Source organism: Catenulispora sp. EB89, from assembly GCF_041261445.1.
Classification (GTDB): Bacteria; Actinomycetota; Actinomycetes; order Streptomycetales; family Catenulisporaceae; genus Catenulispora.
Window position 1 is genome coordinate 115,343 of record NZ_JBGCCU010000012.1, and the last position, 201,571, is coordinate 316,913.

Annotated in this window: 138 protein-coding genes, 2 pseudogenes and 1 riboswitch (1 of these 141 only partly in view); of the genes and pseudogenes, 80 read left to right on the top strand and 60 right to left on the bottom strand. The window is 71.5% G+C overall.

The annotated features are described in order from the left end of the window. The 4 genes from ABH920_RS25155 to ABH920_RS25170 all read left to right on the top strand — a co-directional run. Window positions 1–111, top strand: the final stretch of a protein-coding gene (locus ABH920_RS25155; RefSeq protein WP_370351577.1) for a hypothetical protein. The gene continues 189 nt to the left of window position 1, outside the view; only the last 111 of its 300 coding nucleotides appear in the window; the start codon falls outside the window, past its left edge; it ends in the stop codon at window positions 109–111. Continuing rightward, window positions 108–1,625: an MFS transporter gene (locus tag ABH920_RS25160; protein WP_370351578.1), complete on the top strand. Its 1,518-nt coding sequence runs from the start codon at window positions 108–110 to the stop codon at window positions 1,623–1,625. The genes ABH920_RS25155 and ABH920_RS25160 overlap by 4 nt, the downstream gene beginning before the upstream one ends. 71 nt (window positions 1,626–1,696) lie before the next feature. Next, window positions 1,697–2,512 carry a leucine-rich repeat domain-containing protein gene (locus ABH920_RS25165; RefSeq protein WP_370351579.1) on the top strand — a complete coding sequence of 272 codons (816 nt, stop codon included), beginning with the start codon at window positions 1,697–1,699 and terminating at the stop codon, window positions 2,510–2,512. Between the two features lie 121 nt (window positions 2,513–2,633). Continuing rightward, on the top strand, window positions 2,634–2,945 hold the full coding sequence (locus ABH920_RS25170; protein ID WP_370351580.1) for a hypothetical protein: 312 nt from the start codon (window positions 2,634–2,636) through the stop codon (window positions 2,943–2,945). Window positions 2,946–3,316: 371 nt separating this feature from the next. Here the strand turns inward: ABH920_RS25170 and ABH920_RS25175 are convergent, their stop codons facing one another. Then, window positions 3,317–3,649, bottom strand: a complete 333-nt coding sequence (locus ABH920_RS25175) for a hypothetical protein (RefSeq protein WP_370351581.1) — start codon at window positions 3,647–3,649, stop codon at window positions 3,317–3,319. Window positions 3,650–4,026: 377 nt separating this feature from the next. Continuing rightward, window positions 4,027–6,231 carry an acyl-CoA dehydrogenase family protein gene (locus ABH920_RS25180; protein WP_370351582.1) on the bottom strand — a complete coding sequence of 735 codons (2,205 nt, stop codon included), beginning with the start codon at window positions 6,229–6,231 and terminating at the stop codon, window positions 4,027–4,029. 200 nt (window positions 6,232–6,431) lie between these two features. Between ABH920_RS25180 and ABH920_RS25185 the strand changes: the two genes are divergently transcribed. From ABH920_RS25185 to ABH920_RS25245, 13 genes are all read left to right on the top strand, one after another. Further along, entirely contained in the window at window positions 6,432–7,211 is a 780-nt protein-coding gene (locus tag ABH920_RS25185) for a thioesterase II family protein (protein WP_370351583.1), read from the top strand. 38 nt (window positions 7,212–7,249) lie between these two features. Further along, the gene (locus ABH920_RS25190; RefSeq protein ID WP_370351584.1) at window positions 7,250–8,551 is read left to right on the top strand and encodes an NAD(P)/FAD-dependent oxidoreductase; all 1,302 of its coding nucleotides are present in this window, start codon (window positions 7,250–7,252) and stop codon (window positions 8,549–8,551) included. A 44-nt stretch (window positions 8,552–8,595) separates the two neighbouring features. Next, window positions 8,596–8,877: an acyl carrier protein gene (locus tag ABH920_RS25195; RefSeq protein WP_370351585.1), complete on the top strand. Its 282-nt coding sequence runs from the start codon at window positions 8,596–8,598 to the stop codon at window positions 8,875–8,877. A 31-nt stretch (window positions 8,878–8,908) separates the two neighbouring features. After that, entirely contained in the window at window positions 8,909–14,983 is a 6,075-nt protein-coding gene (locus tag ABH920_RS25200; protein WP_370351586.1) for an SDR family NAD(P)-dependent oxidoreductase, read from the top strand. 109 nt (window positions 14,984–15,092) lie between these two features. Continuing rightward, complete coding sequence (locus ABH920_RS25205) at window positions 15,093–22,130, top strand: beta-ketoacyl synthase N-terminal-like domain-containing protein (RefSeq protein WP_370351587.1); 7,038 nt, start codon at window positions 15,093–15,095, stop codon at window positions 22,128–22,130. Further along, window positions 22,127–23,722, top strand: a complete 1,596-nt coding sequence (locus ABH920_RS25210; protein ID WP_370351588.1) for a PfaD family polyunsaturated fatty acid/polyketide biosynthesis protein — start codon at window positions 22,127–22,129, stop codon at window positions 23,720–23,722. The genes ABH920_RS25205 and ABH920_RS25210 overlap by 4 nt, the downstream gene beginning before the upstream one ends. Beyond that, on the top strand, window positions 23,719–25,536 hold the full coding sequence (locus ABH920_RS25215; RefSeq protein WP_370351589.1) for an acyl-CoA dehydrogenase family protein: 1,818 nt from the start codon (window positions 23,719–23,721) through the stop codon (window positions 25,534–25,536). Before ABH920_RS25210 ends, ABH920_RS25215 begins: the two co-directional genes overlap by 4 nt. Then, window positions 25,533–27,329: an acyl-CoA dehydrogenase family protein gene (locus tag ABH920_RS25220; RefSeq protein ID WP_370351590.1), complete on the top strand. Its 1,797-nt coding sequence runs from the start codon at window positions 25,533–25,535 to the stop codon at window positions 27,327–27,329. Before ABH920_RS25215 ends, ABH920_RS25220 begins: the two co-directional genes overlap by 4 nt. Before the next feature lie 15 nt (window positions 27,330–27,344). Continuing rightward, window positions 27,345–27,746, top strand: a complete 402-nt coding sequence (locus tag ABH920_RS25225) for a type II toxin-antitoxin system RatA family toxin (protein ID WP_370351591.1) — start codon at window positions 27,345–27,347, stop codon at window positions 27,744–27,746. A 16-nt stretch (window positions 27,747–27,762) separates the two neighbouring features. Then, a complete protein-coding gene (locus ABH920_RS25230; protein WP_370351592.1) occupies window positions 27,763–29,013 on the top strand; it encodes an aspartate aminotransferase family protein in 1,251 nt (416 codons plus the stop codon). Between the two features lie 35 nt (window positions 29,014–29,048). Continuing rightward, the gene (locus ABH920_RS25235; RefSeq protein ID WP_370351593.1) at window positions 29,049–30,266 is read left to right on the top strand and encodes a thioester reductase domain-containing protein; all 1,218 of its coding nucleotides are present in this window, start codon (window positions 29,049–29,051) and stop codon (window positions 30,264–30,266) included. A 79-nt stretch (window positions 30,267–30,345) separates the two neighbouring features. After that, window positions 30,346–32,544 carry an MMPL family transporter gene (locus ABH920_RS25240; protein ID WP_370351594.1) on the top strand — a complete coding sequence of 733 codons (2,199 nt, stop codon included), beginning with the start codon at window positions 30,346–30,348 and terminating at the stop codon, window positions 32,542–32,544. Window positions 32,545–32,590: 46 nt separating this feature from the next. Then, window positions 32,591–32,983: a DUF3291 domain-containing protein gene (locus ABH920_RS25245; protein ID WP_370351595.1), complete on the top strand. Its 393-nt coding sequence runs from the start codon at window positions 32,591–32,593 to the stop codon at window positions 32,981–32,983. A gap of 310 nt (window positions 32,984–33,293) precedes the next feature. Here the strand turns inward: ABH920_RS25245 and ABH920_RS25250 are convergent, their stop codons facing one another. Beyond that, window positions 33,294–36,689, bottom strand: a complete 3,396-nt coding sequence (locus ABH920_RS25250; protein ID WP_370351596.1) for an amino acid adenylation domain-containing protein — start codon at window positions 36,687–36,689, stop codon at window positions 33,294–33,296. A 21-nt stretch (window positions 36,690–36,710) separates the two neighbouring features. Continuing rightward, the gene (locus tag ABH920_RS25255; RefSeq protein WP_370351597.1) at window positions 36,711–40,040 is read right to left on the bottom strand and encodes a type I polyketide synthase; all 3,330 of its coding nucleotides are present in this window, start codon (window positions 40,038–40,040) and stop codon (window positions 36,711–36,713) included. Between the two features lie 413 nt (window positions 40,041–40,453). Between ABH920_RS25255 and ABH920_RS25260 the strand changes: the two genes are divergently transcribed. From ABH920_RS25260 to ABH920_RS25275, 4 genes are read left to right on the top strand one after another with little or no spacing between them, the layout of a single operon-like run. Then, window positions 40,454–41,590, top strand: a complete 1,137-nt coding sequence (locus ABH920_RS25260) for an acyl-CoA dehydrogenase family protein (protein WP_370351598.1) — start codon at window positions 40,454–40,456, stop codon at window positions 41,588–41,590. Next, a complete protein-coding gene (locus ABH920_RS25265; RefSeq protein WP_370351599.1) occupies window positions 41,587–43,077 on the top strand; it encodes an amino acid adenylation domain-containing protein in 1,491 nt (496 codons plus the stop codon). The genes ABH920_RS25260 and ABH920_RS25265 overlap by 4 nt, the downstream gene beginning before the upstream one ends. A 26-nt stretch (window positions 43,078–43,103) precedes the next feature. Next, on the top strand, window positions 43,104–43,346 hold the full coding sequence (locus ABH920_RS25270; protein ID WP_370351600.1) for an acyl carrier protein: 243 nt from the start codon (window positions 43,104–43,106) through the stop codon (window positions 43,344–43,346). Window positions 43,347–43,351: 5 nt separating this feature from the next. Beyond that, entirely contained in the window at window positions 43,352–44,692 is a 1,341-nt protein-coding gene (locus ABH920_RS25275) for an NAD(P)/FAD-dependent oxidoreductase (RefSeq protein ID WP_370351601.1), read from the top strand. Window positions 44,693–44,709: 17 nt separating this feature from the next. Here the strand turns inward: ABH920_RS25275 and ABH920_RS25280 are convergent, their stop codons facing one another. Next, the gene (locus tag ABH920_RS25280; RefSeq protein WP_370351602.1) at window positions 44,710–45,423 is read right to left on the bottom strand and encodes a 4'-phosphopantetheinyl transferase superfamily protein; all 714 of its coding nucleotides are present in this window, start codon (window positions 45,421–45,423) and stop codon (window positions 44,710–44,712) included. 66 nt (window positions 45,424–45,489) lie between these two features. Between ABH920_RS25280 and ABH920_RS25285 the strand changes: the two genes are divergently transcribed. Together ABH920_RS25285 and ABH920_RS25290 are read left to right on the top strand one after the other, a co-directional pair. Beyond that, window positions 45,490–60,351, top strand: coding sequence for an SDR family NAD(P)-dependent oxidoreductase (locus ABH920_RS25285; protein WP_370351603.1), 14,862 nt, complete (start codon window positions 45,490–45,492; stop codon window positions 60,349–60,351). Between the two features lie 8 nt (window positions 60,352–60,359). Then, window positions 60,360–66,896 (top strand): SDR family NAD(P)-dependent oxidoreductase, encoded by a 6,537-nt coding sequence (locus tag ABH920_RS25290; RefSeq protein ID WP_370351604.1) that lies wholly within the window; start codon window positions 60,360–60,362, stop codon window positions 66,894–66,896. Between the two features lie 355 nt (window positions 66,897–67,251). On the opposite strand, the gene ABH920_RS25295 is transcribed toward ABH920_RS25290, so the two are convergent. Beyond that, window positions 67,252–67,878 carry a TetR/AcrR family transcriptional regulator gene (locus ABH920_RS25295; RefSeq protein ID WP_370351605.1) on the bottom strand — a complete coding sequence of 209 codons (627 nt, stop codon included), beginning with the start codon at window positions 67,876–67,878 and terminating at the stop codon, window positions 67,252–67,254. A gap of 98 nt (window positions 67,879–67,976) precedes the next feature. Here ABH920_RS25295 and ABH920_RS25300 point away from each other — a divergent pair. The 7 genes and pseudogenes from ABH920_RS25300 to ABH920_RS25330 all read left to right on the top strand — a co-directional run. After that, window positions 67,977–69,014 (top strand): annotated as a pseudogene (locus ABH920_RS25300) (ATP-binding cassette domain-containing protein); the annotation flags it as partial. A 311-nt stretch (window positions 69,015–69,325) separates the two neighbouring features. Continuing rightward, complete coding sequence (locus ABH920_RS25305) at window positions 69,326–70,201, top strand: ABC transporter permease (RefSeq protein ID WP_370351606.1); 876 nt, start codon at window positions 69,326–69,328, stop codon at window positions 70,199–70,201. A 56-nt stretch (window positions 70,202–70,257) separates the two neighbouring features. After that, window positions 70,258–72,441: an MMPL family transporter gene (locus ABH920_RS25310; protein WP_370351607.1), complete on the top strand. Its 2,184-nt coding sequence runs from the start codon at window positions 70,258–70,260 to the stop codon at window positions 72,439–72,441. A gap of 440 nt (window positions 72,442–72,881) precedes the next feature. Then, window positions 72,882–73,484, top strand: a complete 603-nt coding sequence (locus tag ABH920_RS25315) for a TetR-like C-terminal domain-containing protein (protein WP_370351608.1) — start codon at window positions 72,882–72,884, stop codon at window positions 73,482–73,484. A 65-nt stretch (window positions 73,485–73,549) separates the two neighbouring features. Then, a complete protein-coding gene (locus tag ABH920_RS25320; RefSeq protein ID WP_370351609.1) occupies window positions 73,550–74,785 on the top strand; it encodes an MAB_1171c family putative transporter in 1,236 nt (411 codons plus the stop codon). A gap of 3 nt (window positions 74,786–74,788) precedes the next feature. After that, a complete protein-coding gene (locus ABH920_RS25325; protein ID WP_370351610.1) occupies window positions 74,789–75,736 on the top strand; it encodes an NAD-dependent epimerase/dehydratase family protein in 948 nt (315 codons plus the stop codon). A gap of 122 nt (window positions 75,737–75,858) precedes the next feature. Then, a complete protein-coding gene (locus ABH920_RS25330) occupies window positions 75,859–79,293 on the top strand; it encodes an aminotransferase class I/II-fold pyridoxal phosphate-dependent enzyme (protein ID WP_370351611.1) in 3,435 nt (1,144 codons plus the stop codon). Window positions 79,294–79,359: 66 nt separating this feature from the next. On the opposite strand, the gene ABH920_RS25335 is transcribed toward ABH920_RS25330, so the two are convergent. Further along, complete coding sequence (locus ABH920_RS25335; RefSeq protein WP_370351612.1) at window positions 79,360–79,911, bottom strand: toxin; 552 nt, start codon at window positions 79,909–79,911, stop codon at window positions 79,360–79,362. Next, window positions 79,908–80,384 (bottom strand): helix-turn-helix domain-containing protein, encoded by a 477-nt coding sequence (locus tag ABH920_RS25340; RefSeq protein WP_370351613.1) that lies wholly within the window; start codon window positions 80,382–80,384, stop codon window positions 79,908–79,910. The genes ABH920_RS25335 and ABH920_RS25340 overlap by 4 nt, the downstream gene beginning before the upstream one ends. A 490-nt stretch (window positions 80,385–80,874) precedes the next feature. On the opposite strand from ABH920_RS25340, the gene ABH920_RS25345 reads away from it, so the two are divergent. From ABH920_RS25345 to ABH920_RS25365, 5 genes are all read left to right on the top strand, one after another. Further along, a complete protein-coding gene (locus ABH920_RS25345) occupies window positions 80,875–82,146 on the top strand; it encodes a cation:proton antiporter (RefSeq protein WP_370351614.1) in 1,272 nt (423 codons plus the stop codon). A gap of 74 nt (window positions 82,147–82,220) precedes the next feature. Next, the gene (locus tag ABH920_RS25350; protein WP_370351615.1) at window positions 82,221–85,130 is read left to right on the top strand and encodes an AAA family ATPase; all 2,910 of its coding nucleotides are present in this window, start codon (window positions 82,221–82,223) and stop codon (window positions 85,128–85,130) included. Window positions 85,131–85,154: 24 nt separating this feature from the next. Next, a complete protein-coding gene (locus ABH920_RS25355; protein ID WP_370351616.1) occupies window positions 85,155–90,695 on the top strand; it encodes a carboxyl transferase domain-containing protein in 5,541 nt (1,846 codons plus the stop codon). Window positions 90,696–92,331: 1,636 nt separating this feature from the next. Continuing rightward, a complete protein-coding gene (locus ABH920_RS25360) occupies window positions 92,332–93,489 on the top strand; it encodes a glutamate-cysteine ligase family protein (RefSeq protein WP_370351617.1) in 1,158 nt (385 codons plus the stop codon). A gap of 59 nt (window positions 93,490–93,548) precedes the next feature. Beyond that, window positions 93,549–94,469, top strand: a complete 921-nt coding sequence (locus ABH920_RS25365; RefSeq protein WP_370351618.1) for an NAD-dependent epimerase/dehydratase family protein — start codon at window positions 93,549–93,551, stop codon at window positions 94,467–94,469. Between the two features lie 73 nt (window positions 94,470–94,542). Here the strand turns inward: ABH920_RS25365 and ABH920_RS25370 are convergent, their stop codons facing one another. From ABH920_RS25370 to ABH920_RS25380, 3 genes are all read right to left on the bottom strand, one after another. Continuing rightward, window positions 94,543–95,262, bottom strand: coding sequence for a Clp protease N-terminal domain-containing protein (locus tag ABH920_RS25370; RefSeq protein WP_370351619.1), 720 nt, complete (start codon window positions 95,260–95,262; stop codon window positions 94,543–94,545). A gap of 62 nt (window positions 95,263–95,324) precedes the next feature. After that, entirely contained in the window at window positions 95,325–96,539 is a 1,215-nt protein-coding gene (locus tag ABH920_RS25375; RefSeq protein WP_370351620.1) for an alpha/beta hydrolase, read from the bottom strand. 183 nt (window positions 96,540–96,722) lie between these two features. Continuing rightward, window positions 96,723–98,342 (bottom strand): M4 family metallopeptidase, encoded by a 1,620-nt coding sequence (locus ABH920_RS25380; protein WP_370351621.1) that lies wholly within the window; start codon window positions 98,340–98,342, stop codon window positions 96,723–96,725. A 278-nt stretch (window positions 98,343–98,620) separates the two neighbouring features. On the opposite strand from ABH920_RS25380, the gene ABH920_RS25385 reads away from it, so the two are divergent. Further along, window positions 98,621–98,995 carry a hypothetical protein gene (locus ABH920_RS25385; RefSeq protein WP_370351622.1) on the top strand — a complete coding sequence of 125 codons (375 nt, stop codon included), beginning with the start codon at window positions 98,621–98,623 and terminating at the stop codon, window positions 98,993–98,995. 30 nt (window positions 98,996–99,025) lie between these two features. Here ABH920_RS25385 and ABH920_RS25390 read toward each other — a convergent pair whose 3' ends face one another. Next, entirely contained in the window at window positions 99,026–101,185 is a 2,160-nt protein-coding gene (locus ABH920_RS25390) for a CHAT domain-containing protein (RefSeq protein ID WP_370351711.1), read from the bottom strand. A gap of 275 nt (window positions 101,186–101,460) precedes the next feature. Further along, complete coding sequence (locus tag ABH920_RS25395; RefSeq protein ID WP_370351623.1) at window positions 101,461–102,684, bottom strand: tetratricopeptide repeat protein; 1,224 nt, start codon at window positions 102,682–102,684, stop codon at window positions 101,461–101,463. A gap of 189 nt (window positions 102,685–102,873) precedes the next feature. Between ABH920_RS25395 and ABH920_RS25400 the strand changes: the two genes are divergently transcribed. Beyond that, window positions 102,874–103,611, top strand: coding sequence for a DUF4232 domain-containing protein (locus tag ABH920_RS25400; RefSeq protein ID WP_370351624.1), 738 nt, complete (start codon window positions 102,874–102,876; stop codon window positions 103,609–103,611). Window positions 103,612–103,680: 69 nt separating this feature from the next. Here the strand turns inward: ABH920_RS25400 and ABH920_RS25405 are convergent, their stop codons facing one another. Next, window positions 103,681–104,400, bottom strand: a complete 720-nt coding sequence (locus tag ABH920_RS25405; RefSeq protein ID WP_370351625.1) for a TetR/AcrR family transcriptional regulator C-terminal domain-containing protein — start codon at window positions 104,398–104,400, stop codon at window positions 103,681–103,683. A gap of 112 nt (window positions 104,401–104,512) precedes the next feature. Here ABH920_RS25405 and ABH920_RS25410 point away from each other — a divergent pair, with 112 nt between their 5' ends. The 3 genes from ABH920_RS25410 (at window position 104,513) to ABH920_RS25420 (ending at window position 107,090) form a co-directional block, all read left to right on the top strand. Beyond that, a complete protein-coding gene (locus tag ABH920_RS25410) occupies window positions 104,513–105,490 on the top strand; it encodes an ATP-binding cassette domain-containing protein (protein ID WP_370351626.1) in 978 nt (325 codons plus the stop codon). Beyond that, window positions 105,487–106,308 (top strand): ABC transporter permease, encoded by an 822-nt coding sequence (locus tag ABH920_RS25415; RefSeq protein WP_370351627.1) that lies wholly within the window; start codon window positions 105,487–105,489, stop codon window positions 106,306–106,308. The genes ABH920_RS25410 and ABH920_RS25415 overlap by 4 nt, the downstream gene beginning before the upstream one ends. A 113-nt stretch (window positions 106,309–106,421) precedes the next feature. After that, on the top strand, window positions 106,422–107,090 hold the full coding sequence (locus ABH920_RS25420; RefSeq protein WP_370351628.1) for a hypothetical protein: 669 nt from the start codon (window positions 106,422–106,424) through the stop codon (window positions 107,088–107,090). Here ABH920_RS25420 and ABH920_RS25425 read toward each other — a convergent pair. Both ABH920_RS25425 and ABH920_RS25430 read right to left on the bottom strand, forming a co-directional pair. Beyond that, on the bottom strand, window positions 107,085–107,621 hold the full coding sequence (locus ABH920_RS25425; RefSeq protein ID WP_370351629.1) for a DinB family protein: 537 nt from the start codon (window positions 107,619–107,621) through the stop codon (window positions 107,085–107,087). The two genes, ABH920_RS25420 and ABH920_RS25425, sit on opposite strands and share 6 nt — an antisense overlap. Before the next feature lie 47 nt (window positions 107,622–107,668). Next, window positions 107,669–108,919: an MFS transporter gene (locus tag ABH920_RS25430; protein ID WP_370351712.1), complete on the bottom strand. Its 1,251-nt coding sequence runs from the start codon at window positions 108,917–108,919 to the stop codon at window positions 107,669–107,671. 105 nt (window positions 108,920–109,024) lie between these two features. Between ABH920_RS25430 and ABH920_RS25435 the strand changes: the two genes are divergently transcribed. The 4 genes from ABH920_RS25435 to ABH920_RS25450 all read left to right on the top strand — a co-directional run bounded on the left by ABH920_RS25435 (window position 109,025) and on the right by ABH920_RS25450 (window position 112,704). Continuing rightward, window positions 109,025–110,038 carry a LacI family DNA-binding transcriptional regulator gene (locus tag ABH920_RS25435; protein ID WP_370351630.1) on the top strand — a complete coding sequence of 338 codons (1,014 nt, stop codon included), beginning with the start codon at window positions 109,025–109,027 and terminating at the stop codon, window positions 110,036–110,038. A gap of 109 nt (window positions 110,039–110,147) precedes the next feature. Then, window positions 110,148–110,654: a peptide-methionine (S)-S-oxide reductase MsrA gene (gene msrA, locus ABH920_RS25440; protein ID WP_370351631.1), complete on the top strand. Its 507-nt coding sequence runs from the start codon at window positions 110,148–110,150 to the stop codon at window positions 110,652–110,654. 253 nt (window positions 110,655–110,907) lie between these two features. Beyond that, window positions 110,908–111,102 (top strand): hypothetical protein, encoded by a 195-nt coding sequence (locus ABH920_RS25445; RefSeq protein ID WP_370351632.1) that lies wholly within the window; start codon window positions 110,908–110,910, stop codon window positions 111,100–111,102. 3 nt (window positions 111,103–111,105) lie between these two features. Further along, window positions 111,106–112,704 (top strand): molybdopterin-dependent oxidoreductase, encoded by a 1,599-nt coding sequence (locus ABH920_RS25450; protein WP_370351633.1) that lies wholly within the window; start codon window positions 111,106–111,108, stop codon window positions 112,702–112,704. Here ABH920_RS25450 and ABH920_RS25455 read toward each other — a convergent pair. From ABH920_RS25455 to ABH920_RS25485, 7 genes are all read right to left on the bottom strand, one after another. Next, a complete protein-coding gene (locus tag ABH920_RS25455; protein WP_370351634.1) occupies window positions 112,686–113,285 on the bottom strand; it encodes a superoxide dismutase in 600 nt (199 codons plus the stop codon). The two genes, ABH920_RS25450 and ABH920_RS25455, sit on opposite strands and share 19 nt — an antisense overlap. A gap of 143 nt (window positions 113,286–113,428) precedes the next feature. Further along, window positions 113,429–114,190 (bottom strand): ABC transporter ATP-binding protein, encoded by a 762-nt coding sequence (locus tag ABH920_RS25460; RefSeq protein ID WP_370351635.1) that lies wholly within the window; start codon window positions 114,188–114,190, stop codon window positions 113,429–113,431. Beyond that, entirely contained in the window at window positions 114,191–115,186 is a 996-nt protein-coding gene (locus ABH920_RS25465) for a FecCD family ABC transporter permease (protein ID WP_370351713.1), read from the bottom strand. 193 nt (window positions 115,187–115,379) lie between these two features. Continuing rightward, window positions 115,380–116,489, bottom strand: a complete 1,110-nt coding sequence (locus ABH920_RS25470) for an ABC transporter substrate-binding protein (protein WP_370351636.1) — start codon at window positions 116,487–116,489, stop codon at window positions 115,380–115,382. Between the two features lie 40 nt (window positions 116,490–116,529). Beyond that, window positions 116,530–117,090 (bottom strand): sigma-70 family RNA polymerase sigma factor, encoded by a 561-nt coding sequence (locus ABH920_RS25475; RefSeq protein WP_370351637.1) that lies wholly within the window; start codon window positions 117,088–117,090, stop codon window positions 116,530–116,532. Between the two features lie 67 nt (window positions 117,091–117,157). Next, on the bottom strand, window positions 117,158–117,751 hold the full coding sequence (locus ABH920_RS25480; protein ID WP_370351638.1) for a hypothetical protein: 594 nt from the start codon (window positions 117,749–117,751) through the stop codon (window positions 117,158–117,160). Window positions 117,752–117,791: 40 nt separating this feature from the next. After that, window positions 117,792–118,910, bottom strand: a complete 1,119-nt coding sequence (locus ABH920_RS25485; protein WP_370351639.1) for a HoxN/HupN/NixA family nickel/cobalt transporter — start codon at window positions 118,908–118,910, stop codon at window positions 117,792–117,794. Window positions 118,911–118,938: 28 nt separating this feature from the next. Continuing rightward, window positions 118,939–119,142, bottom strand: a riboswitch (cobalamin riboswitch). Window positions 119,143–119,314: 172 nt separating this feature from the next. Between ABH920_RS25485 and ABH920_RS25490 the strand changes: the two genes are divergently transcribed. From ABH920_RS25490 to ABH920_RS25505, 4 genes are all read left to right on the top strand, one after another. Further along, window positions 119,315–120,151 carry a DsbA family protein gene (locus ABH920_RS25490; protein ID WP_370351640.1) on the top strand — a complete coding sequence of 279 codons (837 nt, stop codon included), beginning with the start codon at window positions 119,315–119,317 and terminating at the stop codon, window positions 120,149–120,151. A 141-nt stretch (window positions 120,152–120,292) separates the two neighbouring features. Then, window positions 120,293–120,496, top strand: coding sequence for a hypothetical protein (locus ABH920_RS25495; protein WP_370351641.1), 204 nt, complete (start codon window positions 120,293–120,295; stop codon window positions 120,494–120,496). Window positions 120,497–120,531: 35 nt separating this feature from the next. Beyond that, entirely contained in the window at window positions 120,532–122,754 is a 2,223-nt protein-coding gene (locus tag ABH920_RS25500; RefSeq protein WP_370351714.1) for a heavy metal translocating P-type ATPase, read from the top strand. Further along, a complete protein-coding gene (locus tag ABH920_RS25505) occupies window positions 122,751–123,257 on the top strand; it encodes a copper chaperone PCu(A)C (RefSeq protein WP_370351642.1) in 507 nt (168 codons plus the stop codon). The genes ABH920_RS25500 and ABH920_RS25505 overlap by 4 nt, the downstream gene beginning before the upstream one ends. Window positions 123,258–123,306: 49 nt before the next feature. Here ABH920_RS25505 and ABH920_RS25510 read toward each other — a convergent pair whose 3' ends face one another. The 3 genes from ABH920_RS25510 to ABH920_RS25520 all read right to left on the bottom strand — a co-directional run bounded on the left by ABH920_RS25510 (window position 123,307) and on the right by ABH920_RS25520 (window position 127,912). After that, window positions 123,307–124,815, bottom strand: a complete 1,509-nt coding sequence (locus ABH920_RS25510) for an ATP-binding protein (RefSeq protein WP_370351643.1) — start codon at window positions 124,813–124,815, stop codon at window positions 123,307–123,309. Further along, entirely contained in the window at window positions 124,812–126,509 is a 1,698-nt protein-coding gene (locus ABH920_RS25515; RefSeq protein WP_370351644.1) for an FAD-dependent oxidoreductase, read from the bottom strand. Before ABH920_RS25515 ends, ABH920_RS25510 begins: the two co-directional genes overlap by 4 nt. A gap of 167 nt (window positions 126,510–126,676) precedes the next feature. Beyond that, window positions 126,677–127,912, bottom strand: coding sequence for a saccharopine dehydrogenase family protein (locus tag ABH920_RS25520; protein WP_370351645.1), 1,236 nt, complete (start codon window positions 127,910–127,912; stop codon window positions 126,677–126,679). Between the two features lie 68 nt (window positions 127,913–127,980). On the opposite strand from ABH920_RS25520, the gene ABH920_RS25525 reads away from it, so the two are divergent. Continuing rightward, the gene (locus ABH920_RS25525) at window positions 127,981–128,682 is read left to right on the top strand and encodes a TetR/AcrR family transcriptional regulator (protein WP_370351646.1); all 702 of its coding nucleotides are present in this window, start codon (window positions 127,981–127,983) and stop codon (window positions 128,680–128,682) included. Between the two features lie 43 nt (window positions 128,683–128,725). On the opposite strand, the gene ABH920_RS25530 is transcribed toward ABH920_RS25525, so the two are convergent. After that, window positions 128,726–129,724, bottom strand: a complete 999-nt coding sequence (locus ABH920_RS25530) for an SDR family oxidoreductase (protein WP_370351647.1) — start codon at window positions 129,722–129,724, stop codon at window positions 128,726–128,728. 97 nt (window positions 129,725–129,821) lie between these two features. Beyond that, window positions 129,822–130,058 carry a hypothetical protein gene (locus ABH920_RS25535; protein ID WP_370351648.1) on the bottom strand — a complete coding sequence of 79 codons (237 nt, stop codon included), beginning with the start codon at window positions 130,056–130,058 and terminating at the stop codon, window positions 129,822–129,824. Window positions 130,059–130,175: 117 nt separating this feature from the next. On the opposite strand from ABH920_RS25535, the gene ABH920_RS25540 reads away from it, so the two are divergent. From ABH920_RS25540 to ABH920_RS25555, 4 genes are all read left to right on the top strand, one after another. Next, the gene (locus ABH920_RS25540) at window positions 130,176–132,194 is read left to right on the top strand and encodes an FAD/NAD(P)-binding protein (RefSeq protein ID WP_370351649.1); all 2,019 of its coding nucleotides are present in this window, start codon (window positions 130,176–130,178) and stop codon (window positions 132,192–132,194) included. Window positions 132,195–132,249: 55 nt separating this feature from the next. Continuing rightward, window positions 132,250–133,410 carry a putative PEP-binding protein gene (locus tag ABH920_RS25545; RefSeq protein WP_370351650.1) on the top strand — a complete coding sequence of 387 codons (1,161 nt, stop codon included), beginning with the start codon at window positions 132,250–132,252 and terminating at the stop codon, window positions 133,408–133,410. Between the two features lie 85 nt (window positions 133,411–133,495). Beyond that, window positions 133,496–134,461 (top strand): helix-turn-helix domain-containing protein, encoded by a 966-nt coding sequence (locus ABH920_RS25550; protein ID WP_370351651.1) that lies wholly within the window; start codon window positions 133,496–133,498, stop codon window positions 134,459–134,461. A gap of 4 nt (window positions 134,462–134,465) precedes the next feature. Then, window positions 134,466–134,924, top strand: coding sequence for an SgcJ/EcaC family oxidoreductase (locus tag ABH920_RS25555; protein WP_370351652.1), 459 nt, complete (start codon window positions 134,466–134,468; stop codon window positions 134,922–134,924). Between the two features lie 9 nt (window positions 134,925–134,933). Here ABH920_RS25555 and ABH920_RS25560 read toward each other — a convergent pair whose 3' ends face one another. The 9 genes from ABH920_RS25560 to ABH920_RS25600 form a co-directional block, all read right to left on the bottom strand. Further along, window positions 134,934–135,182, bottom strand: coding sequence for a hypothetical protein (locus ABH920_RS25560; RefSeq protein ID WP_370351653.1), 249 nt, complete (start codon window positions 135,180–135,182; stop codon window positions 134,934–134,936). A gap of 138 nt (window positions 135,183–135,320) precedes the next feature. Next, the gene (locus ABH920_RS25565) at window positions 135,321–136,421 is read right to left on the bottom strand and encodes an NAD(+)/NADH kinase (protein WP_370351654.1); all 1,101 of its coding nucleotides are present in this window, start codon (window positions 136,419–136,421) and stop codon (window positions 135,321–135,323) included. A 1-nt stretch (window position 136,422) separates the two neighbouring features. Continuing rightward, window positions 136,423–137,274: an SAM-dependent methyltransferase gene (locus ABH920_RS25570; protein WP_370351655.1), complete on the bottom strand. Its 852-nt coding sequence runs from the start codon at window positions 137,272–137,274 to the stop codon at window positions 136,423–136,425. 49 nt (window positions 137,275–137,323) lie between these two features. Beyond that, window positions 137,324–137,545 carry a ferredoxin gene (locus ABH920_RS25575; RefSeq protein ID WP_370351656.1) on the bottom strand — a complete coding sequence of 74 codons (222 nt, stop codon included), beginning with the start codon at window positions 137,543–137,545 and terminating at the stop codon, window positions 137,324–137,326. 4 nt (window positions 137,546–137,549) lie between these two features. Continuing rightward, complete coding sequence (locus ABH920_RS25580; RefSeq protein WP_370351657.1) at window positions 137,550–138,968, bottom strand: NADH-ubiquinone oxidoreductase-F iron-sulfur binding region domain-containing protein; 1,419 nt, start codon at window positions 138,966–138,968, stop codon at window positions 137,550–137,552. Further along, window positions 138,965–139,540 (bottom strand): ferric reductase-like transmembrane domain-containing protein, encoded by a 576-nt coding sequence (locus ABH920_RS25585; RefSeq protein WP_370351658.1) that lies wholly within the window; start codon window positions 139,538–139,540, stop codon window positions 138,965–138,967. The genes ABH920_RS25580 and ABH920_RS25585 overlap by 4 nt, the downstream gene beginning before the upstream one ends. Continuing rightward, a complete protein-coding gene (locus tag ABH920_RS25590; protein WP_370351659.1) occupies window positions 139,525–140,517 on the bottom strand; it encodes an FAD:protein FMN transferase in 993 nt (330 codons plus the stop codon). The genes ABH920_RS25585 and ABH920_RS25590 overlap by 16 nt, the downstream gene beginning before the upstream one ends. Window positions 140,518–140,933: 416 nt before the next feature. Beyond that, on the bottom strand, window positions 140,934–141,206 hold the full coding sequence (locus ABH920_RS25595; RefSeq protein ID WP_370351660.1) for a hypothetical protein: 273 nt from the start codon (window positions 141,204–141,206) through the stop codon (window positions 140,934–140,936). Window positions 141,207–141,229: 23 nt separating this feature from the next. After that, on the bottom strand, window positions 141,230–142,384 hold the full coding sequence (locus tag ABH920_RS25600; protein ID WP_370351661.1) for an anion permease: 1,155 nt from the start codon (window positions 142,382–142,384) through the stop codon (window positions 141,230–141,232). A 196-nt stretch (window positions 142,385–142,580) separates the two neighbouring features. Between ABH920_RS25600 and ABH920_RS25605 the strand changes: the two genes are divergently transcribed. Continuing rightward, window positions 142,581–146,126, top strand: coding sequence for a BTAD domain-containing putative transcriptional regulator (locus ABH920_RS25605; protein WP_370351662.1), 3,546 nt, complete (start codon window positions 142,581–142,583; stop codon window positions 146,124–146,126). Window positions 146,127–146,162: 36 nt separating this feature from the next. On the opposite strand, the gene ABH920_RS25610 is transcribed toward ABH920_RS25605, so the two are convergent. Next, window positions 146,163–147,026 carry an alpha/beta fold hydrolase gene (locus tag ABH920_RS25610; protein WP_370351663.1) on the bottom strand — a complete coding sequence of 288 codons (864 nt, stop codon included), beginning with the start codon at window positions 147,024–147,026 and terminating at the stop codon, window positions 146,163–146,165. Between the two features lie 400 nt (window positions 147,027–147,426). Then, a pseudogene (locus tag ABH920_RS25615) lies at window positions 147,427–147,546 on the bottom strand (hypothetical protein); the annotation flags it as partial. A gap of 222 nt (window positions 147,547–147,768) precedes the next feature. Between ABH920_RS25615 and ABH920_RS25620 the strand changes: the two are divergent. Continuing rightward, window positions 147,769–147,930 (top strand): hypothetical protein, encoded by a 162-nt coding sequence (locus tag ABH920_RS25620; RefSeq protein ID WP_370351664.1) that lies wholly within the window; start codon window positions 147,769–147,771, stop codon window positions 147,928–147,930. Here ABH920_RS25620 and ABH920_RS25625 read toward each other — a convergent pair. Next, complete coding sequence (locus ABH920_RS25625) at window positions 147,927–148,835, bottom strand: hypothetical protein (protein ID WP_370351665.1); 909 nt, start codon at window positions 148,833–148,835, stop codon at window positions 147,927–147,929. The genes ABH920_RS25620 and ABH920_RS25625 overlap by 4 nt on opposite strands. Window positions 148,836–149,138: 303 nt before the next feature. On the opposite strand from ABH920_RS25625, the gene ABH920_RS25630 reads away from it, so the two are divergent. Then, entirely contained in the window at window positions 149,139–150,308 is a 1,170-nt protein-coding gene (locus tag ABH920_RS25630; RefSeq protein WP_370351666.1) for a hypothetical protein, read from the top strand. Window positions 150,309–150,329: 21 nt separating this feature from the next. Here ABH920_RS25630 and ABH920_RS25635 read toward each other — a convergent pair whose 3' ends face one another. Further along, window positions 150,330–150,932, bottom strand: a complete 603-nt coding sequence (locus ABH920_RS25635; protein WP_370351667.1) for a hypothetical protein — start codon at window positions 150,930–150,932, stop codon at window positions 150,330–150,332. Between the two features lie 95 nt (window positions 150,933–151,027). Then, window positions 151,028–153,025 (bottom strand): M3 family metallopeptidase, encoded by a 1,998-nt coding sequence (locus ABH920_RS25640; protein ID WP_370351668.1) that lies wholly within the window; start codon window positions 153,023–153,025, stop codon window positions 151,028–151,030. 380 nt (window positions 153,026–153,405) lie between these two features. On the opposite strand from ABH920_RS25640, the gene ABH920_RS25645 reads away from it, so the two are divergent. Beyond that, on the top strand, window positions 153,406–155,247 hold the full coding sequence (locus tag ABH920_RS25645) for an MOSC domain-containing protein (protein ID WP_370351669.1): 1,842 nt from the start codon (window positions 153,406–153,408) through the stop codon (window positions 155,245–155,247). Window positions 155,248–155,317: 70 nt separating this feature from the next. Here the strand turns inward: ABH920_RS25645 and ABH920_RS25650 are convergent, their stop codons facing one another. Further along, entirely contained in the window at window positions 155,318–155,725 is a 408-nt protein-coding gene (locus ABH920_RS25650; RefSeq protein WP_370351670.1) for a hypothetical protein, read from the bottom strand. A gap of 187 nt (window positions 155,726–155,912) precedes the next feature. Then, window positions 155,913–158,738 (bottom strand): LuxR C-terminal-related transcriptional regulator, encoded by a 2,826-nt coding sequence (locus ABH920_RS25655; protein ID WP_370351671.1) that lies wholly within the window; start codon window positions 158,736–158,738, stop codon window positions 155,913–155,915. Between the two features lie 456 nt (window positions 158,739–159,194). Between ABH920_RS25655 and ABH920_RS25660 the strand changes: the two genes are divergently transcribed. Then, entirely contained in the window at window positions 159,195–160,094 is a 900-nt protein-coding gene (locus ABH920_RS25660; RefSeq protein ID WP_370351672.1) for a C1 family peptidase, read from the top strand. 114 nt (window positions 160,095–160,208) lie between these two features. Here ABH920_RS25660 and ABH920_RS25665 read toward each other — a convergent pair whose 3' ends face one another. After that, entirely contained in the window at window positions 160,209–160,769 is a 561-nt protein-coding gene (locus ABH920_RS25665; protein ID WP_370351673.1) for a CGNR zinc finger domain-containing protein, read from the bottom strand. Window positions 160,770–160,930: 161 nt separating this feature from the next. Between ABH920_RS25665 and ABH920_RS25670 the strand changes: the two genes are divergently transcribed. From ABH920_RS25670 to ABH920_RS25700, 7 genes are all read left to right on the top strand, one after another. Then, the gene (locus ABH920_RS25670; RefSeq protein ID WP_370351674.1) at window positions 160,931–161,587 is read left to right on the top strand and encodes an allophanate hydrolase subunit 1; all 657 of its coding nucleotides are present in this window, start codon (window positions 160,931–160,933) and stop codon (window positions 161,585–161,587) included. After that, window positions 161,584–162,468 (top strand): biotin-dependent carboxyltransferase family protein, encoded by an 885-nt coding sequence (locus ABH920_RS25675; protein ID WP_370351675.1) that lies wholly within the window; start codon window positions 161,584–161,586, stop codon window positions 162,466–162,468. Before ABH920_RS25670 ends, ABH920_RS25675 begins: the two co-directional genes overlap by 4 nt. Window positions 162,469–162,584: 116 nt before the next feature. Further along, complete coding sequence (locus tag ABH920_RS25680) at window positions 162,585–163,292, top strand: GntR family transcriptional regulator (protein WP_370351676.1); 708 nt, start codon at window positions 162,585–162,587, stop codon at window positions 163,290–163,292. 64 nt (window positions 163,293–163,356) lie between these two features. Further along, a complete protein-coding gene (locus ABH920_RS25685) occupies window positions 163,357–164,172 on the top strand; it encodes a putative hydro-lyase (RefSeq protein WP_370351677.1) in 816 nt (271 codons plus the stop codon). Window positions 164,173–164,308: 136 nt separating this feature from the next. Next, window positions 164,309–165,637, top strand: a complete 1,329-nt coding sequence (locus ABH920_RS25690) for an MFS transporter (protein ID WP_370351678.1) — start codon at window positions 164,309–164,311, stop codon at window positions 165,635–165,637. Beyond that, window positions 165,637–166,914 carry a hypothetical protein gene (locus ABH920_RS25695; RefSeq protein ID WP_370351679.1) on the top strand — a complete coding sequence of 426 codons (1,278 nt, stop codon included), beginning with the start codon at window positions 165,637–165,639 and terminating at the stop codon, window positions 166,912–166,914. The genes ABH920_RS25690 and ABH920_RS25695 overlap by 1 nt, the downstream gene beginning before the upstream one ends. 5 nt (window positions 166,915–166,919) lie before the next feature. Further along, window positions 166,920–167,957, top strand: a complete 1,038-nt coding sequence (locus ABH920_RS25700) for a glutamate ABC transporter substrate-binding protein (RefSeq protein ID WP_370351680.1) — start codon at window positions 166,920–166,922, stop codon at window positions 167,955–167,957. Here ABH920_RS25700 and ABH920_RS25705 read toward each other — a convergent pair. From ABH920_RS25705 to ABH920_RS25715, 3 genes are all read right to left on the bottom strand, one after another. Then, entirely contained in the window at window positions 167,951–168,199 is a 249-nt protein-coding gene (locus ABH920_RS25705) for a hypothetical protein (RefSeq protein ID WP_370351681.1), read from the bottom strand. The genes ABH920_RS25700 and ABH920_RS25705 overlap by 7 nt on opposite strands. 25 nt (window positions 168,200–168,224) lie before the next feature. Beyond that, entirely contained in the window at window positions 168,225–169,844 is a 1,620-nt protein-coding gene (locus ABH920_RS25710; RefSeq protein WP_370351682.1) for a LamG-like jellyroll fold domain-containing protein, read from the bottom strand. Between the two features lie 128 nt (window positions 169,845–169,972). Further along, a complete protein-coding gene (locus ABH920_RS25715) occupies window positions 169,973–170,356 on the bottom strand; it encodes a winged helix-turn-helix transcriptional regulator (RefSeq protein WP_370351683.1) in 384 nt (127 codons plus the stop codon). A gap of 98 nt (window positions 170,357–170,454) precedes the next feature. Between ABH920_RS25715 and ABH920_RS25720 the strand changes: the two genes are divergently transcribed. The 7 genes from ABH920_RS25720 (at window position 170,455) to ABH920_RS25750 (ending at window position 176,689) form a co-directional block, all read left to right on the top strand. Continuing rightward, window positions 170,455–171,102, top strand: coding sequence for an NAD(P)-dependent oxidoreductase (locus ABH920_RS25720; RefSeq protein ID WP_370351684.1), 648 nt, complete (start codon window positions 170,455–170,457; stop codon window positions 171,100–171,102). Window positions 171,103–171,134: 32 nt separating this feature from the next. Beyond that, a complete protein-coding gene (locus tag ABH920_RS25725) occupies window positions 171,135–172,352 on the top strand; it encodes a DUF3500 domain-containing protein (protein WP_370351685.1) in 1,218 nt (405 codons plus the stop codon). A 218-nt stretch (window positions 172,353–172,570) separates the two neighbouring features. Further along, window positions 172,571–172,810, top strand: coding sequence for a hypothetical protein (locus ABH920_RS25730; protein WP_370351686.1), 240 nt, complete (start codon window positions 172,571–172,573; stop codon window positions 172,808–172,810). Between the two features lie 10 nt (window positions 172,811–172,820). Beyond that, the gene (locus ABH920_RS25735) at window positions 172,821–173,027 is read left to right on the top strand and encodes a hypothetical protein (RefSeq protein ID WP_370351687.1); all 207 of its coding nucleotides are present in this window, start codon (window positions 172,821–172,823) and stop codon (window positions 173,025–173,027) included. A gap of 68 nt (window positions 173,028–173,095) precedes the next feature. Continuing rightward, window positions 173,096–174,952 carry a BTAD domain-containing putative transcriptional regulator gene (locus tag ABH920_RS25740; protein WP_370351688.1) on the top strand — a complete coding sequence of 619 codons (1,857 nt, stop codon included), beginning with the start codon at window positions 173,096–173,098 and terminating at the stop codon, window positions 174,950–174,952. A 20-nt stretch (window positions 174,953–174,972) separates the two neighbouring features. Continuing rightward, window positions 174,973–175,368: a hypothetical protein gene (locus ABH920_RS25745; protein ID WP_370351689.1), complete on the top strand. Its 396-nt coding sequence runs from the start codon at window positions 174,973–174,975 to the stop codon at window positions 175,366–175,368. 220 nt (window positions 175,369–175,588) lie between these two features. Next, window positions 175,589–176,689, top strand: coding sequence for a LuxR C-terminal-related transcriptional regulator (locus ABH920_RS25750; RefSeq protein ID WP_370351690.1), 1,101 nt, complete (start codon window positions 175,589–175,591; stop codon window positions 176,687–176,689). 1 nt (window position 176,690) lies between these two features. On the opposite strand, the gene ABH920_RS25755 is transcribed toward ABH920_RS25750, so the two are convergent. Genes ABH920_RS25755 through ABH920_RS25785 form a run of 7 tightly spaced genes read right to left on the bottom strand, consistent with a single transcriptional unit; the run spans window position 176,691 to window position 184,721 of the window. Further along, the gene (locus tag ABH920_RS25755; RefSeq protein ID WP_370351691.1) at window positions 176,691–177,914 is read right to left on the bottom strand and encodes a cytochrome P450; all 1,224 of its coding nucleotides are present in this window, start codon (window positions 177,912–177,914) and stop codon (window positions 176,691–176,693) included. A 12-nt stretch (window positions 177,915–177,926) separates the two neighbouring features. Further along, window positions 177,927–178,577 (bottom strand): GAF domain-containing protein, encoded by a 651-nt coding sequence (locus tag ABH920_RS25760; protein WP_370351692.1) that lies wholly within the window; start codon window positions 178,575–178,577, stop codon window positions 177,927–177,929. Then, window positions 178,574–179,434: a S8 family serine peptidase gene (locus ABH920_RS25765; RefSeq protein ID WP_370351693.1), complete on the bottom strand. Its 861-nt coding sequence runs from the start codon at window positions 179,432–179,434 to the stop codon at window positions 178,574–178,576. Before ABH920_RS25765 ends, ABH920_RS25760 begins: the two co-directional genes overlap by 4 nt. Continuing rightward, window positions 179,431–182,655, bottom strand: coding sequence for an adenylate/guanylate cyclase domain-containing protein (locus ABH920_RS25770; RefSeq protein ID WP_370351694.1), 3,225 nt, complete (start codon window positions 182,653–182,655; stop codon window positions 179,431–179,433). Before ABH920_RS25770 ends, ABH920_RS25765 begins: the two co-directional genes overlap by 4 nt. Window positions 182,656–182,686: 31 nt before the next feature. Next, window positions 182,687–182,899, bottom strand: a complete 213-nt coding sequence (locus ABH920_RS25775) for an aroma-sacti cluster domain-containing protein (protein ID WP_370351695.1) — start codon at window positions 182,897–182,899, stop codon at window positions 182,687–182,689. Further along, window positions 182,896–183,618 (bottom strand): hypothetical protein, encoded by a 723-nt coding sequence (locus ABH920_RS25780; protein ID WP_370351696.1) that lies wholly within the window; start codon window positions 183,616–183,618, stop codon window positions 182,896–182,898. Before ABH920_RS25780 ends, ABH920_RS25775 begins: the two co-directional genes overlap by 4 nt. After that, window positions 183,615–184,721, bottom strand: a complete 1,107-nt coding sequence (locus ABH920_RS25785) for a radical SAM protein (protein ID WP_370351697.1) — start codon at window positions 184,719–184,721, stop codon at window positions 183,615–183,617. The genes ABH920_RS25780 and ABH920_RS25785 overlap by 4 nt, the downstream gene beginning before the upstream one ends. A gap of 342 nt (window positions 184,722–185,063) precedes the next feature. Here ABH920_RS25785 and ABH920_RS25790 point away from each other — a divergent pair, with 342 nt between their 5' ends. The 4 genes from ABH920_RS25790 (at window position 185,064) to ABH920_RS25805 (ending at window position 190,215) form a co-directional block, all read left to right on the top strand. After that, window positions 185,064–185,405 carry a hypothetical protein gene (locus ABH920_RS25790; protein WP_370351698.1) on the top strand — a complete coding sequence of 114 codons (342 nt, stop codon included), beginning with the start codon at window positions 185,064–185,066 and terminating at the stop codon, window positions 185,403–185,405. A gap of 139 nt (window positions 185,406–185,544) precedes the next feature. Continuing rightward, complete coding sequence (locus tag ABH920_RS25795) at window positions 185,545–186,735, top strand: radical SAM protein (RefSeq protein WP_370351699.1); 1,191 nt, start codon at window positions 185,545–185,547, stop codon at window positions 186,733–186,735. A 31-nt stretch (window positions 186,736–186,766) separates the two neighbouring features. Then, a complete protein-coding gene (locus ABH920_RS25800; protein ID WP_370351700.1) occupies window positions 186,767–188,095 on the top strand; it encodes an MFS transporter in 1,329 nt (442 codons plus the stop codon). Continuing rightward, complete coding sequence (locus tag ABH920_RS25805; protein WP_370351701.1) at window positions 188,092–190,215, top strand: prolyl oligopeptidase family protein; 2,124 nt, start codon at window positions 188,092–188,094, stop codon at window positions 190,213–190,215. Before ABH920_RS25800 ends, ABH920_RS25805 begins: the two co-directional genes overlap by 4 nt. Here the strand turns inward: ABH920_RS25805 and ABH920_RS25810 are convergent. Then, entirely contained in the window at window positions 190,208–190,831 is a 624-nt protein-coding gene (locus ABH920_RS25810) for a hypothetical protein (protein ID WP_370351702.1), read from the bottom strand. The genes ABH920_RS25805 and ABH920_RS25810 overlap by 8 nt on opposite strands. Window positions 190,832–191,077: 246 nt before the next feature. Between ABH920_RS25810 and ABH920_RS25815 the strand changes: the two genes are divergently transcribed. After that, window positions 191,078–191,536: a cupin domain-containing protein gene (locus ABH920_RS25815; protein WP_370351703.1), complete on the top strand. Its 459-nt coding sequence runs from the start codon at window positions 191,078–191,080 to the stop codon at window positions 191,534–191,536. A gap of 7 nt (window positions 191,537–191,543) precedes the next feature. Here the strand turns inward: ABH920_RS25815 and ABH920_RS25820 are convergent, their stop codons facing one another. The 3 genes from ABH920_RS25820 to ABH920_RS25830 form a co-directional block, all read right to left on the bottom strand. Beyond that, entirely contained in the window at window positions 191,544–193,286 is a 1,743-nt protein-coding gene (locus ABH920_RS25820; protein WP_370351704.1) for a serine/threonine-protein kinase, read from the bottom strand. A gap of 73 nt (window positions 193,287–193,359) precedes the next feature. Further along, entirely contained in the window at window positions 193,360–194,583 is a 1,224-nt protein-coding gene (locus tag ABH920_RS25825) for an MAB_1171c family putative transporter (RefSeq protein ID WP_370351705.1), read from the bottom strand. Between the two features lie 3 nt (window positions 194,584–194,586). After that, the gene (locus ABH920_RS25830; protein ID WP_370351706.1) at window positions 194,587–195,138 is read right to left on the bottom strand and encodes a hypothetical protein; all 552 of its coding nucleotides are present in this window, start codon (window positions 195,136–195,138) and stop codon (window positions 194,587–194,589) included. Between the two features lie 284 nt (window positions 195,139–195,422). On the opposite strand from ABH920_RS25830, the gene ABH920_RS25835 reads away from it, so the two are divergent. The 3 genes from ABH920_RS25835 to ABH920_RS25845 all read left to right on the top strand — a co-directional run bounded on the left by ABH920_RS25835 (window position 195,423) and on the right by ABH920_RS25845 (window position 199,690). After that, window positions 195,423–197,636: an alpha-galactosidase gene (locus tag ABH920_RS25835; protein ID WP_370351707.1), complete on the top strand. Its 2,214-nt coding sequence runs from the start codon at window positions 195,423–195,425 to the stop codon at window positions 197,634–197,636. Window positions 197,637–197,747: 111 nt separating this feature from the next. Beyond that, window positions 197,748–198,938 (top strand): histidine kinase, encoded by a 1,191-nt coding sequence (locus tag ABH920_RS25840; protein WP_370351708.1) that lies wholly within the window; start codon window positions 197,748–197,750, stop codon window positions 198,936–198,938. Window positions 198,939–199,045: 107 nt separating this feature from the next. Then, on the top strand, window positions 199,046–199,690 hold the full coding sequence (locus ABH920_RS25845) for a response regulator (protein WP_370351715.1): 645 nt from the start codon (window positions 199,046–199,048) through the stop codon (window positions 199,688–199,690). 57 nt (window positions 199,691–199,747) lie between these two features. Here ABH920_RS25845 and ABH920_RS25850 read toward each other — a convergent pair whose 3' ends face one another. Beyond that, window positions 199,748–200,662: a hypothetical protein gene (locus ABH920_RS25850; RefSeq protein WP_370351709.1), complete on the bottom strand. Its 915-nt coding sequence runs from the start codon at window positions 200,660–200,662 to the stop codon at window positions 199,748–199,750. Window positions 200,663–201,571: the final 909 nt, after the last annotated feature.

Sequence of the window (201,571 nt, forward strand, 5' to 3'; positions counted from 1 at the left end):
GTGTCGGCCGAGGACCTGGCCTCGGCGCTGGCGCTGGCCAAGAGCTCCCCGGTGCTGCGGGTCGGCGGCGGGGTCGAGGTCGGCCCCGTGATGGAAGTGCCCGGGTCGTGAGCGGCGCTGTGAATACGTCGACGGCGCCGCCGCCGGGGTCGTTCCTGGCGACCAGGCGCGGGAAGGTCACGCTGGCACTGCTGTGCGCGGTGACGTTCCTGGACGTCATGGACGGCGCGATCGTGAACGTCGCGCTGCCGACCATCCGGACGCACCTGGGGTTCTCGGTGCAGAACCTGCAGTGGGTGGTCAGCGGGTATCTGATCACCTACGGCGGGTTCCTGCTGCTCGGCGGTCGGGCCGCGGACCTGTTGGGGCGGCGTCGGCTGCTGGTCGCCGGGACGGTGCTGTTCGCAGCGTCCTCGCTGGCCTGCGGGTTGGCCGACGATCAGGGGCTGCTGGTCGGGGCGCGGCTCGCGCAGGGGTTCGGGGCGGCGATGATGTCCCCGGCCGCGCTGTCGATCCTGACCACCACGTTCCAGGGCGCCGACCGGCACAAGGCGCTGGGGCTGTGGGCCGGGATCAGCGGGATGGCCTCGGCGGTCGGGTTGCTCGTCGGCGGGGTGCTCACGCAGGAGTTCGGCTGGAGGTGGGTGTTCTTCGTGAGCGTCCCGATCTGCGCGCTCGTGCTGTTCGGGGCGTTCCGGATCCTGGAGGACGACCACAGCCGGTCGGTGGCCAGCAGCGCGCCGGGCCGCGCGCCGAGCGGTTTCGACGCGGTCGGCGCGCTGCTGGCCACCGCCGGGATGCTGCTGCTGATCTTCACGGTGGTGAAGGCCCCGGACGCGGGCTGGAGCGCGGGCCGCACGATCGGCGGGCTGGCCGCGTCGGCGATGCTGATGGCCGCGTTCGTGGTGAACGAGCAGCGGCGCGCGCATCCGCTGGTGCCGCTGTCGATCTTCCGGATCAGGGGGCTGGCGGCGGCCGACGCCACGCAGGTGATCGCGTGGGCCGGGTTCTACTCGATGTTCTTCTTCGTCACCCTGTATATGCAGAACGTCCTGGGCTACTCCCAACTTCGGTCCGGGCTGGCATACGTGCCGGTGAGCGTCGGCATCGGCTTCGGCTCGACGCTGGCGACGAAGATGTTCATCCGCACCGGCACCCGCCCGATCATCGTCTCCGGCGCCCTGCTCGCCGCCGGCGGCATCCTGTGGCTGTCGCGCATCCCGGTGGACGGCACCTACCTCGGCAACCTGCTCACGCCGCTGGTGGTGATGGGACTCGGGCTCGGGCTGCTGTACGCCGGCGTGCAGACGGCCGCCAACGCCGGCGTCCCGGCGGACCAGGCCGGCCTGGCCGCGGCGCTGATCACGGCCTCGTTCCAGCTCGGGTCGGCACTCGGACTGGCGGTGTTCAGCGGCATCGCGACCAGCCGGACGAGCCACCTGCTGGCGGCGCACGCCTCGGCGCCGGCGGCGCTGACCGGCGGATTCCAGCGGGCGCTGCTGGTCAGCGCGCTGTGTCTGGTGGCGGCTGGGGTCATCGCGCTGCGGGCTTCCAATACGCGCGGCGAGTTCGCCGCTCCGACAGAAAGCAGACAGAACCTGGAACCGTCATACGACGCCGCGTGATGCGGCATGCGGCACAGCTGATCCCGAGATGGTGTTCGACGCCATCTCGGGATCCCTTTTAGAGTGAGCAGATGACCGAGGAGAAGCCGCCGAGGGTGTTCGGGAATCGCTGGGCCGACGCGGTCGGTCCCGCCGGGGACGGCCCGGCTCGGGACTACTGCCGTTGCTTCGGGCAGACGGAGACCGGTCAGCAGAAGCCGACCGCGTTCCATGCCGAGCATCAGGACACTGACGCACCGGGGTGGATCCGGCTCCTGGAACTGATCGAGGAGGCGGCGGCGGACGGACGCGAGGAGTTCAAGCCGCTCGTCGAGCTCACCGCGGAGCAGCGGCGTCAGATCGTCACGCTGCCGCCGACGATCGCCGAGCTGACCGCGGTGAAGCACCTGGTGCTCTACGGCAGCAACCTGGTGCGCATCCCGCCGGAGATCGGCGCCATGGAGAGCTTGGAGGAGTTCAGCCCGTACACCTCGCAGCGGCTGCACTGGTTTCCGTACGAGATCACGCGCTGCCGCAACCTGCGGCGAAGCACGGTCAGCACCCGGTGGATCTACGGGAACTACAAGTACCGCCGGCACTTTCCGCAGCTGGCCGATCCGGTCGCGGCGCGCGATGTGGACTTCGGGGATCTCGACCCCGGGGTCTGGGGCGCCACGACGATCCGCACGTGCAGTGTGTGCGACCAGGCGGTCGACGGCGCGAACCTGCGCCAGGTCTGGATCTCGTTGTGGACTTCGGGTGCGGACATTCTGCCGCTGCTGGTCAACGCGTGTTCGCAGAAGTGTGTTGATGCTCTGCCGCAGCCGGCCAAGGGCTTCAACCAGACGGCGCACCGGGGCGGACCCGGGCTTGTGCAGCCGCCTGCGGGGCACCATCCGGGGCGCTGATGGTTGGCTGGTAGCCGCCTGGTAGCCGGGATGGTTTTCTCGTCGTGTTCAGCGGTATCGCGGCGGAGTTAGGATGCGCCGATCCGGTTCGGGCTGTCGGCGAGCGGCGGGGGTTGGCGACGTGGACGCGGTGCTGTTGCTGGGGGCTTTGGCGTGGTGCGTGGCGTTGATGATCGGCGTGGCGGCCGCCGGCGATGGGCCGATGGGGCCGGTGGTGATGCTGGGCGGCCTCGCGGTGCTGGCCGCGGTGGTGGTCGGCGTGGGGATCGTGCCGTACCGGCGGCGCTGGCGTGGGGAGGTTCGGCCGCGCAGTACGGTGCGGCCGCGCTTCGAGCCGAACTGGCAGCTGAAGCCGGCGCAGATCGCGGTCGAGGAGCGTTGGGGTGTCACGGAGGCGATTGCGGACCGGGCGTGGATGCGGGAGGTCGGGTAGCTGCGTTGCCGCGCGGCCACGGTTTTGCTTGGTCGTCGGCCCGCTGCTTTTGTCGCGCCGGGTATACGTCTTCGACGACACCTGCCGCATCGGAACGCAAGTGCCGATCGACGACCCGATCACCGCTGCTGCTGTCGCTGCCGTCCCCGAGGAGATGGCACGCGTTCTTCGCGTGTATCAATGCACTGTCCAAGACGGATCGCCGAGTGGCTGCGGCGTGCTTGCTCCTCTACCTGGTGCCGGGCGTCGGCGTATTCGTCGTGAGTGTGCATCTGGGTCAGTTCGGTGCCAGCGCGGGCATGCTCTGGGTACCGGCCTCGGCCGCTGCGGAAGGACGAGTCGCCATCGGCCGAGGAGCCAGGCGAGGAGCGCTAAGTCGGCGCGTGGCCCGTCGCGGGGATGTCGATCGTGATGATCAGGCCGCCGAAGTTGGGGCTTGCGGCGAGGGTGCCGTTGAGGGCTGCGATGCGGTTGGCGACGACGTGCCAGCGGGCTGTGGTCGCTATGTGGGAGATGTCGGAGGCTTCGGGGTCGAACAGGACGACGCCGAGGCGGCCGTCCTGTGCCGAGAGGGCGATCAGGAGGCGGGCTTCGCCGGGTGGCCAGTCGCGGAGGAGGGCTGCGAGACAGAAGTTGACGCAGGTTTCGATGTGCGGTGGGAATCGTGGGAGGTCGGCGGCTTTCAGGGTGGTGGGGCGGGCCACGGTTTGCAGTAGGGTGCCGAGTGCTGCGGCGAGGCCGGTCGGGTCCAGGGGAGCTGCCGCTGGCCCCGATACCGCCGCTGCCGGTGCTGTATGTCGCCCACCGCGATGACGTCGCCGATCGTTCGCGTCGGCTGGCGTAGCCGCAGCACGTATGGCCTTGATTCGCATACCGGCACCCCCTGGAACGCGGGCCTCCGGTCTCCCGCTCGTGCCCGGTCCGAAGGCTCCTTCAAGCATCGGGAAGTCGGGGCGGCGGTGCGATCGTGCAGGCATGCCGAAGCCGAGGGGGTGCGTGCATCCCCTCGGGCGGCGACTGTTGTGGCGTAGGTACGGCGACCCCTACTAGGGGTGCGGACCCCTAATCGGGCAGGGGCCGGTCAGATCAGGCCGAGTCCGCGCGCTATCAGCCCGCGCTGCACGTCGTTCGTGCCGCCGCCGAGGAATGCCAGCACCGACAGGCGTAGGCCCTGCTCGAAGATGCCGGCGCCGGGGGCGTCGGGGGTGTTGATGGCGGCCGTGGGGCCGAGGATGCGGAGGGCTTCCTCGGCGAGTTGTCCGCCGGTTTCCGCAGCCAGGACGCCGGCCATTGCTGCGGTGAGGCGGGCGGCGTGCGGGTTGGTGGTGGACTCGGCTTTGCGGGCGGCCTCGGCGAGCAGGACGCATACCGCCTGGACCTGGACGGCCACGGTGCTGAGTGCGGCTCGCTTCGCGGATCCGGGAAGGCCGATGCCGGCGGGATCGGTGATACCGGCAATCCCGGCAACCCCGGCGGGATGGGCAATGCCAACGGCATCGGTGGCGCTCCCGTCAGCTGAGGCGCGCGCCGCAGTCAGCAACTCGTCGAGCTGCCGGCGCGAGATCCCGGCGAGTTCCGCCGCGAGCAGCAGGCGCTCGCCGGTCAACGTCTCCGTGATGACCTGCCAGCCGCTGTCGACCGCGCCGACGCGTGCGGTGTCGTCCACGCGGACATCCCTGAGAGTCACCGTCCCGCACGTCTGCCCCGACAGCGCCTGGAGCGGCTCCGTCCTGATCCCCGCCGTCGCCATGGGCACGATGAACATGCTGATACCCGCCATCGGGGGGTTCGCGTCCGGGTTCGTGCGGGCGGCGAGCCACATGTACTCGGCGGTGCCGGCGTTGGTGATCCAGGCCTTCGTCCCGTTGATCACCCAGCCGTCGCCGTCCCGGACGGCGGTGGTGCGCAGTGAGGCGAGGTCGGAGCCGGCCTCGGGTTCGCTGTAGCCGAGGCAGAAGGTCAGCTTCCCCTCCTGGATCCGGGGCAGATACCGCGCCTTCTGCTCGGCGGTCCCGTATCTGACCAGCGGCGCACCGACCACCGACACGGCCGCGACCGCGTTGGCGACCGGCAGCTGCCGATACGCGATCTCGTCGTGGACCGCGAGCTGCTCCGTCAGCGTCGCCTCGCTCCCGCCGTCGGCGGTGGGCCACGTCATCCCGAACCACTTCCGAGCGGCCATCGCCGCCACCACACCCGCGTCGTCGCCCTTGTGGAACTGCCGGTCGCCGGTGTGGTGCGCGGCGCAGAAGGCGCGCGCCTCCTCCCGAATCGCCGTCGCGCCCACCGTGGAATCCACAGCGGGCAGGCCGTCGGCGGATGCGATCAGGATGTCGGCCACCGATCCCTGCGGCGGCGGGCAGGCATCCAGCAGCGTGATGTCAGCGTGCACCCGGCGGAACAGCCAGGGCCCGTCGTGTCCCTCGAAGTACGCTCCCGCGCCGAGCGTGTGATGTGCGCTGAGCTGCACGCGCGGCGCGACAACCGCCGCATGCGATACCGCGAGCTCCGTGGCCAGAATCCGGTCCGGCGCCTCGATGCGGTGTCTCCGAACGGCGTCCGCTATCAGCAGCTCACCGGCAGCCAGCTCGATCTCACGACTGGCCGTGCGCTGCTGAACCGCGCCGAAACCACCGATCGTCTGGCCGAACTGCTTGCGCACCTTCGCATGCGCGATGGACGCGTCATGCGTCCGCCGCGCCGCCGCCATCGCCCGCGCCGCCAGGCCGAGCCTGAGCAGCGACAACGCCCGCGCCGCGGGCTCCGGGTCGACGTCGAACACGGCTTCCGGCACGCCCAGATGCAGCCGGGCCCACGCCGGCGCGGCCAGCCCCGGTACCGGGACGGCGAACTCCACCGGCCGCACCCACGCGCATCCGCCGCCGGGCGGCAGAAGCAGCACGTGAGAGGCCGCTATCCCGCCTTCCGCGAAGGGCACCGTCTCGACCGTCGGGTCGGCCGCCACCACCAGGATCCTGACATCTCCCGTCGAGACGGCGGCGGACAGCTCCCGCGTGGCCGAGTTCCCCGGGGGATTCGTCAGCAGCTCCACCGCGACGAAGCCGTCCATGACCGGCAGGGGACAGGCCGCCGCGCCGGTGGCCCGCACCAGCGCCATGACGCCGTCGAGGTCGTCGAGCCCGCCGAGGTCCCCGGCGTCCCCGCCGTCCCCGGCCCCGAACCACCCCCGCGCCGCGGCCACCCCCCACAGCTGCGTCAGCGCCGCCGCATCCGCTCCGTCGGGGAAGTGCCATTGCCGGGCCAGCAGTTCGTCGACTTCATCCATGCTGAGCATTCGCCTGTCCCGTCCGCGGTGTCCGGCGCCTGGCCATTGGATTTCGAGCGTAGTAACACTGTCGATCCCCGAGCAATGCGGGGCCGGGAAGTAGGGGTCTGATAGGGGGTCCGGAGAATTGGTTCGCCGGATACGGTCGATCCTGACCGAGAAATCGGCTTTCTGTATCGGGAACAGGAGAGGTGATAGCGGTGACGAATATCGACGGTGACAGTTGGTTCCGCGTTTACCGCCAGTCCGCAGAAGGCATGCCCCTGTTCTGCTTCCCGCACGCGGGCGGCGTCGCCAGCTACTACTTCCCGTGGTCCCGGGCGCTGCCCGCCGACATCGACGTGGTGGCCGTGCAGTATCCGGGCCGCCAGGACCGCCGCGCGGAATCCTGCGTTCTGAGCATCCCCGAGCTGGCCGACCGCATCTACGCGGCGATCCGGCCGCGGCTGTACGAGCCGTACGCGTTCTTCGGCCACAGCATGGGGGCCACGCTCGCCTTCGAGGTGGCGTGCCGGATCGAACGGGACGGGGCCGCGGGGCCGGCGCATCTGTTCCTCTCCGGCCGGCGGGCCGCGTCCCGGCACCGGCACGAGCAGCTGCACCGGGCCGGCACCGCCGCGCTCATCGAGGAGATGCGCGCGCTGGGCGGCACCGACCCGCGGGTCCTGGCGGACCCGGAGCTGCTGAACCTCGTGCTGCCGACGATCCGCGCCGACTACACGGCCATCGAGACCTACCGCTTCGACTCCGCTCCGCCGCTGTCCTGCGACATCACCGCGATGGTCGGCGAGGACGACCCGAAGGCCGGCGTCGAGGACGCCGCGGCCTGGGCGGGGCACACGCTCGGCCGGTTCGATCTGCGGATCTTCCCCGGCGGTCACTTCTACCTCGACGACTGCCGCGCCGGCGTCCTGGACACGGTCTCCTCCGTGCTCGGGGACCGCCGGGGGACGCCGGTCGGCCTGGGGTCCCGCGACTGAGATCCGTTGGATCGCGAACAAAGCAGAAAGGGATGGGCATGGCGAAGGTTGCTGTGGTCGGTGCCGGGATATCAGGTCTCTCGGCCGCCTACCACCTGCGCGGACGGGCCGACGTCACGGTCTTCGAGAAGGAGTCGAACGCCGGCGGGCACGCCAACTCGGTGGAGGTGACCGACGCGGGCCGGACCATCGGCCTGGACACCGCGTTCATCGTCTACAACGAGGCGCACTACCAGAGGATCACCCAGTTCTTCGCCGACCTCGGGGTCGCCTGCCAGGACCACCCGGGCCGCTTCAGCTTCCACAACGCCGACACCGGCATCTGCTACGTCTCCGACGACTTCGAGCTGGACGAGGCCGCGATCCGCGCCAAGTACCCCGAGGACTTCGTGCAGCTGTGGGCCGAGGCGGAGCGCTTCTACACCGAGTCGCCCCGGCACTTCATCCGCAAGCAGGCCGAGATGTCGCTCGGCGAGTACCTGACCAGCAACGGCTACAGCGACGCCTTCCGCTACGGCTTCGTCGTGCTGGTGGCCACCGCGGCCTGGTCGGTGCCGGCGGACCGGATCTGGGACATGCCGGCGGCGACCGTCATCGCGTTCTTCCTCGGCCACGGCCGGGAGGGCCTGGGCGGTCGGACGGCGCCGTGGCGCACGGTCAGCGGCGGCAGCATCAACTACGTCCGCGCCGCGCTGGCGAAGCTCTCCGAAGCCGGCCAGGACGTGCGGCTGGGCGCCGGGGTCGAGCGCGTCACCCCCGGCCCGGACGGCGTCACGGTGTCGACCGCCGCCGGAAACGAGCGCTTCGACGAGGTCATCATCGCCGCGCACGCCGACGACGCGCTGGCCCTGCTGGCCGAGGTCACCCCCGAGCAGCGGATGCTGGAGGCGGTCAAGTACAACACCACGCGCGCCGCCCTGCACACCGACGTCGCGTGCATGCCCGCCGACCGGGAGAAGTGGCGCAGCTGGAACTACGCGCGCTCCGGCAGCGACCAGGACATGAGCACCTGGGTCGTGTACTACCTCAACTCGCTGCACGACTTCACCAGCGAGAAGGACTACTTCCTGACCCTGGACTATCCCTTCGACGTCAAGCCGGACCAGATCATCCGCGAATTCGACTACCGGCACCCGGTATTCACCGTGGAGGCCCGGAATCTGCAGTCGACGATTCACGAAATTAACGCAGGGGATTCGCGGGTGAAATTCGCGGGCTCCTATTTCCACTCCCGGAAGATGGGCATCGACATCGTGGGCAGCCACGAGTCGGGCTTCGATTCCGGCGCGGCCGCGGCGGACGCGGTCGTACGCAGCCTGTCCGACCGCGACGCCGGCTGACCGGCCCCACACCTAACCGGCCCCACACCTTTTGGAGTTTGACCGTGACCGACAAAGTCGACCTCGCCACCCTGACCGTCGAGCAGGTGCAGAGCTGGCTGATCGAGAAGATCGCCTGGAAGCTCCAGGTCGAGACCACCGAGATTTCGATCAGCGACTTCTTCGACTCCTTCGGCCTGGACTCCACCGAAGCCCTGGTGCTGGCCAACGAGCTGGAGTCCTGGCTGGGCTTCGAGCTGGAGACCACGGCGCTCTGGTACCACCCGACCATCGACGAGCTCGCTCGATACATCGTCTCCGCCAAGGACCGCCTCGCGGCGATCTGACACGACCGCCGGCGACCAAGGGATAAGCACTATGGACACTCAGACGAAGCTCAGCGACACGCCGATCGCCATCGTCGGTCTGGGCGCGCTGTTCCCGCGTTCGGCCGACCTCTCCGAGTTCTGGACGAACGTGGTGGAGGCCGCCGACTGCATCGAGGACGTGCCGGAGTCGCACTGGAAGATCGAGGACTACTACGACCCCGATCCCACCGTCCCGGACAAGACCTATGTCAAGCGGGGTGGCTTCATCCCGACGGTCGACTTCAACCCGCTGGAGTTCGGCCTGCCGCCGAACCAGCTCGAGGTCACCGACGTCCTCCAGCTGCTGAGCCTGGTGGTCGCCAAGCAGACGCTGGCCGACGCCGGCGCGCTGGACTCCAAGTGGTACGACTCCAGCCGCACCGGCGTCATCCTGGGCATCACCGGTGCCAACTCGCTGACCCAGCCGCTGGCCACCCGGCTCCAGACCCCGGTCCTGAAGGAGGTCGTGCGCAGCTGCGGCCTGTCCGACCGGGACGCCGACGAGATCGCGGCGAAGTTCGTGAAGGCCTTCGCGCCCTGGGAGGAGAACTCCTTCCCCGGCATGCTCGGCAACGTCGTCGCCGGCCGGATCGCGAACCGCTTCGACCTCGGCGGCACCAACTGCACTGTCGACGCCGCGTGCGCGAGCTCCCTGGCGGCCGTGCACATGGCGGTCGCCGAACTGGTCTCCGGCCGGGCCGACCTGATGATCAGCGGCGGCTGTGACGCCGAGAACACGATCCTGATGTACCTGTGCTTCAGCAAGACCCCGGCGTTGTCGAAGTCCGGTGTGATCCGGCCCTTCGACGAGAAGTCCGACGGCACCATGATCGGCGAGGGCATGGGGATGCTCGCGCTGAAGCGCCTGGAGGACGCCGAGCGCGACGGCGACCGCATCTACTCGGTCCTGCGCGGCATCGGCAGCTCCAGCGACGGCCGGTTCAAGAGCATCTACGCCCCGCGTAAGGAAGGCCAGGTCGTCGCCCTCCAGCGCGCCTACAACGACGCCGGGTTCGGCCCGGAGCAGGTCGGCCTGGTCGAGTGCCACGGCACCGGCACCGCGGTCGGCGACGTCACCGAGCTGTCCGCGCTGCGCGAGGTGTTCGCCGCGGCCAGCGAGGAGAAGCAGTTCGTCGCGGTCGGCAGTGTGAAGTCGCAGATCGGCCACACGAAGGCGGCGGCCGGCGCGGCCGGGCTGATCAAGCTCTCGCTGGCGCTGCACCAGAAGGTGCTGCCGCCGACCATCAACGTCGACAAGCCCAAGGAAGCGGCCGACTTCCCGAACTCGCCGTTCTGGGTGAACACCTCGACCCGGCCGTGGGTCCTGGAGCCCCGCCGCGAGAAGCGGCGCGCGGCCAGCAGCTCGTTCGGGTTCGGCGGCACCAACTTCCACTGTGTGCTGGAGGAGTATGACCCCGCTGGAGCCGAACTCAGGGTGCTGCACCGCGGATACCAGGTGCACCTGTGGCAGGGTGCGGATGTCGAGGGACTTCTGGCCGCCGTCGCGGCGAGCCCGAAGGGCGAGAGCGTGGATGCGCCGGTTGCGGCGGACCGGGCTCGGCTGGCGGTAGTCGCCCGCGACGAGGCCGAGCTGGCCACGCTGCGCGACAAGGCCGTCGACAAGCTGCGTGCGGACCGTACCGTCGCAGCGTTCGAACTCCCCGGCGGGGTCTGGTACCGCCGCGAGGCGGGTGTGCCGGGCAAGGTCGCCGCGCTGTTCGCCGGCCAGGGCAGCCAGTACGTCGCGATGGGTGTGCAGGCCGCGCCAGCCGTGCCGCCGGTGCGGGCGGCGCTGGACGACGCCAGCCGCATCTCCGACCCGGACGAGCCGCTGAACCGCGTGCTCTACCCGCCGCAGGCGTTCGACGCCGAGACCGCGGCGCGCCAGGAAGAGGCGTTGCGGCGCACCGACTACGCGCAGCCCGCGATCGGCGCGCTGTCCGCGGGCCAGTACCGCTACCTGACCGAGCTCGGCTTCCTCGCCGAGGGCACGCTGGGCCACAGCTTCGGCGAGCTGACCGCGCTGTGGGCGGCCGGGGCGCTGGACGACGAGGGCTTCCACACGCTGGCCCGGGCTCGTGGCAAGGCCATGGCCCAGCTCCCCGAGGGCGCCTCCGACCGGGGCACCATGGCCTCGCTGAAGTGCGCCCCGGAGAAACTGGCCGAGCTGCTGGAGAAGCACTCGGACGTCGTGGTCTGCAACCTGAACGCCCCCGAGCAGACGGTGGTCGGCGGCGGCACCGAGGCGGTGCGCAAGTTCGCCGAGGAGGCCAACGGGCTCGGCCTGGGCGCGACCCTGCTGCCGGTGTCCGCGGCGTTCCACACCTCGTACGTCGAGCACGGCGTCCCGGCGTTCCGGGCGGCCGTGGCCGAGGTGCCGGTCGGCACCCCGCAGATCCCGGTGTACGCGAACACCGCCGGCGCCGGGTACGGCGACGACCTGGAGGCCAACGGAGCGGTCCTGGTCGGCCAGCTCACCAAGCCGGTGGCCTTCGCCGCGCGCGTGCAGGAGATGTACGAGGCCGGATACCGGGTGTTCGTCGAGTTCGGCCCCAAGACGGTGCTCTCCGGCCTGGTGCGCAAGATCCTGGACCACCACGACGACGTCGTCGTCGTGTCCTCCGACGCCGGTCCGAAGGGTGACGGCGACCGGTCCCTCAAGCAACTCGCAGCGCGGCTCGCGGTCCTCGGACTGCCGCTGTCCGGCTTCAACCGCTACAGCGTTCCGACCCCGGAAGCAGTCGAAGGCAAGAAAGGAATGAGGATTCCCTTGAACGGCGTCAACTACGTCTCCGAGGAGCGCCGCAGCGCTTATCGGGACGACCTCGAGAACGGGTACCGCGTGCCCGCGCCGCCCGCGGCGGCTCCGGCCGCCGGCAACAGCCACACCAACGGGAACGGCAACGGCAACGGGTACGCCGCCCCGGCGGCGGCCGGCGCGGCCGTGTCCGGCGGGTACGACAACAGCCTGGCCGGCGACCACCTGGCGCTGCACCGCGAGTACATGAGCAGCCAGCTGCGCCTGGCCGAGCGCCTCAGCGGCATCCTGGAGCACGACGCTCTGCAGGGGACTCTGAACGACCGCACGGTCGCGGGTCTGGCCTCGGTCAGCGACCACAGCGTCTCCATCGGCCAGGCGCACAGCCAGGCCAGCGAGGTGCTGCTGGGCTTCGCGTACCTGGAGGCCGGCCTCGGCGGCGCGGCTCCCGCGCCGGTCCGCCACACGGTCGAGCAGCTGCCGCGGCCGCGGACGGAGATGAACTACTCCGCTCCCCGCCAGGCCATCGCCGCTCCGGTCGCGCAGATCGCCGCAGCCCCGGCCGCCCCGGCTGCTCCGGTCGCCGCGGTCGCCACCGTCGTGGCTCCCGCCGCTCCGGCCCCGGTCGCTGCTCCGGTCGCCCCGGCCGCTCCGGCCCCGGCTCCGGTGGCCGTCGCCCCGGCCGCCCCCGCCCCGGCTCCGGCCGCCGCCGCCCCCGCCGCTCCCGCGGCCCCGGCCGGCGACGTCACCGAGACCGTCAAGCAGGTTCTGCTGGACGTCGTGTCCGAGAAGACCGGCTACCCGACCGACATGCTCGACCTGGACATGGACGTCGAGGCCGACCTCGGCATCGACTCGATCAAGCGCGTCGAGATCATGGGCGCGCTCCAGGAGCGCTTCCCGGACAGCCCGCAGGCGGGTCCGGAGCAGATGGGCGAGATGCGCAGCCTCGGCGGCATCGTGACCTTCATCGCCGGTGCGATATCCGGGACGAACGGCGCGGAGGCGAACCACCCAAAAGCTGACGGCGCGTCCCGCATCGGACGGATGCAGGCGCGCCTTCTTCAGATCCCCTCTGTTCTCCCCCTGGTCGGGGCGTACGCCGAGCAGCCGGTGGCTCTGCTCGCCGGCGCCGGCAGCGCCCTGACCGAACCCCTCACCGCGGCACTCGCCGCGGCGGGCTGGACCGTGCGGCTCGGTGACGAGCCGCCGGCCGGCCGGCTGGACCTGGTGGTCTTCACGGCCCCGGACGCCCCGGCCGACTGGTCGCAGTCCGCTGACACCCTCCAGTCGGCGCTGCTCGTCGCCGCCTCCGCGCAGCGTGCGCTGGAGTCGGCGGCCGAGCAGGGCCGGGCCGCCTTCGTCACGGTCAGCCGGATCGACGGCCTGGTCGGGTACTCCGGCGGCACCGACGCCGCCGGACTGCTCGGCGGGCTGGCGGGCCTGGTGAAGACCTTCGCGATCGAGGCGCCCACGCTGTTCTGCCGCGCCCTCGACCTGAGCCCCGAGCTCGGTGTCGAGGCCGCGGTGGCCCAGCTGATCGCCGAGATCAGCGACGCCGACACCGCGGTGACCGAGGTCGGCGTGGCGGCGGACCCGGATCGCACCACCCCGGTCCGCCGCACCCCGGCCGTGTCGCTGGAAGACGGCACCGATCCGCTGCTCCCGCAGGGCGAGTCGGTGGCCGAGCCCACGCCGGAGGACCTGTTCGTGGTCACCGGCGGCGGGCGCGGCGTGACCGCGTCCTGCACGATCGGCCTGGCCCGGCGCTACCGCAGCGGCATGCTGCTGCTCGGCCGCAGCCCGCTGGTCGAGGAGCCGGCGTACGCCGCGGGGGTCCCCGACGACGCCCTCAAGGGCGCCATCGTGGCCGACCTGCGGGCCGGCGGCGCGAAGCCGATGCCGAAGGACGTCGAGCGGGTCTACCGCGGCCTGGTCGCCTCCCGGGAGATCCGGGAGACGCTGGCCGCCATCGAGGCGGCGGGCGCCACGGCCGAGTACCTGGCCGTGGACGTGACCGACGCCGCGGCCACCGCGAAGGCGCTGGCCCCGTACCGGGACCGCATCAGCGGTCTGATCCACGGCGCGGGCGTCCTGGCCGACAAGGCGGTCGTCGACCAGCGCGCGGCCGACGTCGGCCCGGTGCTGGCCACCAAGCTGGCCGGACTGCGCTCGGCGCTGGACGCCGTCGACGAGGACCGGCTCAGGCACGTGGTGCTGTTCTCCTCGGTCGCGGGGTTCTTCGGCAACCGCGGGCAGTCCAGCTACGCCAGCGCCAACGAAGCGCTCAACCGCGTCGCCACGACGCTGCGCCGGCGGCTTCCGGCCACCCGGGTCACCTCGGTGAACTGGGGCGCCTGGGCCGGCGGCATGGTGACGCCGGCGCTGGAGCGGATGTTCGCCGAGCGGGGCGTGACGCTGATCCCGCTGCAGACCGGTGTGGAGTTCTTCACCGGGCAGTTCAGCGCCGCGCGCTCGCACGACGTGGTGTGCGTGGTGGGTCCGAACCAGCCGCTGTCGGCGCGTCCCGAGCGTGAGCTCGGCGAGGCGAAGACGGTCCTGCGGCTGGCGACGACCGAACTGGCGCACAGCGAACTCCTGGCCGACCACGCGATCGGCGGCATCCCGGTGCTGCCGGCCACCGCGGCGGTGGGTGCCATCCTCGGCACGATGCAGCGCCTGCGCGGCGGTGAAGTGACGAGGCTGAAGGACTTCTCGGTCCTGAAGGGCGTGGTCTTCGACGAGAACGCGCCGGAGCACCTGGACCTGATGGTGACCGGGAAGCAGGTGCTGGTCACGGATTCCTCGGGCCGCCCGCGCTTCCGGGCGCAGGTGCCGACGGAACCCGCCGGCGTCGCGCCGACCGTGAGCCTGCCGTCCATGACCGAGGTCGAGCCGGTCACGGCGTACGACACCGGTGTGCTGTTCCATGGTCCGGCGCTGGCCCGGATCACCGGCACGGTCGCAGCTCCGGACGGACGGCTGGTGGCGGTGTGCCGTCCGGTCGAGGTCCGGCTCGGCGGGGGCGAGTTCGCCGCCGGGCACTACTCCCCGGAATCGGCGGACCTGCTGCTGCAGGCGGCCCTGGTGCAGGTGCACCGGATCACCGGCCTGAACAGTCTGCCGACGGCGATCGGCGCGGTCGAGGTGTACGAGGGCCTGCCGGCGACCGGCGAGTTCCTGGTGGTCGTCGACGCCCTCACCGTGAACGGCTCGGTGGCTCAGGGCACTGTCACCGCCTGCCGCCCCGACGGCCGGGTGCTGCTGCGCTTCGGCGCGGTGCAGCTGGTCGCCGACGCGGCACTGGGCCCGAAGTTCGCCTCCTGACACCACGACAGGGATCTCGACGACAGACACAGTTCCCATCGGTAGATCCGGGATCTAGCGGTAGATCCCGGATTCTAACGATAGATACAGATCGGACAGCGTGACCCCCATGTCGGACACGTACAGCGGCACGCCGATCGCCATCGTCGGCATCGGCTGCCTGCTGCCGGGCGCGAACACGCCCGAGCAGTTCTGGGACAACCTGCTCGCCGGTGCCGACCTGCGCCGCCCCGGTGACATCTCCACCTTCGGCGCCAACCCGGCCAACCCGGGCGGCTGGGGAGACGACACCCACAAGATCACCTCGGTGCGGGGCGGTTTCGTGACCGAGCCGGACATGGACCACGACGACCTGCGGGTCGACGCGCGGACCGTGGACGGTCTCGGCGCGGTGGTCCGGTGGCCGCTGTACGCGATCCGGCAGGCGCTGGCCGACGCCGGGATCGCCGAGGACGACCCGGCGCTGGCCCGCACCGGCCTGGTCCTGGGCAACTACTCCTTCCCCACGGAACAGTCGGGCAAGCTGTGCCTGCCGTTCTACCGGCACGGGGTCACCAACGGCCTGCGCCAGGCCGGACTCCCGCTGCCGGAGGCCGGCGAGTCCGGCTCCTGGCAGCCGAACGTCCCGGTCCGCTCGCTGTGGCCGTCCGGCCTGCCGGCCACCGTCGTGGCCGACGCCTTCGGCCTCGGCGGGCCGCGGCTCGCGCTCGACGCGGCGTGCTCCTCGGCGCTGTACAGCGTGAGCCTGGGCCGGGACTACCTCGCCACCGGCGCCGCTGACGTGGTGCTGGCCGGCGCGGTCTGCGCCCCCGACCCGCTGCTGATCCACCTGTCCTTCAGCGATCTGCACGCCTACCCCGCCAATGGGGTCAGCGTGCCCTTCGACGCGGCCTCCTCCGGCATCGTCACCGGCCAGGGCGCCGGCGTGCTGGTCCTCAAGCGCCTGGCCGATGCCGTCCGCGACGGCGACCGCATCCACGCCGTGGTCGAGTCCATCGGCCTGGGCAACGACGGGGCCGGCGCGCACCCCCTGGTCCCCAACATCTCCGGCCAACTGGCCACCTACGCGCAGGCCTACGGCTCCGGTGTGGACCCGCAGAGCGTGGACTACATCGAGTGCCACGCGACCGGGACCCCCGTGGGCGACCCGATCGAACTGCGCGGCCTCACCGAATTCTTCGGCGCCGACCAGGTGCCGCTGCTGGGCTCGGTCAAGGGCAACGTCGGCCACCTGCTCACCGTCGCCGGATTCACCAGCGTCCTGAAGGTGATCCTGGCCATGCGGCACGGGGTCATCCCGGCCACGCCCACGCAGACCGGGCCGATCCGGCCGGCCGGCGCCGAGAACGCCGCCGACCGCCTGGTGATCGAGAACCGGCCGTGGCCGGAGAACGGCGAGCGGCCCCGCCGGGCCGGCGTGTCAGCCTTCGGATTCGGCGGCACGAACGCACACCTGGTGCTCACCGACGCCGTCGAATCGGTGGCGCGAACGGCATCGGAGACGAAGCCCGCCGCGCCGCAGCCGGTCCGGATGGCCATCACCGGCATGGGAGTCCGGGTCGGCGAGGTCGCGAGTGTCAGTGCCCTGCGCAGCACCCGCCGGTCCGGCCGCCCGGCGCTCGCCGCGCGGCCGGAAACCCGTTGGTACGGCGCGGAATCCCTCGGCATCACGGAACTGGAGTCCGAGGCGGACGCCGGCTACGTGGACAGCGTCGAGGTGGACGTCCGCGGCTACCGGATGCCGCCCGCCGAGCTCGCCCAGGCCAACCCCCAGCACCTGCTGCTGTTCGAGGCCGCGAACGAGGCCCTGGCCGAAGCCCGGCTGACCGCGGCCGGCGCCAAGGGCCGCGGCGAGCGCCGCGTCGGCGTGGTCATCGCCATGGAGATGGAGCCCCGCTCGCTGGCCCACCGCGCGCGGTTCGACATCGGCGCGCACGTGCGCGCCGAAGTCGCGCGTACCGGACTGGACCTCACCGCCGACGAGCTCGACCGGCTGGAGGCCGCGGTCCGGGCCGGCGTGCACGACCCCATCGGCGCCAACGAGGTGCTGAGCTACATCGGCAACGTCATGGCCGCGCGGATCGCCTCCGCGCACAACTTCACGGGACCCGCGTTCACCGTGACCGGCGATGCCACCGGCGGCGCGCGAGCGCTGGAGGTGGCGGGCCTGCTGCTGCTGGACCCGACCGTCGAGGCGGTCCTGGTCGGCGGCGTCGAACTGGCCGCCGGCTACGAGAACACCTTGGTCAGAACGGCGCTCGCGAACGGCATCCGGCCGGTGCTGGCCGACGGCGCCGCGGCACTGGTGCTCACCCGCGCGACCGCGGGCTCGGCGTTGACGGTGGACGCGGTGGTCACCGGTACCGCCGGCTCGCCATCGCTCGCCGCGCACGTGGAAGACGCGCTGGCGGGTACTGGACTGACCAGTGAGGATGTCGGCTATGTGGAACTGGCCGGCGGGATCGACGCCGAGCAGCTCAGTGCTCTGAGCCGGATCTACGAGGGTCGCGGCGACGACACCCCCGGCTGCGTGCTGGCCGCTCATCCGCCGCTGATCGGCGACACCCAGCAGGCGAGCGTCCTGGTCGGCGTCGTCAGCGCGGCGCTGAGCCTGCGGCACCGCGAACTGCCTCCGGCCGCGCCGGAACTGTTCGCGACGGCCGCGACGGCCGCCGGTTTCGGCGCCTCCGCGCTGCGGCTGCTGGAAGCCGGTGTGCCGTGGCTGCCGCGCCGCGTCGACGACCGTCTGGCGGCGGCGGTGCACGCGGTGGACGGTGCTTCGGCGGCGCACGTCATCCTCTCCGCGCCGCCGGCGCGCCCGGACATCGAGGCCATCGACTGGACCGGGGCCGGTGCCCCGGTGCTGATCCCGCTGTCCGGCGACTCCGGCGAGGAACTGGCCGCGGCGGCGCAGGAGTGCCTGACCGCCCTCGACAGCGGCCGCGCGCCGATCGACCTGGCTCGGGCGCACGCGGTGACGCCCCGCAGCGGCCGCTACGTCGCCGCCATCGTGGCCCCCGACGAAGCCGGTCTGCGCCGCGAGCTCGCCTCCGCGATGAAGTACCTGCCGCAGACGGTCGCCGAGGGCCGGGACTGGACGACGCCGGCGGGCAGCTACTGCACGGCGAACCCGGCCGGTGCCGACGGCCGCGTCGCCTTCGTCTACCCGGGCGCCTTCACCGCCTACCCCGGCGCGGGCCGCGACGTGTTCACCCTGTTCCCCGGCCTGTTGTCGGAGTTCGAGCGCGACGCCCGCGCGCCGTGGTCGGAACTGAAGCACGCGGCGCTGTTCCCGAGCGCCCCGCTCGGCGTCGACCGCGAAGCGCTGATGCGCCACGAGGGCGAACTCATCGAGTCGATCCCGACCATGCTCGCCATCGGCACCAACTCCGCCGTGCTGGCGACGCGGATGCTCCGCGACACGCTGGGCATCCGGCCGGACGGCGGCTTCGGTTACAGCCTGGGGGAGAGCAGCATGCTCTTCGCCATGGACGTGTGGGACGCGTCCGTGCGCGACGACGCCGCGCTGATCGCCTCCCCGCTGTTCGTGGACCAGCTGTGCGGGCCCAAGCGGTTCGTGCGGTCCGCGTGGGGCCTGCCGGACTCCACCCGGGACCGCGACGTGTGGACCACGCAGGTGTTCCTGGCCGGCGCCGAGGAGGTGCGGGCCGCGATGCCAGGCCTGGACCGGGTGTACCTGACGCACGTCAACACCCCGAACGAGGTCGTCGTCGCGGGCTTCCCGGAACAGGTCGACGAGCTCAAGAACCGTTTGGGCTGCAAGGCGGCGAAGGCCCCGGCCAACCACGTCATGCACAACGCCGTGGTGCAGTCCGCGCACCCGCAGTTCGCGGCCCTCAACGACCACCCGCTCGGCGCGCCCGGATCAGGGCTCGAACTGCTGTCGAGCTTCGACTACGGGCTCGTCGATCCCTCGGACCGGGAAGTGATCTCCCGCCGCATCGCCGACACCCTGTGCACCACCGTCGACTTCGCCCGGCTCACCGAGAACGCCTACGAGCGCGGCTTCCGGGTGTTCATCGAAGTCGGACCCGGTGCGACCTGCACCCGGTGGATCGGCGAGACCCTGGCCGGCCGCTCGCACGTCGCGGTCGCGGTGGACCGCCGCGGCATGTCGGTCGGCCAGTCGGTCTGCGCCATGGTCGCCCGCCTGGTCAGCCATGGCGTCGACGTGCGCCTCGACCGCCTGTTCCCGGCTCCGGCCCAGGCGTCCGTGCCCGCCTTCCGCGCCACTGTCGTCTGCGGCGGTGAGTCGCTGGTCGAGCGGGTCCGGGAGCGGGCCGAGCCGGTCCTGGCCGACGCGCTCGAGCTGCGCGCCCTGGACGCCGAGGTCGGACCGCTGCTGATCACCGCCGACCCCGATGTCATCGTCATCGAGGCGGAGCCCTTCGTGTACCTGCCCGCTCGCCGTCCCGTGGAGGTGGCTGCCGTGGCGCAGCCTGTGATCCCCGCCCAGCAGACCGTTCCGGTCGCCGACTACGTCCCCCAGGCCGCTCCGGTCGCCCAGGCCGCACCATTCGTCCAGGCTGCCCCGGTCTCCGACTACGCGGTCGCGGCCCGTAGCCGGGTGCTGGGTCCCATGCGCCATACCGTCTTCCAGGCCCATGGCTCGTTCCTGCGAGTACAGGGCACGTTGGCGCACGCCAGTCTGGATGCCCTTGAGGCCGAACGGGGTGTGTTCTTGCCGTTCGCCCCCGAGCAGTGGGCGACTCCCGAGCAGCCCGCGATCCCCGCGATCTGGAACGAGGCGCAGCTGCTCGAGTTCGCCTCGGGCAACGTCGCCAACGTCTTCGGCCCCGAGTTCGCCGAATACGACACCTTCCCGGTGCGGGTGCGGCTGCCCGAGCCGCCGTACCACTTCGTCACCCGGGTCACCGACCTCAAGGGCACGCCGGGTGTCTACGAGCCCTCGTCGATCACCACCGAGTACGACGTGCCAGTCGGCGCCTGGTACAGCGTCGACGGCCTGGTGCCGTGCGCGGTCACCATCGAGGCCGGGCAGTGCGACCTGCTGCTGATCAGCTACCTCGGCATCGACTTCCGCAACCGCGGCCAGCGCGTGTACCGGCTGCTGGACAGCGAGCTGGTGTTCCACGGCGGCCTGCCGCGCGAGGGCCAGACCCTGCGCTACGACATCAACATCTCGCGCTTCGTCTGGAACGGCGACAGCCTGCTGTTCTTCTTCAACTACAAGTGTTACGCCGACGGCGAGCTCATCCTGGAGCTGCTGAACGCCTGCGCCGGGTTCTTCTCGGCCGCCGAGCTGGAGAACTCCCTCGGCGTGGTGACCAGCGCCGCCGACCGCCGCCGGCGCGAGGCCCTGACCCGCACCTGGTTCAAGCCGCTGGCCCGGACCGACCGCACCTCGCTCGGTGCGGCGGACCTCGAACTGCTCGCGCACGGCCGGCCCGCTGAGGTGTTCGGCCCGGCCTGGGACCAGAGCGCTGACGGCAGCAACCGCTCGCTGCGGCTGCCGGACACGATGCTGCGGATGATCGACGAGATCACCACGATCGACCGGCTCGGCGGTCCGTGCGGGATCGGCGAGATGAGCGCGGTCAAGCACCTGGACCCCGAGGGCTGGTACTTCAAGTGCCACTTCCCGGGCGACCCGGTCCTGGCCGGCTCGCTGGTCGCCGAGGGCGGCGTGCAGCTGCTCCAGGTCTACGCGATGTACCTGGGTATGCACCTGGTGCTGCCGGACGCCGAGTTCCAGTCGGTGCCGGGCCTGAAGACCCAGGTGAAGGTGCGCGGCCAGATCACGCCGAACCAGAAGAGCCTGCGCTACCACGTGGAGATCACCAAGCTCACCATGCTGCCGCGGCCGACCGTGATCGCCGACATCGTCGTCTACGACGGCGACAAGGCGATGATCAGCATGCAGAACTTCGGCGTGCAGGTGCGGGAGAAGCCCGGCACCCACTACCGGCCCGAGACCGGGGGCATCCCGGCCTTCCTGGGCCGCCGCAACGCCCAGGGCGAGCCGGCCTTCATCAACGAGCTGCACCTGTCGCACGCCGCCAAGGGCGACCTGGCGACCGCGATGGGCCCCGAGTTCGAGATCTACGCCGACCGCAAGGCCCCTTACATCCCCAACGGGGACTTCCGCTTCGTCGACCGGATCATGAAGTTCGGCGGGGTGCGCGGCACGCTGAAGTCCGGCGCGACCATGGAGACCGAGTACGACTGCCCGCCCGAGGCCTGGTACTTCCACGAGAACTCCTTCCCGGGCATGCCGAACTGCGTCTACATGGAGTCCTCGCTCCAGGCCGCGATCCTGCTCGGCTACTACCTCGGCGCGACCCTGGCCACGCCGGAGCAGGAACTCAACATCCGCAACCTGGACGGCACCGCCAGCGTGGTCAAGCAGATCGACCTGCGCGGCAAGACGATCCGCCAGCAGACCCGGATGACCTTCAACCAGATCATGCCCGGGACCTCGCTGCAGAAGTTCAGCTACGAGCTGTTCGCCGACGGCGAGCTGTTCTACAAGGGCGAGTCCATGTTCGGCTACCACACGGCCGAGGCCCTGGCCAACCAGGTCGGCCTGGACGCCGGCAAGTACGTGGCGCCCTGGCTGGACCAGCAGGAGAGCCTGCCGGCCGCGGCGAAGCGGACGCTGGCGATCCGCCACGTCGACGACTGGTTCACCCGGCCCGGCCTGCGCCTGGCCGACGGGCACCTGCGCATGGTCGACACCGTGGACATCGTCGCCGGCGGCGGCAAGTACGAGCAGGGCTACCTGTACGGCAACCGCGAGATCGACCACGACGACTGGTACTTCGAGTGCCACTTCTACCGCGACCCGGTCATGCCCGGCTCGCTCGGTGTCGAGGCGCTGATCCAGGCGCTCCAGGTGTACGCCATCGACCTGGGGCTGGGGGAGGACTTCGCGGACCCGGTGTTCGCCATGCCGCTGGGCGTCGCCACGACCTGGAAGTACCGCGGCCAGATCCTGCGGACCGAGGGCCCGATGACCTTCGACCTGCACGTCAAGGAGATCCGGCGGGAGGCGGACCGGGTCCTGGTGATCGCCGACGCCAACGTCTGGAAGCCCGGAATGCGCATCTACGAGATCACCGACATCGCTGTTGAGGTGCACGACCGTCGAGAGGACGAACGATGAGCATCACCCTGGGAACCGAGGACTTCGTCGAACCGGTGGTCCACACGTCCGTCGAAGGCTGTTACAGCACCCTGACCGACCTGGAGTCGCCGGTCTACGTGGTGCGCAGCCCCGAGGGCATCGGGGTCACCACCCGCCGGCCGGACGACGACGAGACCGTGGTCGCGGCGATCGGGCCGCTGACCCCGGACCGGCTGGGCTCGCAGGCCTTCCGCGCGCACCACGGCGTCAAGTACGCCTACATGGGCGGCGCCATGGCCGGCGGCATCGCCTCCGAGGACTACGTGATCGCGCTGGCCAAGGCCGGCTACCTCGGCTCGTTCGGCGCGGCCGGGCTGCTGCCGGCCCGCGTGGAGTCCGCCCTCCAGCGCTTCCAGGCCGAGATCCCCGGGCTGCCCTACGCCGCCAACCTGATCCACAGCCCCAGCGAGGCCGAGCTGGAGCGCGCGGCGGTCGAGCTGTTCCTGCGCTACGGCGTGCGCTGTGTCGAGGCCTCGGCCTTCATGGACATCACGCCGAACATCGTGCGCTACCGCGTGGCCGGGCTCGGCCGCACCGCCGACGGCTGGATCACCGTCGCGAACCGGGTGATCGCCAAGGTCTCCCGGGCCGAGGTGGCCGAGAAGTTCATGCGCCCGGCGCCCGAGGCCATGGTCGCCGAGCTGGTCGCGGCCGGCCTGGTCACCGCCGAGCAGGCCGAGCTGGCCCGGCAGGTCCCGCTGGCCGACGACGTCACCGCCGAGGCCGACTCCGGCGGCCACACCGACCGGCGTCCGCTCACCACGGCGTTCGCCTCGGTGCTGCGCCGCCGTGACCAGCTGCGGCACGAGCTGCGGCTGCCGCTGGAAGTGCGGGTCGGCGCGGCCGGCGGCATCGGGACCCCGCTGGCCGCCGCGGCGGCCTTCGCGATGGGCGCCGACTACATCGTCACCGGTTCGGTGAACCAGTCCTGCCTGGAGGCCGGCACCTCCAGCGAGGTGCGGCACCTGCTGGTCCAGGCCGGCGTCGCCGACGTGGACATGGCGCCGGCGGCCGACATGTTCGAGATGGGCGTGCAGCTCCAGGTGCTCAAGAAGGGCACCATGTTCGCGATGCGCGCGAAGCGCCTCTACGAGCTGTACTCCGCCTACCCGGGCCTGGAGGCGCTGCCGGCCGAGGAGCTGGCCCGCCTGGAGACGCAGATCCTGCGCCGCACCGTCGACGAGGTCTGGCAGGACGTCACCGAGTACTTCACCCGCCGCGACCCCGACCAGCTGACCCGGGCCGCCGGCGACCCGAAGCGCAAGATGGCGCTGATCTTCCGCTGGTACCTGGGCATGGCCTCGCGCTGGGCGGTCGTCGGCGAGGGCGACCGCGGGCTGGACTACCAGATCTGGTGCGGTCCGGCGATGGGCAGCTTCAACGAGTGGGTGCGCGGCACCTACCTGGCCGTGGCCGAGAACCGCCGGGTCGCCGACGTCGCCCGCAACCTGATGCAGGGTGCCGCGTTCACCTCCCGGGTGCAGCAGCTGGCCCTGGCCGGGGTGCGGATGCCGCGCGGCTGCGGCGACTTCCGCCCGGTGCCCTCCGAGCTGGCCGGGGACGAGCTGTGACTGCCGTCGGCCTGATCGACGCCGCCGTCGAGCTGCACTCGGCGGCGGCCGACCTGGACGCCGCGCTCGGGGACCCGGCCGACCCGGGCAACCCGTGCGGCTTCCAGGCCATGGTCGACCGCGCGGAGTCCGGATCCTTCCCGGAGGCGCTGACGAAGGCGGCCGGGCCCGCGCTGCGGCTGTCCTATGTGCCGTTCGCGCAGGGCGGGGACCTGGTCCGCTACGACGACCTGTTCGCCCTGGTGCGGGTCGCGGCCCGGCGTGACCTGACGGTCATGCCGGCCACCATGATCGACATCACCGCGACCAGCTGCGTGCTGCTGTCCGGGTCGCGGGAGCAGCAGGAGCGGGTGGTGGAGCTGCTGCGCGGCGGCGGCTCCATCGGCTTCTCCTTCTCCGAGCCCGACCACGGCAGCGACCTGCTCGCCAACACCTGCACGCTGACCCCGGCCGAGGACGGCTGGCGCCTGGACGGCGTGAAGTGGCTGACCGGTTTCGGCGGCCCGGCCGAGGCCGCGCTGGTGATCGCCAGCACCGGGGGCCGCGGGCCGGCCGCGTTCAGCGCGGTGCTGCTCGACAAGCCGCTGGAGCCCTGGCAGAGCCCGGATTCGGCCACCACGGTCCGGTTCCAGCAGGTGGCCGGCATGCGCGGCGCGCACTACGCCGAGATCCGGTACGCCGGCGTGCCGATCGCCGCCGACGCGCTGGTCGGCCAGGTCGGGCACGGCATGGAGACCGCGATGAAGGCGATGCAGATCGTCCGCGCCACCAGCACCGCCGCCAACCTCGCCGCCGCCGACAGCGCGCTGCGGCTGACCCTGGACTTCGCGCACGGGCACGTGGTGGCCGGCAAGCCGGTGGATCAGCACCCTGCCAACCGCCGGGAGCTGGGGACCGCCGCCGCGGCGCTGATCGCCGCCGACGCGGCGGCACTGGGCTGCGTCCGGGCCATGCACACCTTCCCTGAGAAGCAGAGCCTGTGGTCGGGCACGTTGAAGACGGTGCTCACCGGGCTGTCCGAGGAGGTGTTCGCGCGGTGCGCCGACGTGCTCGGCAGCCGCAGCGTGCTGCGCGAGGGCGCGGCCGGCGCGTTCGACGTGCTGCGCGCCGACAACGCGGCGGTCCGGTTCTTCGACACCAGCCCGACAGCGAACCAGCGGCTGGTGGTGATGCAGCTGAACGCCTTCTCCGAGAGCAAGGATCCTGGCACGGATCCGGCGCTGCTGGCCGCCACCTTCGATCTGGGGCGTCAGCTGCCGCCGCTGGAGTTCGACCGCCTCGCGCTCGCCTCGCGCGGACGCGACGTCGTCACCGGCGAGCTGTCGCATGTTCTGATCGGTGTCCGAGCGGCGATAGCGTCCGTGGTCCTGGACCCCGACGTGCTCGAAGCCGACGCGGTCCTGCTGCTGGAACTGCTCGCGCGGCTGGAGGCCGAGCTGGCTTCGGCCGCCTCCGACATCCGCGCCGCCGCCTCGCTGCCTCCCGCCCTGCGCGGCACCACACAGCTGGACCTGGCCGCGCGCGTCGCGTTCCTGCACGCGGCCGCCTCGTGCGTGCACCTGTGGTGGTTCAACCGGCAGCGCTCGCTCTACGGCTGCGTGCCCGGCGCGCTCGGCTGGCTGACGGCGTCGTTGGCACTGCTGCTGGACCGCGCCGCCGAGCGCACCGCCCGGCTCTCCACGCCGCTGGCCGACCAGGCGTACCGAATCGCCGCCGGCCTGTGGCGAGACGTGCGGATGTTCTCCGCCGTCCCGCTCCAGCTGGCCGGGCGGCGACCACATCAGGACGATGCGAAAGGACCGGTGCTGCCATGACGGTTCAGCACAATGTCGCCGTCGCCGAGGACCTCGAACGGAACCTCGGCGATCCCCACGACCCCGCGACGCTGCTGTCGTTCCAGCGGATCCTGCGGTACGACGAGCTGGAGGAGTTCCCGCACGAGCTGGTCGGCGAGCTCCAGCGGCGGGCGGTGCACGAGTACTGCCTGCCGGCCGAGTGGGGCGGGCGGGCCGGCGACGTCGAGACCGGGTTCCTGCTGCTGCGCCTGGTGGCCCGGCGCGACCCGACGACCGCCAGCGCCCTGATGCTCACCGACCTGGCGTTCATGCCGACCTGGATCGGCGGCAGCCAGGAGCAGCGGACCCGCTTCGTCTCGATGATCAACAACGGCGCGAAGATGGCCTGGGGCCTGTCCGAGCGGCACCACGGCAGCGACGTGCTGTCCAACGACATGCGCGCCGAGAAGGTGGACGGCGGCTACCTGCTCACCGGCGAGAAGTGGCTGATCGGCATCGCGACGCTGGCCGACGTGGTGACCGTGCACGCCCGCACCGGTGAGCGCGGCGGGCCGGGGGACTGGTCGATCTTCGCCGTCGAGAAGCGCCTGTGCTCGGCCGGATCCGTGCGCGAAGTGCCGAACGAGCGCCTGCACGGCCTGCGCGCCCTGGACCTCAGCGGCATCGAGCTGGACCAGGTGTTCGTCCCCGACAGCCACCTCATCGGCGGCGAGGGCCAGGGCCTGGAACTGGTCCTGAAGAGCGCGCAGGTCGCCCGGACCACCATCAGCGGCATCGCGCTGGGCGCGGCCGACACCGCGCTGCGGGTGACCGCCGACTTCATCGTGACCCGGGAGATCTTCGGCAAGACGGTCGCCGAGATCCCCTACACCCGGCGCCAGATGGCCGAGAGCTTCGCCGACCTGCTGCTGGCCGAGGCGGTCGCGACCGGCGGCGTGCGCGCTCTGCAGGCGTGCCCGGACCAGGTCGGCATCACCTCGGCGATCGTGAAGTACTTCGTCCCGACCTCGCTGGAGCGCACGCTCTCGCAGCTGTCGCTGGTGCTCGGGGCGCGCCTGTACCTGCGCGAGCACCCGCACTACGGCATCTTCCAGAAGATGCTGCGCGACATCCTGGTCTCGGTGTTCGCCGACGGCAACACGGTCGTCAACCTCAAGAGCGTCGGCGCGCAGCTGCAGACGATCCTCACCAGGTCCGCCACCGCGACCGCCGACCAGCGCGCCGCCGCGGTCGCGAAGACCGCGCTCATGTACGACATCGACGCCAAGCTCGCCGAGTGGGTGCCGGCCCAGCAGCAGCTGTTCAGCCGCGACGGCGACGTCGTGCTGGTGGCGCTGCCGGAGGCCATTGCCAAGCTGCGCGAGCTGGCCCGGACCCGCGAGGGCGAGCAGCGCACCTGGTTCGAGCAGTCCGCCCTGCTCGCCGACCGGCTGCTCGTCGAGGTGGACCGGCTGGCCGAGGACCAGCGCGCCGCGCAGGAGCTGCTCGGGCGCGCCTACGGCGCCTCCGCCGAGCTCTACCGGCTCGCCGAGCGGTACTGCGCCCTGCACGCGGGCGCGGCGGTCATCCACCTGATCGTGAACTCCCAGGCCGTGCTGGCGGACCCCTTCCCGGACGGCGCGGTCCTGCTGCTGTGCCTGGAGCGGGTCTGGCGCACGTTCCACCCGACCGACGCCGTCACCGACGTGGCCGCCATCGACCGCGTCACCGACGTCCTGCTGCGCCTGCACGGCGAGCGGAAGCTGTTCTCGCACTGGCAGATCCAGGTCCAGGCCTCGGGCGAGGCCCGAACCCCCGAAGAGACGGAATAAGGACCCATGTACTCGATGAATTCCCGACTCCCCATGTCGTGCGAGCCCCAGCAGGTCTGGGACGTGCTGCTGGACTACAAGTCCTACCCCGAATACATGACCGGCGTGAACGAGATCGAGATCCTGGACCAGGACGGCGACCGCCGCACCAGCAGCTGGATCGTCGAGCTCAAGGGCTCGGAGATGGAGTGGGAGCAGGAGGACCACATCTCCGCCGACGACCGCCGCATCGAGTTCCACCAGACCGACGGCGACCTGAACAGCTACCAGGGCTTCTGGCAGGTGCACGCGAACGAGCTGGAGGTCAGCGTCGAGTTCGACATCGGCCTGCCGCTGGTGGCCGAGATGATCCATCCCGCCGTGGCCAAGGCCATCGAGGGTTACGCGGGCGCCATCGTGGCCCGCGCCGAGCAGTAGGAGACGGGGACAGGTTATGAGCGACATCAAATCCGGGGACGCCAAGGCGACGTTCAAGCAGGTGAAGAAGCACTTCTCGCCGTCGCTGGCGATGGCCGGGAAGTTCATGGGCCAGGGCGCGGTCGAGACCTCCGCCGAGGGCTGCCGGGTGACGCTGTCCGACGGCCGCCAGGCGCTGGACTTCGGCTCCTACGCGGTGGCGCTGCTCGGACACCGGAACGTCGCGGTGGTCCGGGCGGTCCGCGAGCAGCTGGACCGGATGCCCACCTCGACGCGCTCGGTGCTCAACCCGGTGCCGGCGCTGGCCGCCGAGACCGTCGTGGACTACCTGGGCGGCGCGCTGCCGAAGGTGTACTTCGGCGGCGGCGGCGCGGACGCGGTCGAGGTGGCGGTCAAGCTGGCCCGCGTGGCGACCGGCCGCAGCACCGTGATCGCCGTCGAGGGCGCCTTCCACGGCAAGACCCTCGGCGCCCTGGCGCTGACCCACCACGACCGGTTCCGCGGCGGGCTGGACTCGGTGCTGCCCGGCGCCGTGCACATCGACCCGACGCAGCCCGACGCGGTCGCCCGGGTGCTGGCCGAGACCGACGACGTCGCGGCCCTGATATTCGAGCCCGTCCAGGGCGAGAACGGCGTGACCACGCTGGACCCGGCGATCCTGGCGCGCTGGTGCGCCGACGCCAAGGCGGCCGGCGCGTTCGTCATCGCCGACGAGATCCAGGTCGGCCTCCGGCGCTGCGGCGAGCGGTCCGTGGCGCTGGCGGCCGGCCTGCCGGTGGACGCGGTGCTGCTGGGCAAGGCGCTCGGCGGCGGCGTGGTGCCGGTTTCGGCCATGGTGTGCACCGAGGAGCTGTACGCGCCGCTGGCGGCCGACTTCGTCCTGCACACCGCGACCTTCTCCGGACACCCGCTGGCCACCGCCGCGATCGTGCCCGCGCTGGCCACCATCGAGGAGCACGTCGCGGACGGCCTGCGGGTCAGCGCCGAGATGGCCGCCGGGCTGGCGGCGATCGCCGCCGACCACCCGGAGTCCGTCACCGCGGTGCGCGGCCGGGGCCTGCTGTGGGGCGTGGACTTCGTCTCGCCGGAGTTCGTCGGCGAGGTGCAGGTCGGCCTGGCCCAGCGCGGGCTGGTCGTCTCGACCTGCCTGAGCCGGCCGGAGGTGTTGCGGCTGATCCCGCCGATCGTCGCCACCTCCGAGGACATCGAGCAGGCCCTGTTCCTGCTGCGCGGATCGATCGAGCAAGCCCGCGCCGCAGTGGCGTAGCCCGAGACGGCGAGAACAGTAAGGAAGGCAAGGACATGACATCTGCCGACATCGAAGGCGACACCACCCAGATCGAAGGCGACGCCGCCCAGCTCGCCGAGGACAGCGTGCTGGCGGCGGACATCGAAGGCTTCACCCCGCGTATCCCCGTGGCGCAGGCGACGTCGGTGCTCCTGACCGGGGCGACCGGCTTCGTCGGCTCGTTCCTGCTGCGCGAGCTGCTGGCCACCGAGCTGACGGTGCACTGCCTGGTCCGCGGGGACTCCGCGGAGGCGGCTCGTGAGCGGCTGCTGGCGAACCTGGAAGCGCTCGACGTGGACGTCACGGACGTGGCCGACCGGATCGTGGTCGTCCCCGGCGACATCACGCTCGAACGGTTCGGCCTGTCCGAGACCGACTACCAGGCGCTCGCCGGCCGGGTCGAGGCGATCTACCACACCGCGGCCAAGGTCAACTTCCTGACTCCGTACAAGTGGCTGCGCAAGGCGACGGTCAGCGGGACCCACGAGGTGCTGCGCTTCGCGTGCGCGGCCTCGGCCCCGTTGCACCACGTCTCGACCGCCGGCATCTTCAACGGCCGGACCGGGGACAACACCACCCCGCGCGACGAGCAGTACCCGACCGGCCCGGCGGACGACATGCCGCTGGGCTACTCCAAGGCCAAGTGGGTCGCCGAGGAGCTGATCTCCACGGCGCGCGAGCGCGGCGTGCCGGTCACGGTGCACCGGCCCACGCAGGTGTGGGGCGACTCGCGCTCGGGGGCCTGCCAGCGCAACGACTTTGTGTGGCGCTTCGTCATCGGGTCGGTGCAGGCCGGGGCGTACCCGCGGAACTTCCGGCTGAAGATGAACCTGGTGCCGGTCGACTACGTGTGCGCGGCGATCGTGGCGATCTCGCGGCAGGAGGCCGCGATCGGCGGGAACTACCACGAGATCGGGCCGGAGGCCATCGAGTCGGCGACGATTCAGGGCTTCATCGGCGCCGCGGGATACGACCTCAAGGAGGTCAGCATCATCAAGTGGCTCAAGGCGATCTCGGCGCAGGGCGTCAGCAACGCGATGTTCCCGCTGATCCGCACCGCGATGCTGATGGAGCAGGAGGAGCAGCCGCCGTTCGGCGACGAGGTGACGCGCGGGTTCTTGCGCGGGGCCGGGGCGCAGGGGGCTGACATCACGTGTCCGGCGATCGACGAGGTGTTGTTCGCCAAGTACGCCGACTACTTCGTGCGGCGCGGGTTCCTGCCCGCGGCGTGACGGGGTGCGGTGACTTCCTGCTGCTGACGTGTGCTCCGCTGCTGACCTTGACTCTCGACTGCTGAAAAGGGCTGAGACAGTGTTCGAAAGACTCGGGCGTTTCATCCATCGCCGGCGTTCGGTGGTTCTGGCGGCGTCCGTCGTTCTGGCGGTGCTGTCGGGGATCTACGGGGTCGGCGTGTTCGGGGACATGGTGCCCAACGGCTTCGAGGCGAAGGGCGCGGACAGCCACACGGCGGCCGTGCTGGCCGACAAGTCGTTCGCGCAGCGGAGTCCCGACGCGGTCGTCATCTATCGCAGCGCCGACCGCACGGTCGACGATCCGGCGTTCCGCCAGGCCGTGGAGGGCGTGCTCGACGCCCTTCCGGCCACGGCGGTCACCGGGTCGGTCGACTACTGGCGGTCCGGGATGCAGGCGCTGGTCAGCAACGACCGGCACGCGACGTACACGTTGTTGAACTTCGTCGGCGAGGACGACAACAGCAAGCAGAACAGCTATTTGAAGGTCAAGGACAAACTGTCGGCGGCGGGCTTGCAGACCATCCAGGGCGGCAACACGCCGGCCGGGTACGAGGCGGGGCAGCAGGTGGGGAACGACCTGGGGATGGCCGAGGGGCTGTCATTCCCGGTGTTGTTCATCTTCCTGGTGGTCGTCTTCGGGGGACTGGTCGCTGCGAGCCTGCCGCTGGCTGTGGGCGGGCTGTCGATTCTCGGGTCGATGGCGGTGCTGAGGTTGTTTGCTCAGTTCACTGATATCTCGGTGTTCGCCATGAGCCTGGTGACGATCCTGGGGTTGGCGGTGGCCATCGACTACGGGTTGTTCATCGTCAGCCGGTACCGGGAGGAGATGGAGCAGGGGCGTTCCGGTGCTGATGCGCTGTCGCGGACGTTGGCGACGGCGGGGCGGACGGTCGCGGTTTCCGGCGTCACGGTCGCTGTCGCGCTGGCTTCGATGGCGTTCTTCCCGTTCGCGTTCCTGAAGTCGATGGCTTACGGCGGCGTTGCGGCGGTGCTGTTGTCGATGTTCTTCTCGCTGGTGGCGTTGCCTGCTGTTTTGGCGCTGCTGGGTTCGCGTATCAATGCTCTGTCGCTGTGGAAGCAGCGTTCGGTGATTCCGAGTGCGACAGGGTTCTGGTACCGGTTGTCGCAGGCGGTCATGCGCCGGCCGGTGCTGGTCGCCTCGGCTGCTGTGGTGCTGTTGCTGGCGTTGGCGTCGCCGGTGTTGCGGATCCAGTTCGGGGTGAACGACGCGCGTCAGCTGCCGAACTCCGCTCAAGGGCGGCAGGTGTTCACCATGCTGCAGACGGACTTCCCCGACGGTGGCGCCAAGACCATCGACGCGGTGTTGGTGCTGCCTGCTGCCGCTGGTTCTGCTGGTTCCGCTGAGCAGGCAGCGCTTGATTCTTACGCCAAGCGCCTGGCCGCGGTTCCGGGTGCGCGTAGTGCGCAGATCACCGGCACTGGCGGCGATGTCGCGCGGGTGTCCGTGGACTACGACGGGGTGGCGGTGTCGACGCCGAGCCGGGACCTGCTGCACCGGCTGCGTACCGTGGCGCTGCCGGCCGGCGCGAAGGCGTACTTCGGCGGGGAGACCGCGCAGTACGACGATACTTTGAGGCTGCTCGGCGCGACGCTGCCCGGGATGCTGGCGTACATCGCGGTTACCACGTACATACTGCTGTTCCTGGCGTTCGGTTCGGTGCTGTTGCCGCTGAAGGCGATGGCGATGAACCTGCTGTCGCTGGCGGCGACGTTCGGGGTGCTCGTCTGGGTTTTCCAGGACGGCCACTTCGAAGGCCTGCTGGGTTTCCAGTCGACGGGCAACATCGAACCCAACAACCCGATCATGCTGTTCGCCCTGATCTTCGGACTGTCGATGGACTACGAGGTCTTCCTGATGTCGCGGGTGCGCGAGCAGTACGTGGCGCTCGGCGACCCGACGGCCGCGGTGGCGACCGGTGTGCAGCGCACCGGGCGGCTGATCACCAGCGCGGCGCTGCTGATGTGCGTGCCGCTGGCCGCGATGTCGTCCAGCAAGATCCTGACGATGATCCTGTTCGGGGTGGGGATGGTGGTCGCGATCGTGCTGGACGCGACGGTCGTCCGCATCCTCCTGGTCCCGGCGATCATGCGACTTCTGGGACACGCCGGCTGGTGGGCCCCCGCACCGCTGCGGCGGGTCTACGATCGCTTCGGTATCCGCGAATCAGACGGCGAACTCGCACCGTCTCTGCCCACTCACCCGCCGGCCGACACGGTCGAAAGCCCCACGCACTGATCCAGCACACTGACCCCGCACGTCTCTCACCACGAAGGAACCCGCCATGCCCGCTCTGCCCTGGACCAAGGGACCCTTCAAGCCCGCCGAGGACGCCGAGCTGCACGTGCTCACCTCCCGCCTGCCGCTCCGCAAGTACACGGACGTCCCGCGGTTCCTGATGTGGACGCTGCGCATCCGCAAGCAGCTGCGCAACGCTCCGGGCTGCGCGGGCTACGCCCTGGACGCGAAGCTGCTGAAGAAGACCTTCTGGACCCTGTCGGCCTGGTCGGACAAGGCGGCGATGGACCAGTTCGTCCGCGAGGGCTCGCACGCCGCGATGCTGGTCGCGATGCAGGGGCGGGTCGGGAACCCGAAGTTCATCGAGACGCCGGCCGGCGCCGGGGATCTGCCGCTGGCGTGGAGCGCGGCTCGGGAGCGGATCGCGAGTCTGGGGTGAGGGTTGCAGGCTTTTCTGACGGCTTCGCCTAAGGTCTGGTGACCCCGTAGGGGGACGCAGTTCGGGTGAGCACCGGCGGTCGCATTGGCGGCCGCCGGTTTTCGTGTGCCCGACCACGCACCGGTCTGAGCCACTGCGCGCACGTTTGGTCTGGCGGCTGTCTGCCGGGTTTGGTGGGCGCCAGGGGGCGGATCTCAGTGGTCGTGCCTGTAAAAACACCTGTAAGCGCATCCCGACCGCCCGCAGCCACAAAAAGGCCCGGCGCGACCTCCCGTGGAGATCGCGCCGAGCCGTCAACTCGGGACCAGCGTTACCCGACCTCCCCCTCAGCCCGCAGCACCGCCGCGAGCCGGGCGACGGTCGGGTTGTCGAACAGCCGCCGGAGTCCGTCGTCCTGGCTTCCGCCGGCGCCGAATTCCTTCGCGATCCGCTCCTGGATTCCGATCGCGCGGAGGGAGTCGCCGCCGAGTTCGAAGAAGTTTTCCTCGATGCCGAAGTCGTCGCGTTCCAGGACCTCGCGCCAGAAGCGGAGCAGGGTCCGCTCCAGTTCGTCGCGCGGTTCCGACGGTGTCGCGGAAGCCTGCTGCTCGCGGGGTGCCGGGAGCGCCGAGACGTCGACCTTGCCGTTCGGGCTCAGGGGGACCTTCGGGATCAGCAGGTAGTGCCGCGGCACCATGTACTCCGGCAGCAGTTCCTCCAGCTCGGCGCGGAGTGCCTCGGCGGCGGGGTGGGGGCGGCCGGCGGGGGCTTCGCCTTCGGTGGGGACCAGGTACGCCACCAGCTGGCGGCGGCCTGTGCGGGGGTGGGTGTCCACCGCGACGATCGCCTCGCGGATGCCCGGGTGGCGGCGGAGGGGGGCCGCTATCTCGCCGAGTTCGATGCGGTAGCCGTTGACCTTCACCTGCGAGTCCTCGCGGCCCAGGAACTCGATGTCGCCGCCGGGGAGGTAGCGGCCGAGGTCGCCGGTGCGGTACAGGCGTGCCTTGGTGCGGGGGTGCACGATGAAGCGTTCCGCCGTGCGCTCCGGGTCGCCCCAGTAGCCGCGGGCCACGCCGCTGCCGCCGATGTAGATCTCGCCGGTCGCCCAGACCGGGCTCGGTTCGAGCCACTGGTCGTAGACGTGCATGGTCTGGTTGGCCAGGGGCTTGCCGTAGGGGATCGACGTCCACTCCGGCGGTACTGCGCCGATCGGGTGGTGGATCGACCAGATCGACGCCTCGGTGGCGCCGCCGAGGCTCATGATGCGGGTCGCCGGGTACGTCGCGCTGATGCGGTCCGGCAGGGTCACCGGGATCCAGTCGCCGCTCATCATCACCAGTCGCAGGGCGGTGCCGGGCGGGGCCGCGTCCGCGTCGTGCGCGTCGATCCACGCCTGCATCAGCGCCGGGACGGTGTTCCACAGCGTCACCTGGTGCCGGTTCACCAGCTCGCTCCAGTGCCGCGGTTCGGCCGAGCGGCCCGGTTCCGGCATGACGACCGCGCCGCCGGCTGCCAGGAGGCCGAACACGTCGTACACCGACAGGTCGAAGCTGAGTGCGGACAGCGCCAGCACTCGGTCCTGCGGGGTGACCTGGAAGCGGCCGTTGAGGTCCTGGATGGTGTTGGCCGCGGCGCGGTGGTCGATCATGACGCCCTTCGGCGTGCCGGTCGATCCGGACGTGAAGATCACGTACGCCAGGTCCTCCGGGGCCGGTCCGGTCGGCGGCGGGGTAGGCGGCGCCGAGCGCACTTCGGCGTCCGTCAGGGTCAGCAGGCTGATGTCGTCGGGCCAGCTCAGCTCGTCGCGCAGGCGGGGCGTCGTGACCACCGTCCGGACCCGGCCCTGCCGCAGGATCTGCTCGCGCCGGGCGGCCGGCCAGTGCGGCTCGATCGGCAGGTATGCCGCGCCCGACCTGGTGACGCCGAGGGCGGCGGCCACCTGCGCGTAGCCCTTCTCGGCGATGATGCCGACCAGCGTGTCGCGCTCCGCGCCGGCCGAGTGCAGCACGTGCGCCAGCCGGTACGCGTCCCCGACCAGCTCGCGGTAGCTGTGCTCGCCGCCGTCGGCCGTGATCACGGCCACCGCGTCCGGGGCCCGCTCGGCCTGCTCCTCGACCAGGTCGCAGAGCGTCCGCGCCGGGATCGGCGCCTCGGTGTCGTTGGCCCGGCAGCGCTCCACGGCCTGCGCCTCCGGCAGGACGACGAGCTCCGCCTCGTCCCAGGCGCCCTCGCTCCCGCCGAGCTGCTCCAGGCACGCGCGGTGCGCGGCGAACATCTCCGCCACCATGTCGTCGGGGAACAGGCCGTCCACGTAGTCCCAGTTGACCAGCAGCTCGCCCCGCTCCTCCAGCACCTGGTAGTCCAGCCAGACCTGCGGCGTCTGGCTCGCGCCGAACACGACGTCGCCGAACATCTGCGCCGACTCGGTGATGTTCGACGCGGAGTCGAACCCGATCATCGACGTGAACACCACCGGCATCGCGGCCCCTGGCCGCCCGCCGAGGCGCCTCGCGCGCTCCCGCAGGACCCGGACTCCGGAGAACGAAGAGTGTCCGAGGTCTTCCATCAGCTGGTGGTGCAGCCGCTTGGCGCGCCCGGCGAAGGAGTCCTCGGACTCGGGCCGCGATTCCAGCAGCACCACCGAGGTGAAGTCGCCGATCACCTCGCCGAGCCGCGGATGCGACGGCGGCCGGTTGAACAGCGTCAGGTTCAAGGTCAGCTCCGGCCGCTTCGACCAGCGGCGCAACACGTCGGCATAGGCCGCCAGCAGCACCGCCGACGGAGTCAGGCCCCTGCTGCGCGCCGTCTCCTTGATGGCCGACCAGTGCTCCGCGGACAGCCGGGTGTGCTGCCGGGCGAACGCCGGGCGCGAGAGCTGCCCGGGCTGGACCGCCAGCGGCAGCTCGGGAGCCGGCGGCAGCTGGTCGAGCCGGTCCAGCCAGTACTGCTTGTCCGCCTCGAACCCGCGCCCGTCCTGCTGCTGCTTCTTCTCGGCGAGCACGTAGTCGCGGAAGCTGACGTCCAGGGGTTCGGGCTCGGTCTCGGGGTGGCTGTAGAAGGTGAACCAGTCGCGCTGGAAGATCCCGATGCTGAACCCGTCCATGATGAGCATGTCGAAGCTCATGTGCAGCCGCCAGCGCCGGTCCTCCAGCTTGGTGGCCCGGATCTCGAACAGCGGCCAGCGGTCGGCGGGGATGATCTGGTCGGACAGCTCCGCCCGGATCGCCTCGATCCCGGCCTCCCGCCCGGCGTCATCCAGCCCGGACAGGTCGGCGACCGCGATGTCGTACTCCGGCACCTCGGGCCGGACCTGCTGGTACCCGCCGGGCTGGATGACGGCGCGGAGCATGCCGTGCCGCCGGATGAGCTTGTTCAGCGCCCGGCCGAGCCGGGGGACGTCCAGATCCACGGCGTCGAACTCGAGATAGCCGTGCGCCGCGTTCCCGCCCAGCTCCACCGCCGGCGTCCGGCCCACCCAGTAGGCCTGCTGGATGTCGGTCAGCGGGAACGGCTCGTGCCACTGGGCCGGCTGCGCCCGCAGGCCCGCCGGCTCGTCCGCGCGCTCGGCCCGCGAGATGATCTCGATGAGCTCGTCCTTGCGCAGGCTCATCTCCTCGCGCAGCGCGGGCGTCAGGGCGCCGGGCGGCGCCGTCACGTGCAGCTTGCCGTCGGCGAGCCTCAGCCGCACCCCGCGGCGGTACAGCTCGGCGAACAGGTCCGTGGTCATCGTGGCTGCCTTCCTGGCGGGTTACAGGATGAGTTCTTCGATCTCGCCGGCGGCCGCCGGCTCTTCGTCGCCGGTGACGACCAGGCTTCGGGCAGCCAGGGACCGGCAGACCAGGTCCACGACGTCCGCCACGGTGGCCTCGCCCAGCAGGCGCTGCGGCGGGACGTCCACGGACAGCACGGCGCGCAGCTGCTCCCGGAGCCGCATCGCGCGCAGCGAGTCCAGGCCGAGATCGCCCAGCCGCAGTTCGGGGAACCGCTCGCGCAGGTTCTCGCGGTCGTCGTCGAGTCCTTCGACCATGGTGGTGACCCGGGTGAACAGGATGTCGGTGAAGGTCTGTCGCGCGGCCTGCGGTTCTTCGATGGCCAGGCGCGACAGTTCTCCGACATCCCAGGACGCGGTGTCGTCCGGCTTCAGATCGGCGAGATCAGCCGGGTCGGCGGCAGTGTGTCTGAGCCCTGTGATGCTCGCCAGCGGTTCGCCGGAGTCGGAGTACAGCTCCAGGTCGATCGGGCCTTCGGAGGTGCGGCGTGCGTGGCACCACAGTCGGTGTGGGAGGTCGCGGTGGCGGGTGAGCTGGGACAGGCTCGACGGCAGCCACGTCCGGTCGGAGTCGCCGCCTTCGACCAGCGGCAGCGCCGTGCGGAAGCAGGCTTCGAGAACAACAGGATTCAGAAGGTACTGATCGGTGTCGGCCTCGATGAGTGCCAGGGCCTCGTCCTCGCCCAACCGGGCGCGCAGCCCGTTCAGATACGTGGCGGACGGGACTGGCTGGTCGGCCTGCGTGGCCGAGGCCGTGAACACCGGCGTCCAACCGCGGTCGGCGTCCGCGCTGAAACCGCGGATCGCGCCGTGGGAGTGGACCGTCGTCTGGAGGACGAGGGGGAGCGCGGCGGGCTCACCGAGGGCGAGATCCTCGATCGTCAGGGTATTGCCACCGTGGCTTGCGGCGGCCAGTGCCCACTCGGCGACGACGGCCAGCGGCAGGGTAGGTGCGTACCAGGGCTCTTGTGCGGTCAGCACCTGGGAGAAGCGGCGCTCGGTCGAGCCGGCGAGGTCGATCGGGCCGCCGAGCAGCGGATGCACGGATTCCTTGACGATGTCGGGCCCGGCTCCCGCGCGGCTCCGGCCGGTCGGCGCGTCGAGCCAGAAGCGTCGGCGCTGGAACGGATACCCGGGCAGCCGGATCCGTCCGGCGCCGGTCCCGGCGAAGACCGCCGGCCAGGACACGGATGTCCCAGCGGTGAAGGCCGTGGCCAGACGCGGCACCAGCTGATCAGCCGTGATGTCGGGATCCAGCTCCAGGACGCTCGCCGCTCCCCGCGCCCGGACTTCGGACCGGACGTCCTCGGCGTCGGAGCGCAGGAAATCGGCCGAGGCCCAGTAGCTCGGGTCGGCCGGGTCGCCGCCGGTGGAGACGAGGGTGAGACGCGGCTTGGCGTAGTCGATCCGCTGTGCGGTGGCGCACAGGGTGTCGGGCGCGCAGGCGCTCGCCGCGAGTGACAGGGCGTCGGCGTACGACAGGATCCCGGCGACGTGTGCGGCGGCGATCTCGCCGATTCCCGAGCCCGCGACGAGCTCCGGTGCCACTCCGCACGCACTCAGCCGCTCGTAGGCCTGCACCATGGCCGGGAAGCATTCGGCGGCCGAGGCGGGTTCGCAGCCCACGAACACCATCGCGGTCTTCGCCGAGGCGGAAGCGCCGGTGTGCAAGCCGGGTGCGTCGTCGCCACGAGCCAGGGCCGCCAGCGCGGCGAGGTGTTCGTCGACGGACGCGGCCAGAATCACCGCGCGGTGCTTGAACGAGGACCGGTGGGCCAGCGAGACTGCGACCTCTGCGATACCGGCCGGTGAAGTGGCGAGAAAGGAACCGAGCTCCGCGGCCATGGCTCGCAGCGCCGGTTCGGTCTTCGCCGAAAGCACCCACGGTGTGGCCGAACCAGCGGCCGAACCAGCGACCGGACCCTCGGCATCACCCGGAGCGCTGTCGGCTTCTGCCGCAGCCGCCTCCTCAAGAATCACATGCGCGTTGGTCCCGCTGATCCCGAACGACGACACCCCGGCCCGCCGGGGCCGCCCCTCGGCCGGCCACGGCACCGACTCCGTCGTCGGCACGACGGTCCCGTCGGACCAGTCGACGTACCCGGACGGCCGGTCGATGTGCAGCGTGCGCGCGTGGATCCCGGCGCGCATGGACATCACCGTCTTGATCACGCCGGCCACGCCGGACGCGGTCTGCGTGTGCCCGATGTTCGACTTGACCGAGCCCAGCCGCAGCGGCCGGGCCGGATCCCGCTTCTCGCCGTAGACGGCGATCAGCGCCTCGGCCTCGATCGAGTCGCCGAGCGCCGTGCCGGTCCCGTGCCCCTCCACCGCGTCCACCTGGTCGGGGGTGAGCCCGGCGGCCTCCAGTGCCTGCCGGATGACCGCTTCTTGCGCCGAACGGCTCGGCGAGGTCATGCCGTTCGTCGCGCCGTCCTGGTTGATCGCCGTGCCGCGGATCACCGCGAGCACGGAGTGGCCGTTGCGCTGTGCCACGGACAGCCGTTCCAGCGTCAGCAGCCCCGCGCCCTCGCCGAACCCCATGCCGTCCGCGGCGCTCGCGTAGGGCTTGCAGCGGCCGTCGGCGGCCAGGGCGCCGCGGCGGCTGAACTCGTCGAGGACGCTGGAGGTGGCCATCACGGTGACGCCGCCGGCCAGTGCCAGGTCGCAGTCGCCGCGCCGCAGGGCCTGGCACGCGAGGTGGATGGCCACCAGCGCGGAGGAGCAGGCCGTGTCGATGCTGATCGCCGGCCCGCGCAGGCCCAGGGTGTGGGAGACGCGGCCCGAGGCCGTGCTCGGCGAGCTGCCGATGATCAGCTGGTCCGCGACGCTCGCCGGGAGCGCGTCCCGGGGCCCCGCGCCGTAGTCGGAGTAGGACACGCCGGCGTAGACGCCGGTCTGGGATCCGCGCAGGCCGACCGGGTCCACGCCGGCGTCTTCGAGTGCTGACCACGCGGTCTCCAGCAGCAGCCGCTGCTGCGGATCCATCGCCAGCGCCTCGTGGTCCCCGATCCCGAAGAACTCGGCGTCGAACAGGTCGGCTCCGGTGATGAAACCGCCGCGGCCCGCGCCGGAACCGGAGCTCCAGCCGCGGTCGTCGGGAAACGGCGAGATCCCGTCGCCCTCGCCGGCCACGAACCGCCACAGCTCGGCCGCGGAGCGCAGGCCGGGGGGAAAGACGCAGCCCATGCCGACGACGGCGATCGGCTCGGAATCCCTGAGCTCGGCCTCGCGCAGCCTCCGGGCGGTCTGCTGAAGTTCGCCGGTGGCCTTCTTCAGATACTGGCGCAGCTTTTCTTCATCGGCCATGACTGATGCGGCCCCCTGCTATTGGTAAAGTGATTCGCGGACCCGGGATGGATTTCTTGTCGCATTCCCGATTCCCGCCTCGACCCTACGGGGGCGGCCCTGATCGCCGACACCCCACTTCCACCCCTACCGGACCCCGGCTTCGATCGGGCGGTGGGGTCCGGCCCGTCTCGCGCAGGATACGGCGACGGTGTCCCGGCCGACACCCTTATCCGCCCCCTAGTCGCGGCTCCTTTTCGCATAAGGGTGCGATAAGGGTTGGAGCCGGCCCCCGGGGAATCTAACGTTGCCGAGGTGTCGGGCCGAGAATAATCGAATGTCAGGGCGCTGTCACTTCCGAGTACGACCTTCACCTACCATCACCGAGGCGGGATTGAAATGGAAACGGTCGACTACATATCGGAAAACCTCTGATGGACTTCGAGCCGTCACCGATTCAGCGTGAACGCTGCGCCGAGATCAGCGCCGCCGTCGTCGAGCGCTTCTCCGAGCACGAGACGTCCACCGACCCGGAGCAGGTGCGCCTGGCATGGAAGGACGCGGCGGCCGCCGGCCTCACGGCGCTGTGCGTGTCGCAGGAATACGGCGGGACCGGCCTGGGGGCCCTGGACACCGCGCTGGCCCTGGAGGCGTTCGGCCGTTCCTGCACTGACATGGGCCTGGTGTTCGGGGTGGCGGCACACCTGCTGTCCTGCGCCGTGCCGGTCCAGGACTTCGGCACGGCCGCGACCAGGGACCTGCTGGCCGGTATGGCCTCCGGCGACGTGGTCGCCGGCAACGCCATGACCGAGGACGAGGCCGGCTCGGACATCGGCCGGATCCGCGCCACCGCCACGCGCACCGACGAGGGCTACGTGCTGCACGGCGAGAAGTCCTTCGTCAGCAACGGCCCGATCGCCGACGTCTACGTGACCTACGCGGTCACCGATCCCACCGCCGGCTTCCTCGGCGTCTCGGCGTTCGCCGTCCCGCGCGAGCTCGACGGCGTCGTCGTCGGTGAGCCGCTGCGCAAGATGGGCCTGGAGGGCTGCCTGGCCTCGCGGGTCCGGTTCGACGGCTGCGTCGTGCCGGCCCAGTACCTGCTCGGCTCCGAGGGCAGCGGCGGCGCGATCTTCCAGCACTCCATGGCCTGGGAGCGCGGCGCGCTGTTCGCCGGCTACCTCGGGCAGATGGGGCGGCAGCTCGCCGAGTGCGTCGACCATGTGAACAACCGGCGCCAGTTCGGCCAGAAGATCGCCGGGTTCCAGGCCGTCTCGCACAAGATCGCCCGGATGCGGCAGCGGCTGGAGAGCGCGCGCCTGATGCTCTACCGCGCCTGCTGGCTGCTCGACGAGGGCCGCACCGACGTCGTCGCGATCGCCATGGCGAAGACCGCGGTGTCCGAGGCCGCGATCGCCAACAGCCTGGACGCCATGCAGCTGTTCGGCTCGATGGGCTACCTGGTCGAGACCGGGATCGAGGCGCAGCTGCGGGACAGCCTGCCCACCACCATCTTCTCCGGGACCACGGAGATCCAGATGGAGCTCATCGCGAGGGGGACGGGCCTGTGAGCCTGCACCAGCTCGTCATCGACGCCGCCGCCCGGCGGCCCGACGCGCCGGCGGTGAGCACGCCGTCCGGATCACTCAGCTACGCCGAGCTGGACGCCGCCGCCGACGCGATCGCGGCCCGGCTCGTCCGGCACGGCGTGGGCCGCGGCGACCGGGTCGTGCTGTGGGCGGGCAAGAGCCCGGCGACGGTCGCGGCGATGCAGGCCGTGCTGCGGCTCGGCGCCGCCTACGTGCCGGTGGACGGCAGCAGCCCGCCGGCCCGCGTGGCGACCATCGTCCGGGACTGCGCGGCAGCCGTCGTTCTGACCAACGGCGAGAAGATCTCGCGGCTCTCCGCCGAACTGGGCGAGCAGGTCCGCTATGAGGACCTTGACGGTCCCTACGATCCCGCGCCGGCCGTCAACGCCGACACCGCTCCCGAAGACCTCGCGTACATCCTCTACACGTCGGGATCGACCGGCGTGCCCAAGGGCGTGTGCCTGACCCACGAGAACGCGCGCGCCTTCGTCGACTGGGCCTACGACGTGCTGGCCCCGGAGCCGGACGACCGCTTCGCGAACCACGCGCCGTTCACCTTCGACCTGTCGGTCCTCGACCTGTACGCGGCGTTCCGCGCCGGTGCCTCGGTGCACCTGATTCCGGCGGAGCTGTCGTTCGCCCCGAAGCAGCTCGTGGAGTTCGTCCACGAGCAGCAGATCACCATCTGGTATTCGGTGCCCTCCGCGCTGGCCGTGATGATGCGGCACGGCGGCCTGCTCGAGCGCCCGGCGCCCGACTCGCTGCACACGGTGCTGTTCGCCGGCGAGCCGTTCGCCATCGGGCAGCTGCGCGACCTGGCGGCCTGGACGAACGCCCGGATGATGAACCTCTACGGCCCGACCGAGACCAACGTGTGCACCTACCACGTGGTTCGCAAAGAGGACCTGGGCCGGGACCGGCCGGTGCCGATCGGCGTCGCGGCCTCCGGGGACCGGGTCTGGGTGGTGCGCGACGACGGGATCATCGCGACCGCCGGCGAAGAGGGCGAACTGCTCGTGGACGGCCCCACGGTGATGCCCGGCTACTGGGGCCACCCGCCGCAGCGCGGCCCCTACAGCACCGGCGACATCGTCAAGGTCCTGCTCGACGGCACCCTGGACTACGTCGGGCGCCGCGACCACATGGTCAAGGTCCGCGGCCACCGGGTCGAGCTCGGCGAGATCGAGGCGGTGCTGGAGAACCACCCCGGCGTCGCCGAGGCCGCGGCCGTGACGGTCGGGGAGGGCGTCGACACCCGCCTGGTGGCGTTCGTCGCCGCCCGGCCCGGCGCCGACCTGGGCGTCCTGGCCCTGCGCCAGCACCTGGCCGAGCATCTGCCGCGCTACATGGTCGCCGACGAGGTGCGCTTCCTGTCCCCGCTGCCCAGGAACGGCAACGGCAAGATCGACCGGACCGCGCTGGCGGCGCGCGCCGTCCCCAACCTCCCAACCGAAAGGCCGGTGCGATGACCCTCGACGAGGTCACACCAAGGATCATGAAATTCATCAGCGAGAGCTTCCTGGAGGGCGACCCCAAGGGCGAGCTGACGGAGACCACCCCGCTGCTGGAGTGGGACGTCCTGAACTCGATGAACAGCGCGCTCCTGCTGAACTACCTGCGCGAGGAGCTGCACGTCGACGTCCCGCTGGCCTCGATCAACGCCGCGAACTTCCGGACCGTCGCCGCCATCAGCCTGCTCGTCTCCGGCCTGACGGCCGACTCCGCGGAAGGTGTCTGAGAACCATGAGTGTCGACTACGACGTCGTGATCGTCGGCGGCGGTCCGGCCGGCTCCACCGCCGCGGCCTACCTGGCCAAGGCCGGCCTGTCGGTGGCCGTGTTCGAGGGTGACAACTTCCCGCGGCCGCACGTCGGCGAGTCGCTGGTGCCGGCCACCACCCGGTGCCTGCTGGAGACCGGCGCGATGGAGAAGGTGGAGGCGGCCGGCTTCCCGAAGAAGTACGGCGCCGCCTGGACCGCCGCCACCTCGCCGAACATCAACGCCGACCTGGCCGCCACGCTCACCCACGAGCTCGGCACCGCCGACATCCTGTTCAAGGAGCGCGACCAGCCCGGCACCGACCGGGACTACACGTTCCACGTCGACCGCAGCAAGTTCGACCTGATCCTGCTCAAGCACGCCGAGAGCCTGGGCGCCAAGGTGTTCCAGGGCATCCGGGTGCTGCGCGCGGACTTCGACGACCCGGAGCAGGTCACCGTGACCGCCCGGATGGGCCGCCACGAGGTCGGCGTCACCGCGAAGCTGGTGATCGACGCCTCCGGCCGGCAGACCTTCCTGGGCCGGCAGCTGGGGACCAAGGAGTCGGACCCGGTCTTCGACCAGTACGCGATCCACACCTGGTTCGAGGGCCTGGACCGCAGCGAGGTCGCCAACAGCCCGGAGAAGGTCGACTACATCTACATCCACTTCCTGCCGATCACCGACACCTGGGTGTGGCAGATCCCGATCACCGACACCGTCACCAGCATCGGCGTCGTGACACAGAAGAAGCAGTTCGCCGAGGCGAACCTGGACCGCGAGGCCTTCTTCTGGAAGTTCGTGGAGAGCCGGCCGGACCTGGCCGCGGCGCTGAAGAAGACCAAGCGGGTCACCGACTTCAAGGTCGAGGCCGACTACAGCTACGCGATGAAGGAGATCTGCGGCGACCGGTACGTGCTGATCGGCGACGCCGCACGCTTCGTCGACCCGATCTTCTCCTCCGGGGTGAGCGTCGCGCTGAACAGCGCGCGGCTGGTCACCGACGACATCCTCAAGGCCTTCGCGAACGACGACTTCTCCAAGGCGTCCTTCGCCACCTACGAGAAGACGATCCGCAACGGCGTGCGCAACTGGTACGAGTTCATCTCGGTCTACTACCGGCTGAACATCCTGTTCACCACGTTCGTGGCGGACCCGCGCTACCGGCTGGACGTCATCAAGATGCTGCAGGGCGAGATGTACGACGGCGGCAAGCCCGAGGCGCTGCGCGTCATGCAGGAGACGGTGGCCGCGGTCGAGGCCGACCCGACCCACCTGTGGCACCCGCACCTGGGCAACCTGCGGGTCGCCCCGGTGGACGCGTAGTCCTCCCCAGCGCAGTCCTAGAAACCGTGACCGGCAGCGCCGTCCGAGAAGGGCCCGCCGTGCTCCGCCGGCAGTCCGAGCGTCCGGGTCAGCACCCTGATCCCCGGCGCCCGGACCGCGACGCAGGCGATCACCGCGGGGTCCCGGACGGCGACATCGGACAGCGACCACGCACCGACCTCGCCGAACCCGGCGGGAAGCGAGACCAGGCCACCTCCGGCAGTGGTGACCACCTCGCGCAAATGCGTGGCCAGTCCGGTGCCCAGGGCCTTGGCCACCGCCTCCTTCCGGGTCCAGAAGCGGAGCAGCTGGGCGTCCCTGAGCTCGTCCGGCAGGGCGTCCAGGGCCTGCTGCTCGCTCGCGGACAACGCCGTGCGGGCCAGCGCGTCGCGATCGGGCAGCGGCCGCAGCCGTTCGACGTCGACCCCGACCGGGGCGTCCCGGGACACCGCGGCGGCCACCACGGCCTCGGCGTGGCTCAGGCTCACGTGCAGACCGCCGGGATCCAGGACGAGCGGACGCCCCCGCTCGTCGCGGTCCCAGTGCTGTTGCTCGGGCGGGCATGAGGTGTACGCCCGTACGAGCTCCCGGCCGAACCGGCGCGCGGCGTCCCGGATCTCACGGTGCCGCCGGGCGCGCTCCTCCAGGCCCGGCGACCGGTCCCCGGGCGCCGGGCCGGCCGCCACCCAGACGGCCACCTGGCCAGACCCCGAGGGGTGCGGCTCACCCATCGGTCACCCTCCCGGTATCCCGACGCCGACGTGCGGACGTTCACTGCAGAGCGAGGAACAGCTCCGATGGTAGAACCACTGACGATGAACCCGGCCGACGACGCGATCGCCGTCGTCGGCCTCGGCTGCCGGTTCCCCGGCGGCGTCCGCTCCCTGGACGACTTCGGCGCGGCGCTCACCGCCGGGACCGGCGTCTTCCGCGGCGTCCCCGCGACCCGCTGGGACAGCGGGCCGGACGGCAGTCTCGGCGGCTTCCTCGACGAGATCGACCGCTTCGACGCCTCCTACTTCGGCATCGCGCCGCGCGAGGCGGGCGCGATGGACCCGCAGCAGCGGCTGATGCTGGAGGTCGCCTGGGAGGCGATGAGCGACTCCGGACGCCCCGCCGACGCCTGGCGCGGCACCCGCACCGCGGCGTTCTTCGGCGTCTTCTCCCACGACTACCTGACCCTGCACACCAAGACGCTCGGTCTCGGCGGTGTCGGGCCGCACTACGGCAGCGGCAACGAGTTCAGCTTCGTCGCCGGCCGCCTGGCCTACACCTTCGACCTGCGCGGCCCGATGGCCTCGCTGACCACGGCGTGCTCGTCCTCGCTGCTGGCCGTGCACCTGGCGAGCCAGAGCCTGCGCAGCGGCGAGAGCGACGTCGCGCTGGCCGGCGGCGTCAGCCTGATGCTGACCCCCGAGCTGACCGCCTTCATGAACCAGATCGGCGCGATCTCGCCGACCGGCCGCTGCCGCCCCTTCGCCGCCGACGCCGACGGCATCCTGCGCGGCGACGGCTGCGGCGTGCTGGTGCTCAAGCGGCTCTCGGACGCGCTGGCCGACCAGGACCGGGTCTACGCCGTGCTGCGCGCCTCGGCGGCCAACCACGACGGCCGCAGCCTCGGCATCACCGCGCCCAACGGCGCCGCGCAGGCCGAGCTGCTGCGCACCACCCTCGGTGCCGCCGGGCTCGGCGCGTCGGACCTGGACTACGTCGAGGCGCACGGCACCGGGACCCCGCTCGGCGACCAGGTCGAGCTGATGGCGCTGGACGAGGTCTACGGCCGGCCGCGCGACGCGGACCGGCCGGCGCTGTATGTCGGCTCCAACAAGGCAGTGTTCGGACACACCGACGCCGCGGCGGGCATCGCCGGGCTTCTCAAGGGCCTGTACGTCATCAACGCGCGCCAGGTGCCCGCGCAGCCCGATCCCGGCCGGCTCACCTCGGCGGTGGCCTGGAACCGGGGCCGGATGGCGGTGCCGATCGCGCCGGTGAGCCTCGACGGTCTGGACCGGCCGGTCCGCATAGCGGTGAGTTCTTCGGGGCTCAGTGGGACGAACGTGCACATTATCGCCGAAGGGTTCGCGGCCGCGGAGGTCGAGCCTGGCGGTGCCCGGTCGGCCGGCCCCTACGTACTGCTGGCGTCGGCGTTCCACGAGGCGGGGCTGACCGAGCAGGTCGCCGGGATGGGGACCAGGGCGGCGGCGGACGAGGACGGGCTCGACGATCTCCTCGCCTCGGCCGCCACCCGGCGCACCCACGAGCGGCACCGATTCGCTGCCGTGGTCACCGAACCGCAGGAACTCAGCGCGGTGCTCGGCGAGATCGAGGAGGCGCCGGACGGCGTCTACGTCGGCGAGGTCGATCCCGACGACGCGCCGGAGACGGTGTTCGTCTACTCCGGCCAGGGCTCGCAGTGGGCCGGCATGGCCGCGGACCTGTATGAGACCTCGCCGGTGGTGCGAGACGTCCTCGACGAGTGCGACGCCCTGATCCGCCGGGACGTGTCGTGGTCGCTGCTGGACGTGCTGCGCACCTCGGACGGCAGGCTCGAACTCACCGACATCGTCCAGCCCGCGCTGCTCGCGGTGCAGACCGCGGTGACCGGCTGGCTGGCCGAGTCCGGGGTCCGGCCGGTCGCCGTGGTCGGACACAGCGTCGGGGAGATCGCCGCCGCGCACGCCGCCGGCGCGCTGTCCCGCGCCGACGCCGTCCGGCTCGCGGTTCGACGTGGTCTGATTCTTCAGGAGACGGCGGGCCGTGGCGCCATGCTCGCGGTCCGCGCCGACCGCGCCATGGCCGAGGCACTGATCGCCGAGGCCGGTCTGCCGGTGGTGGTCGCCGCCGTGAACGGGCCCGGTGCGGTGGTGCTCAGCGGCCCCGTGAAGGACGTCGAAGCGGCTGCGGCGGTGTTCGAACACCGGGGTCTGCGCTGCAAGGCGCTGGCCGGCGGCTACGGGTTCCACAGCCCGGTGGTCGCCGAATGCGGTCCGCGGCTGCGCCAGGCTCTGGCCGAGCTGACCGCGCTCACGCCTACGGTGCCGATGGTCTCCAGCGTGCTGCCCGACGAGTCGGACGTCCGCTTCGACGCCGCGTACTGGGAGCGGAACCTCACCGACCCCGTGCTGCTGTGGCCGGCCGTGGACCGGCTGCTCGCCGGGGGAGACCGGGCGTTCCTCGAGATCGGCCCGCACCCGACCCTGATCCGTCAGCTCGCTGACGCCGGCCGGCTGCGCGAGCGGCGCGGGCCGGCGGTGGCGACGCTGCGCCGCGGCGAGCCCGGAGAGCTCTCGCTGCGCAAGACCCTCGCGCAGCTGCACGTCGCCGGCGTCGGGGTGGACTGGACGGCGATCACCGGCCGGCCGGGCCGGTACCGGACCCTGCCGGTGCCCTCCTGGGGCGGCGACTCGTACTGGCTGCCGGGGGTCGACCTCGGCGACCAGGGACGCGACCCGGCGACCGGCCAGACCGGAGCGATCGGGACGGCCGCAGCGGCCTCCGCGCCGGTCCGGCTGAGCCTGGTCGACAGCGACGGCCACGTCGTCGGCGAGGTGCTGGCGCACCCCGCGGCCGGCGTGGCGCCCGACGACGGCGGTGCGCGGGCAACCCCCACGCTTACGCCCGCGCCCGCCGTCGTCCCGGCTTCGGCCGCCGCCCCGAAGGCCGGCGCGAAGTCCGACCGCGGTGTGACGCAGCGCGTCGAGGCGCATGTCGTGGCGGTCCTCGGGCTGCCGGCCGGGCAGCACCTGCCCCGCCGCCGAGGCCTGTTCGACCAGGGCCTCGACTCGCTGACCGCGGTCGAGCTGCGGGACCGGCTGGCCGCCGAGTTCGGCATGGAACTGCCCTCGACGATCGTCTTCGAGAAGCCGACCATCGAGGCGCTGAGCGCGTACTTCGCTGAGGCGGGCGCGCGCGATCAGACTGGTGTCTCGTCGGTGGCGTCCGGCGAGGCACCCGAGGAGTCCGACGACGCTGTCGCGATCATCGGCATGGCGTGCCGGCTGCCCGGGGCGGACTCGCCCGAGCAGTTCTGGTCGCTGCTGGCCGAGGGCCGCAACGCGGTCCGCGACCTGCCCACGAGCCGCCGGGCCGACCCGATCTGGGCCGAGGCCGGCGCCGGCGTCCCGACCCGCGGCGGCTACCTCGACGAGATCGAGGGCTTCGACGCCGACTTCTTCCGGGTCTCGCCGCGCGAGGCCAAGGCGCTCGACCCGCAGCACCGCCTGCTGCTCGAAGTCGCCTGGGAAGCGCTGCAGGACGGCGGCCAGAGCGCGGCGCGTCTGGAAGGCCAGGCCGCGGGCGTCTACTTCGGCCTCAACACCGCCGACTACCAACAGCTCCTGACCCGGGATATGGCCGAGGTCAACCACTTCTTCGGGACCGGCACGACCTTCGCCGCGGCCGTCGGGCACCTGTCGTACTTCCTGGGACTGACCGGCCCCTCCATCGCCGTCGACACCGCGTGCTCCTCCTCGCTGACCGCCGTCCACCTGGCCTGCCAGGGACTGCGGCAGGGGGACTGCGGCATCGCGATCGTCGGCGGGGCCAACGTCATCGTCGCGCCGACGGTGTCGGTCTCGATGTCCGCGGCCGGTGCGCTGGCCCCCGACGGTCGGTGCAAGACCTTTGACGCCGCGGCCGACGGCTACGGCCGCGGCGAGGGCGCGGCGGCGCTGATCCTGAAGCCGCTGAGCGCGGCGAAGCGGGACGGCGACCGCGTCTACGCGGTGATCCGCGGGACCGCCGTCAACCAGGACGGCGCCAGCGGCGGCATGACCGTCCCCAACGCCTCCGCGCAGGTCGACGTCATCAAGCAGGCGGTCGCGACCGCGGGCTGGGCCCCGCGCGACGTCGACTACGTCGAGGCGCACGGCACCGGCACGCCGCTCGGCGACCCGATCGAGGTCCGCGCCCTCGCCGAGGCCCTGGGTCCGGGCCGCGCCGCGGACGAGGCCGTGCTGATCGGCGCCGCCAAGGCCAACATCGGCCACCTGGAGGCCGCGGCCGGCGTCACCGGCCTGCTCAAGGTGGTCCTCGCCCTGCACCACGGCGAGCTGCCGCCGCACCTGATGAGCAGCCCGTCGAAGGAGATCGACTGGGACCGTCTCCCGGTCTCGGTGGTGACCGAGCTGCGGCCCTGGCCCCGGCGCGACCACCCGCGCCGGGCCGGGGTGAGCTCGTTCGGGTTCAGCGGCAGCAACGCGCACGTGGTGGTCGAGCAGGCGCCGGAGGTCGAGCCGGAGCACGAGACGAGCGGCGCGCCGCGTCGGGCCCCATATGTTCTGATGGTGACGGCGGGCTCTGAGCCCGCGCTGCGGCAGGCGGCCGGACGGTTGGCCGCGCGGCTGCGTGCGACGCCGGACGAGCTGGACGACATCGTCTACACCAGCGCCTACCGCCGCACGTGGCTGGGGCATCGCCTCGCGGTCACCGGCACCGATGCCGCCGGCATCGTGGCCACGCTGGAGGCCGCGGCGCGTGGGCAGGCCACGCCGGCTGGCTGGATGGCGACGGTCGCCGAGGGCGTCGAGAACACCGTCGGGTTCCGATTCGGCAACGAGCCGCCGTCCGCTGAGGCGCGAGCGCGCCTCGCGGAGCTGCCGGAGTATGCCAGTGCACTGAATGCTGTTGTGGCTCGCGCTACTGAGCTGACCGCCGAGCCGCCGACCGGTGCGGTGGATCTGCTCTGCCACCAGGTCGCGGCCACCAAGGTGTGGGCCGCGGTCGGGCTCGTCCCGGACACCGCGGTCGGCGAGGGCTCCGGTCGGATCGCCGCCGCCTGGGCCGCCGGAGTGCTGGAGCTGGATGAGGCTCTGCGGCTGGCTGCCGAAGGCGGTGCTGTCGACAGCTGGGACAGCGAGGCTGATGTCTTCGTGGACGTCCTGCCTCAGGATGCTGATGAGGTTGCCGCCGTCGCAGCGGAGCTCTTCGCCTCCGGTGCCGTCCCCGCCCCGGCCCCCGGCTCGCGCCGGCCCGTCAGCCTGCCCGCCTACCCGTGGCAGCGCCGCCGGTTCTGGTACCGCGAGTTCGCCGACACCTCCGGCCTGCCGGACGTCCCCTGGGTCCTGTCCGCCGCCAGCGCCACCGGCCTGCGCGCACGAGCTGCGGCCCTGCGGGACCACGCGGCCCGCGAGACGGACCTCAACCCGCAGAAGGTGGGATCCGCCCTCGCCGTGCTGCCGGGCTGGGCTGAACACCGGGCCGTCGTACTGGCCAAGGAGTCGGCGGGCTTCGGCGACGGGCTGACTGCGCTCACGGACGGCAAGAGCACCGCGAACCTGATTCAGGGCACTGTCACCGACGCCGCGGAGATCGTTCTGGTCTTCCCGGGCCAAGGTGCCCAGTGGCCCGGGATGGCCACCGAACTCATGGCCGCCGAGCCCGCCTTCGCCGAGCAGATGCGCGCGTGCGACCAGGCCCTGGCGGAGTTCACCGACTGGTCGCTCGCCGACGTGATCGCCGGCGCGCCGGGAGCGGCGTCGCTGGACCGGGTCGACGTCGTACAGCCCACGCTGTTCGCGATGATGGTCTCGCTGGCAGAGCTCTGGCGCTCGCGCGGGGTCGTCCCCTCGGCCGTGGTCGGCCACTCGCAGGGCGAGATCGCCGCCGCCTACATCGCCGGCGCGCTGTCGCTGCGGGACGCGGCGCGTGTCGTGGCCCTGCGCAGCGCCGAGCTGACCCGGCTGTCTGGGCAGGGCGGCATGGCCTCCATCGCCCTGGACGCCGAAGCGGTCACCCGCCTGCTGGAACCCTTCACCGGCCGGGTGTCGGTCGCCGCGATCAACGGTCCGAGCAGTGTCGTGGTGGCCGGCGATGTCGCGGCCCTGGACGAGCTGGCAGCGATCTGCGACGCGGACGGAGTCCGCTTCCGGCGCGTCGAGGTGGACTACGCCTCGCACTCGCCGCATGTCGAACAGATCCGGGAACGGCTCGCACACGTCCTGGCCGGGATCACGCCGCGCCGCTCGACGACGCCGTTCTACTCCTCGGCGACCGGCGGCCTGCTGGACACCGCCGAACTCGGTCCGGAGTACTGGTACCGCAGCCTCCGCGAGCGCGTGCGCTTCCAGGACGCGGTGAGCGCGCTGCTGGCCGACGGCCACGACCTGTTCATCGAGGCGAGCCCGCACCCGGTGCTCACCCCGGCCGTCGAGGAGACGATCGAGCAACTCGGCAGCGACGCCAGAGCGCTGGGCACGCTGCGCCGCAACGACGGCGGCCCCGGACGGCTCCTGACCTCCCTGGCCGAGGCCTACACCCGGGGCGCCGACGTGGACTGGCAGCCGGCGTTCGCGCCGGACACCGCCGAGGCCACCGCGATCCCGGACATCGCAGGCCACGAACTCGACGCCTGGCGGTACCGCATCGCCTGGCGGCCCGCCGACGGATTCACAGACGGGTTCGCAGACGGTCACGCCGCCGCCGAGCCGGCCGGAACCTGGCTGATCGTGGCCCCCGACAACGGCCCCGGGGCCGAGGCCGCGCAGCATGTGTGCGCCGCTCTGGCCGCCCGGACCGCGACCGCGAAGCTGATCACGCTCGACCCGACGCGCGAGGACCGCGACGGCATCGCCGCCTTGCTGCGGAACGAGGCGGCCACCGAGGCCGCCGGAGTGCTCTCGCTGCTGGCGATGGACGAGCGTCCGCATCACGAGTTCCCGGACGCCCCGGCCGGCACGTCCGGCACCCTGGCCCTGATCCAGGCCCTCGGCTACCTCGAAGCCGACATCCCGCTGTGGCTGGCTACCACCGGCGCCGTGGCCGTGCACGACGGCGACCTGGCCTCGCCGACGCAGGCCCAGGTCTGGGGCCTGGGCCGAGTGGTCGGCCTGGAAACCCCGCAGCGCTGGGGCGGCCTGATCGACCTGCCGGCCGAGCTCGGCCCCGACGCGCTCGACCGGCTGTGCACGGTGCTCGGCGGCGCGCTCGGCGACGAGGACCAGGCGGCGATCCGGGACGGCGACGTGCACGTGCGCCGACTGGTCCGCGACCCGGTGGCCGACGTCCCGGCCGCGCGCACCTGGCAGCCCGGCGGCAGCGTCCTGATCACCGGTGGCACCGGACGCCTGGGCCGCCGGCTGGCCCGCTGGCTGGCCGCGAGCGGTGCGGAACACGTCATCCTCACCGGCCGCCGCGGTGCCGACGCGCCGGGCGCGGCCGAGCTGGAGGCCGAATTCATCGAGTCCGGGGCGTCGGTGACGTTCGTAGCCTGCGACGTGGCCGACCGCGCCGCGATGGCAGACGTCCTGTGGGCGGCGCGCGCCGCCGGCCGGCCGGTGCGCACCGTCGTCCACACGGCCGTGGTCTCCGAGCGCGGCCCGCTGACGACGGCCACGACCGCCGAGCTCGCCAACGCGCTGCACGCCAAGGTGCACGGCGCTCAGGTCCTCGACGACCTGCTCGGCCCGGACGCCGAAGACACCGTGGACGCCTTCGTCCTGTACTCGTCCGTCGCAGGCGTCTGGGGTGCTTCCGACCACGGCGTCTTCGCCGCCGCCGACGCGCACCTGGAGGCGCTGGCCCTCCAGCGCCGTGGCCGCGGCCTGGCCGCGACCTCCGTCGCCTGGGGCGTCTGGAACCCGTTCGGGGAAGCCGACGACGACCCGGAGCTGCTGGCGATGCTCGCCGGCCAGGCGCAGCGCCAGGGCCTGCCGCTGCTCGCCCCCGAGCAGGCGCTGCGCGCTCTGCGGCAGGTGCTGGACCGCGACGAGACCTCCGTCGTGATCTCCGACGTGGAGTGGGACCGGTTCGCCTCGCTGTTCACCTCGACCCGGCCGCGGCCGCTGCTCGACGAGATCCCGGAAGCCCGGGGCGGAGCCGGGGCGGGCGACGGCGTCGACGGCGCGACCGCCCTGGGCCGGCTGCTGTCCGGAGTGACCGAATCAGAACGCGAATGGGCGGTCCTGGACGTCGTCCGGACCGAAGCCGCAGCCGTCCTGGGCTACGACCGCGCCTCCGACGTGGACCCCGACCGGCCGTTCACCGACATGGGCTCGGACTCCGTGACCGCGGTCGAGTTCCGCACCCGGCTGAACGCGGCCACCGGCATGCACCTGCCGGCGTCCATCGCCTTCGACTACCCCACCGCCACCGCCGTCGCCGAGCACCTGCTGGAGCTGGTCCTCGGCGAGCTGGCCGGGCCGGCTGCCGATGCCGGCGACGGCGGCGTCGGATTCGTCGCCGATGACGGCGAGCCGATCGCGATCGTCGGCATGGCCTGCCGCTACCCCGGCGGCGTGGAGTCGCCGGACGAGCTGTGGCGGCTGCTCGTCGAGGGCCGCGACGCCATCGGCGGCCTGCCGGAGAACCGGGACTGGGACCTGGCCGAGCTGTTCGACGCCGATCCCGACCGCTCGGGGACCGCCTACGTCCGCGAGGGCGGATTCCTGGGGGACATAGCCGATTTCGACGCACAGTTCTTCGCCATCTCCCCGCGTGAGGCGCTGGCCATGGACCCCCGGCAGCGGCTGCTGCTGGAGACCTGCTGGGAGCTGTTCGAGCACGCCGGAATCTCCGCGCCGAGCCTGAAGGGCAGCCGCACCGGCGTCTACATCGGCGGCAACCCCACGGACTACGCCTCGGCCGCGATCCAGGTCCCGGACTGGGCCGAGGGCTACGCCGCGACCGGCACCACCGGCAGCGTGATGTCCGGACGGCTGTCCTACGTGTTCGGGCTGGAAGGCCCGGCCCTGACCCTCGACGCCGCCTGTTCCTCCTCCCTGGTCGCGCTGCACCTGGCCGCCCAGGCGCTGCGCTCCGGCGAGTGCACGATGGCCGTGGCCGGCGGCGCGGCGGTGATGGCCAGCCCCAAGGAGCTGACCGAGTTCAGCCGCCTCGGCGCGCTGGCGCCGGACGGACGCTGCAAGGCGTTCGCCGACGCCGCCGACGGTATGGCGCTCGCCGAGGGCGTCGGGCTGTTCCTCGTCGAGCGGCTGTCCGACGCGCGCCGTAATGGCCACCAGGTGCACGCGGTGATCCGCGGCTCCGCGGTCAACCAGGACGGCGCCTCGAACGGACTGACCGCGCCGAACGGCCCGTCGCAGCGCCGCGTCATCCAGGCCGCGCTGGCGCGCGCCGGCGTCACCGCGTCCGAGGTGGACGTGGTGGAGGCGCACGGCACCGGCACCTCGCTCGGCGACCCGATCGAGGCGCAGGCGCTGCTGGAGACCTACGGCCAGGGCCGGGAGGCGAACCGGCCGGTGCTGCTGGGGTCGATCAAGTCGAACATCGGCCACACCCAGGCCGCCGCGGGCGCGGCGGGCGTGATGAAGCTCGTGCTCTCGATGCGGCACGGCCTGGTGCCCGCGACCCTGCACGTGGACGCGCCGAGCGCCCACGTCGACTGGTCCTCGGGCGCGGTGCGGCTGGCGGTCGAGCAGCAGCAGTGGCCTGAGACCGGCCGTCCGCGCCGGGCCGCCGTGTCCGCGTTCGGGATGAGCGGCACCAACACCCACGTCATCCTCGAACAGGCGCCGGCGCTGGAGGAGGAGCCGGTGCGAGCCCCCGAAGCTCCGACCGCGCCGATTCCTTGGCCGATCTCGGCGGCCACCTCCGAATCGCTCCGCCGGCAGGCCGTGAAGCTGCGGCGGCTGATCGCCGACGAGACTGCGGACTCGGCACCGTCGCCGCGCGACATCGGCTGGAGCCTGGCCTCCAGCCGGGCCGCGCTCCAGCACCGCGCGGTCGTCCTCGGGGCCGACCGGGACGACTACGAAGGCCTGCTGACCGCGCTGGCCGACGGCGAGCCGGACGCGGCACTGGTCAGCGGCACCGCGCGGAACAAGCCGCGCATCGCCTTCGTCTTCCCCGGGCAGGGCAGTCAGTGGTCTGGCATGGCCGCCGAACTGCTCGACGCCAGCCCGGAGTTCGCCGAGTCGATCCGCGAATGCGAGCAGGCCCTCGCGCCGTACACCGACTGGTCGCTGACCGACGTGCTCCGCCGGGTCGACGGTGCGCCCGGCTTCGAGCGGGTCGACGTGGTGCAGCCGGCGCTGTTCGCGGTGATGGTCTCGCTGGCCCGGCTGTGGCAGCACTACGGGGTGAGCCCGGCGGCGGTCGTCGGCCACTCGCAGGGCGAGATCGCGGCCGCTCACGTGGCCGGCGCGCTGTCCCTGGAGGACGCCGCCAGGATCGTGGCCCTGCGGGCGCAGGCGATCACCCGACTGACCGGTTCGGCCGGCATGGCGTCGCTGCACGCTGACGAACAGCAGACGACCGCGCTCCTGACCCCGTGGCGCGAGCGCGTCACGATCGCGACCGTCAACAGCCCGACGCAGGTCGTCGTCGCCGGCGACACCGCCGCGCTGGACGAGCTGACCGACGAGTGCGAGCGGCGCGGCGTCCGGATCCGGCGCATCGAGGTCAGCTACGCCTCGCACTCGCCGCAGGTCGAGCCGATGCACGAGGACCTGCTCAAGCAGCTGGCCGGCATCACGCCGCAGCGCTCGCGGATCCCCTTCTACTCCGCGGTGACCGGGGAGCCGATCGACACCACGGCGCTCGACGCCGAGTACTGGTTCCGCAACCTGCGCGAGCCCGTGCTGTTCACGCACGCCACCCGCAAGCTGCTCGACAACGGCTTCACCACGTTCATCGAGGCGAGCCCGCACTCCGTGCTGACCTCCGCGGTGACCGAGACCGCCATGGCGGTCGAGGGCCTGGCCGAGCCGCTGACGGTGGGCTCGCTGCGCCGCGACGACGGCGGCCTGGCCCGGTTCGTCGCCTCGCTCGCTCAGGCCTGGGTGAACGGCGTGGATCTGGACTGGGCCAAGTTGATCCCCAATGGTGAGCGGGTCCCGCTGCCCACGTACGCCTTCGACCGGCAGCGATTCTGGCGGGGCCAGGCGCCCACCGCCGCCGATCCGGCGGCGCTCGGCGTGCAGGCCTCGACCCATCCGCTGCTCGGTGCGGCGGTGGAGCTCGCCGACAGCGACAGCCTGGTGCTCACCGGACGGCTGTCCGCGGGCACCCGGCCCTGGCTGGCCGACCACGGCGTCACCGGGGCGCGGCTGCTGCCCGCGACCGGTTTCGCCGAGCTGGCCCTGCGGGCCGGCAGCCAGGCGCAGCACCCTCGCGTCGAGGAGCTGACATTGGAGGCGCCGCTTTTCCTGAGCGACGCCGAGGCGGTGAGCATCCAGCTGATCGTCGGGCCGCCGAGCGATCCGGGACGCCGTCCGCTGGCCGTCTACACCCGGCCCGAAGCCGGGGACGGCGAGCTCAGCGCGCCCGGCAGCTGGACCCGGCACGCCTCGGCGGTCCTGACCGCCGACAGCCTGCCCGCCCCGGCCCGCACGACCGAATGGCCCCCGGCCGGCGCCGAGCCGGTGTTGCAGGACCCTGACGCCTTCTACACCAAGGCCGAGACCGAGGGCGGCTACGTCTACGGGCCCTCGTTCCGCGGACTGCGCCAGGCCTGGCAGCACGGCGACGACGTCTACGCCGAGGTGTCGCTGCCCGCCGGGGTGCGCGACGAGGCGGACCGGTACGGCGTGCACCCGGCGCTGCTCGACGCGGCGTTCCAGGCGATGATGCTCGCCCCGGCCATGGGACAGGCCGAGGGCGCTAGCAAGATGATCCGGCTGCCGTTCAGCCTGACCGGGGTGTCGCTGTTCGCCCCCGGCGCGCGGGATCTGCGGGCGCGGATCTCGCCGGTTGGCCCGGACACCGTGACCATCACCGCGACGGACGAGAACGGCGACCCGGTCCTGGTGATCGAGCGGCTGGTGAGCCGGCAGGTGCCGGCTGAGAAGCTGGCGCCGGCCGCCGCCCCGGCGGACCGGTCGCTGTTCGAACTGGACTGGATCGCGCCGCCGGCGCGGCCCACGGGCCAGGTCGCCACGGATTGGGCGCTGCTCGGCGCCGGCAGGTATCGCGCCGACCTGGCCGGCGCGGATCCGGCTGACCCGGACTTGCTCGGTGCGGACCTGGCTGGTGCGGGCGTGCATGGTGCTGACTTGCTCGGTGCTGATCCGTTCGGTCTGGTCGCCGGATTGGCGGAGGCCGGGATCTCCCCGCAGAGCTATCCCGATCTCAGTGCTCTGTTGGCCGCAGGCCGGCCGTGCCCGAGCATCGTCGTGCTGCCCGTCAGCTCGGCCGCCGACGCGGTCCTGCCCGACTCGGCCTTCGCCACGACCGCCGGTGTCCTGCGTGACGTCCAGGCCTGGCTCGCCGACGACCGCACCGCGGACTCCCGCCTGGTCGTCGTCACCGGCGACGCGGTCGCGGCCGCACCCGGCGACGGCGCCCCGGACCTGACCACCGCTCCGGTCTGGGGCCTGCTCCGCTCGGCGCAGACCGAGAACCCGGGCCGGATCGTCCTGGCCGACCTCGACGGCCCCGACGCCGTCGCCCCGCTGGTGCAGGCGCTGGCCGGCGACGAGCCGCAGCTCGCGATCCGGCGCGGCGTCGCCCTGATCCCGCGGCTGGCGCCGCTGGCCGCCTCGCGGCACGCGCTGACCGCGCCGCCCGGAGGCCGCTGGCGGCTGGAGCCGGACCCGTCCGGGGTGCTCGACGCCATGGCGCTCAAGCCGTTCCCGGCCGACCCCGAGCCGCTGGCTTCCGGCCAGGTCAGGGTGCGGATGCGCGCGGTCGGCATCGGCTTCCGCGACGTCATGGTGGCGCTCGGGATGGCCCCGGGCGGCGGCGACTTCATCGGCGGCGAGGGCGCGGGCGTCGTCCAGGCGGTCGGTCCCGACGTCGTCGGGATGAAGCCCGGCGACCCGGTCCTGGGCATGATCCCGGCGGCGTTCGCCACCGAGGCGGTGACCGACTACCGCTGGCTCGCCCCGATGCCCGGGAGCTGGTCCTTCGAGCAGGCCGCCGCGATCCCCTCGGCGTTCCTTACCGCCTACTACGCCCTCGTCGAGACCGCCGCGCTGAGCGCCGGACAACGGGTCCTGATCCATGCCGGGACCGGCGGCGTCGGCATGGCGGCTGTCCAGATCGCCCGCCACCTCGGTGCCGAAGTCTTCGCCACGGCCGGCCCGGCCAAGCAGTACGTGCTCCGGGAGCTGGGCCTGGACGACGACCACATCGCGTCCTCGCGCGACGCGGCGTTCGCCGACCAGATGCTCGAAGCCACCGACGGCGCGGGCGTGGACGTGGTCCTCAACTCGCTGGTCGGCGAGCTCGTCGACGCCTCGCTGCGGCTGCTGCCCAAGGGCGGGCGGTTCATCGAGCTGGGCAAGACCGATGTGCGCAGCCCGGAGGACGTCGCCCAGGACTATCCCGGCGTGCTGTACGAGCAGATCGACCTGGTGCGTGACACCACCCCGGCGGTGATGCGCTCGCTGCTCGACGACGTCGTCCCGCTGCTGGAGCAGGGCACGCTGTCCGAACTGCCGGTCCGCGACTGGGACGTCCGCGAAGCCCCCGAGGCCTTCCGCTACATGGCCCAGGCCCGGCACGTGGGCAAGCTGGTCCTGACGATCCCGCCGACCCCCGACCCCGAGGGCACGGTGCTGATCACCGGAGGCACCGGAACCCTCGGCGGCCTGGTCGCCAAGCACCTGGCCGGTCCGTGGGGGATGCGCAACATCGTCCTGGCGAGCCGCCGGGGTGCCGCGGCCGAGGGTGTCGCGGAGCTGACCGCGGAGCTCACCGAGCTCGGTGCGGACGTGCACGTCGCAGAGTGCGACGTCGCCGACCGCGCGGCCGTGGCCGGCCTGCTGGCCGACATCCCGGCCGAGCATCCGCTCACCGCGGTGGTCCACCTCGCGGGTGTCCTGGACGACGTGGTCTTCACCGCGCTCACCGAGGACCGGCTGGCCCGGGTGCTGCGTCCCAAGGTCGACGCCGCCGCGCATCTCCACGAGCTGACCGGCGACCTGCCGCTGGGCATGTTCGTCACCTTCTCCTCGGCGGCCGGCGTGATTGGCAACCCGGGGCAGGCCAACTACTCGGCCGCCAACGTCTTCCTCGACTCGCTCGCCGCTGCACGGCGCGACCGAGGGCAGGCCGGCACGTCGGTCGCCTGGGGTCTGTGGGCGCCGGACAGCGGGATGACCGGCAAGCTGGACGAGCAGGACCGGGAGCGGCTGGCCCGGGCCGGGGCGCAGGCCATGTCCGTGCCCGAGGCGCTGGCCATGCTCGACGAGGCGATCGAGTCCGGGCTGCCGATGGTGGTCGGCGCGCACATCGACCGGGGCGCGCTGCGCGCCCAGGCCGAGGCCGGCACGCTCCCGGCGGTGCTGAGCCGGCTGGTGCCGCGCGGCGGGCGTCAGAGCACTGAGACGAGTTCGGACCAGGCCGCCGGCGGGCTCACCGAACTGCTCGCCGGGCTGGCCCCGGCCGAGCGCCGCCAGGCGCTGGTGAACCTGGTCCGCAAGCACGCCGCGGCGGTGCTCGGGCACGGCTCGGTGGCCGCCGTCGACGCCGAACGCGGCTTCCTGGACGTCGGCTTCGACTCCCTGACCGCCGTCGAGCTGCGCAACCGGCTCGCCGCCGCGACCGGCCTGCGGCTGCCCGCGACGCTCATCTTCGACTGCCCGACCCCGACCGCGCTGGCCCAGCGCCTGGGCGAGCTGTCCGGCCCGGCCGACGAGGCGCTGGACGCCGCCGACGACGCCGGCGAGGACCAGCAGAGCCATGAAGACGAGATCGACGCCGTGGACGACATGGATCTCGGCGAACTCATCCGCGCCGTTCACAGCACCGAGGAGTAAAGGCTTCCATGAGCGCATCGATCGAAGAAATCACCGGCGCCCTGCGGGAATCGGTGAAGGAGACCCGGCGGCTGCGCCGGCGCAACGACGAACTCGAGGCCAAACTCGGCGAGCCGGTCGCGATCGTCGGCATGGCGTGCCGCTATCCCGGCGGTGTGGCGTCCCCGGAGGAGCTGTGGCAGCTGGTGGCCGAGGGCCGCGACGCCATCGACAGCTTTCCGCAGGACCGGGGATGGGACCTGACGGAGCTGTTCGACCCGGACCCCGACCACTCGGGCACCTCCTACGTCTCCGAGGGCGGATTCCTGCAGGGAGCCACGGAGTTCGACGCGGGGTTCTTCGGGATCTCTGCGCGTGAGGCGCTGTCCATGGAACCGCGGCAGAGACTGCTGTTGGAGACGTGCTGGGAGCTGTTCGAGGACGCCGGTGTCGACGCGGCGACCCTGAAGGGCAGCAAGACAGGGGTCTTCGTCGGCGCCGGTCCCTCGGACTACCCGACCGGCGTGGAAGGGTACGTCGTCACCGGCACCACGCCGAGCGTCGTCTCCGGGCGGCTGGCGTACGTGTTCGGGCTGGAGGGCGCGGCCGTCACCGTCGACACGGCGTGCTCGTCGTCGCTGGTGGCGCTGCACCAGGCCTGCCACGCGGTGCGGACCGGCGAGTGCACCATGGCGGTGGCCGGCGGCGCGGCGATGATGTCGAGCCCGAAGGTGTTCATCGAGTTCAGCCGGATGCGGGCGCTGGCCCCGGACGGCCGGTCCAAGGCGTTCGGCGCCGGCGCGGACGGGTTCGGGTTCGCCGAGGGCGTCGGCCTGGTGCTGGTCGAGACGCTGTCGCAGGCGCGGCGGCGCGGGCACGAAGTGCTGGCCGTCATCCGCGGGTCGGCGACGAACCAGGACGGCGCGTCCAGCGGGCTGACCGCGCCGAACGGCCCGTCGCAGCGCCGCGTGATCCAGGCGGCGCTGGCGAACGCCGGGGTCGCGGCCTCCGAGGTGGACGTGGTGGAGGCGCACGGGACCGGGACCGGGCTCGGCGACCCGCTCGAGGCGCAGGCGCTGCTGGAGACGTACGGCCAGGCGCACGCCGGGGTGGCGCCGATGCTGCTGGGCTCGGTGAAGTCGAACATCGGGCACACCCAGGCGGCGGCCGGCGTGGCCAGCGTGATCAAGCTGGTGCTGGCGATGCGGCACGGCGTGGTGCCGGCGACGCTGCACGCGGACGAGCCGAGTCCGCACGTGGACTGGACGTCGGGCGCGATGCGGCTGGCGGTGCGGGCGCAGCAGTGGCCTGAGACGGGGCGGCCGCGCCGGGCCGGGGTGTCGTCGTTCGGCATCAGCGGGACGAACGCTCACCTGATCCTCGAACAGGCGCCTGAGCCGGAAGCACAAGAAGAGACTGCGCCGGAGTCGCAGCAGGTTGATACGGCGCCTGTCGATGGGCCGGTGCCGTGGGTGCTGTCCGGGCGGGGAGAGGCCGCGCTGCGTGCGCAGGCCGCGCAGTTGGCCGGATTCCTTCAGGACCGTCCGGAGCTGGAGCCGCGCGACGTCGCGAGCGCGCTGATCCGGCGCTCGGCGCTGACCCACCGGGCTGTGGTTCTGGGTGCCGACCGCGCCGAACTGCTTGCCGGGCTTCATGATCTGGCCGAGGAGCGGCCCGGCGCCGGACTGGTGCAGGGCCTGGCCCGCAACCGTCCCGGCGAGGCGGTGCTGGTGTTCCCCGGGCAGGGGACGCAGTGGCGGGGGATGGCGCTCGGGCTGCTCGACGCGTCGCCGGTCTTCCGCGACCGGATCGCCGAATGCGACGAGGCGGTGGCGGCGGTCACCGGCTGGTCGGTGCGCGACGTGCTGCGTGAGGCGCCCGGGGCTCCGGACCTGGAGCGGGTGGACGTGGTCCAGCCGGTGCTGTTCGCGGTCATGGTGTCGCTGGCCGAGCTGTGGCGGGAGGCGGGCATCGTGCCCGCCGCCGTGGTCGGGCATTCGCAGGGGGAGATCGCCGCCGCGTGCGTGGCCGGGGCTCTCTCGCTGCGGGACGCGGCGCGCGTGGTCTGCTTGCGCAGCCGGGCGTTGGGGTCGCTGTCCGGGCGGGGTGCGATGGCGTCGTTGGGCGTGGCGCCCGAGGCGGCCGAGGCGTTGCTCGCGCGGTGGACCGGCAAGGTGTCGATCGCGGTGGTGAACGGGCCAGGATCGGTCGTCGTGTCCGGCGATGTCGACGCGATCGAGGAGCTGGTCGCCGAGTATCAGGACTCCGATATCAGGGTTCGGCGTCTTCCGGTCGACTACGCCTCGCATTCCTCGCACGTCGAGCGGATCCGCGAGGAACTGCTGGCGCAGCTGAAGGGCATCGACGCCGTCGCTTCGCAGATCCCCTTCTACTCGGCGGTCACCGGTACGCAGCTGGACACCGCCGGGCTCGACGCGGACTACTGGTACCGCAACCTGCGTGAGCCGGTGCGGTTCGACGAGGTGACTCGGACTCTGCTCGACCGGGGCTATGGGCTGTTCGTGGAGGCGAGCCCGCATCCGGTGCTGACGGTGGCGTTGCAGGAGTCGATCGAGCAGGCGCAGGCTGCCGCGATCGCCGTCGGCACACTGCACCGCGATCGTGGCGGCCGGGACGACTTCCTCGGCTCGGTCGCGCAGGCTTGGGCCGGCGGCGTGCCGGTCGCGTGGCGGAAGCTGCTCGGCCCGGAGCCGGAGCGCTTCGTCAGCCTGCCGACGTACGCCTTCCAGCGGAAGCGTTACTGGCAGGAGCCCAAGGCGCCGTCGGGCGATGCGCTCGGCAGGGCGGGGCTGCGTGCCGGAGCGCATCCGCTGCTCGGCGCGGCGGTCGACGTCGCGGGCAGCGAGGCCGTGGTGCTGACCGGCCGCCTCGCGCTGCACGGGCAGCGCTGGCTGGCCGACCACCAGGTCGCGGGCCAGGCGCTGCTGCCCGGGACGGCGTTCGTCGAGCTGGCGTTGCGGGCCGCTTCGGAGGCCGGGTGTCAGGGGATTGAAGAGCTGACGCTGCAGGCGCCGCTCGTCCTGCCGTCGGCGGGGGCGGTCCAGCTTCAGGTCGTCGCCGGAACGCCGGACCAGCTCGGCAGGCGCCCGGTGACGGTGTATTCGAGGCCTGAGGAAGCCTCGCTCGACGGCGAGTGGACGGCACACGCTGTCGGCGACCTCGCCGGCACGACCGGTGCTTCCGAGGAGGATTTCGGCGACTTCGTGATCTGGCCGCCGGCCGGCGCCGAACCGCTGCCCACGGACCAGATCTACGCGGGATTCGCAGAGCACGGATACGGCTTCGGCCCGAGCTTCCAGCTGATCGGCAAGGCCTGGCGCCTCGGCGACGACGTCTACGCCGAGGTCGCCCTGCCCTCCGACCTGCGCGGCGACGCCGAGCGGTTCGGCGTCCACCCGGCGCTGCTGGACGCGGCCGCGCAGGTGGCCGGGCTGGCCGTGCCGGGGGAGGGGATGGTGCTGCCGTTCGTGTTCGGCGACGTGGCGCTCGCCGCGCCCGGCGCGACCGACCTGCGGGTCCGGATCCGGCGCATTGGCCCGGACCGCGTGGCGCTGGCCGCCGCGGACCTCGGCGGACGGCCGGTGGTGTCGGTGGCGGCGATCGTGGTGCGGCCGGCTTCGTCCTGGCAGCAGCGGGCCGCGACCTCGACCGCGTTGCGGGACGCGTTGTTCCGGCTCACGTGGGTGCCTGTTGCTCCGGCACAGGCAGCCCCGCAGAGCTTGGCGGTGCTCGGCACAGATGGGACCGAGACCATCGATCAGCTCAGCGGCTCCGGCGCCGCGGTGACCGCCTACCGCGACCTGACCGAGCTGCGAGCGGCGATTGAGGCCGGAGCACCGGCGCCGGACCTGGTGCTGTGGTCGGTGCCTGCTCGGCAAGGCGGGACCGGTGCTGACGATCTGGCGGCAGGCGCTCGCTTTTCTACCGCGGCCGCGCTGGAGGTCGCTCAGCAGTGGCTGGCCGGGGATGTTTTCGGCACCGGGCGGCTGGTCATCCGAACGCAGGGTGCTGTCGAGGCCGGAGCTGAAGCGCCGAACCTGGCCGCTGCCGCCGTCTGGGGCCTGATCCGCACCGCGCAGACCGAGCACCCGGGCCGATTCGTCCTGGCCGACGACGACGGCTCGGCCGATTGGCCGGCCCTCGCGGCGTCCGACGAACCCCAGGTGGCCATCCGCTCCGGGCAACTGCTCGCCCCGCGCCTGGCCGACGCCGAGAGCGGCGAACGTCTGCTGCCCCCGGCGCGCGCCGCGTCCTGGCGCCTGGAAGCCACCGATGCCCGGACGCTGGAGGGCCTGGCACTGGCCGAGTGCCCGGCGCTCGACGCTCCGCTGGCCTCGGGCGAGGTGCGGGTCGCCGTGCGCGCCGCCGCGCTGAACTTCCGGGACGTGGTCACCGCGCTGGGCATGATCCCCGGCGAGACGGAGCTCGGCAGCGAGGGCGCGGGGGTGGTCACCGCGGTCGGTGCGGACGTGACCGACCTGGCGCCCGGAGACCGGGTCCTGGGCTTCTGGACCAACGCGTTCAGCCCGGTGGCCGTGACCGACCACCGGCTGCTCGCCAAGATCCCCGAGGGCTGGTCCTTCGAGCAGGCCGCGTCGATGCCGGTGGCGTTCCTCACCGCGTACTACGGGCTCTTCGACCTCGGCGGTCTGACGGCCGGGCAGTCGGCGCTGATCCACGCCGGGGCCGGTGGCGTCGGTTCGGCGGCGGTCCAGCTCGCGCGGCACCGCGGCGCGCAGGTGTTCGCGACCGCGAGCGAGCGCAAGTGGCCGGTGCTGCGCGACGCGGGGCTCGACGACGCGCACATCGCGTCCAGCCGGACGCTCGACTTCGAGCGGCGGTTCGGCGAGGCGACGGCCGGAGGCGGCGTCGACGTGGTGCTGAACTCGCTGGCCGGGGACTTCGTCGACGCCTCGCTGCGGCTGGTGAAGGCGGGCGGGCACTTCATCGAGATGGGGAAGACGGACATCCGTTCCGCCGCCGACGTCGCGGCGGCCCGTCCCGGCGTCGACTATCAGGCGTTCGACCTGCGGCAGGCCGGACCGGACCGGGTCCGCGAGATGCTGGTCGAGGTTCTGGAGCTGTTCCGCGCCGGCGCGCTGACGTTGCCGACGGTGACCACCTGGGACGTGCGCGACGCGGTCGCGGCGTTCCGGTACATGAGCCAGGCGCGGCACGTCGGCAAGATCGTGCTGACCATTCCGGCGGCGCCGGACCCGGAGGGGACGGTGCTCGTCACCGGCGGCACCGGCACGCTCGGCGGCGTCGTCGCACGGCATCTCGCCGAGCGGGGCGCGCGGCATCTGATGCTGCTGAGCCGGCGCGGGCTCGAGGCGTCCGGCGCGCAGGAGCTGCGGGCCGAGCTGGCCGAGTTGGGGGCCGAGGCGCAGATCGTGGCCTGCGACGTCGCGGACCGCGCGGACCTGGCGCGGGCGCTGGCGGCGGTCCCGGCTGCTCATCCGCTGACCGCGGTGGTGCACGCCGCCGGTGTCCTGGACGACGGGATCCTGTCTTCTCTCACACCGGAGAAGATCGACGCGGTCATGCGGCCGAAGGTCGACGCGGCGCTGCACCTGCACGAGCTCACCGCGCAGGCCGACCTCGCCGAGTTCGTGCTCTTCTCCTCCGGCGCCGGGCTGACCGGCGCTCCCGGGCAGGGCAACTACGCGGCGGCGAACGTCTTCCTCGACGCGCTCGCCGGGCGCCGGCGGGCCATGGGGCTGCCGGGGACGTCGATCGCGTGGGGGCTGTGGGCGCAGACCAGCGAGCTGACCGCGGACATGACGGGCTCGCACCGCGCGCGCGTCGGCGGATACTTCGGCGCACTGTCCACCGAACAGGCGCTGGCACTGTTCGACGCCGCACGCGGCAGCGCCGAACCGGTCCTGCTGGCGGCCCCCGTCCGCGCGGCCCGGCTCCGCTCGCTGGCGCGCGAGGGCTCGCTCCCGGCGCTGTGGAGCGGGCTGGTCACCGTGCCGACCGCCCGAACACACTCAGCGTCCGCCGACCCCGCCGCGGACCTGGCGCGCCGCCTGTCCTCGCTGAGCGAGCCCGACCAGCAGGAGTTCCTGCTGAACCTGGTCCGCTCGCACGCCGCCGCCGCACTCGGAGGCGGCGAGGCAGCGGCGATGGACGCCGACAGCCCGTTCCGCGACTTCGGCTTCGACTCCCTGACCGCGGTCGACCTCCGCAACAGGCTGTCAGGCGCGACCGGCTGCCGCCTCCCGGCGACGGTGGTCTTCGACCACCCCACGCCGTCGGAGCTCGCGGCCCACGTACGCACCAAGATCGTCCCCGAGGCGGCGGCCCCCACATCAGCACCGGTACTCGACGACATCGAGAACCTCGAGAAGACCCTCCTGCGCCTCCGCGACGAGCCGGAACTCCGCGACGGAGTCACCCGCCGCCTGCAGACCCTCCTCAGCCGCTGGAACGAAGCCCAACCGGCGAGCGCGGACCTGCCCGGCGCGGAGATAGCCGTCGACTCCGCGACGGACGACGAGCTCTTCGCCCTGATCGACGGAGGCGTCACCGGCACCGAGTGACCCGACGCCCCGGCCACACAGACGACACACCGGGTCGGCGCGCAGCTGGGATGCGCGCCGGCCCGGTGTGTCGCGTGTTTCGGGTAGGTCGGGTGACGGCTGGCGTCGCGCGGACAGTGCCAGACTCGCGGCCCTGGCTGATGCCCCGGCTCGGGCGCAGGCGATCGGCGGCGGCGGATGGGGATGTGGCCCCGGCCCGGTGCGCTTGTGCGGCCTGAACGGTGGTGCTGTGCAGGTGGCGCGCGAGGCTTGCTGGCTTGGCTGATGCGGCGGCGGCCGATGATGTTCTGGCGCCGGTCCGGTTGTTCGTGCGGCCGGGCAGGTTAGCGCCGATCGAGCATTTCCGAGCCCTGCGTCAGCTCGCCCTCGCAGCCGCCGCACCGCAAACCCGCAGCGTGCTCTCCAAACACAGCGACTGAGCCTCCTGCGCGCTCAGCTGCCCGCCCGCGACCTGCGCCGCCGCCGTGTGGTGCAGTCCCAGGACGGCGGCGGCGAGCCAGGTCGCGGGGAGCGCGGCGTCGAACTCGCCGCCTTCCTGTCCGCGCTGGATGATCCGCTCCAGCCTCGGGGGCACGACGTCGTGCGGGTCGTCGCTGGTCGGGCGGGGGACCGAGGATGCGGCGCCGGTGAGCAGCAGCGGGTACCGGTGCATGAATTCCCAGCCTGCGGCGAGGAAGCGGGCCAGTGCCTCGGCCGGTGGGGCCGTGTCCAGGTCCGCGTCGTCGAGGAGAGCCGCGTATTCGGCGGCTGCGGTTTGTACGACGGTCGCCAGCAGGGCGTCGCGCGAGGGGAAGTGTGCGTAGACGGTCTGGCGGGTGACGCCTGCCGTGGCGGCGATCTCCTCCATGCCGGCGTCGGGCTGGCGGCCGAGGACGACGCGGGCCGCGGTGAGGATGGCGTCGATGTTCTGCCGGGCGTCGGCTCGGCGGCGCCGGGTCGGCGTGCCGGTGGCGGTGCTGGTGGTGTCGCGCAGATCGGCCATCTTCAGAAGGGTATCCCGCGGCCATAACTTTGACAACTTGTCAGAGATAGGCGTGAGATAACCTTGACAGCGCGTAAGAGATAGAGAACGCTGGCAGCATGCCAACGAAGAACGCTGACGAGGGTCGTCCGGCGATCGAGATGCGTGGCCTGGTCAAGGCCTACGGCGAGAAGCGCGCGCTGGACGGCATCGATCTCGCGATCCCCGCGGGCCAGGTGTTCGGCTTCCTCGGTCCCAACGGGGCCGGCAAGACCACCACGATCCGCATCCTCGCCACCCTGACCCGCCCGACCGGCGGCAGCGCCCGGGTTCTGGGCCACGACGTGGCCACCGAGGCCGACGCCATCCGGGCCCGCATCTCGGTCACCGGCCAGTTCGCCTCGCTGGACGAGGACCTGACCGGGTCCGAGAACCTGCTGATCCTCGGCCGGCTCCAGGGCCTGTCCCGGGCCGCCGGCCGAGCGCGGGCCGACGACCTGCTGGACGCGTTCGACCTGACCGCGGCGGCCGGCCGCCCGGTGCGCGGCTACTCCGGCGGGATGCGCCGCCGGCTCGACATCGCCGCGAGCCTGATCGTCACGCCCGACCTGCTGTTCCTCGACGAGCCCACCACCGGGCTGGACCCGCGCAGCCGCAACCAGGTCTGGGAGCTGGTCCGCCGGATCGCCGCCGCCGGGACCACGGTCCTGCTGACGACTCAGTACCTTGAGGAAGCCGACCAGCTCGCCGAGCAGATCGCGATCATCGACCAGGGCCGGATCGTGGCCCAGGGCACGGCGACGCAGCTCAAGGCGCGCGTCGGCTCCGGCGCGCTGCACCTGCGGCTCCTGGACGGCGGCCAGCGCGCGCTGGCGCAGAAGATCCTGACCCGGGCGCTGGGCGCGGCGGTCCACCTCGAAGCCGACCCGCTGGCCCTGTCCACCCTGCTGGGCACGCCGGCCGACCCCACCGACGCCAACCGGCTGGTCGGGCAGGCGCTGGTCCGGCTCGCCGAGGCCGGGGTCGCGGTCGCGGACTTCGCGCTCGGCCAGCCGAGCCTCGACGAAGTCTTCCTCACGCTGACCGGCCACACCACCGGCCACCCCGACGGCCCGGGCACCGACTCGGCCGCTGATTCGGCCACCGGCTCGACCGCTGATTCGGCTACCGGCCCGGTTACCGGCTCGGCTACCGGCCCGGCCACTGATTTGGCGACTGATTCGGCCACTGATTCGGCCACCGACTCGACCGCTGACTCGGCCACCGACTCGGCCACTGCTCCGGGCGCCGGCTCGGCCACCGACTCGGCTACCGGCTCGGATGCCGGCGCGGCCACCAACTCGGCCACTGCTCCGGGCGCCAGCCCGGCCACCGACCTGACTACCGCCCCCACCCCCGCGGCCGGCCCGGTTCCCCCGGCCGGGCCGGCCGCACCCGCGACCCCCGCCAACCGTGAGGACGTGAACGCGTGAGCACCACCACCGTCCCCGGCCCCGGAGCCGGCCCGGCCCCCACCCCCGCCGAGGTCAAGACCGACCGCATTGACGCCCTCCTCGCCTCCGGCAAGCGCGGCCGCCGAGCCGGCCCGGTGACCGCCTCGGCGACCTTCGGCAGCCGGGCCCTGCTCAAGATCAAGCACGACCCCAAGCAGCTGGTCGACTCCGCCGCCATCCCGATCCTGTTCACCGTGCTGTTCACCTACCTGTTCGGCGGCGCGATCAGCGGTTCGACCGGCGACTACCTCAAGACCCTGCTGCCCGGCGTCCTGACCATGAGCATCGCCATCGTCACCATGTACGGCGGCGCGCGCCTGGCCCAGGACATGCACAACGGCGCCTTCGACCGCTTCCGCGGCCTGCCGATCTGGCGTGGTGCCTTCGTGCTCGGCGGCCTGCTCAGCGACGCGTTCCGCTACCTGTTCGCCTCGGCCATCGTGATCGTCCTCGGCCTGGCCATGGGCTACCGCCCGCACGGCGGCGCGCCGGGCGTGCTGGCCGCGGTGGCCGTGGTCGTCGCCTTCGGGATCGCGCTGTCCGTGCTGTGGGCGGTGGTCGCCCTGCTCGTGCGGGACGCGGCGGTCGTCATCAGCATCGCCAACGCCGTGCTGATCCCGTTGTCGTTCGCCAGCAACATCTTCGTCTCGCCCGGCACCATGCCGCACTGGCTCCGGGACTTCGTCAACGTCAACCCGCTGAGCCACATCGCCACCGCGGCCCGGGACCTGATGAACGGCGCCGGCGGGGCCAGCAGCACCGGCGCCGTCGCGTGGTCGCTGATCGCCACCGCTGTCGTCTTCTTCGCCTGCACTCCGATCGCCCTGCACCTCTACGGCAAGCAGAACTAAGGATTGGTTGACCAATGTCTGCCCTCGCACGCTGGTGTTATCAACACCGTTTCGTCGTGATCACCGTCTGGGTGGCGCTGCTCGTCGGCCTGGGGGTGATGTCGGGGGTGGTGAAGAACAAGACCGACAACTCCCTCGTGCTGCCGGGCACGGGCTCGAACACGGCCCAGGAGCTGCTGCAGCGCTCGGGTGCGGCGCAGGCCGGCGACGCCGACCAGATCGTCTGGCAGGTGGGTCCCGGCCACAGCGTCACCGAGCCGGCGATCCAGCAGCGGATCTCGGCGATGCTCACCCAGGTGTCGCACCTGCCTGAAGTGGCCTCGGTCGCCGGCCCCTACAGCCCCGGCGGCGAAGTCCAGCTCAGCTCGGACAAGCGCACCGCGTACGCCACGGTGAACTTCACCCAGCAGGCCGACACGCTGAACCACGACGACGTCAAGCAGGTGATCTCCACGGCCACCGCGGCCCGCGAGCCGGGCCTGGCGGTCGAGCTCGGCGGCGCCGCGATCGAGAGCGTCCAGACGCCGCCGTCGTCCACCTCCTCGGCGATCGGGATCGCCGCGGCCGCCGTCATCCTGTTCGTGGTCTTCGGATCGCTGCTGGCCACGGCGCTGCCGATCGTCACCGCGGTGGCCGGCGTCGGCAGCGGCATGCTGCTGGTCAGCCCGCTGAGCCACGTCATGGCCGTGAACGGCGTCGCGCCGGTCCTCGGCGCGCTGATCGGCCTCGGCGTCGGCATCGACTACGCGCTGTTCATCCTGACCCGGCACCGCCGCGGTCTGGAGTCCGGGCTGGACCCGGAGCGCTCGACGGTGGAGGCGCTGAACTCCACCGGCCGCGCGGTCCTGTTCGCCGGCGGCACGGTGTGCATCGCCCTGCTCGGCCTGCTCACCATCGGCGTGGGGTTCATCAACGGGCTCGCCGTCCCGGCGGCGATGACCGTGGTGTGCACCGTGATCGCGTCCCTGACGCTGCTGCCGGCCCTGTTCGGGGTGTTCGGTCTGCGGGTGCTGGGTCGCCGCCGGCGCCGTGCGCTCCTGGCCGGCGAGCAGGGCCGCGCGGAGAGCGGACAGGGCGCCTGGGCACGCTGGGCGCAGGCCGTGCCGCGCTTCGCCCCGGTGCTCGCTACCGTCGGGCTCGCGGCCATGCTGCTGATCGCCTCTCCGGTGCTGCACCTGAAGCTGGGCTTCGTGGACGCGTCTAACGACGCCACGTCCAGCACCTCCTATAAGTCCTACGAGATGCTCGCGGACGGCTTCGGGCCGGGCTTCAACGGCCCGCTGTTCCTGGTCTCCGAGGTCCACTCCCCGGCCGACCAGGCCGCGCTGGACCGGCTCGACACCGCGCTGGCCACCGTGCCGGGGGTCGCCGCCGTGCAGGCGCCTCCCGCCCCGCCCGCGCCGGCCGCCGGAGGCTCGGCGATCGAGGTGGCTCAGGTCCTGCCCAAGACCGCGCCGCAGGCCCAGGGGACCTCTGATCTGATCAACCATCTGCGGGACTCAGTGGTGCCGGAGTACGCGGACGGCACCGCGCTGAAGGTCTACGTGGGAGGCGTGACGGCCTCGAACGACGACTTCGCGGCGATGACGAACGCCAAGCTGCCGCTGCTGCTGGTCACCGTGGTGGGCCTGAGCTTCCTGCTGCTGCTGGTGGCCTTCCGCAGCCTGCTGATCCCGACCCTGACGGCGCTGCTGAACCTGCTGGCCGCGGCGGCCTCGTTCGGCGTCCTCACCGCGTACTTCCAGTGGGGCTGGGGCACCCGGCTGTTCGGCCAGGGCGCGGCCAGCCCGATCATGGGATACATGCCGGAGATCGTGCTGGCGGTGCTGTTCGGCCTGTCGATGGACTACCAGGTGTTCCTGGTCAGCAGGATGGCCGAGGAGTGGTCGCACTCCCGGGACAACACCCGGGCGGTGATCGCCGGTCTGACCCACACCGCGCGGGTGATCACCGCGGCGGCGCTGATCATGATCGCGGTGTTCGCCGCGTTCTCCCTGACCAGCCAGCGCGACGTCGCCGAGTTCGGCGTGGGCCTGGCCGCCGCGGTGGCCCTGGACGCCTTCATCGTGCGGACGGTGCTTGTGCCGTCGGTGATGTATCTGTGCGGCGCGGCCAACTGGTGGCTGCCGAAGTGGCTGGACCGCCGGATGCCGCATCTGGCGATCGAACCGCCGGCCGGCGGGGCCGTCACGGCTCCCGGCGGTGTCCGGGACTTGACAGACAGTTCTGTGAATTCTTGACAACTTCTTCCGCATAGTGGACTGCCGAGGCCGGGACGCGAATCCGACATTTGCGGGCATCCCGGCCTCGGTTCCAGGTCGCGGGGAAATTGTCGGGCGGGCATTGCCGATCCAAGGGTCCGCATATGTGACTCCCCGACCTGGAGGAAGTCCGTTCCATCGCGTATATGGCGACCTAGTAGATTCCCGTAGGGGCCTTGGTCCGTTCGCTCTGGTGACACATCATCAGGTATGAACCAGAACGCCGATGACAACGCAAAGTCACGAGATTTTCGCTTGGAGTCCTTGCCGCGGTGCCGTCGGTGCTGGAAGACTCACTCATCGTGAACGCGTCCGAAATGAACATCAGTCAGTCACAAGCAGTTCCTGAGGAAATCGTTAAGGAAGCGGCCCGGCGGCTGCTCGCCAAACTCGGTGCGAACGGTCTGTCAATTGTCGCCGTGGCCGAAGAACTCGACGTGGCGCCGGATCGGATCACTTTCGCACATCCTCATGATCTGCTCACCGCACTGATCATCGATGCCTACGACGCGTCCGCCACCGCGATGGAAGAAGCCGATCTCGCCGCCCGCGAACGCCAGGCGGGTCCCGGAGGGCGGCTGCTGGCCGCGGCGCGGGGGCTGCGTCAGTGGTCGATCACGAATCCGGTCGAGTTCGCGTTGATCTACGGCTCTCCGGTCGACGGCTACGACGCGCCGCCGGAGACGGTGCCGCCGGCCGCGCGCACTCCGGCCGTGCTGGCCGGCATCGTGCGCGCCGCCCTGGAGGAAGGCGCGCTGGAGCCGCCGCGCCGCCCGGTCCCGGGGCCGCCGCTGATCCGGCAGGAGGCGGTCGAGGTGTTCGGCGGCCTGCCGCCGGAGCCCTACTCCGACCTGCTGGAGCGCGGCATCGTCCTGTGGAGCAACCTCATCGGCCTGCTGGTCTTCGAGGTCTTCAGCCGGACTCACGACAGCGTCCGGGACCAGGGCGCGTTCTTCGACTACGCGATCGCGGTGACCGCCGAGCACATCGGGCTGACTGTGCCGGCGGGCGACACCGACTGACAACCGAATAACTGAACATCTCGATCGGGCGAAAGTCACTAGGGGGCGCTGTGTTCAGTTCCAGGATGGCTCTGTTCTTGATCACGGCGGTGTGTTCGTACGCCGCCTTCCTGTACAAAGCAAGTCACGCACGCCGGGGATGGCGCGACGCCGTCTACCGGACCCTGATGGCCACGCTCTTCCTCCAGTGCCTCACCTTCACCATGGGGGCCGTGGCCACGGACTCGCCGACCCTGCTCGGCGTGGGCAACTCGGCGATTCTCGTCATGCACCTGGCCGCCGTCGCCTACTGTGTGGCGGCCGAGATCCTGCTGCTCCAGTGGGCCGAACCATTGCCCGCGATCCGGAGCGGAATCCGGAACTGGGTGTTCTTCGGCTTCGGGACCGAAGTGCTCCTGGTTCTGCTGTTCTTCGTCTCAGGTGCCCCGCACAAGCCGGCGGCGGCATTGACCACCGGCAGTAAAGATCTTCTCCTGCTCGCATACCTGATCGTGTTCATCGTCTCGCAGACGATCCCCTGTGTGACGATCTTCCGGGCCTGCCTGTCCTACGCGAAGTTGACAGACAAGATCTGGTTGCGCAGGGCTTTGCGGTTCCTCACCGTGGGCTCGGTTCTGTTGTTCATGTATTGCGCGACGCGAACCGTGAACATGGTCGGTGCGGCGGCGGGCGCCAACGTCAATGGGTTGAAGATCGTGCCCGCGGCGTTCAGCGGTCTGGGCATCATCGTGGTGTCGATCGGCCTGACTATGCCGTCCTGGGGACCCCGCGTGTCGGACCTCGGGCAGTGGATCGAGAACATCCTGTCCTACCGGGCGCTGTATCCCCTGTGGAACGCGGTGTGCCAGGAGTCGCCGGAAATCGTTCTGGAACCCCGCAACTCCGGGGTCTCCAACCTGCACTACCGGCTGCACCGGCGGGTGGTGGAGATCAGAGACGGATGGCGGGCCCTGCGTCCGTACATGGACGTCGCCGAGCAGCCCGACATCGACAGCGACAGCGACGTCGATGCCGGGGCCGCAGCCGCGAACGGCGCCGCACCGCGCCCGAACAACGACCAGGCGCTCGCCGAGGCGGTCCGGATCAGGGACGCGATACGCGCCAAGCGCGACGGACACGTCCCGGACTCCGAGCGCCGCCGGCCCGGATTCGAGGAGCGGGACGCCGTGACCCTGGCCGACGAAGTGTCCTGGCTGGCGAAGGTCTCCTCGGCCTACGCGAAACTGCCCAGCTTCGACGCGGCACGGGGGTCCTGGAAAGGTCTGCCTCAGGGCCGCGCGCTGGAGAACAGTGAGAGTTGAGCTATGAGTTTCCACCTCGTGGTCGGCACCGGGCCGGCCGGGGCGGCCACGGCTGAGCACCTGGCCGCCCAGGGCCACCGGGTCCGGGCGGTCAGCCGCTCGGACCAGCCGCCCCGGCCCGGGATCGAGCACGTCAGGCTGGACGCGACCGACACCGCCGCGCTCACCGCGGCGGCCGCCGGGGCCACGGCCGTCATCAACTGCGCGTGCCCTCCGTACCACCGCTGGCCGCAGGAATGGCCGGCGCTGGCCTCGTCGGTGCTCGCCGCGGCCGAGGCCTCGGGCGCGGTGCTGGTGATCCTCAGCAATCTCTACGCCTACGGACCGGTCGACGGGGCTTTGACCGAAGACCTTCCGCTCGCGGCGACCGGCCCGAAGAGCCGGACCCGCGCGGCGGTGTGGAGCCAGGCCTGGGAGGCCCACCAGCGAGGGCGGGTCCGGATGACCGAGGCCCGGCCCTCGGACTTCTTCGGTCCGGGGGTGACCGACGGCGGTCACCTCGCGGGCCGGGTCATGCCGCAGCTGTTGCAGGGCAAGACCATCCGGGTCATGGGAAACCCGGATGCCGCGCACAGCTGGACCTACCTGCCGGACGTCGCCCGGACCCTGGCACGCCTGGCGCGGGAGGAGCAGGCGTGGGGGCGCGCCTGGCACGTCCCGACCGCACCGGCGCTGTCCGCCCGATCGATGATCGGGAAGCTCGCCGCGCAAGCCGGGGTGACCGCGCCGCCGGTGCGGTCGGTGCCGGCCGCAGTTCTGCGCGCCGGCTCCATCACGTCACCTCTGCTGCGGGAGCTGCGGGAGGTGCGCTATCAGTTCGACCGGCCGTTCGTCGTGGATTCGAGCGCGTACAGCGCGAGGTTCGGGGAGGGACCGACTCCACTCGACGACCAGATCCAGACCACTGCCGCCTGGTGGCGGCAGCGCGTCGGCCTTCCGACGGCCGGCTGACCGGCGGCCGGGGCGACACCCCCGGTCCTCGGATCCGCCACGTCTGTCGTGAGTGAACAATCGCCGCTGCTCCGGGCAGACGCCACTGCCCTTCGAGCAGGTTTCGCAGGGAGGGGAACATCATGCTATCGCTGGACCATGCGCCGAACCGGGACGACATCGCCATCGTGGGGATGAGCTGTCGTTTTCCGGGAGCTGACAACGTCAACGAATACTGGAACCTGCTCAAGGACCCCGAGCCCCAGTTCGCCCCGATCCCGCGGGCGAGGTGGGTCCACGACTCGTTCCTCAGCGACGATCGACGGGACACGCACACCGCGTACGTCGACCGGCTGGCGTCGGTGGCCGACGTCGGCATGTTCGACGCCAAGCACTACAAGATCCCGCCGCGCCGCGCGCGGGCCCTGGACCCGCAGCACCGCCTGCTGGTCGACCTGGCCCGGGAGGCGATCCAGGACGCGGGCTGGGAGAGCTCGGGATTCGACCGCGAGAACACCTCGGTGATCGTGGGGCTCGGTGAGAGCGGCTACCGCGAGCTCAGCACGATCAACCTCCGGCTGCGGCAGATCGCCCGCGGCGAGTTCGGGTCGGCGTCGTCGGACCCGGGCTGGACGGCCGCCGGCGCGGCGGTCGAGGGACTCCACGGCACGGCTCTGTCCGGGCTGCTGATGAACATGGGGCCGACGTCGATCAGCTCGACCCTCGGTCTGCACGGCGAGAGCTACGCCATCGAGTCGGCGTGCTCCGGCGGGCTCGCGGCGATCGCCAACGCGGTCTTCGCGCTGCGCAACGGCCGATGCAAGATCGCACTGGCCGGGGCCGCGCAGCTCATCCTGGTCCCCGACCTGCTCATTGGGCTGTGCCGGATCGGCGCGCTGTCCCCGTCGGGGACCTGCCGTCCCTTCGACACCCGGGCCGACGGATTCGTGCTCGGCGAAGGGGCCGGCATCCTGGTGCTCCGGCCGCTGGCCGACGCCCAGGCGGCCGGCGACCGGATCTACGCGGTCATCCGCGGCGTCGGACTGTCCAACGACGGCCTGGTCGAGGGCGGTATGACTCCGCAGGCCGAGGGCCAGATGCTGGCTTTGCGGCGCGCTTATCAGGACGCCGCGGTCTCGATGGAGTCCGTCGGGTACCTGGAGGCCCACGGAACCGGGACCTCCGTCGGAGACCGGGTCGAGATCAGTGCCCTGCGAGAGCTTCGGCAGGACACCTCGCGCGTGGCCCACTTCGGCGCCGTGAAGGCGGTGGTGGGGCACGCCCTCGGCGCGGCGGGCATCGCCGGGCTGATCAAGTCGGTGCTGAGCGTGCACAAGAAGCAGATCGTGCCCCAGCCCGACGTCCAGCCGGACGAGAACCTGGGCCTGGAAGCCGCCGGACTGACGGTTCCGGAGAAGCTCACCGAGTGGGTCGAGCCGGAGGGGCCGCTGCGGGCCGGGGTGAGCGCGTTCGGGTTCGGCGGGACGAACGTCCACGTCGTCATCGAGCAGGACACGTCGGCGGCGGCGGTGGCTCCGCAGCCGGCTCCGCGGCCGGAGATGCTGGTGTTCAGTGCCCGGGACAGCGCGGGTCTGGCCAGGTACATGGCGGAAGTCGCCAAGGCTGTCGCAGAGGACTGTCTGCCGTTGTCGGCAGTGGCCCAGACCCTGGCCCGGCGGTCGCCGCTGGGGGAGCAGATGGCGGTCGTCGCCGACGACCCGCAGGACGCGAGCAGGAAGCTGGCCCTGGCCGCGACGCTTGTCGGCACGGAAGCGACGAGCAGGCCGGAGGAGGGAGTGTTCTTCGGTCCTGTGCCGGCCGATCTCGACGGTCCGCGTGGCGACGCCGACGCGGCCGGGTCGCTGTGCACTCTTCCGCCGAGCCCTCTGGCCCCGAAGCACTACTGGATCGTCGACGAGAGCAAGCAGAGCATCGACGAGATCGCGTCGGTCTCAGCGGCGGCTTCTTCGCGCTTTCCCGACGCGGTGTCCGCACCGGCGCCCGACGCAGTGGCTGATGCCGCGTCCGACGCGACGCCGGCGACGGCGCTGGCCGGCCCGGACATCCTCGGGCTCGTTCTCGACGAGGTCGCGCGGATCAGCGCGTTCTCCGTCTCCGACCTCCAGGACCACATGGGGCTGGTGGAAGACCTCGGATTCGACTCCCTGATGATCCGCGAACTGGACGTCAGCATCAAGAAGCGCGTCCCCGGGCTGCGCAAGATGCTGGACGAACTGGTCGGGAAGGTCACCATCGCGGAGATCGCCGCCCTGATCGAGGCCGATCCGGCGGTGATCGGGATGACCGGGATGAGCAGCACCCTGATTCGCCCGGTCGTCGAGGAACCCCTGCCGCGGATCACCTGGGAGCCGGACAGCGCCGGCATCGAGGGCTTCGCCGAGCTGAACCAGTTCGAGGCGCGAGTCCGCGAGATCCGGAGCCTGGGCCTTCCCAACCCCTACTTCCGCATCCACGAAGGCAACATCCGCAACACCACGACCATCGAGCACAAGCAGTACATCTCGTTCAGCAGCTACAACTACCTGGGGCTGTCCGGCCATCCGGTGGTGACCGAAGCGGTCCGCGCCGCCGTGGAGCGGTACGGGTCGTCGGTCTCGGCGAGCCGGGTGCTGGCCGGCGAACGGCCGCTGACCCGGCAGCTGGAGCAGGAGCTGTCCCGCCTGCTGGGCACCGAGGACTGCGTCACGCTGGTGAGCGGGCACGCCACCAACGTCACCGCCATCGGGCACGTCGTCGGACCGCAGGACCTGATCGTGCACGACGCGCTGGCGCACGACAGCATCCTGCAGGGCTGCCGCCTGTCCGGCGCGACGCGCCGTCCGTTCGCGCACAACGACGTCGAGCAGCTGGACGACATCCTGCGGCGGACCAGATCCCACTTCCGCAGGGTCCTGATAGCGGTCGAGGGCGCGTACAGCATGGACGGCGACATCGCCGACCTCCCCGGCCTGATCGCGCTCAAGAAGCGCTACGGCGCCCTGCTGTTCGTCGACGAAGCGCACAGCGTCGGGGTCCTGGGACGGCGCGGAGGCGGGGTCGGGGACCACTTCGACGTCGACCGGTCCGACGTCGACCTGTGGATGGGCACCCTGTCCAAGTCGCTCGCCAGCTGCGGCGGGTACCTGGCCGGATCGGCGAGAACGGTCAACTGGCTGAAGTACACGCTGCCGGGCTTCGTCTACAGCGCCGGCCTCACCCCGGCCAACGCCGCCGCGGCGCTCGCCGCCGTCCAGCTCATCCGGAGCGAACCGGAGCGTCTGGCGGCCCTGCATGAAAACGCTGATCTGTTCCGGCGACTGGCCGAGGACGCGAACGTGAACATCGGGTCCAGCCGGGCCACTCCGGTCGTGCCGTGCATCATCGGAGATTCCGCAAAAACGTTGAGGCTTGCGAGCCGGCTGTTCGAGCGCGGCATCGTCGTCGACCCGATTCTGCACCCGGCGGTGGAGGAGAAGTTGTCCCGTTTGCGGTTCTTCATGACCAGCGAGCACCACAGCGAGGAAGTCCGGTACGCGGTGGACGTCCTGGCCGAGGAGCTGTCCGGCCTCGGCGGCTGACGCGGGGGGCCGCGCGGGCCCGCTGGGGAGGTGGTCAGAACGTGCTGTAGGGCTTCGAGAGAGGCCCTACAGCAGGGTTCGCTCGATGCGTCCGATGACGCTCTCCTCGGTCCCGGACTCCGGGTCGGCGGGCCGCAGCGAGGTGTCGACGTGCTCGGCGAGCAGGTGCGCGACGACCTCGGCCTCCTGCTCCTGGACGTCGTCGTAGGTGGTGCGCATCAGCATGTCGCGCACGATCGCCGGGTCGAGGTTGGGGAAGAGCAGCCGGGAGCTGGTGTCGTCCGGCAGGCCCAGTCCGTGGTGGCCGCAGATGATGTGGCCGAGCTCGTGCAGGATGATGTGGTCCTGGTGGGCGCTGGTCGTGTTGGTGTCGTAGAAGATCAGGTCTTCCACCACGCCGGCGACCCACAACCCGCACGGGTACGCCGCCGGTATCGCCAGCGGGACCAGCGCTATCGGGCGGTTCCGCTTGTCCTCGAGCGTGTGGCACAAGGTGGCCACGTCGCAGGGAGTGGGCAGGTCGAGGTCGCGGATCCGGCGCTCGCAGCGCCCCCGCAGCCGGCGCAGTTGTTTGCGGCGATCGCCTTCGGCCGTGTCCGGCCCCGCCGGCGGCTTCATTTCTTTTCGCCGTCGCCGATGGGCGGCAGGCCCTGCATCTGGCGGTACTGGTCCATGATCGCGGTGATGGCTTGCAGGGTGTCCTCCCTCATCCCGGCGGCGCGCATCGCCACGCTGCGGACTCCCGCGTGCTTCATGGCCTCCACCGCGGCGAGTTCGGCCTGCACCGAGTCCGCCAGCTTCTCGTCGAAGAAGTAGGCGACGGACACGCCGAAGAACCCCGCGAGCGCCGACAGTAGCTCGTGCGAGGGGTTGCTCCGCTTGCCGGTGCGCAACTGCGAGAGGTACACCGCGCCAACTTTCAGGTTCGGCACCCGCTCCTTGAGCTCCTCGGCGACCTCCGCGTTGGTCCACTGCCGGCCCTGCGGGCGGACCGTCCGGAACAGCTTGTCCAGACGGACGGCAAACGTTGATCGTTCTTCTGCGGAGGACGGCCCGTCCCCGGCGTCGGTGCGGTCCTCTGTCTCGGACACGGGGTCCTCTGTACTGGGCATACGTTCACCTCCAGCTATCCCGGATTCGCGGTCAGCTAATTTTCACAGGATAGGACGGCCACGGACAGTTGACAAACCTCCTCAAGTTCCGGAACTGTAGGCCCCGATACGAGATAGCTGGTAGCTAATCTCTTCAACATTGACTAGCGGGTAGCTTTCCTCAAGTCGGCGGCACGACCGCCGCCGGGCATCGGGGGGTGTCTCGCCTGAGCTGTAAGTGCGCTTCCCAGAGCAGGTCGGAGCCGATCCGAAGCAGTCGGGCTGCGATGTGCCGGGGGTCTTCCGAGCCGACCGCGAGGTCGGGCACGGGTGGCGGGTCAGCCACGCCCGCCACCGTTCGGACCTCCGCGCCGCCGGCCGCGACGTCTGCGGCGGAACGGACACCCGGCCCGCTCTCCGCCTTCGGACGCGTACCGGCGCCGATCGTCCCGCGCGCCGACCTGTCAACCAGTTGGGGTGGCATATGAACATGGATGTAGTCACAGCAGACGTCATCGGCGACATCGCACTTGTCCTCGGAGCCTCCTACGTCTTCGGTGCGCTGGCGCGCCGGGTCGGGCAGCCGACCGTGGTCGGGCAGATCGTCGCCGGCATCGCCCTCGGGCCGAGCCTGCTCGGCCGGTTCCCGGGCCACCTGTCGCATCGCTTCTTCACGACCGACGCAGTGCCCTTCCTGTCCGTCGTCGCCCAGATCGCCGTCGTGGTCTTCATGTTCGGGGTCGGTTACGAGATCGAGCCGCGGTCCATCCGGAACAACCGCCGGCCGGTGCTGCTGATCGCGATCGGCGCGATGGTCGTTCCGCTGGCGCTCGGCTCGGCGGTGGCGCTGGGCGTCGAGCACGTCGGCGCCTTCGACGGCCACCACACCGTCGGCCGCTCCTTCCTGCTCTACATGGGGGTCGCGACGTCGATCACCGCGCTGCCGGTCCTCGCCGCGATCGTCCGGGAGCGCGGACTGGCCGGCAGCGTCGTCGGCGACGTCGCCACCGCCGCCGCCGGGCTGATGGACGTCCTGGCCTGGCTGGTCCTGGCCGTCGCGCTCATCGGCACCAAGGGCGCCGGGAGCCGGTCCTGGTCCCAGACCGCGCTGCTGCTCGTGGTGTTCGTCGCGGTCATGTTCCTGGTGGTCCGCCCCGCGCTCCAGTGGTGGAACCGCCGCCCCGGTTCGGTGATGGCCAGCCAGGTCCCGATCGCCCTGCTGCTCGCCACGGCCGGCGCCTGGGCCACCGCGGATCTGGGTCTGCACCCGATCTTCGGCGCCTTCGTCGCCGGGCTCGCCATGCCCAAGCCGGACGGCGCGCCGGACGCCGAGGTGCTGCGCTCCACGGAGCAGACCGGCGGACTGCTGCTGCCGTTGTTCTTCGTCGTCACCGGCCTGACCACCAACATCGGGGCGCTCAAGGGCGAGGACCTGGCCCTGCTCGCGGTGATCCTGGTGTGCTCGATCGGCGGGAAGTTCGCCGCCGGCTACGCCACCGCCCGGCTCGCGGGCATGGACAACCGGCGCTCCACCATGATCGGCGCCCTGGTGAACACCAGGGGGCTGACCGAGCTCATCGCCCTCAACGTGGGGCTGCGCGCCGGCATCATCGACGGCCGGCTGTTCACCATCCTGGTCCTCATGGCCCTGATCACCACCGCCATGACCGGGCCGCTCATCACCGCGATCCACAAGCGCGACGCCACGGCGCTGGGGATCCCCGACCGGGCGGCCGCCACCGGCGCGCTGGACCCGTCCTGACATCCCCATGATCGCGGGCATTCGTCGGGTGCTGAGCCAACCCTTGTCCCTGTGCTGCGAACTGGTGAGACGTGATGGATAAGCTGGTCGAACGAGACGTCGTAGAGAAAACCCTGGCCCGGATCCACAACGAGTGCCTGGCAGGACGCAGCCGGCTGGTCGCCCTGGCCGGACCGCTGGCCAGTGGGAAGACCGCGCTGCTGGAGTCCTTCGCGCGCGAGGCCGCCGGCGCCGGCGCGACCGTCCTGGCCGCCACCGCCTCGAGCCTGGAGCGTTATCAGCCGCTGGGCATCGTCGACCAGCTCCTGAGGGCGTGTCAGATCCATTGCGACGGCCCGGAACTCGAAGTCCGCGCGCTGGTGGAGAGCGTCGGCGGGGCCGGCGCGCGCCGCGAGGCCGCCCCGCCGGCGCTCGGCCTGCTGCACGGCGCGCTCCAGCGTCTCTCCGACAGCCCGCCGGTGATCATCCTGATCGACGACGCGCACTTCATGGACACCGAGTCGCTGCAGTGCCTGCTCACGCTCATGCGGAGGCTGGACAGCGCGCCGGTGTCGTTCGTCGTGACCTACTGCCCCGACATGGGACGGGACAGCGTCCAGCGGGTCATCCAGGCCGAACTCCTGCGGATGCCGAACTGCACCCAGCTGGACATCGAGCCGCTCTCGGAAACGGGAGTGGCGATGGTGTTGGAGGACTACTTCGACCTCCAGACCGCGGGCCGGATCGCCACCGAGGCCCGCGCGCTCAGCGGCGGCCTGCCGTTGCTGGTGCACGCCCTGGCCGAGGACCGCGCCAGCGCGATCGCCGCCTCGTCCACTTCCTCGCCCGCGGCGGCCAGCGGGTCCGCCGCGCGCCGGACGATGGCCGGCCCGGCCTTCGGCCGCGCGGTGCTCAGCTGCCTGTACCGGGCCGAGCCGGTGGTCCTGGAGATCGCACAGGCCACGGCCACGCTGGGGGAGTTCCGGTCACCGACCGTCGTCGCGCGGCTGTGCGGCCTGGACCCCGAGGCCGTCGGGCACGTCGCCGCGTCCCCGGCCGTCGGGGCCCTGCTGGACCACGACCTGCTCCGGCAGCCGAGCGTCCGGGAGGCGGTGCTGCGCAGCATCCCGCAGCACGACCGGCACCCGATGCGCTCGCGCGCGGCCCGGCTGCTGCACCAGGAAGGCGCCCCGGCCCTGGTGACGGCCGAGCACCTGATGCGGATCGACGAGGCGATCCCGTGGGCCCGCCAAGTGCTGTGCGAGGCGGCCGAGCAGACTCTCGCCGACGGAAGACCCGAGGCGGCCATCGGCTACCTGGAGCGGGCCCACCGGGAGTCCGCCGGCGGGCCGGGCCGGATCGCCACCGCTGCCAAGCTCGCCGAGGTCATGTGGCGGCACAACCCCGCGGCGGTGAAGAGCTACCTTCCTGATCTGCTCGCCGCCGCCGAACAAGGCGAGCTCTCCGCCGCGCAGTCGGTCCCGGTCGTCCGGAGCCTGCTGTGGAACGGACAGGTGGAGCAGGCGACGCGGGTGATCGCCCGGCTGCGCGACGCGGCCCAGTCCCCGGCCGGCCACGTTCAGAACGGTCAGATTCAGGGCGTCCAGAACCAGGGCCTCCAGGACGCCGTCCGGTACGCCGAGCTGCTGCGCACCTGGCTCCCGCTCACCTACCCCGGCATCGCGGCCACCCCCGGAGCGGCGCCTGCGGACTCCGCGCAGGCCGGCCCCGGCACCCCCGACAGCCGCGCCGCCGCCGCACTCGGCGCGCTCCTGCGCGGCGCCGGCCACACCGAGACCGTCCCGGCCGCCGAACTCGTCCTGCGCCAGGCCCTCGCGGGTATCGCGGGCCCCGCCGCGGCGCTGGCCTCGCTCATGGTCCTGGTCTACTCCGACCGCCTCGACGAGGCCTCGGTCTGGTGCGACGCGCTGCGCGCCTCCATGGGAGAGGCCCACGGGATCGTCTGGTACGCCATGTTCACCGCGGCGCGCGCCGAGATCCACTACCGCCGCGGCGACCTCGCGAACGCGAAGGCGCAGGCGCACGCGGCGTTCACACTGATGCCGCGCGAGGGTTGGGGGGCGGCCATCGTCATCCCGCTCTCGCTGCTCGTGCTCACCAGCACGGCGATGGGCGACCTGGCGGAGGCCGAGAGCCACCTCGCCTTCCCGGTGCCCAGCGCAGCCTTCGGAACCCTCGGCGGCGCGGCCTACCTCGACGCCCGGGGCCAGTTCCACCTGGCGCGCGGCCGTCACGACGCCGCCGTCCAGGACTTCCTGGCCGCCGGACACCTGCTGAAGGTCTGGGGCGTCGACTGCCCGTCCGCGGTGCCGTGGCGGGTCCACGCGGCCCGCGCCTATCTGCACAAAGGCCTGTCCGAGCAGGCCGAAGAGCTGCTGGCCGAACAGCTGTCGCTGCTGCCCGCGGACCACCCGCGGGCCCGCGGCCTGGCCTACCGGGCCCTGGCCGCCACCCTGCGTCCGCAGGAACGCTCGCAGGTGTTGCAGAAGGCTGCGACCTCGCTCGACAGCTGCGGCGACGCGCTGAACCTGGCCTACACGCTCGCCGATCTGAGCCGGGCGCACGAGTCGGTGGGCGAGATCGCCCAGGCTCGGGCGCACGCGCAGAAGGCCAAGACACTGGCAGAACGCTGTCTTGCGGTGCCGCTGCCCGAACCCCCGCCGCTGACGGTCGACGAAGGACCGGCCGCGCGGTCTCTGAGCGCGTCAACGGTCTCCACCGTCTCCACGGCGTCTCAGACCTCTACATCCCCTCAGGGCTCGCCGGACTCCTCAGCATCCCTGGCATCCCCGGCCCGCCGGCTCAGCACGGCGGAGTGGCGGGTCGCCGAACTGGCCGCGCGCGGCTCCACGAACGAGCAGATCGCCCGGAAGCTGTTCATCACGGTCAGCACCGTCGAACAGCACCTCACCAGCTCCTACCGGAAACTCGGCATCTGCCGCCGCACCCAGCTCCGCGCGTGCCTGCCCGAACTCGTTTCCTGATCCACCCCGAGGAAGGTCCGTAACGTGTTCAAGCGTGTCGCCATCGTCAACCGCGGGGAGCCCGCGATGCGGCTCATCCGAGCCGTGCGGGGACTGGCCGCCCAGACCGGGGAGCGGATCGAGACCGTCGCCCTGTACACCGACGTCGACCGGGCCGCCACGTTCGTGCGCGAAGCCGACATCGCCCACGACCTCGGTCCGGCCGCCGCCCGGCCGTATCTGAACCTGGAGATCCTGGAGCGCGCGCTGGTGGCCTCCGGCGCGGACGCGGCCTGGGTGGGCTGGGGCTTCGTCGCCGAGGACCCGGCGTTCGCAGAGCTCTGCGACCGGATCGGCGTCACCTTCATCGGGCCGTCCGCGGACGCGATGCGCCAGCTCGGCGACAAGATCGGCGCGAAGCTGCTGGCCGAGGAGGTCGGCGTCCCGGTGGCGCCGTGGAGCCGCGGCGCGGTGGAGACGCTGCCGGCCGCGATCGAGGCGGCGGCCCGCATCGGCTACCCGCTGATGCTGAAGGCCACCGCCGGCGGCGGCGGACGCGGCATCCGGGTGATCACCGACGAGTCAGAACTCGTCGATGCTTATGAGCGCACCAGCGCTGAGGCGGCGCGCGCCTTCGGCTCCGGCGTGGTGTTCCTGGAGCAGCTGGTGACCGGGGCCCGGCACGTCGAGGTGCAGGTGATCGCCGACGGCCAGGGCACGGCCTGGGCGCTGGGCGTCCGCGACTGCTCGGTGCAGCGCCGCAACCAGAAGATCATCGAGGAGTCCGCCTCGCCGGTCCTGGCACCGGAGCAGGCCGCCGACCTGAAGGCCTCGGCCGAGCGGCTGGCGCTGGCGGTCGGCTACCGGGGCGCGGCGACCGTCGAGTTCCTGTACCACCCCGGGAGCCGGTCGTTCGCGTTCCTGGAGGTGAACACCCGGCTCCAGGTCGAGCACCCGATCACCGAGTGCACCACCGGGTTCGACCTGGTCTGGGCCCAGCTGCACGTGGCTTCCGGGGGCACTCTGGACGGCTTGGCGCCGGCCGAGCGCGGGCACGCCATCGAGGCCCGGCTCAACGCCGAGGACCCGGACCGCGACTTCGCCCCCGCGCCGGGCCGGATCGTCCGGCTGGACCTGCCGGCCGGACCGGGCATCCGGGTCGACACCGGGGTCGGCGTCGGCGACGTCATCCCCGCCGACTTCGACTCGATGATCGCGAAGATCATCGCCTACGGCCGGGACCGCGAGCAGGCCCTGGGCCGGCTGCGTCAGGCGATGGCTGAGACCACGGTCGTGATCGAGGGCGGCGCCACCAACAAGAGCTTCGTACTGGAGCTGCTGGACCGGCCCGAGGTGGTCGACGGCAGCGCCGACACCGGCTGGATCGACCGGGTCCGCGCGGCCGGCGGCCTGGTCCGGCACCGGCACAGCGGCGTCGCGCTCGCGGCCGCCGCCATCGAGGCGTACGGCGAGGCCGAGGCCCTTGAGCGGCGCCGGCTGCTGGACACCGCCGCCGGCGGCCGTCCGCAGGTGCGCCATGACAGCGGCCGTCCGCTGGATCTGAAGCTGCGCGGCGCGGGCCACCGGGTGCGCGTCGCGCGGATCGACGCGCACCGGTTCCGCGTGCTGATCGAATCAGGGTCCGAAGCCGACGCGGTCCAGACCGCCGACGTCGAGATCGAGCGCTTCGACGAGCACCTGGGCCGGATCACGGTCAACGGCCGGCGGCACCGCCTGCTCACCGCCACGCACGGCCCGGTCCACCTGGTCGAGGTGGACGGCGTCGGGCACCGGGTGAGCCGGGACGAGGGCGGCGTCGTCCGGTCCCCGGCTCCGGCGCTGGTGGTGGCTTCGCCGGCCGGGGTCGGGGAACTGGTCGAGGCCGGGGCGCCGGTGCTCGTGCTGGAGAGCATGAAGATGGAGACGGTGCTGCGCGCGCCGTTCCGGGCGCGGTTGGTGGAGCTCGCGGCGGCCGTGGGGAGTCAGGTGCAGGCCGGGGAGGCTCTGCTGCGCTTGGAGCCCGCGCCTGATGAGGACTCTGATTCTGCTGCTGTCGACGCCTCCGTTGTCGCCTCTGATGGTGCCGGATCCGCCGCGCTGGCCGCTTTGGACCTGCCCGCCGAACCCGACGCCGTCCCCACCGCCCGGCGCCTGGTCCGCGGCCAGGAGGACCTGCGCGGCCTGCTGCTCGGCTACGACGTCGACCCGCACGACGAGCGCCGCGTCCTGGACGACTACCTCGCCGCGCGGGAAGCGGCCGTCGAAGCCGGCGACCGTCCGCTGGCCGCCGAGGTCGCGCTCATCGAGGTCTTCGCCGACCTGGCCGAGCTCAGCCGCAACCGCCCGGCGGGGGAGGAGTTCGGCGGCCACAACCAGGGCCATGTCCACAGCGCCCGCGAGTACTTCCACACATATCTGCAGAGCCTTGATGTCGAGCGCGCCGGGCTCCCGGCGGCGTTCCAGGCCAAGCTCTCCAAGGCGCTGGCGCACTACGGCGTGCCGGATCTGGAGCCGGGCCCGGACCTGCAGGCCGCGGTGTTCCGCATCTTCCTGGCCCAGCAGCGTGCCGCCTCCGACGCCGCCGCCGTCGCGGCCCTGCTGCGCACGTGGCTGCGGGAGGCGCCGCCGCCGGAGGCGCTGCGCCGGCGGGTCGGGCTCGCGCTGGAGCACCTGGTGGCCGCCACGCAGGTTCGCTTCCCGGTGGTCAGCGACTTGGCGCGCGGCGTGGTGTTCGCCTGGCTCGGGCAGCCGTTCCTGCGCCGGCGCCGGGCGCTCGTCTACGACCGGGTTCGCAGGCATCTGCGATACCTGGACCAGAACCCGCACGCTGCTGATCGCGCCGACCGGATCGCGGAGATGGTGAGCAGCACCGAGCCGCTGGTCCGCCTGCTCGGCCAGCGCCTGGTCCGCGCCGGTCTGGACAACACGGTGATGCTGGAGGTCCTGACCCGGCGGTACTACGGGAACACCGGTCTGACCGGCATCCGCACCACTGATGCTGTCGGCTGCCGGTTCGTGGTCGCCGACCGTGTCGATGCCCGGATGGTGTCGGTCGCGGTCCGCTTCGAAGACCTCGGGCGCGCGCTGGAGGGCTTGGCGCAGGTGGCCGGCGACCAGGAACCGCCGGTGGACGCCGACGTGTATCTGTCCTGGGAGAAGCAGCCTGCTGATGACGACACGATGGCCGCCGCTCTCTACGACGCCGTCACCGAGCTCCCGCTGCCGCCCGGAATCCGTCGCCTCACCACGACCGTCGCCGGCCATCGCGGCTCGGTGACGCACCACCACGTCACCTTCCGTCCGTCGGCTGAGGGGCTCCGCGAGGACCGCTTGATTCGCGGCCTGCACCCCTATATCGCGCAGCGCATGCAGATCGAGCGGCTGAGCAAGTTCGACCTGACCCGGCTGCCGTCCTCCGACGAGGATGTCCAGCTGTTCCAGTGCGTGGCCCGTGAGAACGCCGCCGACGACCGGCTCATCGCCTTCACCCAGATCCGCGATCTGACCGGGCTGCGGGACGACGACGGCCGCCTGGTCGCGCTCCCGACCGCGGAGAACGCCGTCGCTGCGTGCGTGGACTCGATTCGGAATGCTCGGGCGCGGCGGTCGTCGAAGCACCGCGCGAATACGAACCGGATCGTGGTGTACGTCTGGCCGCCGATTGTCTTCTCCCGCTCGGAGTTGGAGGCCATCGCCACGCGTGTTCTTCCGACGACCGACGGGGCCGGGCTGGAGGAGATCCTGTTCATCGGCCGCACTGGGGATCCGCTCACGGGTGCGTTGACGAAGGTGGCGATGCGCGTCTCCTTTGACCCGGCCGGTGGTCGGGAGCTGACTGTCGAGGCTCCTTCCAGCGAGCTCATCGAACCCATTGACGGCTACCGCCAGAAGGTCCTTCGCGCTGCCGCCCGCAACACGGTCTACCCCTACGAGCTGACTACTCTGCTGGGCGACTTCAGTGAGTACGATCTCGACGACGAGCACGCGCTGGTGCCGGTGTCGCGTCCGAAGGGCGGTAACCGGGCGGCGATCGTTGCCGGTGTTGTCAACACTCCGACCGAGCGCTATCCCGAGGGCGTCACCCGGGTCCTTCTGCTCGGCGACCCCACCAAATCCCTCGGTGCGCTCTCCGAACCGGAGTGCCGCCGGGTGATCGCCGCGCTGGATCTGGCCGAGCGCATGGCAGTGCCGCTGGAGTGGTACGCGCTGTCGGCTGGCGCGCGCATCTCCATGGAGTCGGGCACCGAGAACATGGACTGGGTCGCCGCGGCCTTGAAGCGGATCGTGGAGTTCACCCAGGCCGGCGGCGAGATCAACATCGTCTCGGCGGGCGTCAACGTCGGGGCGCAGCCGTACTGGAACGCCGAGGCCACGATGCTGATGCACACGCGCGGTGTGCTGGTCATGACTCCGGACTCTGCGATGGTGCTGACCGGCAAGCAGGCGCTGGACTTCTCCGGCGGCGTCTCGGCCGAGGACAACTTCGGCATCGGCGGCTACGACCGCGTGATGGGCCCCAACGGGCAGGCGCAGTACTGGGCCCCCGACCTCGCCGCCGCGCGCGATCTGCTGATGGCGCACTACGACCACACGTACATCGCTCCCGGCGAGACCACCCCTCGCCGCGCCACTACCGACGACCCGCATGACCGCGATGTATCCGGCTTCCCCCACACGATCGAGGGCAGCGACTTCAAGACGGTCGGCGACATCTTCTCCGCTGCCGCGAACCCGGAGCGCAAGAAGGCGTTCGACATCAGGACCGTGATGCGGGCGTTGTCCGACCAGGACCACCCGGTTCTGGAGCGCTGGGCCGGCATGGCCGACGCCGAGACCGCCGTGGTCCAGGACGCCCGCCTCGGCGGCCGCCCGGTCTGCTTGCTCGGCATCGAATCCAAGCCGGTCCCGCGCCGCGGCTTCCCCCCGGCCGACGGCCCCGACTCCTACACCGCCGGCACCCTCTTCCCCCGCTCCTCGAAGAAGGCCGCCCGCGCGATCAACGCCGCCAGCGGCAACCGCCCCTTGGTGGTCCTGGCCAACCTGTCAGGCTTCGACGGCTCCCCGGAATCCTTGCGCAAGCTCCAGCTCGAATACGGCGCCGAGATCGGCCGCGCGATCGTGAACTTCCAGGGCCCGATCGTCTTCTGCGTGATCTCCCGCTACCACGGCGGCGCATTCGTGGTGTTCTCCAAGGCCCTGAACCCGAACATGACGGTACTAGCCCTGGAAGGCTCCTACGCCTCAGTCCTCGGCGGCGCCCCCGCCGCCGCCGTGGTGTTCTCCGCCGACGTCGACGCCCGCACCGCCGCCGACCCCCGCATCCGCGGCCTCGAAACCCGCACCGCAGCCGCCGCCGGCACCGACCGCGCCGCCATGACAGCCGAACTCGACGAACTCCGCACCCAGATCCGCGCCGAGAAGCTGAGCGAAGTCGCCGCGGAGTTCGACCGCGTCCACGACATCAGGCGCGCCGTCGAAGTGGGCTCGGTAGACGCCGTGATCAAGGCCGCCGAGCTGCGGCCGTCGATCATCGACGCGGTCGAGGCGATCGCGGCGCGGCTGGCGGGAGCTGAGTCGCGAGTTTGATTCGCAGCGATGAGGAATGAAGGCGGGGCCAGCGCGCTCGCATGGTGGCGCGCTGGTCTTTGCAGCTGGGTCTTCTGACTCATGGGTGGGTGCTGTGCCGTGCCGTACCGGGCAGGTTGCGGGTCGCAGGCATTATTTAGTCGCTGCTGACCTATGTGTGGGTGCTGGTGGCGGGTGCGGTTTGTTGGTGGGTTGACAGTCAAGGGCTTTTTTTGACGGCTTCGCAGGGTTTTAAGAAGGATCCGCTGGGTGGCGCAGTTCGGTGGTGTGCCGCTGGTTGCGTTGGCGGCTGGCGGTGATGCTGGGCACGACCGCGCGCGGGTTCGAGTCACTGCGCATGCGTTGCGTAGGCGGCGATCGTTGGGCGTGGTGGGTGCCTGAAGTCAAGGGCAGGCGCCTCCGGCGGGGGCACTCGAGACTCTGAGGGATCCCCAACCCCCCGCGTCGGCGGCGGTTCGTGTGTTGGTCGCCGAGTCCCGGATCCCTCGTCGCTGACGTCGCCCGGAGGGAACCATCCCGGCCTGGCGGTGTCCAGCCGCATCGCACGCTGCTGTGGTCGAGCTGCGTCCGGCTTGACCCCGCCAGTCCGGGCTGGTTGTGCAAGCACCGCCGACAGCGACGAGGGATCCGGGACAACCCCACCTGTGGTGTGGACGGGGTCCACTCGGGTGCGCACACCTGCGGATGGTGACGTGGCGTGCCCAAGACGCGGGAATCCTTCCCACAGGCCGGGGTTGTCCCGGGTTCCCCGTCGCGTCGGCGGGCGTAGCCAAGCTGACCGGGCCGGTGGTGTCAAGTCGCACGAGGCTGCACCACAGCAGCGTGTGATCCGACTTGATACCACCGGACCGGTCTGCTTCCTTCCAGGCGACGACGTGACGGGGAACCCGGGACACAGGCGACCACAAGCAACGTCCGGCGCCCAACAGCGCGGCCCCCCATCCCCGGAGCGAGGCCGCTCGCCGCGCAGGCGCCGCCGGAGGCCTTGTCTTTGACTTTCAGGTGCCCACCACACGCGGCCGCCACCCGCCCACCTGACGTGTGCGCAGTGACTCGGACCGGTGCGCGGTCGTGCACACGAACAACCGCCGGCCGCCAGCGCGTCCCCAGGCACGCCACCGAACTGCGCCACCCAGCGGATCCTTCTTAAAGCCCTGCGAAGCCGTAAAAAGCTCCTAAAACCCACCAACAAACCGCACTCGACGCACCCACCACACCCCAGCCACCCACAGCCACACATCAAGCAGGGGCGCCATCATTTTCGGCTTCGCCTAAGGTTTGGTGACCTCGCTGGGGGACGCCACCCCACCAGCCCCTCCCGCCCCTCCCCTCCCCGCGCCGTCCCAAGTTGCGTGTTGCGTCATTCCCGGCCGCCGACCCGCGTCCGGCCGCCCGTTCCGTTGAACCGCAGAGTCCGCGCCCGTATTGACATCAGCGGGCTGATATCCGCGCCCGGGCTGCCCGGTCCGGGCGGCGCTTCCGGCGGGCGGGGAGCTGTGCGGGGTACGAGATGGTACGAGATGGGCAGACTTGTGCGTGCGCCTTCAGGTGCGCGTGCGGAGGCGTCGTGTCGTTGTCCCGCCGCTCTCCGCGCGGCCTGGCCCGTCCGTGATGATCAGGAAAGGGACGGTGTTCGGTGTCTGCGTCACACATCTCGGTCGATCAGGTCCTCACGATCGGTGTGGAGGAGGAGTTCTATCTCGCCGACAGGGAGTCGCTGCGGGCGGTGTCGCGTGCCGGTGAGGTGGTCGCCGGTGCTGCGGCGGTGCTGGGGGAGCGGGTGCAGGCGGAGCTGTTCGCCAGCCAGGTCGAGCTGGTCTCCACGCCTCACGCCTCGGCGGCGGATCTGCGGGCCGAGCTGGTGTTCCTGCGGCGGACCGGTGCGGCGTTCGCGGCGTCGTCGGGGTGCGTGCTCGTCGCGGCCGGGAGCGCGGTGCTGAACGACTGGCCGCTGCCGGTGTTCGACACCGGGCGCTATCGGGAGATAGGGCGCCGCTTCGAGTCTGTCCTGCACCGCATGCGCGCCGAGCCCAACGGCTGCCACGTGCACCTCGGGACGCTCGCCTGGTCCGAGGCGCTCGCGCTGACCAACCACCTCCGGCCGTGGCTGCCGATCCTTCAGGCGCTGTGTGTGAACTCGCCGTTCGCGGGCGGTCGGCACCGGGGCTGCCTGTCGTGGCGCCACTTCGATTTCGGCAGCTGGCCGCAAGCTCGTCCGGCGCCGATCCTGACCGAGTCGGTCTACGCCCGGCAGATGGACTCCTGGGTCTCGGACGGCAAGATCCTGGACCGCAGAATGATGTACTGGTACGCGCGCCCCTCCGAGCACGTCCCGACCGTGGAGATCCGCATCGCGGACGCCAACTGGGACCTCGACGTCATCATGCTGATGGTCCTGCTGGCCCGCGGCCTCGGCACCGCCCTGCTGGCCGAGATCCGAGCCGGCGTCTACTTCCCGCAGATCGGCCGCGGCCAGGTCGAGAGGGCCCACCGCCTGGCCGCCGACACCGGCCCGACCGGCCCCGGAATCAGTCCCCTGACGGGCACCGCCCTCCCGATGAGCGCCTGTCTTCAGCTGCTGCTCGACCGCGCCCGCCCGGGACTGGAGGCGGCGGGCGACGTCGAACTCGTCACGGAACTGATGGCGGCCCTGCGCGTCCGGCGCACCGGCGCCGAGCGCCAGCTGGTACTGGTCCAGAGCGGCGGAACGCTGCGTGACCTGGTACGCATGGCCGCGATCGAGGAGGTGGCCGACGACAGCGTCATCGCGGAGGCGGCGCGTCGCGGGCGGTAGTCCGCTCTCTCGCGGTGGCGTGACATCATCGAGCCCTGAGGCCAAGCGAGGAGGCGACCGTGCGGGTGCTGGTCACAGGGGCGTTCGGCTACGTCGGACACGCGGTGACCCGGGCCCTGCTCGAAGCCCGCCACGAGGTGGTGGCCATGACCACGCGCCCGAACCGGCCACGCCCCGCCACCGCAGTGAGCCTCGTCGTCGCGGACCTGCGTGACCCGAGCCGGTTGAAGGCCGCGGTGGACGGCGCCGACGCTGTCGTCCACCTCGCCGCGCTGACCCGGGTCCGCGAGTCGTTCGACCAGCCCGACACCTACGCCACGATCAACACGGTCGGCACACGCAACCTCCTCGCGGCCGTGGCGGATACCGGACGCGTCATGCCCTTCGTCCACGCCTCCACCGCCGCGGTCTACGGCACCCCCGCGAACCAGCCGGTCAACGAGGACTGCGACCCCGCCCCGAGCAGCCCGTACGGCGCGACGAAGCTCGCCGCCGACGCCGCGGTGAGCGAAGCCGCCGCCCAAGGCACCATCGCGGGAGTGAGCCTGCGCGCCTTCAACATCGCCGGCGCGGTCGACGGCCGCCCCGAGCCCGACCTGACCCGCATCATCCCCCAGACGCTCGCCGTCGCCGCCGGCCGGTCCGACCACCTCGCCGTCAACGGCGACGGCACCGCGATCCGCGACTACGTCCACCTCGCCGACGTGGCCGACGCCTTCATCAGAGCCCTGACACGAGCGCAGCCGGGCACGTTCGCGGTCTACAACATCGGCGCCACCCCGGCCAGCGTCGCCCAGATCATCGACGTGGCGCGGACCGTCACCGGTCGGGAGATCCCCGTCCGGCACAACCCGCAGACGCCCGAGGTCCCGGAGCTTCGGGCCGATATCACTCGGGCCAGGACCGAACTGGGGTGGTCGCCGGTTTTCTCCAGTCTGGAGCGGATCATCGGCGACTGCTGGGACGCGGCACAGCGGTGACAGCAGCCGACTCGACGGCAGCGCCCGGTGGACTCGTCGAGTTCACCGGGCTCAGCCGCTCAACGACCGGTCCTTACTTGCCACGCGAGGCGGACGACTCCGCCGCCTCGGCGAGCTCGACGAGATGCGCCTTGACCGTCTCGAACAGTCCGTCCGCCGAGAAGCCCAGATCGCGCAGAATCCCTGCGGCCAGGCCCTCCTCCGTGCGGATCAACCCGAGCAGCGAGTGCTCCGTGCCGACCCAGCCGGTGCCGAGCTCGGCCGCCACGCCGGACGCCAGCTTGATGGCGGTCGTGCTCTCCGGCCGGAAGGGGATGTGGCCCCGCGGCGCCTTTCGGCCGGCCGGCGGCAACACCGCCTCGATCGCGTCGCGGACCGCCTTCTGCGACCCGGCCTGCGCCACCAGCAGCTGACAAGCCGTGCCGCGCGGCTCGCCGAGCAGGCCGAGCAGCAGGTGTTCGGTGCCGATGGTGTCGTGCTTGGACGTCCGCGCGGCCTCTTGCGCCAGCACGATGGCGTGCCGGTTGAGGTCCGTGAACCGCTCGAAGGTGTTGGGCCGGCGGCGCTGTTGAGCGGCCTGCTTGCTCACCCCGATGGCGTCGCCGATCTCGCTCCAGGAGGCGCCGGCCTCCTTGGCCTTGCCGACGTAGTAGTCGACGAGCTGGTCGCCGAGGTCGGTCAGGGTCCGGTTGCGCAGCTGGGCCTCGCTGACCCGGGCCAGGTGGTCGGCGTCGGGCGTTTCGGCGTCGAGACGGGCGATCAGGTCGGCGAGGCTGATGTTGAGGGGGCTCATGCCGTCAACTGTAGATTGACGATACGGGAGTGTCAACCTGAAATTGACGCTCCCGGGTGCGCTCAGCCGGCGTTCGAGATCCCGAAGGCCTGCCGCAGCCGCGGAATCAGGTCGACCAGGTCCTGGTCCCAGCACGAGGAGTCATGGCCGCCGTCGCAGTGTCCCCACCCGGCGCCGTTGCCGTAGTCCTTGAAGTACGGCTGCTGACCTGCCGCGGTCAGAGCGGCGGCGAAGTGCTGGGACGAGCTCTCCAGCCACCATTCCCGGTAGTCCCCGGTCGGCCCGTTGCCGTTGCCGACGTAGATGGAGACGCCCATCCCGGCGAACGCCGGGGCGTTCTCCGTCGGATCGGCGGCGATCCACAGGGAGTCGTCGAACGGCGGTGTCGTCGACACCGGATACGGCGAGCCGAAAAGCGCGTCGCTGCTGACGGCCGGCTGGTAGGGGTCGTTCACCGCGTGGCACGCGCTCCAGTCGGTGACGCCGGGCAGGATGCCGCTGCTGATGACCGGCAGCGCGCCCTGCGCGTCGGTGAGCGAGGCGACGACGATCTCCCGTAGGACCATCTCGTCGCGGGACAGGTCGGCGTCCCCTGACAAGGACGCCACCTGGCTGAACAGGTCCGGGTGGAGCTGCGCGAGGTGGAGCGCGCCGAAACCGCCCATGGAGACGCCGGCGATGGCGCGGTGCTGCTTGTCCGCGACGGTGCGCAGGTTGGCGTCGACGAACGGGATCACCTGCTGGGTCTCGAAGTTCTCCCAGTTCTGGGCGCCGGCCGCGGTGGACTGGTCACGCCAGTTGGAGTACCAGCCGCGCGCGCCGCCGTCGGGCATGACGACGATCATCCCCGACGTGCCCTTCAGCGCGTTGAATCCCGGGAATCCGGCGCTGCCGAAGTAGTCGCAGGGGTCGCCCGGGGAACCGTCGAGCAGGTACAGGACGGGGTACCGCTTGCCGGGATCGCTGTAGTAGTCGGACGGCAGGGTGATGCGGATGTGGTGGCCGACCATGCCGGGGTCGTCGGCGACCTGCGCTGAGGTCACCGAGATCGTGAAGTCGGTGGCGGTCGGGGCGGGTAGTCCGGGGTTCGACAGGGACGGGTCGGTGACCTGTGTCAGGCCGAAGCCGTCGGACAGGGCGGGCGGACCGGACGGGTCGGTGGCGGCGGTGGCGGCGGTGCGGGCGGTGTGGGCGGCCGCGGGCTGGACGAGCGCGCCGGCGGCGGTGAGGGAGGCGGCGGCGAACGTCGCCGCGGCGATGGCAAGCCGGTGTTTCACGCAGTGCTCCTGACCGGGTTGGTGGCCGTGGTGGCTGTAGTGGCTGTAGTGGCCGAACCCGAAGCGTCACACCGGCTGTTCACAATCCGAGCACAGTCATCGCATGCCCGCCGCCGCAGGCGACGGGCATGCGTCCCTTCATCCTTCCGGTCGATGTATCAGCATGCTGAGGTCACACCGAGGTCATCGCCGAACGGCGCTCCCGCCTGTGCACGTCGGGTCGCCGGACTGCGCCGGCACGCTCACCGCGTTCCACGCGGCCTGAACCGCGTTGAACTCCGCGCAGGTCGGGTCCAGGTTGATCGCGGCCTGCAGGGTCCAGGTGCGGTAGGTCAGGTAGGAGCTGTCGGAGTTCTTCATCAGCTGGGCGTTGTACAGGACCTTCAGCGCGTTCTCCACGCCGATGCCGGTGATGGTCGAGCCGTCGCAGGTCGGGCTGGTCGGCCCGGTGCTCGGGTTGGAACCCTGGGCCAGCAGGTAGAACCAGTGGTTGCCGGGGCCGGCCGCCTGGTGGACCTCGTCGCCCGGTATGGCGTCGGAGTAGCAGTCCGGGTCGCCGTTGACCTGCGAGGGGTCGTACATGTTGCGGATCGGGCCGGTGCCCTCGAGGTTGACCTCGGCGCCGACCACCCAGTCCACGACCGCGTACGGGGAGGGCTCGTTCGCGAAGTACTTGCTCGACTGGCCGTAGACGTCGGCTATCCACTCCTGGGTGCCGTTGTTGGAGATGCCGCCGGGGGTGTGGTCGTCTATGCCGTGGCCCATCTCGTGGTCCACGACGTCCATCGCCGAGATCCACTGGCCCGCGGTGTTGTGCCCGACCTGGACCTCCGAGCCGTCGTAGTAGGCGTTGACGTCGTCCAGGCCGACCCGGATCGGCCAGGCCCCGCCGTTGCCGTCGAAGCTGTTGCGGCCCAGCCACTGCGACAGCATGTGGTTCTCGGTCTGGGCGCTGTAGAGGGCGTCGGCGCACGCCGTCTCACGGTCGGTGGCGTCCCCGATGCCCCAGGAGTCGGTGGACTTGGTGAACGTGGTGTTCGTCGCCGCGTCCTGGCAGGCCAGACCACTGACGTTCGGGTCCTGCAGCGAGTACGTCCCGCCGGAGTTCGTGGTGTCGATGCTCAGCGGCTCCGGGCCGTTCCACACCGCGTTCGCGGTGCCTTCCGTGACGTGCTCCTGCGTGTGCAGCACACGTCCGGTGGCCGCGTCGACGTCCACACTCAGCCGGCTGACGCCGTCGCCGCCGATGCCGTCCACCGTGGTCTCCCACGCCAGTGCGGCCGGACCTGTGCCCAGAGCGAACACCACCAGCTTGGTGGACTCGACCTTCGACACCTTCTTCAGCTGGTGCTCGGCCACCGCCGCGCCCCTGGCCGCGCTCAGCTTCGGCGTGGTGGACAGCGCGCCGATCGGGTGCTGCTGGGCGACCGAGTGGAACACGGTGTGCCCGGCGCTGTCGGTGACGATGACGAAGTCGCCGCCGACCACGGGCAGGCCCGAATACGTGCGCAGGTAAGGGACATACTGCGTGCCCTGCGCGGTGACGACCTGCTGCCGCTGGAACTGGTCGTGCGCGGTCGCCATCAGGAACGCCGGGTGGGTGGCCACCAGGGCGTCGGCGGAGCGCGCGGCCAGAGCCTGGATCGCGGCGGGGGAGGCGGCGGAGCCGTCCCGGTGTGACGGCGACGCGTTGGCATACGCCGCCATCGTGGTGGACATCGCCAGGACAGTCGCCCCGGCGGTGAAGCCGACAGCCAGACGCCGGATGCTTCGGCGCTTGGCAAGGGGGTTGCGTTGTCTCACGGCCATTCCTTTCGCGTAAGACGAGGCGAGTGGTGGGGAAGCGTGCTCGAACCGCCCGCGGCGCGGCCCGAACGCGCAGGCCTTCAGAAAATCTTCAGAATCCTGATGGCTGTCGCGGAACGTATCGCTGTACCCTGATGCGGGTCAATAGTGAACAAAGGGTGGATTCGGCGGATGGCAGACTCTTTGCCATTTCATGACAATCACCGAGGAAGCCGCGCGGCGGCGGGAGACCGATGCCAGTATACGAACAAAGCACAGTCAGAGAGCTGACATCTTTGAGCCAGGACACCGATCCGGCACCGAACATCACGGTCGAGCGCACCGGCGGCTTCGCCGGCGTCAAGGACATCATCGACGTCGCCCCGCACGGATCGTGGACCGCCACGAACAAGGGCGGAATCCGGCGCACCGGCGAACTGACGCCGGAGCAGAACACCCGGATCCAGACGCTGGCCGCCGACCCCCGGATCGCCGCCGAGGCGGGCCGGTCACGACCGCCGACGCGCTGCCGTGACGCGTACAGCTACGTGGTGACGGTCGGCGCGGTGCGCGTGGCGTTCGTGGACTGCCCGGCCGATGCGGATCAGCCTGCTGCGAGCCTGGCGTTGAGCAAGCAGGTGCTGGGGTTCACGATCCGATCGGGACCGTGAGTACGGACCGCGGTACCACCTGGCCGCGCGTCAGATCCCGGTGTGCGTGTGAGCGGCCCAGTGGACCGGTGCGCCCGGGGCACTGGCGCGCAGCGCCCGGACCACGCGGTGCAGAGCGACGGCGCTGGCGTCGGTGTCGGGCGGCGTGGTGCCGCCGTGGGTGATGTCGGTGTAGAAGCCGATGGCGACGCCGGTGGCGACGTCGTCGTCCACCGGCCACAGGGTGCCGATGACGTTCTGGTACCCGGCCAGGTGGAACGCCCCGGTCAGGTGCACGGCCTCGTCGGTCAGCTCGGGGCTGGTCGCGGAGGTGGCGCAGGCCGACAGATAGGCCAGCGTCCCGGTCAGGCGCAGGGCGGTGATGTCGGCGACGGTCAACGCGCGGGTCTCGTGGTCGGGCAGGATCAGCCGGGAGGCGGCCGGGTCGTTCCGGTCGGGCTGGCCGTGGCAGGCGAAGTGGGCCACCGGGTGCGACGGGAGTGCGTCCAGGACTTGCGCGCGGGTGGGGTGTTCCGGGCGCAGTGCTGCGGGGATCAGCGCGGTCACGGCGGCGGCTTCGGCTTCCACGCCCGGCAAGCGGCTGGCGCCGGGAGCGTCGGGGACCGCGATGACCAGGGTCGCGTTGGCCGCGGCCGGCAGGTGGTACGAGCGGGCGTGGGTCAGGGCTCGTATGGTCGGCGTGTAGGAGGACACGACCCGGTCCAGGACTGAACGCGGCGCTGACCTGATGGCGTGGTCGGGTTTGGCTTTGGCCTCGCCGTCGGTGTCGGTGTCAACGTCGCCGTGGGTGTCGGTCTCGGTGTCCGTGAGATCCTCGTGGTGACCCGCGGCGTGCAGGGGCAGCCAGCTCAAGGGGCCGACGGGACACCACCAGATCCGTGGCCATTCCTGGCCTTCCGCCGGCGCGCCGGTGTGGCCCAGTGCCGTCAGGACAGGCTCGGCCACCGTGTCCCACAGCCAGGCCAGCACCTCCAGGACCCGCTGTCGGCCGGTCAGGCCGGACTCGGGACTCAGATCCCGGTCGGTGGCGGTGTAGGAGGCCTGCTGGAGTTGCTGGATACGGGTATTGACATCCTCCCGGGTCAGCCGGTCCAGGCTGACGGTTCGCACCGGGTCCACCGCGTCGCCGGTGAGAATGAGCGCGTCGCAGCGTGTCCAGCCTGCTGTCAGGAGCACGATCGGGCCCTGATCGGCTCTGGCCTCGATGGTGAGATCGGCGATGCTTGCCGGCGCGAGGAATCCGGCGAACCCGTCGGCCGCGCGGATCCGGCTGAGCAGATCGTCCCATTCGGCCTGGGCTGCACGCCGGGATTCCGACGTACCGACGCTGAGATCCGGTTCGGTGGCGAGGAATCCGGCGGGGGAGTGCTCCAGCGCATCGCGGCGGTCGCGGAGCTCCTCGAGCTCCCGGGCCAGCTCCGGGTGCCGCTCGCGCAGCCGGGCCACCTCCCCGCCGCGAGCGCCGAGGGTGTCGGCGACCAGCATCCCCCGTGTCGCCTCCAACAGTTCCACCGCCCGCCGCGGATCACCGGCGTTCAGGGCGACTTCCGCCGCCACGTCCGCCAGGGAGCCCAGCACGCTGAGCTCGCTTTCGCGGTCGCCGCGGGCCAGAGTACGAGGGCTGATCTGCGGCAGCAGGGCCACCGCGGACTCCACTGCCGCGAACGCCTCCGCGATGCCCACGGCTCCGGAACCGGCCAGCATGGCGAGTTGACGAAACGCGTAGACGCGAACGGTGGCCGGAGCGGCGGTGCTCTGCGAAGCGGATCGGTAGCCCCCAATGGCTTCGGCCAACGTCTCCGGGTTCCCGGTGCGGTCGAACAGCGTCGTCAGCGCGATGCAGAGGCTGATCAGACGTACGGCCCGAGTGGGGTCGTCTTCCGGGGTGGCATGAACCGCCCGCCGTGCGGCTTCCGTCGCCTCGGCCGCCAGGCCGGCATCCCCGGTTCGCTCGGACAGCGACCACAAGGCGATCGCGAGGTTGGCCGAGCGTCCAGCGTAGTCGGGGTGGTCTTCGGCGGTCGCCGCGAGCGCCAGTCGCTCGACGTCCACTGCCTCGGCCAATATCTGCGCGTTCCCCAGGTGTTCGGCCATGATCCGCAACGTCAGACCGAGGTTGGCGAGGTGTTTGGCGCGGTCGGGATGGTTTTCAGCGGTGGCCAGGACGGTTCGTCGAGCGATGTCCACCATTTCGGGCAGCAAAGCGTCGTCCGTCGTCCGGACGAACAACGTGCGCAAGGCGACTCCGAGGTTGCCCAGGTACCAGAGGCGAGCGGGGTCGTCCTCCGCGGTGGCCTGGACGGCCTGCCGTCCGACGTGCACCGCCTCCACCAATGGTTCCGTGTCCCGCGTCCGCTCGTACAGCGTCCGCAGCGAGATGCCGAGCTCGCTCTGCCGTCCGGCACGAGCGGGATGGTCCTTCGGCGTGGCCTGGACCGCGAGGCGCCCGACCTCCACCGCCTCGGTCACCAGGGCGACGTCTCCGGTCCGGTCGAACTGCGTCTGCAACGCGACGCCGAGGTCGGACAGGTATCCGGCGCGCGCGGGATGATCTTCGGCGGTGATCTGAACGGCCTGGCGCGTGAGGTCAACCGCCTCGGCCACCAGGGCGACGTCTCCGGTCCGGCGAACTGCATCCGCAACGCGATGCCGAGGTTGGCCAGCCGCCCGGCGAGGTCTGGGTCATTGTCGGTCGTGGTCAGCACCGCCAGTCGTGCGACGACGACCGCCTCGGTCACCATCCTCGCGTCCCCGACCCGCTCGGCCAGCATCCGCAACGTCCGGGCGAGGTTGCCCAGGAAACCGGCTTTGTCGGGGTGGTTTTCGGCGGCGGCGTCGGCGACCTGCCATCCGACATCCGCCGCTTCGTGCAGCAGAGCAACGTCGTCGGTCCGCTGGAACAGACTCTGCAACGCGACACCGAGGTTGTTCAAGCGCGCGGTTCTGTTTGGGTCGTCCTCGGCGGTGATCTGGACTGCCTGTCGCGCGACGTCGACCGCTTCGGCGAGCACGTCCGTGTCTCCGGTCTGCCCGAACAGTGTCTGCAGCGCGTTCCCGAGGGTGGTCAGCGACGTGGCTCTGCCGGGGTGGTCTTCGGCGGTGGTCTGGACTGCCTGTCGCGCGACGTCGACCGCTTCGGCGAGCAGGTCCGGGTCGCCGGTCCGCTCGAACAGACTTCGCAGGGCCACACCGAGGTTGCTCAGACACGCGGCGCGATCGGGGTCGTCTTCCGGGGTGCTGTGGAGTGCGCGGCGGAACATCTCGATCGCCTGGACCAGCAACGGCAGCTGTCCGCTCCGGTGGTAGCCCTCCAGCAGGTCCGCGGCACGTCCGGTCGCCGCCGCGGCATCGGCTTCGCTGTCGTCTGCCGTGTCGGCCTGGGCGAACAGCCAGCGCAGTTCATCGGGGACGCCCTGTGCCGCGACCCGATACACCGGCTCCAGGAACCGCACGGCGGCGGCGAAGTCCTCCTGGCCGCCGCCACCGGGCAGCAGCATCTGGTAGCGGTACCAATGGAAGGTCCCGAGCAAGTGGGACGCGTACAAGTCATCTTCGGGATCGCCTGCGGGGGCAAGGGCCGCGGCTTCCCTCAGGGTGTCGTCGGTCAGCAGCCAGGCTGCGCTCTCGGGGCCCACCGTCTGCCGCAAGCGGCGTTCGAGGTCCTGCAGCGCGACGTCACGGGCATCCACGTCTTCCGGTCCCTCCGGTGGCTTTGCGTAGTAGATAGCTGACGGACGCGAGGCGGCGCCGGACGAGACGACTTCTGCCGGACTGTGAGCACGGCCACATTATTTGGTCCCACTGCCACTGCATCCTCAGAGCCCTGTGAAACGTCTCGATACCGACAGTCCAGTTACTTCACTCCGGGGGACAGACTCATGCAGCGTTCGAACAAGGCCCTTGCTCTCTTCGCGGTCGGCACGGCGCTCGTCGCCACCATCGGCGGATGCGCCAGCCGGTCGGCGGCCGGCGGGCCCGCGGCCGGCTCGTCGGGGTCCGGCGGCGGTGTGCCGACGCAGACGGCTACGTCCGTGCCGACGTCCATGCCGACGGGTTCGGCGTCCGCGACCTCGTCCGCCGCGTCGTCCTCCAGCGGGTGGTCGTCCGGCGGCTCGGCGTCCAGCAGCGCCCCGTCCGGTGCCTCGTCGTCCTCGTCGGCGGCGCGCGCCGCCGCCTGCACCCCGAGCGACGTCACGATCTCGCTCGGCCACACCGGTGCGGCCAGCGGTCACGTCGGCGGTGCGCTCCTGTTCACCAACCACGGTTCGAGCACCTGTGAGCTCACCGGCTACCCGCGGGTCCAGGCCGCAGGAGGGCTGACGGCCGCCATCCAGCAGACCCCCGACGGCTACATCGGCGGCCTGGCCGACCCGTCGGCGAAGCCGCCGTACGTCGAGCTGGCCCCGGGCCAGGTCGCTTCCGCGGTGGTCGAGGGGTCGGACATCCCCATCCCGGCGACCGCCCACTGCTCCACCGTGCTGGGCTCCCTGGACCTGTGGCTCCCCGGCAGCGCCAACTCCGGCGCGCCCACCGTGATCTCCAACCCGGCGGGCACCTGCGCCGCGATCCAGATCCACCCGGTGGTCTCCGGCACGACCGGCCGCCAGGGCCAGTGAGGGGATCCGGTGCGCCGGGGCGGCTCGGCCGTCCGGCGCGCCGGATCGGCCGCTCAGCCGGCTAGCTGCTCAGTCCGTCTCGGGCGCCGTCGAGTATCGGGCCTCGACGCCGCCCAGAATCACCGCCAGCGCCGCCTCGAACTGCTCGTCCGGGGCGGCGAACTCCGCCACCGCGGTCATCCTGCTCAGGTGCGGGAAGTCACCGGTTTCCAGCAGGGACACCAGATACGGCCGCATCCGCATCCGCCAACTGTCGCGGTCGACGCCGGTCTGATCAGCGTTCTGCCGCTCGGTCAGCTCGGCCTGGACGGCGCCGCTGACCCAGGAGTAGACCAGGTTCAGGACGTCGCTCGCGTCCTCGATACTCAAGCCGGCGCCACCGAGCACGGCGAGGTCGCGCTCCATCCCGCGCAGGTAGTTGGGGCCGATTATCGGGCGGGTGGCCAGGAGCGGGGCCAGCCACGGGTGACGCAGGAAGCTCTCCCGGCGGCGGCGCGCCAGAATCGTCAGGTCGGCGCGCAGGTCGCCGCTTGGCTCCTGCGGCTCGAACCCGCTCGCCTCGTCGATCATCACCGCCCACAGGTCCTCCTTGGTGGGCAGGTACCGGTAGAGCGTCATCGCGCCGGAGCCGAGGTTCCTCGCGATGTTCCGCACGGAGGCCGCCTCCAGTCCCTCGGCGTCCGCGATCTTGATCGCTACGGCGGCGATCTCCTTGCGGCTGTGTGTCGGTGTCGGGCCACGCGTGGGCTTCTCGGGCTGCATCCAGATGATGGGCTTGGGATCCGACACGACGCCCAGCATAGCGCCGTTCGAGCCACTTGCGTACGCCGTACCCAGTTGGCTACCGTGAACCGCGTACGCCGTACCCAGTAGGGCGCCGCACCGGTTTCGGGAGAGGGCCATGGAACAAGCGATCGTCTATACAAGAGACCTGCGAAAGCAGTACGGGCAGGTCGAAGCGCTGGCCGGACTCGATCTGGCCATCGCGCCGAACCGGGTCTACGGCCTGCTGGGCCCCAACGGCGCCGGCAAGAGCACGACCGTGCGCATCCTGAGCACGCTGACCGAACCCGGCGGCGGGAAGGCCGTCGTCGCAGGGTTCGACGTCGCTCGGCAGCCCGGCGAGGTGCGCAGGGTGATCGGCGTGGCCGGCCAGGACGCCACGCTCGACGAGAAACTGACCGGCCGGGAGAACCTGCGGATCTTCGGCCGGCTGTCACGGCTCGGCCTGCGCGGATCCCGGCGCCGCGCGGACGAGCTGCTGGAGAGGTTCAGCCTCACCTCCGCCGCCGATCGGCTGACCGGAACTTACTCCGGCGGCATGCGTCGCAGGCTGGACCTGATCGCCAGCCTGCTGCGCGCGCCCCAGGTGCTCTTCCTCGACGAGCCGACCACCGGCCTGGACGTCCGCAGCCGGACGGAGATCTGGGACACCGTCCGCGAGCTGGTCGCCGACGGCGCGACGGTGCTGCTCACGAGCCAGTACCTGGAGGAGGTCGACCGACTCGCCTCGGCCGTCGGCGTCATCGACCGCGGCCGTCTGGTGGCCGAGGGCACCCCGGCCGAGCTCAAGGCGCAGATCGGGAGCCGTCTCGACGTCGTCGTGGAGTCGGCGGAGCACCTGGCGCGCGCCATGGAGGTCATGGAGCGGATGACCGGGCGCCGCCCCGAGGCCGACGCCGCCAACCTGCACATCGGGGTCGCGGCGCTGGATCCGGTGCCGACCCTGCCGCAGATCGTGCGGGAACTGGACGCCTCCGGAGCCGTGATCCGGGACGTCGGGATCCGCGAGCCGACCCTGGACGACGTCTTCCTCGCCGTGACCGGTAAACCCGCCGCACCGCGCGAGCCACGTGCCGCGATCGAGGCAGCCGCATGACAGTCTTCGTCGACGGCTGGACCCTGATCCACCGCAACCTGCTGCGGCTGCGTCACGAACCCGGAACCCTGCTCACCATCATGCTGATGCCCATGGTGTTCGTGGTCCTGTTCGGCTACGTGTTCGGCAGCTCGATCGGCATCGCGGGCTCCTCGAACTACCGCGAGTACATGATGCCGGGCCTGTTCGTCCTGGGTGCCGGAACCGCGCTGTCCTCGGCGATGGTGGACGTCGCCATGGACCAGGCGCGCGGCGCGATGGACCGCCTGCGCACGCTGCCGACCAACCGCGTGGCGATGCCGCTGGGCCAGGCCGGCGCCGAGGCCGTCATCGGGGCGTACGGCCTGGTGGTCATGATGCTGACCGGGCTGGTCGCCGGCTGGCGGATCCACGACGGCTTCGGGAAGGCGGTCGCGGCGTGCGCGCTGCTTCTGCTGTTCCGCTACACGCTGGCATGGGTCGGGACCTACCTCGGCCTGGCGATCCGTTCGGCGTCCACCGCGGCCGACCTGGCGCCGCTGACGTTGCCGCTGACCATGGTGTCCGACGCGTTCGTGCCGACGGACCGGATGCCGACCTGGCTGCGCGCGATCTGCGAGTGGAATCCGCTCAGCGCGCTGGCCACGGCTGCTCGATCGTTGTTCGGCGACCCCGGGGTTCCCGGCGTTCCGGGCGCCTCCGATGTCCCCGGCGTTCCCAGTCACGGCGCCGCGTGGCCGCTGACGCACTCGGTGACCGCGAGCCTGCTGTGGGCCGGGGCGCTGTTGGTGGTGTTCGTGCCGTTGTCGGCGCGCCGCTTCGCCCGAGCCGGGCTGTAGTCCCTGACTGGCGATGTTTGTGCCGTCAGGGTGCGTCGTCGAGGCCCGCTACGCTACGCAGCCTGAAATCCAGGTAGATCCTTCTCGAGATAGCGGGCATCGGTATGAGGGCTATGACAAACAAGTCGAAGGTCTACCCAGCGGTCATGGCCGTGCTGCTTCTTGGTTTGGCCGGTTGCTCCTCCTCAGCCGGTGCGGCGGCGCCGAACGCGGCGGCCGCCACCAGCGCCGCTGATGCCTCGGCCACGACATCCGACACCTCGGTGACGGCACCCGACACCTCGATCAGTTCCACCGGCGGCGTCGCCACGACGGCGGACGGCAGTGCCGCGACGACCGGCGGCGCCGACGCTCCGGCGCGGACCGACGACGCGTGTACCTTTCTGAGCTCCGACCAGGTGGCTGCGGCGGTCGGCACCGAGGGCCCGTACACCGGCGCGCACGAGGACCCCGCCTCCGACGGCAGCGCGGTGTGGGGTTGCACGTGGGGGACCCACACCTCCTATGCCGACATCAGGGAGGTGACGGCTGACACCTTCGCCTCGACGCCCGATCCCTCGGCCATCACCACGGCATCGGTCAGTGGCATCGGCGACAAGGCCAGGCTCGACACGATGAACCCCGACGGACGGAACCCCGAGATCTTCTTCGCGGTCGGCGGCCGCTACTACAACCTGAGCGTGGTCGTCAGCAGGAGTGAGCTGGGGGCGGAAAACGCCGCGCAGGAGCAGAGCGCCGAGCGGGCGCTCGCGAAGCTCTTGGTGCCGAAGCTGTCCTCATGACCCTGGAGCCCTGAGTACCAGGTACCCGTCGAGGCGCAGCACCCGGTCGGTGTCCGGGTCGGGAGGAAGCGGATGCCCGAGCGCCTCGGCGCGGACCTCCCCGATCCACTGGTCGTGTTGGTACTCGTGGTTGATCAGCGCGGTCAGCAGGTGCGTCGCGACCACCGTCATCTGCCCCGGGGCCGCGACCCGGCCGCCGGCGATGTCGCTCATGCGCGCGTGTACGCGCTCGGCGACGGTCTCGCGGAAGGCGGTGAGCCGCTTGATGGTCGGCAGCGCTCCGCGGAAGCGTTCCGGTTGCGCGGAGTCCATCAGGGCGTCGAGTTCGAGGTCGGGGCTGGGCTCGGCGGCGGTCAGGTTGCGGATCATGAAGTGCGCGACGTGCGCCTGGTGCCCGAGGTGCCAGCCGATCGCGCTGGAGTTCTCGTGCGGGCGCCAGGTGACCTCGTCGGGGCTGAGGTCCTTCCACAGCTCGTCGGTGTAGGTCCGGGCGCGGTCGTACTCGGCGAGCAGTGCTGCTACCTCGTGCATGGGGTCCGTCCGTCTCGGTCGACATCCGGTGCGGCGTTGCGCGGCACCTACCGAGACGTACCCACCGGCGTGAGCTGAGGCGACGATTCCCTCGTGACTGCGTCGCCACCGCCCCCGGCGCCCCCGACGCCCGCCCGGGGCCGATCCCGCCGCAAGCTCAGGAACGCCAGACACAACCCGACCAGCGTCAGCGCCACCCCGGCCCAAGCCGCCGAAAGGTACCCGAACCCGGCCCCGATGACGGCCCCGCCGATCCCCGCCCCGGCCGCGTTGGCGACGTTCATCGCCGACTGGTTGACCGCGGCTCCCATCAACTGCGCTCCGGGCGCCGCCATTATCAGCTGCGCTTGCAGCGGAGGCGCGATGAACAAGGCCGCGGTCCCGACCAGGAAGGCGCTGACGAACAACCCCACGGGGTTGTGCGCCGCCAGCGTGAACAGCAGTACGGCCGCCGCCACACCCGAGAAGCCGAGCAGGATGCTGCGTCGCAGGTTCCGGTCGGCCGCGATCCCGCCGAGTGCGTTGCCCACGGTCATCCCGACGCCCATCACCGCCAGCACCCACGGCACCGCCGACGTGGACAGCCCGGCCACGTGCGTGGTCACCGGCGCGATGTAGCTGTTCACCGCGAAGAAGCCGCTGGAGCCGATCGCGACGAAGGCCGTGATCAGCCACACCTTCGGCAGCCGGAACGCCGCCAACTCCGCCCGCGGCGAACCGCCCGGCGCGGCCGGCATCTCCGGGACCGCCGCGAACACCGCGAGCAGCGTCACCGCGAACAGCCCGGCCACCGCGAGGTACCCGGCACGCCAGCCGGCCGTCTGGCCGAGCAGCGTGATGAGCGGCACGCCGAAGATGTTCGCCGTGGTCAGCCCGCCCAGCACCACCGCGAACCCGCGCCCCTCGTTGCCGGGGCCGAGCAGCGCGGCGGCCAGCAGGCCGGCCGCGCCGAAGTACGCGCCGTGCGCCAGCGCCGCCACGAAGCGCGCGACCAGCAGCAGGCCGAAGGAGGGCGCCAGCGCCGAAGCGGTGGTGCCGATGACGAACAGCGCCAGCAGCCCGAGGACGAGCCGGCGGCGCGGGACGCGTGCGGTCGACGCGGCGATGGTGGGCGCGCCGACGACCACGCCGAGGGCGTAGCTGGTGATCATCCAGCCCGCCTTGGCGATCGCGTCCGGCGAGGACCGCGCGTAGTCGGCGGGCAGCAGGTCGTGCGCCACGTCCGGCAACAACCCCATGGCCACGAACTCGGTCAGCCCGAGGCAGAAGCCGCCGAGGGCGAGGGCGAGCAGGGCCATCCGTCGGCGGCCGGGACTGATCACTGGGAGCTCCACGATCCGAAACTATAGAACGTTCTAGTTAACCTGCCTAGAACGTTCTAGTAATGGCGGTAGGCTTCCGGCATGCAGTCAGGGGAGCGCCGGCCGACACTCGCCGACGTCGCCGCCGAGGCGGGGGTCTCGGTCGCGCTGGTGTCGATCGTGATGCGGGGGGTGCCGGGCGCGAGCGAGGCCACCCGGCAGCGGGTGCGGGAGGTGGCCGCACGCCTCGGCTACCAGCCCGACAGCCGGGCCCGGCGCCTGCGCAGCGGCGAGAGCCGGCTGCTGGGGGTGGTGTTCGACGTCAGACACCCGTTCCACCACGACATGCTCACCGGCCTGTACGAGGCGGCCGCCAAGGTGGACTACGAGCTGGCGCTGAGCGCGGTCACCCCCCGGCGCGACGAACGCACCGCGATCGACGACCTGCTGCGCGACCGCTGCGCGGCGCTGATCGCGATCGGCCCGCAGCTGCCGGCGGGGGAGTTGGACCAGCTCACCGCCCGGCTTCCGGTGGTCGCGGTGTTCCGCCACGTTCACAAGCGCGGCGTGGACGTCGTGCGTACCGACGACGAACGCGGCCTGTGGCTGGCCGTCGACCACCTCGTCGAGCTGGGCCACCGGAGCATCGTGCACGTCGACGGCGGCCGGACCGCGGCCTCGGCCGAGCGGCGCCGGGGCTACCTGGACGCGATGCGGCGGCACGGTCTTGAGGAGTACGCGCGCGTGCTGGCCGGCGGGTTCGGCGAGGAGGAGGGCGCCCGCGCCGCCCGGGAACTGCTGGCCGGCCCGGTGCCCACCGCGATCGCCATGTTCAACGACCTGAGCGCGGCCGGCATGCTCGACGTGCTGCGCCGCAGCGGCCTGACCGTCCCGGACGAGGTCAGCGTGGTGGGCTACGACGACGCCAGCTTCAGCCGGCTCGGCCACATCGACCTGACCACGGTCGCCCAGGACGTCGAGGCGCTGGCCACGCTGGCGGTCGCGCGGGCGATCGCGCGCCTGGACGGCGCGCCGGTGGCCCAGCGCGAGGTCACCGTCGACCCGCACCTGGTGGTCCGGGGCACGACCGGTCCCCCGCCCAAGACCGCTGCGTAGCGCGGGTGGCCATGGACACGCCAAGCCACGGGAAGGGTGAGCACCTACCCTGTTGTTATAGGTGGGGCAGACCCAAAACCCACTGTCCAGCGAAGGAAGAGGAATAGCGATGGCCACCGAGAAGGCGATTCTCGCCGGAGGCTGCTTCTGGGGCATGGAGGAGCTCATCCGCCACCAGCCCGGGGTCGTTTCCACCCGCGTCGGCTACTCCGGCGGCGACACGCCGAACGCGACCTACCGCAACCACGGTGACCACGCGGAGTCGATCGAGATCGGCTACGACCCCGAGAAGACCGACTACCGGGCCCTGCTGGAGTTCTTCTTCCAGATCCACGACCCGACGACGGTCGACCGCCAGGGCAACGACCTGGGCCGCAGCTACCGGTCCGCGATCTACTACCTGAACGACGAGCAGCACCGCGTCGCCGTCGACACCATCGCCGACGTCGAGGCCTCCGGCCTGTGGCCGGGCAAGGTCGTCACCGAGGTCGAGCCGGCCGGCGACTTCTGGGAGGCCGAGCCGGAGCACCAGGACTACCTGCAGAACTACCCGAACGGGTACACGTGCCACTACCCGCGGCCGAACTGGAAGCTGCCGCGGCGCGCGGAGGCGTAGGTAGAGGCGTAGGCACAAGCGCACGTAGCAATTTCGGCCCCGAGCCCGGGCAGCCGTCGCGGTGACCACCGCGGGGGGAAGCCCGGGCTCGTTGCTGCCACCAGCGAATGGCGAACCTTCCGGAGGCCTCGAACGGCCCAGCGCCCCGCCGACACCCTTCGCGCCTCTTTACCAACGAGTGAACCCGGCAGCAGTCTGGTACGTGTCACCGAGAGCGGTCAGAGTTCTTCCTCCCTCCCAATCGGAGCCCATGATGTGGATTCGCGGCGCTGTCGGCATCGTCCTGATCGTGATCGGGGGCGTGTGGATCGCTCAGGGTTCCGGCAAGATGCACGGGTCGTCGATGACCGGGCACTCCCAGTACACCGGGCTCGGCGTGGTGGTGGTCCTGGTCGGGCTGGGCCTGCTCGCGTGGGCCTGGCGGGTGCGGAGCCGGGGTTCCCGGTAGCCGATGGAGACATCTGCTGAGCCCGGTGCCGGGCGCCGACGCGGGTCCTGGCTGGTCGGCGGTCCGGTGGGTGTGCTGACCGGCGGCGTGATCGGGCTGCTCGCCGCGGCCGTGGGCGTCGCAGCGGGCGAATTCGGCGCGGCCCTGTCCGCCGCGTTCGGTGCCAGCGCCCCGAAGGCGGCGGTCGTCGCGGTCGGGGAGTGGGCCATCGAGCTGAGCCCGGCATGGCTCAGGGAGGCGGCGATCCGGAACTTCGGCTCGCACGACAAGACCGCGCTGCTCACCGGCGTCTACATCACGATCGGTGTCCTGTCGGTGATCACCGGCGTCGTGGCCCGTCGGTACCTGGACGTCGGGACCGGCCTGGCCGCCGCCTTCGGCCTGCTCGGGCTGGTCGCGGCGGTCACCCGGCCGGTCGTCGGCGTCGGTTCCTGGTTCCCGGCGCTGCTGGCCGGCGCGGCCACTGTCATCGTGCTGCGCCAGCTCACGCTCTGGAGTCTGCAACCGACCGTCTCCGGCTCAGCCGCCGACCCCAACGAACGCCGCCGCTTCCTCGTGACGTTGTTCGGCACCGGAGCCGGCGCCCTGATCGGCGGCTTCGGCAGCCGAGCGTGGCTCAACTCCCGCTACAACGTCGCCCCGGCGCGCGCCGCCGTCGTCCTGCCCGAGGCGGCCACGCCGCTGCCCCAAGTGCCCGCCTCGGTCCACCCGGCCATCCCCGACCTGGAGCCCTTCTTCACCCCGAACGCCCAGTTCTACCGCGTCGACACGGCCCTGACGGTCCCGCAGGTCGACCCGCACGAGTGGATGCTGCGGATCCACGGCATGGTGGACCGGCCGTTCTCGGTGAGCTTCGCGGACCTGCTCAGGATGCCGCTCGAAGAGCACGACCTCACGCTGACCTGCGTCTCGAACACCATCGGCGGTCCCTACTGCGGCAACGCCCGATGGCTCGGCGCGCCGCTGGCCCCGCTGCTCCGGCAGGCCGGCGTCCAGGCCGGGGCGGACCAGATCCTGTCCACGTCCTTCGACGGCATGACCATCGGCACCCCGGTGGAGGCGGTGCTCGACGGCCGCCAGGCGATGCTCGCCGTCGCCATGAACGGCCAGACGCTGCCGGTCGAGCACGGCTTCCCGTGCCGGATGCTGGTGCCGGGCCTGTACGGATACGTCTCGGCGACCAAGTGGGTCGTCGACCTCGAACTCACCACCTTCGCCAAGGCCGCCGGCTTCTGGGTGGGCGAGGGCTGGGCGCAGCAGGCGCCGGTGAAGACCGCCTCCCGCATCGACGTCCCGGGAACGGGAGCGACCCTGGCGGCCGGCACGATCGCCGTCGCCGGCGTCGCCTGGGCCACGCACCGCGGCGTCGCCGGCGTCGAGGTGCAGGTCGACAAGGGCCCGTGGGTGACGGCGGACCTGGCGGCCGCCGACACCCCGGACACCTGGCGGCAGTGGTCTTACCCGTGGCACGCGACGCCGGGCCGGCACACCCTGACGGTCCGCTGCACCGACGGGACGGGGACGCTGCAGACGCCGGTGGTTCAGGACACGCTTCCGGACGGGGCCACCGGCTACCACAGCATTCAGGTCACGATCGACTGATAGCGCGCGGCGACGTCGGCCCAGTCGACGATGGACCACAGCTTGCTGACGTAGTCCGGCCGGACGTTGCGGTACTGCAGGTAGTACGCGTGCTCCCACGCGTCGAAGACCAGCAGCGGGGTCATGCCGGTGGCGACGTTGCCGTGGTGGTCGTAGACCTGGGTCACGATCAGCCGGTCGGCCAGCGGTTCGTGCGCCAGCACGCCCCAGCCGGAGCCCTGCACGCCGGTGGTGGCGGCGGTGAGCTGCGTCTTGAACGCCTCGAACGAGCCGAAGTCGCGCTCGATGGCCGTGGCCAGGGCCCCGTCGGGCTTGTCGCCGCCGTCCGGGGACAGGTTCCGCCAGAACAGCGAGTGCAGCACGTGCCCGGAGGTGTGGAACGCGAGCGTCTTCTCCAGCCCGACCAGGCCGCCGAACTGCTCCTTGTCCCGGGCCTCGGCCAGCTGCTCCAGGGTGTCGTTGGCGCCCTTGACGTAGGCGGCGTGGTGTTTGGCGTGGTGCAGCTCCAGGATCTCCCCGGTGATCGCCGGCTCCAACGCCGAGTAGTCGTACGGCAGGTCAGGCAACGTATAGACAGCCACGAAGGCACCCTTTCAGTTCCGGACAGCGCTGTGCGGCGCGAACCGTCCTCCCGCGGGATCGCGGTCATCACGTTGTCCGGCCCGCGCCGACTCCAGCTTATTGCGAATATCTCGCAGTTGCATGCTCTTCGCAACTGCGAGATTCAGATCGCCACCGCGATGTGCGGCCGACCGGTGATCGGATGCGAGCCCACATGCGCCCGAACACCGAACACCTCCCGGATGAGCGCCGGAGTCAGCGTCTCCGACGGCGCCCCGTTCGCGACCACCGCACCGTCCCGCAGGACCACGACCCGGTCGGCCAGGCTCGCCGCGTGGTCGAGGTCGTGCAGCGCGGCGAGCAGCGTCAGGCCGAGGTCCCGTACCAGCTCCAGCAGCTCCAACTGGGAGCGGATGTCCAGGTGGTTGGTCGGCTCGTCCAGCACCAGCAGCGGCGCCTGCTGCGCCAGCGCCCGCGCCAGCAGCACCCGCTGGCGCTCGCCGCCGGACAACGTGGTCACCAGCCGATCCGCGGCCCAGCTCAGCCCGACGCGCTCCAGCGCCTCCCCGACGATCGACGCGTCGCCGTCCCCGGGACGCTGCCACGAGCGCAGGTGCGGCGTCCGGCCCATCCCGACCACCTCGGCGGCGGTGAACTCGCTCCCTGCGTCGCCATGCTGGGGCAGCACCGCGCGCCGCAGCGCGGCCTCGCGCGGACGCAGCCGCCGCAGATCGTCGCCGCCGAGGAACACCGCGCCGGCCCTGGGTCGCAGGGTCCGGTAGACGGTGCGCAGCAGCGTCGACTTGCCGCTGCCGTTCGGTCCGACCAGCGCGACGAGTTCGCCGGGGGCGATCCGCAGATCGACGTCGGACAGGATCGGGCGGGTGTCGATGTCGACACACACGCCCTTCAGCTCCAGCTGCATTCAGCCACCCGCCCTGGCGGTGCGGCGGCGGAGCAGCCACAGGAAGAACGGGGCGCCCAGCACGGTGGTGACCAGGCCGACCGGAAGCTCGTCCGGCCGGTTCAGCGTGCGGGCGACGAGATCGACGAGCACCAGGAACACCGCTCCCGCCAAAGCCGCGACCGGCAGGACCCTGCGATGGTCGGCCCCGACGGCGAATCGCGTCATGTGCGGCACCATCAGCCCGACGAACCCGATTCCGCCGACCACCGACACGATCGACGCGGTCAGCAGCGACCCGATGACCAGCAGCAGCGCACGTTGTGCCGCCACCGGGACGCCGAGACCGGCGGCGGCGTCCTCCCCGGCGGAGAGCGCGTTGAGGCGCCGCCCCTGCGCCAGCAGGACCGCGAGACAGAGGACGATGACCGCGGTCGGAAGCCCGAGATCGCTCCACTTCGCGCCTGCCAGGCTGCCCATGAGCCAGAACATCATGCCCTGCAACTCCGTCGGATTCAGGCGCAGCTGGAGATAGGTGGTCACTCCGTTGCCCAGATAGCCGACGGCGATCCCGGCGAGCACCAACCACGAGTCCAGAAGCCGGCCGCCGCGCTGCGCCAGCAGATAGACGGCGACCACGGTGAGCAGCGCGGTCACGAAAGCAGCTCCGGTCTGGCCGAGCCCGCCGACCACCCCTCCGGCGACCGCGATACCGACCGCCCCCAACGACGCGCCCGAGGAGACGCCGAGGATGTAGGGGTCTGCCAGCGGATTGCGGACCAGGGCCTGAAAGGCGACGCCCGCCACCGAAAGCCCCGCGCCGGCCACCGCCGCCAACAGCACCCGCGGCACCCGGATCTGCCACACGATCTGGTCCCGCAGCGGATCGGTGGTCCCGGTGTGGAAGAGGTGCGCCCCGACCACGCGCCAGACGGCGCCGAGCGGCTCGTTCACCGATCCGAGCGAGATCCCGATCGCGGCGGCGCCGACGAGGGCCACGGCCAACGCCGCGAGCAGGACTCCGAACGGGATTCCGGACAGCAGGTGCGGGCCGCGCCGTCGCCGCGTGGGGCGCCGCGCCAGGCGACGTGCGGGGCGAAGTGCGAGGCCATGCGCCGGGGTCACGGCTTCGGCGCCCTCAGTCGTGGTCCCGGCTGCGGCCTCAGCCACCGTCTCAGCCGCAGCCTCAGCCACCGCCTCAGCAGCCGTCTCAGCCACGGCCCCGGATCACCTTCGAGATCTTCTCCACAGCCCACGCGTTCATCGGACCCAGATACACGCCGTCGGACGCCACGGCGTAGGTCCTGGTCTTCGAGGCGTTCCACTGCGGATACGCGGCGAACAGCTTCGCCGCCTCCGCGTCCGGCTTCTCGCTCGGCGTGAACTCGCCGACGACCAGGACGTCCACGTCGGCGGCGGCGAGCTGTTCGGCGTTGAGGGTGCGCGTGGTGTCGGAGTCCTTGCCGGCGAAGGAGTTCACGCCGCCGGCCGCGGCGATCACCTTGTCGTAGATGCCGCCGGTCATGATCGCGGGCAGGCCGTTGGCGTTCATCATCGACATGCCGGGGTAGGCGATCAGCACCTTCTTGGGCGGCGTTCCGGGGTTCGACTTCTGCACCGCGTCGATCCGGTCGCGCAGCTCGGTGACCTGGTCGGCGGCCCGCTGCTGGACGTCGAAGATCCGGCCGAGCAGGGTCATGAAGTCGAAGGAGGAGTCGATGCCCTGGGTCGCCAAGGCCTTCTTCTCGGCGCCGGTGGCGTTCGGATCGCCTTGAGCGCAGTTGGTCGGGTTCACCAGGCTGTTGATCCCGGCCGCGGCGAGCTGTCCCCGAGTGGCCATGCCGTTCTTGGCGTCGAAGCCGCCGGCCCAGGTGGACACGACGAGGTCCGGCCTGGCGGCGAGGACCTGTTCGGCGGGGACGTCGAAGTTCTTGTTCATCGTCAGGCCGCCGGTGGGGAGTGCGTCGATCTTCGCGACCATCTCCGGGTCGTCGGAGACGCCGTAGTGCTGGGCGTCGGCCAGGATCGTCTTGTCCAGGCCGAGCATGATGAAGCTCTCGACCTCGCCGACCGATGTGCCGTTCAGGATCAGGACCCGGCTCGGCGCCTTCTGGAACGTGATCTTCTGGCCGCAGTTGTCGATGGTCAGCGGGTAGGCGGTCCTGGCCGGCGTTGTCGTCGGCGGCTGCGTGCCGGTGATGCCTGCCGAGTTTCCGGCGGCCGTCCCGGACGACGCGCTGCTCCCACACGCGGTGGTGAGCGACGCCAGCAGCGCGAACGCTGCCGTGCCGACAAGGAAGGCCCGCCCCGAGAGTTTCATCCTGTGCTCCACGGAAGGAGTAGTCGGGGCGGGCCGCGCTTCAGTTCCCGAGCGAGGCGACCAACGTGCTGCGGGCCCGGGACACGCGGGACCGGACGGTCCCGATCGGGGTTCCGATCACGAGGGCGGCCTCGTCGTACGGCAGGCCGACCATCGCGGTCAGCACGAACGCCGTCCGGCGGTCCTCGGGCAGCGCGGCGACCAACTGGGCCAGCACCACGCCCTCCTCGAAGCCGGGCAGCCCGTCGGGCTGCGCACGCTCGGCCGCGCCCAGCCAGTCGTCGGTGTCCGCGAGCCGCGGCCGGGCCGAGGCCCGGCGGATGCGGTCGACGACGGTGCGCCGGGCGATCGCGCGCAGCCAGGTCTGCGCCGACGACCGGCCCTGGAAGGCCGGCAGCGCACGCAGGACCCGCAGGTACGTGTCCTGCGTGAGGTCGTCGGCGTCCTGCGGGCTGCCGCTCAGGCGCACGACGTAGCGGCGCACGTCGGGCCTGGTCGCCTGGATGAAGCGCTCGACGGCGGCCGGGTCGCCGTCCCGGGCGGCCAGGGCCAGCGCGTCGACGTCGGCTTGATCGACCGGGTGTTTCAGCGCAGGGGTCATCACCGTGTGTCCTTGCTGGAGAAAAAGAGACACGGCGACGCGGGATCACGTCGCCGGACAGGGCCGTCTACCGGACGGCGACCCCGGCCGGCGGCCCGCGGGAGATGATGACGTGGACGAGCAGGAGCTGGCGCAGCGGCGCAGCACTCTGGCTCACAACCGGCACACTGGGCGCCTGCGGCACGGGAACAACCACCCGGAACAGCAGCGCCAGCGGCGGGAGAAGGAAGGTCGCCGCCGAAGCCAGCAACCGGAAGACCGCGCGTTCACCGGTCGCGAGCCAGAGGCCTACTACGGTGGCGGCGGCGAGGTGCGCGGTAAGCATCCCCCAACTGTCGGAGCCGAGGAAGCCCGGGTCTGAGGACATGCCAGGCATGGTCATTCCGGCCATGGCCGGTGCGGGAGACAGGACCTGGCCGACTTCGAACCAGACGTGCAGCCCGGCTTGGGCACCGATCGTCAAGGCGACGACATGGACGATGCCGCGCTGTTTCGCAGAGAGCAGCCAGGCCAGCCCGAAAGTCGCCTCACCGGCGATGGCCAGCGCCCACCACGGCACCGACCGCCCGGACATCGACAAGTGCGCGGCCGTGGCCAGCAGCGTGCACACGGCCGCGAACATCGCAGACCGCACGGCGCGCAGTCCCCAGTCGACACTCATGACGGTGCCATCGTCGCATCCGCACGCCGCCGGGCTTCCGCTAGCCCTCCTCGCCGGCCGCGTTCCACCTCCGCTCAACGCGCGCGATCTTCCAGTACGCGATCGCCGCCACCCAGACAGCCACGAACGCGCCGACGATCACGAACCCGACGTTGTTCAGGTTCAGGTTCGCGATCCAGTCGGTGACCGGGTTGGCGAACCCGAACTGGTCGTGGACCACGCCGATCAGCTCGACGCTGCCGATGACCAGGGCGACGGCCACCGACAGGCCGGTGATCGTGAGGTTGTAGTAGACCTTGCGGATCGGGTTGGAGAAGGCCCAGTGGTAGGCGAAGTTCATGAAGGTGCCGTCGAGGGTGTCGAACAGGGTCATGCCCGCGGTGAACAGCAGCGGCAGGCACAGGATCGCGTACCAGGGCAGCCCGGCGGCGGCGCTGGAGCCGGCCAGCGCGAGCAGCAGGACTTCGGTGGCGGTGTCGAAGCCGATGCCGAACAGCAGGCCGACCGGGTACATCTGGCCGGGCCGGGTGATGGACTTGGTGAGCCGGCCCAGGATCCGGTTCATGAAGCCGCGCTTGTCCAGCTGCGCGGTCAACGCGGCCTCGTCGTACTCGCCGCGGCGCATCGCCTTGTAGACCTTGTAGATGCCGATCAGCGCGACCAGGTTCAGGATCCCGATCAGGTACAGGAACGTGCCGGAGGCGGTCGTGGACACCACGCCGAGGGACTGGCGCGTGCCGGACTTGTCGTCGGTGAGGCTCGTGGCCTGCCGTGCCCCGGCGGCGATCCCGGCGGCCAGCGCGACGACGATGGTCGAGTGCCCGAGCGCGAACCAGAACCCGACCGACACCGGCCGCTTCCCGTCGGCCATCAGCTTGCGCGTGGTGTTGTCGATCGCGGCTATGTGGTCGGCGTCGAACGCGTGGCGCATCCCGAGCGTGTAGGCGGTGATGCCGAGCCCGAAGCCGAAGACCTGCTTGCCGACCGTGTAGTGGTGCGGCGCGACCAACCCGGCCAGGATCCCGAACGCGGCCACGTGCATCGCCACGATCACCGCCAGCAACCCGCCGAACCGGAGCCAGTCGCCCCGCAGCCAGCGCACCGGCCCCGCGGACGAATCCCGGACAGCCCGGACAGAACGGTTCGCAGGCACGCTCACGCGGCTCGCCTCCAGCACCTCGTGGATGGTCGATGTTCGGTGCCGTGGCCGGTCTCCTGGCTGACGGGTCGAAGCCCCGGCCCCGCCTTCCCAGACGCGTCACGCGTCCAGTGGCCGCCGCCGCGCCAGACAAGCGCGGCCGGCGTGGAGCCGGTGCATTCCCGATCACAGTGGCGAGGGCCGCTCCGGTTTTCCACCGGTCTTCCCGAGCACCACGGCATGGTCACCGTAGCGAGCGGGTCGGAGGCGGGCAAGGCGGGGCCTCTGGCTTGTGCGCCACATCCGCCTCCGGCTTGACGCCGCCGTCCTCCGGTGGTCAGATCCCGGGGGCATTGCCGCACTGTCGCACGGCCGCACTGTCGCATTGCCGATCAGGATTCTTCGACGTGGGTGGGGATGGGGCTATGAGCGATCAGGGAGCTCGGGACGAGAAGTCCGCACGCGTGCGGGTCGCCGCCGAGCGTGCGGCCCAGCAGCGCAAGAGCATGCAGCGCCGCAGGCTCGGCATACTCGCGGTGGTAGTGGTGGTGATCGGGGTCTGCGTCGGCGTCGGGCTCGCGGTGAGTTCGAACTCCGCCAAGCCGAAGGCCTACACCCCGCCGACCGACGGCTCCGTGGTCGCCGACAAGTACGCGAACCCCGCGAACAAGGCGACGGCCCTGTCCTACGGCCCCGCGTCGGCCCCGCACACCCTGACGATCTTCGAGGACTTCCGCTGCCCCTACTGCAAGGCGCTGGAGACGGGATCGGCGTCCGTCTACAAGGCCTACGTCGCCAACGGAACACTGCGCGTGCTCTTCCACCCGGTGACCCTCATCGACACCCACGACAACGGCAGCGGCTCGCTCCAGTCCGGCAACGCCGCCGCGTGCGCCGCGGCCGCCGGGAAGTTCGACGAGTACCACGACGTGCTCTTCGCCCACCAGCCGGACGAGACCACCGACGGCTACAGCAGCACCGCGACGCTGATCTCGCTGGCCAAGCAGGTCCCGGGACTGGACACGCCGGCGTTCGAGACGTGCGTCAACGCCGGCACGTACAAGGGCCTGGTCCAGCAGAACTGGTCGGACTTCAACACGCTGCAACTCCAGGGGACGCCGACGCTGATGCTCGACGGCAAGACCCTCTCGCTGCCGAACAACTTCTGGCTGGCGTCGAAGGACGGGTCGTCGCTGGCCGGGTCGGACCCGGCGGTGCTGAAGCAGGTGTTCCAGAGCGCGGGGCTGCCGGCGCTGTCGTAGCGGTCCTGAGAACTGCCCCCGGCGGGTCGGGAACCAGCCGGGGTTCGCCTACGACTATCACTTCAGAGCGCACCGTCCGCGGCACCGTACGGGTGCCCGTTTCCCGGGTCGCGCGACGATTTCGAGTGCTTGTAGGTGTTCATGAGGCGGCTTCGTGAGCTGGGCCGGCGGCTCAGCGGGTCCGGCCGGGTGCTGGCGTTCGTCGTGCTGTTGGCGGGGTTGTACGCCGGGGCGCTGGGCATCGGGCACCTGGCCGGGCCGGTCGCCCCCGATCTGGTTCCCGGCGTGCCGCCGGTCGGACGACAGCCACCCCCGGGGATGCCGGGGATGGGTGGCATGCGGTGAGCGCCCCGACCGTCACCGATCTCGTAGTCGGCGGCATGACCTGCGCCGCATGCGTCAGTCGCGTGGAACGGCGCCTGGCCCGCGTCGACGGCGTCTCGGCCGGCGTGAACCTGGCCACCGGCCGGGCCCGCATCCTGCATCCGGCGCACATCCCGGTCCAGGACCTGATCGCCGCGGTCGAGCAGGCCGGATACACGGCGTGCCTGGTCTCCGCCGCCGCCCCGCCGGAGTCGGAGCCCGAGCCGCCAACCGACCGCGAACGCCTGCTCGGCGTCGCCGCGATGGCCGTGCCGGTCATCCTCCTGTCCATGATCCCGGCGTTCCAGTTCCGCAACTGGCAATGGTTCTGCTTCCTCCTCGCCGCGCCAGTCGTGACCTGGGGCGCCTGGCCCTTCCACCGCCGAGCCCTGCTCAACCTGCGGCACGCCACCGCGACCATGGACACCCTGGTGAGCCTTGGCATCCTCGCGTCCTTCGGCTGGTCGGTCTACGCGTTGTTCTTCGGCACCGCAGGCGACCCCGGCATGCGCATGGGCTTCTCGCTCCGCGCTGGTGGCGGCGGCGACGGTGCCGGGCACATGTACCTGGAAGCAGCCGTCGGCGTGCCCTTGTTCGTCCTCTGCGGGCGCTATCTGGAAAGCCGAGCCCGACGCCAGACCGGATCAGCCCTCCGCTCCCTCGCCGAGCTGAGCGTCAAAGAAGTCTGCGTCCGCGACAACGGCCACGAGCGCTGGATCCCACTGAACCAACTCCTCACCGGCCAGGAGTTCGTGGTCCGCCCCGGCGAGAAGGTCGCCACCGACGGCATCGTCGTCGAAGGCGCCTCCGCGCTCGACCTCAGCATGCTGACCGGCGAGAGCGTCCCCGTCGAGGCCGGCCCGGGGGCCCGCGTCGCCGGCGGCACCATGAACGTCGGAGGCACGCTCCTCGTCCGCGCGACCGCGATCGGCGCCGATACCCGACTGGCCCGCATCGCCGCCCTGGTCGAAGACGCCCAGACCGGCAAAGCCCGCGCGCAGCGCCTCGCCGACACCGTCGCCGCGGTGTTCGTCCCGGCGGTGCTGGCCATCGCCGCGACCGTCCTCGGCTTCTGGCAGGGCGCCGGAGCGCGGCCCCAGGTCGCGATCACCGCAGCCGTCGCGGTCCTGGTCGTCGCCTGCCCGTGCGCGCTCGGCCTGGCCACCCCGACCGCGCTGCTGGCCGCCACCGGACGCGGCGCGCAGCTGGGCATCCTGGTCAAGGGGCCCGAAGTGCTGGAACGGCTGCGGCACCTGGACACCGTCGTCCTGGACAAGACCGGCACGCTGACCGAAGGCCGCATGACGCTGCTCGCCACCACGCCGGCCCCGGGGCACGACGCCGCCGAGGTACTACGGCTGGCCGCAGCCGTCGAACAGCGCTCCGAGCACCCCTTGGCGCGCGCCGTCACCGCCGCTGCCGTTGCTGTTGCCGCGCTTCGTACGGCTCCGGACAGCGGCGGCTCGGCGCTGCCCGACGTCGCAGACTTCTGGTCGCGTCCCGGTATCGGCGTCGGCGCGACGGTCGAAGGCCACGAAGTCCGCGTCCTACGACCTGACGAGCCCCACGAACTACCCGAAGCACTCCGTACAGCGCTGGCCGACGCCGACGAACGCGGCTGCACCCCCGTCCTGGTCGAAGTGGACGGAGCCCCGGCAGCGATCCTCACGATCGGCGACACCCTCCGCCCCGACGCCTACCGCACCGTGCGCCGGCTCCGAGTCCTCGGACTGGAACCGGTCCTGGCGACCGGCGACGGCCCGGGCGCGGCCGCCGCCGTGGCGCGTGAGCTGGGCATCACCGCTGTGCACCACTCGGCCTCGCCGGAACGCAAGGCTGCGATCGTCGCCGACCTGCGCGCCACCGGCCGCGTCGTGGCCGTGGTCGGCGACGGCGTCAACGACACCGTCGCACTCGCCGCGGCCGACCTGGGCGTCGCCATGGGAGGCGGGACGGACGCCGCGATCGGCGCCGCCGGCCTGACCCTGGTGCGCGCCGACATCGGCCTGGTCGCCGACGCCGTGTGCCTGGCCCGGCGCACGCTGTCCACGATCCGCGCGAACCTGCTCTGGGCCTTCGGCTACAACCTCGTCCTCATCCCGCTGGCCGCCGTCGGACTGCTGAACCCGATGCTGGCCGCCGCCGCGATGTCCGCGAGCTCGCTGCTGGTCGTCGGCAACAGCCTGCGGCTGCGCACGTGGCAGCCGCAGCGCCGCAGCCTCGGGGGAGGGGCGCGATGACCGGCTCAGGCGCGCGGCGGTGGACGGCTGCCGTCCGCGCGGCGGCGGTTCCGATCGCGGCAGCCGGGCTCACGCTCACCCTCCTGACCGGCTGGGTCGCGGCCGGCCGCGCCGGCACCCCGCGACCGGTGCGGGTCAGCGCCGGGTGGATCCTCGTGCCCACCAGCCCGACGACCACCGCGGCGTTCTTCACGGTGCGCAACCCCGGCGACGTCCCCGACACCCTGCTCCGAGCCACCTCGACCGTGTCGCCGGACGTCGAACTCAGCCGTCACCTGCACGTCGGCACCGAAGGCCGGCCGGACCCCGTCGCGAGCCTCGCCATCCCGGCGCGCGGGGAGCTGCGGATGGCACCGCACGTCGCCGACGTCGTCATCGCGAACCCGCCGGACCTCCGCCCCGGCCAGCAGGTCACGTTCACGCTCCGCTTCCGCCACAGCGGCACCGTCACGGTCAGCGCGATCGCGATCCGGCCCGAGGACCTGTACGCCCGACTCGGCTGACTTGGCTTGCTCGGCTGACTCGGCTGACTCGGCTGACCTGGCTGACCGGCTACGAGCCCGACTCCCCGTCCCCGTTCCACCGCAGCGGCAGCCGAACCCGGAACCGGGTGTCCCCCGGCACCGACTCGACACTCAGATCCCCATGGTGCCTGCTGACCACGATCCGCCACGAGATGTCCAGCCCGAGCCCCGTCCCCTTCCCCACCGGCTTCGTGGTGAAGAAGGGCTCGAAGATCCGCCCCTTGATCTCGTCGGGCACGCCCGGCCCCGTGTCGCGGAACTCGACCACCAGGTGCTCCCGGTCCAGGCTGGTGCTGATCGTCAGCGTGCCGCCGTCGGCCATGGCCGCGACCGCGTTGTCGATCAGGTTCGTCCAGACCTGGTTCAACTCCGCCGGATACGCCGGGACCTTCGGCAGGCCCGTGCCGTAGTCCTTCACGACGCGCACCTCGGCCGGGATCTTCCCCGCGAGCATCGTCACAGTGCTGTCCAGCAGCTCGTGGACGTCCACCTCCTGCTGCGAGGCACGGTCCAACTGCGAGTACTGCTTCGCCGCGCCGACCAGGTCCGAGACGCGGTGCGTCGCCTCCTCGATCTCGGCCGTCAGACCCTCGGTCTCCAGCGTTCGGGCCAGCCACGACAGCACGGCCGGCAGCACGCCGTCGTCCAAGCCGTCGTCCACCCCGCCACCCGAGCCGCCGTCCACACCACCCGTGATCCGGTCCAGATCCTCGGCCTCCAGCCCGGCCTGCACGAACGTCGGCGCGAGCTGCCACCCGTTCTCGACGCCCCGGTCGTCGAGCCAGTCGGCCATCGCGTCCTCGCGGTCGGAGATCGCCAGCGGACCGAGGCCACTCACCGACGCCTTCCCCCGCGCAGCCGCCTCGGTAGCGCGATCCAACACCGCCACCAGCGCCGCCAGGCTCGGAGCCCGCTCGCCGTGCGCCGCGATCGCGCCCAGATCGGCCCGCGCGCCGACCACACCCTCGCGCAGCGCGGACGCGGCGCGCAGCGCGGCACCCGCCGGATTGTTCAGCTCGTGCGTCAGCCCGGCGGACAACGCGCCGAGCGCCAGCAGCCGTTCCCGGCCGCCGACGATCTGCTGCTGGATCTGCGTCCCGAAGAACAACCCCTCCAGCAGGTGCACCGCCATCGGGAACCACTCGTGCATCAGCGTCGAGAACAGCTCGGCGGAGACCACGAAGAACCGCGACGGCACCGTCACCGACAACGAGTTCCGATAGATCTGCTGCACCCGGTCGCCGAGGTAGGCCTGGAACGCGCCGCTGTAGACGCCTACCTGCGAGGTCCGCGTCACCTCCACGTCGTCGGCCCCGACCCGCCGCGACAGCACGACCGTTCCCTCAAGCAGGACGTAGAACCACTGCGCCGCCTCGCCCTCGGCGTACACCTGGCCGGGCTCGAACGCCTCGACGGTGCCGTGCTCGCACAGCCAGTTCAGCTGCTCCTCGTCGAGCTTCTCGAACAGGAACAGGGTGCGCAGCTCCTCGACACTGCACGACCGCGGCACCCCGCCGCCCAAGCCCGCGGCGCTCACAGCTTCTCCACGTACCGGTGCACGAGCATGACCGCCATCGCACCCTCTCCCACCGCCGAAGCGACCCGCTTGGTCGACTCCGACCGCACATCCCCGATCGCGAACACCCCCGGCACGTTCGTCTCCAGCAGATAAGGCGCACGTTCCAACGTCCACCCCTTGACCGCCCCACCTCCCGCGGCGATGTCCGGCCCGGTGAGCAAGAACCCGCGCCGGTCGCGTTCCACGACCCCGTCGAGCCACTCGGTCGTCGGAGCGGCGCCGATGAACACGAACAGCCACTGCGCGTCCACGTCCTCGGTCGCGCCGGTGGCCGAGTTCCGCAGCGTCAGCCGCTCCAGGTGCTCCTCGCCGTGCGCCTCGACGACCTCGGTCTCGGACCGCACCACGATCGTCGGGATCTGCGCGATCTGCTGGATCAGGTAGTACGACATCGAAGCTTCCAGCGACTCGGCGCGCACCACCAGCGTCACCGACTTCGCGAACCGCGACAGGTACACCGCGGCCTGCCCGGCCGAGTTCGCCCCGCCGACGATGAAGACGTCCCGCCCCTCGCAGTTCAGCGCCTCGGACAGCGACGAGCCGTAGGCGATGCCCTTGCCGGTGAGCTCGTCGATCCCGGGCGCCTCCAGCCGCCGGTACTCCACACCCATCGCCAGGATGACCGTGTGCGCGCCGATCGCCGTCCCGTCCGCGAACCGCACCAGGCGCGAGGAGCCGCACATCTCCAGCCCGGCGACCTCGCGCGCGGTCAGGATCTCGGCGCCGAACTTGGCCGCCTGGCGCCGCGCGCGGCCGGTCAGCTGCGCACCGGAGACGCCGTTGGGGAACCCGAGGTAGTTCTCGATCCGCGAGCTCTGCCCGGCCTGCCCGCCGGTCGCCAGGCGCTCGACGAGGACCGTCCGCAGCCCTTCGGACGCACCGTAGACCGAGGCGCTCAGGCCCGCCGGACCGCCGCCGACGACGATCAGGTCGTAGAACTCCCCGGCCGGCGTCGTCCGCAGTCCGACGTGGTCGGCGAGCTCCTGGTCGTCCGGTTCCAGCAGGGTCTGGCCGTCCGGCGCGATCACCAGCGGCAGCCGCGGCGCGTCCGCGCCGGTCGCGTCCGGGTCCTGGCCGGCGGCCAGCAGCAGGCGCTGGCCCTCCGGCTCGTCGGAGGCGTACCAGCGGAAGGGGACCTGGTTGCGGGCCAGGAACTCGCGCACCTGCGTCGAGCGCGCCGACCAGCGGTGGCCGACGACGCGGGTCTCCAGCACGGCGCGGTGGTCCTCGGCGAGCCAGGAGTCGAGCAGGCTGTCGACCACCGGGTAGAGCTTCGTCTCCGGCGGGTCCCAGGGCTTGAGCAGGTAGTGGTCGAGGTCGACGATGTTGATCGCGTCGATCGCCGCGTCGGTGTCGGCGTACGCGGTCAGCAGGATGCTGCGGGCGGCCGGGAAGACGTCGAGGCCCCGTTCCAGGAACTCCACGCCGTTCATCTCCGGCATCCGGTGGTCCGCGATCAGCAGCGCCACCAGGTCGCCGCGCAGCTTGAGCTCCTGCAACGCCTCGAGCGCCGCGGCGCCGGATTCCGCGCGCACGATCCGGTAGTCGCTGCCGTAGCGGCGGCGCAGATCCCGGGCGACGGCGCGGGACACGCCCGGATCGTCGTCGACCGTGAGGATCACAGTTCGGGGTGCGGAAGCTGCCTCGGTCACAGCGCACAAGGTAGATCCTTATGCCGGACGGCGCCAGGCGGGGCGACCGTTCAGGGCCGGTTTCGCAGCCCCGCCTGGGCTTTCGCAAGACAAGTGCTGAAGAACTCCGCGAACCCTAATACGGCGCCTCTAGAGCCCCTGCGTTACCTTCTGCGTTATCTCCTGAGTCACCCCTGCGTGTCCTCGCGGATCCCCCACGGAGAGCCGTACGCCACCAACAGATCCAGGAACGGCCGCGGCGCGAAGGCCTCCGGGCCCAACACCCCGGCGCCGCTCCACACCCCGGTCGCCAACAGCTCCAGCGCCACCACCGGGTTGATCGCGGTCTGCCAGACCACGGCCTGCGAGCCGTACTCGCGCATCGACCACTCGTTGTCGACCACGTGGTAGAGGTACACCTCGCGGCGCGCGCCGTCCTTCGTGCCGGTCACCCAGGTACCCGCGCAGGTCTTGCCGCGCATGCGGTCGCCGAGCGTGGCCGGGTCCGGCAGCGCGGCGGCGACGACGTCGCGCGGGGACACCGCGGCCGGGCCGCGGTCGCTGGGGATGACGAGGGGTTCGGTGCGGTCCAGGCCGAGTTCGTGCAGGGTCTTCAGCTTGCTGATGAAGTCGTCGCCGAGCCCGTACTTGAAGGTCACGCGCTTCGCGTCGACCCAGCGGGGGACCAGCAGCACCTCTTCGTGCTCGACGTTCACGCACTCCACCGGGCCGATGCCCTCGGGGAAGTCGAACACCTCCGGTTCGCTGAACGGTGCCGTGGTGAACCAGCCGCGGTCGCGCTCGTAGACCACCGGCGGGTTCAGGCACTCCTCGATCGTGGTCCAGATGCTGAACGACGGTGCGAAGTCGTAGCCCTCGACGGTCAGGTTCGCGCCGTCGCGGATGCCGATCTCGTGGATCTCGTCGAAGAGTTCGTCGGCGGCGTAGCGCGCGAAGACGTCGGACAGACCGGGCTCGACGCCGATCCCGACCAGCGCCAGGGCCCCGGCCTTCTCCCACTCCCCGGCGCGCGCGAACTGGGCGTCGCCGAGCTTTTCGCCGCACTCTTCGTAGGGACGGTCGGGGTGCGGGTGGGACAGCGACATCGCCATGTCCAGGTAGTCGGCGCCGGCGGCGAGCGCGGCGTCGAACAGCGGCAGGACGAAGCGCGGGTCGGTGGCGTTGAGGAGCACGTCGCAGCGGTGCTCGGCGAGCAGGGCGCGGACGGCGTCGCGGTCGGAGGCGTCGACCTGGGCCGCGACGAAGCGGGCGTCGTCGCCGAGCGCGGCCACGGCCGCCACCGCCGCCTCGGCCCGCGCCGGGTCGTAGTCGGCGACCACGAAGTGCTCGAAGAAGGAACGGCGGGCGGCGATACGGGTCACGGCGGTGCCGACGCCGCCGGCGCCCACAAGGAGGATTCGCATGACGCCGATCGAACCGCCGGCCGCGCGCTAACGTCAATGGTGTTGGCATAAGGCGCTACGCTGCCGCCATGCCCCCGAAACCGGTGACCTCCGAGACCGCGCGGCGCCGGCGCCGCCCCACCAAGGCCGGGACGGTGCTGACGCACGAGCTGATCGTCGCCACGGCGCTGCGGATGCTGGCCGAGCACGGCGCCGAGGGACTGTCCGCGCGCCGCCTCGGGCTGGCGCTCGGCGCGGACCCGAGCACCGTCTACCGCTACTTCGCCGGCATGGACGACCTGGTCCTGGCGATCGCCGACGAGCTGATCCACCAGGCGCTGGCCGGCTGGCAGCCGACCGGCCGCTGGCAGCCGGACCTGCGTGCGCTCGGGACCGCGATCCACCGCGCGTACCTGGCGCACCCGCAGGCCGCGCAGCTCACCGCGAACCGGGTGTCGGGCCGCTCGCACGAGATCGCCGCGGACGAGACCATCCTCGGCATCCTGCACGACGCGGGCTTCCACGGCGAGGCCGCCGCGCGGATCTACCACGCGTTCATCGACCAGACGCTGGCGTTCGCGGCGCTGGACGCGGCCTCGCTGGCGCTGCCGCAGGAGACGCGGGAGGCGGACGAGCGGCAGTGGCAGGCCACGTACGCGCGGCTGCCGGGGACGACGCATCCGCACATCGCGGCCGCGGCCCCGTTGCTGGTCGCGCGGATGAATGACAGCGCGTATCCGGCGGCGCTGGACCTGCTGCTGGCCGGGGCCGCGGCCGAACTCGGTGGTTGAGGACCGGGCTGCGGGGTCGACGCCTGGGACGCCCGGGCTGCGGTCAGTGCGCCCTGGCCAGGATGCTGCGACCGGTCGCGAGTACCGCCTCTTCCTTCGGCCGCGGCGTCCAACCGAGCAGCTGTTCCGCCTTGGCGCTGGTGGCCCGGTGCGGACGCCCGATCATCGGAACCGCCTGGCGCGCGTTGTCGTCGAACCGTGCCGCCAGGCGCACGACCCAGTCCGGGATCGTCCGCGTCGAAACCCGTCGTGCCTCGGCGCCGAGGCCCTGCTTGAGGGTGGCTGCCATCTCGGACAAGGACATCAGCCCCGCGGTACCGAGGAAGCGCTCGCCGGCGGCCTTCGGGTCGGTCATGGCGCGCACGTGCAGGTCGGCGATGTCGCGGACGTCCACGATGCCGGCCGAGGCGCGCGGCAGCAGCGGGAGCTTGCCCTGCAACAGGTTCGCGACCACGGCCACGGAGGTTCCGTCGCCGGGGCCCAGGACGGGGCCGAGGATGCCGGTGGGGTTCACGACCGCCAGTTCGAGCTCGTCCTGCTGCTCGACGAAGTCCCAGGCGGCGCGTTCGGCGAGGGTCTTCGACTTCGCGTACGCGGTGACGCCGGGGGCGTCGACGTCGGTCCAGGAGCTCTCGTCGTAGGGCACGTCGGTGGGTGCGTGGCCGTAGCCGATGGCCGCGAAGGAAGACGTCAGCACCACGCGCCGGACCCCCGCACGCTGTGCGGCGCGCAGGACGCGGAGCGCGCCGTCGCGGGCCGGCCGGATCAGGTCGTCCTCGTGCGCAGGCGGGGCCGCGGGGAACGGCGAGGCGACGTGGAGTACGTAGTCCACGTCGGCGACGGCCTCGTCCCAGCCCTCGTCCTTCGTCAGGTCCGCGGTGACGAAACGGATATCGCCCGCGAGTGTCGTCCGGACCTGCTCGGCGCGGCCGGGAGTGCGCACCGTCGTGCTCACGCGGTAGCCGTCGTCGAGCAGTCGCGCGATGCAGTGCATGCCGAGAAAACCGCTGCCGCCTGTCACCAGGACGTGCTCACCGCTCATGATGTGTATCCCTTCGGCTCGGCGACCGGACCCGCGATAGCGCCATCAGCGCCCGCTGCTTCACCGGAGCCTCCGCACCCCACCTGGTCCAGCGGGTTCAGCCCTCCAGGGCGCGATCGTGCAGCGGCCCGTCCGGGAAGGGGGTGCTCCACACGGCGGCGGCCAGATCCTGCTTCAGGTGCAGGTAGAGCTCGTTGAGCAGGTCGGTCTTGGTGGCGAAGTAGTTGAGCAGATCATACCCGTCGGAGCGCCCAGGCCCTGTTCCACGGGCAACCGCATCGCCGCGTCGAGCACCGCTCGGCGGCGCTCGGCGCACCGCGCCAACTGCGGACAAGCGGCGACAGCACCCCTGATCCTCAGTACCCTGATTCGGATACAGTCCGTGTCAGCAGCGAACGCTCCCGGTCGGGCCAACGGTGCCGGGTCGTCGCCGTACCAGAGGGTCCTGCCAATGATCCGTACTGCTGTCCGCCCCAGAATCCTCGTCGTCGGCGCCGGCCTGGCGGGTACCGCCACCGCGATCCGACTGCTGTGCTTCGCCCGCGGTCCGCTGGAGGTCGTGCTGCTCGAACGGCGCGCCGACTACCGGTGCGCCGGCGTCGCCTACCATCGCGACGGCAACCCCTGGGACCACGTCTTCAACGTCCAGGCGGGCCGGATGTCGGCGTTCCGGGAGGACGTGCTCGACTTCGTGCGCTGGGCGAACGTCGAGGCCGACCGGAGCGGCTGGCCGGCGCCGTGGTCGGACTTCGAGTTCGTGGAGCAGGGGCCCGCGCCGCGGCGGATCTTTCAGGACTACCTGGCCGAGCGGCTGGAGCAGGCCAGGCAGGAGGCTCTGGTCGGCGTCGTGCTGGTGGAGGCCGACGGCGAGGCCGTCGATCTGGACGTGCGGGCGGACGGGGTCGAGGTGACGGTGCGGGGGTACGCGCCGCGCGATCAGGAGCCTGAGTCCGGTGCGGTGGCCGGAGCCAGAGCCGGAGCCGGAGCCGGAGCCGGAGCCCGAGCCGGTGACGCAGCCGCAGACGCAGCCGAGGTTCTGTGGTTCGACGAAGTCATCCTGGCGACCGGGCTGGAACTGCGGGAGCCGCCCTTCGCCGCCGGCGTGCTCGGCCACGCGGCCTTCGTGCGCGATCCGTACTCCGCGGCCGGCATCCGCACGCTCGCAGGTCTCGCGCCGGAGGCGACGGTGGCGATCGTCGGATCCGTGCTGAGCGCGTACGACTCGGCCGCTCTGCTGCTGCGCCAGGGCCACACCGGAACCATCCACCTGATCTCCGGGAGCGGGACCATCTTCCGGACGTACCCCGAGGACCACGAGCACGACGTGGTCCGGCTGCCGTGCCCGCGCGATCTGCTGAAGCCGTACCGCGACCGGGAGGAGTTCCTGGCGCGCCTGCGGTCGGAGTGGGACGCGGCCTGCGCGGCGGTCGCCCGGGACCATCCCGACATCGATCCGGCGGTGGTCACCGAGCGGGTGGCCAAGGCGTGGGAGCCGTACTGCCCCGAGGTGATCGAGCAGATCCCCTCCGCCGAACTGCGCAGCCTGCTCGACGAGTTCGGCACGGCGATCTCCGCGCTGCGCGTGTGCGCCGTGGAGTACACCATGTCAGTCATCGACCATGCGATGCTGCCGTCGGACGGAAGGGTGCGGCTGGTCGTCGGCCGGGTCGGGACGATCACGCCGGGGGAGTCGGGGCGGCTGGCCGTCGGCATCGCGTCGCCGGAGTCTCAGGACCCTCAAATAATCGAAGCCGATCTGGTCGTCTCCAACTTCGCCCGGGAGCCCGACTACGGCCGCGTGACCCAGCCGCTGTGGCGCAATCTCCAGGCGAAAGGACTCGCGGTCCCGCACCGCCGCACCGGCCGCGGTGTGGAAGTGGACGCCCACGGCAGGCTGCTCGGCCGCGACGGCGAGCCGATCGGCCCGGTCTTCGCCGCCGGCGTGCCGCGCGAGGGCGACGAGATCGTACGCAACGGCCGGACCGGCGCGTTCGCCTTCAATCTGGCCACCATCAAGAACCAGTCGATCACGGTCGCCGCGCACGCGCTGGAGCTGCTTGAGCTCGGGAAACTCGGCGAGTTCGACGATGGCCGGCGCGCGGGGACGGACGAATCTGCGGACGTATCCGCGGGCGAATCCGTGGGCGAATCGGCGGACCCGGAGGAATTCGGCAATATCGGACAAGCGGTCCGGACCGTATTCGACGAGGCTGTAGTACTGGAGGTGAGGAGGTTGGCGACACGGGCGCGCGCAGAGCGGGAACAGCTCGCCGCACGGCTGGATGCCCGCATCCGCTCCCTCGGCGGCCCGCGGGCCGCCGCGGCCGCGGCCGACGCCTCCCGCCGTGAGCGCCTGGTCCGGGCGGCCGTGAACCGGGCCGCCGTCGAACGGCTCACCGACGTCTCCGTGACGCCCCGGCAGCTGCGCCGGCGGCTCGGTCTGGCAGGTATCGAACATCCGGAGGGCTGATTTGAGCGGGCGGCGTATCAAGGGATCGCTTCTGTCCGGAGGCAAGCAGAGTGTCGTGCAGGGATTCTGCAACCACACCGGCAGACCGATCGAGGGATCCATCCTCGTCGCCCCGAGGCTGGAGGCGGACCTCTACGACGCCATCGTCTCCGCCCGCGCGGTGGTGTGCAGCTCGGGCGGCCGCACCGGCCACATGCAGTCCATCTGCCGCGGCCGGGGCATCCCGGTGCTCAGGATCGACCACGCGGACCTGGCGCGGCTCCACGGCGAGGTCACGCTGCACCTGGAGAGCGAGTCGATCCTGCTCGGGAGCCGGACGGACGCCGACCTGCCCCCGACACGTGACGAAGGCGCGGCGCTGGACGAGCTCGGCTCGCTGTGCGCGGTCATCGCGGACCTGCAGGACATCGAGACCATCAACGCCTGCGGGCCGGACGCCAAGCGCGTGGAGTCGTTCTTCATCCGCGAGGAGTTCCTGTGCCTGGCCGCCGGCCTGCGTCCGCTCGACGCGCTGCAAGGCGGACCGGCGCAGGCCGTGGCCTACGGACGGGCCCTGGCCGACCGGCTGTGCGCCTTCGCCGCCGCGCTGCTGCCCGACCAGCGCATCGTGCTGCGGCTGCTCGACCTCCGCTCCGACCACGCCGCACACGTGACCACCGCCCCGGTGGCGACCGAACCCAACCCGGAGATGGGCCTGCACGGCGCGCGCTGGCTCCTCGGCTCCAGCGCTTACCGCGACGCCCTGCACGCCGCGCTCGGCTCGCTGCGGGAGCGCCTCGGCGGCGCGGCGGACGGGGTGCACCTGTCCGTCCCGTTCCTCACCGACGAACACGAATACACGCAGCTGCGCGACCACCTCCAACTCCCGGCCGGAGTGCCGGTGGCCGCGTTCATCGAAACCCCGGCGGCCGTGCACGCGGCACCGGCGATCTGCGCGGCCGGCGCCAGCGAACTGTTCGTCGGCACGAAGGACCTGGTGCAGTTCTACCTGGCCGCCGACCGCAACAACCACCTGGTCGCGGAGTCCTACCAGACCCGGCACCCGGCGGTCCTCGCCGGCGTGCGCGGCGTCGTGGACGCGGCGCACACGGCAGGCACCCCGGTGCGGGTGTTCGCGCTGCGCGCAGACCTGGTGCATTATCTGCGGCAGCTGCCGGCCCTGGACGGCTACATGATGTGCACGGCCGAGCTCCAGCAGCTGTTCGCAGGGGTCTGATGCGGCCCCGGCGACGCCCGGGTGCTGCCGCTCCGGGCAAGTGATCACAGACAGACGCTCACATACAGGCCTTACCATTGGAACGGTGTTCACCGATATCGAGAGCTTCCAGGCAGCGGCCGCGGCGAGCGGTCTGCCGCCGGTGGTCGGCCGACGGCACGACGCGGGGGCCTTCCGGGCCGGGCTCGTGGCGCGCGACCTCGGGCCGCTCAAGGTGATCGAGCTGGTCACGCCCGAGGGGGAGTGCTTCCGGGACGCTCGCCGCACCCGGCCCGAGGACGAGCAGCTGTGGCAGATCGAGCTGATGACGCGCGGACGTGCGCGCGTCGAGCAGGGCGGCGCCGTCGCCGAGCTCGGGCCGGCCGATCTGGTCCTCATCGATCCGGCGCGGCCGGTCCGCTTCGCCAGCACCGCCTGCGGGCACGTGACCATGCTCGTGCCCCGGCGCGAGCTGCGGATCCGCCCCGGGGACGCCGACCGGCTGACCGGGGTGCGGGTCAGCGGCACCAGCGGTCCCGGAGCCCTGGTGTCCGCGCTGGCGCGGGGCATGGTGCGCTCGCTGGGCGGCTTCGGCGCCGCCGAGGCGCACCGGTCGGCGGCCGCGGTGGTCGAACTGGTCTCGGTGGCGCTCGCGTCCCGGCTGGACGACGTGCGTCCGGGACCCGACGAGGCGTTGTGTGACCGCGTCGTCGGCTACATCGAGGCCCGGCTGTCCGACCGGGACCTCGCCCCGGGCTCGATCGCGGCGGCCCACCACATCTCCGTATGCCGGCTGCACAAGCTCTTCGAAGACCAGCCGCTGACCGTCGCGGCGCTCATCCGCCGGCGCCGGCTGGAGCAGTGCCGCGCCGAGCTGGCGCGCGGCGGCCGCACGGTCGAGGCGGTCGCGGCGCGCTGGGGCTTCGCCGATCCGGCGCACTTCAGCAGGCTCTTCAAGGCGACCTACGGCTACAACGCGGCGGCACTGACGTCCGGTAACCGGGCACGGAAAGTCAAGGTGGCCGCCGGCGGGCCCGGCGACGATGGAGGCGTACACATCACAGAAGGGTGATCACATGGAACGGTCGATCGAGGCGATGAGCGCCATTCCGGGCCGGATGTACGAGGCCTGGAACCGCGGGGACGTCCCCGGCTTCTTCGCCGACTTCGCCGAGGACGCCCTTTTCGCCGAGCTCGAAGGCACCATCTATCGCGGCCGCGCGGAGATGATCGCCGCCCACCAGATGCTCTTCGACACGGTGATCAAGGGCTCCCAGCTGGTGCGCAGCGAGATCGGGTTCGCCCGGCTCGTCGGCCCGGACACCGGTGTCGTGAACAGCCGCGTCGGCATGCTGATGCCGGGGGAGACGGAGCCGCCGGCGACCCGCTTTTCGATGCAGCTGTACGTCATGGCCTGGCAGGAGGACCGCTGGGTGGTCGTGGCGCTGGAGAACGCGCGGATCCTCTCCATGGAGTCCATGGCGGCGCTGGAGTCCCTGGCGGCCGGCGGGCAGCAGTCCCCGGCCGCCGGCTGACAGCGTCGTTCAGCAGGGCAGGATCTGGAACACCACGTACCCGGTCTGAGTGCCGGTCGTGAACCACGTGCCGCTGCAGTTGTAGCCGCGCTCGCCAACGTAGACCGTGTGCGCGGGGTCCTGGTAGACGGTCCACAGGCACCACGTCACCCCGGCGCTGCACGCCGGGTGGGCCTGCGCGGTGGCGGCGGGGATGACGGAGGCGGCGGCCACGGTGAGCGTGACGGCGGCGGCCGCGGTCAGGGTGCGGCGGAACATGGGACCTCCCGGGTGGTGGCGACACGGCGGATGGTGCGGCATGAGTCCCAGAGCCCTGATGATCAGAGTTCCGCGATCATCAGAGTTCTGATTCGTCAAGGCGGTTATACCGCACGGCCCGGCGTCCCCGGTAGCGCTTCAGATGCTGACGTCGTCCTCGTCCACTTCGTCAACTTCGTCTATGGCCAGTTCGTCTATGGCCAGCGTCAGGTGCGACATGTCGGCCGGCGGGGGCGTGGTGAAGGACCAGATCGGCCCTGCGAACCCGTCCGCCACGGCCGCCGGGGCGTCGGTGAGGTTCATGCGCTCCCGCAGGCGGCCGTAGAAGTTCGTCGGTCCCAGGCGCACGGCCCGGAGCCGGCGCTGCGCCGCGTACACCCCGATCCAGTCGTCCGGCTCCAGCAGCCCGCGCAGCTGGCCGTCGATGGTCACCGCGGCGTTGCCGGAGCGTTCGAGCAGCCGCAGCCCGACCGGCTCGTCGGGGCCGACGACCACGGACCGGTCGAACGCCATGTGCGGCGCGACCGGCGTGAACACGATCGCCTCGGCGCGCGGGGAGACGATCGGGCCGCCGGCGGCGAAGCTGTACGCGGTCGAGCCGGTCGGCGTGGCCACCACCAGCGCGTCGGCGGAGTAGGCGGCGAGCAGGTGGCCGCCGACGTACACGCCGACCGAGATCTGGTGGTCCCGCGACAGCTTCTCCAACACGATGTCGTTGACGCCGGAGACGTTGAGCGGGATGCCCCACTCGTCGCAGGCCACTCCGTCGTCGCGCACCTTCGGCGCGGGCAGCAGCGAGCCGCGGCCGTACACCGACGCCCAGCGCTCCATGTCGTCCGGCAGCTCCAGCCGGCGCGAGACCCGCAGCGTCAGCAGCATGCGGCTGTCGATCGTGATCTGGTGCTCCCACACGGCGTCCAGCGCCGTGGTGATCTCCGAGATCGGCACCTCCGTCAGGAAGCCCACGCGTCCCAGGTCGATGCCCAGCAGCAGCGCGTCGTTCGCGGCGGCCAGCCGCGCGCCGCGCAGGAACGTGCCGTCCCCGCCGAGCGTGACGATCAGGTCCGGGTTGCCGGCGGCCTCGACCTCGTCCTTCGCGTTGCGCCGCCGGTTGTGCCAGACATCGATGTCAGTACAGGTGATGCCGCGCTCGGCAGACCACTTGCGCACCAGTTCGCACGCGGCCGGAGCCTCGGCCCGCCCGCCGTGCACGACCAGGCCGATTCGCTTCACGGTCACCTCAGACTCCCCGCTTCTCGTCGCCCGCGCTGATCGGCTTCCGAGCGAGCACGCCGAGGCTGGGCGGCACCGGATTGCCGCCCTCCCGCAAGCTCGGCAACCACACGTCGACGTTGACCAGTCCCGGCGGCTCGATCTCCAGGCCCTTGAGCCACGGCGCGATCTGCTCGGCGCTCCGCGCCGTGAACGGCACGCCGGTGCGCTGGACGTAGTTCTGGGCCGCCTGCTGCTGCGCCTCCAAGGCGTTGTGGTCGTAGCCGCCGTGCGAGATGGCCAGGTAGCTGCCCGGCGCGCACGGCTCCATGAACGCGCGCACGATCTGTGCGGCCTGCTCGTCGTCGGCGATGAAGTGCAGCACCGCGAACATCAGCACCGCGACCGGCTTGCTCCAGTCGATGTTGTCGCGCACGACCGGGTGGTCCAGCACGACCTGCGGCTCGCGCAGGTCCGCCAGCGCCGCGTGCGCGGTGGCGTTGCCGGCGAGCAGGGCCCGGGCGTGGGCGATGGCGACCGGGTCCATGTCGATGTAGACGACCGTCGCCGCGGGGTCGACGGCCTGCGCGACCTCGTGGACGTTGCCGACCGTGGGGACTCCCGAGCCGAGGTCGAGGAACTGGCGGACGCCGTACGTCGTGACCAGTTCGCCGACGATGTGCCTGAGGAACACGCGGTTCGCCTTCGCCCACGCCGGCAGCGAGGGCAGCGCCTCGGCGGCGCGGCGTCCGGCTTCGCGGTCGGCTTCGAAGTTCTGCGAACCGCCCAGCCAGAAGTCGTAGATCCGCGCGATGCTCGGCCGGCTGGGGTCGACTTCGGGCAGGCTCAAGGCCAACTCGGCCGCGTCGATGGAGTCCATGGTCCGATTGTGGCGTCTCATCCGGAATGCCGCCCGGCTGATGCCCGGATCAGTCTGTGAGACGCAGCGCCAGCGCGGGGCATTCGGAGACGGCTTTCCGGGCGCGCCGCTGGGCTCCTGCGGGTATCGGGCTCCGCTGGACGATCGGGTAGCCCCACTCGTCCAGGGTGATGAGCTCCGGGAGGAGGTCGGCGCAGCCGCCGTGCCCCTGGCACGCGGTCCAGTCGACGCTCGGGTGCCGGGGCCGGGTCTTGCTGGTGGCTTCGGACATGAGGTCACCCTCCTTGTTCGATCGGGGCGGCGGGGCCGGCGGGGCCGGTCGGGAGCATCGGCGGACGGCCGGGTGCCCGGCATCGGCCCCGGTCGTGGTCGTCGATCTCCGCGGCGAAGGCGATCAGGGCGCTGCGCGCCAGGCGGGCTGAGCCGTCCGGGTGGCGGCAGGCGCCGCGGCCGGTGATCAGTCCGGCCCAGCGGGACAGGTCGTCGCGGAGTCGGCGCAGGTCGCTGCGCGGCGTGGGGTGGGCGAGTTCGTTGAAGGCCGCCGCCATGCGGGGCAGGCCGTTCAGGCAGGGGCCGCACTGCCCGGCTGACTCCAGCGCCAGGTAGCGCAGGACGGACGCGGTCTCGATCAGGCCGCAGCGGTCGTGCGGCAGGACGGCCAGCAGGCCGGCTCCCAGCGAGACGCCGAGGGTGGCAGCGCTGATGCCGGTGTCGGGCGTGACGGCGGTGGCGCGGTGCTCGACACCTGACAGCGTGCCGGTGCCGGTGCCGGTGCCGGTGCCGGTGCTGGTGGCGGTGGCGGTGCCCGTGGCCGTGGCCGTGGCCGTGCCGGTGCCGGCGGCGGTGGCCGTCAGCGGCAGCCAAGTGCCGTGGTACCCGCCGACCAACAACGCCTGCCCGGTCGCGGCGCCGGCCCCGCCCCCGACCAGGACGCCCAGCGGCGTGCCCGCCATGGCCTCCACCACGGTCGCCCCACCGTCCGCCCGCCGCACCGTGAACAGCGCCGTGGCCGTACCGGACCGGTACCACCCGGGGCCGTGCCGGGCGATCAGCGCCAGATGCGCCAGCGTCTCAACGTTCTGCACCAGCGTCGGACCGCCGCCGACGCCCCGCTCGAACACCGGCCGGGCCTGGTACCGGGGCAGCGCCGCACCGCCGTCGAGGAACGACACCAGCGCCGACTCCTGCCCGGACAGGAACCGTCGCGGCACCTCGACGACCGTGACCGGCACCGGCACCGCCGAGGCAGGCCGTTGCCGACTCATCTCGGTCAGATACCTGCCCAGGCCATGGCCGGACTCGACGGCCAGGAACGCCCGGTCGGCGCCGACAGCGGCCGCCGCCAGCGCGATCCCGTCCAGCACCAGGTGCGGCGCATGCCACAGCAGAGCCTTGTCCTTCGCGCTGGCCGGCTCGCCTTCCGAACCGTTGGCGATCACGACCGCCCGGCGTCCGGCCCGCCGCGCCGCCTCGCGGACCGCCGTCATCTTGCGGTGCGCCGGGAACGCCGCACCGCCCTGCCCGCACAGACCGGACAACTCTGCCGCCACGACGACTTGCTGACCGTCGAGGTACGACAGGTCGCCGTAGATCGCGCGATGCGCCTCGTAACCCAACGGCTCCAAGGGAAGCAGCCGCCGCGCCGTGCTCGTGGCGAGCGACCGGACGCGCACGGGCGCCGTGACCGTGTTCATCGGCGGACCCCCGCGAGGACGTCGGCCGGGGTCAGGGCACGTCGTCCCGCGGACACCCTCGGCACGAGGGCGATCAGCACCGCGGCGATACCGCCGATCGTCAGCCACAACGGCCAACCGCTCATCGGCTGTCCGCTCCCGCTGCCCATCGTCACGCCGTGCAGCACCGCCGCCGGCCAGCACGCGTAGGCCAGCCAGTGCACCGCACGCCACGTCCGCCGCCCCAACCGGGCCCGCAGCAAGCTCGTGACCGTCACCGCCACGATCAGATCCAGCGCCACCGTGCCGAAGCCCACCCACAAGGGCGAGTACGCGGACGTGAACGGCACCACTGCTGCCAGAGGGCTGATATCGACGTAGGAGTCGACGACCGCCGTGAGGATGTGCACGGCCAGGAACGCCACCGCCAGCAACGAGATGCTGCGGTGCAGCGCGACCGCGGCCAGCCGCGGCATCCCGGGGATCCGCACCTGCCGCCGCACGCTGATCCCCAGCACCATCACCGCGCTGAACAGCGTCAGGGACACGATCCCCGTGGCCTGTCCGACGTACCAGATCACCGCAGAGTCCACGACGACACCACCTTCGGGTCCAGCTTCGGGTCCAGCGCGTAGGAGAAGCCCGTGCTCCGCGGCGCGGCGGGCCACCGGCCGACCGTGCACACCGTCCCGTCCTCGGCGAGCAGCCGCGCGTCCAGGCCGCACTCCGCGAGCCAGGCCGGGGCCCGGGTGCCGCGGATGACGGCGGCCGTGGCGGCGATGTTGGCGTCCAGGCAGCCGGCGGCGGCCACGCTCACCGTGCGCCACGGCGTGCGCGCCGACAGGCCGGTGTGCGGGTTGACGATGTGATGCAGGGTCCTGCCGCCGCGGGTCCAGCGGCGCGCGGCGGTGCCGGAGGTGGCCAGGCCGCCGTCGCGGATCAGGACACTGGTGTGCGCGGCGTCCGGATCCGGATCGTCGGTCCGGTCCTGGACGCGGATCGTCCAGCCGTCCCCGGGCGCCGGTCCCGCGACGGCGATGTCGCCGCCGAGGCCGACCAGCACGCCGCAGCCGAACCTCGCGGCCAGCTCGGCGGCGGCGCGGTCGGCGGCCCAGGCCTTCGCCGTGGCGCCCAGGTCCAGCCGGACGCCGGCCGGGACGGCGAGCGTCCGGCGCCGCGCGTCGAACGCGATCCGCCGCCAGCCCGGCACCGGCCGGACCACCAGCCGCACCGGGCTGCCGTCGTGCTCCACCAGCTCGAAGTCGCGGTCGTAGCCGAGCCCGGCCAGCGCCGAGCCGACCGTCGGATCGACGTCCCCGCCGGTGAGCTCCGCGCCGCGCAGGGCGGCGGCGACGGCGTCCGCGAGCACGTCGCTGACCGGCGTCTCGCGTCCGTCCGAGCGGTCCAGCGCCACGAGCTCGGAGTCGTCGCGGAACCGGCTGCAGGCGGAGTCCACCCGGGCCAGCCACCCGGTCAGCGCCTGGCGCGCATCGGCCAGGGCGGCCGGTTCGGTGACCGCGAGCCGGACCGCGCAGCCCAGGGCGCGCCAGTCGGCCGCCGCGGTGTTCACGACGCACCCGACGTCGTGGTGTGGCCGGACGTGGTGGTGGTCGACGATGAGGATGACGTGGTCGGTGCAGACGTCGCTGGCTGGAGCCCTGAGCTGGACGATGTACTTGTGGTCGGTGTACTCGACTCCGAGTGTGCCCGGGGGACGGTTGCGGCGAGCGCCACCCCGCCGGCCACGCTGGCGGCGGTCACGCCCCAGGTCACGGCAGATATTCGGACGAGCCTGCGACGGGCTTCGCGTTCCATGTCGACACCTCCACGACGGCTGGATGGATCGCCACCAACCGTCACCCGGCGGGGTGAGAGAGTGATGAGCCGGGCATCAATATCGACTTTGAGAAGCAACTCACAGGAAAGCGCCCGGCCGGTCAGGAGTCCGAGACTCCTGACCGGCCGGGCGGATTCAGCTCGTAATGGTCAGCTGTTGTGGACGATGCTGTAGACACCCCATCCCATCGCGGCGAGCACGGCGAGGAAGCAGATCCCCGCAGCCACCTTCCCGAGCAGGTCAGGTTGTGCCTCGGCGGAGGCCTCCGCTGCGCCGGCCGACCCCGGCCCCGACCCCGACGCCCCGCCCCGGGGCGCCAGCGCCCGCAGCCCGACCGCGAACAGCGCGGGCAGCCCGGCACCGGCCAGCAGGCCGATCACGACGATCTTCCACAGCGCGTTCAGATTGATCCAGGAGTTCACGTTCGCTGCTTCCCTTCAGCCGATCACGCGGCCGCGCCGACCGGCACGGCGCCCGGGGCCACCGAGCCGGACCACTGGCTGTTGACGTTCGACGCCGTCACCGCGGTGCGGCGCGAGGCGAGGTAGAACCCGGTCGCGCAGGCGGCGAGCACCACGAAGATGGTGGAGGTGCCGGCGGTCCCGCCGATGCCGTGCGCCGTGGCGTAGGCCAGCGCGCCGACCAGGCCCGCGGCGGGCAGCGTCAGCACCCAGGCGAAGGCCATCCGGCCGGCGACCGACCAGCGCACCTCGGCGCCCTTCTTGCCGACGCCGGAGCCCAGGATCGAGCCGGTGGCGACGTGCGTGGTGGACAGCGAGTAGCCGAAGCTGCTGGAGAGCAGGATCACCGCGGCGGAGGACGACTCGGCCGCCATCCCCTGCGGCGACTCGATCTCCACCAGGCCCTTGCCCAGCGTCCGGATCACGCGCCAGCCGCCGACGTAGGTGCCCAGGCTGATCGCCAGGGCGCAGGAGATGATGACCCACGCCGGCGCCTTGGCGTGCGCGCCGACGGAGCCGTTGGCGATGAGGGCCAGGGTGATGACGCCCATCGTCTTCTGCGCGTCGTTGGTGCCGTGCGCCAGCGACACCATGGACGCCGAGCCGATCTGCCCGATCCGGAAGCCCCGGCCGCGCAGCCCGTCCGGCACCCCGCGGGTGATCCGGTAGACCAGCCAGGTCCCCACGGCCGCCACCATCCCGGCGATCACCGGCGAGAGGACGGCGGGCAGGATGACCTTGGACGTGATGCCGTGCCACTGCACCGCGTGCCCGCCGGCCGAGGCGATGGCCGCGCCGACGACCCCGCCGATCAGGGCGTGCGAGGAGCTGGAGGGCAGCCCCAGGTACCAGGTGGCGAGGTTCCACAGGATGCCGCCGGTCAACCCGGCGAACACCATGGTGAGCGTCACCAGGTGGGTCTGGACCAGACCGCTGGCGATGGTCGCCGCGACGCTGAAGGACAAGAACGCCCCGACGAGGTTCAGGACGCTGGACACCGCCACAGCGATTCGGGGCGGGAGCGCCCCGGTGGCGATGGAGGTGGCCATCGCGTTGCCGGTGTCATGGAAGCCGTTGGTGAAGTCGAAGCCCAGCGCTGTGGCCACCACGAGCGCGAGCAGGACGCTGTTGCCAGTCACGTCGGTTGGGTAACCGCATATGGCCTGCGAAAACGTTCCCGGAGGGCAGAGATGCCGGACGTGGGATCTATTCATCTGATTTCACTCGGACCTCACCTTCCGTTGGGGAAGCGGCCAAGCCCGGTGATCATGACGTGCTCGTTTGACCCGTCGTGACCAGCCCCTGAAGATGGTGCGGAACAGGGGGAGATCATCAATGCGGGTGGCGCTGCTGGGACCGGTCGGGCTGGTTTCGGAGGACGGCGTTCCGGTCGGGGTCGGAGGCCCGCGGGTCAGGGCTCTGCTGGCCCTGTGCGCGCTCCAGCCGGGCCGTCCGGTGGTGTCGGCACGGCTGATCGACGCGATCTGGGGCGAACAGCCTCCGGAGAACGCGGCCAACGCGCTTCAGACACTGGTGAAACGGCTTCGCGCGGTCTGCGGACGCGCGGCGGTGGTCCGGCGCGCCGGCGGGTACGCGCTGATGATCGAGCCCTGCGACGTCGACGCGCACCGGTTCACTCACCTTCTGATGCTCGCGCGGCGCCAGGCTTCCGCGAACGCCACTGAAAACACTTCCGAGAACAACACCGCGAACGCCTCCGAACTGGCCGCATCGACCCTGGTCCAGGCGTTGCGCGAATGGACCGGCCCGGCCCTCGCCGACCTGACCGGCTTTCCGCAACTGGCCAGCGCCGCCGCCGCGCTGGAGACGGCGCGGCTCGAAGCGGTGGAACTGCTTGCCGACTGTCGGCTGGCCCTGGGACGTGCCGAGGAGTCGATCCCCGATCTGGCGGCCGAGGTCGCGGCGCACCCGCTGCGCGAGCCGCTGACCGCACGGCTGATGACGGCGCTCGCCGCCGCCGGCCGTCGCTCCGAAGCACTCACCTCCTATCAGGCCATCCGGCGGCTGCTGGCCGACGAGCTCGGCGTGTATCCGTCGCCGGAACTCGCCGCTGTCCATACCGACCTGCTGCGGCAGGACGCTGCGCACGTTGATGCCCATGCCCCGGCCTCGGAGCCGCGCGGGCCGCGGACGAACCTGCCCCGTCCGCTGACCTCGTTCGTCGGCCGCGACGCGGAGGTCGGCACGATCAGCCGGCTGCTGGAGGACAGCGCCCTGGTCACGCTCACCGGCCCCGGCGGGACCGGCAAGACCCGGCTGGCGCTGGAGACGGCGGCGCGCCTGTCCGGCGGCCACCCCGACGGCGTCTGGCTGGTCGAGCTCGGCGCGGTGGCCGGGCCGGCGCGGCTCGGCGGCGCGGTCCTGGGCGCGCTGGCCCCGCTCGGCGCGCGCGGAGCTCACGGCGCCCTCAGCACCCGCGGAGCAGTCGGAGCCCGCGGCGTTCCGGCGGTCGCTCGACCCGGTGCGGACGGCGCCGACAGCACGGAGGGCGACAGCGCCGCAGCGGTCGCCGAGGCCTTGGCGGACCGGCGCGCGCTGCTCGTCATCGACAACTGCGAGCACCTGATCGACGCGGTCGCCGCGCTGGTCCACACCATCCTGGAGCGCTGCCCGGGTATCAGGATCCTGGCGACCAGCCGGGAACCCCTCGACGTGCCCGGCGAGCGCCTGCTGCCGGTCCCGCCGCTGGCGCTGGCCCCCGCCGATGCCGACGCCGATCCCCGCCAGGCGCTGCAATCCGCGGCGGTACGCCTGTTCGCCGACCGGGCCGCGCAGTCCCGCCCCGGCTTCGGCCTGGACACCGGGAACAGCGCGGCGGTGTGCGCGATCTGCCGGCACCTGGACGGCATCCCGCTCGCGCTGGAGCTGGCGGCGATCCGGACCCGCTCGATGGACCCGGCGGACGTGGCCGCGGGCCTGGCCGACCGGTTCCGGCTGCTGGCTGCGGGCCCGCGCACGGCGGCGCCCCGTCACCGCAGCCTGCGCGCCGTGGTGGCCTGGAGCTGGGACCTGCTGACCGAGGCCGAGCGCGACCTGGCCCGGCGGCTGGCGGTCTTCGTCGGCGGCACCACCGCGGACACGGTCAGGATCCTGTTCGGGGAGGAGTCGCCGGGGCTGCTGGCGTCGTTGGCGGACAAGTCGATCGTGCAGTGGGACGGGGCCCGCTACAGCATGCTGGAGACGATCCGTGCCTACGCCGCCGAGGACGCGCAGGCCCACGGCGTTTTGGCGGCGGCCTCGCGCAGCCACGCGGAGTTCTTCACGTGCCTCGTCGAGCGCGGCGAGCCGGCCCTGCGCACGGCGGAGCAGGTTCGGTGGCTGGCGATTCTGGCGGCCGAGCACGACAACTGCGGCGCGGCGCTGGGCTGGGCCGTTGAGAACGGCGATGTCCGCACGGCTCTGCGCCTGTTCGGGAGCCTCAGCTGGTATCTGCTGCTGCGGGGGCATCGCACGGAGCTGACGGCTTGGCGGCGGCGGGTGCTGCCGCTCGTGCCGTTTGGGCCGGACGCGCTGGACGTGCCGGGTGGGCCGGTCGGGCCGGACGTGCCGGGCGGGTCGGTCGGGCAGGGCGGGCCCGTCGGGTCGGTCGGGCAGGGCGGGCCGCCGCCGGGCCTGGCCTCGGCGTATCTTTCCTGCGCGTTCGCGGCGGACTTGCAGGACCATCTGGACCCGGCGCGCTGGAACCAGATGGTGCAGGCGAGCCCTGGGTTCCTCGGGGTGTACGCGCGTGCGCTGAGCGAGGAGCGCGGGCCGCATCCCGTCTTCCGGCTCGTGACGGCCGTGTACGCCGGCGGGTCGGAGGACTTCGCCGAACTCACGGCATCGGCGGACCCGTGGTTGGTCGGCAACGCCTTGCTGCTGCGCGGCAGTGCGCTGTTCAACGCCGGGGACTACGCCTCGGCGTCGGCGGATCTGGCGGCGGCCGTCGAGGTGCTGCGCGGTATCCGCGACCAGCAGGCCCTTCTCAGGGCTTTGCTGACGCTGGCGACAGTGGTGGTGCGCACAGACGGCACCGCGGCCGCCTCGGAGCTGCTGGCCGAGGCCGACGCGCTGCTCGACCGCTGGCCGGGGACCGAGGAAGCGGTCAACGCCCTGGCGTGGATCGCGCACCTGTATTACTGGGACGGGAATCTGGACGCCGCCGAAGTCCGGCTGAAGCGTGCGCGGGCACACCGGCTCAGCGAGGTTTCCGAGGCGGTGCTGGCGACGCTCGCGGCGGTCGAGGCCGACGTGCGGCGCGGGCGCGGGGACCTGCGCGGCGCGCTGGCCGACTACGCGGCGGTGATCCGGCAGGTCGACGGCGGGCTTCCGCCGGACGATCCGGTCGGGGTGTATCCGGCGATCACGCTGCGGCTGGCGGCGGTTTCGGGGTTGACTTCGGGCCCTGCCGCGGCGGTGGCCGTGGCTTCTGAGGCTTCTCGCACTTCTGCTGCCCAGCACCCCCAGCGCCATGTCGCCAACGCCGGCGCACTCTGGGTCCGCCTCTCCTACGCGTTCGCCCTCATCGAGGACGGCCAGCCCGCCGCCGCCGCCGCGCAGCTCGCCACACTCCTGGACCTGCTTCGCACGTCGTGGCACCTGCCACTACTCCTCGGCTCGGCAGTCGCTTTCGCCGCGCTCGCCCACGACGCCGGCGACCCGACGGAGGCCGCCGTGCTGCTGGGCGCCGCGGCTTCGTTGCACCGCGAGCGTGCGACCGGCGGTCCCAATACGGTTCGGGTGACGGAGCGCGTCCGCACCACGCTCGGGACCGAGGAGTTCGCGCGTGCCGTGTCGCTCGGGGCACGGATGGCGGTCGGCGAGCTCGTCGAGCGCTTGCTCGCGCGGGCGGCTGGCGGTCTGGGGCCCGACGGCGATTGATCCGCCGCCGGCCTAGGTGCCAGTCGAGGTGCGCCGTCACATCCCCAGCGCAGCGAAAATCGCCGCCGCGAACTCGTCGGGGTACTCCAGCGGCGCGAAGTGCCCGGCGCCGTCGACGAAGCGGAGCGTGGCGTCGCTGAAGTAGTCGTCCAGCCGGTCCGACCACGCGCGGGGGAACAGCGGGTCCTGATCGGGCCACAGCACCGTGGTCGGGACGCTGATCCGGTCCTCGGCGGCCGGCGTGGTCTCGCGCACCGACGTGGCCACGGCCCCGGCGCCGGCCCGGTACCAGGCGATGGAGGCGGCGAACGCGCCGGGCGCGCCGTAGACGTCGACCAGGTGGTCCAGGTCCGCCTCGTCGACCGTGAACGCGGATCCCGACCAGTGCGACCAGAAGTGCCGCAGATAGGCCCGCACGGCCTCGGGCCTGCCGTCGATCAGCGCCTCGATCAGCTCCAGGCGGTGGAACGCCTGATACCAGAACTCCTGCTGCGGCTCCGGGTCCAGGATCCGGCGCCCGATACCGGGCAGCGGCGGCGCGACGACCAGCGCCCGCACCGAATCAGGACGCTGCCGCGCCAGCGCCTGGGCCACCCGGCTGCCGACGTCGTAGCCGGCCACGACCGGCCGGACCATGCCGACCTCCTCGATGAGCGCGGCCACGCTGCGCGCCTGCGCGACGGCGCCGTACTGCTCAGCGGGGTCGGCGGGGTGCTTGTCGGACGCCCCGAACCCCCGCAGGTCCGGCACGAGCAGCTCGCAGCCGCCCGACAGCCGGGGGACCAGCTCGCGGTAATCGGTCCGGTCGCCGGGCCAGCCGTGCACCAGGACGACCGGCGGCCCGGAACCGACGCGGTCGTAGGCGATGCGGAAGCCGTCCACCGGTTCGCTGAGCTCCATGGACCCATCTAAGCGCTAGCCGCCGACCGCCGCCGTGTGGGCGTAAAGCCGGACGCGGACGACGCGGCCGCCGGCGGCCGCGATCACCTGCTCGACCCGGCTGTCGAACGACTCCCACACCTCCGTCCCGCCGGGCGTCTCGCCGAAGAACTCCTCGAACGCCTCGGGCCCGTCGTAGTTGCCGCCGTAGGGCAGCGACTCGGCTGCTGTCGCGGTGCGCGAACAGCTCGGTGACGGCGCAGGCCATCTCGTTCTTCGTGTAGACCGCCCACGAGCCGGGGTTCGCGGCGGCGGCGTCGAGGGCTTCGACCGCGACCACGTCGGTCCCGATGACGGCGTCGGCGAAGGAGAAGTTGTCCGGCGGCGTGAGCGTCATCATCACGAAGACGTCCGCCGGGCTGATGCCCGGGTCGGCGGCCAGCAGGCGCACCAGCGTCGCGTAGAAGCGGCGCTTGGCCTGCGGGCCGCGCTCCAGGCACCGCGTCCGGGGCGAACTCGTGGATGAGCTGGGGGTCGTCATTGGGCTTCATGGCGAGTTCGGCGACCAGCGCGCTTGCCCCGGACCAGTGAGATGTCGACGAAGGGCATGTTCCGTCCTCTCGGGTCCGAACGCCATGCCGCACATCGAACTGGGCAACGACCAGCCCGGGATCCGCTCCCTGTTCTTCTTCTGCCCCGAGACCGCCGCGCCGCTGAGCGAGCTGGCCGAGGTGCTGTTGCGCGGTCCGGGCACGCTGGAACGGTGGGAGCGGGAGTCGATCGCCACGCACGTCTCCGGTATGTCGACGGTCTGGCCACCGTCGCGCCGGAGGATCCGGCGGGCTACGCCGCCGGCGCCGAGGTGTTGGTGGTTCAGGGGTACCTGCCGCTGGTCGAGGCTGCGCGGGCTTACTCGTCGCGCTAGGCGATGCGGAGGTGCGGCCTTTCACCGTTCGGCTGCTGGCCTTGCCCTTGCTCTCGCTCTCGTTCTTGCTCTGCTGTGAACTCGCCGATGGTCCCATCCGCACTCGGTAACCACAGGTCCACATCGCGCTGGTATCCGCGGGTGGCGCGGCCGGTGGCGCTGATCGTGACGCGGCGCCGCGTGAGGTTGCCGGTGCCGTCGCCGAGTCCTTCCCAGCGCGGGTTGCGCGTGGTCAGCGTCAGGTGCGCGGTCTCCCACGGTCCGGTGACGACCAGGACGCAGCCGCGCTGCCTGTCCCCGGGCCGGACGCGGTACGTCATGCGCCGCAGCTGAGCGTCGCTCGGCCGCCGAGGCGTGTGCAGCAGCACGAGGTCCACGGCGCCGGCGAGGACGGCGGCGGCGTCGAGCCACCGCTCGCCGGGGTCGTCGAGCAGCAGCATCTTCGACAGGTCGGCGCCGAGCCCGGAGGCGGCGGCGATGCCGAAGTTCGGGAACCCGACCACCCCGGCCCAGGCGCCGCCCGCCGTGGCCCCGGCGACGAGCGCGAGGGCGGCGTAGGTGATGGCGCCGTCGGCGGGCGGGGGGTGTTCGCCTGCCGGTGCTCGGCCACCGCTGTCGCTGCTGCTGCCGTTACCTGTTGCCCTTCCGCTGTTGCTGTTGCTGTTGCTGTTGCTGTTGCCGCTGCCGCCCGCCGCACCACCGATGCGCGGCGACGCCGTGACGATGGTGCCGCGCGCGAGAAGCCCGCCCGGCACGAGCGACCGCAGGAGCGGATGCAGCGGAATGTCGCCGCCCTCGGCCGGCCCCCGCCGCCGTGCCTCAGGCGCGGTGCCGTTGTCGACCAGCTGCCGCCGCAGGCGGGCAATGGCATCGTCACGATCCTGCTCCGGCAGCGGTGCGCCCATGACCCGGCGGATCAGCTGGCCGACGGGAAGGGTTCGGAGGTCACCGAGGGAGGCTATTCGAACAAATATGCGAGCGCAACGACAGCGCCACGGGTTCACCGGATCGGGTGACGGTGCGACGTGCTCGCACAAGTCGGCGAAAAATACGAGGCGGCGAGGTGCGCTGGTTGGTAACGTCCCCGCCGTGAAGTGATCTCCCAGGACGCGGCCGCTTACCGGGCTGCTGTCCGACGCGTCGGAACAAACCCTCGCCGCGACGCCCCGTCACGCTGACACGGGCAACTTCCTTCTGGAGAGATCCCGATGCCGCACCCTGCCTCGACTTCCCGCGCCTCCACGGCCTCCACCACCTCCGGACGACTCCTGGTGGACTGGTCGACCTACCCGCCCATCGGCCACGTGATCGAGGGCCTGCAGATCGCCGGCGCCTACGCCGCCACCAACCTGGGCCTCGCCGTCTCCCTCGCCCTGCCCTATCGCTCCCCGCTCGAACTGGCCGAGTGCTGCGACTTCCTCGACGCCGTCTACCCGGTGGCGTTCGACCCGACCGACAAGGGGTACCCGGCCGACCCCTACGCGAACGTCCCCCGCGATTTCGAGTGGACCTTCCGCTGCTACCGGCGCGACAACCCGGCCGAGCGCGCCCAGTTCCCCCACCTCGCCCGCCTGTCCGACGCCGCAGCCGCGCACTTTACGGCACCTGGCGACGCCCCCGGCCTCCCCTTCCGGAGTGAGCAGCACCTACGCCTGCGACTCCCGGCGCAGGCGCGGCAGGACGCCGACCGCATCCTCGCACCGCGCTTGGGCTCCGGCCCGGTGCTCGCCGTACTACCCAGCGGCGGTGGACAACGCGCCAACTACCCGTCCACCGGCTCCTGGCTCCTGATGCTCCGCGAGCTGCGCACGGCATGGCCGAACGCCACCATCATCCTGCTCGGCAAAACCGCCGGCGCGCACGGACGCCGCTCCAGCGCGATACCGCAGCAGGAGGCAGCCGAACTGATAGCCGCGGTCGACGCCGTCGACGGCTACGATCTCCCGCTGCTGGTGCAGCTGGCGCTGATCGAACGCTCCGCACTGTTGCTCTCCCCACACTCCGGCTTCTCCTTCGCCGCACTCGCGATCGGCACCCCCTGGCTGGCCCTCTCCGGCGGGGCATGGTTCGAGTACTTCCACAACGGAGTCCCCTTCCACTCACTACTGCCAGACACCACGCGCTTCCCATCCTTCGGCGGAGCCCACCGCACCGAGGACGACGACGGAACCGGCACACGCGAGGCATCGATGACCCGGCAGCGGATCGAGGAGACCATCTCCGAGCTGCTCGAAGCAGCCACCGACCTCATCGAAGCCCGCCGCGACTACGAGGAATGCCTCGCGGCCTACTTCCCCCGCCTGCTTTCAGCCCTGGGCGGCGACAGGTCGGCGCTGGCGTCCTGGGACCGCGTGCACGAGCGGTTCATTGGGGCGTGACGCGCTGCTTCTAAGGAATCGTCACAGACGTGCGCCTTGGCGGACCTGGATCTCGACACGGTGACGGATGTACTCGTCGGGATGCGCCCGGGCGATCGCCACCGCCGTGTCGACCAGTCCCCGGAGCTCCGGCGGGTAGGACGTGGGATCGAGCCGCAGGCCGGGCAGGATGCAGCAGCGGACGTCCAGATCCTCGTTACCGACGAACTCCCGCAGCGAAGCCTCACGCCATGCAGCCACGACGTCAGGAGCCTCGTCCGCCTCAGCCCCCATTCCCGCCGCCGCGGTCCCGACCCGCAGATGCCGCTGCCGGAGCGGGTAGCCCGTCCAGTACCAGGCCCGCGCCGAGCCGGCTCGCTCCCGATCCGTGCCGGTCTGCAGCGAGGTCAACAAGGCCACCTGGACGCGACGTCGCCCGAAGGCGTTGATCGCCGGCTCGACGAACCAGCGGTTGTGGCTCGGGTCCGGCTCGTAGACCGCGGCGCCGATCAGCGGCTCGAAGTACTCCTCCGACAGCCCATCCGACCGGCTGATGAAGGCCTTCCGTATCTCGTTCCGTGCGACGTGCCTCCAACCGGTCGTCTCGGATTTCGGAGGAACCTTGATCTCGAGGAGCCGTATCAACTCCCTCAGGTGTCGCCGAAGAACTCGTTTCCCATCCTCAGGCATCGCCGCTTGCTCCTTCGGTCAGCTGTTTCGGTTCCCGACTCGCAGAAGCTTCACAGTCCGATGTCGCGCAAGAAAGCATCGATCGACGGCTCCCGCCCAAGGAACTCGCGAACCATCGCCTCCCCGTCGACAGTGCCGCCGCGCTCCAAAACAGTGCGGCGGTAGTGCGCGCCGGTCGTCGGGTCGAGGGGGCCGACTTGCTGGAAGCGGGTGTACATGTCGTCGCCGAGGACTTTTGACCAGAGGTAGCTGTAGTACGCGGCGTCGTAGCCGAACAGGTGCGTGATGCCCGACTGCAGGTGGGTGCCCTCGACGTACGGCTGGCCGTGCTGCGCGTACACCTCCGCATACGTCGCGGTGCTCGCGCCGTCGTGGTGGCTGTACTCGGCGGAGTGGTACGTCGCGTCGAGCGTCGCGAAGGCCAGCTGCTCCATCGTCAGCACGCCAGATGCGGCGGTCTTGGCGGCGGCCAGGCCCGCCAGCAGGTGCGCCGGCATCGGCTCGCCGGTTTGGTGGTGGCGGGCGAAGCTGCCCACGACGCTCGGTTCCCAACACCAGTGCTCCAGCATCTGCGAGGGCGCCTCCACGAAGTCGATCTCCGTCTCGGCGCCGGAGTACCGCGGGTGTTCGGCGCGGGCGAGGACTTCGTGGAGTACGTGCCCGAACTCGTGGAAGAGCGTGACGAGCTCACCGTGCCGCAGGAGCGAAGGCGTGTCGGCACTCGGACGGGTGACGTTGGCCAGCAGCACCGCGACAGGCTGCTGCCACGAGCCGTCCGCCGACCGCCGCCCCGGCCGCAGGGCGAGCGCCATCGCGTGCTTGTACTTCTCCGGCCGGGGGAAGAGGTCGAGGTGGAAGCGTGCGAACGGCGCGCCGCCCGCCGCTTCGCGCACGTCAAACGTGCGCACCTCCGGATGCCACACCGAGGCGTCAGTCACCTCCTCGAACCGAATGCCCAGCACCGCACCGGTCGTCGCGAACAACCCCGCCAAGCACGCATCGAGCGGCAGGTACTCCGCGACTTCCGAGTCGTCGAACGCATGGCGCGTCTGCTTGAGCCGACTGATCGCGTAGGGCTGCTCCCACTGCGTCATCTCCCGCGAACCGCCGGCCTCCGCACTGGCATCGGCCATCTCGGCCAGGTCGGCGGCGGCCTTCGGCGCGATCCGGGCACGCAGATCGTCTAAGAACGCTGCGACCGTCTCAGGCGTCTTGGCCATCCGCGTCTCAAGGACATACGCGGCCCAACAGGAGTAGCCAAGCATCCCGGCGATCTCGCTGCGCACCGCGAGGGCACGCTCAAGCCGAGCGACGTTCTCCGCACCGCCCTTGCACAGGTCCTTCTCCAACAGCTCCCGCCGCCGCTCGGCCGACCGCGCCTCGCACATGAAGGGCCAGAACTCGGGATTGTCCAGCGACACCCGGTAACCGTCCCCGACCCGCTCCAGCCCCTCGACGTACGGCTCCGACAGCCCCGCGAGCTCATCGCGCCCCACGACGATGCCGTCGCGCCACCCCGCCAACGTCGCCAAGTACCCCGACCCGAGCTCGACCAACTCGTCGAAGAGCCCCCGCAACCGCTCACGCTCCGCAGCCGGCAACCCGATCCCGCTCCGCCGGTAGTCGCGCTGCACGTCGCGGAGTAGCCGCGCGTCCACCACGCTCAACGCCGCAGCCTGCGCTCCAGTACCGCCGCCACCGCCACGACCACCGTCACTACCCGTGAACTCGCACACCGCACGGAACACCCGCTCATCGAGCCCGATGCCGACCGCGTGCTTGTCCAGCCGCTCACCCCACTCCAACGCAGCCTCCCGCAACCCCTTGTCAGGCGACACCTCCGCCAGCACCCCCCACGCCGCCCGCGCCCCCCTCACCACCGCCCGGGCCTCCTCCACCGCCAACACCGTGTTCGCGAACGTGCGTTCCCCGCCCGGCACCGCGACCAGCGCGCCGATCCGGGCCTCGCACTCCTCGATCGCCGCACGACAAGCCGCCGCCAGCTCATCGGGCGTGACGTTCGCATAGTCAGGAAGCTCACGGGCCATGCGCGAGACCGTAGCCTCGCCGCCAGCGGCAATCATCTGATTTACGCGCGCGCCTGGAGGCTAAAGCCCGAAGCCAGGAACTCAGAAGGCCAGCTGCTGCCCACCATCGATGTGGTACGTGACCCCCGTAAGCAAATCGTCGAACAGCGCTCGGGCCTGATCCACATACATCTCGTAGATCCGTGGATGCGGATCGGACTCTTCGGCCAACCGCTTCGCGGCCGGTTCCAGCACCGGAGTCGGCGGAGCGAGCGTAGCCGCGGCTGCGGCGGTTGGGGTTGTGGGTGGGGTTGCGCCCAAGCGCCTCAACTTGCCTGCGCTGGGGCTCGACATAAGCTGAAGCCGGGTCGTGCCGGCGAGCAGGACGGGAGGCGCAGTCCGTGGCCACACTGATCTCGGTGAACGTCGGCATGCCCAAGGACGTCGCCTGGCACGGCAGCACTCTCCACACCGGCGTCTGGAAGCGGTCCGTCGCCGGGCCGGTGGCCGCGCGGCGCCTCAACCTGGACGGCGACGGTCAGGGCGACCTCGCCGGGCACGGTGGCGAGCAGCGTGCCGTCCTGGTCTACCAACTGGACTCCTACCGTCACTGGCAGCGGCACCTCAAGCGCGACGACTTCGCCCACGGGCAGTTCGGTGAGAACTTCACCGTGGAGGGCCTGCCCGACGACGAGGTCTGCGTCGGGGACCGCTACGGGATCGGCGAGGCGGTGTTCGAGGTCACGCAGCCCCGAGTCACGTGCTACCGCGTCGGGCTGCGGCTCGGAGAACCGCAGATGGCCGCGCTGCTCGTGTCTCACCACCGCCCCGGCTTCTATATGCGGGTGCTGACAGAGGGGCGGGTGCAGGCCGGCGACGACATCGTGAAGCTCGCCTCGGGCCCGGAGGCGATGACCGTCGCAGAGATCGACGCGCTGCTCTACCTGCCCGGTCACGCCAAGGAGAGCCTGGAGCGTGCGCTGCGCATCCCCGCGCTGAGCCCGGGGTGGCAGGGCAGCTTCCAGGCCATGCTCGCCGACGCCGACAGCGGCTCCGACAGCAGCTCCGGCGGCGGCTCGGGCAGCGGCTCGGGAATCCCAACCGGTAACAGCGGTCTGACAACCCCCTCCCCACCACCAGCCTGGCCAGGATTCGCACCCCAACAAATCATCGACATCGAACCGGAGACCCCGGGCATCTTCTCCCTCACCCTCGCCGCGCTCGATCGCAAACCGCTGCCGCCCGCCCTACCAGGCCAGTACATAGCGATCCGCCTGCAACCGGACCAGCACGATCCGCCGGTCATCCGCAACTACTCGCTGTCCGGGCAGCCAGGCGCCGAGACATACCGCATCAGCGTCAAACAGGAACCGCACGGCGCCGCCAGCACATATCTGCATCAGCGAGTGAAAGTCGGCGACGTCCTCGACGTCGCCGCACCTCGCGGCACGTTCCTGTTGAAGGACGCTGACACGCCGGTCCTCCTGCTGTCCGCCGGCGTCGGCGCCACCCCGGTCCTGGCGATGCTCAAGGCCCTGGCCGCACGGCGCTCGCCGCGGACCGTTTGGTGGCTGCACGCGGCACGGGACGGCGCGCACCATCCGTTCGCCGATGAGGTCCGCGCCCTGCTCGGCCAGCTGCCCGCCGGCCGGTCGTTCGTCGCCTACAGCGCTCCGCGCCCCACCGATCGCCTCGGCGTCGACTACGTCTTCGCCGGCCGATTCGGTCCGGAACGGATCAGCGAACTGAAGCCGCCTCAGGATGCTGATGCATACCTCTGCGGCCCGGACGCCTTCATGAAAGACATGACCACCGCGCTGCTAGCCTGCGGCCTGTCAGCCGCGCGGATCCACACCGAGATCTTCGGCGCCACATCCGCCGTCACCCCCGGCGTGGCGACCGGACCGACTCGGGCGCCGCACCAGCCGTCCCGGATCCCCGACGCGGGGCCGGGACCGGGATCAGAGTCGGGACCGGGGCCCACCCCAAGACCGACCGTATCCTTCGCACGCAGCGGCCTGACAGTCCCCTGGCACCCCGGCTACGGCACCCTCCTCGACCTCGCAGAAGCCTGCGACGTCCCGGTCCGCTGGTCCTGCCGCACCGGCGTCTGCCACACCTGCGAGACGGCGCTCGTCACGGGCCGCGTCGACTACGCGCCCGAACCTCTGGAGCCGCCGGCCCGGGGGAGCGTGCTCATCTGCTGCTCGACGCCCCCCGACGACGTCGTTCTCGACATGTGAGCCGATGCCATGCCATGCAATGCCCGGCGCGGCCCGGCCCGGCGCGAACCGGGCCGGCGTGCGCGATTTCTCAGAGCCCTGCTTCGAGCAGCGCCTGGATCGCCTTCGTCCGCTCCTCGACGTGGTGGGTGTTGACGTCCGACTGGTGGTCGAGGGTCAGCACGCCGTCGGCGAAAGTGAACCCGGACGGGCTGAAGTACTCGCCGGTGTTCCGCAGGACGACCTTCGACACGCCCTCGCGCAGCGCGTCCTTGCCCATGTCGTCCGCGCCGATCGCGCCGAACGCGTCCAGCAGCGGCTGGAAGAACACCGCGGGGAAGTCCTCGGCGTACCGGTCGGAGCGGTCCACGACGGCCAGCTCGTCCCAGGACGCCTCGATCGGCACGTCGAAGCCGGCCGCCTCGTCGATGCGGGCCTTCCAGCCCGGGTAGTCCTCGTTCTTGAAGCGCTCGACGCTGCGGCGTTCTGCCAGACCCATGGGGACCTCCGAAATGTGTGTGGTGCTGTGGTTTGAGAGATTTGAAGGAAACGCGTTGTGATCCGGAACGTCCCCGAGTTTCGCGGGGCTCCCGGCCGCCTCGCATCGGCGAAACCACGTAGCCGGCCACGTAACAGGCCACGTAACCGGCCACGTAGCAGCGGTCTCGGTACGTGCGGGAACGCGGCTACGCGCGCCGGGCGTCCATGACCGCGCGCGTCAGGGCGGCACGGTTGGGCACATCGAGCTTGCGGTAGATCTGGCGCAGGTGCGACTCCACGGTCCGCACACTCAAGAACAGCATCTCGGCGATCGCGGGGTTGGTCATACCCGTGCTGACCAGGTCGGCGATCTCGCGCTCGCGTATCGACAGCGATGCCGCCGCCGACCGTGGATCAGGCCACTGATCTGCCCCTGAGCCCGACCGCTGATCTGACCGCTGATCTGACCGCTGATCTGACCGCTGATCCGGCCGTAGATCCGACCGCTGATCCGATCCCGCCTCCGCCGCAGCGGCCAAACGCGACCGGCAAAGAGCGACCCGCGCCATCAACCGCGCCGAACCGCACTGCTCGGCCAGCAACCCGACGCGGTCCAGCCAGCCCGGCACGAGCTGCGCCTGCCCGGCCCGCAGCGCGAACTCGGTCGCCGCCAGCAGCGTGCGGCACACCTCGATCCGCTCCCCGCGCGCCGTGAACTCCGTGACCGCCTCCTGCGCGGACTTCAGCGCCGCGTCGTCGTCCCCGAGCGCGGCGTTCGCCCACATCCCGGCCCGGAGCGCGAAGGCCCGCAGCGTCGGCGGCCGCTGCGGGGCCCGCTCGGCCAGCGTGGCCCACCGGTCGGCGTCCGTGCTGTCGCCCACGGCCAGGGCGATCTCGGCCAGGGTGTCGCACCAGCGCGGGCGGCGCCACGGGCTGATCCCCGACAGGTCCTCGCCGGCGACCTCCAGCAGCAGCGAGCGGGCGCGCAGCGGATCGCCGGCGAACAGGACGAGTTCGGCGTGGAAGCAGCGCACCGCCATCGCCCAGCTGGTGGACGAGTCGCTGGCGACGGCGAGCGCGCGGTCCAGCTCGACCCGCATCAGCTCGGCGTCGCCGGGTTCGTCGCGCCAGTACAGCGCGGCGGCGCGCAGATTCGCGGCGACCGCCTCCTCGGAAGGGTTGAGGCCGTGCTCGCCGAGTTCGGTGAGCCGCCGGGCGACGCGGTCCAGGGTGGCCAGGGTCGGGCGCAGTTTGCCGAGCCGGCATTGCGCGTTGGCCAGGACGGTCAGCAGCGAGCCGTCGAGGTAGCTCTGGCCGGTGCGGCGGCCCAGGGCCTCGGCGCGGGCCAGGTGGCGCTCGGAGTCGGTGAGACGGCCGAGCAGCCCCTCGGTCATGCCCAGTTGCAGCGGCGCGGCCAGGTTCGTCAGCAGGGTGGTGTCGGCGGCGGCGTCGATGAGTTCGGCCGCCCTCGCGGCGCGGGCCAGGGCGGTGCTCTCGTCGTCGGTGAACAGGTGGCCCAGGGCCGACTGCGCCAGGGCGTGCGCCTCGCCGACGCGGTCGCCGTGCCGGGCGGCGATGGCCGCGGCCGTCTCGGCGTGCAGGCGGGAGGTCTCGTAGTCCTGGACGTCGTACGCGGCGTCGGCCAGTTCGGTGTGCAGGGCGGCGGCGGTCGCCGAGTCGGTTTCGGCCAGCGCGGTCAGCGCGGCCAGGCCGGAGCGGGCCAAGGCCCCGGACTCGAAGTGCCGGCCGAGGCGGCGCTCGATGCGGATGGAGTCCAGTGCGGCACCGCCCGGACGGTCCTCCGGTCCGGCTGAGCGGAGCGTGTCGAGCAGGGCGCGGCCTTCGGCGAACTCGCCGGACAGGACGCGGGCTCGGGCGAGGAGGACGTGGACTTCGTGTGCGTGGTCGTGCCCGTCGTGTTCTTCGCGCCCTTCATACTCTCCACCCCCTTCGCGCAGCAGCGGCACGGCGGCCTGGAGATATTCGACCGCTGCGGCGGGGGAGTTGTAGAGCGTTCCGCGAGCGGCGGCGATCAGAGTCGTCAGATGCTCAGGGTTCTGCGGATCGGCGGCTCGGATGACGTGTCGCGCGCGCTGCGCGATCGGTGCGCCGGCCCGGGCGAGCACATCGGTCGCGCGGCGGTGCAGGGCGAAGCGCAGGCTCGGCTCCAGCCGCTCGTAGACGGCTTCGCCGACGGCCCGATGCCGGAGCGCCAGCTGGGATCCGCGCTCGGCGGGGCGTATCAGGTCGACGCCGGTGAGCTGGTCGAGCGCACGCACGGCTGCGGGCTCGTCGAGCCCGGCGACCTCGGCCAGCAGCGTGACGTGGAACGGTTCGCCGAGCACCGCCGCAGCCCGCGCCGCGGCCAGCGCCTCGGGGTCCAGACCGGCGAGCTCCGCGAAGATCGAGGCACCGGCCTCGGCGGTGGAGCCGGTGTCCCGCAGTGCGCTCAGTACCTTGATGTACTGCGGGTTTCCGGCGGCCTCGCGGTGGATCTCGTCGGCGTCGCGGCGGCCGCCGAGCAGGACCGCGGTCTGGTCGCGGGTGAGCGGATCGAGCGGTGCGAGGCGGAGCGGGCCGGTCGAGGCGTCGGCGAGCGCGGCGGCGAGGCTCGGTGCGAGCTGTCGCCGTCGGTACGCCAGAAGGCACAACACCGGGCCGTTCGCCGTGCGGCGCAACAGCTGCGCGAGCAGGCCCAGGGCCGGGCCCGCCTCGTCGGCACCGATCAGGTGCAGGTCGTCGACCGTCACCAGAACCGGTTTGCCGGCGGCCTCGTGGGCGCAGACGGCATCGACGACCTGTGCGCAGGCTTCAGCTATATTAGGGCTCTGCGTTACCTCGGCACCGCGGGTGGCGACCACCGCGACACCTTCCGCGCGCGCCGTGTTCGCCGCCGTCCACAACAGCGCGCTCTTCCCGATGCCCGGGTCCCCGGCCAGAGCCACGGCGGATCCCGAGCCGGCCTGGAGCGCGTCGAGGGCCGATCGCAGTGTGTGCAGGTGGCACTCGCGCCCGATGAGAGTGTCGACCACGCGCTGAGCTTACGGCTTGGACGGCTGCGGCGGTCCCGGACGCGCCTATTACTGTCCGTCATCGTGCGGCGCCTTTGCGAAGCTTTTGCCAACCGGCAGGCTGACGAAGGTCACAGGGACTTGCTACGTTTCCTCTCTAGTACGAGCCTCCGTAGTTGATCGGCACCGGACCGCAGCCGGCCGTCGCGTCGCACGAGGGGCACCGGGTCGCGCCGCGTCGGCGTGCCCGTCATCACCTGGATCCGCTGCTCTGGCATCTTCCCTCAGCAGTCACTTCCCAGGTCCCGCATGTCCTTCTGGCTTCATCGCGCCCAGGCGCGGCCGGGACCGTGCGCCGACTTGGGGCTGTGATGTCAAGAGTTGGTCAAAATCCTGATGGCGAGCACCTGCGGGCCGCGCTGCCGGGCCGGCGTATGAGACATGCCACCGTCACGCAAGCAAGCAAGGAGTTCCCTCATGCACAGCTCCAAGACCGTCGGCATAGCCGCGGCCTTCGCCACGGCCGCCGCGATCACCGCGGTCGCCGCCTCGCCGGCGTCCGCCGCGCAGCCGAACGCGCACCGCCACCACCACTACGCGACCGGGCTGAACATCGCCCGGGCGCGGGCCGCCGAGCACGCCGGGCTGGCCGCGAACGCCACCCGGGCCCACGGCCTGCGCGCCGCCGACGCCGTGCCGGCCGACGCCCCGGCCAGCGCCAGCCTGCAGCAGTACGCGCTGTCCCCGGGCGACCAGGGCCAGGTCGGCTCCTGCGTGACCTGGGCCACCGGGTACAGCGCCTACGGGATCCTGATGAACGAGCAGGGCATCTCCGGCGACCCGATGGCGCCGATGTACGTCTACGCCCAGATCGCCCAGGGCAACGACCAGGGCACCACCGGGGACGTCGCCCTCGGCATGGAACAGCAGCAGGGCATCGACACCAAGACCGACTACTACCAGGGTGACTTCGACTACACCACCCAGCCGGACGACAACGAGCGCGCCAACGCCGCGCACTACAAGCTGTCCGGCTACCAGACCCTGCCGGTCGGCGACGGCGCGGAGGACGCGATCAAGAGCTCGATCTCGCAGGGGCTGCCGGTGTCGGTCGGCTTCAACGTCCGGCAGAGCTTCATGGACCTGTCCGGCCAGGCCGCGTCGGACTACAGCTACCAGCCGGGCGGCGACGGCAGCGACCCGGTCGTCGGCGGCCACGAGGTCGCCGTGATCGCGTACAACGACCAGGGCGTCACCATCGAGAACAGCTGGGGCTCCAGCTGGGGCGACAACGGCTACGTCAACGTCCCGTGGAGCTTCTTCACCACCGGTGACGTGGACGAGCTGTACTCGGTCGGCAAGCTCGTGCAGGGCTGACCTCGCACGGCACCACCCAGCACAGCAGCAAGTAGCACCGTGAAACCTGGTGCGGCCGGCGTTCGCCATGCGTCGGCCGCATCGGGCCTTCGACGTTCTCGCGGGAAAGTGAAATCAGAGATCGTCGTTCGCCACCGAAGCCCTGACCCGCGCCCGGTACGCCGCGACGTTCGCCCGCGTCGCACACCGGTCCGAGCAGTAGCGCCGTGAGGCGTTGGTGGAGGTGTCCACGAACACGAAGCGGCAGGGCGCGGCGCAGCACAGCCCCAGCCGCTCGATCCCGCGTTCGGCGACGGTGGACGCCAGGCCGAACGCGGCGCCGGTGACGTAGGTGCGCGCCGGCCCCGCGTCGTCGTCGGCCAGGTGCATGTGCCAGTCTTCGGTGTCGTGGCCGCTGATCGACATCGACACCGGGAAGTCGGACAGCAGCCGGTTCAGCGCCTGCACGGCGCGGCGCGGATGTCCGGTCGAGGCCTGCTCGAAGACGTGCCGCAGGCGCGGCCGGGCTTCGAGGAGTCCCTGGAGGCCGTCGCGGGCTGCGGTGCGGGACGCGGTCCAGGTCGCCGGGAACAGGCGCAGGACGTCGTCCTCTGATACCAGCCGATCGGTTCCGGTGCTCGGGTCGTAGGTGTTGACCAGCGTCACGGCCCGCTCGGCGTAGGCCATCGGTTCCATGACTGCAAATGATATGCAGCTGCTAGGGGTTCGCAATAAGCGCACCTTGAAGGATTGTTGAACAATAGTTAGGGTTCGTAGTGTCGCAGTCGCGTCCCGGGACCCAGTGAGGTGTGTGTGAGCTCGTCGCGTCCATCATCGTTACGGGGCGGGCAGGGTCGATGCGCTTTCTGAGTGCGGGGGACCGGGCGCTGTTGGTCGAGCTCGACCTGGCGGCTGAGGCGGCGCCCGAGCCCGCTCGCCTGTATCGGGCCCTGATGCGCGACAAGCCGGCCGGTGCGCTGGAGTTCGTTCCGGCCGCGCGGACCGTGCTGGTCCGTTTCGATCCCGCGCTCACCTCGTCGGCGTTGCTCGCTGCCCGGATCGGGGAGGTCGCGCGAGCGATGGAGGACGAGGCAGCCGAGTCCGGGGACGCGGGGGACGCCGACGTTCTGGAGATCCCGGTGCGCTACGACGGCGAGGATCTGGACGACATCGCGCGGTTGGCGGGGCTGAGTGTCGCAGAGGTCGTTGCCCGGCACTGCGCGCCGGTTTACACCGTTGCGTTCTGCGGGTTCGCGCCGGGGTTCGGGTATTTGACCGGTCTGGACGACGCGTTGTGGTTGCCGCGGCGCGCGGTGCCGCGGACGCGGGTGCCGGCCGGTTCGGTCGCCGTCGCCGACCGCTACGCGGCCGTCTACCCGCAGGCGTCGCCCGGCGGCTGGAACCTGTTGGGGCGTACGGATGTCGCGGTGTGGGATGCGGCGCGCCAGCCTCCTGCGATGTTCGTTCCCGGGGTCAGGGTGCGGTTCGTCGCGGCGTCGGGGCTGCCTCGATGACCCGGTCCGAGCTGGTGATCCTCGCACCCGGCCCGCTCACCACGGTTCAGGACCTCGGGCGTCCCGGGCTGGCGGCGCTCGGCGTCGGTGCGTCGGGGGCTGCTGATCGCGGGAGTTTGCGGCTCGCCAACCGGCTTGTCGGCAACGTTGAGGGGGCCGCAGCCCTCGAACTCACTCTTGGTGGCTTACAGGTCCGGATCGAGGGTGCCGGTGGCGGTGCCGGCGCCGGTGCTGCCATCGTCGCGCTGACCGGGGCGCCGTGTCCGGTGACCGTCGGCGGGCGAGCGGTCGGGATGAACGGGCCTGTCGCGGTGCGGTCCGGCGAGGTGATCGTCGTCGGCGTGCCGGCTGAGGGCGTGCGGACGTATCTCGCTGTGCGCGGCGGCGTGGCGGTTCCGGAGGTGCTGGGGGCTCGTAGCACCGACACGCTCAGCGGGCTCGGGCCGGAGCCGGTCCGTGCCGGGTCGGTGCTGCCGATCGGGAGCGAGACGACGGGTTTCCCGGTGGTGGATCAGGCGCCTGTGCGCGGGCACGCGGGGGACGCCGTGCTGCGTGTCGTGCCCGGTCCGCGTGCCGACTGGTTCGATCCGGAGGCGCTGCGGACGCTCGGCGCCGAACCGTACCTGGTCACCGCCGAGAGCAACCGGATCGGCGTGCGGCTCGACGGGCCGGAACTGCGGCGTACCGAGGTCGCGGAGCTGCCGCCGGAGGGCATGGTGCGCGGCGCGTTGCAGGTGCCGCCGTCGGGCCGGCCGGTGCTGCTGCTCGCCGATCACCCGGTGACCGGCGGGTATCCGGTGATCGGCGTCGTGGCCGACGCGGACGTCGATCGGGCCGGGCAACTGCGGCCCGGTGATCGGGTACGGTTCCGGGTGCGGTGAACGGGGATATCGTAGAACGATCCGGCGATCCGAACCCGGACCCGGACCACGACTCGGAACCGAATCAGGGCCCGATGACCGACGAAGCACGACCTGGGGGTGCGGTGTCCGCCGACATGACAGCGACGGCCTTCTCCGATCTGGCCAACGACCGGCATCTGCTCGGGCGCAGCAGCACCGCGGACCTGGTGGCCGGCATCCTGCGCGGCCGCATCGCCGAGGGGCAGCTGCCGCCGGGGACGCGGCTGGCCGAGGAGGCGATCGGCACGGCGCTGGCGGTGTCGCGCAACACGCTGCGCGAGGCCTTCCGCCTGCTCACGCGGGAACGGCTGCTGGTCCACGAACTCAACCGCGGCGTCTTCGTCCGCACCCTGACCGCCGAGGACGTCACCGAGATCTACCGCGTCCGCCGCGTCGTGGAGTGCGCGGCCGTCCGCCGCCCCGTCGGCGACCCCGCCGAGGCCCTGACCCGCGCCCGCCAGGCGGTCGCCGACGGCGAACAGGCGGCGCGCGAGGGCCGCTGGGACGCGGTCGGCACCGCGAACATCCGCTTCCACAAGGCACTGGCGTCCCTGGCGGGCAGCGAGCGAGTGGACGAGTTCATGGACGGCATCCTCGCCGAGCTCCGCCTGGTCTTCCACGTGATGGCGAACCCCCGCGTCTTCCACGAGCCCTACCTCTCCGGCAACCGCGCCCTGGTGACCCTCCTGGACGCCGGCGACTTCGAAGCGGCCGAACGCAGCCTGGCGACGTACCTCGACGAGGCCGAGGCCGAGCTGGTCGGCGCCTACGCGGGAGTGCTGGAGCGGGACGAGCGGAGGTAGGGGCTCGCGGCGTCGGCGCCTGAGTCTCTTGCCGGATTGTTGAACAATCCTTACATTGCCTCTTATGACGTCCACGCCACTCACCGCACTCCCGCCACCCGTGCTCGCCGCCGCGTCGCCCGCAGACTGGCGCGCCGCCTTCCGCGCCGGGGACCGGCGCCCGACCAGCGGGCTCGCGGCCGGGCACACGCAGGCGAACCTCGTGTGCCTGCCGCGCGACTGCGCGTTCGATCTGCTGCTGTTCGCGCAGCGCAATCCCAAGCCCTGTCCGCTGCTGGAGGTCACCGAGCCCGGCTCGTGGCGTTCGGTGCTCGCGCCCGGCGCCGACCTGCGGACCGACCTTCCCGGCTACCGGGTCTGGCAGAACGGGCTGCTGGTCGCGACCCCGCGCGAGGTCGTCGACCTGTGGCGCAACGACCTCGTCAGCTTCCTGATCGGGTGCAGTTTCAGTTTCGAGACCCTGTTGTCCGAGGCGGGGATTCCGTTGCGGCACGTAGAGCAGGACGTCACCGTCCCGATGTACGTCACGAACCGCGAGTGCGTGCCCGCCGGCCGCTTCAGCGGGCCGCTGGTCGTGTCGATGCGGCCGATCCCCGCGGCCTCGGTCGCCGCCGCTACCGCCATCACTGCGCTGATGCCTGCGGTGCACGGTGCCCCGGTGCACGTCGGCGCGCCCGAGGAGCTGGGCATCGCCGATCTGGGCAAGCCGGACTTCGGCAAGCCGGTGGAGTTCGCCGACGGCGACGTCCCGGTGTTCTGGGCCTGCGGCGTGACGTCGCAGACCGCTGTCATGCGGGCCGCCCCGTCGTTCGCGATCACGCACGAGCCCGGCCACATGTTCCTCACCGACGCCCGCGACCTGGAGTACCGGATCGCTTGAGCGAGGGGGCGAATCCGGGTTCTAAGATTGTCCGCTCGACCTCTTGCGGGATTGTTGAACAATCCTTAGATTATGGAGCACCGCGCGGTACCACCCAGGAACGCACCATCGACTCCACCTGCCAACGAGGTGCTCCATGACCGCACTTCCCACCGCAACGCCCACCGCCTCCGACACCGAGGACGGCCCCTTCGCCTGGTACCGGTCCCTGCCGGTCCCCGGCCGCCGCGCCTTCGTCGGCGCGTTCGGCGGCTACGCCCTGGACGCCTACGACTTCCAGGTCCTGCCGCTGAGCCTGACCGCGATCGCCGCCTACTTCCACCTGAACAAGGGCCAGTCCGGCCTGCTGACCACCGTGACCCTCGTGGTCTCCGCGGTCGGCGGCATCCTGGCCGGGCTGCTGATCGACCGCATCGGCCGTACTCGAACCCTGATGATCACCGTCGGGACGTACGCGCTGTTCACCGCCCTGTGCGGATTCGCCTCGAACTATCCGATGCTGCTCACCTTCCGGGCCCTGCAAGGGCTCGGATTCGGAGGGGAGTGGGCAGCCGGAGCCGTCCTGGTGGCCGAATACGCCTCGGCCCGGTACCGGGGCCGCACGGTCGCCTTCGTCCAGGCCTCCTGGGCGGTCGGCTGGGCCGCCGCCGTGGTCGTCACCACGCTCTCGCTCGACCACCTGAGCCACGGCCTGTCCTGGCGCGTCGTGTTCTGGACCGGCGCGCTGCCCGGCCTGACGCTGCTCTACATCCGCCGGCACGTGGTCGACGCGCCGGCGGACTCGAACGGCGGCAGCGGCGACAGCGGCGAGAACAGTGACAACGGCGACAGCGGCGACAGCGCCACCACCGAGCCCGCGCCGCGTGCACCGTTCTGGCGCATCTTCGAGGGCCGCACCGGCCGCATCACCCTGTTCGCCACGCTCATGTCGACCGGCGTGCAAGGTGGCTACTACACCATCGCAACCTGGTTGCCCACCTACCTCAAGACCGAGCGCCACCTGACGATCGTCGGCACCGGCTCCTATCTCAGCCTGCTGATCGGCGGCGCCTTCCTCGGCTACCTGTGCGGCGGCTACCTGACCGACCTGATCGGGCGCCGCAAGGCCATCGGCCTGTTCGGCGTGCTCAGCGGCGCCATCCTCTACAGCTACATCCACATCCCGACGAGCGCGAACCACGTGCTGCTGATCCTCGGCTTCCCGCTCGGGTTCTGCTTCTCGGCCATCTTCAGCGGCTTCGGCGCCTACCTCGCCGAGCTGTACCCGCGCACGATCCGTGGCACGGGACAGAGCTTCACGTACAACGTCGGCCGTGCGGTCGGCGCGTTCTTCCCGACCGCCGTGGGGTTCGCCGCCGGGAGCGGGGGTCTCGGCGGCGCCCTGGTCTACGGCACGCTCGGGTACGCGCTGGCGGTGGTGGCGCTGGTCGGGCTGCCCGAGACACAGGGTTCGGATCTCGCCTGATGCGCCTTGCCACCCGCACCGGCCTGCGCTGGTACGCGGCGGCCGTCGCCGTGGTCGTCGTCGCGCTCGGCACGACGACGTACCTCGGGACGGCCGCCGGCGACGACGCGATCGGCCACGCCCGGACCACGGCCGAGCCGCTGGCCGTCGCCGCCGAGAACGTGTACCGCGCGCTGTCCGACGCCGACGCGACGGCCGCCATGGTGTTCCTGTCCGGATCGCAGGTGCAGACCAGCGGCGTGCAGCGGTACGACCAGGACGTCCGCGAGGTGTCGGCCGGGCTGGCGGCGATCGGGGGTCAGACGGGGATATCGCAGCCTTCCAACACCTCGCACCCCGGCACGCCCCCGACCCCGACCCCGACCCTGCGCACCGCGGTGAGCCGCCTGCTCGCCGACGTCCCCGTCTACACCGGCCTCGTCGGCACCGCCCAGGCCGACGCCCGCCAGGACCTCCCGGTCGGCGCGGCCTACCTGCGCGAGGCTTCCGCCCTGATGCGGACCGACCTGCTGCCCAGCGCGCAGGCCGTCCTCCGCATCGAGACCGACCGCCTGGCGGCCGACGCGGCCGCGGCGCGCGGCCCGGACACCGTGCTCGTCGCAGCCGTGGTCGCGTTCGCCGTCCTCATCCCCGCGCAGCTGTTCGTGGCCCGGCGCACCCGGCGCAGGTTCAACCTCGGGCTCGTGGCGACGACCGTGCTGGTCGGCATCGTCACGATCTGGGCCGCCGCGGTCTCGACGGCCGCGACCAGCGCCACCGCCGACGCGCGCACGCATCGGCAGTCGGCGGACGCGCTGGTCACGACCGATCTGGCCGTGCTCCAGGCGCACGGTGACGAACTGCTCAGCCTCGCCGCACGTGGCGAGGACGTCGGCTCGTACGAGGGCGACTACCAGACGGTCAGCGCACGCCTGGGCACGCTGCTCGCCGCGGATCAGGGCCCTGGTATCGCGGACGCCACGACCGGCTACCGGGACTGGAAGACCGCGCACGGAACCCTGGCGCAGGCGTCGAGCAGCCCGCAGGCCGACAACACGGCCAACGTCCAGGCGCTCGCGCAGGCGACCGGCGCGCAGCCGGGGACCGGGACGTTGTTCACGCGCGTCGACGGCGACGTGCAAGGCGCGATCGCCATACAGGAAGCGGACTACCGGGCCGCGATCGACACGGCCGGATCGGACCTGCGCGGGCTGGCGACGGGGACCGCGGCGTTGATCGTGTTCGCCTTCGCGGCGGGTGCGTTCGGCATGGATCAGCGGCTGAGGGAGTACCGGTGAAGGGTATGAGGACTCCGTTGCGGCTTTCGCTCGCCGCCATGGTGATGAGCCTGACGCTCGGCGTCGCGGCTTGCGGGTCGGGGTCATCGGCGACGCCGACGACATCACCCGGTGCGACCGCCACCGCTGCCGCTGCCGCCACCGCCACCGCCGCCGGCGCACCAGCCGACGTCCCGATCCCCGACGGCGTCATGACCCTGCCCGAAAGCCCGGCGCCGCCCCTGACCGGCTGCGACGCCTCCCTGCGCCCGACCGGCCCACTCCCCGCCGCGGGCGCCATGCCGGCCGGCTCCACGATGGCGAAGATCCAGCAGCGCGGCTACCTGATCGCCGGCGTCGACGAGGACAGCTACCTGTTCGGCTACCGCAACCCCTCCGCCGACCCCTCGGCCCCGCCGCTGGTGGGCTTCGACATCGACTTCGTCCAGCAGGTCGCCACGGCGATCTTCGGCGCACCGGGCCACGTGCGCTACAAGGTGCTGACCAAGGCCGAGCGGCTGACGGCGCTGCAACAGGGCTCGGTCGACCTCCTCGCCGACATCCTGACCGTCGACTGCCAGCGCGCGCAGCAGGCCGACTTCAGCGCCGACTACTTCGACGCCGGCCAGCGCGTCCTGGTGAATCAGGCCTCGACGGTCCAGAGCATCGCCGACCTCGCCGGCAAGAAGGTCTGCGCGGCGGCCGGCACCACCTCGATCCAGACCCTCGCCGACCCGAAGTACCGGGTGGTCCCGGTCAGCGCGGTCAACTGGGCCGACTGCCTGGTGATGCTCCAGCAGGGCCAGGTCGACGCGATCTCCACCACCGACCTGATCCTCCTCGGCATCCAGTCCCAGGACCCGTACACGAAGATCGTCGGCCCCCGCTTCACCTACGAACGCCACGGCCTGGGCTTCCCGAAGGGCAAGGGCGACTTCATCCGCTTCGTCAACGCCGTGCTCGAACAGATGAAGGCCAACGGCACCTGGACCGCGATCTACACCCACTGGATCGGCGACCGGCTCGGGCCGGTGCCCGCGCCGCCTCCGGCCGTGTATCAGTGAACCACCGAGTCCGCGGCCGGCGGAAAGCCGTGCCGCTCGGGCGGCCAGACCTCGCGGAAGAGCTCGACCGGCATACCGCCCGGCGTCCCGCTGTCTTCGATCGCCACGAAGAAGTTCCCTGACGGCAGCGACAGGCGCCAGGTGTCGAACTGGTCCACGCCATGGGTGCAGTGGCGCGCCAGCAGCTCCAGGAGCGTCCGGCCTTCGTCGGCGGTGAGCGGCGGTCCCACCTCGTCATTCACCGCGCCAGGATCCCACGAGCGATCGTCAGTGAGCCACCTGGAGCGCGTTGATCTGCGCCGCACTCAGCACCTGGTTGAACACCTCGACGTTCGACAGCGCGCCCTTGAACCAGTCGGTCGCGTTGCCGTCGTACTGGGCACGCCCCATGGCCAGCGGGCCGGTGGTCGCGTACGGGGTCGGGTCGGTGACCGTCTGCTGGAGCTGGCCGTTCACATACAGCTGCATCTGCTTGCTGCCCGCGTCGAAGACCCCTGCGAGCCGGGTCCAGACGCCGGCCGCGGCCTTGCCGGTCGAGTAGGCGCGGACCGCGGTCGGATTCGCGGTGTCGCTGCCCACTCGCGCGAAGCCCCAGACGCCGGGCGGGTTGCCCGGGCCGTTGCCCATGTACTGGAGGTAGAAGCCGCTGTTCTGGGTGCCGTCCTGGCTCACCATCGTCTCTTCGACGTTGGAGTCGGTCGAGTTCAGATACACGTCGGCGGTCACGGTGAAGCTGCCGCCGGGGCCGGTGTCCAGGACCGGGCCGTTGGTGACGATCTGGCTGTTCGTGCCGTTGAACAGGCATGAGCCGCCGGCCCACCAGCCGTTCGAGGCCGTGCCGTTGTGCACGGTCATGGAGTCGATCGCGGTGTTGCCCACGGTCTGGTTCAGGATCCAGTTGCCGATCGGCGTCGGCGCGACGACCGGCGGCGGGGCCGAGGTCGGTTTGGCCGCGGGCTTGGACGCGGAGGTCGCCGCGGCGGGAGCCGAGGACTTCGCGGGCGGCGCCGACGAGCTCGCGGGCGCGGCCGGGGCCGACGAACTCGGCGGCGGCTGCTGCGACGAGGACGACGGCGCCGGCGTGCTCGGCGCCGCGACGGTGACCGCCGGCGCGCCGGCCATGGCGACCTGCGCGGTGGCGTCCGTCGACACCGAGGGGCGCACCGCCAGCCAGAGCCCGGCGAACAGCACCACCAGCGCGGTCAGCGCCCCGAAGAGCCCGCCGAGCCAGCGGGGGAGCAGCGCCGTCTGGTTGTACGTGCCGGCGGCGGTGACCGGCTGGCGGCCGGAGACCTGCAACGTCGTGGTGAACGGGTGGGTGACCTTCTGGCCGAACCACAGCAGGCGCTCGGGGCGCAGCCGCAGGACACTGAAATGCGCGCGGCCGGGCTGGATCTGCAGGCTCGGCGTCCGGATGTCGACGTCGACCCGGTTGCCCGGGCCGGTGACCGCGACCGAAGCCGTGGCCAGCGCGTTGCCGTAGTTCGACACCACGAGCCGGGGCCTGGCCCGCCGCCAGCCCCGCACCGTCGGCGGCACCAGCTCGGCCCGGACGTCGACGAACGACGCCACGGTCAGGATCCCCTCCGGCACCGCGACGCCCTCGGGATCCTCCAGCGGCGTCACGCGGACCCCGTACGGCTGCGGCCCCGCCGCCGACTCCGAGGCCCGCGGCGGCGCGAACGTCAGGCTCACCTCGCCTGTCGTCCCCGGGTACAGCCGGATCGTCGAGGGCTCGACCGCGCACCACATGGCCGGGTCCCCGACCACCTCGACGCGGTATTCCTCGACGATGTCCCCGGTGTTCCGGATACGGAGGTCTACGACGGTGCTGTCCCCGGGTTCGACCGCGGCAGACAGCGGTTCCAGGTTGACCCACTGGCTCACCGTATGAAGGTAAGGCTCAGAGCCCTGGTTCGCCACCGGCTGGAGGGGCACGCCGGGGGCAACCATCGTTGCCCGAACGGACCTTCCACGGTCGGCCCCCACAGCCCACGAGGCGGCGCCGCCCGAAGTCAGGCCGCCGAGTCGTAAGTCTCCTGCGACGCCGTCACGTACTCGAGATGCTTGACCGCCCAATCCTCCAGCGCCCGCAGCGGCTCGCGCAGGGCGCGGCCGGCCTCGGTGAGCGAGTACTCGACGGGGGCCGGGTTTCCGGGGTGGACGGTGCGCAGCACGATCCCGTCCCGTTCGAGCCCGCGCAGCGTCTGGGTGAGCATCTTCTGCGAGATGCCGACGATGCGCCGGCGCAGCTCCGCGAAGCGGACGCCGTCGTCCCACAGGGCGCCGACGATGAGCACCGTCCAGCGGTCGCCGACGCGGTCCAGGATGTGCCGGGTCGGGCAGTCCGCGTGATACGGGCTGCCGACGAGCACCGACTCGGCCGAGGTGGTTACCACAAAGTGCCTTCTTCCCCATCGAGAGCTGCCTTCCATACGGTAAGCGCAGCGCGTCCTCGACGTAATCCCGCGCGTGGATCCCTTGGAAAGGCACTCTCATGGCTCGCATCATCGTCATCGGCGGAACCGGTTATGCAGGTTCCGCAATCGTCGCCGAGGCCGCCGCTCGCGGCCACGAGGTCACGGCGCTGAGCCGGTCGCTCCCCGACGCCCCGACCCCGGACGTCACCTACATCCAGGGCGACGTCCGCGACGAGGTGACGCTGTCGCCGGCGATCGAGGGCGCGGACGTCGTCGTGGCCGCACTCGCTCCGCGCGGTCCGCTGGCCGGCGCGTTCCGCGACGTCAACCGCGCCATCGGGCGTCTGGCCGAGGCCGCGGGCGCGCAGCTGTTCGTGGTCGGCGGCTACTCCTCACTGCGCCCCGCGCCCGGTGCGGAGCGCTTCGTCAGCGACCTCAGCGACATCCCGGCCGCACTCCGCGACGAGATCCTCGCCGGCGCGGCGCTCATCCTGGAGGACCTTCCGGCCACGCCCCCGACGCTCGACTGGGTCTTCGTGAGCCCGGCGTTGAGGTTCGGCGCGCACGCGCCCGGCGAACGGCTCGACCGGTACCGGCTCGGCGACGACGTCGCGGTCCAGCCCGAGGACGGCGGCGCGATCTCCGCCGCCGACTACGCGCTCGGCTTCGTCGATCTCATCGACAAGGGCGAGCACCACCGGACCCAGGTCAACCTCGGCCACTGAGCGAAACAGCGAAACACCGGGCGGCTACTGACATGAGCGACCACATCCACCGCGGATTCCGGCCACGGAACCTCGATCTGCCGATCCTCGACGGGACCCTGCACGCGGACCTGCTGCCGCCGGCCGTCGCCCAGGAGGTCTCGGCAGCGCTGCGCAACCACCGCGACCCCTACGTCGGCGTCACCACCGACGGCACCCCGATCGGCGGCCTCTACCACCTCGAAGACACCGGACTGTCGCATCGGAAGGTCCTCGACGCCGCGTCCGCATACCTGGAAACTCTGGAGCAGCACCAACTCCTCAGCGCCCGCCTGCCGATGGACTCGCCGGAATGGCGGCTGTGGACCAACGCCTTCCCGGTCTGGACGCACCAGGGCCTGCGCCTGGACCGCGTCGAGCCCCGGCAGCGGGACGCCGCCCTGGCGCTCGTCGAGGCCAGCCTCAGCCCCGACGGGTACGCGGCCGTGCGCAACGCGATGAAACTGAACGGCGCGCTCGGCGAGCTCGTCCAGCGCTACAGCGACTCTCTCGGCGAGTACACGTACCACTTCACGCTCTTCGGCGAGCCCTCGGCCGACACGCCGTGGGGCTGGCAGCTGGCCGGTCACCACGTCGACCTGCACTGCGTCTTCGTCGGATCCCAACTCGTGCTCGCCCCGGTGTTCCTCGGCGCCGAACCGACCCGCGCAGGAGACCACGGGCCCTACGCGGGAGTGAGCGCCTTCGAACGGGAAACGGACGGCGGCCTGGCGATGCGCCGCTCGCTCACCGGAGCCCAGGAGGAGCGCTTCCTGCTGGGCGATTCGCTGCGGACCGCCGATCTACCGCCGGAGCTCGCCGGCCCCAACGGCCGCCACGTCTCCGGTGCCGGCCAGGACAACCTCGTCCTGAAGCCCGAGGGGATCAGCGGGAAGGAACTGACGCGCGACCAGCGGCGACAGCTGCTCGAACTCGCAGACGTGTACATCAACCGCCTCCCCGAGGGCCACGCCGAACACAAGCGCCGCCGCTTCCTGGACCACCTGGACGACACGACGTTCGCTTGGCGCGGCGGCCACGACGACACCAGCGCGTTCTACTACCGCGTCCACTCGCCGGTCCTGCTGATCGAGTACGACAACCACGCGGGCATCTTCCTGGACAACGACGAGGCCGAGCGGTTCCACGTGCACACCATCACGCGGGAGCCCAACGGCAACGACTACGGGAAGGACCTGCTCGCTCAGCACTACGCGCGCTTTCACGGCTGAGGCGCCCGGACCCTGACCTTCCCGTTCCGCCGCCGGTCAGACCGGCGGCGGAACTTCCTGCATGCATGTTCTGACAGGGAGTATCCCCTTTCTGCACCCGCATTCCCGGCGGCAAGCTGGAAGCACGACGGAACACGGCAGGGGGTTGCGAAACCCCGGTATCGCCGAACCGCTCGTCTTCTGGCTCTTTTCGTCTTTCTGCTTCTTGAGGAGGCACTGTGAATCGGCTGTGGAGTGCTCTCGCCGGTGTCGTCGCCGCGGTTGCGCTGGTGCTGGCCTGCTCCGGACTCGGCTCGGCGGCGGACGCCTCGGCGCCCTCCCACTCCGGGACCGGCATCGGGACCAGCACCGGCACCAGCACCGGCACCAGCACCGGCACCAGCGCCGGGGCCGTCGTCCTGGCGGACAGCGGCGTCGGCAACGTCACCGACACCGGCTGGGGCGGTGGGGGCAGCTGACGCGGTGAGCATGCCTCGGTCGGCTGAGCGACCGGGCCCCGGCCGGACGCGTCTCGTGCTGTTCTGCCTGGCCGCGTCGGTCGCGCTGGGCGCCGCCGCCGCGCTCGGGGGCGTCGTGGCCACACGGCTCGCCGCGGCCCGCAGCCGGAACCACCGCCGCCGGGCCCGCGAGGTCCTGGACGAGAGGTCCGGGGATCGCGGCTACCCCTGGCCCTGATGACCCCGACCGCCCCCGCCCCGCCGGCGAGCCCCGCGCCGGCGGGCCACCGAAGGGAGGAACGCCTCATGGAACGCCTCACGGACCCGCCCGCGGTCGTCTTCCGGATCCTGGGGGATCTGGCCGTCGAGATCGGCGGCCACGAGGCGGATCCCGGTCCGCACAAGCAGCGCCTGGTCCTGGCCATGCTGTTGTGCCGGGCCAACAGCGTGGTCTCCACCGACCTGCTGACCGACGCGGTGTGGGGCGACGAGCCGCCCCGCACCGCGCACAAGAACCTGCACGTCTACGTCTCCAGCCTGCGCAACCTGCTGCGTCCGGCGGGCGGCCCGGAACGCATCGTCCATCGCTCGGGCGGCTATGTGCTGCGGGTCGGGGCCGAGGAACTGGACGTGCTCCGCTTCAAGGAGTTCGTGCGCGCGGCCCGGATGAGCGCGACCGTCCCCAACGGGTCCGAGCACGCCGCCCGGCTCTTGGGCGAGGCCCTGGACCTGTGGCGCGGCCCGATGCTCGCCGACCTCGCCGACTCCCCGGCGATCCGGGCCGAGGCGGACGCCTGGGCTTTGCGCCGGGTGAGCGCGTGCGAGGACTGGGCCGAGGCCTGTGTCGCTCTCGGACGCGCCGCCGGTGTCGCGGACCGGATCGCCGAACTGGTCCGCGAGCATCCGATGCGCGAACGGCTGCGTGCGGTGCACATGACCGCGCTGCACCGGTCCGGGCGCCGTACCGAGGCGCTGGCCTGCTACGACGAATACCGGCGGCACCTGGCTGCCGAACTCGGGCTCGACGTCGGGCCGGTCGTCACATCCCTGTACCGCTCGCTGCTCGCGGACGGGGCGGCACGGTCGGGGGACCCCGTGCCGAAGCCGCGGCGCGAACGCCCCGACCAGCGCCTGCTGCTGCCGCCCGACCTCCACGACTTCACCGGGCGCGCGCGGCACACCGCCGAGCTGATGGAGACCGTCGGTGTCCACCGCCGCTCGGTGCACGTGTGCGGGCCGCTCGGCGTCGGCAAGACCACCCTGGCCGTCCGCACCGCGCACCGCCTGGCCGCCGACTTCCCCGACGGCTGCGTGCTGATCCGCATGCGCCGCTCCGACGGCTCGGCGCGCCCGGTCAACGCGCTGCTGGCCGACCTGTGCCGGGTCACCGGGACGACGATTCCCCAGGTCGACGACGAGGACGACGCCATCGCGCTGTGGCAGGCCGAAATCCTCGGCCGCAGCCTCCTGCTCGTCCTCGACGACGCGGCCGACGCCCCGACGCTGCAATCCCTGCTGCCCGGCCCGGGCGGCAGCGTCGCGCTGGTCACGACCCGCCGCGAGCTGCCCGGTATCGGCTCGCTGCAACGGATGGAGCTCGGGGCGTTCACGCCGACCGAGGCGCTCGACCTGCTGGCGCGGCACATCACCGGGCAGCGCGTGGCTCAGGAGCGCGGCGCTGCCGAGCGCATCGTCACGGCGGTGGGGCTGCTGCCGCTGACGGTCCGCCTGGTCGGCGGCAAGCTGGCGGCGCTGCGTCACCTCTCGCTGTCCGCCTACGCGTCCCGGCTGGAGTCCAGCGAGTGCCTTCTCGACGAGCTCGCGGTCGGCGAGAACACGGTCCGCCCCCGGCTCGCCGCGTGGTGGCAGGACCTCGTCCCGCACACCCGCGCCGGACTGCAAGCACTCAGCCGCCTGCCCGGCCCGGTCTTCACCCTCGCCGAGGCCGCCGCCGCGCTCGGCCTGCCACCGGACGAGGCCGGCCGCGCGCTGGAGCCGCTGCTCGAGCAACGCGAGCTGGACAGCCCGCTGGCCGAGGTCACGGCCCATGCCGTGCTCTACGAACTGCCGCTCCTCTCGCGCCTCTACGCCCGGACTCAACCTCTGTATGGCGACGAACGTCTCATGGGTGACTGTCGGGAATCCGACCGTCACCGCACATGACTGGTTGAAGGAGCACGTTCATGAGCAAGACCCGGGGAACCCGCGCGGCAGTGGTCGCAGGCGCCTGCGCGACACTGACACTGATCGCCGCCGGCCCGGCCATGGCCAAGTCCGACATCTCGCTGTCGGCCCACTCGGCCAAGGTCCGCGTCGGCCAGACCACCCGGCTCTCCACCACCGCCGGCGACGACGGCGCCCAGTACCAGCGCCTGTGCGTCGAACGCCAGAACGGCCGCACCTGGCAGGTGCTGCGCTGTGTCAACGGCGGCCAGGACGGCGTCTCCCTGAGCCTGTCGGTGAAGATCACGCACTCCGGCCGCACCACCTTCCGCGCGCAGCTGTTCAGCACCGACGCGCACCACGGCCACCTGAAGCTCGACCGGACGTCTGCGGTCGTCGCGGTGACAGGGCGCTGATACTGCGGGGGACACAGTTCGGTCATACCAACCGCACCTCACCCGACACCGGCGCTCACCGCCGCACTCTCGCCGAATTTGTCGAGATTTCGCGCCTATTCTCATTCCTCAACGTCGCCGTGTAAGGAACCAGACTTTCCTCTATTTTAGGGGTATCCCTAATTGATCGACGGTCCTCGTGGCCGCTGCCGCGCATGACCGCACTCCCACCGGAGGCGACATGGCCGACGGCGAACTCGCTCCGGCGGCGTTCCCCGAGATCGGTGAGCGTGAGATGGCGCTCTACCGGCTGTTCCTCCGCAAGGGTCGGCTGACCGTCGACGAGGCGGTGTGCGAGCTCGGCTTGGCCGGCGAGGACGCGACGCGGTCGGTCGAGGTCCTGATCGATCTGCATCTGCTGCGCGCCGAGCCCGAGCCGGTCGGGGCCGACACCGCCCCGGCCTACCTGCCGGTCCCGCCTTCGATCGCCGCGGCGTATCGGGTCGCGCCGGTCGAGGCGGATCTGCGGCGGCGGTTGGCCGACGCGGAGCGGGCTCGGGCGCAGCTGCTGATCCTGGACGAGGTGTACGCCGCGGGGCGGCCCTCGGCCGGATCGCACCGGCTGGACGAGATCCTCGACCTGGCCACCGTTCTGGACCTGATCGAGCGGCTCGCCGTCGGCTGCCGGACCGAGGTGATGACCGTGCAGCCCGGCGGGCCGCGGGAGCCGGATCAGCTGGAGCAGGCGATCACCCGCGATCTGGCGATGATCGGGCGCGGCGTCCGGATGCGCACGCTGTACCAGCACACCGCGCGCCTGCACCAGCCGACGCAGGAGTACGTCGCGCGCATCACCGCCGCCGGCGCCGAGGTCCGGACCCGTACCGACCTGTCCGGCCGGATGCTGGTCTTCGACCGCGAGGTCGCGATCCTGCCGCACCGGCTCAGCCTGGACGGCGCCATCGTGGTCCGCGAGCCGTCGATGGTGTTCTACTTCTGCGGCCTGTTCGACCAGTCCTGGTCGTTCGCCGACACCTTCGTCCCGCTGCGCCAGTGGGACAGCGCGCTCGACGACGTCAAACAGGCCGTCGTCCGATTACTCGCCGAGGGCATGAAGGACGAGATGATCGCCCGGCGCCTCGGCATGTCGCTGCGCACCTGCCGCAAGCACATCGCCGAGCTGCTGGAAGGGCTCGGCGCCGCCAGCCGCTTCCAGGCGGGCTACCTGGCCCGGGCGCGGCCCGATCTGGCCGGCCCGCAGCAGCCGGACCAGGGCGCGCAGCAGGCCGGCCCCTGGTTCGAGGCCATGCCGCCGAATCCCTTGCGGCAGCAGGGGAACTGAGTCAGACAGAACCCTGATGAGGACTCTCGGCGGACGGCCGGGGCCGGACCACCACCGGCAGCGCGCTCAGCCGCCGATGCTGGAACCCGCCGCTCCACCGCAGCCGCTCCGCCGGCACCGCGAGCCGCAGCTCCGGCCACCGTCGCGCGAGCGCACCGAGCGCCGCCGCCAGCGTCATCCTGGCCAGCGCCGAGCCGAGGCAGTAGTGCGGTCCTAGGCCGAAACTCAGCTGCCGGTGCCGGGTCGTGCGGTCCAGTCGCAGCTGCTCCGGCTGGACATGCGCACGGTGGTCGTGGTTCGCCGCCGCCACGGAAAGCAGCACACTGCTGCCCGCCGGGATGACCGTCTCGCCGATCCGCACGTCGCTGAGCGTGTGCCGGGTCGTCGCGAACGGACCCGGCGTGTCCATCCGCAGCAGCTCGTCCACGGCGCTCGGGATCGATCCGACATCGGCGGCCAGCAGGGCCAGTCCGCCAGGCTCCGCGGTCAGCGCTAGGACCGCCATCGCCAGCATCTGCACCGTGCTGTCGTATCCGGCCAACAGGAGCATGGCGATCAGATCGAGGAGTTCTTCGCGGCTCACCGCAGCGGCATCAGGCGCTTCGTTCCCCGCCATCCATGCCCTGATGATCTCCCCGAACACACCAGGCGACGATGTGCCGAGATCGACCTGCCGCCGTACATACGAGTCCAAAACCGTGACGGCGGCCTCGCGATCGGCTACTCCATACCCCTGCGAGTCGGCCAGCACGTCGAGCGCCACCCACAGCTCCGGCCGGTCCGCCGCCGCGATCCCCAACACCTCGCACATCACTCCGAACGCGAACGGCCGCGCGAACTCCGCAACCAGCTCCACGCTGTCGGGACGGCCGAGCCTGTCCAGGACCTGCTCCGCCAAGGACTCCACGGGCTCCTGCCAAGGCCCGAGCCGTGCCGCCGACAACGCCGGAGCCGCCAACCGCCGTATCCGCGTGTGATCCGGCGGATCGTAGTTGACCAGCGTCATGTCCAGCGCCCGATGCGGACGGCCGTGGTCGACCGGCTCCCGCGCCAGCGACAGCTGCGGGTTCAGCAGCGCGGCCCGGACGTCGGCCTCGCGGGTCACCACCCACACCTCCCGCCCCGCCGGTGACGTCGTACGCGCCACCGGACACGATTCACGAAGCTGTTCCAGCGTGGGATTCGGATCGGCGACGAAGCGCCCGCCGAGCGGTGAGGAAGTCATCAGAACCAACCCTCAGGAATGACCGTCGGTTGCGAGCAGCAGATCACGCACCGCGTCGATCAACACCAGCCCCGCCGCCCGGCCCGCCTCGTCGAGCCCCTCGACGGCGCGCACGCCGGCCCGCACCCCGGCCGCCGCCGGACGTCCGTTCCCCTGCCGCTGCGTCACCAGCCGCAGCGCGCCGGTCGACTGCCGCGCGAACAGCGCGAGCAGGTCGAGCTCGGCCAGGTCCGAGCGCGTCTGCGGGGCCGGGTCCAGCACCTCCAGGACGCCGAGCACGCCGGTGGCGTCCAGCAGTGGCGCCGCCATCAGCGCGTTGGGGACGTACTCGGTGGACTCGGCCAGATCGCGCGCGAAACCCTGGTCCTGGCTCAGATCGTCGACGATCATCGGCTCGCCGGACCCGGCCACCCAGCCGGCGATCCCGCGGCCGGCCGGGAACCTGCGGCCGACCAGGAAGTTCTCGCCCTGCCCGGAGACCGCCTGGAAGACCAGCTCCCCGGCGGCCTCGTCGAGCAGGAAGATGGAGCTCGCGGCGGCGCCGAAGATCGCGCGGGCGGTGTCCACGATGGACTGGAGCAGTTCCCGCGCCAGCGGGTCGGCCTCGGCCGCACTGCCGGTTGGCCCGGAGCGGTCCGCGACGGAGTTGTCCGGCTGATTCATGCTGCACCTCTGGATGTGACGTTTACGTTGGCTGCCGTCAGATAGAGCACGCTCTTGAGCTGGAACAGGGTCAGGTCCGGATGCTTGGCCAGGATCCGCGCGCACGCCCCGGCCACGAACGGGGTGGCGAAGCTGTTGCCGGTGGTGCGGATCGTCTTGCCGCCGAGCCAGGCCACGGAGACGTTCTGGCCGGCGGCGAAGAACTCCACCGGCGGTTCGGGGTTGTACAGGTGCAGATCCTGGTCGGACTCCTGGTGGCTGCCGACCGAGAACACCGAGGAGAACCGCCACGGGAAGCTCTCCACCGGCGTGTTGTGCGCGGAGGCCACCAGCGCGGTGCCGCCGAAGTACGCCTCGTCGGCGAGCTCGTGCAGCGCCTCGGCGAACCGCGCTCGCGTGGTCGACAGGCTCAGGTTGACCACGTCGAACCGCTGCCGCACGGCCCACCGCAGGCCGGCCAGCAGCACGTCGCCGGTCCCGGAGAAGCGCTCTCCCAGAACCCTGACACTGTGCAGCTCGCAGTCCGGGGCCAGCCGCCGCACGATGCTGGCGCAGGCCGTGCCGTGGCCGCAGGTGTCGCCGGTCTCGGTCGGCTCGACCCGGAACTCCCCGCCGTCGCCGACCACCACCCAGGAGCCGTCCACCGGCCCGACGCCCGGATGGTCCCGCTCGACGCCGCTGTCCACGACGCACACCCGCACCCCGCGCCCGGTCGAACCGCCCCAAGCCCAGTCCGGCGTGACCTCGATCCCGTCCGCGGTCAGGGCGATGTCGTCCGGCGCGCGCCCACGCAGGCTCCAGGTCAAGCGCGCCGGATCGGTGTGGCTGCGCGGCGACGCGATGGTGTCGGTGGTCATGTGGTCGGCCTTCCTGCGCGAACTTCGACGTCGATCGGGCTGTGGTCGGCGAGGTCCAGCAGCTGCTCCGCGCAGCGCGTCCCCGGCCGATGCCCCTTGGCGGCGAACTGGTCCCGCGCCGAGCACGCGGCTTCCAGCGCCTCCGACGCCCGATCCGAAGCCTGCGCGCAGCGGGCCAGGTCGAGCGCCGCGGTGGCCTGAAGCACCGGCGAATCGGCGGCGCGGGCATCGAGGACCGCACGCCGAGCCAGATCCAGCGCGTGGCCCGGATCCGTGTCCATCACCACCCGCGCCAACAGCCCTCGAAGATCGACGGCGTCCTCCAGCGGCAGCGAGTCGACGGCTTCGACCGGCTCGGAATCCCGTTTCAACAGCAGGGCTTTCGCGTCCTCGACGCGTCCGGCGTCCAGCAGCACACGAGCCCGGGCCCGCCGCAGCTGAGCCGCCGCCTGGCTCCCGCCGAGCCGGTCGGCGGCCGACTCGGCCTGCCGGAGCAGCATGTCAGCCTCCTGCGGACGCCCGGCCAGCGACGCGACGGTTGCCCGGAAGAAGGGCAGGAAGACGGACGTCTCCGCGTACCCGGCGGCCCGCGCGAACTCGTCGGCGGCGTCCAGACAGGCCAAGGCCGCGTCGGGCCGGTCGTCGAAGGCGAGCAGCACCGCCAGCGGGCAGTTGAGCGTGATCTGCACGATGCGCCGCACGCCGTGCCGCGCCAGCAGTCCCCGGCACCGCGCCACGGCCTCGGCGACCGGCGTCGGCCCGGCCGACAGCGAGACCCCGAGCGCGCCGAGGACGGCCGCGCGTTCGGGCTCCGCGCCGGCCCGCACAGCGTGTTCGGCAGCGCTGAGCAGCAGTTGCTCGGCCTGGCCGTGCCGCCCCAGCGTCTGCCGGGCTTGCGCGATCCGCAACCGGGATCTGGCCTGGCCGAGTTCGTCGCCCTCGGCGGTGAACACTGCGCTCACCTCTTCGGCGACGCGTGCCGTACCGACCGGATCGGCGTCCGCGCCGTGCACGGCCAGCGCCAGCCGAGCATGCGCACGCACCAAGTTCGGAGCGGACGGCTCGGCGACGACCTCCGCCAGCAGGGCCCTGCCTTCGTCGAGACTTCCTCCGGCCACCAGCACCTCGGCCAGCTGCCATAGCACCTGCGGACGCTGCTCGTCCGCGGGCTCGCTCAGCGCCGTGGCCCGGCGCAGCAGCGGCTCGGCCCAGCCGAGGTCGGCACGGGCCAAGGCCCGCGAACCGGCTGCGGCCAGGGTGATCATCGCCCGCGAGCGCAGCAGCTCGGTGCGGCCGTCGGCCAGTCCGAGCTCGGTCCGGTAGCGATGCGCCAGCTCCCAGTGCGCCCCGGCCTCGTGGTCCGCGGCCCGCGCGGCCACGAGCAGCCCGGCCGCGCGCTCGTGCCGGTCCGCCCTGATCCGCTTGGCAGTGCGCTGATACGACACCTCCTGGACCAGACCGCTGGTGAAGCGCATACTGCCGCTGGCGGCCTCGATCATCCGGCGGCCGGCCAGCCCGCACAGGGCCCGGCCGGTCATGTCAGCGCTCTCCGGTCCGGTCTGCAGGTCGCCGCCCGGCGCCCCCTCGGGCCCGGACCGGGCCAGACCGGCGACCCGGTCCGGCGTGAACTCGCGACCGAGGACGGCGGCCAAGGAGAGTGCGGCGCGCTCGGCCGCGCCGAGGGCGTCGATCTGTACGCCGAGCAGCGCCTGGATCGTCGACGGCAGGCCTTCGGAGCTGCCGGGTTCCGCAGGATCGGCGACCGCGAGCAGATGCTCCAACAGCAGCGGATTGCCTTCCGCCCGGTCGAGGATCCGGGCCGGCAACTGTCGCGGCGCGGCGTATTCGCGTTCTGCGTAAGCCGTCGCCAGACGTACACACTCCGCCCTCGGCAGGGGAGGGAGCGTGAGGCATTCGTGCTCTGATCCCGGCGCGGACCAACCGGCTCCGGCCTCCAACAACTCGGGACGTCCGGCGCAGACCAGCAGCAACGGGAAGTCGGCGGCCAGCGCCGAAAGGCGTTCGACCGTGGCCCGCAGCGCCGGGCGCGACCAGTGGAAGTCATCGAGCACCAGGACCAGCGGCCCGGCGGCGGTCAGGTGGCGCAGCACCACGCCGAGTGAGGCGCAGGTGTCCTCGATCGACGGATCGGGGGTGCCGTCGCGCAGCATCCCGACCTCCAGCAGGGCCAGCGCGTCGGTCACCGGCCCGGGCCAGGCGGTTCCCGGTTCGGCGCGGACACCGTCCAGCAGCGCCGACACGGCTTCGGCCAGCGCCGTCAGGCTTCCGCTGTCGGTGAGCGGACGGCAGCGACCGACGCCGGAGCGGGTCCGACGCGACGGTTCCCGGTCCAGCCATTCCCGCAGCAGCCTGGTCTTGCCCAGGCCTGCCTCGGCGGTCAGAGTCAGCACTCTGACACGACGCTCGGCGGTCGTCGCACGCAAGGCTTGGTCCAGCGCGGCGAACTGGTCCTCGCGCCCCACGAACGGTAGATCGAACCGGCGCAACAGCCCCGGGTCGTCGCCGCGCAGGGCGGTCAACCGATAGGCGTGCACCGGCTCGGTCTTCCCGCGCAGGCTCATCGGCCCCGCGTCCTGTGCCTCCACCGCCGCGGACACCGCGCGCCGCGTCTCGGCGTCGATCAGGATCTCGCCGGGGGCCGCGTTCTGCTCCAGCCGGGCCGCCACGTTGGCCACCTCGCCGGAGATGAGCACCTGCCGCTCGTCGGAGTCGGTGCCGACCACGGCCTCGCCGGTGCCGATGCCGATTCGCACGGCCAGCCGCACGCCGAGCGCGCTGTGCAGCTCCTCGTTCAGCCGGTGCAGGACGTCCGGGATCTCCAGCGCCGCGGCGACCGCGCGCAGCGCGTCGTCCTCGTGCAGGCCCGGGATGCCGAACACGGCCATGACCGCGTCCCCGATGAACTTCTCCACGGTGCCGCCGCGCGCCTCGATCGGGGCGCGCACGGCCGCGAAGTAGCGCAGGATCACCGAGCGCAGCGTCTCGGGGTCGAGCCGCCCGGACAGCGCGGTCGAGCCGACCAGGTCGCAGAACAGCACGGTGACCGGTCGGCGCTCCTCGGCCGACGGGGTCGGGACGGACAGCGCCGGGGCCGGGGCGGGCGTCGCCGTCGCAGCGCACGGCGTACCGCAGTTCATGCAGAAGCGGGCGCTGTCGGGCAGCGTTTCAGAGCATGCGGCGCAGTGCACTGCCTTCCTCACTTTCCAAGCTCGTCGCGGACCGGCCGGGCGATCAGAACAGCGCGCCGCCGGCGATGTTGGTGTGCGCCTGGACCTCGGGTTCGAGCTCGTCGAGCCGAGTCTTGAGATCCACCAGCAGATCCAGCTCCTGGGGGGACAGCGAACCGAGGACCACGACCTGCTCCTCGCTCAGCGTGTCCAAGGGGAATCCGGCCGCGGCGAGCGCGGTCAGCGCGGGGTTGGCGGGGCTGTCGGAGTCGTTCATCGGGTCCTCCACAAATCGGTGGTTCTGAGGTCGGACGAAGGTGAGTCGGTGGCATCCGGTGACAGTTCCCTGATCAACTCGGTCAGCGCACCGATCGTGTGCAGCGCGCTGACACCGATCGCGGCGTCCTGGGCCCGGCTCAGCGGCAGGTCGTCCAGCAGCTCGTCGAGCTGACTGGTGTGGCCGCCGTCGAGTTCGGCGTGCGCGCGGACGGTACGGAAGGCCTCGGTCGGCAGCCCGGTGTCCAGGGCGAGTCGGTCGGCCAGCCAGACAGCCGGCGCGCGGCTTTCGAGCACTGCGATGTACCCGAGCAGCGTCGCCGGGTGTCCGTGTTCGATCCAGTAGTACTGCGGGCCGACCAGGCGCGCCGCCGCGAGACCCGCCGACGGCTCCGGCACGCCGTTGCTGCCGTGCATCACGGCGAGGTCGTCCAGCAGCCACAGGTCGTGGCCGCGTTCCTCGTCGATGTGCTCGACCAGGTAGTCGTGCAGGCGCGCGGCGAGCGGATCCGCCGCCCCGCGCTCGGCGCAGCGTCGGGCCGCGAGGTCCATGAGCGGTACCGAGGCGCGGATCACCTGATGCATGGCAGCGAGGTAGCGGCCGTAGCGGAGGACGAGGCCGTCTGGCCTCCAGAGGCGATCCAGCGCGGCGTTCAGGGCGTGGTCCGCGAGGGAGATCTTGACGTGCAACATATCGCTGCGCGAGAGCGTGGCGGTCATCGTGTGTCTCCCGGGGCCACCAGCTCGGCATACTTGGCGCAGCCGAATCGCCGCACCAGCGTGACCGGACCGGATTCGGCCTGCGTGGCAGTGGCGTGCCGGTCCAGCAGCTCTCCGGCCGGACCGGCGCCGAAAGCGCGGATCGCCGGCAAGTCAGTGCTCTGTGGGAGCGCGATGCAGGCCGTGCAGTAGTCGTCCGAGCCCGCGCTGCCGTTGCCGAACCGGGAGCGCAGATGCAGCGGACCCAGGGCCCTGATCATCCGCACCTCGGGCGAGTTCATGGCCCGCTCGCGCAGCGTCGGCCAGTCGTCGTCGGCGATGTGGCCGAGCAGGAGATGCTCCGGTGCCGGCCTCAGATCCACGGTGTCCTGACCGCAGCAGGCCAGGACCGTGCCGTCGGAGGCCACCACGGGCCAGGCGGCCATGGCGCAGGGCAGCACGCGCGCCGGATCCTGTGCTCTGTCCGAGGAATCCGGTGCCCCCTCCGGCCCGGCGACGATCCGCGCGGCCGCGGCCCAGGACGCCGCCCGGCCCACCGCGCGCACCTCGTTCACCAGCATCGGAACCCGGTTCCCGAACCTGCGCCGAACCTCTTCGGTGACGTCGGCCAGGTAGGGATCGTCGGGGCCGTGGCCGGTCAGGTGCAGGCTCACGGCCATGCCGTCGTCGAGCAGCGTGGACAGCGTCCGCAGCACCTCGGCCCTGGGCACCTCGCGCTCGTGCTCGCGGTCCAGGCTCGCCGAGAAGTGGTCCACGGCGTGGATCGCCTTACGAATATGCCTCGGGAAGCGTCCCTGGCGTGCGAAGAACATCCCGCTGAGCAGTGCCGTGCGGACACCCCGGTCCGCGGCAGCCTGGGCCAGTTCGGTCACGAGGCCCGGCCGCAGCAGCGGCTCACCGCCGGTGAACATCACCAGCTCCGGCCGGTCCTGCGGGCCGAAGGACTCGACCAGCCGGCGCAGCGCGGCGCCGTCCAGCTGGGGCCCGGTCATCGTGGACGCGGTGGAGCAGTGCGCACAGTGCAGCGGGCAGCGCTGAGTCAGCATCAGCAGGACGCCGGCGCACGGCACCGGACGCAGGCTGATCAGTTCGGCCAGTTCCACAGCGCGCTCCTTTCCAGCGGACGCATTCGCGGACGCCGCGTCGCGGGCGTCCGAGGACCACTGTCGGCGCGGCCGATTCGGCCCCGGTTAAGGCGCACCCAATTCTCGATATGGCCGCAGCTCAGAGCAGTGAGACAGATCCCTGACGCGCTGCCGAGTCGGTCCCCGGGCCCTCATCCGCACGTCACGCAACCCTGCGCCAGGCCTCCTGATCTGCGGCCATAGCGAAAATGCGCCGCGACCCAAGCGGGCTCGAAGCGCCGCCGCGCAGATTGGTCGGCGTCGGCCCCGATCACGAGGGCCACAGCGAAACCCGCCTTCCGCACGAGTCTGGAGAACACCATGGCCAAGAAGCGCGATCTGGAGAACGAGCCCGAAGTCGTCGCCCACTCGGGTGAGGACACCCCGTGGTGTGGCGTGAACGTCAACACCAACGCCACCGAGGACGAGCCGGAGGTCATCGCGCACTCCGGTGAGGACACGCCGTGGTGTGGCGTGAACGTCGGTACCGCCGCGACCGAGGACGAGCCCGAAGTCGTCGCACACTCCGGCGAGGACACCCCCTGGTGTGGCGTGAACGTCGGCACTGCCGCGACCGAGGACGAGCCCGAGGTCATTGCGCACTCCGGTGAGGACACCCCCTGGTGCGGCATCAACGTCGGCACCGCCGCCACCGAGGACTGATGACGCCCCGCACCACCGTCTGACGCACCATCGGCTGACGACCACCGTCCCGAGCCGGTCGGCCGCGGTGCTGCTCCGCCGGGCAGCACCACGGCCGACTGGCCCGATCCTTCCGACAGGAGGCACCATGCTCCGGACCATGAGCCCGGAACCGCTCGCCGCGGACGCTCCCTCGCGCCTGCTCCCGGCCCGGCAGGGCTGGTGGTTCGTCAGCGAGGGCGGCTCGGCCCGGCTCCACACCGCGCAGGTCGACCCGGACGGCACCGTCGTGCCGGCCACCCTGGACCGGCTGCGCGCGGCGGGCCTGATGCGCCGGCGCCCGCCGAGCAGCTACTCCCTCACGGTGCTGACCAGCACCGACTGCAATCTCGGCTGCGGCTACTGTTTCCAGAACATCGAGCAGGACCCGCGCGGGGGAGCCCGGCCGCCGCGCATCGCGCACGCCCGGCTCAAGCCGGACACCACCACCGCGATCCTCGACTTCACCCGCGCCCGGATGGCCGAGGCCGGGCTGGACAAGCTCGCCCTGATGCTGTTCGGCGGGGAGCCGCTGCTGAACCTGCGCGGCGCCGTGGACCTGCTGGAGCGCGCCGCCGAGCTCGGCGAGATGACCGTGTCCATGACCTCCAACGGCACGCTGCTCACGCCGCTGGTCATCAGGACCCTGCACGACGCCGGCCTGGGCTCGGTCCAGCTCACCTTCGACGGCGACCGGGACGAGCACGACGCGATCCGCGTCACCCGCTCCGGCGGGCCGACCTTCGACCGGATCGTCGACAACGCCGCGCAGGCGATGAGCGCCGCGCCGGACGTGAAGTGGCACCTGCGGGTCAACGTCTCGCACCACAACCGGCGCGGCATCGACGCCCTGGTGGAGCGGCTGGCCGAGCGGCTGGACACCGCCCGCTGCGGGATCCAGTTCGCGCTGGTCGGCGACGTGGGCGTCGGCTACGGCAACGAGCTCGACTACGGCGGCGCGCTGGCCGCCGACTTCACCCGCTGGCACCACGCGGCGCACCGGCACGGCTTCACGCTGACCCGCCCGCGCTCCGGCAAGGGCTGCCAGGCCTGCGAGCACCCCGACGGCCAGTACGGCGCGGTGGTCAGCGCCGACGGCTCGCTGTCCAGCTGCTGGGAGACGGCCGGCCGGCCGGAGTGGACCGTCGGCGACGTCGACGCGGGCTACCTGTCCGGCGAGCACGTCGAGGGCCGCTGGATCACCTGCACCGACCAGTACCGGCACGGCGAGAACGCGCCGGCCCTGGCGGCCTTCCAGGACCAGGTCGACGCCGAACTGCTCGATCTTCTGCACACGGCCGGACGGGTCTGAGCCCCGCCCGACCCCTCGGAGGTGGACACACATGACCGGCACCGCCGGCACCGGAATCCTGCGCGAGAACCGGGACTTCCGCCGCTACTGGACCGGCTCGACACTGTCGACGCTGGGTTCGCAGATGTCTCTGATCGCCTTCCCGCTGCTGGTCCTCTCGCTCGGCCAGGGCGCCGCGCGGGCCGGGCTGGTGGCCACCTTCTCCCTGGTCACCCGGCTGGCGCTGCGGCTGCCGGCCGGCGGCCTGGCCGACCGCGCGGACCGGCGGCGGCTGATGCTGGGCGCCGACCTGGTCCGGCTGGTGGCGCTCGGCAGCATTCCGCTGGCCGCGGGACTCGGGGTACTGGGCTATCCGCAGCTGCTCGGGGTCGCGATCGTCGAGGGCTGCGCGACGGCGGTGTTCGGGCCGGCGAGCCGGATCGCGGTTCGGGACGTGGTCTCCGACGATCAGCTCTCTGATGCGCTGGCGAAGGAACAGGCCGCGATGGGGACCGCCACGTTGGTGGGTCCGTTCCTGGGCGGCTGGCTGTTCGCCGTGGACCGGATCCTGCCGTTCACCGCTGATGCGATGTCGTACGCGGTCTCGGCGATTCTGTTGCTGCGTATGGCCACCCGGCCGCGAGCTGCCGACCCGGTGTCCGCGCGGGCCGCTGGCGGCGGGTTGGCCGGCGTGCGCTGGCTGGCGCGTCGGCCGGCGTTGCTCAGGGCTCTGCTTTTCGGCTCGCTGCTCAACTTGGGTGGGGCCGCGGCTGAGGTGGCCGTGGTGGTGACGTTGCGCGAACAGCACGCTGCGGGGCCGGTGATCGGGCTGGTGATGGCGTGCGCCGGGGCGGGTGCTGTGCTCGGGGCTTTGGCGGCGCCGCGTGTGCTCGCGTTGTTGGAACCCGGTCCGTTGTTCCTGGCGGTGGGGGTGATCTGGACGTTCGGCTTCATCGCGTTCGCGGTCGAGCCGACGCCGCTGGTGGTCGGTCCGGTGCTGGTGCTGCTGGTCTTCCTCACGCCGCCGGCCGGGATCCTGGTCGGGCAGGCGCTGCTCACCGAGTCGCCGCGGGAGCTGCTGGGCCGGGTCTCGACCGCGGCCGACTTTCTGATGGCTGGGCTGGCTTCGCTGGGTCCGGCGGCGGCAGGGCTGTTGCTGCAGGACGCGGGGATCGGGCGGACGTGGGTGGCGCTGGCGGTGTTGATCGCCGCCGGGACGGTGGTCGCGGCGGTGCCGCTGCTGCGGGGTGGGTCGCTGTCGGCGGTGGTGGAGGCTGTGGTCCCGGTGCTGGAGCCGGATCTTGTGCTGCACTCGGATCCGGCTGCGGGGATGGAATCAGGACTCGATGATGGCGGACCTGGTTCATTGGAGGCGACATGAGTGTCCTGAATGAGCATGCTGAGGTCGCTGTGGGGAGCTATCCGCCGGCTCCGCGGACCGGCCCGGTCGAGGCGCTGCACGGCATCCCGGTCGCGGATCCGTATCGGTGGCTGGAGGACGAGTCCGATCCGGCCACTACAGCGTGGAGCGCTGCTCAGGAGGAGCTGTACGCGGCGCGTCGGGGCGGCTGGGCCCTGCTGGAACCGATGCGCCGACGCATCGCGGACCTGCTGGACGTCGGGTCGGTCAGTGCTCCGGTCGCGCGCGGGGGAAGGCTGTTCGACACTTTGCGCGAGCCGGGTCGTGACCAGATGGCGTTGCGAGTCACCGATGCCCGGGGGAGTGGCGCGCGGATTTTGTGGGATCCGCTCGTCCAGGATCCGAGCGGGCTGACGGTGCTGGAGTGCTGGGAGCCGTCTTCGGACGGGTCGTTGGTCGCTGTGCAGTACTCGGCGGCCGGGACCGAGGACACGCTGCTCGTGGTGCTCGACGTGGCGAGTGGTCGGGTGGTGGACGGGCCGATCGACCGGCTGCGGCGGTGCGACGTCGCGTGGCTGGCGGACTCCAGCGGCTTCTACTACGCGCGGCGGCGGCCGCCGGAGGAGATCCCCGGCGAGGAGCGCTATCACCGCCGGGTTCGGCTGCATCGACTCGGTGCCGACCCGGAGACGGACGCGGTGGTGTTCGGCGAGGGTCGGGCCATGGACGACTTCTATACGCCGAGGCTTTCCGCCGACGGCCGTTGGCTGACCGTTGCGGTGACGCGTGGCGCGGATCCGGCGACCGAGCTGTGGCTGGCGGATCTCGCAGCTTCCGGTCCCGAGGCGCCAATGCTGCGCCGGGTGGTCGGATCCGGTGCAGCACGCATGGATCTGGTCATTCCCGCTGGTACCGAGCCGCAGGACACGGCTTACCTCATCACCTTCCAGGACGCGCCGAACGGTCGGCTGGAAGCTGTCCGCCCTGCCGCACTCCTCGCGCCCGAACCTGACTCACAGCCTGTCGTCCTTGTCGCTGAGGATCCCGAGGCGGTGCTGACCGAGGTCGCCGTGCTCGACGGCCGGCTGCTCGTCACGCGCGTGCGCCATGCCGTCTCCGAGATCACCGTCCACGATCCGCACACCGGAGTCCAGGTCGACCAGCTGTCCCTTCCAGGCCCGGGGACGGTCGGCACGGTGCGCACGGCGCCCGACGGCCGCGAGGCGTGGTTCGGCTACACCGACCACATCACTCCCATCAGTGTGCTGCGTTACGACGTGCGCTCCGATGCGCGCTCCGGCTCGGTCGCACCGTGGGCCGCCGCGCCGGGAACCCCGGTCATCGAGGGCTGCGTCGTGCGCCGGGTGCGGTTCCCCTCCCACGACGGCACGCTCGTCACGGCCTTCGTGCTGTCTCCGACCGGGCACCCCGACCGCCCGCGTCCGACGGTGATCAGCGGCTACGGCGGGTTCGGCGCGTCGATCGTCCCCGGTTGGGCGCCACAGGCCCTCGCCTGGGTCGAGCGCGGCGGCGTGTTCGTGTTCGCGTGCCTTCGCGGCGGCGGCGAGGAAGGCCAGGCCTGGCACGACGCCGGACGCCGTGCCGCCAAGCAGAACACCTTCGACGACCTCGACGCCGCCGCCGACTGGCTCATCGCCGACGGATGGACCGACCCCGCGCGCCTGGGCCTGCTCGGCAGCTCCAACGGCGGCCTGACCGTCGCGGCGGCGATGACACAGCACCCTGAGAAGTACGCGGCCGTCGTCGCCGTCAGCCCCCTGCTCGACATGGTGCGCTACGAGGCCTCCGGCATGGGCCCGAGCTGGCGCGAGGAGTACGGCACGGCCGCGGACCCCGACGACCTCGCCGTCCTGCACGCCTACTCGCCGTACCACCGCGTCCGCGAGGGGGCGCGCTACCCGGCCGTCCTGCTCGCCGTTGCCGACGGCGACACCCGCGTGAGCCCGCTGCACGCCCGCAAGATGTGCGCCGCGCTGCAACACGCGTCCGCGGGCCCCGGCCCGATCCTGCTCCGCCTGGAGCGCGGTGTCGGCCACGGGGCCCGCGGCATCGGCGCGACGGTCGAGCTTTTCGCCGACGTCATGGTGTTCCTCGCGGAACACCTCGCCCTGACTATGTGAAGATGCTCAGGCCGCTGCAGGACGGGATGCCCAGCCACGGAACGGTGAACGTGGCGCTCCCGTCAGGGGCCGTACACACCTTCAGGAAAGCGTTGCCGACGCCGAGCGCCGCGCCGACGATGCTCGCGATCTGGGCGCCGTTCGGGACGCCGGCGACGGCGAGGATCGGACCGACGAGGGCGGCGACGGTCTGGCCGAAGCCGATGACGTTCTCGACCTCGGTGACCGCCTGCTTGCTCAGGTTCAGCTGGACGCCGGAGTTGTCGATGGTGAGGGTGATGCCGGGCAGGATCTGGTAGGTCGTGTTCGGCGTCGCCGCCGGGACGGCCGTGGCGACGTGGATCGCCGTCCCGGTCTTCTCGGCGGCGGCCGTCTCGATGCTGACACGGCCGTCGCCGGCCTGCACGTAGCGCGCCGCCGCCAGCAGCGCCGCGGTCGGCGCCGTGCTGTCGCCGGACCGTGTGGGCTCCTGCGCGGCGGCGCTCGCCGGGCCGGCGGCGGCCGCGACCAGCGAGGCGCTGATCGTGGCGGCGGTGACGAGGGGCACGACGCGTCGCAGGCGCTTGGCACTGTCCTTCGCGTGTTTGCGGCGGGCGGGGGGCTCAATGGTGCTCACAGATGGTCCTTTCTCGGGACATCGGCCGTTGCAAGGCCATGGCGTCACCGTAATGACAGCCTCCGAGGACCCCTCCTCTTTTCAACCGCTCTGCCTGGTGGTATGGCTCTCAGCTGGCAAAAGATCACAGCAGGTGAGCGCGTGGGGGCATGTCGGAAACCGGCGCCAGAAGACCCCTGACATCGGTTTCCGACGAAGCCGGGCGGCTGGATTCTCCACAGCGGCGCGAGCGGCACAAGGTGAGGCATGACAACTGACAACGCCACCCGCGAACCCGAACTCCTCCCGCCCGGAGCAGGCTGCCGCTTCCACGTACCGGGCCCGTACGTCGTCAAGCTCGCCGGCGAGCAGACCGCCGGATCCCTGGCGATCCTGGAGTCCGCCTTCGCTCCCGGCGAAGGCGCCCCGCTGCACCGCCACCAGGGCCATGACGAGACCTTCTACGTCGTCAGCGGCCGCTTCCGGCTCCGCTGCGACGACCGGACCGCCGAGGAAGGCCCCGGCGGCTTCATGCACGTGCCGCGCACGCACCCGCATTCGTTCACGAACATCGCCGACGGGCCGAGCACGATCCTGGTCGCGCTCACCCCGGCGGGTTTCGAGAAGTTCTTCATCGAGGCCGCGGGCCTGTCCGTCTCCGGGCGCCCGAGCCGGGAGGCGATGGAGTCGATCCTGGCGAAGTACGACCAGGAGCTCGTTCTCTGAGGTCTGCTCACCCGCCGCTGACCACCTGCCCGAACGAGTTCACGCAGTACATCGGGCTCGGATACATCGCCGATCGTCCGTACTGGTTGACCGCGGCGAGCTGGAGACACGTCGTGCTTCCCGCCGGGATCTGGTAGGAGTAGCTGGTCCCGCCGACGGACATCGTCTGGTCGGTCGCGGGCGTGCCGTTGATCGTGTAGTGCAGGCTGTAGCTCGTCGCGTCCGAATGCGCCTTCCACGACACGTCCACCGTGGCCATGCCGACCCAGTTCGGAATCCAGACACTGATATCGCCCGCCCCCATCGGGCCGGGCGGGTTGTGCGCGGGCGGCGGCGTCTGCGAATGCGGCGGGGCCGGCGGAGTCGTCGAGTGCGTGGTCGGCGTCGTGGGGTGCGTCGTCGGGTGCGTCACCGGCTTGCCGGCGGTCGTGGTCGACGGCGGAGTCGTCACCGGCCCGCCGCCGTTCGGGCCGCCGGCGGGCACCGTGACCGTGATCTGCCCCGAACTGCTCGGCGCCGCCGTGGTGACGCCGGCGGGCTTCGGCGGCGTCACCGAGCCGTTCGGTGTCGGAGACGGCTTGCCGCCCGCCAGCGCCGGCCCGCTGGAACTGCTGGAGCTGCCGGAGCCACCGGAGCTGGCCGACCCGAGCGCGGGCGGGAACGCTCCGCCGTCCTGGCTGCTGGACATCGTGCTGCCGGCCCGGAGCGCGTCCGTCGTCGGATTCCCGTTGCCGCCGCTGCCTTCGACGACGGCGACGCCGGCCAGGACGACCACGGCGGCCGCGGCGCCGGAGATCATCGCGACGCGCTTGCCGCTCCGCTTGGACGCCAGGGCCACGGTCGGCAGGTCGGCCGCGTCCCCGGCGGTGAGCGGCAGTCCCACGCCGAGCGGCGGCTCCTGCCATCTGACGCCGGCGAGCGGCTGCCACGCGGCCTCGCCCAACACGTCGATGATCTGCTGCGGAGTCGGACGATCCGCAGAATCCTTGGCCAGGCAGCCCTTGATCAGGCGACGCAGAACATCGTCGGCGACGGCGACGCCTTCCAGGTCCGGCTCGTTGTTGACCACGCGGTGCAGGATCGCCAGCGGTGCGCCGTCGCCGAACGCGAGTCGGCCGGTAGCGGCGAACACCAGCAGTGAACCCAGGGCGAACACGTCGGAGGCGGCCTCTACAGAGCTTCCGTCGGCTTGCTCAGGGGACATATACGCGGGTGTGCCCAGAGTCTGGCCGGTGTTGGTCAGCAGGGAGGCATCCAGTGCGCGGGCCACCCCGAAGTCGATGACTTTGGGGCCGTCCGGACCGAGCAGTACGTTCGCCGGTTTGAGGTCGCGGTGCACGACCTCTGCGGCGTGGATGACTTGCAGCGCCTGGGCGATCGCCACGGCCAGAGCACGAAGACGCGTGTCGTCGAAGCCGCCGCCTTGCTCGATCGCGTCCTGCAACGTCGGGCCGGGCACGTATTCGGTCGCCAGCCAAGGCCGCTCGCCGTCGGCCTGCGCGTTGAAGATCTCTGCGATCCGCGGCGAGTGGACCCTCCCGGCCACCTCCAACTCCCGCGAGAACCGCTTGCGGAACGCCGGGATCTCGGCCAGATCCGAGCGCACCACCTTCACCGCGGCCTGCCGTCCGTCGGCGTCGGTCCCCAGGAACACCCGCCCCATCGCGCCCGACCCGAGCTGCGTGAGCAGCAGGTACGGCCCCATCCGATCGGTCGGCGCGGGTCCCACGCTGTGTACGTTGCCGTTCATAATCACGCGCTGCCTCCCCCTGTACGGCGTCCTTGCCATTATGGGGCGCCCGACGAAGTCTAGGGCTCGGGTTTCAGGACCCGTCCTCGCCGGAATATGCCAAGGTTGCTGGAGTCGCTGGAGTCGCTGGAGTCGCTGGAGTTGCCGGAGCCGCCGGAGCCGCCGAGGCGTGCCGGGAGTCTTTCCCCATGTGCGTGAAGGCGTTCGCGACCTCAGCCAACCACGCCGCCTCCGCCGCGACCGTCTTCGCGGCCTCAGTGTGACGGACCGGCTCGCCCGACGCGCGCAGACGTCCGTCGCGGTGGTTCGCCAACGCCGCCGCGAGGGACGCGGCCTCGATGTGCGCTTCGTCGCCCGCGGCCTCGGCCACCTGTTCCGGAGCGTAAGGGCGCAGCGCGAGGCGGGCATCGTGGATCTCGATGACCCGCCGATAGAGCGCGAAGTCGAGCGATCGGCCGCCGAACAGCAGCCGACGTCGGTCGTCGAGCGCGATCTCCGGCAGTTCGGCGCGCACGGCCTCCCACAGCGGCGTCAGGCGTCGGTAGACCAGGTAGGTGTGGACGCGCTCGCGGACGACGGTGTAGCCGGTGTGCCACTTCGCGACCAGCGTCGCGGCCACGATGAAGGCCGCGCACAACGCACCGAGTGCGTTCGAGACCAGGTCCTCGCTGCCGTCCTGCACGCCGGTGCGCAGTACGTGGACGATGTCGTCGACGGTCCACGCCGTCCACACCATGCCCACGGCCAGCGCGACCAGCGACAGCCGTATCCCGGTCCGCACCGGCCCGGGCCCGGCCCGCCGCGCCTCGCGCCAGAAGGCGGCCGTCGCGACGGCCAGGGCCCATCCGGTGTACGTGGCGAAGACGACGTCGTCCCCGGCCAGCAGCCACCGCCCCGGTCCGTGGGTGACCAGCGAATCGTCCGGGACGCTGATGACGGGCCGCGCCGCGACGAAGCAGCCGATGCTGGCGACCTGCGCCACGACGGCGGCGACCACCGGCAGGCCGCGCACCGGACGCCGGGCGACCACGTACGCCATGAACATCAGAACGCTGACGGCCGCGATGCGCACGCAGTCGCCCAACAGGATCTCCGCCACGCGGCTCAAACCCACGTCTGCGAGCAGCTGGGGCGTCGCGGGGGCGAGGATCGCCATGGCCAGCGCCAGGCAGATCATCAGTCCGTAGCCGTAGTGCTGTACCTGGTACGGCGGCGCGCCGCTGCGGTCGGTGCGCAGGCGGTACACCGAGAACGTCAGCAGGGCCGCGGCGGCCAGGTACGCGGCGAGGTCCGACACCCGTCAGTCCTTGAAGACCGCGAACAGCGTGTCCAGGCTGGAGGGCCGGTCGGCCCCGCGCGCCCGATGCCGGTCCCGGCGCTCGACGCGCTGCAGGATCAGCGAGGCGACGAGTTCGGCCTCGCGTTCGTCGGGCTCGCTGTAGACGGTCCGGCCCAGCACGCTGCGCACCAGTTCGGCTGGCAGGTGCGGCATCAGCGCCCGCGCGGCGGCGGCCATCGCGTCGCCGTCGGCCCCGCGCTCGGTGTGCCCGCACAGGATGTGCGCGGCTTCGTGCAGCAGGATGTGCTGGCGGTGAACGCCGCCGGTGTCCGAGGCGTAGATGATCCAGTCGGCGTTGCGAGTGGTGACGACGAGCCCGCACGGGGCGTCCGGCCGGGAGGCGACCGGCAGCAGGCCGATCGGCCGTCCGCGTTCCCGGGCGAGCACGCCGATGAAGGTCTCGGCGTCGAACGGCTCGGGCAGGTCGAGCTGGTCGACCATGGTCCGGCACCGGTCCCACAGCCGGTCCGCGCTGTGGTTGCCGCCTCGGTCGTCGCCGCGGCCGTTGGCCATCGCTCCACCCCCTGCCGATCATAGCGACTCGCACAGGCCCCGGCCGGTGCGCGCTGAGGCCGGACAGCCTGGACAGCACAGACACGACAGACAGCGCAGACACGACAGACAGCACAGACAGTCCGGACAGCACAGCCTTCGCTGGAAAACCGCCGGGTCCGCCCTCTTGACGTCTATCGGTCGAATCCGTTTACTCCACTCGTAGAACTCTGATTCATTCTGTTAACTTGCTTGTCTTCCTGTTTGATTCCCGGTCCGTTACACCGTCCATCAGGGAGCACGTCATGCACACCGCTTCATTGACACGTCCCGGTCCGCGCCGCCTGCTCGCCGTCTTCGTGGCCGCGGTGCTGGCGCTCTTCTGTTACGACGGCGGGGAGTCGAAGGCCTACGCGCAGAGCAACGGTGCGGCGATCACGCCGCTGATGGGTTGGAGCAGTTGGTCATTCCTGCGCAACGCCCCGACCGAGGCGAAGATGAAGGCCCAGGCACAGGGGATGGCGAGCTCGGGGCTGGTCGCCGCGGGCTACAAGTACGTCAACCTCGACGACTTCTGGTACCTCGATCCGGCCAGCACCGTCGACGCGAACGGACGGTGGGTCACGGACAGCAGCAAGTTCCCGGACGGGATGGCGAATCTGGGTTCGTACATCCACTCGCTCGGGGAGAAGTTCGGGATGTACCTGACGCCGGGGATCCCGGTCGCGGCCTACAACCAGAACACGCCGATCGCGGGGACGTCGTTCCACGCGCGGGACATCGTCTCCAATACGAGTAGTTACGAGACGAACTACAACTTCGGCAGTGGTCGGATGTACTACATCGACTATGGCAAGAACCCGACGGCTGCGCAGGCGTTCTTGAACTCCTGGGCTGACCAGCTCGTGGGCTACGGCATCGACTATCTGAAGATCGACGGTGTCAGTCCGAACGATGGGGACTCGCAGGGGGTCGCCGATGTCCAGCACTGGTCGACCGCGCTCAATCAGACGGGGCGGACCATCCACCTGGAGCTGTCCAACTCGCTGACGACGGCCGATGCCGCGTCGTGGCAGCAGTACTCCAACGGTTGGCGGATCGATGGCGACATCGAGTGCTACTGCGGTTCGAACTCCTCGTTCCCGTTGACTGACTGGAACAACGTCAGCGGCCGGTTCAACGATGTGCAGCCGTGGATCGGTGTCGGGGGTACGGGAGGGTGGAACGATCTGGACTCGATCGAGGTCGGGAACGGGTCGAATGACGGCCTGACCCTTGATGAGCGCAAGACGCAGCTGACGTTGTGGGCGATCGAGAACTCGAACCTGACGCTGGGTGTGGACCTGACCAACCTGGATTCCACTGACGTCGGTCTGCTGACCAACAGTGAAGTGCTGGCCGTTGACCAGGCCGGACATCCGGCGCGGGCGGTGGATCGTACGACGCAGCAGCAGGCCTGGTATGCGGCCAATGGGGACGGCAGCTACACGGTCGCGTTGTTCAACCTGTCGGGTTCGGCCGCTACGACGTCGGTGAACTGGAAGGACATCGGGTTCACCGGCTCCGCAGCCACGGTGCATGACGATTGGTCCCACTCCGACCTCGGCAGCTTCGCCACCGGCTACAGCGTTTCGCTGCCGGCTCATGGCGCGACGCTGCTGAAGGTGGTGCCGACCGGCTCGGTTGGCTACACGGCGATGTCGTACAACATCGTCAACGCCAACAGCGGACTGAACCTGGCGACGTCGGGTTCGTCGATCGTGCAGCAGAGTGCTGACAACGCGCTCGACCAGGAATGGCAGCTGGTGCCGGTCGGCGACGGCAGCTACAAGGTCCTGAACCGCACCAGTCACCAGCAGCTGGCCGTCCCGTCGGGCAGTCAGGGCGCGCAGCTGGTTCAGGCCGGCGACGACCATGCCGCCGACACGCAATGGCGCTTCGTCCCCACAGGTAGCGGCTCCTACACGCTGAAGTCCTCCTCCGACGGCCTGCTCGCCGACGTCTCCGGCGCCTCGACGAGCTCCGGCGCACCGGTGATCCAGTGGCCGTCCAACAGCGGCGCGAACCAGAAGTGGACGCTGGTCCCGGTGCCGGACGCGAACCAGGCGTACCGCGTCGAGAACCTGCTGACCGGCGGCCGGCTCGACGTGAACAACGACTCCACCGCCGACAGCGCGACGCTGCTGCAGTGGACCGACAACGGCCAGGCCGACCAGAAGTGGACGTTCGTGCGGCAGAGCAGCGGCGCGTACACGATCGTCAACGCCAACAGCGGCAAGCTCGTCAACATCCCGGGCCCGACCACCACCGCGGCCACGCAGCTGATCCAGTTCTCCGACGACGGCAACAGCAACTCCCGCTGGACCCTGGTCGACGACGGCCCCGGCGTCATCGGCCTGAAGAGCGTGTACGACGGGCAGATGGTCGACGTCTCCGGCGGGAGCACGAATGCCGGGGCGGCGGTGATCCAGTACCCGTCCAACGGTGGGCAGAACCAGGCGTGGACGTTGGTGCCGTGAGGTGAGGTGAGGTGAGGGGCGGCTGGGGCTGGGGCCGGTCTCGATTCGGTCCGGTCCCGGTCCCACCGCGCGCCCCGCACCTCCCGAGCCCCGCCGAATTATCCTTGGCGCATGGCCGTCCCCTCCCTGACCTCGTCCGCCCCGGCGGCGGGCCGGTGGAAGCGGACCCCCGGGGCCGTCGCGCGGATCGGGCGGCGGACCCTCGTGGAGTCGCTGTACCTGCTCACCGCGCCGTTCAGTGCGGTCGTCGGGCTCTACGCGGCGGTCCGTGGCGTGCGCGGGCGGCGGCCGGGGGCGTGGCTCGGCCTGGCGCACGCGGTCATGGCGCTGCCGGTCGTGTTCATCACCTCGGCGCTGACCGCGCTCTGGTGGTTCATCGCGCTCGCGACGCTGAGTTTTCCGATCCGCGTCCGCGAGACGCCCGGCGCGCTGCGTCCGATGACGCTCTACGCGGGCGGCGGGCAGTCGCACATTTCGCTGAGCCTGGGGCTGACCTCGCCGGGCGGCCGGCTCGCCTTCGCGCTCACGGTCGGCGTGGTCGGTCTGCTCACGCTGCCGGCGTTCACGCGCGTGTGCGTGGCCGTGCAGATCGGGCTCGGCGAGGCGCTGCTGTCCGACGTGTCGGCGCTGCACCGGCGGATCCGCGGCCTGGAGCGCGAGCGCGACACCGCGCGGGCACAGGCCGTGGCGGCGGTGACGGCGGAGGCCGAAGCCCTGCGGCGGCTGGAGCGCGACATCCACGACGGACCGCAGCAGCGGCTCGTGCGGCTGGCCCTGGAGCTCGGGCGCGCGCAGCACCACCTCGACCGCAAGCCGGACCTCGCGCGGCAGGCCCTGGGCGATGCGCTGGTGCAGGCGCAGGAGACGCTGGACGAGCTCCGCGCCCTCTCCCGCGGCATCGCCCCGCCGATCCTGGCCGACCGCGGGCTGCGCGAGGCGCTCGCGGCGATGGTGGCGTCCAGCGTCGTCGCGGCGGAGTTCGACACGGACGTCGCCGCCGGCTCGGCGCGGCCCCGGCTGGACGCGGCGGTCGAGACGGCGGCGTACTTCGTGGTCGCCGAGGCGCTGACGAACGTGGCGAAGCACAGCGGGGCGACGCGCTGCGTCGTCGGGATGCGGCACGAGGAGGGGACCCGGGTGCGGGTATGGGTGACCGATGACGGCGTCGGCGGCGCGGCGTTCGCCAAGGGGCACGGGCTGCGCGGGCTCGGCGACCGGGCCGGCGCGGTGGGCGGACGGCTGGACGTCGTGAGCCCGGCCGGTGGTCCGACGACGATCAGTGCGGAGCTGCCATGTCGGTGACTCCGGCGGGTCCTGGGCCTTCGGCGAATTCCGCGGCTTCGGCGAACGCCGCGACTTCAGCTGGCTCCGCGACGCACTCGCGTGACGCAGTCCCGGTCCGTCGCGCCCTGCGCATCGTCGTCGCCGACGACGCGGTCCTGCTGCGCGAGGGCCTGGTCCGGCTGCTCGCCGAGGACGGCCACGACGTGGTCGCCGCGGTCGGCGACGGCCCCTCGGCGGTCCAGGCCGTGCTCGCGCACCGCCCGGACGTGTCGATCGTCGACGTCCGCATGCCGCCGACGCACACCGACGAGGGCCTGCGTGCCGCGATCGCCGCGCGGGAGCAGCTGCCCGGCACCCCGATCCTGGTGCTGAGCCAGTACGTCGAGGTCTCCTACGTAGCCGACCTGCTCGCCGACGCCTCCGGCGGCGTCGGCTACCTGCTCAAGGACCGGGTCGCGAAGGTCGAGGAGTTCCTAGACGCCCTCGACCGCGTCGCGGCCGGCGCGACCGTGCTCGACCCGCAGGTCGTGGCGCGCCTGCTGGCCGCCCGCCAACGCCGCGACCCGCTCGCGTCGCTGACGGCGCGCGAGCGGGAGCTGCTGGGGCTGATGGCCGAGGGGTATTCGAACTCGGCCATCGCCAAGCGGGTGTCGCTGTCCGGCAGCGCGGTGGAGAAGCACATCGGGAACGTGTTCGTGAAGCTCGGGCTGCCGCCGGACGAGACGCAGCATCGTCGGGTGCGGGCCGTGCTGGCCTATCTCAGGGCTTGAACGGCTGCCGACGTATCGCGACGTACCGACTTACCGACCTACTACCGACTTACCGACTTACCAGCCGCCCTGGAACAGGCCCAGGAGCGCCGGCGCCGGGTCCGCGGTGGTGCCGGTGTTCGCCACGCATACGAGGAGCGTCGCGAGTGCGGTGACGGCCAGCAGGGTGCCGAGGGCGGCTAGGAGACGGCGCGTGCGGCGGTCGTCGGGGGAGCTGGTCTTGCCTATGGCGCGGAACCGCTTCCAGACCGTCACGCTCATCGCGATGATGACGAGCAGCACGATCGCGGTGAGGACGGCGATCACGGCGTGGTAGGCGCCGCAGTCGTCGACCAGGCGCACGACGATCGGCGAGTGGTGTGCGCCGGTGCTTGAGCTGGCGTGCGAGTAGCCGGTGAGGTCGGTCCTGATCTGCGCGAAGGCCGTGGACAGTCCGGCGTCGGAGGTGTGGAACGGCAGCAGCGTGATCGCCGAGGACAGGGGAGCGATCGAGCCCTGGATGTTGGCCATCAGTACCAGCGTGCTTCCCACTGTGAGCAGTGAGGCGAGTAGCCAGGCGGATGCGAGGCCGATCCGGGTAGCGGTCTTTTGCGCGCCGGCTCCCAGCAGGGCGCGCCAGAGCCGAACGGTGAGCATGATCGCCACGAGGAGTAGTAGCGCGGCGGCGACCGCCTTGACCACGTGGTACTGGCGCCAGTAGTCGACGACCCTCGCCATGTCCGGGGTGAACGTCCGCGAGCCGGCGTTCCAGTAGCCGACAAAGGCTGACTTCGCGGCGTTGTCGAGGGCGTCGCGGTTGGCGAGGCTGGCGCCCGACGTGCTTGATGCCAGCGGCCCCGGCGCCAGGACGAAGGCGGCGGCGAAGACCGCGACGAGTGCGAGGAGCGCGCAGAGGGTGGCGATGACGCGGGTCGAGAGCGTCGAGCTGCGTGCGGTCGGCGGGACGGGGGCAAAGACGGTTGCGTGTGCCATGACGTTCACGATCGCGGGAACGTCATGGCTGGTCACTGCGGCTGGCCATTGACTTGGGGTGTGGCTGGCCATACCCGGCCGGGCCTTGGGAACGGCAGCGGGCATGGCTCCGATTCGCCACGACTGGCGAACCAGGCGCTGACGGGGGTGCTGGGCGCCGAATCGAGGACGGTGGCCTACTCGGAAGCGGCATCCCGGCTGATCTGGAAGGGACATGATCCGGCGCCGCTGGATCGCATGGTTCTGTCAGATGGCTGTTTTCGCGACGCTTGTGCTCTTGCTCTAGGCGGCGGTGTCGGGCGGGTTGCGGTTGGTCTGGGGTTTGCAGGCGTTTTTGACGGCTTCGCCTAAGGTTTGGTGACCTCGCTGGGGGACGCAGTTCGGGTGAGCGCAGCAGGTTGCGCTGGCGGCCGGCGGTTTTCGCGGACACGACCGCGCGATGGTCCGACTCGCGCTGCGGTGCGCTGGCAGGCGGCGGTGTTCGTGGGCAAGACCACGCGCGGGTCGAGCTTGAGCGCGGGGCTTTGGCGGCTGGCGGTTTTCGCGTGCACGACCACGCACAGGTCCGAGTCACTGCGCACACGTCATGTGGGCGGCTGTCTGCCGCGTTTGGTGGGCGCCAGAGGCCTCCGGCGGGCACTCTACAGCGAGGGGGCGACCCGTGCGTGCTGCTTTCGGGCGGCGGCCCGCGACTGTTCGGCTCCACTTCACGCTGTTGCCTGCGCCGCGCTGCCTGCCGGCGGTGCTGCTTGTGGTCGCCGAGGTTCTGGGCCCCTCACCGCGTCGTCGCCGTAAACGGAACCAGTCCGGTCCGCAATGCCGCGTAGTTAGGGTTTGTAGGGTTCTGTCAAGGTTGTTTTGTGTTTTGCGGTGGTGTAGGTGGCGGGGGCGGTTTTGGTGAAGTGGCCA

Coding starts and splice junctions, on each gene's coding strand:
- ABH920_RS25165 (WP_370351579.1), top strand. CDS start 1,697: ATGACCGAGGAGAAGCCGCCGAGGGTGTTCGGGAATCGCTGGGCCGAC.
- ABH920_RS25180 (WP_370351582.1), bottom strand. CDS start 6,231: ATGGATGAAGTCGACGAACTGCTGGCCCGGCAATGGCACTTCCCCGAC.
- ABH920_RS25190 (WP_370351584.1), top strand. CDS start 7,250: ATGGCGAAGGTTGCTGTGGTCGGTGCCGGGATATCAGGTCTCTCGGCC.
- ABH920_RS25200 (WP_370351586.1), top strand. CDS start 8,909: ATGGACACTCAGACGAAGCTCAGCGACACGCCGATCGCCATCGTCGGT.
- ABH920_RS25205 (WP_370351587.1), top strand. CDS start 15,093: ATGTCGGACACGTACAGCGGCACGCCGATCGCCATCGTCGGCATCGGC.
- ABH920_RS25210 (WP_370351588.1), top strand. CDS start 22,127: ATGAGCATCACCCTGGGAACCGAGGACTTCGTCGAACCGGTGGTCCAC.
- ABH920_RS25220 (WP_370351590.1), top strand. CDS start 25,533: ATGACGGTTCAGCACAATGTCGCCGTCGCCGAGGACCTCGAACGGAAC.
- ABH920_RS25225 (WP_370351591.1), top strand. CDS start 27,345: ATGAATTCCCGACTCCCCATGTCGTGCGAGCCCCAGCAGGTCTGGGAC.
- ABH920_RS25230 (WP_370351592.1), top strand. CDS start 27,763: ATGAGCGACATCAAATCCGGGGACGCCAAGGCGACGTTCAAGCAGGTG.
- ABH920_RS25235 (WP_370351593.1), top strand. CDS start 29,049: ATGACATCTGCCGACATCGAAGGCGACACCACCCAGATCGAAGGCGAC.
- ABH920_RS25245 (WP_370351595.1), top strand. CDS start 32,591: ATGCCCGCTCTGCCCTGGACCAAGGGACCCTTCAAGCCCGCCGAGGAC.
- ABH920_RS25250 (WP_370351596.1), bottom strand. CDS start 36,689: ATGACCACGGACCTGTTCGCCGAGCTGTACCGCCGCGGGGTGCGGCTG.
- ABH920_RS25255 (WP_370351597.1), bottom strand. CDS start 40,040: ATGGCCGATGAAGAAAAGCTGCGCCAGTATCTGAAGAAGGCCACCGGC.
- ABH920_RS25260 (WP_370351598.1), top strand. CDS start 40,454: ATGGACTTCGAGCCGTCACCGATTCAGCGTGAACGCTGCGCCGAGATC.
- ABH920_RS25270 (WP_370351600.1), top strand. CDS start 43,104: ATGAAATTCATCAGCGAGAGCTTCCTGGAGGGCGACCCCAAGGGCGAG.
- ABH920_RS25275 (WP_370351601.1), top strand. CDS start 43,352: ATGAGTGTCGACTACGACGTCGTGATCGTCGGCGGCGGTCCGGCCGGC.
- ABH920_RS25280 (WP_370351602.1), bottom strand. CDS start 45,423: ATGGGTGAGCCGCACCCCTCGGGGTCTGGCCAGGTGGCCGTCTGGGTG.
- ABH920_RS25285 (WP_370351603.1), top strand. CDS start 45,490: ATGGTAGAACCACTGACGATGAACCCGGCCGACGACGCGATCGCCGTC.
- ABH920_RS25290 (WP_370351604.1), top strand. CDS start 60,360: ATGAGCGCATCGATCGAAGAAATCACCGGCGCCCTGCGGGAATCGGTG.
- ABH920_RS25295 (WP_370351605.1), bottom strand. CDS start 67,878: ATGGCCGATCTGCGCGACACCACCAGCACCGCCACCGGCACGCCGACC.
- ABH920_RS25320 (WP_370351609.1), top strand. CDS start 73,550: ATGGCTCTGTTCTTGATCACGGCGGTGTGTTCGTACGCCGCCTTCCTG.
- ABH920_RS25325 (WP_370351610.1), top strand. CDS start 74,789: ATGAGTTTCCACCTCGTGGTCGGCACCGGGCCGGCCGGGGCGGCCACG.
- ABH920_RS25330 (WP_370351611.1), top strand. CDS start 75,859: ATGCTATCGCTGGACCATGCGCCGAACCGGGACGACATCGCCATCGTG.
- ABH920_RS25335 (WP_370351612.1), bottom strand. CDS start 79,911: ATGAAGCCGCCGGCGGGGCCGGACACGGCCGAAGGCGATCGCCGCAAA.
- ABH920_RS25345 (WP_370351614.1), top strand. CDS start 80,875: ATGGATGTAGTCACAGCAGACGTCATCGGCGACATCGCACTTGTCCTC.
- ABH920_RS25350 (WP_370351615.1), top strand. CDS start 82,221: ATGGATAAGCTGGTCGAACGAGACGTCGTAGAGAAAACCCTGGCCCGG.
- ABH920_RS25370 (WP_370351619.1), bottom strand. CDS start 95,262: ATGAGCCCCCTCAACATCAGCCTCGCCGACCTGATCGCCCGTCTCGAC.
- ABH920_RS25390 (WP_370351711.1), bottom strand. CDS start 101,185: ATGGTGGACATCGCTCGACGAACCGTCCTGGCCACCGCTGAAAACCAT.
- ABH920_RS25400 (WP_370351624.1), top strand. CDS start 102,874: ATGCAGCGTTCGAACAAGGCCCTTGCTCTCTTCGCGGTCGGCACGGCG.
- ABH920_RS25410 (WP_370351626.1), top strand. CDS start 104,513: ATGGAACAAGCGATCGTCTATACAAGAGACCTGCGAAAGCAGTACGGG.
- ABH920_RS25415 (WP_370351627.1), top strand. CDS start 105,487: ATGACAGTCTTCGTCGACGGCTGGACCCTGATCCACCGCAACCTGCTG.
- ABH920_RS25420 (WP_370351628.1), top strand. CDS start 106,422: ATGACAAACAAGTCGAAGGTCTACCCAGCGGTCATGGCCGTGCTGCTT.
- ABH920_RS25425 (WP_370351629.1), bottom strand. CDS start 107,621: ATGCACGAGGTAGCAGCACTGCTCGCCGAGTACGACCGCGCCCGGACC.
- ABH920_RS25430 (WP_370351712.1), bottom strand. CDS start 108,919: ATGGCCCTGCTCGCCCTCGCCCTCGGCGGCTTCTGCCTCGGGCTGACC.
- ABH920_RS25435 (WP_370351630.1), top strand. CDS start 109,025: ATGCAGTCAGGGGAGCGCCGGCCGACACTCGCCGACGTCGCCGCCGAG.
- msrA (WP_370351631.1), top strand. CDS start 110,148: ATGGCCACCGAGAAGGCGATTCTCGCCGGAGGCTGCTTCTGGGGCATG.
- ABH920_RS25445 (WP_370351632.1), top strand. CDS start 110,908: ATGTGGATTCGCGGCGCTGTCGGCATCGTCCTGATCGTGATCGGGGGC.
- ABH920_RS25450 (WP_370351633.1), top strand. CDS start 111,106: ATGGAGACATCTGCTGAGCCCGGTGCCGGGCGCCGACGCGGGTCCTGG.
- ABH920_RS25460 (WP_370351635.1), bottom strand. CDS start 114,190: ATGCAGCTGGAGCTGAAGGGCGTGTGTGTCGACATCGACACCCGCCCG.
- ABH920_RS25470 (WP_370351636.1), bottom strand. CDS start 116,489: ATGAAACTCTCGGGGCGGGCCTTCCTTGTCGGCACGGCAGCGTTCGCG.
- ABH920_RS25475 (WP_370351637.1), bottom strand. CDS start 117,090: ATGACCCCTGCGCTGAAACACCCGGTCGATCAAGCCGACGTCGACGCG.
- ABH920_RS25480 (WP_370351638.1), bottom strand. CDS start 117,751: ATGAGTGTCGACTGGGGACTGCGCGCCGTGCGGTCTGCGATGTTCGCG.
- ABH920_RS25490 (WP_370351640.1), top strand. CDS start 119,315: ATGAGCGATCAGGGAGCTCGGGACGAGAAGTCCGCACGCGTGCGGGTC.
- ABH920_RS25495 (WP_370351641.1), top strand. CDS start 120,293: ATGAGGCGGCTTCGTGAGCTGGGCCGGCGGCTCAGCGGGTCCGGCCGG.
- ABH920_RS25500 (WP_370351714.1), top strand. CDS start 120,532: ATGACCTGCGCCGCATGCGTCAGTCGCGTGGAACGGCGCCTGGCCCGC.
- ABH920_RS25505 (WP_370351642.1), top strand. CDS start 122,751: ATGACCGGCTCAGGCGCGCGGCGGTGGACGGCTGCCGTCCGCGCGGCG.
- ABH920_RS25520 (WP_370351645.1), bottom strand. CDS start 127,912: ATGCGAATCCTCCTTGTGGGCGCCGGCGGCGTCGGCACCGCCGTGACC.
- ABH920_RS25525 (WP_370351646.1), top strand. CDS start 127,981: ATGCCCCCGAAACCGGTGACCTCCGAGACCGCGCGGCGCCGGCGCCGC.
- ABH920_RS25530 (WP_370351647.1), bottom strand. CDS start 129,724: ATGAGCGGTGAGCACGTCCTGGTGACAGGCGGCAGCGGTTTTCTCGGC.
- ABH920_RS25540 (WP_370351649.1), top strand. CDS start 130,176: ATGATCCGTACTGCTGTCCGCCCCAGAATCCTCGTCGTCGGCGCCGGC.
- ABH920_RS25555 (WP_370351652.1), top strand. CDS start 134,466: ATGGAACGGTCGATCGAGGCGATGAGCGCCATTCCGGGCCGGATGTAC.
- ABH920_RS25560 (WP_370351653.1), bottom strand. CDS start 135,182: ATGTTCCGCCGCACCCTGACCGCGGCCGCCGCCGTCACGCTCACCGTG.
- ABH920_RS25570 (WP_370351655.1), bottom strand. CDS start 137,274: ATGGACTCCATCGACGCGGCCGAGTTGGCCTTGAGCCTGCCCGAAGTC.
- ABH920_RS25575 (WP_370351656.1), bottom strand. CDS start 137,545: ATGTCCGAAGCCACCAGCAAGACCCGGCCCCGGCACCCGAGCGTCGAC.
- ABH920_RS25580 (WP_370351657.1), bottom strand. CDS start 138,968: ATGAACACGGTCACGGCGCCCGTGCGCGTCCGGTCGCTCGCCACGAGC.
- ABH920_RS25605 (WP_370351662.1), top strand. CDS start 142,581: ATGCGGGTGGCGCTGCTGGGACCGGTCGGGCTGGTTTCGGAGGACGGC.
- ABH920_RS25610 (WP_370351663.1), bottom strand. CDS start 147,026: ATGGAGCTCAGCGAACCGGTGGACGGCTTCCGCATCGCCTACGACCGC.
- ABH920_RS25625 (WP_370351665.1), bottom strand. CDS start 148,835: ATGGGCGCACCGCTGCCGGAGCAGGATCGTGACGATGCCATTGCCCGC.
- ABH920_RS25630 (WP_370351666.1), top strand. CDS start 149,139: ATGCCGCACCCTGCCTCGACTTCCCGCGCCTCCACGGCCTCCACCACC.
- ABH920_RS25640 (WP_370351668.1), bottom strand. CDS start 153,025: ATGGCCCGTGAGCTTCCTGACTATGCGAACGTCACGCCCGATGAGCTG.
- ABH920_RS25650 (WP_370351670.1), bottom strand. CDS start 155,725: ATGGGTCTGGCAGAACGCCGCAGCGTCGAGCGCTTCAAGAACGAGGAC.
- ABH920_RS25660 (WP_370351672.1), top strand. CDS start 159,195: ATGCACAGCTCCAAGACCGTCGGCATAGCCGCGGCCTTCGCCACGGCC.
- ABH920_RS25665 (WP_370351673.1), bottom strand. CDS start 160,769: ATGGAACCGATGGCCTACGCCGAGCGGGCCGTGACGCTGGTCAACACC.
- ABH920_RS25670 (WP_370351674.1), top strand. CDS start 160,931: ATGCGCTTTCTGAGTGCGGGGGACCGGGCGCTGTTGGTCGAGCTCGAC.
- ABH920_RS25675 (WP_370351675.1), top strand. CDS start 161,584: ATGACCCGGTCCGAGCTGGTGATCCTCGCACCCGGCCCGCTCACCACG.
- ABH920_RS25680 (WP_370351676.1), top strand. CDS start 162,585: ATGACAGCGACGGCCTTCTCCGATCTGGCCAACGACCGGCATCTGCTC.
- ABH920_RS25685 (WP_370351677.1), top strand. CDS start 163,357: ATGACGTCCACGCCACTCACCGCACTCCCGCCACCCGTGCTCGCCGCC.
- ABH920_RS25690 (WP_370351678.1), top strand. CDS start 164,309: ATGACCGCACTTCCCACCGCAACGCCCACCGCCTCCGACACCGAGGAC.
- ABH920_RS25695 (WP_370351679.1), top strand. CDS start 165,637: ATGCGCCTTGCCACCCGCACCGGCCTGCGCTGGTACGCGGCGGCCGTC.
- ABH920_RS25700 (WP_370351680.1), top strand. CDS start 166,920: ATGAGGACTCCGTTGCGGCTTTCGCTCGCCGCCATGGTGATGAGCCTG.
- ABH920_RS25720 (WP_370351684.1), top strand. CDS start 170,455: ATGGCTCGCATCATCGTCATCGGCGGAACCGGTTATGCAGGTTCCGCA.
- ABH920_RS25725 (WP_370351685.1), top strand. CDS start 171,135: ATGAGCGACCACATCCACCGCGGATTCCGGCCACGGAACCTCGATCTG.
- ABH920_RS25735 (WP_370351687.1), top strand. CDS start 172,821: ATGCCTCGGTCGGCTGAGCGACCGGGCCCCGGCCGGACGCGTCTCGTG.
- ABH920_RS25740 (WP_370351688.1), top strand. CDS start 173,096: ATGGAACGCCTCACGGACCCGCCCGCGGTCGTCTTCCGGATCCTGGGG.
- ABH920_RS25745 (WP_370351689.1), top strand. CDS start 174,973: ATGAGCAAGACCCGGGGAACCCGCGCGGCAGTGGTCGCAGGCGCCTGC.
- ABH920_RS25750 (WP_370351690.1), top strand. CDS start 175,589: ATGGCCGACGGCGAACTCGCTCCGGCGGCGTTCCCCGAGATCGGTGAG.
- ABH920_RS25755 (WP_370351691.1), bottom strand. CDS start 177,914: ATGACTTCCTCACCGCTCGGCGGGCGCTTCGTCGCCGATCCGAATCCC.
- ABH920_RS25760 (WP_370351692.1), bottom strand. CDS start 178,577: ATGAATCAGCCGGACAACTCCGTCGCGGACCGCTCCGGGCCAACCGGC.
- ABH920_RS25765 (WP_370351693.1), bottom strand. CDS start 179,434: ATGACCACCGACACCATCGCGTCGCCGCGCAGCCACACCGATCCGGCG.
- ABH920_RS25775 (WP_370351695.1), bottom strand. CDS start 182,899: ATGAACGACTCCGACAGCCCCGCCAACCCCGCGCTGACCGCGCTCGCC.
- ABH920_RS25780 (WP_370351696.1), bottom strand. CDS start 183,618: ATGACCGCCACGCTCTCGCGCAGCGATATGTTGCACGTCAAGATCTCC.
- ABH920_RS25790 (WP_370351698.1), top strand. CDS start 185,064: ATGGCCAAGAAGCGCGATCTGGAGAACGAGCCCGAAGTCGTCGCCCAC.
- ABH920_RS25795 (WP_370351699.1), top strand. CDS start 185,545: ATGAGCCCGGAACCGCTCGCCGCGGACGCTCCCTCGCGCCTGCTCCCG.
- ABH920_RS25800 (WP_370351700.1), top strand. CDS start 186,767: ATGACCGGCACCGCCGGCACCGGAATCCTGCGCGAGAACCGGGACTTC.
- ABH920_RS25805 (WP_370351701.1), top strand. CDS start 188,092: ATGAGTGTCCTGAATGAGCATGCTGAGGTCGCTGTGGGGAGCTATCCG.
- ABH920_RS25815 (WP_370351703.1), top strand. CDS start 191,078: ATGACAACTGACAACGCCACCCGCGAACCCGAACTCCTCCCGCCCGGA.
- ABH920_RS25820 (WP_370351704.1), bottom strand. CDS start 193,286: ATGAACGGCAACGTACACAGCGTGGGACCCGCGCCGACCGATCGGATG.
- ABH920_RS25830 (WP_370351706.1), bottom strand. CDS start 195,138: ATGGCCAACGGCCGCGGCGACGACCGAGGCGGCAACCACAGCGCGGAC.
- ABH920_RS25835 (WP_370351707.1), top strand. CDS start 195,423: ATGCACACCGCTTCATTGACACGTCCCGGTCCGCGCCGCCTGCTCGCC.
- ABH920_RS25840 (WP_370351708.1), top strand. CDS start 197,748: ATGGCCGTCCCCTCCCTGACCTCGTCCGCCCCGGCGGCGGGCCGGTGG.
- ABH920_RS25850 (WP_370351709.1), bottom strand. CDS start 200,662: ATGGCACACGCAACCGTCTTTGCCCCCGTCCCGCCGACCGCACGCAGC.